Annotated in this window: 199 protein-coding genes, 1 tRNA gene, 11 pseudogenes and 1 riboswitch (2 of these 212 running past the window's edge); of the genes and pseudogenes, 93 read left to right on the top strand and 118 right to left on the bottom strand. The window is 69.9% G+C overall.

Annotated elements, in window-relative coordinates:
- From hpaE to M2165_RS10995, 9 genes and pseudogenes are all read left to right on the top strand, one after another.
- Positions 1-857, top strand: the 3' portion of a protein-coding gene (gene hpaE / locus M2165_RS11035; protein WP_280814679.1) for a 5-carboxymethyl-2-hydroxymuconate semialdehyde dehydrogenase. It extends 607 nt beyond the left edge of the window; the window shows 857 of its 1,464 coding nt (coding positions 608-1,464); the start codon falls outside the window, past its left edge; it ends in the stop codon at positions 855-857.
- A 387-nt stretch (positions 858-1,244) separates the two neighbouring features.
- Complete coding sequence (gene hpaD, locus M2165_RS11030) at positions 1,245-2,120, top strand: 3,4-dihydroxyphenylacetate 2,3-dioxygenase (RefSeq protein WP_280814678.1); 876 nt, start codon at positions 1,245-1,247, stop codon at positions 2,118-2,120.
- Between the two features lie 22 nt (positions 2,121-2,142).
- Positions 2,143-2,553 (top strand): 5-carboxymethyl-2-hydroxymuconate Delta-isomerase, encoded by a 411-nt coding sequence (locus tag M2165_RS11025; protein WP_280814677.1) that lies wholly within the window; start codon positions 2,143-2,145, stop codon positions 2,551-2,553.
- A 12-nt stretch (positions 2,554-2,565) separates the two neighbouring features.
- The gene (gene hpaH, locus M2165_RS11020; protein WP_280814676.1) at positions 2,566-3,369 is read left to right on the top strand and encodes a 2-oxo-hept-4-ene-1,7-dioate hydratase; all 804 of its coding nucleotides are present in this window, start codon (positions 2,566-2,568) and stop codon (positions 3,367-3,369) included.
- Positions 3,370-3,389: 20 nt separating this feature from the next.
- Positions 3,390-4,220, top strand: coding sequence for a 4-hydroxy-2-oxoheptanedioate aldolase (hpaI, locus tag M2165_RS11015; RefSeq protein WP_280814675.1), 831 nt, complete (start codon positions 3,390-3,392; stop codon positions 4,218-4,220).
- A 34-nt stretch (positions 4,221-4,254) separates the two neighbouring features.
- Complete coding sequence (ilvD, locus tag M2165_RS11010; RefSeq protein WP_280814674.1) at positions 4,255-6,000, top strand: dihydroxy-acid dehydratase; 1,746 nt, start codon at positions 4,255-4,257, stop codon at positions 5,998-6,000.
- A gap of 34 nt (positions 6,001-6,034) precedes the next feature.
- Positions 6,035-7,024 carry a Bug family tripartite tricarboxylate transporter substrate binding protein gene (locus M2165_RS11005; protein ID WP_280814673.1) on the top strand — a complete coding sequence of 330 codons (990 nt, stop codon included), beginning with the start codon at positions 6,035-6,037 and terminating at the stop codon, positions 7,022-7,024.
- A gap of 19 nt (positions 7,025-7,043) precedes the next feature.
- Positions 7,044-7,832 carry a class II aldolase/adducin family protein gene (locus tag M2165_RS11000; RefSeq protein ID WP_280814672.1) on the top strand — a complete coding sequence of 263 codons (789 nt, stop codon included), beginning with the start codon at positions 7,044-7,046 and terminating at the stop codon, positions 7,830-7,832.
- 173 nt (positions 7,833-8,005) lie between these two features.
- Positions 8,006-8,985: pseudogene (locus M2165_RS10995) on the top strand (2-dehydropantoate 2-reductase).
- 227 nt (positions 8,986-9,212) lie between these two features.
- Here the strand turns inward: M2165_RS10995 and M2165_RS10990 are convergent.
- The 6 genes and pseudogenes from M2165_RS10990 to alr form a co-directional block, all read right to left on the bottom strand.
- Positions 9,213-10,208, bottom strand: a complete 996-nt coding sequence (locus M2165_RS10990) for a tripartite tricarboxylate transporter substrate binding protein (protein WP_280814671.1) — start codon at positions 10,206-10,208, stop codon at positions 9,213-9,215.
- Between the two features lie 43 nt (positions 10,209-10,251).
- Positions 10,252-11,454: an acyl-CoA dehydrogenase family protein gene (locus M2165_RS10985; protein ID WP_280814670.1), complete on the bottom strand. Its 1,203-nt coding sequence runs from the start codon at positions 11,452-11,454 to the stop codon at positions 10,252-10,254.
- 158 nt (positions 11,455-11,612) lie between these two features.
- The gene (locus tag M2165_RS10980; RefSeq protein WP_280817514.1) at positions 11,613-13,214 is read right to left on the bottom strand and encodes an AMP-binding protein; all 1,602 of its coding nucleotides are present in this window, start codon (positions 13,212-13,214) and stop codon (positions 11,613-11,615) included.
- 120 nt (positions 13,215-13,334) lie between these two features.
- Complete coding sequence (locus M2165_RS10975) at positions 13,335-14,327, bottom strand: LysR family transcriptional regulator (RefSeq protein ID WP_280814669.1); 993 nt, start codon at positions 14,325-14,327, stop codon at positions 13,335-13,337.
- Positions 14,328-14,344: 17 nt separating this feature from the next.
- Positions 14,345-15,078 (bottom strand): annotated as a pseudogene (locus M2165_RS10970) (hypothetical protein).
- Positions 15,075-16,176 (bottom strand): annotated as a pseudogene (alr, locus tag M2165_RS10965) (alanine racemase). The pseudogenes M2165_RS10970 and alr overlap by 4 nt, the downstream one beginning before the upstream one ends.
- A 169-nt stretch (positions 16,177-16,345) precedes the next feature.
- On the opposite strand from alr, the pseudogene lplT reads away from it, so the two are divergent.
- The 3 genes and pseudogenes from lplT to M2165_RS10950 all read left to right on the top strand — a co-directional run bounded on the left by lplT (position 16,346) and on the right by M2165_RS10950 (position 19,184).
- Positions 16,346-17,651: pseudogene (gene lplT, locus M2165_RS10960) on the top strand (lysophospholipid transporter LplT).
- 132 nt (positions 17,652-17,783) lie between these two features.
- Positions 17,784-18,674 (top strand): DMT family transporter, encoded by an 891-nt coding sequence (locus M2165_RS10955; RefSeq protein WP_280814668.1) that lies wholly within the window; start codon positions 17,784-17,786, stop codon positions 18,672-18,674.
- Positions 18,675-18,683: 9 nt separating this feature from the next.
- The gene (locus M2165_RS10950; RefSeq protein ID WP_280814667.1) at positions 18,684-19,184 is read left to right on the top strand and encodes a glutathione peroxidase; all 501 of its coding nucleotides are present in this window, start codon (positions 18,684-18,686) and stop codon (positions 19,182-19,184) included.
- Between the two features lie 4 nt (positions 19,185-19,188).
- Here M2165_RS10950 and M2165_RS10945 read toward each other — a convergent pair whose 3' ends face one another.
- From M2165_RS10945 to M2165_RS10905, 9 genes and pseudogenes are all read right to left on the bottom strand, one after another.
- Positions 19,189-19,623 carry a carboxypeptidase regulatory-like domain-containing protein gene (locus tag M2165_RS10945; RefSeq protein ID WP_280814666.1) on the bottom strand — a complete coding sequence of 145 codons (435 nt, stop codon included), beginning with the start codon at positions 19,621-19,623 and terminating at the stop codon, positions 19,189-19,191.
- An 87-nt stretch (positions 19,624-19,710) separates the two neighbouring features.
- On the bottom strand, positions 19,711-20,943 hold the full coding sequence (gene glcF / locus M2165_RS10940; RefSeq protein WP_280814665.1) for a glycolate oxidase subunit GlcF: 1,233 nt from the start codon (positions 20,941-20,943) through the stop codon (positions 19,711-19,713).
- Positions 20,944-20,966: 23 nt separating this feature from the next.
- Positions 20,967-22,082, bottom strand: a complete 1,116-nt coding sequence (gene glcE / locus M2165_RS10935) for a glycolate oxidase subunit GlcE (protein WP_280814664.1) — start codon at positions 22,080-22,082, stop codon at positions 20,967-20,969.
- A 5-nt stretch (positions 22,083-22,087) separates the two neighbouring features.
- Positions 22,088-23,591 (bottom strand): annotated as a pseudogene (locus M2165_RS10930) (FAD-linked oxidase C-terminal domain-containing protein).
- Between the two features lie 116 nt (positions 23,592-23,707).
- Positions 23,708-24,592: a LysR substrate-binding domain-containing protein gene (locus M2165_RS10925; protein ID WP_280814662.1), complete on the bottom strand. Its 885-nt coding sequence runs from the start codon at positions 24,590-24,592 to the stop codon at positions 23,708-23,710.
- Between the two features lie 7 nt (positions 24,593-24,599).
- Positions 24,600-25,532, bottom strand: coding sequence for an SMP-30/gluconolactonase/LRE family protein (locus M2165_RS10920; RefSeq protein WP_280814661.1), 933 nt, complete (start codon positions 25,530-25,532; stop codon positions 24,600-24,602).
- 260 nt (positions 25,533-25,792) lie between these two features.
- Entirely contained in the window at positions 25,793-27,316 is a 1,524-nt protein-coding gene (gene amt / locus M2165_RS10915; RefSeq protein WP_280814660.1) for an ammonium transporter, read from the bottom strand.
- 22 nt (positions 27,317-27,338) lie between these two features.
- A complete protein-coding gene (glnK, locus tag M2165_RS10910) occupies positions 27,339-27,677 on the bottom strand; it encodes a P-II family nitrogen regulator (RefSeq protein ID WP_007833403.1) in 339 nt (112 codons plus the stop codon).
- 63 nt (positions 27,678-27,740) lie between these two features.
- A complete protein-coding gene (locus M2165_RS10905; RefSeq protein ID WP_280814659.1) occupies positions 27,741-28,565 on the bottom strand; it encodes a TorF family putative porin in 825 nt (274 codons plus the stop codon).
- 206 nt (positions 28,566-28,771) lie between these two features.
- Between M2165_RS10905 and M2165_RS10900 the strand changes: the two are divergent.
- Positions 28,772-30,317 (top strand): annotated as a pseudogene (locus tag M2165_RS10900) (YifB family Mg chelatase-like AAA ATPase).
- Here the strand turns inward: M2165_RS10900 and M2165_RS26110 are convergent.
- From M2165_RS26110 to tssJ, 6 genes and pseudogenes are all read right to left on the bottom strand, one after another.
- Positions 30,214-32,382 carry a serine/threonine-protein kinase gene (locus M2165_RS26110; RefSeq protein WP_348541049.1) on the bottom strand — a complete coding sequence of 723 codons (2,169 nt, stop codon included), beginning with the start codon at positions 32,380-32,382 and terminating at the stop codon, positions 30,214-30,216. The pseudogene M2165_RS10900 and the gene M2165_RS26110 sit on opposite strands and share 104 nt — an antisense overlap.
- 40 nt (positions 32,383-32,422) lie before the next feature.
- Positions 32,423-33,128: pseudogene (tagF, locus tag M2165_RS10885) on the bottom strand (type VI secretion system-associated protein TagF).
- A complete protein-coding gene (gene tssM, locus M2165_RS10880; protein WP_280814658.1) occupies positions 33,125-36,760 on the bottom strand; it encodes a type VI secretion system membrane subunit TssM in 3,636 nt (1,211 codons plus the stop codon). The pseudogene tagF and the gene tssM overlap by 4 nt, the downstream one beginning before the upstream one ends.
- Positions 36,760-38,160 (bottom strand): DotU family type VI secretion system protein, encoded by a 1,401-nt coding sequence (locus M2165_RS10875; protein WP_280814657.1) that lies wholly within the window; start codon positions 38,158-38,160, stop codon positions 36,760-36,762. The genes tssM and M2165_RS10875 overlap by 1 nt, the downstream gene beginning before the upstream one ends.
- A gap of 8 nt (positions 38,161-38,168) precedes the next feature.
- On the bottom strand, positions 38,169-39,464 hold the full coding sequence (gene tssK / locus M2165_RS10870) for a type VI secretion system baseplate subunit TssK (protein ID WP_280817512.1): 1,296 nt from the start codon (positions 39,462-39,464) through the stop codon (positions 38,169-38,171).
- A 244-nt stretch (positions 39,465-39,708) separates the two neighbouring features.
- Positions 39,709-40,224, bottom strand: coding sequence for a type VI secretion system lipoprotein TssJ (gene tssJ / locus M2165_RS10865; RefSeq protein ID WP_280814656.1), 516 nt, complete (start codon positions 40,222-40,224; stop codon positions 39,709-39,711).
- Positions 40,225-40,410: 186 nt separating this feature from the next.
- Between tssJ and M2165_RS10860 the strand changes: the two genes are divergently transcribed.
- The 3 genes from M2165_RS10860 to M2165_RS10850 all read left to right on the top strand — a co-directional run bounded on the left by M2165_RS10860 (position 40,411) and on the right by M2165_RS10850 (position 43,673).
- Complete coding sequence (locus M2165_RS10860) at positions 40,411-40,785, top strand: TssQ family T6SS-associated lipoprotein (protein ID WP_280814655.1); 375 nt, start codon at positions 40,411-40,413, stop codon at positions 40,783-40,785.
- A gap of 79 nt (positions 40,786-40,864) precedes the next feature.
- Positions 40,865-42,865, top strand: coding sequence for a type VI secretion system-associated FHA domain protein TagH (gene tagH / locus M2165_RS10855; RefSeq protein WP_280814654.1), 2,001 nt, complete (start codon positions 40,865-40,867; stop codon positions 42,863-42,865).
- The gene (locus M2165_RS10850; RefSeq protein ID WP_280814653.1) at positions 42,858-43,673 is read left to right on the top strand and encodes a protein phosphatase 2C domain-containing protein; all 816 of its coding nucleotides are present in this window, start codon (positions 42,858-42,860) and stop codon (positions 43,671-43,673) included. Before tagH ends, M2165_RS10850 begins: the two co-directional genes overlap by 8 nt.
- A 22-nt stretch (positions 43,674-43,695) precedes the next feature.
- Here M2165_RS10850 and M2165_RS10845 read toward each other — a convergent pair whose 3' ends face one another.
- From M2165_RS10845 to M2165_RS10700, 30 genes and pseudogenes are all read right to left on the bottom strand, one after another.
- A complete protein-coding gene (locus M2165_RS10845) occupies positions 43,696-44,127 on the bottom strand; it encodes a DUF4150 domain-containing protein (protein ID WP_348541048.1) in 432 nt (143 codons plus the stop codon).
- Positions 44,124-44,837, bottom strand: coding sequence for a DUF3540 domain-containing protein (locus M2165_RS10840; RefSeq protein WP_280814652.1), 714 nt, complete (start codon positions 44,835-44,837; stop codon positions 44,124-44,126). The genes M2165_RS10845 and M2165_RS10840 overlap by 4 nt, the downstream gene beginning before the upstream one ends.
- The gene (locus tag M2165_RS10835; RefSeq protein ID WP_280814651.1) at positions 44,834-45,937 is read right to left on the bottom strand and encodes a pentapeptide repeat-containing protein; all 1,104 of its coding nucleotides are present in this window, start codon (positions 45,935-45,937) and stop codon (positions 44,834-44,836) included. Before M2165_RS10835 ends, M2165_RS10840 begins: the two co-directional genes overlap by 4 nt.
- Before the next feature lie 20 nt (positions 45,938-45,957).
- The gene (locus tag M2165_RS10830) at positions 45,958-48,624 is read right to left on the bottom strand and encodes a DUF2169 domain-containing protein (protein WP_280814650.1); all 2,667 of its coding nucleotides are present in this window, start codon (positions 48,622-48,624) and stop codon (positions 45,958-45,960) included.
- Positions 48,621-49,070 carry a hypothetical protein gene (locus M2165_RS10825; protein WP_280814649.1) on the bottom strand — a complete coding sequence of 150 codons (450 nt, stop codon included), beginning with the start codon at positions 49,068-49,070 and terminating at the stop codon, positions 48,621-48,623. Before M2165_RS10825 ends, M2165_RS10830 begins: the two co-directional genes overlap by 4 nt.
- 25 nt (positions 49,071-49,095) lie before the next feature.
- The gene (tssI, locus tag M2165_RS10820; protein ID WP_280814648.1) at positions 49,096-51,438 is read right to left on the bottom strand and encodes a type VI secretion system tip protein TssI/VgrG; all 2,343 of its coding nucleotides are present in this window, start codon (positions 51,436-51,438) and stop codon (positions 49,096-49,098) included.
- 54 nt (positions 51,439-51,492) lie between these two features.
- A complete protein-coding gene (gene tssI, locus M2165_RS10815; RefSeq protein WP_280814647.1) occupies positions 51,493-53,826 on the bottom strand; it encodes a type VI secretion system tip protein TssI/VgrG in 2,334 nt (777 codons plus the stop codon).
- A 14-nt stretch (positions 53,827-53,840) separates the two neighbouring features.
- On the bottom strand, positions 53,841-56,177 hold the full coding sequence (tssI, locus tag M2165_RS10810; RefSeq protein ID WP_280814646.1) for a type VI secretion system tip protein TssI/VgrG: 2,337 nt from the start codon (positions 56,175-56,177) through the stop codon (positions 53,841-53,843).
- A 41-nt stretch (positions 56,178-56,218) separates the two neighbouring features.
- Complete coding sequence (gene tssH, locus M2165_RS10805) at positions 56,219-58,966, bottom strand: type VI secretion system ATPase TssH (protein WP_280814645.1); 2,748 nt, start codon at positions 58,964-58,966, stop codon at positions 56,219-56,221.
- Positions 58,963-60,135, bottom strand: coding sequence for a type VI secretion system baseplate subunit TssG (gene tssG / locus M2165_RS10800; protein WP_280814644.1), 1,173 nt, complete (start codon positions 60,133-60,135; stop codon positions 58,963-58,965). The genes tssH and tssG overlap by 4 nt, the downstream gene beginning before the upstream one ends.
- On the bottom strand, positions 60,132-62,003 hold the full coding sequence (gene tssF / locus M2165_RS10795) for a type VI secretion system baseplate subunit TssF (RefSeq protein ID WP_280814643.1): 1,872 nt from the start codon (positions 62,001-62,003) through the stop codon (positions 60,132-60,134). The genes tssG and tssF overlap by 4 nt, the downstream gene beginning before the upstream one ends.
- Entirely contained in the window at positions 62,003-62,530 is a 528-nt protein-coding gene (gene tssE / locus M2165_RS10790) for a type VI secretion system baseplate subunit TssE (RefSeq protein WP_280817510.1), read from the bottom strand. The genes tssF and tssE overlap by 1 nt, the downstream gene beginning before the upstream one ends.
- Before the next feature lie 29 nt (positions 62,531-62,559).
- The gene (locus M2165_RS10785) at positions 62,560-63,456 is read right to left on the bottom strand and encodes a type VI secretion system accessory protein TagJ (RefSeq protein ID WP_280814642.1); all 897 of its coding nucleotides are present in this window, start codon (positions 63,454-63,456) and stop codon (positions 62,560-62,562) included.
- 131 nt (positions 63,457-63,587) lie between these two features.
- A complete protein-coding gene (locus M2165_RS10780) occupies positions 63,588-64,070 on the bottom strand; it encodes a type VI secretion system tube protein Hcp (RefSeq protein ID WP_280812876.1) in 483 nt (160 codons plus the stop codon).
- A gap of 50 nt (positions 64,071-64,120) precedes the next feature.
- Positions 64,121-65,629 (bottom strand): type VI secretion system contractile sheath large subunit, encoded by a 1,509-nt coding sequence (tssC, locus tag M2165_RS10775; protein WP_280814641.1) that lies wholly within the window; start codon positions 65,627-65,629, stop codon positions 64,121-64,123.
- 16 nt (positions 65,630-65,645) lie between these two features.
- Positions 65,646-66,215 (bottom strand): type VI secretion system contractile sheath small subunit, encoded by a 570-nt coding sequence (gene tssB / locus M2165_RS10770; RefSeq protein WP_280814640.1) that lies wholly within the window; start codon positions 66,213-66,215, stop codon positions 65,646-65,648.
- 110 nt (positions 66,216-66,325) lie between these two features.
- The gene (gene tssA / locus M2165_RS10765; RefSeq protein WP_280814639.1) at positions 66,326-67,417 is read right to left on the bottom strand and encodes a type VI secretion system protein TssA; all 1,092 of its coding nucleotides are present in this window, start codon (positions 67,415-67,417) and stop codon (positions 66,326-66,328) included.
- Positions 67,418-67,555: 138 nt separating this feature from the next.
- Positions 67,556-68,746, bottom strand: coding sequence for a fumarylacetoacetate hydrolase family protein (locus M2165_RS10760; RefSeq protein ID WP_280814638.1), 1,191 nt, complete (start codon positions 68,744-68,746; stop codon positions 67,556-67,558).
- A gap of 213 nt (positions 68,747-68,959) precedes the next feature.
- The gene (locus M2165_RS10755) at positions 68,960-72,715 is read right to left on the bottom strand and encodes a molybdopterin cofactor-binding domain-containing protein (RefSeq protein ID WP_280814637.1); all 3,756 of its coding nucleotides are present in this window, start codon (positions 72,713-72,715) and stop codon (positions 68,960-68,962) included.
- The gene (locus M2165_RS10750; protein WP_280814636.1) at positions 72,712-73,200 is read right to left on the bottom strand and encodes a 2Fe-2S iron-sulfur cluster-binding protein; all 489 of its coding nucleotides are present in this window, start codon (positions 73,198-73,200) and stop codon (positions 72,712-72,714) included. Before M2165_RS10750 ends, M2165_RS10755 begins: the two co-directional genes overlap by 4 nt.
- Before the next feature lie 167 nt (positions 73,201-73,367).
- Complete coding sequence (locus M2165_RS10745) at positions 73,368-74,528, bottom strand: ABC transporter substrate-binding protein (RefSeq protein WP_280814635.1); 1,161 nt, start codon at positions 74,526-74,528, stop codon at positions 73,368-73,370.
- Between the two features lie 84 nt (positions 74,529-74,612).
- Positions 74,613-75,341 (bottom strand): bifunctional nicotinamidase/pyrazinamidase, encoded by a 729-nt coding sequence (gene pncA / locus M2165_RS10740; protein ID WP_280814634.1) that lies wholly within the window; start codon positions 75,339-75,341, stop codon positions 74,613-74,615.
- 48 nt (positions 75,342-75,389) lie between these two features.
- Entirely contained in the window at positions 75,390-76,124 is a 735-nt protein-coding gene (locus tag M2165_RS10735; protein WP_280814633.1) for an ABC transporter ATP-binding protein, read from the bottom strand.
- A 139-nt stretch (positions 76,125-76,263) separates the two neighbouring features.
- Complete coding sequence (locus tag M2165_RS10730) at positions 76,264-77,028, bottom strand: ABC transporter ATP-binding protein (protein WP_280814632.1); 765 nt, start codon at positions 77,026-77,028, stop codon at positions 76,264-76,266.
- The gene (locus M2165_RS10725) at positions 77,025-78,959 is read right to left on the bottom strand and encodes an ABC transporter permease (RefSeq protein WP_280814631.1); all 1,935 of its coding nucleotides are present in this window, start codon (positions 78,957-78,959) and stop codon (positions 77,025-77,027) included. Before M2165_RS10725 ends, M2165_RS10730 begins: the two co-directional genes overlap by 4 nt.
- A gap of 149 nt (positions 78,960-79,108) precedes the next feature.
- Positions 79,109-80,311, bottom strand: a complete 1,203-nt coding sequence (locus M2165_RS10720; protein WP_280814630.1) for an ABC transporter substrate-binding protein — start codon at positions 80,309-80,311, stop codon at positions 79,109-79,111.
- A gap of 174 nt (positions 80,312-80,485) precedes the next feature.
- Entirely contained in the window at positions 80,486-81,073 is a 588-nt protein-coding gene (locus M2165_RS10715; protein ID WP_280814629.1) for an amino acid synthesis family protein, read from the bottom strand.
- A gap of 165 nt (positions 81,074-81,238) precedes the next feature.
- Positions 81,239-81,880 carry an amino acid synthesis family protein gene (locus M2165_RS10710; protein WP_280814628.1) on the bottom strand — a complete coding sequence of 214 codons (642 nt, stop codon included), beginning with the start codon at positions 81,878-81,880 and terminating at the stop codon, positions 81,239-81,241.
- 20 nt (positions 81,881-81,900) lie between these two features.
- Positions 81,901-82,816: pseudogene (locus tag M2165_RS10705) on the bottom strand (UPF0280 family protein).
- A 3-nt stretch (positions 82,817-82,819) separates the two neighbouring features.
- Positions 82,820-84,436: a 6-hydroxynicotinate reductase gene (locus M2165_RS10700; protein WP_280814627.1), complete on the bottom strand. Its 1,617-nt coding sequence runs from the start codon at positions 84,434-84,436 to the stop codon at positions 82,820-82,822.
- Positions 84,437-84,748: 312 nt separating this feature from the next.
- On the opposite strand from M2165_RS10700, the gene M2165_RS10695 reads away from it, so the two are divergent.
- From M2165_RS10695 to M2165_RS10685, 3 genes are all read left to right on the top strand, one after another.
- Positions 84,749-85,522: a ferredoxin--NADP reductase gene (locus M2165_RS10695; RefSeq protein WP_280814626.1), complete on the top strand. Its 774-nt coding sequence runs from the start codon at positions 84,749-84,751 to the stop codon at positions 85,520-85,522.
- 149 nt (positions 85,523-85,671) lie between these two features.
- The gene (locus M2165_RS10690; protein WP_280814625.1) at positions 85,672-86,442 is read left to right on the top strand and encodes a TetR family transcriptional regulator; all 771 of its coding nucleotides are present in this window, start codon (positions 85,672-85,674) and stop codon (positions 86,440-86,442) included.
- Positions 86,388-87,578, top strand: a complete 1,191-nt coding sequence (locus M2165_RS10685; protein WP_280814624.1) for an amidohydrolase family protein — start codon at positions 86,388-86,390, stop codon at positions 87,576-87,578. Before M2165_RS10690 ends, M2165_RS10685 begins: the two co-directional genes overlap by 55 nt.
- On the opposite strand, the gene M2165_RS10680 is transcribed toward M2165_RS10685, so the two are convergent.
- The 5 genes from M2165_RS10680 to M2165_RS10660 form a co-directional block, all read right to left on the bottom strand.
- Positions 87,575-87,976, bottom strand: coding sequence for a GtrA family protein (locus M2165_RS10680; protein ID WP_280814623.1), 402 nt, complete (start codon positions 87,974-87,976; stop codon positions 87,575-87,577). The genes M2165_RS10685 and M2165_RS10680 overlap by 4 nt on opposite strands.
- Positions 87,973-88,953, bottom strand: coding sequence for a glycosyltransferase family 2 protein (locus M2165_RS10675; RefSeq protein WP_280814622.1), 981 nt, complete (start codon positions 88,951-88,953; stop codon positions 87,973-87,975). Before M2165_RS10675 ends, M2165_RS10680 begins: the two co-directional genes overlap by 4 nt.
- Complete coding sequence (locus M2165_RS10670; RefSeq protein ID WP_280814621.1) at positions 88,950-90,749, bottom strand: hypothetical protein; 1,800 nt, start codon at positions 90,747-90,749, stop codon at positions 88,950-88,952. Before M2165_RS10670 ends, M2165_RS10675 begins: the two co-directional genes overlap by 4 nt.
- Positions 90,750-90,801: 52 nt before the next feature.
- The gene (gene metH / locus M2165_RS10665; protein ID WP_280814620.1) at positions 90,802-93,555 is read right to left on the bottom strand and encodes a methionine synthase; all 2,754 of its coding nucleotides are present in this window, start codon (positions 93,553-93,555) and stop codon (positions 90,802-90,804) included.
- Positions 93,556-93,582: 27 nt separating this feature from the next.
- A riboswitch (S-adenosyl-L-homocysteine riboswitch) is annotated at positions 93,583-93,694 on the bottom strand.
- Positions 93,695-93,704: 10 nt separating this feature from the next.
- Positions 93,705-94,136 carry a PACE efflux transporter gene (locus M2165_RS10660; RefSeq protein ID WP_280814619.1) on the bottom strand — a complete coding sequence of 144 codons (432 nt, stop codon included), beginning with the start codon at positions 94,134-94,136 and terminating at the stop codon, positions 93,705-93,707.
- Positions 94,137-94,241: 105 nt separating this feature from the next.
- On the opposite strand from M2165_RS10660, the gene M2165_RS10655 reads away from it, so the two are divergent.
- The 3 genes from M2165_RS10655 to M2165_RS10645 are packed head-to-tail and all read left to right on the top strand — an operon-like array spanning position 94,242 to position 95,891.
- The gene (locus M2165_RS10655; protein ID WP_280814618.1) at positions 94,242-95,156 is read left to right on the top strand and encodes a LysR family transcriptional regulator; all 915 of its coding nucleotides are present in this window, start codon (positions 94,242-94,244) and stop codon (positions 95,154-95,156) included.
- A 54-nt stretch (positions 95,157-95,210) separates the two neighbouring features.
- A complete protein-coding gene (locus M2165_RS10650) occupies positions 95,211-95,471 on the top strand; it encodes a type II toxin-antitoxin system prevent-host-death family antitoxin (RefSeq protein ID WP_280814617.1) in 261 nt (86 codons plus the stop codon).
- Between the two features lie 3 nt (positions 95,472-95,474).
- Entirely contained in the window at positions 95,475-95,891 is a 417-nt protein-coding gene (locus tag M2165_RS10645; protein ID WP_348541059.1) for a type II toxin-antitoxin system VapC family toxin, read from the top strand.
- Between the two features lie 17 nt (positions 95,892-95,908).
- Here the strand turns inward: M2165_RS10645 and M2165_RS10640 are convergent, their stop codons facing one another.
- The 15 genes and pseudogenes from M2165_RS10640 to M2165_RS10570 all read right to left on the bottom strand — a co-directional run bounded on the left by M2165_RS10640 (position 95,909) and on the right by M2165_RS10570 (position 111,546).
- Positions 95,909-96,706 carry an SH3 domain-containing protein gene (locus tag M2165_RS10640; RefSeq protein ID WP_280814616.1) on the bottom strand — a complete coding sequence of 266 codons (798 nt, stop codon included), beginning with the start codon at positions 96,704-96,706 and terminating at the stop codon, positions 95,909-95,911.
- A gap of 93 nt (positions 96,707-96,799) precedes the next feature.
- Positions 96,800-97,855, bottom strand: coding sequence for a homocysteine S-methyltransferase family protein (locus M2165_RS10635; protein ID WP_280814615.1), 1,056 nt, complete (start codon positions 97,853-97,855; stop codon positions 96,800-96,802).
- 184 nt (positions 97,856-98,039) lie between these two features.
- Positions 98,040-98,852 (bottom strand): N-formylglutamate deformylase, encoded by an 813-nt coding sequence (hutG, locus tag M2165_RS10630; protein WP_280814614.1) that lies wholly within the window; start codon positions 98,850-98,852, stop codon positions 98,040-98,042.
- Positions 98,853-98,863: 11 nt separating this feature from the next.
- Entirely contained in the window at positions 98,864-100,270 is a 1,407-nt protein-coding gene (locus tag M2165_RS10625; RefSeq protein WP_280814613.1) for a formimidoylglutamate deiminase, read from the bottom strand.
- The gene (hutI, locus tag M2165_RS10620; protein ID WP_280814612.1) at positions 100,267-101,514 is read right to left on the bottom strand and encodes an imidazolonepropionase; all 1,248 of its coding nucleotides are present in this window, start codon (positions 101,512-101,514) and stop codon (positions 100,267-100,269) included. The genes M2165_RS10625 and hutI overlap by 4 nt, the downstream gene beginning before the upstream one ends.
- A gap of 32 nt (positions 101,515-101,546) precedes the next feature.
- Positions 101,547-102,113, bottom strand: a complete 567-nt coding sequence (locus M2165_RS10615) for a HutD family protein (protein ID WP_280814611.1) — start codon at positions 102,111-102,113, stop codon at positions 101,547-101,549.
- A gap of 152 nt (positions 102,114-102,265) precedes the next feature.
- On the bottom strand, positions 102,266-102,934 hold the full coding sequence (locus M2165_RS10610) for an amino acid ABC transporter permease (protein WP_280814610.1): 669 nt from the start codon (positions 102,932-102,934) through the stop codon (positions 102,266-102,268).
- A gap of 108 nt (positions 102,935-103,042) precedes the next feature.
- A complete protein-coding gene (locus M2165_RS10605; protein WP_280814609.1) occupies positions 103,043-103,795 on the bottom strand; it encodes a transporter substrate-binding domain-containing protein in 753 nt (250 codons plus the stop codon).
- A gap of 57 nt (positions 103,796-103,852) precedes the next feature.
- Entirely contained in the window at positions 103,853-104,584 is a 732-nt protein-coding gene (locus M2165_RS10600) for an IclR family transcriptional regulator (RefSeq protein ID WP_280814608.1), read from the bottom strand.
- 125 nt (positions 104,585-104,709) lie between these two features.
- Positions 104,710-106,431, bottom strand: a complete 1,722-nt coding sequence (gene hutU / locus M2165_RS10595; RefSeq protein WP_280814607.1) for a urocanate hydratase — start codon at positions 106,429-106,431, stop codon at positions 104,710-104,712.
- A 17-nt stretch (positions 106,432-106,448) separates the two neighbouring features.
- Positions 106,449-107,991: pseudogene (gene hutH, locus M2165_RS10590) on the bottom strand (histidine ammonia-lyase).
- Between the two features lie 57 nt (positions 107,992-108,048).
- Positions 108,049-108,792, bottom strand: a complete 744-nt coding sequence (gene hutC / locus M2165_RS10585; protein ID WP_280814606.1) for a histidine utilization repressor — start codon at positions 108,790-108,792, stop codon at positions 108,049-108,051.
- A gap of 153 nt (positions 108,793-108,945) precedes the next feature.
- On the bottom strand, positions 108,946-109,734 hold the full coding sequence (locus M2165_RS10580; protein WP_280814605.1) for an ABC transporter ATP-binding protein: 789 nt from the start codon (positions 109,732-109,734) through the stop codon (positions 108,946-108,948).
- Positions 109,731-110,597: an ABC transporter permease gene (locus tag M2165_RS10575; RefSeq protein ID WP_280814604.1), complete on the bottom strand. Its 867-nt coding sequence runs from the start codon at positions 110,595-110,597 to the stop codon at positions 109,731-109,733. Before M2165_RS10575 ends, M2165_RS10580 begins: the two co-directional genes overlap by 4 nt.
- Positions 110,578-111,546, bottom strand: coding sequence for an ABC transporter substrate-binding protein (locus tag M2165_RS10570; protein ID WP_280814603.1), 969 nt, complete (start codon positions 111,544-111,546; stop codon positions 110,578-110,580). The genes M2165_RS10575 and M2165_RS10570 overlap by 20 nt, the downstream gene beginning before the upstream one ends.
- Before the next feature lie 290 nt (positions 111,547-111,836).
- On the opposite strand from M2165_RS10570, the gene M2165_RS10565 reads away from it, so the two are divergent.
- Positions 111,837-113,828, top strand: a complete 1,992-nt coding sequence (locus tag M2165_RS10565; protein WP_280814602.1) for a RecQ family ATP-dependent DNA helicase — start codon at positions 111,837-111,839, stop codon at positions 113,826-113,828.
- 2 nt (positions 113,829-113,830) lie between these two features.
- Here M2165_RS10565 and M2165_RS10560 read toward each other — a convergent pair whose 3' ends face one another.
- The 5 genes from M2165_RS10560 to M2165_RS10540 all read right to left on the bottom strand — a co-directional run bounded on the left by M2165_RS10560 (position 113,831) and on the right by M2165_RS10540 (position 123,368).
- Positions 113,831-116,782, bottom strand: a complete 2,952-nt coding sequence (locus tag M2165_RS10560) for an ATP-binding protein (protein ID WP_280814601.1) — start codon at positions 116,780-116,782, stop codon at positions 113,831-113,833.
- A 9-nt stretch (positions 116,783-116,791) separates the two neighbouring features.
- Positions 116,792-117,622, bottom strand: a complete 831-nt coding sequence (locus tag M2165_RS10555) for a hypothetical protein (protein ID WP_280814600.1) — start codon at positions 117,620-117,622, stop codon at positions 116,792-116,794.
- 302 nt (positions 117,623-117,924) lie between these two features.
- Positions 117,925-119,097, bottom strand: coding sequence for a nucleoside hydrolase (locus M2165_RS10550; protein ID WP_280814599.1), 1,173 nt, complete (start codon positions 119,095-119,097; stop codon positions 117,925-117,927).
- A 169-nt stretch (positions 119,098-119,266) separates the two neighbouring features.
- Positions 119,267-120,931, bottom strand: coding sequence for a S41 family peptidase (locus tag M2165_RS10545; protein WP_280814598.1), 1,665 nt, complete (start codon positions 120,929-120,931; stop codon positions 119,267-119,269).
- Positions 120,932-121,043: 112 nt separating this feature from the next.
- Positions 121,044-123,368 carry an AAA family ATPase gene (locus M2165_RS10540; protein WP_280814597.1) on the bottom strand — a complete coding sequence of 775 codons (2,325 nt, stop codon included), beginning with the start codon at positions 123,366-123,368 and terminating at the stop codon, positions 121,044-121,046.
- Between the two features lie 106 nt (positions 123,369-123,474).
- On the opposite strand from M2165_RS10540, the gene M2165_RS10535 reads away from it, so the two are divergent.
- The 3 genes from M2165_RS10535 (at position 123,475) to M2165_RS10525 (ending at position 126,940) form a co-directional block, all read left to right on the top strand.
- On the top strand, positions 123,475-124,683 hold the full coding sequence (locus tag M2165_RS10535; protein ID WP_280814596.1) for a threonine ammonia-lyase: 1,209 nt from the start codon (positions 123,475-123,477) through the stop codon (positions 124,681-124,683).
- A gap of 88 nt (positions 124,684-124,771) precedes the next feature.
- Positions 124,772-124,924 carry a hypothetical protein gene (locus tag M2165_RS10530; protein ID WP_280814595.1) on the top strand — a complete coding sequence of 51 codons (153 nt, stop codon included), beginning with the start codon at positions 124,772-124,774 and terminating at the stop codon, positions 124,922-124,924.
- Between the two features lie 147 nt (positions 124,925-125,071).
- Entirely contained in the window at positions 125,072-126,940 is a 1,869-nt protein-coding gene (locus M2165_RS10525; RefSeq protein WP_280814594.1) for a phosphoenolpyruvate carboxykinase (GTP), read from the top strand.
- Between the two features lie 66 nt (positions 126,941-127,006).
- Here M2165_RS10525 and M2165_RS10520 read toward each other — a convergent pair whose 3' ends face one another.
- Positions 127,007-127,555 (bottom strand): hypothetical protein, encoded by a 549-nt coding sequence (locus M2165_RS10520; RefSeq protein WP_280814593.1) that lies wholly within the window; start codon positions 127,553-127,555, stop codon positions 127,007-127,009.
- A 110-nt stretch (positions 127,556-127,665) separates the two neighbouring features.
- On the opposite strand from M2165_RS10520, the gene M2165_RS10515 reads away from it, so the two are divergent.
- The gene (locus M2165_RS10515; protein WP_280814592.1) at positions 127,666-128,646 is read left to right on the top strand and encodes a LysR family transcriptional regulator; all 981 of its coding nucleotides are present in this window, start codon (positions 127,666-127,668) and stop codon (positions 128,644-128,646) included.
- 16 nt (positions 128,647-128,662) lie between these two features.
- Here the strand turns inward: M2165_RS10515 and M2165_RS10510 are convergent, their stop codons facing one another.
- A complete protein-coding gene (locus M2165_RS10510; protein ID WP_280814591.1) occupies positions 128,663-128,839 on the bottom strand; it encodes a hypothetical protein in 177 nt (58 codons plus the stop codon).
- Between the two features lie 142 nt (positions 128,840-128,981).
- Here M2165_RS10510 and M2165_RS10505 point away from each other — a divergent pair, with 142 nt between their 5' ends.
- Entirely contained in the window at positions 128,982-129,791 is an 810-nt protein-coding gene (locus M2165_RS10505) for a metallophosphoesterase (protein WP_280814590.1), read from the top strand.
- Positions 129,792-129,809: 18 nt separating this feature from the next.
- Entirely contained in the window at positions 129,810-131,039 is a 1,230-nt protein-coding gene (locus M2165_RS10500) for a spore maturation protein (RefSeq protein ID WP_280814589.1), read from the top strand.
- Here the strand turns inward: M2165_RS10500 and M2165_RS10495 are convergent.
- The gene (locus M2165_RS10495; protein ID WP_280814588.1) at positions 131,021-133,030 is read right to left on the bottom strand and encodes an alkyl sulfatase dimerization domain-containing protein; all 2,010 of its coding nucleotides are present in this window, start codon (positions 133,028-133,030) and stop codon (positions 131,021-131,023) included. The genes M2165_RS10500 and M2165_RS10495 overlap by 19 nt on opposite strands.
- Positions 133,031-133,137: 107 nt before the next feature.
- On the opposite strand from M2165_RS10495, the gene M2165_RS10490 reads away from it, so the two are divergent.
- Genes M2165_RS10490 through M2165_RS10470 form a run of 5 tightly spaced genes read left to right on the top strand, consistent with a single transcriptional unit; the run spans position 133,138 to position 136,975 of the window.
- Complete coding sequence (locus M2165_RS10490; RefSeq protein ID WP_280814587.1) at positions 133,138-134,049, top strand: LysR family transcriptional regulator; 912 nt, start codon at positions 133,138-133,140, stop codon at positions 134,047-134,049.
- 41 nt (positions 134,050-134,090) lie between these two features.
- Positions 134,091-134,600: a flavin reductase family protein gene (locus M2165_RS10485; RefSeq protein ID WP_280814586.1), complete on the top strand. Its 510-nt coding sequence runs from the start codon at positions 134,091-134,093 to the stop codon at positions 134,598-134,600.
- Positions 134,600-135,100 carry a BON domain-containing protein gene (locus M2165_RS10480; protein ID WP_280814585.1) on the top strand — a complete coding sequence of 167 codons (501 nt, stop codon included), beginning with the start codon at positions 134,600-134,602 and terminating at the stop codon, positions 135,098-135,100. The genes M2165_RS10485 and M2165_RS10480 overlap by 1 nt, the downstream gene beginning before the upstream one ends.
- Positions 135,101-135,128: 28 nt before the next feature.
- A complete protein-coding gene (locus M2165_RS10475) occupies positions 135,129-136,037 on the top strand; it encodes a DMT family transporter (protein WP_280814584.1) in 909 nt (302 codons plus the stop codon).
- A 5-nt stretch (positions 136,038-136,042) separates the two neighbouring features.
- Positions 136,043-136,975, top strand: a complete 933-nt coding sequence (locus tag M2165_RS10470) for a glutaminase (RefSeq protein ID WP_280817509.1) — start codon at positions 136,043-136,045, stop codon at positions 136,973-136,975.
- 13 nt (positions 136,976-136,988) lie between these two features.
- Here M2165_RS10470 and M2165_RS10465 read toward each other — a convergent pair whose 3' ends face one another.
- Positions 136,989-137,978, bottom strand: a complete 990-nt coding sequence (locus tag M2165_RS10465; protein ID WP_280814583.1) for an NAD(P)H-binding protein — start codon at positions 137,976-137,978, stop codon at positions 136,989-136,991.
- A 95-nt stretch (positions 137,979-138,073) separates the two neighbouring features.
- Between M2165_RS10465 and M2165_RS10460 the strand changes: the two genes are divergently transcribed.
- The 3 genes from M2165_RS10460 (at position 138,074) to M2165_RS10450 (ending at position 140,712) form a co-directional block, all read left to right on the top strand.
- Positions 138,074-139,009 (top strand): LysR family transcriptional regulator, encoded by a 936-nt coding sequence (locus tag M2165_RS10460; protein ID WP_280814582.1) that lies wholly within the window; start codon positions 138,074-138,076, stop codon positions 139,007-139,009.
- Positions 139,006-139,497 (top strand): hypothetical protein, encoded by a 492-nt coding sequence (locus tag M2165_RS10455; protein ID WP_280814581.1) that lies wholly within the window; start codon positions 139,006-139,008, stop codon positions 139,495-139,497. The genes M2165_RS10460 and M2165_RS10455 overlap by 4 nt, the downstream gene beginning before the upstream one ends.
- A 156-nt stretch (positions 139,498-139,653) precedes the next feature.
- The gene (locus tag M2165_RS10450) at positions 139,654-140,712 is read left to right on the top strand and encodes an aliphatic amidase (RefSeq protein ID WP_280814580.1); all 1,059 of its coding nucleotides are present in this window, start codon (positions 139,654-139,656) and stop codon (positions 140,710-140,712) included.
- On the opposite strand, the gene M2165_RS10445 is transcribed toward M2165_RS10450, so the two are convergent.
- Complete coding sequence (locus M2165_RS10445; protein ID WP_280814579.1) at positions 140,690-141,580, bottom strand: LysR family transcriptional regulator; 891 nt, start codon at positions 141,578-141,580, stop codon at positions 140,690-140,692. The two genes, M2165_RS10450 and M2165_RS10445, sit on opposite strands and share 23 nt — an antisense overlap.
- Positions 141,581-141,689: 109 nt before the next feature.
- Between M2165_RS10445 and M2165_RS10440 the strand changes: the two genes are divergently transcribed.
- Both M2165_RS10440 and M2165_RS10435 read left to right on the top strand, forming a co-directional pair.
- Positions 141,690-141,881 (top strand): DUF1127 domain-containing protein, encoded by a 192-nt coding sequence (locus M2165_RS10440; protein WP_280814578.1) that lies wholly within the window; start codon positions 141,690-141,692, stop codon positions 141,879-141,881.
- A gap of 21 nt (positions 141,882-141,902) precedes the next feature.
- Complete coding sequence (locus tag M2165_RS10435) at positions 141,903-143,597, top strand: hypothetical protein (RefSeq protein WP_280814577.1); 1,695 nt, start codon at positions 141,903-141,905, stop codon at positions 143,595-143,597.
- Here M2165_RS10435 and M2165_RS10430 read toward each other — a convergent pair.
- The gene (locus M2165_RS10430) at positions 143,594-144,628 is read right to left on the bottom strand and encodes a LacI family DNA-binding transcriptional regulator (protein WP_280814576.1); all 1,035 of its coding nucleotides are present in this window, start codon (positions 144,626-144,628) and stop codon (positions 143,594-143,596) included. The two genes, M2165_RS10435 and M2165_RS10430, sit on opposite strands and share 4 nt — an antisense overlap.
- A gap of 142 nt (positions 144,629-144,770) precedes the next feature.
- On the opposite strand from M2165_RS10430, the gene M2165_RS10425 reads away from it, so the two are divergent.
- The 5 genes from M2165_RS10425 (at position 144,771) to M2165_RS10405 (ending at position 148,815) form a co-directional block, all read left to right on the top strand.
- A complete protein-coding gene (locus M2165_RS10425; protein WP_280814575.1) occupies positions 144,771-145,637 on the top strand; it encodes a dioxygenase in 867 nt (288 codons plus the stop codon).
- 136 nt (positions 145,638-145,773) lie between these two features.
- The gene (locus M2165_RS10420; RefSeq protein WP_280814574.1) at positions 145,774-146,541 is read left to right on the top strand and encodes an SDR family oxidoreductase; all 768 of its coding nucleotides are present in this window, start codon (positions 145,774-145,776) and stop codon (positions 146,539-146,541) included.
- A complete protein-coding gene (locus M2165_RS10415; RefSeq protein ID WP_280814573.1) occupies positions 146,538-147,440 on the top strand; it encodes a 3-keto-5-aminohexanoate cleavage protein in 903 nt (300 codons plus the stop codon). Before M2165_RS10420 ends, M2165_RS10415 begins: the two co-directional genes overlap by 4 nt.
- Positions 147,437-148,447, top strand: coding sequence for a zinc-binding alcohol dehydrogenase family protein (locus M2165_RS10410; protein ID WP_280814572.1), 1,011 nt, complete (start codon positions 147,437-147,439; stop codon positions 148,445-148,447). The genes M2165_RS10415 and M2165_RS10410 overlap by 4 nt, the downstream gene beginning before the upstream one ends.
- An 11-nt stretch (positions 148,448-148,458) precedes the next feature.
- On the top strand, positions 148,459-148,815 hold the full coding sequence (locus M2165_RS10405; RefSeq protein WP_280814571.1) for a cupin domain-containing protein: 357 nt from the start codon (positions 148,459-148,461) through the stop codon (positions 148,813-148,815).
- 25 nt (positions 148,816-148,840) lie between these two features.
- Here M2165_RS10405 and M2165_RS10400 read toward each other — a convergent pair whose 3' ends face one another.
- Positions 148,841-149,158, bottom strand: a complete 318-nt coding sequence (locus M2165_RS10400) for a hypothetical protein (RefSeq protein ID WP_280814570.1) — start codon at positions 149,156-149,158, stop codon at positions 148,841-148,843.
- Between M2165_RS10400 and M2165_RS10395 the strand changes: the two are divergent.
- From M2165_RS10395 to M2165_RS10385, 3 genes and pseudogenes are all read left to right on the top strand, one after another.
- Positions 149,064-149,456, top strand: a pseudogene (locus M2165_RS10395) (tripartite tricarboxylate transporter substrate-binding protein); the annotation flags it as partial. The gene M2165_RS10400 and the pseudogene M2165_RS10395 overlap by 95 nt on opposite strands.
- Positions 149,457-149,526: 70 nt before the next feature.
- Positions 149,527-149,883 (top strand): tripartite tricarboxylate transporter substrate-binding protein, encoded by a 357-nt coding sequence (locus M2165_RS10390; protein ID WP_280814569.1) that lies wholly within the window; start codon positions 149,527-149,529, stop codon positions 149,881-149,883.
- An 85-nt stretch (positions 149,884-149,968) separates the two neighbouring features.
- The gene (locus M2165_RS10385; RefSeq protein ID WP_280814568.1) at positions 149,969-151,627 is read left to right on the top strand and encodes an amidohydrolase; all 1,659 of its coding nucleotides are present in this window, start codon (positions 149,969-149,971) and stop codon (positions 151,625-151,627) included.
- Here M2165_RS10385 and M2165_RS10380 read toward each other — a convergent pair.
- Positions 151,594-152,202, bottom strand: a complete 609-nt coding sequence (locus tag M2165_RS10380) for a uracil-DNA glycosylase family protein (RefSeq protein ID WP_280814567.1) — start codon at positions 152,200-152,202, stop codon at positions 151,594-151,596. The genes M2165_RS10385 and M2165_RS10380 overlap by 34 nt on opposite strands.
- A gap of 10 nt (positions 152,203-152,212) precedes the next feature.
- Entirely contained in the window at positions 152,213-153,031 is an 819-nt protein-coding gene (locus M2165_RS10375; RefSeq protein WP_280814566.1) for an isocitrate lyase/phosphoenolpyruvate mutase family protein, read from the bottom strand.
- Between the two features lie 97 nt (positions 153,032-153,128).
- Here M2165_RS10375 and M2165_RS10370 point away from each other — a divergent pair, with 97 nt between their 5' ends.
- Positions 153,129-153,587, top strand: a complete 459-nt coding sequence (locus tag M2165_RS10370; RefSeq protein WP_280814565.1) for a CopD family protein — start codon at positions 153,129-153,131, stop codon at positions 153,585-153,587.
- A 16-nt stretch (positions 153,588-153,603) separates the two neighbouring features.
- Here M2165_RS10370 and M2165_RS10365 read toward each other — a convergent pair whose 3' ends face one another.
- Both M2165_RS10365 and M2165_RS10360 read right to left on the bottom strand, forming a co-directional pair.
- Positions 153,604-154,836 (bottom strand): CaiB/BaiF CoA-transferase family protein, encoded by a 1,233-nt coding sequence (locus tag M2165_RS10365; RefSeq protein ID WP_280814564.1) that lies wholly within the window; start codon positions 154,834-154,836, stop codon positions 153,604-153,606.
- 153 nt (positions 154,837-154,989) lie between these two features.
- The gene (locus tag M2165_RS10360; RefSeq protein ID WP_280814563.1) at positions 154,990-156,189 is read right to left on the bottom strand and encodes an acyl-CoA dehydrogenase; all 1,200 of its coding nucleotides are present in this window, start codon (positions 156,187-156,189) and stop codon (positions 154,990-154,992) included.
- 171 nt (positions 156,190-156,360) lie between these two features.
- Between M2165_RS10360 and M2165_RS10355 the strand changes: the two genes are divergently transcribed.
- The 3 genes from M2165_RS10355 to M2165_RS10345 all read left to right on the top strand — a co-directional run bounded on the left by M2165_RS10355 (position 156,361) and on the right by M2165_RS10345 (position 158,533).
- Complete coding sequence (locus M2165_RS10355; protein WP_280814562.1) at positions 156,361-157,263, top strand: LysR substrate-binding domain-containing protein; 903 nt, start codon at positions 156,361-156,363, stop codon at positions 157,261-157,263.
- Positions 157,264-157,338: 75 nt separating this feature from the next.
- Positions 157,339-157,740: a phage holin family protein gene (locus M2165_RS10350; protein ID WP_280814561.1), complete on the top strand. Its 402-nt coding sequence runs from the start codon at positions 157,339-157,341 to the stop codon at positions 157,738-157,740.
- 79 nt (positions 157,741-157,819) lie between these two features.
- Positions 157,820-158,533, top strand: a complete 714-nt coding sequence (locus M2165_RS10345; RefSeq protein ID WP_280814560.1) for a 2OG-Fe(II) oxygenase — start codon at positions 157,820-157,822, stop codon at positions 158,531-158,533.
- A 24-nt stretch (positions 158,534-158,557) separates the two neighbouring features.
- Here the strand turns inward: M2165_RS10345 and M2165_RS10340 are convergent, their stop codons facing one another.
- Positions 158,558-160,552 (bottom strand): acetoacetate--CoA ligase, encoded by a 1,995-nt coding sequence (locus M2165_RS10340; RefSeq protein ID WP_280814559.1) that lies wholly within the window; start codon positions 160,550-160,552, stop codon positions 158,558-158,560.
- Between the two features lie 98 nt (positions 160,553-160,650).
- Here M2165_RS10340 and M2165_RS10335 point away from each other — a divergent pair, with 98 nt between their 5' ends.
- The 7 genes from M2165_RS10335 (at position 160,651) to fahA (ending at position 167,044) form a co-directional block, all read left to right on the top strand.
- A complete protein-coding gene (locus M2165_RS10335) occupies positions 160,651-161,388 on the top strand; it encodes a TetR/AcrR family transcriptional regulator (protein ID WP_280814558.1) in 738 nt (245 codons plus the stop codon).
- Positions 161,385-162,335 carry an ABC transporter substrate-binding protein gene (locus tag M2165_RS10330; protein WP_280814557.1) on the top strand — a complete coding sequence of 317 codons (951 nt, stop codon included), beginning with the start codon at positions 161,385-161,387 and terminating at the stop codon, positions 162,333-162,335. Before M2165_RS10335 ends, M2165_RS10330 begins: the two co-directional genes overlap by 4 nt.
- On the top strand, positions 162,332-163,114 hold the full coding sequence (locus tag M2165_RS10325) for an ABC transporter ATP-binding protein (protein WP_280814556.1): 783 nt from the start codon (positions 162,332-162,334) through the stop codon (positions 163,112-163,114). The genes M2165_RS10330 and M2165_RS10325 overlap by 4 nt, the downstream gene beginning before the upstream one ends.
- Positions 163,107-163,961, top strand: coding sequence for an ABC transporter permease subunit (locus M2165_RS10320; RefSeq protein WP_280814555.1), 855 nt, complete (start codon positions 163,107-163,109; stop codon positions 163,959-163,961). The genes M2165_RS10325 and M2165_RS10320 overlap by 8 nt, the downstream gene beginning before the upstream one ends.
- A complete protein-coding gene (locus M2165_RS10315; protein ID WP_280814554.1) occupies positions 163,958-164,737 on the top strand; it encodes an ABC transporter permease in 780 nt (259 codons plus the stop codon). The genes M2165_RS10320 and M2165_RS10315 overlap by 4 nt, the downstream gene beginning before the upstream one ends.
- A 153-nt stretch (positions 164,738-164,890) precedes the next feature.
- On the top strand, positions 164,891-165,697 hold the full coding sequence (locus M2165_RS10310) for a cyclase family protein (protein WP_280814553.1): 807 nt from the start codon (positions 164,891-164,893) through the stop codon (positions 165,695-165,697).
- A gap of 24 nt (positions 165,698-165,721) precedes the next feature.
- Entirely contained in the window at positions 165,722-167,044 is a 1,323-nt protein-coding gene (gene fahA / locus M2165_RS10305; protein WP_280814552.1) for a fumarylacetoacetase, read from the top strand.
- 72 nt (positions 167,045-167,116) lie between these two features.
- Here fahA and M2165_RS10300 read toward each other — a convergent pair.
- From M2165_RS10300 to M2165_RS10290, 3 genes and pseudogenes are all read right to left on the bottom strand, one after another.
- Positions 167,117-167,192, bottom strand: a tRNA-Gly gene (locus tag M2165_RS10300).
- Positions 167,193-167,247: 55 nt separating this feature from the next.
- Positions 167,248-168,154 (bottom strand): annotated as a pseudogene (locus tag M2165_RS10295) (NAD(P)/FAD-dependent oxidoreductase).
- Positions 168,144-168,605 (bottom strand): Rrf2 family transcriptional regulator, encoded by a 462-nt coding sequence (locus M2165_RS10290; RefSeq protein ID WP_280814551.1) that lies wholly within the window; start codon positions 168,603-168,605, stop codon positions 168,144-168,146. The pseudogene M2165_RS10295 and the gene M2165_RS10290 overlap by 11 nt, the downstream one beginning before the upstream one ends.
- Before the next feature lie 115 nt (positions 168,606-168,720).
- On the opposite strand from M2165_RS10290, the gene M2165_RS10285 reads away from it, so the two are divergent.
- From M2165_RS10285 to M2165_RS10275, 3 genes are all read left to right on the top strand, one after another.
- Positions 168,721-169,881, top strand: a complete 1,161-nt coding sequence (locus tag M2165_RS10285; protein ID WP_280814550.1) for a helix-turn-helix domain-containing protein — start codon at positions 168,721-168,723, stop codon at positions 169,879-169,881.
- Between the two features lie 120 nt (positions 169,882-170,001).
- Entirely contained in the window at positions 170,002-171,030 is a 1,029-nt protein-coding gene (locus M2165_RS10280; protein WP_280814549.1) for a dienelactone hydrolase, read from the top strand.
- Positions 171,031-171,199: 169 nt separating this feature from the next.
- Complete coding sequence (locus M2165_RS10275; RefSeq protein WP_280814548.1) at positions 171,200-171,727, top strand: adhesin; 528 nt, start codon at positions 171,200-171,202, stop codon at positions 171,725-171,727.
- Positions 171,728-171,794: 67 nt separating this feature from the next.
- Here M2165_RS10275 and M2165_RS10270 read toward each other — a convergent pair whose 3' ends face one another.
- From M2165_RS10270 to M2165_RS10250, 5 genes are all read right to left on the bottom strand, one after another.
- Positions 171,795-172,241, bottom strand: a complete 447-nt coding sequence (locus M2165_RS10270) for a MaoC family dehydratase (RefSeq protein ID WP_280814547.1) — start codon at positions 172,239-172,241, stop codon at positions 171,795-171,797.
- Between the two features lie 276 nt (positions 172,242-172,517).
- Positions 172,518-173,804, bottom strand: coding sequence for a benzoyl-CoA 2,3-epoxidase subunit BoxA (boxA, locus tag M2165_RS10265; RefSeq protein ID WP_280814546.1), 1,287 nt, complete (start codon positions 173,802-173,804; stop codon positions 172,518-172,520).
- Between the two features lie 121 nt (positions 173,805-173,925).
- Positions 173,926-175,353: a benzoyl-CoA 2,3-epoxidase subunit BoxB gene (gene boxB, locus M2165_RS10260; RefSeq protein ID WP_280814545.1), complete on the bottom strand. Its 1,428-nt coding sequence runs from the start codon at positions 175,351-175,353 to the stop codon at positions 173,926-173,928.
- 154 nt (positions 175,354-175,507) lie between these two features.
- Positions 175,508-177,184 carry a 2,3-epoxybenzoyl-CoA dihydrolase gene (boxC, locus tag M2165_RS10255; protein ID WP_280814544.1) on the bottom strand — a complete coding sequence of 559 codons (1,677 nt, stop codon included), beginning with the start codon at positions 177,182-177,184 and terminating at the stop codon, positions 175,508-175,510.
- A gap of 143 nt (positions 177,185-177,327) precedes the next feature.
- Positions 177,328-178,269, bottom strand: a complete 942-nt coding sequence (locus tag M2165_RS10250) for a helix-turn-helix transcriptional regulator (RefSeq protein WP_280814543.1) — start codon at positions 178,267-178,269, stop codon at positions 177,328-177,330.
- Between the two features lie 205 nt (positions 178,270-178,474).
- Between M2165_RS10250 and M2165_RS10245 the strand changes: the two genes are divergently transcribed.
- The 9 genes from M2165_RS10245 (at position 178,475) to M2165_RS10205 (ending at position 187,932) form a co-directional block, all read left to right on the top strand.
- Entirely contained in the window at positions 178,475-178,945 is a 471-nt protein-coding gene (locus M2165_RS10245; protein WP_280814542.1) for a DUF4863 family protein, read from the top strand.
- Entirely contained in the window at positions 178,942-180,492 is a 1,551-nt protein-coding gene (locus M2165_RS10240; protein WP_280814541.1) for a 3,4-dehydroadipyl-CoA semialdehyde dehydrogenase, read from the top strand. Before M2165_RS10245 ends, M2165_RS10240 begins: the two co-directional genes overlap by 4 nt.
- Before the next feature lie 37 nt (positions 180,493-180,529).
- Positions 180,530-182,077: a benzoate-CoA ligase family protein gene (locus tag M2165_RS10235; RefSeq protein ID WP_280814540.1), complete on the top strand. Its 1,548-nt coding sequence runs from the start codon at positions 180,530-180,532 to the stop codon at positions 182,075-182,077.
- Positions 182,078-182,195: 118 nt separating this feature from the next.
- Complete coding sequence (locus M2165_RS10230) at positions 182,196-183,008, top strand: alpha/beta hydrolase (RefSeq protein WP_280814539.1); 813 nt, start codon at positions 182,196-182,198, stop codon at positions 183,006-183,008.
- Positions 183,005-184,177: an ABC transporter substrate-binding protein gene (locus M2165_RS10225; protein WP_280814538.1), complete on the top strand. Its 1,173-nt coding sequence runs from the start codon at positions 183,005-183,007 to the stop codon at positions 184,175-184,177. Before M2165_RS10230 ends, M2165_RS10225 begins: the two co-directional genes overlap by 4 nt.
- A 154-nt stretch (positions 184,178-184,331) precedes the next feature.
- On the top strand, positions 184,332-185,204 hold the full coding sequence (locus M2165_RS10220) for a branched-chain amino acid ABC transporter permease (protein WP_280814537.1): 873 nt from the start codon (positions 184,332-184,334) through the stop codon (positions 185,202-185,204).
- Positions 185,201-186,169, top strand: a complete 969-nt coding sequence (locus M2165_RS10215; RefSeq protein WP_280814536.1) for a branched-chain amino acid ABC transporter permease — start codon at positions 185,201-185,203, stop codon at positions 186,167-186,169. Before M2165_RS10220 ends, M2165_RS10215 begins: the two co-directional genes overlap by 4 nt.
- Positions 186,170-186,398: 229 nt before the next feature.
- The gene (locus M2165_RS10210; protein ID WP_280814535.1) at positions 186,399-187,145 is read left to right on the top strand and encodes an ABC transporter ATP-binding protein; all 747 of its coding nucleotides are present in this window, start codon (positions 186,399-186,401) and stop codon (positions 187,143-187,145) included.
- 85 nt (positions 187,146-187,230) lie between these two features.
- Positions 187,231-187,932, top strand: a complete 702-nt coding sequence (locus M2165_RS10205) for an ABC transporter ATP-binding protein (RefSeq protein WP_280814534.1) — start codon at positions 187,231-187,233, stop codon at positions 187,930-187,932.
- Between the two features lie 21 nt (positions 187,933-187,953).
- Here the strand turns inward: M2165_RS10205 and M2165_RS10200 are convergent, their stop codons facing one another.
- A complete protein-coding gene (locus tag M2165_RS10200) occupies positions 187,954-188,865 on the bottom strand; it encodes a LysR family transcriptional regulator (RefSeq protein WP_280814533.1) in 912 nt (303 codons plus the stop codon).
- Between the two features lie 108 nt (positions 188,866-188,973).
- On the opposite strand from M2165_RS10200, the gene M2165_RS10195 reads away from it, so the two are divergent.
- A complete protein-coding gene (locus tag M2165_RS10195) occupies positions 188,974-189,729 on the top strand; it encodes an SDR family NAD(P)-dependent oxidoreductase (RefSeq protein ID WP_280814532.1) in 756 nt (251 codons plus the stop codon).
- Between the two features lie 32 nt (positions 189,730-189,761).
- The gene (locus M2165_RS10190) at positions 189,762-189,983 is read left to right on the top strand and encodes a 4-oxalocrotonate tautomerase family protein (RefSeq protein ID WP_280814531.1); all 222 of its coding nucleotides are present in this window, start codon (positions 189,762-189,764) and stop codon (positions 189,981-189,983) included.
- On the opposite strand, the gene M2165_RS10185 is transcribed toward M2165_RS10190, so the two are convergent.
- On the bottom strand, positions 189,973-190,680 hold the full coding sequence (locus tag M2165_RS10185) for a Crp/Fnr family transcriptional regulator (RefSeq protein WP_280814530.1): 708 nt from the start codon (positions 190,678-190,680) through the stop codon (positions 189,973-189,975). The two genes, M2165_RS10190 and M2165_RS10185, sit on opposite strands and share 11 nt — an antisense overlap.
- A gap of 130 nt (positions 190,681-190,810) precedes the next feature.
- Between M2165_RS10185 and M2165_RS10180 the strand changes: the two genes are divergently transcribed.
- From M2165_RS10180 to M2165_RS10165, 4 genes are read left to right on the top strand one after another with little or no spacing between them, the layout of a single operon-like run.
- Positions 190,811-191,734, top strand: coding sequence for a 3-keto-5-aminohexanoate cleavage protein (locus M2165_RS10180; protein ID WP_280814529.1), 924 nt, complete (start codon positions 190,811-190,813; stop codon positions 191,732-191,734).
- 48 nt (positions 191,735-191,782) lie between these two features.
- The gene (locus M2165_RS10175) at positions 191,783-192,775 is read left to right on the top strand and encodes a Bug family tripartite tricarboxylate transporter substrate binding protein (protein ID WP_280814528.1); all 993 of its coding nucleotides are present in this window, start codon (positions 191,783-191,785) and stop codon (positions 192,773-192,775) included.
- Positions 192,776-192,785: 10 nt separating this feature from the next.
- A complete protein-coding gene (locus tag M2165_RS10170) occupies positions 192,786-193,754 on the top strand; it encodes a 3-hydroxyacyl-CoA dehydrogenase NAD-binding domain-containing protein (RefSeq protein ID WP_280814527.1) in 969 nt (322 codons plus the stop codon).
- Position 193,755: 1 nt separating this feature from the next.
- The gene (locus tag M2165_RS10165; protein WP_280814526.1) at positions 193,756-195,567 is read left to right on the top strand and encodes a feruloyl-CoA synthase; all 1,812 of its coding nucleotides are present in this window, start codon (positions 193,756-193,758) and stop codon (positions 195,565-195,567) included.
- 18 nt (positions 195,568-195,585) lie between these two features.
- On the opposite strand, the gene M2165_RS10160 is transcribed toward M2165_RS10165, so the two are convergent.
- Positions 195,586-196,968 (bottom strand): PLP-dependent aminotransferase family protein, encoded by a 1,383-nt coding sequence (locus M2165_RS10160; RefSeq protein WP_280814525.1) that lies wholly within the window; start codon positions 196,966-196,968, stop codon positions 195,586-195,588.
- A gap of 139 nt (positions 196,969-197,107) precedes the next feature.
- Here M2165_RS10160 and M2165_RS10155 point away from each other — a divergent pair, with 139 nt between their 5' ends.
- The 3 genes from M2165_RS10155 to M2165_RS10145 all read left to right on the top strand — a co-directional run bounded on the left by M2165_RS10155 (position 197,108) and on the right by M2165_RS10145 (position 200,330).
- The gene (locus M2165_RS10155; RefSeq protein WP_280814524.1) at positions 197,108-198,394 is read left to right on the top strand and encodes a hydroxymethylglutaryl-CoA reductase, degradative; all 1,287 of its coding nucleotides are present in this window, start codon (positions 197,108-197,110) and stop codon (positions 198,392-198,394) included.
- A gap of 95 nt (positions 198,395-198,489) precedes the next feature.
- Positions 198,490-198,945 (top strand): hypothetical protein, encoded by a 456-nt coding sequence (locus tag M2165_RS10150; RefSeq protein ID WP_280814523.1) that lies wholly within the window; start codon positions 198,490-198,492, stop codon positions 198,943-198,945.
- Entirely contained in the window at positions 198,942-200,330 is a 1,389-nt protein-coding gene (locus M2165_RS10145) for a tripartite tricarboxylate transporter permease (RefSeq protein WP_280814522.1), read from the top strand. Before M2165_RS10150 ends, M2165_RS10145 begins: the two co-directional genes overlap by 4 nt.
- Positions 200,331-200,376: 46 nt before the next feature.
- Here M2165_RS10145 and M2165_RS10140 read toward each other — a convergent pair whose 3' ends face one another.
- Complete coding sequence (locus M2165_RS10140; protein ID WP_280814521.1) at positions 200,377-201,702, bottom strand: AsmA-like C-terminal region-containing protein; 1,326 nt, start codon at positions 201,700-201,702, stop codon at positions 200,377-200,379.
- Between the two features lie 82 nt (positions 201,703-201,784).
- On the opposite strand from M2165_RS10140, the gene M2165_RS10135 reads away from it, so the two are divergent.
- From M2165_RS10135 to minE, 5 genes are all read left to right on the top strand, one after another.
- Entirely contained in the window at positions 201,785-202,207 is a 423-nt protein-coding gene (locus M2165_RS10135) for a hotdog fold thioesterase (RefSeq protein WP_280814520.1), read from the top strand.
- Between the two features lie 107 nt (positions 202,208-202,314).
- Entirely contained in the window at positions 202,315-203,601 is a 1,287-nt protein-coding gene (locus tag M2165_RS10130) for a solute carrier family 23 protein (RefSeq protein ID WP_280814519.1), read from the top strand.
- Between the two features lie 125 nt (positions 203,602-203,726).
- Positions 203,727-204,488, top strand: coding sequence for a septum site-determining protein MinC (minC, locus tag M2165_RS10125; protein ID WP_280814518.1), 762 nt, complete (start codon positions 203,727-203,729; stop codon positions 204,486-204,488).
- 74 nt (positions 204,489-204,562) lie between these two features.
- Positions 204,563-205,378 (top strand): septum site-determining protein MinD, encoded by an 816-nt coding sequence (minD, locus tag M2165_RS10120; RefSeq protein WP_280814517.1) that lies wholly within the window; start codon positions 204,563-204,565, stop codon positions 205,376-205,378.
- Between the two features lie 3 nt (positions 205,379-205,381).
- Positions 205,382-205,660 (top strand): cell division topological specificity factor MinE, encoded by a 279-nt coding sequence (gene minE, locus M2165_RS10115; protein ID WP_280814516.1) that lies wholly within the window; start codon positions 205,382-205,384, stop codon positions 205,658-205,660.
- A gap of 46 nt (positions 205,661-205,706) precedes the next feature.
- On the opposite strand, the gene M2165_RS10110 is transcribed toward minE, so the two are convergent.
- Positions 205,707-206,630 (bottom strand): alpha/beta fold hydrolase, encoded by a 924-nt coding sequence (locus tag M2165_RS10110; RefSeq protein ID WP_280814515.1) that lies wholly within the window; start codon positions 206,628-206,630, stop codon positions 205,707-205,709.
- Positions 206,631-206,838: 208 nt separating this feature from the next.
- A complete protein-coding gene (locus M2165_RS10105; RefSeq protein ID WP_280814514.1) occupies positions 206,839-207,441 on the bottom strand; it encodes a TetR family transcriptional regulator C-terminal domain-containing protein in 603 nt (200 codons plus the stop codon).
- A 166-nt stretch (positions 207,442-207,607) separates the two neighbouring features.
- Here M2165_RS10105 and M2165_RS10100 point away from each other — a divergent pair, with 166 nt between their 5' ends.
- On the top strand, positions 207,608-208,552 hold the full coding sequence (locus tag M2165_RS10100) for a CysB family HTH-type transcriptional regulator (RefSeq protein WP_280814513.1): 945 nt from the start codon (positions 207,608-207,610) through the stop codon (positions 208,550-208,552).
- 102 nt (positions 208,553-208,654) lie between these two features.
- A complete protein-coding gene (locus M2165_RS10095; RefSeq protein ID WP_280814512.1) occupies positions 208,655-208,921 on the top strand; it encodes a hypothetical protein in 267 nt (88 codons plus the stop codon).
- 72 nt (positions 208,922-208,993) lie between these two features.
- Here M2165_RS10095 and M2165_RS10090 read toward each other — a convergent pair whose 3' ends face one another.
- A complete protein-coding gene (locus M2165_RS10090) occupies positions 208,994-209,440 on the bottom strand; it encodes an RcnB family protein (RefSeq protein ID WP_280814511.1) in 447 nt (148 codons plus the stop codon).
- Between the two features lie 151 nt (positions 209,441-209,591).
- Between M2165_RS10090 and M2165_RS10085 the strand changes: the two genes are divergently transcribed.
- Positions 209,592-210,230, top strand: coding sequence for a GDSL-type esterase/lipase family protein (locus M2165_RS10085; RefSeq protein WP_280814510.1), 639 nt, complete (start codon positions 209,592-209,594; stop codon positions 210,228-210,230).
- A gap of 9 nt (positions 210,231-210,239) precedes the next feature.
- On the opposite strand, the gene M2165_RS10080 is transcribed toward M2165_RS10085, so the two are convergent.
- The 4 genes from M2165_RS10080 to M2165_RS10065 are packed head-to-tail and all read right to left on the bottom strand — an operon-like array spanning position 210,240 to position 212,308.
- A complete protein-coding gene (locus M2165_RS10080) occupies positions 210,240-210,782 on the bottom strand; it encodes a class IV adenylate cyclase (RefSeq protein WP_280814509.1) in 543 nt (180 codons plus the stop codon).
- The gene (locus tag M2165_RS10075) at positions 210,782-211,162 is read right to left on the bottom strand and encodes a hypothetical protein (protein ID WP_280814508.1); all 381 of its coding nucleotides are present in this window, start codon (positions 211,160-211,162) and stop codon (positions 210,782-210,784) included. Before M2165_RS10075 ends, M2165_RS10080 begins: the two co-directional genes overlap by 1 nt.
- Entirely contained in the window at positions 211,159-211,770 is a 612-nt protein-coding gene (locus M2165_RS10070) for a cob(I)yrinic acid a,c-diamide adenosyltransferase (protein WP_280814507.1), read from the bottom strand. The genes M2165_RS10075 and M2165_RS10070 overlap by 4 nt, the downstream gene beginning before the upstream one ends.
- 37 nt (positions 211,771-211,807) lie before the next feature.
- On the bottom strand, positions 211,808-212,308 hold the full coding sequence (locus M2165_RS10065; protein WP_280814506.1) for a DinB family protein: 501 nt from the start codon (positions 212,306-212,308) through the stop codon (positions 211,808-211,810).
- Between the two features lie 87 nt (positions 212,309-212,395).
- Between M2165_RS10065 and M2165_RS10060 the strand changes: the two genes are divergently transcribed.
- Positions 212,396-213,820, top strand: coding sequence for an FAD-linked oxidase C-terminal domain-containing protein (locus M2165_RS10060; RefSeq protein WP_280814505.1), 1,425 nt, complete (start codon positions 212,396-212,398; stop codon positions 213,818-213,820).
- Between the two features lie 157 nt (positions 213,821-213,977).
- Here M2165_RS10060 and M2165_RS10055 read toward each other — a convergent pair whose 3' ends face one another.
- The 9 genes from M2165_RS10055 to M2165_RS10015 form a co-directional block, all read right to left on the bottom strand.
- Positions 213,978-214,880 carry a CsgG/HfaB family protein gene (locus tag M2165_RS10055; protein ID WP_280814504.1) on the bottom strand — a complete coding sequence of 301 codons (903 nt, stop codon included), beginning with the start codon at positions 214,878-214,880 and terminating at the stop codon, positions 213,978-213,980.
- Between the two features lie 109 nt (positions 214,881-214,989).
- A complete protein-coding gene (locus M2165_RS10050; RefSeq protein ID WP_280814503.1) occupies positions 214,990-215,937 on the bottom strand; it encodes a ParB/RepB/Spo0J family partition protein in 948 nt (315 codons plus the stop codon).
- Positions 215,937-216,509 carry an alpha/beta fold hydrolase gene (locus M2165_RS10045; RefSeq protein WP_280814502.1) on the bottom strand — a complete coding sequence of 191 codons (573 nt, stop codon included), beginning with the start codon at positions 216,507-216,509 and terminating at the stop codon, positions 215,937-215,939. Before M2165_RS10045 ends, M2165_RS10050 begins: the two co-directional genes overlap by 1 nt.
- Positions 216,506-217,414, bottom strand: a complete 909-nt coding sequence (locus M2165_RS10040) for a ParA family protein (protein WP_280814501.1) — start codon at positions 217,412-217,414, stop codon at positions 216,506-216,508. The genes M2165_RS10045 and M2165_RS10040 overlap by 4 nt, the downstream gene beginning before the upstream one ends.
- A gap of 6 nt (positions 217,415-217,420) precedes the next feature.
- A complete protein-coding gene (locus tag M2165_RS10035; RefSeq protein WP_280814500.1) occupies positions 217,421-218,035 on the bottom strand; it encodes a LysE family transporter in 615 nt (204 codons plus the stop codon).
- Positions 218,036-218,149: 114 nt separating this feature from the next.
- Complete coding sequence (rsmG, locus tag M2165_RS10030; RefSeq protein WP_280814499.1) at positions 218,150-218,791, bottom strand: 16S rRNA (guanine(527)-N(7))-methyltransferase RsmG; 642 nt, start codon at positions 218,789-218,791, stop codon at positions 218,150-218,152.
- The gene (gene mnmG, locus M2165_RS10025) at positions 218,788-220,743 is read right to left on the bottom strand and encodes a tRNA uridine-5-carboxymethylaminomethyl(34) synthesis enzyme MnmG (protein ID WP_280814498.1); all 1,956 of its coding nucleotides are present in this window, start codon (positions 220,741-220,743) and stop codon (positions 218,788-218,790) included. Before mnmG ends, rsmG begins: the two co-directional genes overlap by 4 nt.
- A 121-nt stretch (positions 220,744-220,864) precedes the next feature.
- Complete coding sequence (locus tag M2165_RS10020; protein ID WP_280814497.1) at positions 220,865-221,041, bottom strand: hypothetical protein; 177 nt, start codon at positions 221,039-221,041, stop codon at positions 220,865-220,867.
- The gene (locus tag M2165_RS10015; RefSeq protein WP_280814496.1) at positions 221,041-221,226 is read right to left on the bottom strand and encodes a DUF1328 family protein; all 186 of its coding nucleotides are present in this window, start codon (positions 221,224-221,226) and stop codon (positions 221,041-221,043) included. The genes M2165_RS10020 and M2165_RS10015 overlap by 1 nt, the downstream gene beginning before the upstream one ends.
- A 197-nt stretch (positions 221,227-221,423) precedes the next feature.
- Here M2165_RS10015 and gstA point away from each other — a divergent pair, with 197 nt between their 5' ends.
- On the top strand, positions 221,424-222,032 hold the full coding sequence (gstA, locus tag M2165_RS10010) for a glutathione transferase GstA (RefSeq protein WP_280814495.1): 609 nt from the start codon (positions 221,424-221,426) through the stop codon (positions 222,030-222,032).
- Positions 222,033-222,240: 208 nt separating this feature from the next.
- The gene (locus tag M2165_RS10005) at positions 222,241-223,344 is read left to right on the top strand and encodes an alkene reductase (RefSeq protein ID WP_280814494.1); all 1,104 of its coding nucleotides are present in this window, start codon (positions 222,241-222,243) and stop codon (positions 223,342-223,344) included.
- Here the strand turns inward: M2165_RS10005 and M2165_RS10000 are convergent.
- Positions 223,326-224,747 carry a sensor histidine kinase gene (locus tag M2165_RS10000; protein ID WP_280814493.1) on the bottom strand — a complete coding sequence of 474 codons (1,422 nt, stop codon included), beginning with the start codon at positions 224,745-224,747 and terminating at the stop codon, positions 223,326-223,328. The genes M2165_RS10005 and M2165_RS10000 overlap by 19 nt on opposite strands.
- Positions 224,744-225,433: a response regulator transcription factor gene (locus M2165_RS09995; RefSeq protein ID WP_280814492.1), complete on the bottom strand. Its 690-nt coding sequence runs from the start codon at positions 225,431-225,433 to the stop codon at positions 224,744-224,746. The genes M2165_RS10000 and M2165_RS09995 overlap by 4 nt, the downstream gene beginning before the upstream one ends.
- A gap of 114 nt (positions 225,434-225,547) precedes the next feature.
- Here M2165_RS09995 and M2165_RS09990 point away from each other — a divergent pair, with 114 nt between their 5' ends.
- Positions 225,548-226,417 carry an alpha/beta fold hydrolase gene (locus M2165_RS09990; RefSeq protein WP_280814491.1) on the top strand — a complete coding sequence of 290 codons (870 nt, stop codon included), beginning with the start codon at positions 225,548-225,550 and terminating at the stop codon, positions 226,415-226,417.
- A gap of 19 nt (positions 226,418-226,436) precedes the next feature.
- The gene (locus tag M2165_RS09985) at positions 226,437-226,727 is read left to right on the top strand and encodes a phosphopantetheine-binding protein (RefSeq protein WP_280814490.1); all 291 of its coding nucleotides are present in this window, start codon (positions 226,437-226,439) and stop codon (positions 226,725-226,727) included.
- Positions 226,724-226,727, top strand: the 5' end (the start) of a protein-coding gene (locus M2165_RS09980) for a beta-ketoacyl-[acyl-carrier-protein] synthase family protein (protein WP_280814489.1). It continues 1,247 nt past the right edge of the window; the window shows 4 of its 1,251 coding nt (coding positions 1-4); it begins with the start codon at positions 226,724-226,726; its stop codon lies off the right edge, out of view. The genes M2165_RS09985 and M2165_RS09980 overlap by 4 nt, the downstream gene beginning before the upstream one ends.

The raw sequence follows: 226,727 nt of genomic DNA, 5'->3' as shown, positions 1-226,727 counted from the left end.
GGAAGGACGCCGGCGAGCCGCTGGTGGCGCACCCCGACGTGCGCGCGATCTCGTTCACCGGCTCCACCGCCACCGGCAACCGCATCGTGAAGAGCGCGGGCCTGAAGAAGTTCAGCATGGAGCTCGGCGGCAAGAGCCCGTTCGTGATCTTCGACGACGCCGACCTCGACCGCGCGCTCGACGCGGCCGTGTTCATGATCTTCAGCAACAACGGCGAGCGCTGCACCGCGGGCTCGCGCATCCTGGTGCAGCAGTCGATCTACGCCGACTTCGCCGCGAAGTTCGCCGAGCGCGCGAAACGGATCACGGTGGGCGACCCGCTGGACGAGAAGACCATCGTCGGGCCGATGATCTCGCAGGCGCATCTCGCCAAGGTGCGCAGCTACATCGAGCTCGGCCCGAAGGAAGGCGCGACGCTGCTGTGCGGCGGGCTCGAAGGACCGAGCAACCTGCCCGAGCGCGTGAAGAAGGGCAACTACGTGATGCCCACGGTGTTCGCCGACGTCGACAACCGCATGAAGATCGCGCAGGACGAGATCTTCGGCCCCGTGGCCTGCCTGATCCCGTTCCGGGACGAGGCGCATGCCATCGAGCTCGCGAACGACATCGCCTACGGCCTGTCGAGCTACGTCTGGACCGAGAACATCGGCCGCGCGCACCGCGTGGCCGCGGCCGTGGAAGCCGGCATGTGCTTCGTCAACAGCCAGAACGTCAGGGACCTGCGCCAGCCCTTCGGCGGCACCAAGGCCTCGGGCACGGGCCGCGAGGGCGGCACCTGGAGCTACGAGGTGTTCTGCGAGCCGAAGAACGTGGCGGTGTCGCTGGGGGCGCATCACATTCCGCATTGGGGGGTCTGAGGTGGGTGCGCGTTTCCTGCATCGCGCGTTGATGCGGCCGGTTCAGGGTGCGGGGCGCGCTCCCGCCGACGGGGTACCCTGCTCCGCGAATGTCCCCCGGCCTGCGGCCTCCTCCTTTATTTCGCTGCGCAGGGCACCCCATCGGCGGGAGCGAGCAGAGCACTTGTTGATCGGCCGCAAACCAGCTGCGTGCCCTGTGCACAGGGCATCGGGTGCTCCCCGCAGCGAAATAAAGGAGGAGCCGAAGGCGGGGGACATTCGCGGAGGGGAGCACCCGGTGGCCTGTGCACGCGCCCCGAACAGCGGCGCCCCAAACACCAGCCCCGCGAACAGCAACGCCCGACCACAAACCGACACGCACCCCGAGAGCTGAAGGAAGAACACACCATGGGCCAACTCGCACTCGCCGCCAAGATCACGCACGTCCCCTCGATGTACCTCTCGGAGTTCCCCGGGCCGAACTTCGGCTGCCGCGACGCCGCGATCCACGGCCACAGGGAGATCGACCGCCGCTGCCGCGCGCTCGGCGTCGACACCATCGTGGTGTTCGACGTGCATTGGCAGGTCAACAGCGAATACCACATCAACTGCGGTCCGCAGTTCGGCGGCACCTACACCAGCAACGAGCTGCCGCACTTCATCAAGAACATGCCCTACGCCTACCCGGGCAACCCGGCGCTCGGCCACCTGATCGCCGACATGGCCAACGAGATGGGCGTGAAGACCCGCGCCCACAGCGACACCACCCTCGAGCTCGAATACGGCACCCTCGTGCCCATGCGCTACATGAACCCCGACCAGCACTACAAGGTGATCAGCATCAGCGGCTGGTGCGACTGGCACGACCTGCAGGAGTCGGGCCGCTTCGGCCTCGCGGTGCGGCGCGCGATCGAGGAACGCTACGACGGCAGGGTCGCCGTGTTCGCCAGCGGCTCCCTCTCGCATCACTTCGCCGACAACGGCCGCGCGCCCGAGTTCATGCACAAGGTCTACGACCCCTTCCTCGAACAGGTGGACCGGCGTGTCGTCGAACTCTGGGAGAAGGGCGACTGGGCCACCTTCGTCGGCATGCTGCCGATGTACGCCGACAAGTGCTGGGGCGAAGGCGACATGCACGACACCGCGATGCTGCTGGGCCTGCTCGGCTGGGACCGCTACACCGCGCCGGTGGAGATCGTCACGCCCTACTTCGGCAGCTCCGGCACCGGCCAGATCAACGCCATCTTCCCGGTCACGCCGCTGCCGGCCGAGGCGCTGGCCTGAAGCACGCGAAGGAGCACGACGCATGCCGCACCTGGTGATCCTCTACACCCCGAACATCGAGGCCGAGACCGACATGACGGCGCTGTGCCGCACGCTGGCCGACACCATGCTCGCGCAGCGCGACGGCGACACCGGCCAGCCGGTGTTCCCCACCGGCGGCACGCGCGTGTTGGCCTACCCCGCGGCGCATCACGCGGTGGCCGACGGCCAGGCCGACTACGCCTTCGTCTACCTCAACCTGCGCATGGCGTCGGGCCGCGCCGAGGCGGTGAAGAAGAAGGCCGGCGACGAGCTGCTCGCCGCCGTGCGCACGCACTTCGCCGACCTCTTCGCGCGCCGCCACATCGGCATCACGCTGCAGATCGACGAGAGCCCCGGCCAGGTGTACGACGGCAAGCACAGCAACCTGCATCCCCTGTTCAACAAAGGCTGAGCGCATTCATCCATGCTTTCCGAGACCACCATCGCCCAGCTGGCCGCCGAACTGCACGAGAGCGAACGCACGCGCGTGCAGGTCGAGCATTTCTCCAAGCGCTTTCCCGAGATGACGATCGAAGACGGCTATGCCGTCTCGCGCGCCTGGGTGGCGCACAAGATCGCCGAGGGCCGCACAGTCAAGGGCCACAAGATCGGCCTGACCTCGCGCGCCATGCAGCTGTCGAGCCAGATCAGCGAGCCCGATTACGGCACGCTGCTCGACGACATGTTCTTCGAACAGGGCGGAGACATCCCGTTCACGCGCTTCATCGCGCCGCGCATCGAGGTCGAATTGGCCTTCGTGCTCGGCAAGCCGCTCAAGGGGCCGGGCGTCACGATCTTCGACGTGCTCGCCGCCACCGACTACGTGGTGCCCGCGATCGAGATCATCGATGCGCGCATCGAGCAGTTCGACCGCCACACCAAGGCGCCGCGCAAGGTGTTCGACACCATCGCCGACAACGCGGCCAACGCCGGCATCGTGCTCGGCGGCCGGCCGGTGAAGCCCGACGCGGTGGACCTGCGCTGGGTCGGCGCGTTGCTCTACAAGAACGGCGTGATCGAGGAGACCGGCGTGGCCGCGGGCGTGCTCAACCATCCGGCCACCGGCGTGGCCTGGCTCGCGAACAAGCTCGCGCCCTGGGACGAGCACCTCGCGGCCGGCGAGGTGGTGCTCGCCGGCTCGTTCACGCGCCCCACCACCGCGCAGCCCGGCGACACCTTCCATGCCGACTACGGGCCGCTCGGCGCGATTTCGTTCAGACTCGCCTGATCCTCATTCGGAGCTCCTTGATGCAGACACCCCTCAACACCTTCAAGCAGGCGCTGGCCGAACAGCGCGCCCAGATCGGCCTCTGGGTCGGCCTGGCCGACGGCTACGCGGCCGAGATCCTCGCCGGCACCGGCTTCGACTGGCTGCTGGTCGACGGCGAGCATGCGCCCAACGACGTGCGCTCGGTGCTCGCGCAGCTGCAGGCCATCTCCAGCGCCTGGTCGGCGCTGCCCGAAGGCGCGACACGCTCCCATCCGGTGGTGCGCGTGCCGGTGGGCGACACCACGCTGCTCAAGCAGGTGCTCGACATCGGCGCGCAGACCATCCTGGTGCCGATGGTCGACACCGCCGAGCAGGCCGCGCGCATGGTGCAGGGCATGCGCTACCCGCCCGAAGGCATCCGCGGCATGGGCAGCGCGCTCGCGCGCGCCTCGCGCTGGCAGGCCTACCCGGACTACCTGCACGAGGCCAATGCCCAGACCTGCCTGCTGGTACAGGCCGAGACGGTCGAGGCGATGAGGAACCTCGACGCCATCGCCGCCACGCCCGGCGTGGACGGCGTGTTCATCGGCCCGGCCGACCTGTCGGCCTCGATGGGCTTCGTCGGCAACCCCGGCCACCCCGAGGTGCAGGCGGCCATCGCCGACGCGATCGCGCGCATCCGCCGGGCCGGCAAGGCCGCCGGCATCCTCTCGACCACCGAGGAGCAGGCGCGCAAGTGGCTCGCCGCGGGCGCCACCTTCGTCGCCGTGGGCGTGGACACCATCGTGCTCGTCGCCGCCGCCAGGCAGCTCGCGGCCAGGTTCAAGCCGGGCGGCGCCGCAGCGCCCGCCGCACCGGGCAGTTACTGACCCCCCATACCCTCCGCCAGCCTCCCGCCCGCCGATGACCACGCCCACCGATCCCAAGAAAGCCCCGCGCTTCCGCTCCGCCACCATCCGCGAGGGCACCATCCGCGCCACCACGCGCAGCTTCCTGCATGCGCTGGGGCAGGACGACGAGGACATCGAACGCCCGCACATCGGCGTGTTCCACACCGGCGGCGAGATGAGCCCGTGCAACCTCAACCTGCGCGAGCAGGCGCAGCATGCCAAGACCGGCATCTACGCGGGCGGCGGCACGCCGCACGAATGCCCGGTGGTGTCGGTGAGCGACGGGCTCACGATGGCGCATTCGGGCATGCGCTTCTCGCTGATCTCGCGCGAGCTGATCGCCGACAGCGTCGAGGCCTCGGTGCGCGGCCACCAGTGGGACGGCATCTTCGCGATCGGCGCCTGCGACAAGAACCTGCCCGGGCTGATGATGGGCATGGTCCGCTGCAACGTGCCGAGCGTGTTCGTGCACGGCGGCTCGGCGCTGCCGGGGCAGATGCCCGGGCCCGACGGGCGCGACCTCAACGTGGTCGACACCTACGAGACCATCGGCCAGGTGCTGGCCGGCACCGCCACGCACGACGAACTCGACGCGATGAGCCGCGCCTGCCTGCCCACGGCCGGCGCCTGCGCGGGCCAGTTCACCGCCAACACCATGGGCATGGTGTCCGAGGCCCTGGGCCTGGCGCCGATCGGCTCGAGCATGGTGCCCGCGGTGTTCAGCGAGCGTGCGCCGCTGATGCGCCGCGCCGCCAGGCAGCTCATGAAGGCCGTGATGGGCGACAGCCCGCTGCCGCGCGAGATCGTCACGCGCAAGGCGCTCGAGAACGCCTGCGCCGTGGTCTCGGCCACGGGCGGCTCGACCAATGCCGCGCTGCACCTGCCGGCGATCGCGCACGAGGCCGGCATCCGCTTCCACCTCGACGACGTGGCCGAGGTCTTCGCGCGCACGCCGCTGATCGCCGACCTGCGCCCGGGCGGCAAGTACCTCGCGCGCGACGTGTACTACATCGGCGGCGCGGGCGTGATCCTGCGCACGCTGATGGAACAGGGCTTCGTGCACGGCGACGCGCTCAGCTTCACCGGCCGCACGCTGGCCGAGGAACTCGCCGACGCCGCCGCACCCGACGGCCGCGTGGTGCGCAAGGCGGGCGATGCGATCACGCGCGACGGCGGCCTGGCCGTGCTCAAGGGCAACCTCTGCCCCGACGGCGCGCTGCTCAAGACCGCCGGCCTGCAGACGCTGGTGCACCGCGGGCCGGCGCGCGTGTTCGAGTCGGAGGAAGAGGCGCAGACCGCGGTGCAGAACCGCCGCTACCAGCCGGGCGACGTGATCGTGATCCGCAACGAGGGCCCCAGGGGCAGCCCGGGCATGCGCGAGATGCTCGGCATCACCGCGCTGCTCTACGGGCAGGGCATGGGCGACAAGGTGGCGCTGCTGACCGACGGCCGCTTCTCGGGCGCCACGCGCGGCCTGTGCATCGGCTATGCCGGGCCGGAGGCGGCCGACGGCGGTCCGATCGCGGCGTTGCGCGACGGCGACATCGTCGCGATCGACGCGCGCGCCGGGGCGCGCAGCATTTCGGTGGAACTGGGCGAGGAAGAGATCGCGGCGCGCCTTGCGCAGCGCCGGATCAACGTAAACGCGGGGGTCCCGCACCGTGGCTTGCTGGAAAAATACGCGCTCACCGTGCGCCCTGCCCACCAGGGGGCCGTGACCCATTCGGGCGCAGTCACCTGGCTGCGCGACGAGTCGTGAAACGCAACCACCACACCCCGGAGAGAGACCCATCATGACCTTCACCCGCCGCCAGCTGCTGCAGACCACCGGCGCCTCGGCGCTGCTCGCGAGCCTCGGCCAGCAGGCCTTCGCGCAGGCCGGCATCGAGACCGCCACCATCGTCACCGGCTTCGCGGCCGGCGGCACCTCCGACACCACCTGCCGCCGCGTGGCGACCAAGCTCAGCCCCGAGTACGCGAAGACGGCCGTGGTCGAGAACCGCACCGGCGCCGGCGGCCAGATCGCGGTCAGCTACGTCAAGGGCCGGCCGGCCGACGGCGCGACGATCCTGCAGACGCCGACCTCGATCCTCACGATCTATCCGCACATCTACAAGAAGCTGCCCTACGACCCGATGGTCGACCTGACGCCGGTCAGCATCGCCTGCATCTTCGACTTCGGCTTCGCGGTCGGCCCCTCGGTGCCCGCGAGCGTCAAGACCGTGCCCGAGTTCCTCGCCTGGGCCAAGGCCAACCCCACGGGCGCCAACTACGGCTCGCCCGCCGCGGGCTCCACGCCGCACTTCATCGGCGCGCTGCTCGGCAAGAAGGGCGGCGTCGAGCTCAAGCATGCGGCCTACCGCGGCACGCAGCCGGCCATGCTCGACCTGCTCGGCGGCAACATCTCGGCCGTCTCGGGCCCGATCGGCGACATCACGCAGCACCTGGCTTCGGGCAAGGTGCGCATCCTCGGCGTCTCGGGCGCCAAGCGCAGCCGCTTCGCGCCCGACGTGCCGACCTTCGGCGAGCAGGGCATCAAGGACATGGCGCACAGCGAATGGTTCGCCTTCTTCCTGCCCGCCAAGGCCTCGCCCGAGGTGGTCGCGAAGCTCAACACCGCGATGAAGAACGCGCTCGCGCAGAAGGACGTGATCGACGGCCTCGGCACCTTCGGCCTCGAAGCCATGTCGTCGACGCCGGGCGAGCTGACCGAGCTGCTCAAGAAGGACACCGCCAAGTGGGCGCCGATCGTCAAGGAAGTCGGCTTCACTGCTGAGGGTTGAACACCATGAAGGAACTGCCATGAACGCACCCGCCACCGCGCCCTCGGCGCTGGTCCATCCCTCGCTCCATCCCGACGAACGCGCCGCGCGCGAAGAGCTCGCGGCCTGCTACCGCGTGTTCGCGATGCTGGGCTGGACCGAGATGATCTACAACCACATCACGGTGCGGCTGCCCGACAGCGTGACGGGCGGCGAGAAGCAGTTCCTCATCAACCCCTTCGGCCTGCACTACAGCGAGGTCACCGCGAGCAACCTCGTGAAGATCGACCTGCAGGGCCGGGTGCTCGACGGTTCGACCCACCCGGTGAACCCGGCGGGCTTCACGGTGCATGCCGCGATCCACGACGGGCTCGAAGGCGCCCACTGCGTGATGCACACGCACACCACGGCCGGCGTGGCCGTGGCCTGCCTGCAGGGCGGCCTGCAGCAGACCAATTTCTATACCGCGCAGCTGCACGACATGGTGGCCTACCATGACTTCGAGGGCATCACCATCCATGCCGACGAAGGCCCGCGCCTGCTGCGCAGCATCGGCAACCGCCAAGCGGTGATCCTGCGCAACCACGGCCTGCTGGCCTGGGGCCGGACGCTGCCGCAAACCTTCGCGATCCTCTGGACGCTGCAGCGCGCCTGCGAGATCCAGATGGCCACCTTCTCGATGGGCGCCGCGATCCCCGTGAGCGAGGAGATCGCGCAACGCTGCACGCGCGACGCGCTGCAGTTCAACCCCAAGCACGGCGCCGGGCAGGACGTGTTCGACGCGCTGGTGCGGCAGGTCGACCGCATCGACCCGAGCTACAAGCGCTGAAGTGAACCTGTGCACCACGTTCAGCGCGCCAGGCTCCTTCCCCCTCTGGGGGAAGGCAGGGATGGGGGCAGGCACGGCGCGCGCAGGTGGAGCGCCGCTGGCCCCCACCCCCACCCTCCCCCAGAGGGGGAGGGAGCAACTCCGCCTCCCGTGCGGCGTCATGGAAAACTGAAATGAAAATCTGCATCTACGGCGCCGGCGCGATCGGCGGATGGATCGGCGTCGGCCTGGCCACGGCCGGTGAACGGCTCAACGTGGTGGCGCGCGGCGCCACGCTCGAGGCGCTGCAGCAGGACGGGCTCTCGCTGATGCGCGGCGACCTGCGCACGCGCGTGCCGGTGCATGCGGTGGCCGACCCGGAGGCGCTCGGCGTGCAGGACCTCGTGGTCGTTGCCGTGAAAGCGCCCGCGCTCGCGGGCGTGGCCGAGCGCATCGGACCGCTGATCGGGCCCGACACCGTGGTGCTGACCGCGATGAACGGCGTGCCCTGGTGGTTCCTCGAAGGCGGCTTCGGCGGCCCGATCACCGGCCACCGGCTCGCGGCGGTCGACCCCGACGGCGCGATCGCACGCGCCATTCCGGCCGCCCACGTGATCGGCGGCGTGGTGCACTGCAGCTGCTCGCTCGATGCGCCCGGCGTGGTGCGCCACCATTTCGGCAACGGCCTGATCGTCGGCGAGAGCCCTCGGGCGAGGCCACGCCGCGCGTGCAGAAGCTGGTGGCGCTGCTGCAGCGCGCCGGCATCGACGCCACGCTCTCGCCGCAGATCCAGCGTGACGTCTGGTTCAAGCTCTGGGGCAACATGACGGTCAATCCGATCAGCGCGCTCACCGGCGCGACCACCGACCTCATCATGGGCGACGACTTCGTGCGCGGCTTCATCTCGGCCGTGATGCTCGAGGCCAAGGAGATCGGACGGCGCATCGGCATCGAGATCGCGCAAAGCCCCGAGGACCGCCACGAGGTCACGAAGAAGCTCGGCGCCTTCAAGACCTCGATGCTGCAGGACGTCGAAGCCGGCCGCGCGGTCGAGCTCGACGCGCTCGTGACCGTGGTGCGCGAACTCGGCGAGCTGACTGCGGTGGCGACGCCGTTCACCGATGCGCTGCTCGGACTTTCGAGGCTGCAGGCTCGGCAGCTGGGGCTTTACTGAATTCGGACAGCCGAACGCAGAGGACGCGAAGATTCCGCGAAGGACGCGAAAGGATTCGAAAGGATTTCGGGGTGTTCTGTCGCCTCGCCTCGTGCAGGCATCCGTTCCGCGCCAAGTGTGCCGTTCGGCACTCCGGTCATCCTGGGCGCCCTTCAACTTCTCTTTTTTCTTCTCCCTTTCGCGTCCTTCGCGAAACCTTCGCGTCCTCTGCGTCCGGCAGTCCGCCTTCACTGCGGCTGCAACTTGGCCTGTTTCATCATCGCCTCGGTCAGCTGCATCTCCTTGGTGAACCCGCGCGTGTACTCGGGCGCGGCCAGCGGCGCGGCCTGCCCGCCGTTCTCGGTCAGGCCGGCCTGCACCGCGGGCATGGCGAGGGCCTTTTCGAAGGCGGTGCGGATGCGCGCGGCGATGGCGTCGGGCGTGCCGGCGGGCACCGAGATGCCGCCCCAGGACGTGAGTTCGACCCCCTTCACGCCGAGCTCGGCGAGCGTGGGCACGCCCGGCAGCTTGGGGTTGCGCTCGGCGCCGGCGACGGCCAGGGCCTTGAGCTTGCCGGCCTGGATCTGCGGGTAGGCGACAGACAGGATCGGCGTGCCGAAGCTAACCTGGTTGCCGAGGATCGCGTTGACGAGTTCCGAGGCGCCCTTGTAGGGGACGTGCGTGGCCTGCACGCCGAGCGCGGCCAGCAGCAGCTCCACGCCCAGGTGCGAGGGCGTGCCGACGCCGCCCGAGGCGTAGTCGAGCGCGCCCGGCCGGGCGCGCGCCTTCGCCGCGAGATCGTCCAGGCTCGCGATGCCGGCCGCGCTGTTCACCACCAGCACGATGTCGGAGGTCGACACGCGCATGATGTGGCGGAAGTCCTTGAGCGCGTCGTAGCCGGGATTGCGGTACATGCGCATGTTCGCGGCCATCGGCGCGGCCGAGTAGATCCAGGTGTAGCCGTCGGGCGCGGCGCGTGCCACCAGCCGCGCGCCGATGTTGCCGCCCGCGCCGGCCTTGTTCTCGATCACCACCGGCTGGCCCAGCAGCGGGCCCACGGCCTCGGCGAGCACGCGCGCGGTGATGTCGGGGCCGGTGCCCGCGAGGTAGGGCACCACCCACTTGATGGGGCGCTCGGGCCATTCGGCCTCGGCGGCCAGCGCGCCCGCGGCGGCCGGCAGCAGCGCGGTGGCGACCGCGGCCGCCAGCAAACGGCGGCGTCGGTGCAGCAGCATCTCGTTCATGTCTCGTCTCCTTTTTATGTCGTCGTTGTCGCCGTCGCCCGCGTCAGCCCGGCTCGCCGAGCAGCTCGCGCGCGATGGTGTTGCGCTGGATCTCGCTGGTGCCCGTGAGCACGCGGTACATGCGCAGCATGCGGAACAGGAACTCCACGCGCCGCCCCTGCACGATGCCTTCGCCGCCATGGATCTGCACCGCGCGGTCGGCGATGCGGAACGCGGCCTCGGAACAGAACAGCTTGGCCATCGAGGCCTCGGCGCGCGCTTCCGAGCCGGCGTCGATCTGGCGCGCGGTCGAGATCATCAGCGCGCGCGCCGCGGCGAGCTCGGTCGCCATGTCGGCCAGCATGTGCTGGATCGCCTGGAACTGGCCGATCGCGCGGCCGAACTGCCGGCGCTGGCCCGCGTAGGCGCAGGCATCGCGCAGCGCCACCGCGGCCAGGCCTACCATCGCGGGGCAATGCAGCAGCCGGTTGACGGTGATGCGCCCGAGCGCGAGCGCGAGGCCGCGGCCCGGCTCGCCGATCAGGTTGGCCGCGGGAATGCGGCAGTTCTCGAGCACGATGTCGCCGGTGTGCGACTGCCCCGCCATGGTCTTGTAGCCGGCCTCGACGCGCACGCCGGCCTGCTTCAGGTCGACGAAGAAGGCCGTGACCTCGCGCTGGGCCGAGTCGCTCGCGGTGGAGGCCATGAGCACCGCGAAGTCGGCGAAGGGCGAGCCCGAGATGAAGCGCTTGCGGCCGTCGAGCACGAAATGCTCGCCGTCGCGCACCGCGCGCGTCTGCACCGCGCCCGCGTCGGAGCCGGCCTCGGCCTCGGTCAGCGCGAAGCAGATCGCCTTCTCGGCGCGCGCCACCGGCAGGATGAAGTTCTGCATGTGGTGCGGCGTGGCCTTGCGCACCAGCGCGCCCACGCGCGGCGGCCCGCTGAGTTCGCCGAACACGTGCGGCGCGAACGGCGAGCCGCTCGCATAGATCGCTTCCTTGATCAGCACATGGTCGAGCACCGAGAGGCCGAGGCCGCCCATGGCCTCGGGCAGCGTCATGCCGTAGAAGCCGAGTTCGTGCGAGCGGCGCCAGACCTGCTGCAGCAGTTCGCGGCTCGCGCCGTGCTCCTGGTCGACGCCGTGCGCGCGCGCGAGCGCGGCCAGTTCGCCGTGCAGGAAGTCCTCGATGCGGCCGATCAGCGCGGCGGCGCGCTCCGAGCCCTCGAAGGGGCGGACGTTGCCGTCCCGGGTGGGGGTCGAAGTCATGATGCGGTCCCTTCCTTCTCAGTTGTCCATCGCGCGGCGAGCGCAGCGAAGCCTCCAGGGCACCCGTGGAACTGGCTCTGCCAGGCCACCGGGTGCGCGCCCCTCCCGCCGAAGGCGAGAGAGGGGGGAGCCGCGAAGCGGCATGGGGGGTGTCTCATTCAATTCACCATGCGGCTTTGGCCGGCCCAGTAGGGCGCCTGGATCTGCTTGCGCGCGACCTTGCCGTTGGGGTTCTTCGGCAGTGCTTCGACGAATTCCACGCGGCGCGGCCGCTTGAAGCCGCCGAGCCGCTGGGCGCAGAAGGCGTCGAGCGCACCGCCGTCGAGCGCATGGCCGGGCTTGAGCACCACGTGCGCGGCCACGGCCTCGCCCCACTTCTCGTCGGGCACGGCGAACACGCAGGCGTCGGCGATCGCCTCGTGCTGGTAGAGCACCGCCTCGACCTCGGAGGGATAGACGTTGAAGCCGCCGCTGATGACCATGTCCTTCTTGCGGTCGACGATGTAAACGAAGCCGTCCGCGTCCATGCGCGCGAGGTCGCCCGTGTGGTAGCGGCCGTTCTTCAGCACCTCGGCCGTGAGCTCGGGCGCGCGCCAGTAGCCGGCGAAGATGTCGGGGCCGCCCACCACGATCTCGCCGATCTCGCCCGCGGCCACGGGCTCGCCCGCATCGTCCACGATCTCGACCTTCGATTCGAGGAAGGGCCGGCCGCAGGAGGCGAGCCGCTCGGGCGCCGCGGCGCGCGCGAACAGGTGGTCCTCCACGCTCAGGCCGCAGACGCCCGAGGTGGTCTCGCCGGCGCCGTAGCCCTGCGAGAGCACCGGGCCGAACACGTCCATCGCGCGCAGGATGCGCGCCGGCGCCATCGGTGCGGCGCCATAGCCCAGGCGCTGCAGGTCGGGCAGCGGGCGGTACTGCCCTTCGAGTTCGCCGAGCAGCATGTTGATCATGGTCGGCACCATGAAGGTGTGGGTCACGCGGTCGGCCTTCATGTCGGCCAGGAAGCGGCCCGGCTCGAAGCCCGAGAACAGCCGGATCGTGGCGCCGCTGCACAGCGCCGGCACGATCTGCATGCCCGAGGCATGGGTGATCGGCCCGACCAGCCCGAGCAGATGGCCTTCGCGCATGCCTTCGGAGCGCATGAGGAACTTGCGCAGTTGCGCGAGCCGGTTGCCGAAGGTCTGCATCGCGGCCTTGAGCACGCCCGAGGAGCCCGAGGTGTAGTGCAGCACCGCGACCTCGTCGGCCTCGACCGCGGCGGCCTCGAAGGCATCGCTCGCGCGCGCCAGCAGGCCGGCATAGGACGTGGGCGCGCTCTCGGGCCCGTCGACGAAGACCAGCTTCGGCACCGGCTCCCCGGCCTTCAGGTGCGGCAGGAAGGCCTCGGCACGCTCGGCCGTGGTGACGATCAGCGCGGCGCCGCTGTTGGCGACGATCTCGCCCACCTCGGCGGGCGAGAGCCGCGCGTTGAACGGCGCCTTCACGAGCGCGGCCTTGTAGCAGGCGAGCTCGATCTCGACGATCTCCATGCAGTTCGGCAGGTAGATGCCGACGCGGTCGCCGCGCGCGAGGCCGCAGCCGAGCAGCGCGTTGGCGAGGCGGTTGGAGCGGCGGTCGAGCGCCTCGTAGCTCAGGCTCTGCGCGCCGGTGCGCAGCGCGGTCTGGCGGGCATGGATGCGCGCGCTGCGCGAGACGAGTTCGCCGACGTTGGCGACCCGTGTGGTGGGGTGTGGCACGTGTTGTCTCCTGGATGCATGCATGCGCCGTGCGGCCATGCGATGCGCCACTGTCCCGCAAAGCAGCGGCGCAGAGGAAATACCGTTTGCTGATGCCCGGCCATCAATCGGATTGATGGCTTGGGCGGTGCGCCGCGCGCGCCGCTATGCCCGCGCTGCGTCCGGCGCGGCGAGCAGCTCGGCCTCCCAGCGGCCTTCGCGGATCAGCCGCGCGGTCTGGTCGACCAGCGCCTCTGCAACCACCTGCGCGGCCGGGTCGATCGCGCGGTCGGCCGGCGTGGCGATGACGTAGCTGCGCTGCAGCGCGGGCTCGACCACGCGCGCCACCACCCAGTCGGCGCCGCCCTGCGGGCTGTCGCCGAGCGCGCAGGCGGGCGTGAAGGTGTAGCCCGCGCCACAGCCGTAGAGCGAGCGGATCACGCGCGCCGAGTCGTGCTCGTGCGCGAGGTTCAGCGGCACGCCAAGCGCGGCGGCGGCCTCCTCCACGCGCTGGCGGATCGCGAAGCGGCGCGACTGCAGCACCAGCGGCAGCCGCGCGGCGTCGGCGAAGGCGACCTCGGGCCGCGCCGTCCCGCGGGCGCCGCGCTTCGCGGGCTTCAGGTGCGCCGCGAGCGCGCCGCCGTGGTCGAGGCCGCAGACGAAGATCGATTCGCGCGCGAGCGGGCGGCAGTCGAGCCCCTCGACCTGCGGCGTGTCGACGAGGATGCCGACGTCGGCGCGGCGGTCGAGCATGGCCTTCTTCACCATCAGGCTCAGGTCGTCGAGCACGAACACGCGGATGCGCGGATGGCTGGCCTTGAGCGCGGCCAGCACCGGCCCGAGCAGCAGCGAGGCGATCAGGAAGGGCACGGCCACGGTCACCGAACCCTCGGGCCCCTGCGGCAGCCGCTGGATGCGCTCGCGCACCGCGTCGGCATCGGACAGCAGGCGGCGCGCGTCTTCGTAGAGCTGCATGCCCGCGGGCGTGGGCGTGACGCCCGCATGCGAGCGGTCGAACAGTTGCGCGCCGAGCTCGGCCTCGAGCTTCTTGATCTGCGCGGTGAGCGCGGGCTGCGCGATGTAGAGCGAACCGGCCGCGCGCGAAAGGCTGCCGGCTTCGAGCACGGCGATGAAGTAGCGCAGCGTCCGCAGGTCCACGGCACTGTCCCCGAGGTTCAGCGCGCGCGCAGCATGCGCACCGCCTCGGGCAGGGTGCGCACCTCGGGCATGAAGTGGTCGATGCTCGCGCCGAGCAGCACCGCGCAGGCGACCGCCCCGAGCAGCGGCTTCCAGGTCAGCCGCACCGCGGCCATGAGCCAGCCTTCGCGCGCCACGCGCACCGCGGCGCGCGCGCCGAGACGTAGCTGAACGCGAGCTCGATCGCCACCGCGAGCAGCGCATCCCAGCTGAAGTACAGCAGCACCAGCGAACCCGCGCCGAGCACCACCGCTAGGCAGACCAGGAACACCGCGACCACGGGCACCACGACCACCGCGCCCTCGTCGGCCGCGCCCGCGGCCTCGAAAGCGCCGCTCGCGGCATCCGACAGCAGGCCGCCCTCCCCGCCGCCGCCGGCCGCGCGGCCGGCGTCGAAGGCCATGTCGGCCACCTCGACCACGTCGCCGGGATCGGGCGCGATCGAGGTGCGGCCCTCGACCAGCCGCTGCGCCCACCAGCGCAGCACCAGCAGGTAGCCCAGGTAGCCCGCGCCGAGCGTGAGCACGTAGCGCACCGCGAGCGAATCGACCGCGAGCAGATGCATCTGCAGCGCCGACACGCCCCACATCAGCAGCAGCGTGAAGCTGCCGATCAGGATGCCGTGCGTGCGCAGGCTGTGCCGGCGGTGAAGCTCGCGCTCGAACTGCGTTTCCCACAGGCGCACCGAGCGCCAGTTGGAGAGAACCTTCATTCGTCCGCGACCGGCGCGAACGGCACCCGCTGCGCCACCGCGCACATCAGCTCGTAGCCGACGGTGCCGGCCGCCTGCGCGACCTCGTCGATCGGGAGCAGCGCGCCGTTGACGGCCGAGCGGCCCCAGAGCGTGACCTCGCTGCCGAACCTCGCATCGGGCACGGGCGTGAGGTCGACGGTGATCATGTCCATGCTCACGCGGCCCACCATGCGCGTGCGCACGCCGTTCACCAGCACCGGCGTGCCGGTGTCGCAGTGGCGCGGATAGCCGTCGCCGTAGCCGACCGCGGCCACGCCGATGGTCAGCGGGCCCTCGGCCGTGAAGCGCGAGCCGTAGCCGATGGTGTCGCCGGCACTGAGCGTCTGCACCGAGAGCAGCCTGGTCGAGAGCGTCATCGTGGGCTGGAGCTGCCAGTGCGCGGCGTCGTGCGCGGGAAAAGTCGGGCGCGCTGCCGTAGAGCAGGATGCCGGGACGCACCCAGTCGCCGCGCGCCTGGGCCGCATGCCGCAGCGTGGCGGCGCTGTTGGCGATCGAACGCTCGCCAGGCAGGTCGCGGGTGGCGCGCTCGAACACTTCGAGCTGGTGCGCAATGCCGCGCTCGCCGTCGGCGTCGCTGAAGTGCGTCATGAGCGAGATCTCGTCCACCTGCGGCAGCGCGTTGAGCCGCGTCCACGCCGCGGCGAAGCGCTCGGGCGCGAAGCCCAGGCGGTTCATGCCCGAATTCATCTTGAGGAACACGCGCTGCGGCTTGAGTGTCTTGTGCGCCGCGAGCATGTCGATCTGCTCGTCGCAGTGCACCGTGTGCCAGAGGTCGAGGCGCGAGCAGAGTTCGAGGTCGCGCGCCTCGAACACGCCTTCGAGCAGCAGCACCGGCCCGCGCCAGCCCAGCGCCCGCACGCGCTCGGCCTCGTCCAGGTCCAGCAGCGCGAAGCCGTCGGCGCCGCGCAGCCCTTCGTAGACCCGCTCGATGCCATGGCCATAGGCATTGCACTTGACCACGGCCCAGACGCGGGCATCGACAGCCGCGCGCCGCGCGCGATCGAGGTTGTGGCGGAGCGCAGCGGTGTGCACGGTGGCGAGAATGGGGCGCGGCATGGGGAATCTCGGGTGATGAAGTCGGGTTTTTAGCACCTTCGCGGGCAGGGCCGTTCTGTGTGTCCATGCGGGTTTGCCTGTCGTACCCCCATGCTATAACCGCCCATTCGCCAAAAACGACGCGATCTTTTTCACTACTGCCAGCCCTCACTGGCCAGCCAGCCCATCGATGAAGCGCGGTTTCTACACGATCATGTCGGCCCAGTTCTTTTCGTCGCTGGCCGACAACGCGATCTTTGTCGTGGCGGTGGAGCTGATGCGCAGCACCGGGGCGGCCGAATGGCAACGCGCCGCGCTGGTGCCGATCTTCGCGGTGTTCTACGTGGTGCTCGCGCCGCTCGTGGGCGCCTTCGCCGACGCCCTGCCCAAGGGCCGGGTGATGTTCATCAGCAACGCGATCAAGGTGATCGGCTGCGTGATGATGCTCTTCGGCTCGCATCCGCTGCTGGCGTATTCGATCGTGGGGCTGGGCGCCGCCGCGTACTCGCCGGCCAAGTACGGCATCCTGACCGAGCTGCTGCCGGCCTCGCAGCTGGTCAAGGCCAACGGCTGGATCGAGGGCCTGACCATCGCCTCGATCCTGCTGGGCATCGTGCTCGGCGGTTCGCTCGTGGGCCATGCGGTGTCGAGCCAACTGCTCGCCATCGACATCCCGCTGATCGATACCGGCGTGGACTCGCCCGCCGAGGCCGCGATCTCGGTGCTGATCTTCGTCTACGCGCTCGCGGCCTGGTTCAACACCCGCATCCCGAGCACCGGCGTCGAAATGCGGCCGCTGCGCGCCGACCCGGCCCACGGCCTCGCGCGCAACATGCTCGCGCTGCTGCCCGACTTCTGGCACTGCAACGCACGCCTGTGGCGCGACAAGCTCGGGCAGATCTCGCTCGCCACCACCACGCTGTTCTGGGGCGCGGGCGCCAACCTCAAGTACATCGTGCTGGCCTGGGCCGCGCTCGCGCTCGACTACAACACCACCCAGGCCACCGCGCTCACGGGCGTGGTGACCATCGGCATGGCCGTGGGCGCCATCGTCGCGTCGATGCGCATGCGGCTCGACATGGCGACGCGCGTGATCCCGATGGGCATCGGCATGGGCCTGCTGGTCATCAGCATGAACCTGATCAGCAGCGTCTGGATCGCGGTGCCGTTCCTGATCCTGCTCGGCGGGCTCGGCGGCTTCCTGGTGGTGCCGATGAACGCGCTGCTGCAGCACCGCGGCCACAACCTGATGGGCGCGGGCCGCTCGATCGCGGTGCAGAACTTCAACGAGCAGGCCTGCATCCTGCTGCTCGGCGGCTTCTACAGCGCCTGCACCGGCCTCGGCCTCTCGGCCTTCGCGGCCCATCGGCGCCTTCGGCGGCGTGGTCGCGGGCTGCATGTGGATCATCCAGCGCTGGCATCACCACAACCTGCGCAAGCATCCCGAGGAAGTCGAGCACCTGCTCGCCATCGCCCGCAGCGATAAACACCACTAGCCATTCCTCGCCCCTGCCTTCGCTCCCATCGCGAACACCGCGGAACCGGCTTCGCCGGGCCGCTGGTGTTGCCCCCGGCAGGGGGTTGGCGAAGCGACACGAAGTGCGCGTAGCCTGGGGGCGAGCAACAATATGCCAGCTCTTGCCCTCATCTTCAACGCCTTCGTCTGGGGCGTCTCCTGGCTTCCGTTCCGCCACATCGAGGCCCACGGCCTCCATCCGGTGTGGACCACCTTCCTGATCTACGCGGTGATTTCGCTCGGCATGGGCCTGCTGCTGCGCAGGGCGTGGCGCGGCTTCGTCGCGTTCCCGATGCTGGTGCTGCTCGGGCTCGCGGCGGGCTTCACCAACCTGGGCTTTAACTGGGCGGTGACGCAGGGCGACGTGGTGCGGGTGGTGCTGCTGTTCTACATGATGCCGCTGTGGAGCGTGCTGCTGGGCTGGATCTTCCTCGGCGAACGACCCACGGCCGGCGCGCTGGCGCGCGTGGCGCTGGCGCTCGGGGGCGTGGTCGTGGTGCTGAAGGCCCCCGGGGTCGACTGGCCGGTGCCTTCGAGTCTGCCCGACTGGCTCGGGCTCGCGGCGGGCTTCGGCTTCGCGGTGACCAACATCGTGCTGCGCCATCTGCGCCATGCGCCCGGCGAATCGCGCGCGCTCGCGATGTTCGGCGGCTGCGCACTGGTCGCGGGCACGGCGGCGTGCACCGGCACAGCGCTCGGCGCCTTCGCGTCGCCGCTCGCGGCAACGCCGGGCTGGATCGGCTGGGCGCTGCTGCTCGGCAGCGGATTCGTGATCGCGAACTTCTGCCTGCAGTACGGCGCGGCGCGGCTCGCGGCCAGCGCCACGGCGGTGATCATGCTGTCGGAGGTGCTGTTCGCGAGCGTGTCGTCGGTAGCGCTCGGCGCGGCCACGATGAGCCCGCGCATCCTCGCGGGCGGCGCGCTGATCGTCTTGGCCGCCGCGTGGTCGGCGTTTGCGCGAACGCCCCCGCCGCGCGATGATCGGCTCCCCTCCGCCACCTGAGGAGCCTCCATGCCCGACAGCATCTACGACTTCGAGGCCCGCCGCATCGACGGCCAGCCCGTGCACCTTTCGGACTATCGCGGCAAGGTGCTGCTGATCGTCAACACCGCGAGCCAGTGCGGCTTCACGCCGCAGTTCGAGGGCCTCGAGGCGCTGCACCGCAAGTACGCCGGCCAGGGGCTGGTGGTGCTGGGCTTTCCGTCCAACCAGTTCGGTTCGCAGGACCCCGGCAGCAACGAGGAGATCGGCGCCTTCTGCACGACCAACTACGGCGTGAGCTTTCCGATGATGGAGAAGATCGAGGTCAAGGGCCCCGGCGCGGCGCCGCTCTACCAGTGGCTCGTGAAGGAGAAGCCGGGCCTGCTGGGCAGCACGGCCATCAAGTGGAACTTCACCAAGTTCCTGATCGGGCGCGACGGCCGCGTGATCGCGCGCTATGCGCCGATCGACAAGCCGGCTTCGCTCGAGGCCGACATCGAGAAGGCCCTGGCCGCACCCGTGGCGGCCTGAGGCTTCAGAACCTGAAGCTCGCGGTCTTCGAGCCGCCGCCGACCGTCACCGGCTGGCTCTTGGACTGGCCTTCCTTGGTGGTGACGTCGATGGTGTAGCGGCCCGCGGGAATGTCGATCAGGCACACCGGGCCGCTGGCGCGCATCGAGAGCGCCGAGGCGCCGTCCGCGCCCTTGATCTCGACCTGCACGTCGGCCAGGTAGGCGCCGTCGTTGCGCGCGAACAGCAGCGCGAGCGGATGGTCCTTCATCGCCGCGCGCATCGCGTTCGACTCGTCGGAACCGATGCCGCCGCAGACGTGGCGCACCGCGCCCTCGCCCTTCCAGGCCGGCATGCCGGATTGCGCATGCGCGGCCAGCGCGCCGGCGGCGCAGGCCAGGACCGGCAGCGCGCGCCGCAGGCGCCGGGTCGCAACGTGGAAGGCGGAATGACGGGACATGGCTGGCTCCTTGCAGAACGGGTGCCGCGATGATGCGGCAGCCGGGCGCGCGGCGCCAGTCGGACCAGCACCCGCGCCCTTGTGCGATCAGTCCGCCGAAAGCGCCGCGTCGAGCAGCTCCACCCAGTGCCGCACCGGCAGCGCGCCGCTGCCGCTTTGCAGGTGCGTGATGCAGCCGATGTTGGCCGAGGCGATCACGCTCGGCTGCAGCTGCGTGAGGTGGCCGAGCTTGCGGTCGCGCAGCGGATAGGCGAGTTCGGGCTGCAGCACCGAGTAGGTGCCGGCCGAGCCGCAGCACAGGTGCGATTCGTTCATCGCCACGCGCACCTCGAAGCCGAGGGCGCGCAGATGCGTCTCGACGCCGCCGCGCAGCTTCTGGCCGTGCTGCAGCGTGCAGGGCGGGTGGTAGGCCACCACGCCCCCGGGCGGGCGCACGCGGTCCCGGAGCGCCGGCACCAGTTCGGGCAGCAGCTCGCTCAGGTCGCGCGTGAGTTCGCTGATGCGCGCGGCCTTGGCGGCATAGGCCGGGTCGTCGCGCAGCAGATGGCCGTATTCGCGCACCGTCACGCCGCAGCCGGAGGCGTTCATCACGATGGCCTCGACCTCCTGGCGCTCGACCAGCGGCCACCAGGCGTCGACGTTGGCGCGCATCTGCGCCTTGCCGCCTTCCTGGTCGTTGAGATGGAACTTGACCGCGCCGCAGCAGCCGGCCTCGGGCGCGAGCACGGTCTGGATGCCGGCCGCATCGAGCACGCGCGCGGTGGCGCTGTTGATGTTGGGCATCATCGCGGGCTGCACGCAGCCCGCGAGCATCAGCACCTTGCGCGCATGGGTGGCGGTGGGCCAGCGCCCGGCCGCCTGCTTCGGTGGCACCTTGGCCTGCAGTGCCGCGGGCAGCAGGCCGCGCACCGACTGGCCGAGCTTCATCGCGGGACCGAAGAGCGGCGACGGCAGGCCCTCCTTCAGCAGCCAGCGCCTGGCCGACTCCAGGGGCGGGCGCGGCACCTTCTCGTCCACGATGCGGCGGCCGATGTCGACCAGGTGGCCGTACTGCACGCCGCTCGGGCAGGTGCTCTCGCAGTTGCGGCAGGTCAGGCAGCGGTCGAGGTGCAGCTGCGTGCTGCGGGTCGGCGGCTGGCCTTCGAGCACCTGCTTCATCAGGTAGATGCGGCCGCGCGGACCGTCGAGCTCGTCGCCGAGCAGTTGGTAGGTCGGGCAGGTCGCGGTGCAGAAGCCGCAGTGCACGCACTTGCGCAGGATGGCCTCGGCCTCGCGGCCGTCGTCGGTGTCGCGGAATTCGGGGGCGAGCTCGGTTTGCATGGAGAAATCGGAATGAAGCGGGCTCAGCCGGCGCCCAGCAGGCGCGTGCGGTCGAAGAGGCCGTGGGGATCGAACTCGCGCACCAGCGCCTGGTGGATGCGCGCGACGGGTGCGCTCAGCGCATCGAAGCGCGCGATGCCGTCCGCATCGGCCGCGGACGGCGGCAGCCTGAAGAGCGTGGCATGGCCGCCCGCCGCCCGCGCCGCGGCGCGCAGCGATGCGGCCTGCGCCGCCGGCGCCTTGTACCAGCGCTGGGCGCCGTGCCACTCGACCAGCGGCGCGCCGCAGTCGTCCAGTGCGAGCACCGGCGCGGTCTGAGGCACCGACACGCGCCAGAGCGCCTCGCGCGCGTCGGCCGCATCGAACCACGGCAGGCGCTGGTCGCGCAGCGACAGCCAGCGGGCCGCGGCCGCGGCGGCGTCCTGCCGCTCGCCGCCGAGGTGCGCGCAGGCCGCCTCGACCGCCGCCGCCGCACCGCGCAGCCGCAGGTACAGCACGCCCTCGCCCGCATGACCGGTCCAGCAGCTCGCATTGAGCGGCAGCGGCCGGCCGCCCCATTCGTTGAGCAGCCGCAGCGCATCGGCCTGGCTGCACGCGAAGGCCAGCGTGGCCTCGGCGGGCGCGACCGGCAGCACCTTGAGGCTGACCTCGGCGATCACGCCGAGCGCGCCGAGCGAGCCCGCGAGCACGCGCGAGACGTCGTAGCCCGCCACGTTCTTCATCACCTGTCCGCCGAAGCCGAGCACTTCGCCGCGGCCGTTGACGAGCGTGGCGCCGAGCACGTAGTCGCGCACCGAACCGACGCTGGCGCGCGCCGGCCCCGCGAGGCCTGCCGCCACCATGCCGCCGACGGTGCCCGCGCCATGCGTGCCGAAGTGCGGCGGCTCGAACGGCAGGCACTGGCCTTTCTCGGCCAGCGCGGCCTCCAGTTCGGCGAGCGGCGTGCCCGCGCGCACGGTGACGACCAGTTCGCTCGGCTCGTAGCTCGTGATGCCCGCGAGCGCCGTGGTGTCGAGCGGCTCGCCGCGCGGCGGCTCGCCGTAGAAGTCCTTGGTGCCGCCGCCGCGGATGCGCAGCGGCGTGGCGTCGGCGGCTGCCGCGCGGATGCGCTCGACGATCTGTTGAACTGCGTTGTCCATCGCCGTCAGAACCTCGGCAGATCGGGATGCGGCAGGCGCCCGCCGCGCACCACCTGCTTGCCGTACTCGGCGCAGCGCTGCAGCGTGGGAATCACCTTGCCGGGGTTCAGCAGCCCGGCGGGATCGAAGGCGCGCTTGACGCCGAACATCTGTTCGTTCTCGGCCGCGGTGAACTGCACGCACATGCTGTTGAGCTTCTCCACGCCCACGCCGTGCTCGCCCGAGACGGTGCCGCCCATGGCCACGCTGGTCTCGAGGATGTCGGCGCCGAAGAGCTCGCAGCGGTGCAGCTCGTCGGGGTCGTTGGCATCGAAGAGCACCAGCGGATGCAGGTTGCCGTCGCCCGCATGGAACACGTTGCAGCAGCGCAGGCCGTACTTCTTCTCCATCGCCTGGATCGCGAGCAGGATGTCGGCCAGGCGCTTGCGCGGGATGGTGGAGTCGAGGCACATGTAGTCGGGGCTGATGCGGCCCGATGCGGGGAAGGCGTTCTTGCGGCCGCTCCAGAAGCGCATGCGCTCCTCCTCGCTCGCGCTCACCGCGATGGCGGTGGCGCCCGATGCGCGCAGCACGGCGGTCATGCGGCCGATCTCCTCTTCCACCTCCTCGGGCGTGCCGTCGGATTCGCACAGCAGGATCGCGGCGGCATCGAGGTCGTAGCCCGCATGCACGAAGTCCTCTACCGCGGCGGTCATGGGCTTGTCCATCATCTCGAGCCCCGCGGGGATGATGCCGGCCGCGATCACCGCGGCCACCGCATCGCCGGCCTTTCGCACGTCGTCGAAGCTCGCCATGATGCAGCGCGCGAGCTGCGGCTTGGGCACCAGCCTGACCGTGACCTCGGTCGTGACCGCGAGCATGCCCTCGCTGCCGATCACGAGCGCGAGCAGGTCCAGACCGGGCGCATCGAGCGCCTCGCCGCCGAATTCGACCGGCTCGCCTTCGGCCGTGAAGCCGCGCACCCTGAGCACGTTGTGCAGCGTGAGGCCGTACTTGAGGCAGTGCACGCCGCCCGAGTTCTCGGCCACGTTGCCGCCGATCGAGCAGGCGATCTGGCTCGACGGATCGGGCGCGTAGTAGAGGTTGAAGGGCGCCGCCGCCTCGCTGATCGCGAGGTTGCGCACGCCGCACTGCACGACGGCCGTGCGGCTCACCGGGTCGACCTTGAGGATGCGATTGAACTTGGCGAGCGAGAGCGTGACGCCCATCGCATGCGGCATCGCGCCGCCCGACAGGCCGGTGCCGGCGCCGCGCGCCACCACGGGCGCGCCGAGCGCATGGCAGGCGCTGAGCACGGCCGCCACCTGCGCCTCGGTCTCGGGCAGTGCCACCACCAGCGGGCGCTGGCGGTAGGCGGTGAGGCCGTCGCATTCGTAGGGCGTGGTGTCCTCCGCGTGCCAGATCAGCGCATGCGCCGGCAGGTGGGGCTGCAGGGGCGCGCACGATCTGCGACTGGCGTTCGGTTCTCTGCAGCGAATCGTGCTGCACGGCGGTGAGCGGCGCATTCATGCGGCGGGCCTCTTGTCTCGTGGAGCCCGCACTCTACGCAATTGCGGCGCGGGCGGGTTGAAGCTTTTTCGCGCCGGACTTGAGGGAACTTGGCGGCGCGGCGGCGCCCGCCCGCTTCAGCGCAGGCTCTGCACCAGCCAGTCGACGAAGGCCGCGCATTCCCAGCGCTCGAGCGTGCCGGGCTGCCAGCAGATGGTGTGGCGGTGCGGCGAGGGCACGGGCTGGTCCGACAGCGCCACCAGCCGGCCCTGCTCCAGCCAGGCGGCGCCCATCTTCAGCCGCACCAGCGCCACGCCGAAACCGCTCGCGGCGGCGTCGTACACCAGGCCGAGGTCGTTGAACTGCGAGCCCACGTGCGGCTCGGGCTGGTCGATGCCGCAGCGCGCGAACCAGGTGCTCCAGGGCTCGAGCGGGCTGCGGATCAGCCGCGCATTCGCGATCTCGGCCGCGGTGGCGAAGCCGTCGAAGGGGCCGAACTCGTTGAGGTAGCTCGGGCTGCAGGCCGGCACCACTTCTTCCTCGAGCAGCAGCCGGTGCTCGCAGTCGGCATAGCTGCCGCTGCCATAGCGCACCTCGAGGTCGGCCGGCTCGGCCGTCACGTCGAGCAGCGGAATCGACACCTGCAGCACGAGCTCGATGTCGGGGTAGATGTTGCGGAACAGTTCGAGCCGCGGCATCAGGAACTGGCGGCTGAAGGTCGGCGTGACCGCGATGCGCAGCCGCGTCGCCCGCTGCCGCGCGGCGCCGCCGCCCGGCGTGGCCTGCAGCGCCGCCAGCCCGGTGCGCACGTTGGCGAGGTAGGCCGCGCCGTCGGCCGTGAGGCTGAAGTCGCCGCGGCCGAAGAGCTTGAAGCCGACGTGCGATTCGAGCTGGCGGATGCGGTGGCTCACCGCGCTCGGCGTCACGCAGAGCTCGTCGGCCGCGCGGCCCGCATGGCGCAGCCGCGCCACGGCCTCGAAGGTCAGCAGGCACTGGATCGGCGGGATGTGCTGCAGCGCCATGCGTCGCTCAGTCTTCGAAGAAGGCGACCGGCAGGCCCGCGGTGTCGACGCGCATCGAGATCACATGGCCCGCGGCCGGCTGCGCGGCGATCTCCGCGGCCGGGCGCCCCTTGCGTGCGGTGGTGACGAACAGCGTCTGCAGGTCGTCGCCGCCGAAGCAGGGCATGGTCGGGCATTGCACCGGCACGGGCACCGCGGCCACGCAGGCACCGGAGGGCGCGAAGCGCAGCAGCTGCGCGCCTTCGAACATCGCGACCCAGTAGTGGCCTTCTGCATCGACGGTGGCGCCGTCGGGGCGGCCTTCGTAGCGCTCGGGCGAATCCGGGGTCCAGCCTTCGGGCTTGGCATCGAACTGGCGGAACACGCGCGGCTGCGAGAGCGTGTTGGATGCAGGCTCCCAGCCCCAGGCGCGCACGCGGTGCGCGGCCGTGTCGGCCCAGTAGACGGTGCGCGCATCGGGCGCGAACGCGAGGCCGTTGCCCGTGGTCGCCTCGCCGGCCATGCGCACGAGCCGCGGCGCCGTATGCGCGTCGGGGCGGGCATCGAGGCAATACAGCGCGGCGTTCGGCCGGTCCTTGGCCTCGTTGAGCGTGCCGGCCCAGAAGCGGCCGAAGGCATCGCATTTGCCGTCGTTGAAGCGCATGGTGCGCGCGTCGTGGTCCACCCGCGCGATGGCCGCCAGTTCGCCGCCCCATTCACGCGCGCGGTAGATGCCGTCGCGCAGCGCGATCACCAGCCCGCCGCTGCGCGCCGGCGCCATGCAGCCGGGCTCGGTCGGCAGCGCCCAGCGCTCGACGCGCGCCGCGGGCGTGCCGACTTCGCCGCGCGTGCGCAGCACCGCGCGGCCGGGAATGTCGAGCCAGTAGAGCGCGCGTTCCGCGGGATGCCAGAACGGCGATTCGCCGAGTTCGCAGAGGCTGTCTTGCAGGGTGGTCCACATGGTCCGGCGATTGTGCACCCGGCCTATGCAGACAAAAAAATGCCCGCTCGCGCCGAAGCGCTCGCGGGCGAACATCCAAAGGAGACCTTGCTGAAATGAGTGGCTGTTTGTCGTTCTTATCCCCGGCCCGCGCACCCCCTGCCTTTCGCGCGAAACACCGCGGAACCGGCTTCGCCGGGCCGCTGGTGTTGCCCCCTCGAAGGGGGTTGGCGAAGCGACACGAAGTGCGCGAAGCCTGGGGGTGGTCTGTTCCTCGGGGGTTACCTGTTATATGCCGTCTCGCCGTGCGACGAGATGTCGAGGCCTTCGCGCTCTTCCTCTTCCGACACGCGCAGACCGATCGTCAGGTCGGCGATCTTGTAGGCGATGAACGAGACCACGCCCGACCACACGATGGTCAGCAGCACGCCCTTGAGCTGCACCCAGACCTGGGCGCCGATGCCGTTGGACACCACGCTGGCCGTGACCCAGTCGCCCACGAGGCCGGGGCCGCCGAGCGCCTGCGTGTTGAACACGCCGGTGAGCAGCGCGCCCACGATGCCGCCGACGCCGTGCACGCCGAACACGTCGAGCGAGTCGTCCGCGCCGAGCATGCGCTTGAGGCCGTTGACGCCCCAGAGGCAGGCGAAGCCGGCGATGAAGCCGATGATGATCGCGCCCATCAGGCCGACGTTGCCGGCGGCCGGGGTGATGGCCACGAGGCCGGCGACGGCACCGGAGGCGGCGCCGAGCATCGAGGCCTTGCCGCGCATCAGCGCTTCACCGATGCACCATGCGAGCACCGCGGCGGCCGTGGCCGTGAAGGTGTTCATGAAGGCGAGCACGGCGCTGGTGCCGGCCTCGAGGGCCGAACCGGCGTTGAAGCCGAACCAGCCCACCCACAGCAGCGAGGCGCCGACCATCGTGAGCGTGAGCGAGTGCGGCGTGAAGGCTTCCTTGCCGTAGCCCACGCGCTTGCCGATCACGAAGGCACCGACCAGGCCCGCGACGGCGGCGTTGATGTGCACCACGGTGCCGCCCGCGAAGTCGAGCGCGCCCCATTGCCAGATCAGGCCGGCCTTGGCGTTGTTGGCATCCACCACGCTGGCGGCGGTGTAGGCGTCCGGGCCGAGCCAGAACCAGACCATGTGGGCGAGCGGCGCATAGCTGAAGGTGAACCAGATCACCATGAACAGCAGCACGGCCGAGAACTTGGCGCGCTCCGCGAAGGCACCCACGATCAGGCAGCAGGTGATGCCGGCGAAGGTGGCCTGGAAGGCGGCGAACAGCAGCTCGGGGATGTAGACGCCCTTGCTGAAGGTGGCGCCGGGCGCGAACGCGCCGGTAGCCGGGTCGAACACGCCCTTCATGAAGAGCCGGTCGAAGCCGCCGATGAAGGCATTGCCCTCGGTGAACGCGAGGCTGTAGCCGTAGATCAGCCACAGCACCACGATCAGCGAGAAGGTGACCATCACCTGCATCAGCACCGACAGCATGTTCTTGCTGCGCACCAGGCCGCCGTAGAACAGCGCCAGGCCGGGAATGGTCATCATGATGACGAGCAGCGTGGACAGCATCATCCAGCTGGTGTCGCCCTTGTTGAACGAAGGCGCCGGTGCCGCGGCGGGCGCGGCTTCCGCGGCAGCGGGTGCGGCGGCCGGGGCCGCGGCGGGTGCCGCTGCAGCGGCGGGCGCCGATGCCGCAGGCGCCTCGGCCGTTGCGGCAGCGGGCGCCTGGGCGAAGCTGGCCGTGCCTGCGGCGAGCAGGCTCAGACCGAGCGCGAGAGAAACAAGCAGTTTTTTCATGGTTGTTTTGTTCCGGGCTGGATCAGAGGGCTTCGCGACCGGTTTCGCCGGTGCGGATGCGAACGACCTGCTCGAGGTTGTAGACGAAGATCTTGCCGTCGCCGATCTTGCCGGTGCGCGCCGCGCCTTCGACGGCTTCGATCACGCGGTCGACGAGGTCGTCGGAGACCGCGGCCTCGATCTTCACCTTCGGCAGGAAGTCGACCACGTACTCGGCGCCGCGGTAGAGCTCGGTGTGGCCCTTCTGGCGGCCGAAGCCCTTGACCTCGGTGACCGTGATCCCCTGCACGCCGATGGCCGACAGTGCCTCGCGCACTTCGTCGAGCTTGAACGGTTTGATGATGGCTGTGACCAGCTTCATGATTTCTCCTTCTGGATGGAATGAATGGCGCGGCAGCTTGGGCCGCGCCTCGTTGTGTTTTCTTTACAGCGTCTTGCTGAGCGTCACGATGAAGCGGGCCTTGTTCGGCGAGTAGTACTGCTCGCCGAAGGTGCCGAAGCCGAAGTCGTAGCCCGGGTTGCTGAGCGCGAGGTAGGAGCTCTTCTTGTTCGCGCCCTGCACCGAGCCCGCGAGCGCCAGGCCGTTGCCGAAGTCGTACGAGACGCCGACGTTGTAGTCGACGTAGCTCTTGTAGCCGAGGCTGCGGATGTCGCTCGACATGTGCGTGTAGCCCACGGCGGCCTTCAGCGTGAGCTTGGGCGCGATCTCCTTGCTGTAGGCGAGATTCAGGTAGCCGGTGTTGCGGCCCTTCAGGCCCGAGCCCGACTTGTAGCCGGCATAGCCGAAGTAGTCCTTCGACACGGTGTGCGAGTACTTGAGCGTGAACGAGCCGATGGCCTCGTCGGCCCAGGTGCCGGCGCCGTACAGCTCGGTGGTGTTGCCGATGGAGTTGCCCGGGTAGATGTAGGTCAGCAGGCCCACGTCGAGGTCGAAGGGGCCGGCCTTGAACTTGTAGCCGCCGTACAGGTCGCTCTCGATGCTGTTGCCCTGCAGCCAGTTGACGCTGGAGTTCCAGTTGCCGAGGTAGAAGCCGCTCTCGCCGAAGGCATAGTCGAAGCCGCCCTGGATCGCGGGCTTGAAGCCCTTGGTCTTGGCGTAGTCGTTCTTCCCGATCATGTCCTGGTCCTGGCCGCGGAACTTGTAGTTGCTGGTCAGCGCGACGTTCCCGGTGAGCTGCGCGCTCGCAAGCATCGGCAGGGCTGCAAGGGCGGCGACGGCCATGGCCGGAGCGAATTTACGGTGCATCATCGAGACTCCTCGGGTTTGTGGGATGTGGGGGGACGAGGGTCTCGTAGCAGGGAGCGTGCCAAAGTGCTCGTTTGCCGCGCGGTGCCCGGCGACCGCCGCACGATCCGATCGAGGTAACAGCTGTTCAAAAATGTGGCGCCCCATGGGCCGCCATGGTGCACGAGCCCGCGCAGAAGGGGCGCACCACATTGGGGAGAGGGAGAGGAATGAGCCTGTCTTTGGTGCAAAGTCGCGCTTTGCTCGGCTTGGAAGCGGCCACTGTCACGGTCGAGGTGCATCTGGCCAACGGCCTGCCCAGTTTCACGCTGGTCGGGCTGGCGGAAACCGAGGTCAAGGAAGCACGCGAACGCGTGCGCTCGGCGATCCAGAACGCCGGCCTTGAATTTCCCAACAACAAGCGCATCACGGTCAATCTGGCGCCGGCCGACCTGCCCAAGGATTCGGGCCGCTTCGATCTGCCGATCGCATTGGGCATCCTCGCGGCCAGCGGCCAGATCCAGGCGGCGAAGCTCGCCGGCCACGAATTCGCCGGCGAACTCTCGCTCTCGGGCGAGCTGCGTCCGGTGCGCGGCGCGCTCGCGATGGCGCTGGCGCTGCACACGCGCGGCGTGGCGACGCGGCTCGTGCTGCCGGCCGCGAGCGCGCAGGAGGCCGCGCTGGTGCCGGGCGGCGAGGTCTACGGCGCGCGGCATCTGCTCGACGTGGTGCGGCAGTTCCTGGCCGACGGCGCGGTGCCGCCCGAATCCGCGCAGGGCCCGGCGGAAGACGGCTGGGCGCGCGTGCAGGCCGCCGCGGCGGCCCCTGCGCCCCACTACGCCGACTTCGCGGACGTGAAGGGCCATGCGGCCGCGCGGCGGGCGCTCGAGATCGCTGCCGCGGGCGGTCACAGCCTGCTGATGGTCGGCGAGCCGGGCTCGGGCAAGTCGATGCTGGCGCAGCGCTTCGCGGGACTGCTGCCGCCGATGAGCGTCGAGGAGGCGCTCGAGAGCGCCGCGGTCGCGAGCCTGGCCGGCAGCTTCTCGCCCGCGCGCTGGATGAACCGGCCGACCTCGGCGCCGCACCACACCTCGAGCGCCGTGGCGCTGGTGGGCGGCGGCTCGCCCCTGCGCCCGGGCGAGATCTCGCAGGCGCACCACGGCGTGCTCTTCCTCGACGAGTTTCCGGAGTTCGCGCGCTCTGCGCTCGAGGCGCTGCGCGAGCCGCTCGAAACCGGCACCATCACCATCGCGCGCGCCGCCCGGCGCGCCGAGTTTCCCGCGCGCTTCCAGCTGATCGCGGCCATGAACCCCTGCCCTTGCGGCTACCTGGGCTCGACGCTCAAGGCCTGCCGCTGCACGCCGGACCAGGTCGCGCGCTACCAGGCCAAGCTCAGCGGCCCGCTGCTGGACCGCATCGACCTGCACATCGAAGTGCCCGCGGTCTCGGCGCAGCAGCTCATCGACGCGCCCCCCCGGCGAATCGACGGCCGGCATCCGCACCCGCGTGGTGGCCGCGCGCGAGTTCGCGTTGCGGCGCCAGGGCAGTCCCAACCAGGCGCTGCAGGCCGGCGCCATCGACAGGCACGCCGCCCTCGACGACGCGGCACGCAAGTTCGTCTACAACGCCGCCGCAAGGCTCGGCTGGTCGGCGCGCAGCACGCATCGCGCGCTCAAGGTGGCCCGCACCGTGGCCGACCTTGCGGGGGCCGAGTCGGTGCAGGTGGTGCACGTGGCGGAGGCGGTGCAGTACCGGCGGGCGCTGCGCAACAGCTGAGCGGCGGGCGCCGCTGCGGCGCTACTTGAATTCGTGGCTCACCACCGGCGCGGACTTGCCGTCCTGCACCGTCACCCGCTGGCGGTACACGTCGAGGTCGCCGTTGCGCACCTCGACGTTGTAGATGCCGGGGCGCAGCGACAGCGACTTGAGCGGCGGGCTCACGCCGCGGTCCACGCCGTCGACGATGACCTGGCCCCCAGGGGCGGATGTTGAACACCACGCGGCCCATGGCGGGCGGGGCGGTCGGCGGCGCGGCACCGCCGGCGATCACGGTGGGCACAGTGTTGGTCGGGGCGCCGGGCACCTGCGGCGGCGGGGGCTGCTGCGGCTGGGCCAGGCGGTCGAGTTCGGCCAGGGCGTTGCGCGCGTCGCGCGCATGGGGGCCGCGCCGGTAGCGGCGCAGGTAGGCCTCGTAGCCTTCGCGGGTGTTCTCGGCCTGGGCGAGGTTCCAGTCCTCGACCTCGCTGGTGGCCTGGGCAGGCTCGGCGGGCGGGGTCGCGGTCGGCGGCGTCGTGGTTGCGCTCGGCGGGGCGACGACCGGCACGTTGTCGAGCGGCGTCAGCGGGCCGGCCGGGGTGCTGGCGGCGGCGGCCGGTGGCGCGGCGGGAGTGCCGCCGGGTGCCGGGTCCGCGGCGGGCGGCATGGCGGCCGGCGGGGGCGCGGTCGCGGTCATCGGCTCCGAGGGCGGCGGCACGGGGACCATCGCGGTGCGGGTCTCCTGCCGGTTCGCACTCAGGTGCAGCCCGATCCAGCTGCCCACCGCGACCAGCGCGATCACGAGCACGCCGACCAGGCCCCAGGGCGGACGCGAGGATTTCTTCGCGGCGGGGCGCGGCTTGTGGGCCGGTGCCGCGGCGGCAGGCGCGCGCACCGGTGCGGCAGGTGCGGCGCGTGGCGCGGCCACGGCTTCCGGCCTGGGCGGCGCGGCGGGCACGGCCGCGGCTTCGCTCGCGCGGGCCGTCTCGCGCGCAGCGGTCGCACCGGCCAGCGCCGCGCTCGCGGCCACCGGTGCCTCGGCGGGCGGCGGCGCCGGCACCGGCGCGGGCTGCACGATCGGCGCGGGCGGCTCGGCCGGTTTCACGGCCGGCGCGACGATGACGGTCGGTGCCGCGAGCCCGCTCACATAGGTCTCGCCGAGCTTCACCAGGCCCAGCTCGGCCGCGAAGGCGGCCACGGTCTGCGTGCGGTCCTTGCTGTGCACCGCGAGCGTGTGGTCGACGGCGGCGCAGAAGGCGGGGCTGAGATCGCCGCGCCCCATCGACGACAACGGCACGTAGGCGTCCTGTACGCTGCGCACCACGGCCGAGGGCGGCGGGTTGCCCGTGACCGCGCGGTACAGCACGGCGCCCAGGGCATAGAGGTCGGTCCAGGCGCCCTGCAGCAGCGTGTTGTCGTCGGCGTACTGCTCGATCGGCGAGTAGCCCGACTTCACCATCACCGCCACCTCGTCGACCAGGTCCGCGATCGACTTGCGCGCGGCGCCGAAGTCGAGCAGCACCGGCAGGTCGTCGTGCTGGATGAAGATGTTGTCGGGCGCGATGTCGCGGTGGAAGCATTGGCTGCGGTGCAGCGTCTCGAGCGCGCCGAGCAGCGGGCCGAGCATGCCGAGCAGCCAGGCCTCGTTGATCTTCGCGGGCTCCTCCTCGGCCACGCGGCGCAGCGTGCGGCCGCGGTAGAGCTGGATCGCCATGTAGGCGGTGGAGTTGGCCTCCCAGAAGCGGTGCACGCGCACGAGCGCGGGATGGCTGAACTGCGCGAGCGTGCGCGCCTCGTTGATGAAGCTGCGCAGGCCGGCCTGGAAGGTGGCGGTGAGCCGGTCGGAGCGCACGTGCACGCTGTCGTCGCCCACGCGGCGCGCGAGCATCGAGGGCATGTATTCCTTGATGGCCACTTCGCGCTGCAGCGAGTGGTCGTAGGCGCGGTAGACGATGCCGAAGCCGCCCTCGCCGATCACCTCGCGCAGCTCGAACTCGTCGAGCCGGTGGCCCACGCCGAGCGGATGCGGCCGCTCCTGCGGATCGCCGCCCGCGCCGCCGTGGCTGCTGCTGGCATTCGTCGTCATGCATCTCCCCCCGCAGCAAGGTGCTGCCGCTTATGGTTGTTCATGCCCATGGCACATGCCCCTGAGAAAACAGTTTCGAGAACAACGGCGTGTTGAGGCCCCCGCCGTGGGCGGCGGTGCGCAGGGGCGAGCCGTCCGCCTGGTTGGTCCACCAGTAGCTGGTGCTGCCGAAGGCGTCGAAGCACAGCGGCAGCTCGGGCCAGCCGAGGCGCTGCTGCGGGCCCGCCGCGCCCTCGCCCGCGGCCGAGCCGAGGATCGACAGGATGTCGTCGGAACCGCCGCTCGCGGTCTGGAAGCCGCCGTGCGCGGCGGCCAGCACCTGGTGGTCGAACTGGTCGGGCGCCACGCTGTGGCGGATCGCCTGCAGCAGGGCGCTGCCGCATTGCCAGTACCAGGTGGCCGAGCCCTCGAGCATCGCCGGGCGGTAGCGCGCGGCAGCCACCTGCACCGTGACGCAGACGGGGTAGTAGCGTCCGACACGGTCGCAGCTCGGCGCGATGCAGCCGAACTGCACCGCGTCCACGCCCTGGGTGGCGGGGATCGCGAAGTTCCAGACCGGCGCGACCACGTAGTGCCGCGTCATCGCATCGGGCCAGCGCTTGAAGCTGCCGAGGCCGTTCTGCATCCAGCGGTCCCCACCAGGCCTGCAGTTCGCGCGACATGCGCCGGTAGAGAAAGTCGCCCGCGGCCGGCAGCTTGCCGTACCAGCCGATCTGCTCGTCGGCGGGGACCCAGGCGCCGTTCATGATTTCCCCGGGCACGAGAAGCCGTTCATCTGCGACAGGCGCAGCGGGTTGTAGACGCTGTTCGCGGTCACCGCGAGCACCACCTTCTTGCCCTGCAGGTCGAAGGTGGCGTTGAAGGATTCGGGCGCGCTGCCGGACGAGATGGTCGCGCGGTCGAACAGCCGGTGCAGCGCCCAGGGCCCCTCGGTCACGATGCCGCCCGCGGGCGTGCCGTTGGCGGTGGTCACCTGCAGCCGCACCTGGTTGCTGTTGCGCGGGCCGGGCCACTTGACGGTGGCGGGCGCCTGCGGGCCGTGGGCGTAGCGCACCGTCTGGCCGTCGACGTCGAGCGTGAACTGCGTCAGCGCGGCGTCCATGTCCTCGGGCCGGATGTCGATGGTGAACGAGGGCGTGCGACCGCCCGCCATGCCCATGAAGAACACGTCGCGGATCGCCTGCGCCTTCTGGAACGAATCGAGGTAGGCCGAGCGCCCCGCCGCGCTGCCGTCGATGCCGCGCTTGAAGGCCCAGGGGTTGACCGAGGTGTCGACCTGCGAGGCGAGGTTCTTCTGGAAGAAGTCGTCCATCATGCCGCCGGGCGCGAACAGCTGCGCGAAGTCGCCGGCCGCCACGTCGCGCTTGGAACCGCGCGAGAACGGATAGCGCCCCGCGATCGCCTGGCTGCAGAACTGGCCGATGGTCGCGGCCGCGCTCTGGCCGATGTTCTGCCGCGTCACGGCCGCGGCCTTCGACGAGGCGGTGGCCGAGAGGTCGTTGAGCATGCCCTGGAACGGCACCGGCAGCCGCCCGGCCTCGGCCTGCACCTTGGTGACCGCATCGCTCGAGGGCGGGATGTTGCCGCTGCGCAGCGCGGTGTCGGTGGCGGTGAGGAAGGTGTAGAGCTCGTTGATGAGCGCGGCGGTGGCGTCGATCGGCGCCTGCCCGCCGTTCTTCGGCGCGGTGACCATGCGGCGCAGCGGCGCGAAGTGGTTGTCCACCAGCGTCTCGGGCCGGTCGGGAATGGTGTTGCGGCGCTGGCTGCCGTCGGGCTGGCCGATGAGCTGCTCGATGCGCTCGCGCGTGCTGGCCACGCGGTTCTGCGCCTGGTCGAGCAGGCTGCGCGTGGCCTCGTCGTGGTTGCGCAGCAGGTCGGTCTCGCGCGCGGCGCCGCGGATCAGCCGCGACATCGGCGACTCCGAGGTCGAGAGCACGCGCGTCATCTGGATGCTCTGCAGCAGCGAGCGGCTGTCCGCCAGCCGGATGTCGGCCAGGTACTCGTCCCAGACGCGGATGTAGTCGGTCAGGTAGAGCCGGCGCACCTCGCGCAGCAGCAGCTCGCGCGAGGTGATGTCGGTCATGCCGGGCGCGCGGATCTGCAGCACCCAGCGGTCTTCCTGTTCGAGCGCGAGCGTGGTCTCGGCCATGCGCTTGTCGAAGATGTCCCAGTAGCCGCGGTAGGTGAAGAGCGTGGGAATGCCGTCGGTCAGCGGCTTGCCGCTGGCGCGCCGGATCACGAGCGCCGACTCGGCGCCGGCCGCCTCGGCGATGCTGAAGGCATTGGGCGGGCTGGTCTGCAGCAGGATGCGCTTGAGCCGCGCGTACGAGCGCTGCGCGAGCGGCACGCCCGCGAGGCGCTCGCGCGTCTCGGTGATCAGCCGCTCGTCCTTGGCGAAGGGCGAGGCGACCACGCGGCCCGCGAACAGCGCCTTCAGATGCGTCTCGAGGTTGGCGCGCTGCTCGCGCGTGAGCGCGGCGCCGATCTTGCGGTCCACGTCGGTGAGCAGCCAGGCCTGCAGGAAGTCGGCGTCGTAGCGCTCGGCGTCGTACAGCATCAGGTAGGCCTTGAGCGCCTCGTAGCTGTATTCGGCGTCGGTCTTCGAGGCATCGCGCAGCGCCTGCTCGACCCGGTGCGCGGCCTGCGGCAGCAGCACGGTCTCGAGCGCGCGCTGGTAGACGCCGTCGGTCGCGGACTGCAGCTTGTCGCCCTGGTAGAGCCCGAAGCGGTAGCCCAGCGGCGGATCGCCGATGTCGAACTGGCTGGACTTCGGCAGGTCGCGCAGCCGGTCGAGCACCGGCAGCGAGCTCGCGATGTCGCTGTTGGCATCGACCACCGTCGGCAGCTCGCCGCGCGCCGCGGCCTTGTTGAAGGCCTTGGCATTGCCGTCGACCTCGGCCACGTAGTTGCTGTTGTTGCGCCAGCTGTTCACGCAGGCGCCGAGCAGCACCACCATCAGCACGCCGATGAGCGCATAGCCGCCGATGTCGATCGCGCGCTTGCGCCGGTACCAGCGCAGGTTGGTGCCGGCCACGCCCGCGTCGCGGAAGATCACCTGCTGCAGCAGCTCCTTGAGGAAGTAGCTCTTGCCCGGGCCCGGCGGCGGCGCGGGCGGCGCGTTGACCTGCAGGTAGCGCTTGATCGCGCCCATCACGCGGTCGAAGGCCGTGCCCTCCTGCGTGCCGCTGGTGAAGTAGACGCCGCGCAGCATCGGCGCGGTCTCGAACTTCGAGGGGTTGAACACGTCGGCCAGGAAGGTGCCGAGGATGTCCTCGAAGCTCGCGAACTGCTGCGGCAGCAGGTAGGCCTGCGCGCGGCGCAGCTGGTCGGGCTCGGCCGCGAGCAGCTCGGGCAGGCGTTCGTCGAGGCGCTGGTGCAGCAGGCGGTATTCCTGGTGGAAGCGCTCGCGCAGGTCGGCCTTGGCGGGATCGGCGGGGTTGTCGTCGATCGGGAAGGTGAAGCCCCAGACCTGCGAGCGCTCGGCGCGCCCGAGCGAGCCGAAGTACTCGTTGAAGCCCGCCAGCAGGTCGGTCTTGGTGACCAGCACGTAGACCGGGAAATTGATGCCCAGGTCGTTGCGCAGCTCCAGCAGCCGCTTGCGCAGCGCCATCGCATGGCGCGCGCGCTGCGCGTCGTCGGCCAGCGGCAGGTCGGCGATGCTGATGGTGAGGATCGCGCCGTTGATCGGCTGGCGCGGCCTGAACTTCTTCAGCAGTTCGAGGAAGCCCTTCCACTCGCTCTCGTCGGTCTCGCGGTTGCTCTCGTGCGTGGTGTAGCGCCCGGCGGTGTCGATCAGCACCGCCTCGTTGGTGAACCACCAGTCGCAGTTGCGCGTGCCGCCGATGCCGCGCACCGCGGCCTTGCCGAGCTGGTCGGCGAGCGGGAAGTCGAGGTCGGAGTTGACGAGCGCCGTGGTCTTGCCCGAGCCCGGCGCGCCGATGAAGATGTACCAGGGCAGCTGGTAGAGGTACTGGCGGTCGAAGACCGAGAAGCGCCCCGCGCCCTTGCCGTCCGCGCCGGCACCGAAGCGCATGTTCTTCAGGATGGCCGTGGCATCGGTGAAGCCGCTCTGCAGCGCCTTGATCTCGGGCGCGTCCTCTGGCTTGGCGGCCTTCTCCTTCTCGGAGGGCGTGCGCAGCTGGTTCAGCAGCTGCGCATTGAGGCGCCGCTCGCGCCACTTGCGGTAGAGCAGGCGGGCGATCCAGATCGCGAACATCAGCGCGATCACCACGATGCGCACGAACTCGCTCTCGAGCGGCCGGTAGCGGCCCACCGCGATGACCGGACCGATGACCCAGATCAGGAACGCGAGCGCGAGCAGCCCGAAGAAGACCCACAGGTCGCGGCTCACGATGAAACGGAAGATCGCGCGCAGCATCAGCGGCCACCTCCCTGCGGTGCGGCCGGCGCGCGGCCCACGGGCGCCACCAGCAGCGTGATCTCGACGCGCCGGTTGCGCGCGCGGTTGGCGGGCGAGTCGTTGGGCACCAGCGGATCGGCCTCGCCGCGGCCTTCGGCGCGCAGGCGCTCGGGCCGGTCGATGCGCGTGGCGATCATCTTCTTGACCGAATCGGCGCGCGCCTGCGAGAGCTGCCAGTTGGACGGGAAGCGCACGCTGCGGATCGGCTGGTCGTCGCTGAAGCCGCTGACCAGCACGTTGCCGTCGACCGAGTTGAGCGCATCGGCCACGCGCGCGAGCACCGGCGCATAACGGTCGAGCACGCGGTCCGAGGCCGACGCGAAGAGGCCGTCGCCGCGCAGCACCACCACGCTGCGGTCGGCCTCGTCGCGCACCGTCAGCAGGCCCTCGCGGATCTCGGGTTCGAGAAAGCGCTGCAGCCGCGGCTGCGGCGCGGGCAGCGCCACCGCGCGCTGCGCCTGCGGCAGCCGCACCGCGTTGACCGCGGCGAAGGCGCCGTCGGAGCGGCCCGCGAGGCTGAAGGTGAGCGCCGCGAACACCAGCACCAGCAGCACCGCCGCCACCGCGCCCACGGCCCACAGCGGCAGCAGGTTGCGCGTGCGGCGCACCGGCGTGCTCGCGTCCTGCCAGTGCGGAGACAGCGGCACGGCGATCTCGCCGCGCGTCTGGCGGATGATCTGCAGCAGCCGCTGCTTGAGGGTCTCGAGCTGCGTGCGGCCGTTGTCGATCACGCGGAAGCGGCCCTCGAAGCCCATCGCGAGGCAGAAGTAGATGAGTTCGATCAGGTGCAGGTGCTGCTGCGGGTTCTGCACCAGGCGCGACAGCAGCTGGAAGAACTTCTCGCCGCCCCAGGTCTCGTTGTGGAACATCACGAGCAGGCTCTGCGAGGACCAGATGCTGCCGCCCCACGGCGTGAGCGCCGCGGCCTCGTCGACCGCGGTGCAGAGGCAGTAGCGCGCGCCGATGATCACCTCGGGCGCGATGCCGCTCTGCTGCGCACGGGTCTCGAAGCGGCGCACCTCGTCGACCAGGTGCTCGCGCAGCTGGGCCGGCGAATCATGGTGGCCGGTGGCGCGGATCTGCGGGATCAGGTCGAGCAGCGGATTGGCCGCCGCCACGAGCGGGTTGTTGCCCGCGAGCGCGGTGTCGCCCGCATGCGGGCGGCGCGCGTCGTGCCAGGCGGTGAAGGCCTGCGGCTGCTGCGGATGATTCAGGCTGCCGCGCGCGGGCGGCATGCCCGGCGGATCGCCGGGGCCGCCGCCGTGGGCGATGGGGCCGTTGCCGTTGTGGGCGCCGCCGCCCGGGTTCGGTGGCACGAAGCCTCCCGGACCGACGGCCATGTCGTTGACACCGTTCATAAGGTCCTTCACGGACGGATTGCCCAGAACTCCATGGCCAGGCCCGGGAAGTCGCCGGCCAGGTGCATTGCAACGCCGCCCGACTTCTCGAGCTGGCGCCACATGTCGCCGCTCTTGTCGAGTTCGAAGTAGTGGTAGCCCGCGTTGTAGGGAATCTGGCGCGGCGCCACGGGCAGCGGCCTCACCGTCACGCCCGGCAGCTGCAATTGCACCAGGTCGCGGATGCGCTCGACCGAGCCGATCTTGACCTGCGTCGGGAAGCGCTGCTGGATCGCATCGGCCGGCAGGTCGGCATGCACCGCGAGCACGAAGCCGGCGTTGCGCACCAGCACGGGGTCGGGCATACGGCCCACGCGCACGCCGTGGCTGCGCTCCTCGAGCTCGATCGCGATCGCACTCTGTTCGAGCACCGCGGAAAGCGAGCGCCGCAGCTCCTCGATCAGCGGCCGGATGCTTTCGTTGAGGTTGTCGTGGTCGTACACCGGCCACACCACCGGCCGCCGCGTGGGCGAGGTGTGCGTGGCGAGATGGCAGGCGAGCTTGAGCCAGTCGACGAACAGCTGCTCGGGATGCACCTGCACCGCCTGCTGCGCATGCCACGTCAGCGCGAGGTAGCGGTTGACCAGTTCGAGCAGCAGGAAGTCGGAGACCTCGCTCACGCCGCCGCGGCCCGGCTGCGAGAGCCGCGAGGCCAGCGCCTCGGAGCGCTGCGTGAGCAGGCCGTGCAGCTCGGCGATCATGCTGCGCAGCATCGGATGCGCCGAGGCGTCGAGCACCGGCGGGATGTAGTTGGCATCGACCACGAGCTTGTGGTCGGTGCGGCGCTCGATCACGCGCACCGCGCCGATGGCCTGCCATTCGGCCGTGAGCGACGAGGCGCGCGCGAGGCGCAGGCGCGGCTTCGCGAGCTGCAGCACCGCGGGGCCGAGCGCCACCGCGTTGCCGTCGGCCACCTCGCGCTCGATCACGCCGAAGCGCGCGGCCGAGCCTTCGTCTTCCGAGAAGATCACCTCCTCGCTGCCGGTGCGGCGCAGCGGCAGCGCGAGCACGATCAGCTCGTCGGTCAGGTCGGTGGGCACTTCGTAGGGCGCGGGCGCATCCTCCGCGCCGAACGAGAACGGCGTGCCGTCGGGCAGCACGCCCGCGCCGCCGAGCAGCGAGACGCGGCCGAGCGCATAGGCGTCGCGGTCGATGTCCAGGTGCAGCCATCCCCAGTACGCGCCCTGCAGGCCCGCGGTGCGCCGCGTGACGTACTGCTCGACATAGCGCTCCAGTTGCTGGAAGTGCTGCGGCCGCAGGTACATGCCCTCGGACCACACGACGCGATTTGCCAATGCCTGCGGATGAGCGCCCTGCCTGCCGGTGCTCGGGTTGCGAACTGTCACCAAAGAACCTCCTGGGGAGTGCCCACGCTGAAGCGGGATTGCCTAGTTAACGGCATCCCGATTGATACGGTTTTGTTCTCAGATGCTACACGGCGCTTCTTACGTTTTGCACCGCATTTCGCGTGCGAGTTGCTCGCACTTTCGGGTTAATTTCAGAGGGAAACTAACGACTTGGTAGTAATTCGATGCCTGTTTTGCGCACGGCGATACGCACCGCCTGCTCGCTTGGCGAAAACTGCCAGATCTTGTAGAGATTGGTTTGCTTCGGCTCCTTGAGCGGCAGCACGATGCGCCAGCGTGCCGACTCCAGCCGGCGGTAGCCCGCGATGACGCCGATGGCGCGCGAGTCGAGGCCCGCCTCGCGCTTGAAGACGCGTTCCTCGCCGCTGCGCATGATGGCCTGGTCGGCATTCACGAGCTCCGTCATGAGCGTCTCGCGGTCGCGGTCCTGCAGGGCGAAGTAGTCTGCGGCCTCGAAGTTACCGGAAGATTTCAACTCGAAGACCTTCACGAGGATCGGCGCCGGTTGACCGCGTCCGTCGGGGTTCACGCCCTCGTCGATGCGGATCGTGACGGCATAGGGCGTGGGCAGCGACTTCGCGGTCGATGCGCATCCCGCGAGGCCGCCGAGCAACGGTGCCGTGGCCAGTGCGCCTTGAAGAAGCGTTCGTCGATGCATGGAGATCTCCCTCGGAAGTTCGCGGCCTTACATATATTATCGAATCGCTCGGCGCCTCCCTCATGACGCGCCGCATTGCGTTCCATCGCGTGCCTGTCGCATGGCAGCCGCACACTATCTCAAGCATTGCCTTTCGCGAGGTAGGAGAGAAGATTGAAGTCATGTCTGCCAGCCCTGGCATTCACCTTGTCCCTGGTCGCCGGTTGCACCACCACGCCGCCGCCCGAGCCCGCGCCGCAACCCGAGCGGCTGAGCCAGCAGGTCGCGCGCACCACGCTCGAACGCGCGCAGCAGGCCTATGACGAAGGCGACTACGCCAAGGCGATCACCACGCTCAAGAGCGGCGGCGTCTCGGTGTTCGAAGCCGCCGAGCCCGGCACGCGCCTCGATGCGATGAAGCTCGAGGCCTTCAGCTACTGCGTGGCGAACCAGGTGGCCGAATGCCGCACGCAGTTCCGCAAGCTGCTCGATGCCTTTCCCAACTTCGACCTCACCGTCGCCGAGCGCAAGCACCCGGTCTGGGGCCCCGCGTTCGAAGCCGCCAAGCGGATGAAGCGCTGAACGATGCCGCGCGATGCGATGCGATGCGACGAGCCGATCGCGCGCGGCCGTTCGACCTGAACATGAACATGGAGACGCCATGCGTTGGACCGTGATCGAACACGCCGGCAGGCCGGTGGCCGCGGGACCGTCGGCATTGCTGGCGATGCCCGGCGGCACCATCGGGCGCAGCCCCGACAACCACCTGGTGCTGCCCGACGAGCAGCGCCAGATCTCGCGCCTGCAGGCGACCGTGCGCTTCGACGAGCACGGCACGGCGGTGCTGCGCAACATGAGCGCGGTGCTGCCGATCGTGGTGAACGGCCGCACGCTGCAGCACGAGCAGGAATCGCCGATCGCCGACGGCGACCGCGTGACCATCGGCAGCTATGTGCTCGAAGCGATGAGCGGCCAGCGGGCGGCGGTTCCGCCCGCGGTGGCCGCGCCGATGGCCGAGCCTGCGGCGGCGCTGCCGCCGCCGATCGCCGCAGCCATGCCGCTGCGCGACATGCCGGCCGAGCGCACCATCGCGCCGACCGCGATCGATTCGCTGCTGCCCGCGGCGCCGGTCTCCGACGTGTTCTCGGACCTGTTCGGCGAAGGCGCGCTGCCGCTCGGCGATGCGCAGGCCGCGACCGTCGCCCGGCCACCGGCGCCGGCGCCCGTGGTGGCGCCGCCGGTTGCCGCTCCGCCGCCGTTCGCGGCGCAGCCCGCGTTCACGCCGCCGCCTGCGCCGTCCGCACCTGCGCCGACGGCGAGCGCCCGCCCGGCCGCGGCGAACGCGCAGATGCCCTCCGCGGCCGACTGGGACGCCATCCTCGCGAACGCGCCGCGCCGCGCGCCGAGCGCGGCCCCCGAGCCCATGCCCGATCCGCTCGCCCACGAGCCTTTCGAACTGCCCTCGCAGGCGCGCAGGAACCCGGTCGATCCGCTCGCGGAGCTGAATCCGCATGCGGCCAGCGACATGTCCGACGTGGCGCTCAAGCGCGGCATGGACCCGCTGTCTTTCTTTGCCGCCGATGCGCATGCGCCTTCGCCGCTCTCCGATCCGCGGCCGACCGCGCTGACGCACGAGGATCCGCTCAGCGACGTGCATCCCGCGATCGATCTGCTCGCGCGGCCGCCCGCAGCGCCGAGCTACGGCAGCCAGCCGAACCACGCGCGCGAAGTGTCGGCGCAGTTCAGGCCGCCGAATCCGGTGGCCTTCCAGCCGCCGGCGGTGCAGCCCGCCGTGAAGCCCGCGCAGGCGGAGGCGCCTGCACCGCTGGCGCCTGTCGCTGCGCCCGTGCCTGCACCTTCGCCGGTGGCGCCTGCCGTGGTGCATGCCACGGTCGAGCCGCCGGCACCGGCGCCCGTGCCCGCGCCGCCGCCGGTCGCCGCGGCCGCGGTCGAGGCCGCAGCCCCCGTGGTGCCCGCGCCTGAAGCCCGGCCGATCACACCCGAACCGCACGCCGCCCCAGCCAGGCCGGTCTCGCCGCCGGCATCCTCCTCCGCCGCATCGGAAGACCTCTTCCGCGCTTTCCTCGAAGGCGCCGGCGTGCCCGAGGTCGCGGGCCAGCAGCCGCTCGATGCCGAGGCCATGCGCCGGCTCGGCCGGCTGATGCGCGCCTTCACCGACGGCACCATCGAGCTGCTGTCCTCGCGCGCGATGCTCAAGCGCGAAGTGCGCGCCGAGATCACGATGATCGTCGACGAGGAGAACAACCCGTTCAAGATCCTGCCCAACGGCCGCGCGGTGCTGATGCAGATGTTCGGCGCGCGCATGCCCGGCTTTCTTTCGCCCGAGGCCGCGGTGCACGACGCGCTCGGCGACCTGCAGTCGCACCAGCTCGGCATGGTGGCCGGCATGCGCGCCGCGCTGCTCACGGTGCTCAAGCGTTTTGATCCCGCGGTGCTCAACCACGACACGCCGCACGACGGCGGCCTTGGCGAGAAGCTGCTGCCCGGCGGGCGCGAGGCGCGCCTATGGCGGCAGATGCAGAAGCTGCACGCCGAGACCACCGCGGCCGTGGAGGACGACTTCCAGGCCGTCTTCGGCCGGGCCTTCCAGCAGGCCTACGACAAGGAAATGGAACGCCTGAAGGAGGCCCGCCGTGCTTGAAGCCACACGCAGCGTCGCCATTCCGATCTCGACCTCGCAGTTCTCCTGCGTGGGCGAGCGCAGCGGCAACCAGGATGCCATCGGCTACCACCTCGACGACCACAGCGCCTGCTTCGTGGTGAGCGACGGCGTCGGCGGCAACGCGGGCGGCGAGCTGGCCGCGCGCATCGCGGTCGACACCGCGCTCAACACCTTCGTCGACAACCCCTCGGTCGCGAAGGAGGACATCCAGCAGGCCGTGAAGGCGGCGAACGACGCGATCCTCGCGAAGCAGCGCGAGCTCGCCGACCAGAGCCGCATGAGCGCGACCATCGTCTCGCTGTTCGTCGACCGCGCGAGCGGCCAGGCCTGCTGGGCCCATGTGGGCGACAGCCGCCTCTACTGGTTCCGCCGCGGCGCGCTGATGCAGCGCACCGAGGACCACAGCCTCTCCGAACGCTCGGGCGAAGCCGCGACCGGCAGCGGCGCCAACGGCGGCGAGCGCCTCGTGAAGACCAACCTGCTCTACCGCGCGCTCGGCGCAAGGGCCACCGCCGAGACCACCGTCTCCACGCCGCAGCGCCTGGCCGACGGCGATGCCTTCCTGCTGTGCACCGACGGACTCTGGCAGCTCATTTCGCAGCAGGTGATGGAGCGCTCGCTGCAGCTCGCCGCGAGCGCCGAGGAATGGCTCGCACTGCTGCGTCGCGCGGCCGAGGCCAAGTCCGAGGACTCGCGCGACAACTACTCGGCGCTGGCGGTGTGGGTGGGGTTTCCGCAGCAGGTGACGCTGGCGGGGACGGCACGGCCGGGGGCGGCGGGCGGCTGAAGCGCCCGCAGCGCGCCCCCGCTCAGGCGCAGAGATTCACGCTAGTGAGTTGGGGCGGCGTCGCGAGGATGCCGTTGACGTTGCCTCGGTTCTGCTTGGTGAAGCTCGTCACGCGCGTGGCCGGCGAACCCTTGATCAGGAAGGTGTTCGAGGCAGTGATCTTTTTCGACTGCCCCATGACGCTGGGCACGCGAACGCCGAGTCCGATCCCTGCCGTGTCGCCGAAGGTGAGCGGGATCTTGGTCTTCTTGTTGTGGGCCATCATGCAAGACCAGAAGATGTTGGGCACGTTGGGGATCGCCATCAGGCCCAGCCCGATGTCGATGTGGGGGATCGGAACGGCCGGCGTCTTGCAGACATCGGGAAATCCGAGATCGAGGCTGGGCCCCTGGGCGGCAAAGAACATTTCACGCTCCTTCGGAAAGTTGGCAAAAGGGTTCGGACGGGTCGTCATCCCATGTGGATCTGCCTGGCGTCGGCCTTGATCAGATCCTTGGCCGTGACCACGGTGTTTCTTCCATGCACGCGCGCCATCTCGCTGGCCTGGTAGTCGATCTGGCCGGCGTGCAGCTGGTCCACGCCTTCGGTCATGCGGAAGGCCGACTTGCTCAGGTGCACGAGGCGATCGACGATCGCTTCATAGACGCGGCCGACGATGCGCATGTTCAGCACGGTCGCACGTGCTTCCACACCCTGGTAGCTCATCCGGCCGACTTGGCATTCGGCCGCCTGCGCATCGAGCCGCAATTGCGCGGTGTCCATGCGCAGCGCGCGCGGACCGCTCAGGTGCAGGTCCGTGGCGCCCTGCAGCTTGACCGCGCCGCGCAGCGAAGCCAGCGTGAGATCGCCGGCCACCTCGATGTGGGCGGCGCCCGCATCCGCTTGTTCGGCGACGGCGGTCAGGTACAGGCGCTGCTCGTCGGGCCCGCTGACGAGCACGGTGTCGCCGACCTCCGGCCGCAGCAGGCAACTGGCGGCGCGCAGGCACCGCAGCATGCGCCCGTCGCTGTCCACGCTATGGATGCCGCCGGGCAGGATGGCCGTCACGGTACCGAGTGCGTTGACCACGCCACCACCCGCGGGCCGGGGCGCAGCAGCGGCGGCGGAGCGCATTTCGCGGCTCGCGGGTGCCGGGTCGGAAGCTGTGTGTCGGAACGTCGTCATCTCTGGGAATCCTTCTCTGCGGCCTGTTCGCTCGCGCCCGGCTCGCCGCGAGGCCTGGGTGGATCGCGGTGGCTGGGCCTGCGCGCGGAATAGGCCTCGGCCTCGTACAGCGCGTCCTCCTTGAGCAGCAGACCGCCGCGGTCGGAGAACTTCGTGCCTTCCAGCGCCGCGCGGTGCACCTTGGTGCGCATCAGCGTGGCACCGCGGAAGTCGGCATCGCGTAGATCGGCATAGGAAAAGTCGGCGTAGGCGAGCCGCGCATCCGGGAATCTCGCGCCGCCGCATTGTGCGCGGTGGAAGACGCATTGTTCCAGATGCGCGCCAGACAGATCGGCACCGATCAGCCGGGCATCGGCCCAGACGCTCTGGAAAAAGTGGCCGCCATTGAAGGCGACGCCGTCGAGATGGGCCCCCACGAACACGCTGTGCGCCGCCGTGGCACGCCGGAACGAGGCGCCCTCGATTCGCGCGCCTTTGAAGTTGCACTGGCGCAGCGTCGCTTCGTCGAAATCGCAACCTGCCAGCTTGGCATCGGGAAACTGGCAGAGATTGAAGGACTGCCCGCGGAAAACCTGTTCCGACAGGTCGCACTCGGAAAAGATCGCGCGCTCGAAGCTGCAGCGCGCGAAAACGGCGGTGCGCAGGTCGGCTTGGTAGAAGGTGGCGCCGTCGAGCAGCGAGCCGGAAAAATCGGTCAGGTCGAGCCGCGCACCATAGAAGACCAGCATCTCGGACTTGATCTCGCGCAGCGAGGTTCCGGTCAGGTCACAGTTCGAAATGCCGATCACATCGCCTTCGACGCCGTCGAGGCGCGCGTCCGCGAGTCGCGTGTCGTAGAAGCTCGTGCCATGCATGGTGGCGCCAGCCATCGTGGCCGCAGATGCGTCCACGCGATGGAAGTTGCAGCGATCCAGCACGGCGCGTTCGAGCGTTGCGCGGCTCAGTCCGCAGCCTGCGAAGGCACTGCCCTTGAGATTCGCGCCCGACAGGTCCGCTCCTGTGAAGTCGCTCTCGATGAACATGCCGCCCGACAGGTCGAGGCCGCGAAAATCCATGCCGGCCAGCTTCAGGTCGACGATTTCCTGGCCGCGCTTGATCATGGCCTGCACCTCCTTCGGTGTCATCTCGCGCCCTCTTGCGCCTTGCGCCGCGGCACCGTGACCACGTTGGCGGTATAGGCCTCGTCGAAACGTGTGGTGTCGTCGATCAGGCACTGGGACAGGTCGGCCTGGAACAGGTTGGCACGGTGGAAGTCCGTGGCCACGAGGATGGCCTTGCTGAAGTCCGCCTCGATCAGGCTCGCATCGACCAGCGACGCAGCGGTGAGATCGGTGCGCACGAAATCGGAACCGTCGGCGTTCGCGCCGTCGAGCCGGGTGCCGCGCAGGGACGCATCGGTGAAGTCGGTGTTGTCGAGCCTCGCATCGCGAAAGTCGGCCTCGTCGAGGCGTATCGACTGCAGGTTGCATTCGATCAGCACTGCGCCTTGGAAATCGGCCTTGTGCAAGTCGGTCGATCCCACGAAACAGGTCGCGACAAGACGCGCATCGGAGAAGTCCATGGCATCGGTGCAGTCGGTATCGGTCCAGTCGCAGGTGTCGAACGTGGCCCCGCGGAAGCGCAGCCTGCCGGCCTTGCATTCGATCCAGTCCACCTTGTGGAAGGTGGCGCCTTCGAAATCGAGGCGGTCGAGACGGGTGCCTTCGGTGAAGCTCAAGTTCCGCAGTTGCGCACGCTCGAAGTCACAGTTCTCCCACACCACGCCCGCCGCCTCGTGGAGTTCGAAGAACGCGCCGGCGAACTTGCAGCCGCGCGCGGCCATGCCTTCGAGTTGGGTGGCCTCGAAGCGCGCGCCGGTGAAATCCGAGTTCTCGCATAGTGCCAGGGACAGATTCGCTTCCTTGAGATTGACGCCCTGCATCGAAGTGCCCACCAGGCGTGCACGCGCGAGTAGCGCATCCGAGAGATCGCCCGCATCGAGCGTGCTGCCGCTGAGATCGGCGCACTCCAGCATTGCGCGGTGCCAGCATGCGCCGCGCAGGTCCATTCCCGAGAGATCCGCGCCCGTGAGATCCATGTCGGACAGGTCGCGCGCGCCGGCCATCCGGCGCTCGACCTCCCTGCGCGCCTCGGCCGACCGCTCGCCGGACATCCGGTCCGCAGCTTCCTGGCGCTGCGCGGTGCGGCGGTAGTTCTCGAGCAACTGGCGCGCGGCGTCGTCGTGAACCTGGCGCAGCTGCGCGACCTGTTCGGGCGTTGGCGAGAAGCCACTGCCGTCGGATTTGGCGATGATGTCTTCGATGCGGGACCACCTGTCCACGTTCGGAGGACCCTTCTGGGATGACGATTCGACCTCCTGCATCAGCGTCGACGTGTCGAAGCCCGCCTGGCGCGAATGCACGGCATTCGCCTTCGCGGCCTCGTCCATCTCGCGCCGCGCGGCCTCGATCTTCTGGCGGTGCTCCTCGATGAGCGCCTTGCGCTGCGCCATGTAGGCCGGCAGCTCGCGCAGGCCGGGCGGCTTCTCCATGAGATCGACGACGGGCGGCTCCTCGTGCGCGGCCGGGCCGAGGCCCGAGGACTTGAACGACACCTTCACGCGCTCGCGCTCATATTCGGCGCGCGCCTGCATGTTGCGGCGCATCGGCGATTCCTCGAGCTCCGCGTCGAGTTCGGGCCAGGGGCCGATGATCGGTTCGGGCAGCAAAAGGTCATCGCGCATGCCGTAGAACGCGCGATCTTCCGATTCGCAGCGCAGCACCAGCACATCGCGCCAGGCGTCGAGTCCCTGAGGCGGCGTGGACGCCTCCTCCATGGCGACCATCGCGTGGGTGACGTCCGCGGCGTCGTCCTGTTCGACTTCCACGAAGCCGTGATAGATCAGACCCAGTCGCTCCAGATGCGGGAAGAACCAGGCGGTGGTCAGGCGCATTGGCACGTCGTGCAGCGTGCCCTCATCGAGCTTCACGCTGTTGATCGGACCGCGCACGACGACGGCACGTGCGCGCCAGTCGGGCACCCGGCCGTGCAGCACGGTGCGGTCGGGATGCAGGTTCCAGAGCTCGAACGCCGCGCCAGCGAGTTCGCCGTCGTCGCGCCCGAACCATTGGTCCGGCGGCGCGACATTGAAGAAGGCCCAGTCCATGTCGCTCGCGAAGCCGGGGTAGAGCTGGTTCTGCCAATGCTCGTCGTACTGGCGGCCCAGCCGGTCCGCGCGTGACGGGCGCGTGGCCTCGACGGGCCCGAACCCCGCCGGCTGCACAGCCTGATCCGGGCGCTGCACGCGGGCCCGCGGATCCTCGATGTTCGCAAGGCGCTGCACCTGGACGCCGCTCACCTGCTCGAGCGCATGCCCGATGCCGGCAGGATTCTCGGCAAACCCTGGCCCCCCGAACGCACGGCTCCAGTCGATGCGCATCGACTCGTAGGGTTGCGGGGCACTCGGCCGGCCATCGATCCAGAACCGGTCGCCGAACACCAGGAGATCCTTCTGCCGCTTGCCGACGCGGACACGGACCGCGCACTGCGTCTTGTCCTGCTCCCGGCGTGTGTAAGCCGCGCCCGTGACGAGGAATTCCGGATGCAGCTTTGGCATGCCGACGTCGAACGCGCCGTCGATGCCGACCTCCGCGCCGAAGATCTTCCAGCATTCCTGCTCCGGCACGAGCCGGGCGTCGCCGTCGAGGCGATCGGTCATCGCGATGGCGGTCACGGCCAGCCAGTGACGCCCGTCGTTGGCGAAGGGGCGGGTCAGCATGCCAAGACGCAACGGTTTGATGATTTTCATGCGTCGATCGTGGAGGGGATCTCGAGCTGCACGCGGTCGCGGTCCACCGCGACGCGCAGGGTCGGGTTCTTGGCGTAGACGATCGGCAGCGGACGGCCGCCCGAAAAATTGGCCAGCAGTTCCTGGTCGATGAAGGTCCGCACCGTCACGCGGTGGTTCTCGCCCTCCGAATCCGTGAACGCGACCAGCAGTTCCGCGGCTGCCATGTTCGGCGAGCCTCCGCGCCAGGTCACCAGGCGGAAGCCGGGCCGGGCCAGCGCCAGGATCTCGGCCACCGCGCGCGCGCCATCATGGCGCAATGCTTCCCAGTCCTCCTCTTCCCGGACATGCGTCGTCTTGGTCGCGCTGCCGGCGCGAAATACGCGCGAACTGCCGACCGTGGACACCACCAAGACCGCGACGCCGGCAACGGCGACCGCGATTTCCAACCATCTCATGATCTGCATCCGCTGTAGTTCCCTGGTGGTGCCTTCACTTCTCGATGTCGAGCGCGCTCTTGATGTAGTGCACCGCTCCCACGACCATCAACACTTGATCGAGCCAGAAGTGGTAATGGCCGAACTCCTGCCTGTCCACTGCCTGCACCCAGCTGGCGCCCGAGATGTTCACGAACGAACCCCTCTGCAGCAGCGTGTTGCGTACCGCCAGCTGGATCTTGGCCACGTAGGAGTCGGCCGAGGCTCCGACGAACAGGGCCTGGTGGCCGATGCCTTCCTTGACCGCGTGAAGCCACCACTTGGCATCGAGCGAGTTCACGGTCTTGACCGGCGTGTTCTCGATCTCGACGCCGGTCACATTGATCTTGAGCGTGCCTGGCACATTGATCGTATGGTCGCTGCCGGACAGATGAAGAACGGTCGGCGAGAAGATCACCTTCGGCCCGGTCACGGTGGTGAGCTTGCTTCCCTGGACCAAGGTCATGTCGACCGCGTTCACCACTTCCACCCGGGCCGCGCCGGTGATGCGGATGTCCGCACCGCTGACCAGGCGCAGCACGCTTCCGTTGATCGTGACCACCACTTCGCCATTGATCGTCTCGGTGACACCCCCGGCGACCGTGCGCGTCTCCCCGCCCGTGATCGTCTCGGTCGCCCCACCCGTGATCGTGCGCTCCTCGCCGCCCGTCACCGTCTCGGTCGCCCCGCCCGTCACCGTGCGCTCCTCGCCCCCGTCGATCTTCTCCACCGCACCCTGGCTGATGTGCCGCTCCTCGCCCGACTCGTACGTCGCCGACTCGTGCCCCTTGATCAGCGTGGTGCGCGTCTTCTCGGTCGTGTGCGTCTCGTCGCCCTCCACCTCCACGTCGAGGTTGCGCTCCGCATGCAGCAGGATCTGCTCCGCGCCAGCCTTGTCCTCGAACACGATGGCGTTCGCATTCGCGGGCGAGCCGCCCTTGGTCGAGCGCGACACGATGCCGCTCTTGGTGGCCTCGCCCGGCAGGTCGAACGGCGGCATCTGGTCGGCGTTGTAGACACGGCCGACGATGATGGGGCGGTCGACACGGCCGGCAATGAAATCGACCACCACCTCCTGCCCGATGCGCGGCACATGCACCGTGCCGTAGCCATCGCCCGCCCAGGCCTGCGAGACACGCACCCATGCCGAGCTGTTCTCGTTGCGCTGACCTTCGCGGTCCCAGTGGAACTGAAGCTTCACGCGCCCGTATTCATCGGTCCAGATCTCCTCGCCCGCAGGGCCCACCACCGTCGCGGTCTGCGGCCCGCTCGTGCGGGGCATCGGCGCGTGCCGTGGTGCGCGAAAAGGGTTGTCCGCAGGCTGCGCGACGAAATCGAAGCTGTACATGCCCGGCGCGCCTCCGGTGGCGTAGCCGCCCTCGCGCAGCGCGTAGGCCACCGAGACGATCAGGTGCTCGCGGTTGTCGTCCGCGCGCGGTGCATTGCGCATGGTGAATTTGGCGCCAGGCGCCATGCCACGCACAGTGCCATGGCCGGTGCTGCGCGAGGCCAGCGATTGCGCCTCTTCCAGCCGCACGCGCGCATAGTGCTCCGCCTGGCCGGCGTCGACGTACTCGCCGAGCCACTCGTACATGTCGTAGCCGGCATGGTCGTGCGCGCGCGGCAGGCTGCGCGTTCCGCCGAGGTCGCCTTTCGGGTTGGTGAAGTTGAACTCGTCCACCGCATAGCTGCCAGCACGGACCTCCTCGGTAACCCGCCAGTCATCGATGATTTCCAGGTCCTCGCCGATGCCGCGCTCGGCAGCGAAGTAGTCGATGGTTTCGTAGCCCGGCATCGGCTCGTGCGCGTCCACGTCGTCGGCCAACACCAGGGTGTGGCGTCCCTTCTCGTGCCTGAACCAGTAGTAGATGCCCTCCAGTTCCATCAACCGGTTCACGAAGTCAAGATCGCTCTCGTTGTACTGGGCACAGTACTCCCACTGACGGTAGCTGCCGCTGAGCCTCTTCTCGAACGCGAAGCCGTAGGCGCCGAACACTTCCTCGAGGATGTCCACCACGGACTTGTTCTGGAAGATTTTGCTGCCGCTCGAAAACGAGAGATACCAGAGCCAGGGCCGCAGCACCGCGTGGTAGATCGTGTAGCGCGAGGTCCCGCCTTCCCGGCCGATTTTCGCAAAGCGCGCCACCTGGCCGTCGAGGAAGCGCGGGCGGCCGTCGGCGGTCTTGATCTCCAGCGACAACGACTTTCCGAGCAGGGACTTCGGATCGATCGCCGCGTCCGTGCTGAGCAGTTCGAGTTCGAACTCGTACGGCCGTGAAAGGCTCTCGATGCCTTGCATCAGGCGCAGCAGCAGTTGATCTTCGCCCAATGGAGAATGGGTCTTCACGATGCGGTCCATGGCTCGGAAACTCCTATGGGTGGACGGCTTGGCACCAGCCGCAGTGCAGCAGGATCATTTCTTTTTCGTCTTGAAGACACACTTCAGGTGCAGCTTGCAAATGCCGATGCTCACCCCCTCCTTCGTTGAATTGCGCGCCGAGGTCTCGAACTTGACCGGCGCATCAAGCATGAAGTTCGTCGCTCTGTTGGTGAACCAACCGTTGATCTGCGTGTTGAGCCCGCAGGCCTGAAACTTGGCGCCGTAGAAATCGGTCGCGAGAACGAGCGCCCGCACGTGCTGGTTGGTCCAGCGCAGGACATTGCACTTGAGCCAGGTCTCGTCGGCGACGTTGAGAACCGTATGTGGGGACGTCGTCACGGTCAACTTCGCGTTGAGCGTGTAGGTGCTCGTGGTGTCGATGCGGTCGGTGGTGTGGTAAGTCATCACCGGCGCAACGACGATCTTCGGACCTGTGACCACGGTGCAGTCGCTTCCGTTCACCAGCTTGAGGTCCATCGCATTGACCATCTCGATGCGCCCACTGCTGGTGATGCGCAGGTCCGAACCGCTCAGCAGACGGATGTTGCTTCCGTTGACCGTCAGCATCACGCCGCCACTGACCGTTTCCGTGATGCCCCCGTTCACCGTGCGCGTCTCCCCGCCCGTGATCGTCTCGGTCGCCCCGCCCGTGATCGTGCGCTCCTCGCCGCCCGTCACCGTCTCGGTCGCCCCACCCGTCACCGTGCGCTCCTCGCCCCCGTCGATCGTCTCCACCGCACCGCCCGTGATGTGCCGCTCCTCGCCCGACTCGTAGGTCGCCGACTCATGCCCCTTGATCAGCGTGGTGCGCGTCTTCTCGGTCGTGTGCGTCTCGTCGCCCTCCACCTCCACGTCGAGGTTGCGCTCCGCATGCAGCAGGATCTGCTCCGCGCCCATCTTGTCCTCGAACACGAAGGCGTTCGCATTGGCGGACGAGCCGCCTTTCGACGAGCGCGTGACGATGCCGCTCTTGGTCGCCTCCCCGGGCAGCGCGAACGGCGGCATCTGGTCGGCGTTGTACACCCGCCCCACGATCACCGGCCGGTCCACCCGGCCGCCGATGAAGTCCACCACCACCTCCTGGCCGATGCGCGGCGTGAACACGCCCCCGAAGCGCTCGCCCGCCCAGATGTGCGAGACGCGCACGAAGCGCGAGCTGTTCTCGTTCTTCTGCCCGTAGCGGTCCCAGTGGAACTGCACCTTCACGCGGCCGTACTCGTCGGTCCAGATCTCCTCGCCCTCGGGGCCCACCACGGTCGCGGTCTGCGGGCCGCTGGTGCGCGGCACGGGCGTCTGCCGCGGCGCCCGGAACGGCAGCGATGTCGGCTGCACCACGAAGTCGAAGTTGTATTCGCCGCTGGCCGCCCCGCTCGCATAGCCGCCCTCGCGCAGCGAATACGACACGGCCACGGCGAGGTACTCCTGGTTGTCGTCCGCGCGCGGCGAGTTGCGCATCTTGAACTTGAAACCCGGCGCCATGCCGCGCACGGTGGCCTGGCCGTGGCTGCGCTGCGCGAGCGACTGCACCTCCTCCAGCCGCACGCGCGCATAGTGTTCGCCATCGCCGGCCGCCGGGTAGTCGCCCAGCCATTCGTAGATGTCGTAGTCGGCGTGGTCGTGCCCCCTGGGCTGGCTGCGCACGTTGATGAGGTCGCCCTTGGGCGTGGTGAAGTTGAAGTCGTCCACGGTGTAGCTGCCGGGCCGCACCTCCTCGCTCGGCTGCCAGTCGCGGATGACCTCCAGGTCCTCGCTGATGTCGCGGTCGGCCGCGAAGTAGTCGATGGTCTCGTAGCCGGGCATCGGCTCGTGCGCGCCGATGTCGTCGGCCAGCACGAGGGTGTGCTGGTTCTTCTCGTGCCTGAACCAGTAGTAGATGCCTTCGAGCTCCATCAGGCGGCTGACGAAGGCGAAGTCGCTCTCGTTGTACTGCACGCAGTACTCCCACTGCCGGTAGCTCGCACCGAGCTTCTTCTCGAACGCGAAGCCGTAGTCGCCGAACACCTCCTCGACGATCTCGACCACGCTCTTGTTCTGGAAGATCTTGTTGTCGCTCGAGCGCGTGAGATACCACAGCCACGGCCGCACGGTGGCGCGGTAGACAGTGTGGCGCGCGGTGCCGCCCTCGCGGCCCACCATCGAGAAGCGCACCACCTGGCCGTTCAGGAAGCGCGGCGACCCCGCGACCGCGGTCTGGATCTCCAGCGTCAGCGGCTTGCCCAGCACCGACTTCAGGTCGAGCGCCGCGCTCGGGCTCAGCAGGTCCACCTCGAACTCGAACAGCTGCGACAGCCCCTCGCTGCCGCGCATCGAGCGGAACTTCAGCTGCTCTTCACCCAGCGGGGTGTGGGCCGTAACGATCCTGGTCATCACTGCCATCCTTTTCAGTTCCCCTTGACGAAGATCGTGCCCTTGTTCGCGCGCAGGCCGTGGGTTCTGACCTCCTTCGCGAACTGTCGGAACTTCAGCCAGCCGACCGTGTACTTGTTCATCGACTGGATCTCGGTCTTGGCGGCGAGGTTGATGAAGATGCCGTTGACCGACCAGAACATCCTGCTCACCATCAGCTTCACGCCGTAGATGTCGAACGCGATGCTGTGTGTCCCGCCCTGCCACACTTCGATGTCGTAGCGCATCCAGCGCCAGTGGCTGTGCTCCTGGATGTGAAGCGTCTGCGTCGGCTTGTTATGGATCACCACCTTGGCGTTGATGATGTAGTTGACGGTGTTGATCGTGTAGGTGTCGGCGTAGTGGATGATGAATGGCGCGAAGACGATCTTGGGGCCGGTCACGGTGGTGGTGTTCGACCCAACCACCACCTTGGCGTCGATCGCGTTGATGATCTCGACACGCCCCGCGCCAATGATCCGGATGTCGGTCCCGCTGAGAATGCGCACCACGGTGCCGTTGACCGTCAGCATCACGCCGCCGTCGACCGTCTCGGTCAGGCCGCCCGTCACGGTTTTCGTCTCCCCGCCCGTGATCGTCTCGGTCGCCCCACCCGTGATCGTGCGCTCCTCGCCGCCCGTCACCGTCTCGGTCGCCCCGCCCGTCACCGTGCGCTCCTCGCCCCCGTCGATCGTCTCCACCGCACCGCCCGTGATGTGCCGCTCCTCGCCCGACTCGTAGGTCGCCGACTCATGCCCCTTGATCAGCGTGGTGCGCGTCTTCTCGGTCGTGTGCGTCTCGTCGCCCTCCACCTCCACGTCGAGGTTGCGCTCCGCATGCAGCAGGATCTGCTCCGCGCCCATCTTGTCCTCGAACACGAAGGCGTTCGCATTGGCGGACGAGCCGCCTTTCGACGAGCGCGTGACGATGCCGCTCTTGGTCGCCTCCCCGGGCAGCGCGAACGGCGGCATCTGGTCGGCGTTGTACACCCGCCCCACGATCACCGGCCGGTCCACCCGGCCGCCGATGAAGTCCACCACCACCTCCTGGCCGATGCGCGGCGTGAACACGCCCCCGAAGCGCTCGCCCGCCCAGATGTGCGAGACGCGCACGAAGCGCGAGCTGTTCTCGTTCTTCTGCCCGTAGCGGTCCCAGTGGAACTGCACCTTCACGCGGCCGTACTCGTCGGTCCAGATCTCCTCGCCCTCGGGGCCCACCACGGTCGCGGTCTGCGGGCCGCTGGTGCGCGGCACGGGCGTCTGCCGCGGCGCCCGGAACGGCAGCGATGTCGGCTGCACCACGAAGTCGAAGTTGTATTCGCCGCTGGCCGCCCCGCTCGCATAGCCGCCCTCGCGCAGCGAATACGACACGGCCACGGCGAGGTACTCCTGGTTGTCGTCCGCGCGCGGCGAGTTGCGCATCTTGAACTTGAAGCCCGGCGCCATGCCGCGCACGGTGGCCTGGCCGTGGCTGCGCTGCGCGAGCGACTGCACCTCCTCCAGCCGCACGCGCGCATAGTGTTCGCCATCGCCGGCCGCGGGGTAGTCGCCCAGCCATTCGTAGATGTCGTAGTCGGCGTGGTCGTGCCCCCTGGGCTGGCTGCGCACGTTGACGAGGTCGCCCTTGGGCGTGGTGAAGTTGAAGTCGTCCACGGTGTAGCTGCCGGGCCGCACCTCCTCGCTCGGCTGCCAGTCGCGGATGACCTCCAGGTCCTCGCTGATGTCGCGGTCGGCCGCGAAGTAGTCGATGGTCTCGTAGCCGGGCATCGGCTCGTGCGCGCCGATGTCGTCGGCCAGCACGAGGGTGTGCTGGTTCTTCTCGTGCCTGAACCAGTAGTAGATGCCTTCGAGCTCCATCAGGCGGCTGACGAAGGCGAAGTCGCTCTCGTTGTACTGCACGCAGTACTCCCACTGCCGGTAGCTCGCACCGAGCTTCTTCTCGAACGCGAAGCCGTAGTCGCCGAACACCTCCTCGACGATCTCGACCACGCTCTTGTTCTGGAAGATCTTGTTGTCGCTCGAGCGCGTGAGATACCACAGCCACGGCCGCACGGTGGCGCGGTAGACAGTGTGGCGCGCGGTGCCGCCCTCGCGGCCCACCATCGAGAAGCGCACCACCTGCCCGTTCAGGAAGCGCGGCGACCCCGCCACCGCGGTCTGGATCTCCAGCGTCAGCGGCTTGCCCAGCACCGACTTCAGATCGAGCGCCGCGCTCGGGCTCAGCAGGTCCACCTCGAACTCGAACAGCTGCGACAGCCCCTCGCTGCCGCGCATCGAGCGGAACTTCAGCTGCTCTTCACCCAGCGGGGTGTGGGCCGTAACGACTCGCGCCATGGAAGTTGTCTCCTTGATGCTGATGCATTTCTTTTGCTTTCTCAGGCTTCCGAAAACTCATACCGGAAGTCGTCCTCCGCCGCCGACAGCCGCACCCCCGTCAACTTGCGCGCGCTGACCGTGGCGCCGATCACCTCCTCGCTGAGCCGCGGCAGGATGGTGTGGGTGAGGATCGCGTCGATCATGCGGCCGCCCGATTCGATGGCCGTGCAGCGGCGCGCGACGAGTTCGACGGCGCTGTCGTCGTAGGCGAGCGCGATGCCGTGGTTGGCATCGAGGCGCGCGGCGATGCGGTCGAGCTGGAGGCGGATGATGCGGTGCAGGGCGTCGGCGTGCAGCGGGTAGTAGGGCACGACGACGAGGCGGCCGAGCAGCGCGGGCGCGAACACCTTGAGCAGCGGCTCGCGCAGCGCCTGCGCGAGCGGCTCGGGGTCGGGGCGCAGGGTCGGGTCCTCGCACAGCTGCATGACCAGGTCGGTGCCGACGTTCGAGGTCATGATGATCACGGTGTTGCGGAAGTCGATGTGGCGGCCCTCGCCGTCCTCCATCCAGCCCTTGTCGAAGACCTGGAAGAAGATCTCGTGCACGTCGGGGTGCGCCTTCTCGATCTCGTCGAGCAGCACCACGCTGTAGGGCCGGCGGCGCACCGCCTCGGTCAGCACGCCGCCTTCGCCGTAGCCCACGTAGCCGGGCGGCGCGCCCTTGAGGGTGGAGACGGTGTGCGACTCCTGGAACTCGCTCATGTTGATGGTGACGAGGTTCTGCTCGCCGCCGTAGAGCGCCTCCGACAGCGCGAGCGCGGTCTCGGTCTTGCCCACGCCCGAGGGGCCGCAGAGCAGGAACACGCCCACCGGCTTGTTCGGGTTGTCGAGCCGCGCGCGCGCGGTGCGGATGCGCCGCGAGATGGTCTCGAGCGCATCGGGCTGTGCGACCACGCGGGCCGACAGCGTCTCGGCCAGGCGCAGCACCGACTGCGCGTCGTCGCGCACCATGCGGCCGATCGGAATGCCGGTCCAGTCGGCCACCACGGTGGCGATGGCCTGCGCGTCGACGGCCGCGAGGATCAGCGGCGTCTCGCCCTGCAGCTGCGCGAGCTTGTCCTGCGCTTCGTTCAGTTCGGCGCGGATCGCTTCGGGTGCGCGCTCGGGCTCGGCCGGCGGCGCGGGTTCCGCGTCCACATCCACCGCGGGCGCGGCGCCCTCTTCTTGTTCTTCCTCGTCCTGCCGCGCTTCGGCCTGCACCGGCACCGCCTGGGGCGCGAGCTGCCTGCGCAACGCGACGATGCGCTCGACCAGCGCGGCCTCTTCCACGCGGCGCTGCGCCAGCAGATCGAGCTCGCCCTGCGCCGCGGCGATCTCGGCCGCAATGTCGTCCACCCGCTTCGCCTCGCCGACGCCGATGGCGGCCTCGCGCCCGGCGATGCCCGATTCGATGCGCAGCACCTCGATGCGGCGCTGCAGGTCCTCGATCGCGGCCGGCAGCGCATGCTGGCTCAGCGCGACGCGGGCGCAGGCGGTGTCGAGCAGGCTCACGGCCTTGTCGGGCAATTGACGCGCGGGAATGTAGCGGTGCGACAGGCTCACGGCGGCCTCGAGCGCGGCATCGAGGATCAGCACGCCGTGGTGCTTCTCGAGTTCGGCCGAGATGCCGCGCAGCATCACCACGGCCTTCGGCTCGGTGGGCTCGTGCACCTGGATGGTCTGGAAGCGCCGCGTGAGCGCCGGGTCCTTCTCGATGTACTTCTTGTACTCCGACCAGGTGGTGGCGCCGATGGTGCGCAGCCGGCCGCGCGCGAGTGCGGGCTTGAGCAGGTTGGCGGCGTCGCCGGTGCCGGCCTGGCCGCCCGCGCCGACGAGCGTGTGCACCTCGTCGACGAACAGCACGATCGGCTTCGGGCTCTTCTCGACCTCGTCGATCACCTGGCGCAGCCGCTGCTCGAACTCGCCCTTCACGCCCGCGCCGGCCTGCAGCAGCGTGGGGTCGAGCACCCACAGCGACACGTCCTTGAGCGAGGGCGGCACGTCGCCGGCCGCGAGCCGCGAGGCGAGGCCCTCGACCACGGCCGTCTTGCCCACGCCGGCCTCGCCGGTGAGCAGCGGGTTGTTCTGCCGCCGGCGCATCAGGATGTCGATGATCTGGCGGATCTCGTCGTCGCGGCCGTAGACCGGATCGAGCTCGCCGGCGCGCGCCTTGGCCGTGAGGTCGCTGGCGTACTTGGCGAGCGCGCTGCCGCCGGCCGCGGCGCCCTCGCCCTGCTGCGCGGCCGGCGCAGCGCCGCCGAGGCCCGTGGCCGCGGGCGCATCGAAGTCGTCCTCGGGCGAGCCTTCGGTCCAGGCGGGCAGTTGCGCGACGAGCACGTCGGGCACGATCTTGTCGAACTCGCGCGATATGCCCGAGAGCACCTGGCGCAGCCCGGGCGTCTTGACGATGCCCGCGAGCAGGTAGGCACCGCGGATCGAGGTGGCCTCGAAGCGCAGGCTCGCGTACACCCAGGCGCGCTCGACCGCATGGTCCACGTGCTCGGAGATGTCGCTGATCGAGGTGGCGCCGTGCGGCAGCCGGTCGAGCGCGCGCACCAGGTCCTGCTCGACCGCGTCGAGGTTGAGTCCGGCGCGCTTGACGATGCGCAGCAGGTCGCTGTCCTGCAGCTGCAGGATCTGGTGCAGCCAGTGCACGAGTTCGACGTAGGCGTTGCCGCGCAGCTTGGCGAAGGCGGTCGCGGTCTCCAATGCCTTGTAGAGCATCGGATTGAGCTTGGAAAAGAGCGAGACGCGGCGGATGTCTGTCATAGGGCCATGGAAGAGGCAGCCTCGGCCGAAGTGGCCGCCGCTGCGGAACGGGGAGACAGCGCCTCGGGCTGGAACAGCATGTCGCCGGCGTCGGTGTCGGACAGGCGCGTGCCGAGCCAGCTGCCCCAGCCGAGGCGCTGGTCGCTGCCGAGCTGCATGCCGCGCGCTTCCTGCTTCTGCAGCACGAGGCGCAGCTCCCATGCGAACTCGATGCCGATGTACTGGCGCACCCAGTCCACCAGCTGCGCGAGGCGCTTGCTGCCCGGCAGGAAGGCCCGGAACGCGTCCTGGGAGAGCGGCCCGAGTTCGAGCCGGAACTTGGCTTGCGCATCGCGCACCGCCAGGCCGATGGTCGCGCCGCCGCCGAGCTGGTGGTTGCGCCCGGTGAGGCCGATGCGGCTCACCTGCCGCTCGTCGATCATCACCCAGTCGCTCACGAATTCGTCCACGCGCACGGGCACGTCGAAGTAGAGGCGCAGGATCTGGATCAGGCCCTCCGGGTTGCGCGTCTGGCGCACTAGGTGGCCCGCCATGTGGGTGCGCGCATGGTCGGCGATGCGGTCGCGCTGCTTGAGCCCCGGCTGCCCCATGTTCATGAGGCTCGCCACGTAGTCGACGAAGCGGTGCCCGTCGGGCCGGTCGAGGCTGTTGACCGACTGCGCATCGGCCCAGGCGCGGTAGAACAGCAGGATCAGCCGGTGATGGAACAGGTCGGCGAAGGCGCTGAGCGTGTGGTCGCCGTGGTGTCGCTTGCGCTCGCGCGCGTACTCGGTCAGATGCAGCGGCAGCGGGCCGTTGGGACCGAACAGGCCGAAGCCGTAGATCGAGATGCGCGGCGGCCCGTCGCCGTCGAGGTCGACGCCCGAGACATTCGAAGGCGCGAAGGCCATCGAGGGCTCCTGCCCCAGGCGCAACGGTTCGTCGAGCGGGCGCGGCGCGCGCCCGAGCAGCGGATGGCCGCCCTGCGCATCGAGCCGGCGCAGCAGCATGAAGAGGTCGTGCTCGAAGGGCTGCTCGACGAGCCGCGCCCAGAGCACCGGATCGGCCTCGGTCGCGCCGCGCGGCGCAGCAGCAGCACCGTCACCCTCCGCGGCGGGAGGGGCCTCGCCGATCGTATCGGGCGCCGTGAGCGGCGGCAGCGGCTCGTCGGTGAGGTCGGCGGTGTTCATACCGTGGGCCGGCGTCCGATGCGCGGCGCCCAGCGCGCGATCTCGCCGCGCTGCAGGCTCGCGAGCGAGAACTCGGTGAACGCGTTGAGCGACACATGCCGGCTGAAGAACTGCTCCAGCACGGCGCCGAAAAGATAGGGGCTCGCGCCCGAGAACGCGACCTCGTCGATCTTCAACGCGATCTCCACGCCGCGGCCGAAGACGATCGGCCCCGGCTCGGGCAGGCGGCGGAACACCGGCGCCAGCGCCATCGAGCGCACGCCCTGGATCTGGCGGCGCACCGCGGGATCGGCGAGGTTGCCGTAGAGATCGAGCATCTCGCGCAGCGCGGCCGCGCCCTGCGCGGCATCGACGTCGGTCAGGCTCAGGTAGTTGAGCCCGAGGTGGCTGATGAGGCGCCAGGTCAGCGCGCCCTCGGCCAGCGCCGGGTACGGGCGCGAGGGCCCGCGCAGGATGCGCACCGCGCGCACCGGCGCCGACACGCGCAGCGTGAAGTCCGACTCGAGCCCCGTCGGCAGCAGCAACGGCAGGTCGCGGTTGGTGCACAGCGCATCGATCGTGATGTGCCGCAGGCTGTGCGGAAAGGGCGCGTCATGCTGGTCCACGAGCGAGACGTAGACCTCGCTGCCGGTGTAGCTGGTGCGCGTGCCCTGGGCGCGCGCGCGGTCCGACACCAGGCGCGGTTCGCGCCGCAGCGAGAAGTAGGCGCCGAAGTCGCCGTCGTCGGCCGCGAAGGAGCCGAGGAAGGGCCGGAACTCGCGCTCTTCCGAGCCGCTGGCCATGTGGCCCGTGACGCGTTCGACGGTGAAGATCTCGAAGTCGCGCGGCCGCGTGCGGTCGATCACCGCATGGTGCTCGTGCTGACCGGGGCCGACCGGGATGCGGTCGCTGCGGCGCGGCACGAGGTTGATGATGGGCGTGCAGAACAGCGAGAAATGACGCGCGTCGACCAGCCGCTCCAGCTCGGCGTCGGCGCGGTCGAGCAGGATCACGATCTCCATCGTGGTGCCGCTCATCGCCGCGGCCGCGGCGCGCAGGTTCTTCACGCTGAAGAACAGGTAGCGGTCGGGGAAGGCGAAGTACTCGTGCAGCAGCCGGTAGCCCTGGAACGAACGCGCGTCGTAGGGCAGCAGCGACTGGTCGGGGTCGAAGCCCTCGTGGCGGATGGCCTCGTCGCCGAGCGGCACGATGCGCGCGGTGCTGCCCGGGCCGCTGCGGCAGACGGCGCCCACGCTGTGGTGCACCGCGAGTTCGAGCACGCGCAGCGCATGCAGCTCGGCGCCCGAGAGAAAGAATTCGAGCCGCTCGAGCGGCATCTCGGCGAAGCGCGCGCCGCCGACCGCCTCGAGCTTGATGGTGAGCGCGCTCTTCGCCTGCCGGGCCACCATCGGCATCGCATGCAGGATCTCCGCGGGCACCGGGCCGATGCCCGCCTCGGCGATCTTGATCGGCCACAGCGTCACGGCATGGCCGGTGCGGAACTCGCAGGCCGTCTGCTCGCCCTTGATCATGCGGCCGCGCAGGATGGTGTGGCGCGGCAGTTCGTAGCCGGCCTTGAGCGAGCCTTCGTTGAGGTTGCCGTCGATCTGCACCACGCCCATCGCGGGCAGCGGCGCGAGGAAGTTGGGGTAGACCACCTCGAGCAGCCGCTGCGAGAACCGCGGGAACTCGGCATCCATCTTGAGCTGGATGCGCGCGGTGAGAAAACTGAAGCCTTCGAGCAGGCGCTCGACGTAGGGGTCGCTGACCTCGATGCCGCGCATGCCGAGCCGGCCCGCGATCTTGGGGTAGCGCTGCGCGAACTCGGCCCCGAGCTCGTGCATGTAGGTGAGCTCGCGGTTGTAGTAGTCGAGCAGCCGCGCGTCCATCAGAGGCCTCCCGTGGGCCGCAGCACCATGTGGCCGCTCTCGAGGTCGAGCTCCGAGCGCAGGATGAACTCGATCGGATAGGGCACCGACCACAGGGTGCCGCGGATCTCGAGCGCGAGCAGGTTGTGGTGTTCGAGCTCGTTCGCATCGGTGACGCAGCGCACGTCGATGCTGTCCTTCATGATGCGCGGCTCGAAGTCGATGATCGCGGCACGGATCGCGGCCTCGACGTCGGCGAAGTCGACCTCCGACATGCGTCCGCCGGCCCAGCCGCGCACGCCGTAGTTGACGACCGAGCGCCGCGCGCGCGGCATGGCGTTGATGAGGTGGTCGGCGCCGAAGTTGGTGGTGTTGAGCAGCCACTGCAGGTCGCGCAGCACCGAATCGCGCAGCAGCTTGCCGCTCATGAGGAAGGCGCCCGCGCGCTCCTGCCGGCTCTGCGGCGCCTTGTCGGTCAGGCGATCGAGCAGCACCGGCTGCAGGCGGTCGCGTGCAACGCTCTCTGGCTGGTCGCCGTCGCCATCCAGGGCGGAGCGGCTGGCGGGCAGGACGGCGCTCACTGGATCACGCGCTCCCCGTCGGTATCGCGGCCGGCCGCATCCGCTGCCGCGGCGAACTCGATCTGGCGGATGTCGAGCAGCGAATGGTCGCCCGCTTCGCTGATCAGCGTGCGCTGCCCGGCGCCGGCGTACTGCTCCTCGCCCGCGAGCGGCAGCCAGTCGGTGCGGCGGCCGAGCGCGGTCTCGTCGTCGAGTGCATCGAGCGCGCCCGGATAACGCACGGGCACCAGGCCGTTGAGGCCGCGGCCGTCGTGCAGCTCGATCATGGCCGGCGCCCAGAGCAGATCGACCAGGTGCTGCGGGCGCGAGAACTTGATGCGCCGCACCGCCGGCATCGGCAGCCACGCATAGCCCGAAGGCGTGAGCAGTTCCAGCACGGCGCCGATGCGCACGTCGCCGTCGCACAGCCAGGCGAATTCGCTGGTCTGCACGGGTTCGCCGTCGATGGCCTGCACGGCGCGCGCATCGCTGCGGTCCACGCACTGCAGGCTGCCCTGCAGCGCGGGCGCGGCCTCGCGCGCGGCTTCGCGCAGGCGCGCGGCCTCGGCGGCCTGTTCGGGCGGCAGCGCGGCGGCGGCGATGAGGCCGTCGACCCATTCATCGCGGCCGGCGATCACGGTCGGCGCGCGGCCGCCGTTCCAGAATTCGGTGCGGTGGCGCTCCGCAGTGAGCGCCATCGCGCAGGTGGCGCTGGCGGGCGCGAACGAAGGATCGATCTTCGCGGCCAGCTTGAGCTGGTCTTCAGCCCGCTGCCATTCGCCCCGAAGCGCCAGGAAATGGCACAGGGCCAGGCGCAGGCTCGCGTTCTGGGGACTGGCGCGGATCTGGCGCTGTACCCATTCGGTGTGCTCGGCCACGGAGCGCTCGCCCAGCACTGCAAACCCTTCGCCCATGAAACTTCCTCATTGGCTCGCGCGCGGCCGCGAGGGCCGCCCGAGTGAAAAACGTAGAGAGACGCGAAGACCGGGCCGCCGCACGCCGCGGTGCGGCGCGCGCGGGCCCGGCCGGGCACCACGGGGAAAGATCAGCCCTCGCGGTTTTCCTTGATGTTCCAGGCCAGCACCGTCTCGGCGCCCTTGCCGCCCTTGTCGGTCTGCTCCCAGTACTGCTGCTTGACCTTCGCGGCCTGGAACGCGTACTGCACCAGCACCGCCTCGCTGCCCTGCTCGGCCGAGTACTGCACCGACGTCACCAGCACCTCTTCCAGCGTCACGCGCGTGTACTCGATCTGCGAGCCGCCCGCCTTGCACACCGACACTTCCACCTTGCTCAGATGCTTGCCGCTCGCGCAGTTCTTCAGCACCGAAGGCGCCGCCTTGTCGATGCGTGCGATCACCTGCAGATCGTTGAAGCTGGCCTTGCCCACGCCGCCCCCGCCGCCGCTCACCATGTTGCCTGGCTGCGTCGCTCCCCATGCAAACGACCGGATGTCCGTCCACTCCTTGTGGTTCGAGTCCTTGGATTCGCCGTTCGCGCCCTCTACGCGCATGAACATGTCAACTGCCATGATTGAAAACCCCCAAAGTTATATATGCCCGATTGCGGGACACCGTTGAACTAGCTGCTGTCCTTCTTGTTGGATGGCAGCTTCGAAACCAGCCGCAACGACACCGTCAGCCCTTCGAGCTGATAGTGCGGCCGGAGAAAAAACTTGGCGGCGTAGTAGCCGGGGTTGTCCTCGATCGACTCGACCTGGACTTCGGCCGCCGCCAGCGGCTTCATCGCCTTCGTGTCCTGCGACGACGTGCCGGGGCTGCCGTCGACGTAGTTCATGATCCAGTCGTTGAGCCAGCGCTCCATGTCCTCGCGCTCGCGGAACGAACCGATCTTGTCGCGCACGATGCACTTGAGGTAGTGCGCGAAGCGGCAGCAGGCGAACAGGTACGGCAGCCGCGCGGCCAGGTTGGCGTTGGCGGTGGCGTCGGCGTCGTAGTACTCGGCCGGCTGCTGCAGCGACTGCGCGCCGATGAAGGCCGCGAAGTCGGAGTTCTTGCGGTGCACCAGCGGCATGAAGCCGTTCTTCGCGAGCTCGGCCTCGCGCCGGTCGCTGATCGCGATCTCGGTCGGGCACTTCATGTCCACGCCGCCGTCGTCGGTCGGGAAGGTGTGGGTCGGCAGGTTCTCGACCGCGCCGCCCGATTCCACGCCGCGGATCGAGGTGCACCAGCCGAACTGCTTGAACGAGCGGTTGATGTTCACGCCCATCGCATAGGCCGAGTTGGCCCAGGTGTAGCGGTTGTGCTGGGCCGAATCGGTCTCTTCCTCGAACTCGAACTCGTCCACCGGGTTGGTGCGCGCGCCGTAGGGCAGGCGCGCCAGGAAGCGCGGCATCGCCAGACCGATGTAGCGCGCGTCTTCCGACTCGCGCAGCGAGCGCCAGGCGGTGTGCTCGGTGTTCTGGAAGATCTTGGTCAGGTCGCGCGGGTTCGACAGTTCCTGCCACGAGTCCATCTGCATCACGGTCGGCGAGGCACCGGCAATGAAGGGGCAGTGCGCGGCCGCGGCGATCTTCGCCATCTCGCCGAGCATCTCGACGTCGGGCGGGCTGTGGTCGAAGTGGAAGTCGCCGATCAGCGCGCCGAAGGGCTCGCCGCCGAACTGGCCGTACTCGGCCTCGTAGATCTTCTTGAACAGCGGGCTCTGGTCCCAGCCAATGCCCTTGTGGCGCTTGAGCGAGCGCGCCACTTCGCGCTTCGATGCGCACATCACGCGGATCTTGAGCTGCTCGTCGGTCTCGGTGTTGTTGACGAGGTAGTGCAGCCCGCGCCATGCGCCTTCGAGCTGCTGGAAGTCCTCGTGGTGCAGGATCTGGTTGATCTGCTCGGAGAGCTTGCGGTCGATCTCGGTGATGATCGCCTGCACCGTGCGGTAGGCGTCGTTCGAGATCGTGACCGTGCTCTCGAGCGCCTGCACGGCGAGCGTCTTGACGGCGCTCTGCACGGCCTCGCGGGCCTGGTCGGTCTTGGGCTTGAACTCGCGCTGCAGCAGGTCGGAGAACTCGTTGGGCTCGAGCGCCTCGATGGTGGCGGTCTGCGCGCGCGCTGTCTGTTTGGGTGCGGTGCTCATGATGGAGATCCCGTGCTTATTCGGAAGAGGTACCCGGGCTGCCCGACTTCTCGTTGGCCGCCTCGACCGCCTTGGCCACGGCGGGGTTCGGCGCGGAGGCGAGCGACTTGAGCAGCTCGGGGTTCTGCAGCGCCTGCGCGATCAGCTGCTCGGCGCCGTTCTTGCCGTCCATGTACGACAGCAGGTTCGACAGCTCCGTGCGGGCTTCGAGCAGGTGCTTGAGCGCGCCCACCTGGCGCGCGATGCGCGCGGGCGAGAAGTCGTCCATGCTGTCGAAGGTGATGTCGACGTTCATCTGGCCTTCGCCGGTCAGCGTGTTGGGCACCTGGAACGCGACGCGCGGCTTGATCGCCTTCATGCGCTCGTCGAAGTTGTCGATGTCCACCGCCATGAAGTCGCGCTCGGCCAGGTCCGGCATCGGGTCGACCTGCTTGCCCGCGAGGTCGGCGATCACGCCCATCACGAAAGGAAGCTGGATCTTGCGTTCGCTGCCGTAGATCTCGACGTCGTACTCGATCTGCACACGCGGCGCGCGGTTGCGCGCGATGAACTTCTGTCCACTGTTTCTGACACGGTTGTCTGCCATAAAGCTTCCTCTTGAATCTCAATGCGTGTTGGTCGGACCCTGACTGACTGTTGCTGCTGCTGCCGCGCCGCGTGGGGCACGCACGCCTTCGCTCCCCCGGCGCTGCGCCTTCAATCCGCGGCCGAGCCGGCGCTCAGCGAGCGCCCCGCCAGGCTCTCTATCTTTTGCACGCCCTCGGGCACGAGCTCTTCGATGATCTGGAAGAAGTTGAGGTCCAGCAGCCTTTGCGCTCTGCGGATCAGCATCGGGGCCGGGTGGCTGGGCTCCGTGCGTTCCATGAACTGGCACGCTTTTTCCAACAGAACTTGCACATCATCACGGCTCGATATTTCAATATCTTTAACACTTGTCACACGTAGGCCGGAAGCGCCACTTGCCGGGCCGCCGGCCTGGGCGGGCCCGGATGCGGAAGCGCCCTCTGCGCTTCCCTCGCCGGCCGTGGCCGCTTCGGATGCCTCCGCCGATGCCGGCTGCGCCTGCTCGGGCAACAGCTGGACCACCGTGCGCAGCGAACGTTCGAGCCGCGAGAAATCGGGCGCCCAGCTCTGGCCCAGCGCGCGCTCGGCGATCTCGCGGATGCGCTGCAGCAGTTCGAGCGCCGCATGCAGCGCCACCACCGGCGGCGCGCCCTTCTCCTGCGCGCGCCGCGCCACTTCGCGCAAGCGGCCGATGCCGCCCGGGTAGTCGATCTGATCGGCCTTGCTCGAATCGAGCAGCGCCTCGACCTGCCGCAGGCTCATCGACGCACCGCCGTCCTCGAGCAGCCGCGCATCGCGCACGCTGCGCCCGAGACCCTCGGCCTCGGCCAGTGCGGCCAGCGCGTTCATGCGCGGCAGCGGGTCTTCGAATCCGTCGTCGACGACGCGCGGATGCACGTCGTCCCAGAATTTCTGCAGCACGCCCTCGACCACGCGCAGGCCATCCACGTAGCCGGGCAGTCCCTGGGTCTCGGTCCATGCCAGCGTCAGCAGGACCAGCACGCGCACGTCCAGCGTGCGCTGGCACAGCGCTTTCGCGAGGCGTTCGACGCGGGCCCAGTCGGGCGGCTCCGCGGGAATGATCGTGGCGCCGAACTGCTGCTCCCGCTTGCCCGTCGCGGCCTGTTGAAGTGCGAGGAATTCGGGGTCGTACTCGAGGTCTTCACCACACGGAAGCGGGCCTTCGACTGGCGACTGCAGTAGTTCGATCTCGCGCGGCGGCAACCTCTGTCTCCCGTGTTACTTCATTAACAGGCGGGTATCTTGAGGGGAACGTGAACAACGGTCAACAGCAACAGTTTGCTACGTGCTGCCAATGAATCACAAAGGAGTACAACTCCTTCGAATTCGTAGAAGTAACGTTTACAGCAGTTTTCGTGCGGCGAGGCTGCGCATGAGTGCGCTTAAGCCGAAAGTCCACCGCGGCGCCTGATCGGCGTGCACGACGCGGTTCAGCAGGGTACCCAGTTCGGGTGCCGAAATGCGCACTTCGTCACCGACCACATGGGTGAAGCCCTGCCCCGGTCCATGGCGGTCCTGCGTGGGCGCGAACATGGTGCCGAGGAACAGCATGAAGCCGTCCGGATAGTCGTGGTGCGCGCCGATGGCCTGCCCGACGAGGTCGAGCGGATCGCGGCTGATCTTGGCGAGCGAACTCGAACCCTCGAGCACGAAGCCCTCGGGACCCCGGACCTCGAGCGCCACGGTGATGCGGCGCACGTCTTCGATGCCGAAGTGCGCATCGAACAGCCGGATGAAGGGACCGATCGCGCAAGAGGCGTTGTTGTCCTTGGCCTTGCCGAGCAGCAGCGCGCTGCGGCCTTCGAAGTCGCGCAGGTTCACGTCGTTGCCGAGCGCCGCGCCCAGCGTCTCGCCGCGGCTGTTGACCGCGAGCACCACCTCGGGCTCGGGGTTGTTCCAGACCGAGGCGGCGTGGATGCCGATGTCCGCGCCGGTGCCCACGGACGAGAGCACGGGCGCCTTGGTGAAGATCTCGGCATCGGGGCCGATGCCCACTTCGAGGTACTGCGACCACGCGCCTTGCGCGATCAGCACTTCCTTCGCCCTGGCCGCCGCGTCCGAGCCCGGCACGATGCCCGCGAGGTTGTCGCCGAGCACGCCGCCGAGCGCCGCGCGCGTGGCTTCGGCCTTGGACGCATCGCCGCGCGCCTGTTCCTCGATCACGCGTTCGAGCAGGCTCTCGACGAAGGTCACGCCGCTGGCCTTGATGGCCTGCAGGTCGCAGGGCGCGAGCAGCCAGGGCCGGGCCTCGTCGCGCGCGACGGTGCCGTCGCTGTTGGCGAGGGCTTCGGCCAGCGTGGCGATGCGCGGCGCCTTGCCGCCTTGCACCGCGCGCTGCACTGCATCGGCGGGCGAACCCTTCATCTCGAGCAGGTCGCTCATCGTGGGCGCCACTTGCGAGAGATCGTGCAAGCCGCCCTCATGGACCGCGACCAGGACCGGGCCGACGCCGGGTTGCCAGACGCGGCCGACGAGGGTGGCGCGCGCGGCGTCTTGCGGAAGGGTCGAGGAAGCGTCGAGGCTGAGGGGCATGGGTTGTCTCTGTGTGTGGGTAGGGGATGGACGGGATCGTAGCGCTGTGCTGGGGGAGGCCGCTGGATGCGGGCTTCCGGACGCAGAGGACGCGAAGGTTTCGCGAAGGACGCGAAAGGAACAGCCAGGAAGATGTCCTGGTTCTTTCTTTTCTGCGACTTCTGCGTTCCTTCTGTCTTCCTTCTGCGTTCGGCTGTCCGGATTCGACAGCCCTCAATGCCCCTTCGCCCTCCGCACCCGCGCCACCTGCGCCTGCAGGTCGGGCCAGGCGGGCTCCTGCGGCGCGAAGCGCGCGCGCATGTAGCCCGCGAGTTCGGCGATCTGGCGGTCGTCGAGCGCTTCGCGGAAGGCGGGCATGAAGCCGATGTCGCGCGTGGCGGGCTCGCGCACGCCGTCGAGGATGGTGCGCAGCAGGTTGTCGGGCTTCGCGCTCGTGAGGTTGCTGTTGAGCGCGAGCGGGGTGTTCACGCCGAGCAGCGTGGGGCCGTCGCCGTCGTGGTGGCAGGCGGCGCAGGCGCTGTCGAACATGCGTTGCGCGGGGCCGAGCAGCCGTCCCTGCTGGCGCGCGGCGGCTGCGACGACGCGTTGCGCCTCGGCCTGCGCCTGGGCTTCGGGCACCGGCGCGGCGCCGTTGAACGCGGCGAGGTAGGTCGCCATCGCGCGGATGTCTTCATCGGGCACCGCGCCGAGCTCGCGCACCACCTCGGCCATTGGCCCGCCCGCGATGCCGTGGCGCGGCGAATGGCCGTGGCGCAGGTAGCGGTAGAGCGATTCGGCGTCCCAGGGCATGGCGGACTTCGATGCGAGCGACGTGAGCGGCGGCGCTTCCCAGCCGTCGACCATCGCGCCCGAGAGGTACGCGCTGCCGCCCTGCTCCGCGCCGAGCGCGTTGCGCGGCGTGTGGCAGGCGCCGCAGTGGCCGAGGCCGTTGACGAGGTAGGCGCCGCGGTTCCATTCGGCGCTCTGCGTGGCCACGGGCTGCGCGGGCGCGGGGTCGTGGAAGAGCGCGTTCCACCCCGCCATCAGCGGCCGCAGGCTGAACGGGAACTTGAGTTCGGCCTTGGGCGTCTCCGCGCGCACCGCGGGCATCGCCATGAAGTAGGCATAGAGCGCCTGCAGGTCGTCGTCGCTGGTCTTCGCGAACGCGGTGTACGGAAACGCCGGGTACAGATGGTGGCCGTCGCGCGAGACGCCCTCGCGCATCGCGCGCTGGAAGGCGCTGAAGGACCAGCGGCCGAGGCCGGTCTCGGGGTCAGGCGTGAGGTTGGTGGTGTAGAGCGTGCCGAAGGGCGTCTCCATCGCGCGGCCGCCCGCATTGGGTGCGCCGCCCGGCGCGGTGTGGCAGACGGCGCAGTCGCCCAGCGCGGCCAGCACGCGGCCGCGTTCGATGGTGGCCTCGCTGTAGACCGGGGCGGTCAGCGTGACGGGGGCGATCGCGGCACGCCAGCCGAGCAGGCCGGCGATGACGCCGATGCCGCCGACGACGAGCGCAGCACCGGTCGCCCAGACCCCTTTGCGCTTCGGCCAGACGGTATTGCTCCTTCCCCCGCTGGGGGAAGGTTGGGATGGGGGCGTAACGGCGTCACCACCCGCTCGCCGCTCGCCCCCACCCCCGCCCTCCCCCGGCGGGGGAGCGAGAAACTCCTGATCGAGCGCAGCCAGCACCGTCTCCGGCGTGAACGGCGGCGCACGAAAGCGCACCCCCGTCGCATCGAAGATCGCATTCGCGATCGCCGCCGTCCCCGGCACCGAGGACGATTCGCCCGCGCCCAGCGAGGGCTCGCCGGGCCGCGGCATGTGCATCACCTCGATCACCGGCACTTCGCGGAAGTTGATGATCGGATAGCTGCCCCATTCGCGGCTCGCGACCACGCCCGAAGGCAGCACGCCGGGCAGCTGCGCGCCGCCCGCCCCGGCGCCGGCCTGCGGCGCGAACTGCACCTGCTCCTTGAGCGCGCGGCTGGTGGTCTGGATCACGTTGCCGTGCACCTGGTGCTCGACGCCCGCGGGGTTGACGAGCAGCCCGGCGTCGTGCCCCACGACGACGCGGCGCACGTGCACCTCGCCCGTCTTTCGATTCACCTCCACGTCGGCCACCCATGCCGCCCATGCCGCACCGAAGCCCGGCCACTTGCTGTGCACGTAGCGCGCATAGGCGAAGCCCTGGCCGAAGAGGATGTCGCCACCAGCGCCGAGCCCGCCGTCGGCGTTCTCCTGCGGGCCGGTGCGCATGCGCCAGCCGGCCTTCTGCGCCGTGGCCTGCACCAGTTCGACCGCGCGCGGATCGTTCAGGTGGCGCAGCCGGAACTGCACCGGATCGACACCCGCGGCGGTCGCGAGCTCGTCGATGTACGACTCGTGCGCGAACGAACTCGGCAGCGCCGACACGCCGCGCAGCCAGGAGGCGCGCACGATCGGCGCCATGTCGTTGACCTTCACGCGCAGGTTGTCGAAGGCATAGGGCGGCCGCGCGGTGCGGTCGCCCATCTCGAAGGCCTGGGGCAGCGGCTCGATGGTGCGCGTGAGCAGCAGCGCCAGCGTGGGCGCGCCGTTCGAGGGGTACGAGGTCTGGAAGTCGTAGGCGGCCACGCGGCCGTCGGCCATGAGGCCGCCGTCGATCTCCATGAGCTGCGCCGCGCCCTTGGGCTCCCACGCATGCTCCTGCTCGCGCGTGAGCTGCACGCGCACCGGCGCGCCGACCGCGCGCGCGAGCAGCGCCGCATCGGCCGCGACGTCGTCGGCGCCGTTGCGGCCGTAGCAGCCCGCGGCCTCCATGCGGACCACGTCGACCTGCAGGTCCTGCAGGCCCATGAGCTTCGCGAGGTCGGCGCGCAGCACGTGCGGGTTCTGCGTGCCGGCCCAGCAGCGCAGCCGGACCGCGCCGCCGTCGGCGGGCTGCCACTCGGCAAGCGCGCACGAGGGCCCGATCGACGCATGCATCTGGTAGGGCCAGACGTAGGTGCGCGGCATGGGCCGGTCGGCGCCGGCCAGGGCGCGGTCGACGTCGCCCTCGTCCACCAGCAGCCGCTGGGTCGACGGGTTGTCGCGCAGCGCCTGCGCCACGTCGCCCAGGTCGGGCATGCCGGGCCAGGGCTTCCATGCGACCCGCAGTTCGCGCAGCGCCTGCTCGGCATGTTCCTCGCGCTCGGCCACGATGCCGACGAAATCGCGGATCACCACCACCGCGCGGATGCCGGGGATGTGCGCGATCGACGATTCGTCGACCGATTCGAGCGTGTTGCCGATGAAGTCGCCGTGGTCCGCGCCCGCGTACGGCGGTCGCACCACGCGCCCGTGCAGCATGCCGGGCACGCGCATGTCGTGCACGAAGACCTGCTCGCCCGCGAGCTTGGCCGGGATGTCGACGCGCGCCTGCCGCGTGCCGACGATGCGGTAGTCGGCCGGGTTCTTGGTGGGCGCCTGCGGATCGAGCCGGAGCACCGTGCGCTGTCCGCGCACCAGGTCGGCGTAGCTCACGCGGCGCCCGGGCGCCTCGGCCACGCGCACCAGGCCGTTGCGCATCTGCAGCATCTCGGCGGGCACGCCCAAGTGCTCGGCCGCGCGTGCGAGCAGCCAGGCGCGCGCCTGCGCGGCCGCGAGGCGCAGCGGCTGCGCATGGATCTGGATCGAGGCGCTCGCGATGGTCGCGCCCTGGTTGGGCGCACGTGCGGTGTCGCCGAGCATCATGCGCACGCAAGGCATGCCGAGCTCGAGCTCCTCGGCCACGATCTGCGCCAGCGCGGTCTGGATGCCAGTGCCCAGGTCGACGTGGCCGTTGAGCGCCGAGGCGCTGCCGTCGTCCCACACCGCGAGCAGGATCTCGTCGCCCTCGGCCGGGTTGCCCGCGATGAAGGCCGGCTGGCCCTTGGCCGGCGGCGGCGCGGGCGGGGTCTCGCGCACCACCAGCAGCACGCCGTCGGCCGAGAGGAATTCCGCGCGCGTGCGCGGCAGGTCGGCGCGCCGGTTCATGCCTGCTGCTGCATGCGCAGTGCCGCGCGCCGCACCGCGTCGAGGATCTCGACGTGCGTGCCGCAGCGGCACAGGTTGCCCGAGAGTTCGCCGCGGATGCGCGCCTCGCTCGCATTCGGATCGCGCGTGAGCAGCGCCGCGGCCTGCATCACCATGCCGTTGAGGCAGTAGCCGCACTGCGCGGCCTGGGCTTCCTCGAAGGCGGCCTGCACCGGGTGCCAGTCATCCTTCGTACCCAGCCCTTCGAGCGTGGTGATGCTCCGGTCGGCGACCCCATGCGCCGGAATCACGCAGGCGCGCGCCGCGACACCGTCGACGTGCACCGTGCACGCACCGCACTGCCCGAGCCCGCAGCCGTACTTCGGCCCGTTGAGCCCCAGGTCGTTGCGCAGCAGATGCAGCAGCGTGGCCGCACGCGGCACGCCCTCAAGCGCATGCGCGCGTCCGTTGACCTCCAGATTCAGCAGCGGCAATTCAGTCTTCACGCGCGAAGCAAGCCTCGAACAGGCGAATCGGGTCGGCCGGGCCCGGCGAGCGCAGCGAAGCCCCCAAGGCACCCGTGGAACCGGCTCTGCCGGGCCACCGGGTGCGCCCCCTCCCGCCGCAGGCGAGAGAGGGGGGAGCCGCGAAGCGGCATGGGGGGTGCTTCATGTCACCGCCGGAGTTGGCCATCACGGGTGTACATCTCCAGGTCGACGAAGGTCGAGCCGTTGTGGTTCTTCGCGCTGTACTCGATCGGGAAGTCGCCGAAGCGCGTGCTGCCGATGCTCTCCAGCCCCGCGATGAAGCTGTCGCGCGTGAGCGCCTTGCCCGCGCGGCGCAGGCCCTCGGCCATCACGCGCGCGGCGATGTAGCCCTCGAGCGCGGTGTAGCTGTCGATCTTCTCGCCGAACTCGGCGCGGTCGCGCTGGTAGTCGGCCACGATCGGGATGCGCAGCGCCTGCGGCGGCGGCACGATGCTGGCGGTGACCAGCCCCGCGAGCTTGCCTTCGAGCCGCTTGGCCGAACCGGCCGCGTCGGTGATGCCGACCGAGAGCGTGTAGAGCGGCGCGCCCACGCCGGTCGCGCGGTAGTCGCGCATGAAGACCTCGACCTGGCGGCCCGCCATGATCATCACGACCGCGCCGGGCTTGACCTCGGCCAGGCCCGCGGCCAGGGGCTTCGCATCCTCGGCCGCGATCGCGAGCGGAAAGGTCTTCTCGACCTTGACCTTGTAGTCGGCCGCGAGCTCCTCGCAGGTCGCGAGGTTCGACTTGCCGAAGGCGCTGTCCTGGTAGACCACCGCGATCGAATGGATGCCGATGGTCGAGAGGTGGCTGATGATCTTGCGCAGTTCCAGGTCGTAGCCCGCGCGCACGTGGAACAGGTAGCGGTTGGTCTTGGCGCGGAACGAACTGGTGCCCACGAGCGGCGCGAACATCGGCACGCCGGCCTTCTCGGCGAGCGGCATCGCGGCCGCGAGGTTGCCGGTGGCGACGTAGCCCGTGAGCGCGAACACCTTGTCCTCGTCGATCAGCTTGGCCGTGTTGGCGGCCGTCTTCGCGGGTTCGTAGGCATCGTCGTACGAGACCAGCTCGATGCGCCGGCCATGGATGCCGCCCGACTTGTTGACGCGGTCGAAGTGGAGCTTGATGCCTGCGCGGTAGTCGACGCCGAAGTCCTTGGCCGGCCCGCTGAACACGGCCGACTGGCCGATGCGGATCGTAGTGTCGGTGACGCCGTTGTCCGCGTGCACCGCAAGCGAAAGCACCGGCCCCAGGGCCAGCGCGGCGCCGCCCGCCATCAGGGCGCGTCTCGAGATCGAAGTCGTCATGCGGGGTCAAGCTCCTCGTTGTGGTTATCGGAATCGCTGCGGATGCTGGTGCTGCTGCCGCGGCCGGCGCGGCCAGGGAATCGTTCAGGCGTCGATGTCGCCGGACTGGATGCGCCTGACGCCCTTGGCCGTCATCTGCTTCCAGGCCGCCGCGAGCGAACCGTTGAGGTCGATCGCGCGCGTGGCGTCCTCGATCACGTAGACCTCGAAGCCGGCCTTGCGCGCGTCGAGCGCGGTCCAGGCCACGCAGAAGTCGGTCGCGAGGCCGGCGACGTAGACGGTCCTGATGCCGCGCTGCTTGAGGTAGCCGCCGAGGCCCGTGGGCGTCTTGCGGTCGGCCTCCTCGAAGGCCGAGTAGCTGTCGACGCCCTTGTTGAAGCCCTTGCGGATGACCAGCTGCGCGGTGGGCAGCTGCAGGTCCTTGTGCAGCGCCGCGTCGTCGGTGCCCTGCACGCAGTGGTCGGGCCAGAGCACCTGGTTGCCATAGCTCAGCTTGATGCTGCTGAACGGCTTCTGGCCCGCATGCGCGCTCGCGAACGAGGCATGGCCGGGCGTGTGCCAGTCCTGCGTGACCACGATGTTGGCGAAGGCGCCCGCGATCCGGTTGATCACCGGCACCACCTCGGCACCGCCCTTCACGGGCAGCGTGCCGCCGTCGACGAAGCAGTTCTGCACGTCGATGACGAGCAGCGCCGACTTGCCGTCGGGCTTCACCCTGCCCGCCGCGAAGGCGTTGAGACTCAGGCTGCCGAGGCCGCCGGCCAGGCCGAGGGCGGTGGCAGCGGATCTTGCGACGAAGCTTCTGCGGTGCATGGCGGACTCCTCGAAAAGAGAAAGACGAACGACGGGGACGGAACGGAACTAGACGCTCAGGTAGGCGCGGCGCACCTCCTCGTTGGCCGCGAGCTCGGCCATCGTGGCCTGGTAGCGGATCTGGCCCTTCTCGAGCACGTAGGCGCGGTCGGAGACCAGTTCGGCGAAGTGCATGTTCTGCTCCGACAGCAGGATGCTCACGCCCTGCGCCTTGAGCTCGAGGATCATGTTCGCCATCTGCTCGACGATCACGGGCGCCACGCCCTCAGAGGGCTCGTCGAGCAGCACCAGGTAGGGGTTGCCCATGAGCGTGCGCGCCACCGTGAGCATCTGCTGCTCACCGCCGCTCATGCGGCCGCCCGGGCGGTGCGGCATCTCGCCGAGGTTCGGGAACAGCTTGAACAGCCGCTCGGGCGTCCACAGCGGCGCCTCGCTGCCGTCGGTCCAGCGCCGCGGCGCCTGCTTGCCCACTTCGAGGTTCTCCATCACCGTGAGGTCGGTGAACACGCGCCGGTCCTCGGGCACGAAGCCCAGGCCCAGGCGCGCCGCATGGTGCGGCTCGCTCTTCGAGATGTCGTGGCCGAGGAAGCGCACCGCGCCGCGGCGCTTGCCGAGCATGCCGATCAACGCCTTGAGCGTGGTCGACTTGCCCGCGCCGTTGCGCCCCATGAGCGCCACCACTTCGCCGCGCCGCACCTCGAGGTCGACGTCGTAGAGAATCTGCGCGGCGCCGTACCAGGCGCACAGGGCCTTGGCTTCTAGAAGAGGTTCCGAGGTGTTCATCGAGGCTTGAGGGAATGCGGGATCGGGCAGCCGAACGCAGAGAGCGCAAAGATTTCGCGAAGGTCGCAGAAGGAACTTCCAGAAGATTTTTTTGCGACTTCTGCGAAACCTTCGCGTCTTCTGCGTTCTGTCTCGGTATTCATGCCGCTGCCTTTTCGAAGGTCTTGCCGGTGCCGAAGTAGACCTCCTGCACCTTGGGGTGGTCGCGGATCTCGAGCGGCTTGCCCTGCGCGATCAGGCGGCCGCGCGCGAGCACGATCATGCGGTCGGCATACGCGAACACCACGTCCATGCTGTGCTCGGTGAAGAGCACCGCCATGCCGCGGTCGATCACCAGCTGCTTGGTCAGCGCCATCAGCGAATTGCGCTCCTTGGGCGCCATGCCGGCCGTGGGCTCGTCCATCAGCAGCAGCTTCGGACTGTTGGCCATCGCGATCGCGAGCTCGACGCGCTTCACGTCGCCGTAGGCCAGCACGCTGCAGGGCCGGTCGGCCTGCGACTTCATGCCGACCTGGTCGAGCAGGGCGAGCGCCTCCTCGCGCTTGTGGTCGGCGGCGCGGCGCCACATCGAGAACAGCTTGTGGTCGTGCGAGAGCAGTGCCATCTGCACGTTCTCGACCACCGTGAGCGAGGCGAAGGTCTCGGCGATCTGGAAGGTGCGGCCCACGCCCATTCGCCAGATCTCGCGCGGCCGGCGGCCCACGAGTTCCTGGCCGTCGAGCGTGATCGAGCCCTGGTCGGCCTTGAGCTGGCCATTGACCATGTTGAAGGTGGTGGACTTGCCCGCGCCGTTGGGCCCGATCAGCGCAAGCAGCTCGCCGGGCGGCAGCTCGAAGCTGATGCCGTCGACGGCCTTCACGCCGCCGAAGGACTTGCCGAGGTTGTGCACTTTCAGAAGGCTCATGCCTTCACCTCCTCGAGCTTGTTGGCGCCGTTGCCGTGCGCATCGTGCTTCGCGCCGCGGAAGCGCTCCGCGAGCTGCTTGATCGAGCCCGCGATGCCCTGCGGGAACAGCAGCACCAGGATCAGGATGATGGCGCCGAGCATCGCGCGCCAATAGTCGGTGTTGCGCGCCACGGTGTCGTGCAGCCAGGTGAAGGTCACGGCGCCGACCACCGGACCCGCGAGGGTCTGGATGCCGCCGAGCAGCACCATCACCAGCCCGTCGACCGAGCGGCCGACCGAGAGCGTCTCGGGCGAGATGCTGCCCTTGGAGAACGCGAACAGCGCGCCCGCGAGCCCCGCCACCGCGCCCGCGATGACGAAGGCCGCCCACTGCATGCGCTTGACGTCGATGCCGATCGCGTCGGCGCGCAGCACCGAGTCGCGGCCTGCGCGCAGCGCATAGCCGAAGGGCGAGTACAGCACGCGCCGCAGCCACCAGATGCCGAGGCCCACCAGCAGCAGCGTGAGCCAGTAGTAGTTGCGCTTGTCCGAGAGCCAGGCCGAGGGCCACACGCCCGTGAGGCCGTTGCTGCCGCCCGTGAAGCTGTCCCACTGGTAGGTGATGGCCCAGGTGATCTGCGCGAAGGCGAGCGTGAGCATGGCCAGGTACACGCCCGAGAGCCGCACCGCGAACCAGCCGTAGACGAAGGCGCCGAGCGCGGCCACCAGCGGCGCGACGATGAGCGTGAGCTCCATCGGCAGGCCGAGCGAGCGCGCGAGCAGCGCGGCGCCGTAGGCCCCGAGGCCGAAGTAGGCCGCATGGCCGAAGGAATGCATGCCCGCCGGTCCCATGATGAAGTGCAGACTGGTCGCGAACAGCGCCGCGATCATCAGGTCGATGGTGAGCACCATGGTGTAAGGCGAATCGGCCGCGAGCAGCGGCAGGCCGGCCAGCAGCAGCGCGAGCACCGCGGCGCCCGCCATGTAGGCGTTGCCTGGGCGGCGCAGCGGCTCCTCCTGCATGCCGACGTAGCGGCTCGGCGCCTGCGCCCGGCCGAACAGGCCCCAGGGGCGCCACACGAGCACCGCGGCCATCACGAGGAAGTCGACCATCAGCGTGAGCTTGGAGAAGGACACGTCGATGCCGAAGATCTGCACCACGCCGAGCCAGATGCACACGGCCTTGATCTCCGCGATCAGCAGCGCCGCCACGTAGGCGCCCGGGAGCGAACCCATGCCGCCGACCACCACCACCACGAAGGCCGCGCCGATGGTGTTGAGGTCCATCTCGAGCGTGGCGGGTTCGCGCGGCAGCTGCAGCGCGCCGCCGAGGCCCGCGAGCAGTGCGCCGAGCGCGAACACCGCGGTGAAGAGCCAGGCCTGGTTGACGCCGAGCGCGCTGACCATCTCGCGGTCCTGCGTGGCGGCGCGCACCAGCGTGCCGAAGCGCGTGCGCGTGAGCAGCAGCCACACGAGGCCGAGCACCACCGGGCCGACGACGATCAGGAACAGGTCGTACGAAGGGAACTGGCGCCCGAGGATCTCGACCGAGCCCTTGAGGCCCGGCGCGCGAGGGCCCAGCAGTTCATCGGGGCCCCAGAGCCACAGCACCGCGTCCTTGATGACGAGCACCAGCGCGAAGGTCGCGAGCAGCTGGAACAGCTCGGGCGCCTTGTAGATGCGGCGCAGCAGCACCACCTCGATCAGCGCGCCGAGCACGCCGACCGCGAGCGCGGCGATCAGCAGCGAAGGCCAGAAGCCCAGGCTGGAACCGAGCTTCTCGACCAGCGTGTACGCCACGTAGATGCCGACCATGAAGAACGAGCCATGGGCGAAGTTGACGATGCGCGTCACGCCGAAGATCAACGAGAGGCCGGCCGCCACGAGGAACAGCGACGACGCGCCGGCCAACCCGTTGAGCAACTGAACGACAAAACCTGAAAAGCTCATCAAAAAAGTCCTTTGCTCGCCCCCAGGCTTGCCCACTTCGTGTGGCCGCCCACCCCCTACCGGGGGCAATACCTGCGGCCCGGCAAAGCCGGTTCCGCGGTATTCCTGGAATGGTTCGCTTGCGGTAGAGGGCTATGGTCGGTCGACGGTCAGTCTGCGGGGCGCATCTTCTTGACTTCGTCGTCCGACGGCTGGAACTTCGCGCCGTCGAGGTACACGTAGTCGACCATCACGCCCTTGCCGCCGTCGTTCTTCGTCTTGCCGACGTAGGCGCCCATGGTGGACTGGTTGTCCTGCGCGCGGTAGCTGATCTTGCCGAAGGGCGTGTCGACCTGCAGGCCCTTGAAGGCCGCGACCAGCTTCTCGGTGTCGGTGCCGCCGGCCTTCTTGATGCCCGCCGCGATCGAATGGATGGCGCTGTAGCCGACCACTGAGCCGAGCCGCGGATAGTCCTTGAACTTGGCCTGGTAGGCGTCGAGGAAGGCCTTGTGCTCCGCCGTCTTGACGCCGTTCCACGGATAGCCGGTCACGATCCAGCCGTTGGGCGCCTCGTCCTTGAGCGGGTCGAGGTACTCGGGCTCGCCGGTCAGCACGCTCACCACCTCGCGGTCCTTGAACAGGCCGCGCGTGTTGCCTTCGCGCACGAACTTCGAGAGGTCGGCGCCGAACAGCACGTTGAAGATCGCGTCGGGCTTGGCATCGGCCAGCGCCTGCACCACGCTGCCCGAATCGACCTTGCCGAGCGGCGGCGCCTGCTCGGCGACGAACTCCACGTCGGGCTGCGCAGCCTTGAGCAGCTGCTTGAAGGTGGCCACCGACGACTGGCCGTATTCGTAGTTGGGGTACACGACGGCCCAGCGCTTCTTCTTGAGCTTGGCGGCCTCGGGCACCAGCATCGCGACCTGCATGTAGGTCGACGGGCGCAGGCGGTAGGTGTACTTGTTGCCGTTGCTCCAGACGATCTTGTCGGTCAGCGGCTCGGCAGCCAGATAGAAGAACTTCTTCTGCTTCGCGAAGTCGGTCAGCGCGAGGCCGGTGTTCGAGAGGAAGGCGCCCGCGAGCACGTCGACCTTCTCGCGCGAGATCAGCTCCTCGGCCACGCGCACCGCATCGCCGGGGTTGGCGTTGTCGTCGCGGCTGATGAGTTCGATCTTCTTGCCGTTGACGCCGCCCTTGGCGTTGATCTCGTCGACCGCGAGTTCCATGCCCTTCTTGTAGGGCTCGAGGAAGGCGGGCTGCGCCTTGTAGCTGTTGATCTCGCCGATCTTGATCACGCCCTGGGCGTGGGCAGGGACGAGGACGCAGATCGCAGCGAGGGCGGTGGCGTTGAGGACATGACGCAACGGGATCATCGGAAGCTCCTTGAAAAATCGAGCGCAAACAAATCGGGATCGGACAGCCGAACGCAGAAGCCGCAGAGGTTCCGCAGAAGTCGCAGAGAAGTCCCGAAGAAGATCTGGGTATTCACTTTGGCGACTTCTGCGTGATCTTTGCGACCTCTGCGTTCGGCTGTCCGCATTCGGTATTCAGCGAAGGCCGTCTTCGCCCTTGATTTCGGAAACCTGCAGGCCGCCGATGCGGGGCAGCGGCCGGCCGCTGTCGGTGACGGCCACGGCCACCACGATCTCGTTCGCGCGCGGCGCATCGGACACGCGGGCCTCGACGGCGTCGAAGTGGCTGCGCACGAAGGCGGCGTCCTTGTGGCCGAGCGGCACGTCGATGGCGGTGCCGAGCGTGCCGCGCTTCTTGGCCGAGGGCACCAGCGCCGCGCCCTTCTCGACCGCCACGCGCAGCGGCGCGCCGAGCTTGGGATGCAGGATCGCGGCGGCATGCTCCAGTTCACCGCCCTCGCCCACGATCGCGGCCTTGCCGTAGCTCTGCGCCTGGCCGGGCTCGATGCCGAGCGCCTTCACGGCCTTCTGGCCGAGCAGCGCGCCGAGCTCCTCGCCGATCGCGATCAGCTGGTCGAGGTTCTCGCTGTAGCGGCCCGCGTAGGGGTTCTCGATCACGGCGATCGCGACGGCGCGGCGCGTGGGGGGCGTGATGTCCTGGCCCATCTCCTTACGGGTCTCGTCGACCTGGATGACGAGCTTGCGGATGTTGGCGGTGGTCATTGGCTCACCCCCAGGCTGCGCGCACTGCGTGTCGCTTCGCCACCCCCCTCTCCGGGGGCAACACCAGCGGCCCGGCAAAGCCGGTTCCGCGGTGTTCCTGGCTTGGAGCGGCTGAGCTTGAATGGTGAGGTTGGGGTCGTGATCATGGTCATGGTCCTTTTCTGGTCAGCGCAGGCCGTCCCACTTGCTGATGTCTTTCGCCAGCAACCCGCCCACGCGCGCATGCACGCGGTAGCCGGTGCTCATCGCGAGGATGAAGACGATCTCGTCGGCCGCGGGCGCGCCGGGCACGCGCACCTCGATCGCGTCGAACTGGCCGCGCACGTAGCTGGCGTTGATGTTGGTGAGCGGCACGTCGAGCGCGGCGCCGGGCGGGCCCACCTTCTTGGTCGAGGGCACGATCGAGAGCGCGTTGCCGGGCTGGCCGGTCTTCTCCTCGCCCTTGCCCGCGGTGTAGGCCGCGCGGTCGCCCTTCCAGCCGAGCAGCTCGCGCATCGCGTAGCCGCCGGGCACGTGCCACAGCGCACCGTGCTCCAGCTCGCCCGCGGCGCCGACGATGGCGCCCTTGCCGTAGGTGGCGATCTGCTCCAGCGGCACGTCCATCGCGGCGTGCAGGCGGTGCGCCATGTCCACGCCCACCGGATCGAGCAGCGCCATCATCGGGAGGATGTCGGGCTCGTAGCGGCCGGCGAAGGGATTGGTCAGCACCGCGCCGATGGCACCGCGCACCAACGGGGTGTCGGCGCGCGGGCCGAACTCGTGGTGGATGTGCTCGATCTGGGTGAAGACGCGGCGTATATCGATCATGGAAAGAACCTTGCTTTTCGTTAAGCAAATACTGAACCAACTGCATCGGCCGGCGCCGCCGGCAGCGACTTCGAGCATAAGGGCTCCACAAGTCGGAGCTGCCCCTGGCAAACGAGCAGGGCGGCCCAGACCAGGCCGCCCTCCCTGCAGCCGACGTGTACATGCCGCACCGGCGTCGAGCGCGCTGCGCACCTGCGCGGGCGCGAGCGGCGGCACGTCGACGGTGACGAGGAAATCGCCGAGGTCGCTGTCGTCCTTGCATTCGTTGGCGGGCTTGCGCGCGATCCGCGGATCGTCGACGTCGACCGCGTTGGCGATCACGGTCGCTGCCGCATCGGCCTGCGCCGCGGTGGCGGCGAGCACGGTCACGCTGTCGGCGATGCCGAGCGAGAAGCTGCGCCCGCGCCAGCCGCTCGTGGCCACGCCGCGCACCGGCTGCTCGGCGCGGATCTCGAACTGGCCGTCGGTGCCGAGCAGGCCGCCGCCATCGACGTGCTGGCGCCAGTCGAAGCGCGCGAGGTCGGCATACACGCCGACGCGCGCCGACTGGCCCGGCGCCAGATGCAGCGCGATGTCGCCGCCGTTGTTGATCCAGGCCCGCTCGATGCCGGGCCGGTCGTAGAAGGCGATCAGCTCCTGCGCGACCGAGCCGGCCACGGCCGCCATCGGCGTCAGAAACATCGGCGAGAACGCCGCGCAGGCGTTCCACATGCGCCGTGCGACCACGCCGCGCGGCGGGCTGTTGTCGCTCGCGGGCAGGCGCAGCAGCGGCAGCTCGCGCACCAGCTCGTCGAGCACGTGCACGAAGCGCGCCCAGGCGGCGTCGTGCGCCGCGGCCACCGCGTAGGGGTCGCCGTGCGCCTCGGCCACGATGTCGATCGGGCCGTGATTCAGGTGCCAGCGGTTCTTGTCGAGCGCTGTGCGTTGGGCGGTCATGGCTCAGCCCAGCATCGGCGTGTGCCCGAGCGGCCACGGATTGGCCGCGTCCATCGCGAGCCACTGGCGCGCGAGCGGCGCGCCGTCTTCCTGCCACGCGCCGCGCGCGAGCGCCTGCTCGAGCGTGAAGATGCTCGCGGTGTGGCCGCCGAGCGCCTCGTAGTCGGCGCGCCGCATGCTGAACTCGATCGGCGCCACGATGGCCGGCGTGGGCACCGTGCCGAAGCTGTTGTCGGGCATGCGCATGACGTCGGCCATCACCGTGATGCCGCCGCCGGGCCACACGTAGGCCGGTGCACCGCCGCAGGTCACGTTGACGAGCGCGCGCTTGATGGCCCGCGTGAGCAGCACCGGGTTCTCTGTCACGCCGGCGCGCAGGGACCCGCCCGCACCACCGAGGAACAGCACGGTGCACAGCGATGGTTCGCAGTTCTCGCCGATGCGATCGACGATGCGGCGCACCTCGGGCGGCATCGGCTGCTCGACGGGCTTGAGCGCCGCGTCGAGCACGTACCACTGCGCATGCTCGCCGGTGGTCGAGGTCATCAGGAGGCGCAGGCCCGGACGCGCCACGCCCTCCTCCCAGCCCTCGATGATCGAGAGCGGATCGGCGATGTCGGTGCCGCCCCAGCCGTTGCCCGGATTGGCCACCTGGAAGTAGCGCCCCGGCGTCGACTTGCGCCCGAGCATCTGGATGCCCGAGGGCGCCATGTCGAGGCAGCGGCCGGCCTGGTGCTCGGTGAGCACGCCGGTGATGTGGTCGTCGACCACCACCACCTCGTCGGCCAGGCCCGCGAACTGGCGCGCGAAGATGCCAACCGCCGCGGAGCCGCAGCCCACGCGCATGCGCTGCTCCTCGACACCGTTGACGATGGGCGCGCGGCCGGCCTGGATCACGAGCGTGGAGCCGCCGTCGATGGTGCACTCCACGGCCTTCTTGTTGCCGAGCAGCTGCATCAGCTCGGCCGTCATGCGGCCTTCCTTCTTGCTGCCGCCCGTGAGGTGGTGCACGCCGCCGAGCGAGAGCATCTGCGAGCCGTACTCGGCCGTGGTGACGTGGCCCACCACCTCGCCGCGGTAGCGCACGTTGGCCTGTTCGGGGCCGAGGTAGCGGTCGGTGTCGATCTTCACCTTGAAGCTGCAGTAGCTGAAGATGCCTTCGGTGACGACGGTGACCATGTCCACGCCCTGCGCCTTCGAGGCGACGATGAAGGGCGCGGGCTTGTAGTCGGGGTAGGTGGTGGACGAGCCCACGCCGGTGACGAAGACCTCGTCGGCATGCAGCAGGTCGCCGTTCCAGTCGGGGGCGGCGCCCTCGGTTTTCTCGGCGGCGGGGCGGTCGAAGGGCACCAGCGCGGGCGCTTCGCTCGCGAGCTCGCGGCGCAGCAGCACCACCGGGTCGACGCGCACCAGCACGCCCTCGCGGTTGGCGTAGCGGTCGCAGGCGCCGGTGCGGCCTTCGGAGATCTGGCACAGCACCGGGCAGGCGTTGCACTCGACCTTGGCGGCGCTCATGCGCTCGTTGCGCGGCGGCGCCTTGCCGAAGGCGCCGGCACCGGCTTCGGCGACCACCGGCATGTCCATGCCGGGCATGCCGTCTGTCTTGGTGTGTTCTGTCATCGCGGTCTCGTGGGCGTTGGGCTGCAGGTTGGATCAGCCGTCGGGGTTTGCAACAACCGTGCCGTCGATGCGCTTGTGCGGCGGCTTTCGTTTGTGTAGCATTCCCTAAACTTTCATGTTGCGTTCACTACATTCGCGGTCAATGTAGCAAACGGGCCCGATGCTTGCAATGGTGTTTTCTCGCGGTGTTCATCGGGGTTTTTCCGACCAACGACAATGGAGGGTTCGCAGCCGGCCGGTGCCTGCCGCCCCATCAGGGTGCATTCCGGCTCAGCCACCTCTCACCGTCCACAACCAACTCTTGAGTTCCGTATGAGTGCATTCAGCGAAGAACGCGTCCTCAGCGTCCACCACTGGACCGACCGCCTGTTCACCTTCACCACCACGCGCGATCCGGCGCTGCGCTTTTCGAACGGCCACTTCACGATGATCGGGCTGAAGGTCAACAACAAGCCGCTGCTGCGCGCCTACAGCATCGTGAGCCCCAACTACGAGGAGCACCTCGAGTTCCTCAGCATCAAGGTGGAAGAAGGCCCGCTGACCTCGAAGCTGCAGCACATCCAGGTGGGCGACACCATCATCGTGGGCCGCAAGCCCACGGGCACGCTGCTGATCGACTACACGCTGCCGGGCAAGCGCCTCTACCTGTTCGGCACGGGCACCGGCCTCGCACCGTTCATGAGCATCATCCGCGACCCGGACACCTACGAGAAGTTCGAGCAGGTCATCCTGGTGCACGGCGTGCGCCAGGTCGACGAGCTGGCCTACCACGACCTCGTGACCGACCACCTGCCCAAGCACGAGTTCCTCGGCGAGATGGTCGCGAAGCAGCTGCTCTACTACCCCACGGTCACGCGCGAGGAGTTCCGCAACCAGGGCCGCATCACCGACCTGATCAAGACCAACAAGCTCACCGACGACCTTGGCCTGCCGCCGCTGAACCCGACCGAGGACCGCGTGATGCTCTGCGGCAGCCCCGGCCTGCTGGTGGACCTGAAGCACATCCTCGAGGAACGCGGTTTCAAGGAAGGCAACACCTCCACGCCCGGCGACTTCGTCGTCGAGCGCGCCTTCGCAGAGAAGTAATTCGGACAGCCGAACGCAGAAGGCGCGAAGGTTTCGCAGAGGTCGCCGAAGAAAACCGAAAACTTCATGGGTGTTCCTTTGCGACTTTCGCGAAACCTTTGCGTCCTCTGCGTTCGGCATTCGCTTTCGATCCTGCTCGCCTGCCCTCCATGAGCGAACGCAAGACACCCGCCGCCAAGCCCCAGCGCCGCACCGGCGTGCGCGAGGCCGCGGCCCAGGCCACGCGCGACAGCATCCTGAAGGCGGCGACCAAGGTCTTCGCGAAGTACGGCTACGACGGCGGCAGCGTCGAGAAGATCTCCAAGGCCGCGAAGTCGTACGACCGGATGATCTACTACTACTTCGGCAGCAAGGAAGGCCTGTTCATCGCGGTGCTCGAGGGCATCTACCAGCGCATGGACGATGCCGAGGCCGCGATCGCGCTCGATGCCTCGCGACCCGTGGAGGCGCTGACCGAGGTGATCCGCTTCGTGCTCGGCTACTACCGCCGCAACCCCGAGTTCGTCACGCTGCTCAACACCGAGAACCTGCACAAGGGCCGGCACATCGCCAAGTCGCTGCGGGCGCGCGAGTATTCGTCGCGCGCGGTGGCGATCATCGCCGAGATCCTCGCGAGCGGCGCGGCGCAGGGCCTGTTCCGCAAGGACCTGGTGGCGCGCGACATCTACCTGCTGATCGCCTCCACCGGCTACTTCTACACCTCGAACCGGCACACGCTGACCGCCTTCCTCGGCGAGCCGCTGGAATCGCCCGAGGCGATCGCGCACTGGGAAGACTTCGTGATCGAGACGCTGCTGCGCACGGTGCGCGCGGACGAGGCGCAGGACGCAGGCAACACCCCACCCCACGACGAGGACACAAGCAAATGGCAGAAATCGCAACCGGCGCCAAGTCGGGCAAGGTCGTCATCCAGAACATAGGGCTGCTGCTCTCGGGCGACATCGACCGCCCCATCCTCGACGCCGACACCATCGTGGTGAACGACGGCCTGATCGTCGCGGTCGGCAAGCAGAAGGACTGCGACCTCGAGGGCGCGAAGACCGTCATCGATGCGAAGAAGACCTGCGTCGCGCCGGGCCTGATCGACAGCCACGTGCACCCGGTGTTCGGCGACTGGACGCCGCGCCAGGGCCAGATCGGCTGGATCGACTCGACGATGAACGGCGGCGTCACCACCATGATCTCGGCCGGCGAGGTGCACCTGCCGGGCCGGCCCAAGGACATCGTGGGCCTGAAGGCGCTGGCCATCACCGCGCAGCGCGCCTTCGACAACTTCCGCCCCGGCGGCGTGAAGGTGCTCGCCGGTGCGCCGGTGATCGAGAAGGGCATGGTCGAGAGCGACTTCAAGGAGCTCGCCGAAGCCGGCGTGGGCCTGCTCGGCGAAGTGGGCCTGGGCTCGGTCAAGGCCGGCTACGAAGCCAAGGAGATGGTCGCCTGGGCGCGCAAGTACGGCATCCAGAGCACCATCCACACCGGCGGCCCCTCGATCCCGGGCTCGGGCCTGATCGACAAGGACGTGGTGCTCGAGGCCGACGCCGACGTGATCGGCCACATCAACGGCGGCCACACCTCGCTGCCCGAGGCGCATGTGTGCGAGCTCTGCGAGAAGAGCTCGCGCGCGATCGAGATCGTGCACAACGGCAACGAGAAGGTCGCGATCGCGGCGGCCAGGGCCGCGCTCGAACTCAAGTGCCCGCACCGCGTGATCCTCGGCACCGACGGGCCCGCGGGCTCGGGCGTGCAGCCGCTCGGCATCCTGCGCATGATCGCGATGCTCTCGTCCATCGCCAACATCCCGGCCGAGCTGGTGTTCTGCTTCGCCACCGGCAACACCGCGAAAATCCGCAAGCTCAACTGCGGGCTGATCGAGGTCGGGCGCGACGCCGACTTCGTCTTCATGGACCGGGCCCAGCATTCGCCGGCGCCGGGCCTGCTCGAAAGCGTGCAGCTCGGCGACATCCCGGGCGTGGGCATGGTGATGATCGACGGCATCGTGCGCTGCGGCCGCAGCCGCAACACGCCGCCCGCCACCGAGATCCCGGTGGTGCTGGCCTAGGGCTCGCGCCGCGCCTTGAACACGAGGTGCCGCGCGGCCAGGAAGTTGACCACCAGGCCCGCGCAGCTGCCGGCCGCGACGCCGAGCGCGGGCACCCAGCGGCCCTCGAAGGCATGCAGCACCCCGACGTAGGCGCCGTAGTTCACGACCGCGCCGCCGAGCATGGTGACGAGATAGCCGAGGTATTCGCGCACGATCGAGGTGCCCGAACGCCGCGTCGTGAAGGTGTAGCGCCGGTTCAGCGCCCAGGTGGCCGTGGCGGCGACAAGGAAGGACAGCACGCGCGCGCCGTACCAGCCGAGCCAGGGCGCCGCGAGGTAGAGCACCGCCACGTCGACCACGAAACCCGCGGCGCCGACCGCGGCGAAGCGCAGGAACTCGCGGCCCGCCTTGGTCATGCCTTGCGGCGGAACTGCCCGACGCCCGGCACCGCGAGGTAGCGCAGCCGCTTGGTCTCGCGGCGCGCGAGCCGGATCGCGTGCATCACCACGCCGCAGACCATCGAGAGCATGGCCGCGAGCATCGCGCCGGTCGCGAGCACCGCGGTGGGCAGGCGCGGCACCAGGCCGGTCTGCATGTAGGTGATCAGGAGCGGAATGGCCAGCGCGATCGCCGCCACCGCCAGCAGCGTGGCGAAGATCGAGAAGAACTGCAGCGGCCGCTCGCTCACGAAGAGCTTGCAGATGGTCCTGAGGATGCGCCAGCCGTCGCGGTAGGTCGAGAGCTTGCTGTGCGAGCCCTCGGGCCGCGTGCTGTAGGCGGTCTCGATCTCGGCATAGGGCATGCGCAGCTCGAGCGCATGCACCGTGAGTTCGGTCTCGATCTCGAAGCCCTGCGAGAGCGCGGGGAACGACTTCACGTAGCGGCGCGAGAACACGCGGTAGCCCGAGAGCATGTCGGTCAGCCCGCCGCCGAAGAGCTGCGCCACCGCGCCGGTGAGCATGCGGTTGCCGAAGCGGTGGCCGGCGCGGTAGGTGAGCGCGTTCTGGCCGTCGTCGACGCGGCTGCCGACCACCATGTCGAGGTTGCCTGCGACCAGCGCATCCACCAGCCGGCGCGCACTCGCCACGTCGTAGGTCGCGTCGCCGTCGACCGTCACGTAGATGTCGGCCTCCACGTCGGCGAACATGCGGCGCACCACGTTGCCCTTGCCCGGCGCGGCCACGTGCGTGACCCAGGCGCCCGCGGCGCGCGCGATGGCGGCGGTGTCGTCGGTGGAGTTGTTGTCGAAGACGTGGATCTCGGCCTCGGGCAGCGCGGCGCGGAACTGCGCGACCACCTGCGCGATGGCGAGCGCCTCGTTGTAGCAGGGGATCACCGCGGCGATGCGCAGGGGCGCGCCGGCGGCGTCGATGGAAGTCTGGGGCTCGGTCATGGTGCGGGCGAAAGGATACGGTAGGCCCGCCCGCCGTCTTGTTCGTACAGCAGGGCGAAGTGCGTGTCGAAGCCGGGGCGGGTGGCGAGCGTGGGCACCAGCGAGGTGGGCATCACGATGGCGGTGAAGCCGAGGCCGGCGAGCTTGCGCGCCATCTCGGGCGGCGGCAGGAGCAGGAAGTCGCGGTAGCGCCAGGGACCGAGCGTGTCGCCCCAGATCGGGTTGGGGCCGTAGTAGATCGCCTCGTTGAGCGCGATCTGGTAGACGCGGCCGTCGGCATGGCGGCGCAGCCAGTCCATGGCCCCGTAGCCCGGCACGTTCTGCCGCAGGAAGGCCTCGCGCGTCTCGGGCGTGGGCGAGATCATCGCCACCTTCTCGGCCGTCTGACGCATCGACACCGCGGCGAGGGCGGCCAGCAGCAGCACGGCGACCCAGTCGGCCGCGAGCCCGAAGCGCGGGGGCGCGGCGGTTGCTTCGCCGGCATCGGGCGCCGCGCGCCGCGCGCCGAAGAGGCGGCGCAGGCCGGCCGCGATCCCGCCGAACAGCACCTGCCAGCCCAGCGCCGCCATCAGCGCGATCAGCGGGTACGAGGCCGTGAGGTAGCGCGGATAGCGCGAGGTGACCAGCCACACGGCGATCGAATAGAAGCAGAACCAGCCCGCGGCGCGCAGCGCGGCCGAGCGCTTCCAGAGCGCGCCGAAGGGCGCGAGGAACACGGCCCAGATCAGCAGGTTGGGCCGCGCCGCATGGTCGCGCACGTCGGCCACCTGCTGCACGTAGTCGGCGGGGATCCAGTCGGTGAAGCCGAACACGCGCGCACCGATCGGGTTGAACGGATCGCCGGTCATGATCGCGTTGCGCGCGTACCAGTAGACGCAGGGCACGAGAAAGCAGGCGAGCGCGAGCGCCCAGGCCTTCGGCCGCCGCTCGTGCCACACCACGAACAGCGCCACCAGCGGCAGGAAGGTCAGCGCCTGGTACTTCGAGCCCGCGGCCACGCCGAGGCCGAAGGCCGCGACGCCGAGCCAGCGCATGCCGCCCGCGATTGGTTCGGACTCGCGCCACCACCAGAGCGACACGCAGGCCATGAGCACGAACAGCGCCACGCCCATGTCGATCAGCGCGTTCGAGTAGTCGCCGATGCCGAGCCAGATCGCCGCGCCGATGCAGGCGGTGAGCCGGTTCGCATGCTGCATGCCGAGGCGGAACACCATCAGCACCGAGAGCGCGCCGGCCAGCCCGTTGATCAGGTGCGGCAGCACGTCGTCGCCGAGCTGCAATGCGCCCGCATAGAGCAGGTTGTAGTTGTACGGGAACCAGGGGTAGCGCAGCCAGCCGTGGATGCCGAGCCGGCCCTCGTCCGCCACGAGGCGCGCATACGGCAGGTGGTACATCAGTTCGTCGAAGGCCGCGGGCGGTGCCAGCGGCGCGACGATCGAAGGCAGCGCCACCAGCGCGAGCGCGATGGCGCCGATCTTCTCGAGCCGGGTCCACGGAACCGCGACGGGCACCGGCAGCGCACGCACCTCGCGCCGCCAGGCGCGCAGCTGCAGCACCGCGGCGAGCACGCCCGCCGCGACCAGCGCGGCCGTGGCCTCGCGCCGGAACAGGCCGAAGATCGCGAGCAGCTGGAAGGCGCAGATGAAGAGACCGACGCCGAGGGTGGCCGCCATGGCCGCCTCGAGCCAGGCGTTGCGCCGCGGCGGCGGTGCGAGCCGCGCGAAGAGCGCACGCCCGAAGCCCCAGCACGCGACCACGAACACCACCCATGCCGCGTAGTGCGCGGCGGCAAACATCAGCTTCTGAATAACAACTCCCGGGGCCGGTCGGCCGCGCCGGCCGGCAGGTTCAAAGATTCGGCGCGAGCAGGCGCTCGAGTTCGGATTCGCTCTGCTGGCGCCGCGCGGCCTGGTCCTGCAACTGGTCGTGCCCGATCTTGCCGACGTTGAAGTAGGTCGAATCGGGATGGCTCAGGTAGAAGCCGCTCACGCTGGCGGCGGGCATCATAGCGAGGCTTTCGGTCAGCGTCATGCCAATGTCCGCGCAGTTCAGAAGGTCGAACATCGCTCGCTTAACGCTGTGGTCGGGGCAGGCGGGGTAGCCGGGCGCAGGCCGGATGCCGCGGTACTTCTCGGCGATCATCTCGTCGTTGCTCAATGCCTCGTCGGGCGCGTAGCCCCAGAGGTCGGTGCGCACGCGGTGGTGCAGCGCCTCGGCGAAGGCCTCTGCGAGCCGGTCGGCCAGCGCCTTGAGCATGATGGCGGAGTAGTCGTCGAGGTCGTCGGCGAAGTACTTCTCCTTCTTCTCGACGCCCAGGCCCGCGGTCACCGCGAACACGCCCACGTAGTCCTTCAGGCCGCTGTCCTTCGGCGCGACGAAGTCGGCGAGGCAGCGGCTGGGGCGCATCACGCCATCGATCGCCTGCTTCTCGGTCTGCTGGCGCATGCCCCACCAGGTCAGCGCCACTTCGCTGCGCGTCTCGTCGGTGTAGAGCTCGATGTCGTCGTCGTTCACCGTGTTGGCGGGCCAGAAGCCGATCACGCCGCTCGCGCTGAGCCAGCGGCCCTCGATCAGGCGCTTGAGCATGCGCTGGCCGTCGGCATACACGCGCACGGCCTCGGTGCCCACCACCTCGTCCTTGAGGATCGCGGGGAACGGGCCGGCCAGGTCCCAGGTCTGGAAGAACGGGCCCCAGTCGATGTACTTCGCGAGCTCGGTGAGGTCGAAGTTGCGGAACACGCGCCGGCCGATGAACTTGGGGCAAGGCGGCAGGTAGTTCGACCAGTCGATCGGCGTCTTGTTGGCGCGCGCCTTCGCGAGCGGCCACAGCGGCACCTGCTTCTTGTTGGCGTGCTGCGCGCGCACCTTCTCGTAGTCGGCGTTGATCTCGTCGATGTACGCGGCCGCCTGGTCCGAGAGCAGGCTCTGCGCCACGCTCACGCTGCGCGAGGCGTCGGGCACGTAGACCACCGGGCCCTCGTAGTGCGGCGCGATCTTCACGGCCGTGTGCACACGGCTGGTGGTGGCGCCGCCGATGAGCAGCGGAATCTTCCGGATGCGGAAGTGGTCGTCCTTCTGCATCTCGCCGGCCACGTACTGCATCTCCTCCAGGCTCGGCGTGATCAGGCCCGAGAGGCCGACGATGTCGGCGCCCTCGACCTTGGCCTTCGCGAGGATCTCGTGGCACGGGACCATCACGCCCATGTTCACGACCTCGAAGTTGTTGCACTGGAGCACGACGGTGACGATGTTCTTGCCGATGTCGTGCACGTCGCCCTTCACGGTGGCGATGATGATCTTGCCCTTGGTGCGCACGTCGCGGCCCGCGGCCTCGTCCTGGCGCTTCTCTTCCTCGATGTAGGGAATGAGGTGGGCCACGGCCGACTTCATCACGCGCGCCGACTTCACCACCTGCGGCAGGAACATCTTGCCCTGGCCGAACAGGTCGCCGACGATGTTCATGCCGTCCATCAGCGGGCCTTCGATCACGTGCAGCGGCCGGCCGCCCTTGGCGAGGATCTCGCGGTAGGCCTCCTCGGTGTCTTCCACGATGAAGTCGGTGATGCCGTGCACCATCGCATGCGAGAGCCGCTGGTTGACGTGCACGGGGTTCTCCGGCGTGCCGCGCCATTCGAGCTTCTTGCTGTCGTCCTTGGCGCCGCTCTTGGCGGTCTCGGCCACTTCGACGAGGCGCTCGCCGGCATCGGGCCGGCGGTTCAGCACCACGTCCTCCACGCGCTCGCGCAGCGTGGGCTCGAGGTCGTCGTACACGCCGACCATGCCGGCGTTGACGATGCCCATGTCCATGCCGGCCTGGATCGCGTGGTAGAGGAACACGGTGTGGATCGCCTCGCGCACCGGGTCGTTGCCGCGGAAGCTGAAGCTCACGTTGCTCACGCCGCCCGAGACCTTGGCGCCCGGCAGGTTCTGCTTGATCCAGCGCACCGCCTCGATGAAGTCGACCGCGTAGTTGTCGTGCTCCTCGATGCCGGTGGCGATCGCGAAGATGTTGGGGTCGAAGATGATGTCCTCGGGCGGGAAGCCCACCTCGTCGACCAGCACGCGGTAGGCGCGTTCGCAGATCTCGACCTTGCGCGCGAAGGTGTCGGCCTGGCCCTTCTCGTCGAAGGCCATGACCACCGCGGCGGCGCCGTAGCGCTTCACGAGCCGGGCCTCGTGCTTGAACTTGTCGACGCCCTCCTTCATCGAGATCGAGTTGACGATGCCCTTGCCCTGCAGGCAGCGCAGGCCGGCCTCGATCACCTCCCACTTGGAGCTGTCGACCATCACCGGCACGCGCGCGATGTCGGGCTCGCTCGCGATCAGGTTCAGGAAGCGCACCATCGCGGCCTTGCTGTCGAGCATGGCCTCGTCCATGTTGACGTCGATCACCTGCGCGCCGTTCTCGACCTGCTGGCGCGCCACCGCGAGCGCCTCCTCGAACTGGCCGTTCAGGATCATGCGCGCGAAGGCCTTGGAGCCGGTGACGTTGGTGCGCTCGCCGATGTTGACGAACAGCGACCCGGCGTCGATGGCGACCGGCTCGAGGCCGGCCAGCTTCATCGCGGGAACGGAAGGGGTCGTGGAAACGTCGTCGCTCATCGGGGGCTCACCTGTGCAGGAGGAATCTTCAGGTGAGCGTCGTTGCGGCTTCGTCCTGCCCTGGCGGACGGGGCGCCTTCCAAGCCTGACGGCGGGCCCCGGGTGAACACGGGCCGCCGCTGCAACGCTCCTTGGAAGGGAGCGCGATTTTACGCGGCAACCGGCGCGGCCGAGGCCGGCAGGCCGAACACCCTGTCGAAGGCCCAGTTGAAGACGAAGGTGTAGACCAGGAAGAACACCACCAGCCCCAGGTCCATCACCAGCGCCTGCCAGAGCGTCACGCCCAGGCCCCAGGCAAACAGCGGCACCAGCACCGCGATCAGGCCGCCCTCGAAGCCGACCGCATGCGCGATGCGGCGGCGGATGCTGCGCCCGCGCACCGCCTGGCGCGCTTCCCAGCGCTCGAACAGCATGTTGAACAGCAGGTTCCAGATCACCGCGATCACCGAGGCCGCGACCGCGAGCACGCCCGAATGGCCGAGGCCCGCGCCCGTCATCAGCGACAGGCCGGCGCTGGCAGCCACGATGGCAATGGCTTCGTAGAGGGCGATGTAGACGACGCGGCGCTGTAGACCCTGCATGGCTTTCTTCTTTCCTTGGAACGACGGAGGCAATGGCTGGACTTTATGTGCGTCTTGCTGATATAAAAAGTTAACTTGTTTCAGTTTTGTTGATAGATCGGCACCATGGCCTTCTCGAGCGACAACGTCGAAGTCTTCCTGGCCGTGATCGACCACGGCTCTTTCTCGGCCGCCGCGAGGGCGCTGCGCAAGGTGCCGTCGGCCGTGAGCATGGCCATCGCCAACCTCGAGGCCGAGCTGGCCCTGCCGCTGTTCGACCGCAGCGGGCGCGAGCCGCAGCCGACCGCCGCCGCACGCTCGCTCGAACCGCAGGCGCGGCTGCTCGCGGCGCAGTTGAAGCAGCTGCAGGTGCAGGCGCTCGCGCTCACGCAGGGGCTGGAGGACCGGCTCACGCTCGCGATCGCGCCCGAGCTGCTGGCCGCGCCCTGGAGCGGGCCGCTCGCCGCCCTGGCGCAGGAATACCCGCTGCTGCAGGTCGAGGTGCTGGCCGCGCCGCAGGCCGATGCGCTCGCGCTGCTGCACAGCGGGCGCGCGCAGCTCGCGCTGGTGTTCGAGCGCCCGAGCCTCGACGGGCGCGAGGGCTTCCAGGAAGTGGGCAGCGACACCATGGTGGCCGTGATGGCGCCCGACCATCCCGCGCTGCGCGCCGCCGCGGGTCAGCGCCTGCGCGAGGAACACCTCACGAACACGCGGCAGATCGTGGTGGCCGGGCGCGACCTCGCGAGCAGCGACCCGCGCTTCGTGTTCGCGCGCCATGTCTGGCGCACCGACAACGCGCTGGCCGCGCTGAGCCTGATCACCGCCGGCCTCGGCTGGGGCTGGCTGCCGCGCAACTTCGCCAAGCCGCACGTTGCCGCCGGCGCGCTGGTGGAGATCCCGTTCGAGAACCTCAGCAACGGGCTGGACCTGTGGGTCGACGTGGTGTGGTCGCGCGAGCGGCCGCTGGGGCTGGGGGCGCAGCGCTTCGTGGCGCTGATCGCGCGCGAGCCGCGTCCGGAGAAGGCGTCGCTTGACGATTGACCTCGACGCCTCAATGTCATAACATACAAGCAAACTGGCCCAAGGGAGTCCGCCATGCCTGTCACCAGCATTTCGAGCCGCGATTTCACCCGCGACGTGGCGGCGGCCAAGCGTGCGGCCGCCAAGGGGCCGGTCTACATCACGAACCGCGGCGTGCCGGAATACGTGCTTCAGCGGATCGAGGACTACGACCGCGATCGCGGACAGGGCGAGATGTCGCTGCTCGCGTTGATGGACAGCCTTCCGGACACCGGCAATCTCGACTTCGAGCCGCCGCGCGCCGACATTGCACTGAAGACGCCGGACTTCGGCTGATGTATCTGCTCGACACCAACGTCGTGTCGGAACTCCGGCACGGCAAAGCCGAACCCGTCGGCCGCGGTCCGGGAATGGGCCGCATCGGTTCCGCAGAGCAGCTTCTTTCTGTCGGCGATCACCGTGCTCGAACTCGAGACGGGCATCCTGCGGCTGGAACGCAGAGAGCCGCCGCAGGGCGGTGCGCTGCGCCGGTGGTTCGACGGCCTTCGCGATGCCTTCGACGGGCGCATCCTCCCGTTCGACGACAGAGCCGCGATGCTCTGCGCACCGATGCACGTGCCCGATCCCAAGGATTACCGCGACGCGATGATCGCTGCGACGGCCATTGCACACCGCTTCACGCTCGTCACGCGCAACGTGCGCGATTTCGAGCAGACCGCCGTCAAGCTGTTCGATCCCTGGACCGGTGGCCGCTGACCCCGGTCCCCGGCCGATCAGCGGTGCGGCCCGTGCCCGCCGCCCTTGCCGCCGCCCTCGCCACCGCCGCGGCCCCCGCCCTCGCCTCTCCCGTGCGGACGCCCGCCACCGCCACCCTCGTGCCGACCGCCGCCGGGGTGCATCTGCGGCGGACGAGGCGGCGGTCCCGGGCGCTGCACCGGCTGCGGACGCGGCGGCCTGAAGCCGGGATCGGACGGCGGGCGGAAGCCCGGCCCGGGCTGCGGGCGCGGACCGTGCGCGGGCTGCGGCCGGTAGCCGGGCCCCGGCGCGGGCTTGAAGCCGGGACCGGGCCACGGCCGGGGCTGCCATGCCGGGCGGATCGGCGGCGGCGGGCGCCAGCCGGCCACGGGCGGCGGCGGCGGGCGGCCGCCCCACCAGCGGCGCTCGCCGTACCAGGGGCGGTCGCGGTAGTAGTCGGCCCAGTAGCTGCCGATCACGAAGGTCACGATCGGAATGCCGATGGCCGCGCCATAGGTCGCGACCGGCACGCGCTGCGCCTGCCAGGCGTAGTCGAGGCTGCGCGACCAGACCCAGCCGCGCCCGCCGTCGGGCAGCACCACGTCGCACCAGCCGTAACCGCTGGTGCAGCCGAGCACGTCGAGCGGCTGGCCCGGCGAGAGGCGCGCCACCAGGGGATAGTCGCCCGAAGGCCCGGCCCGCAGGTTGACGGGACCGCGCGTGTAGGCCTGCTGCGCCGCGGCCGCGAGCGGCAGCGCGAAGGCGAACGCCAACGCAGCGATGCGGATGCCCCGCGGGAATGAGAAGAAGGATCGCTTGTCGTCGTTGTCGTTCATGGCGGGGCTCTCGTGGGTGTGCGCGCCCAGCCTAGGCGGCCGCCCCGCCCGCGTCAATCAGCCGCGGGCGCAAACCGCCCCGCGGCCCGCGGTTCAGGCCGCTTCCTTGTAGAAGCCGGCGTGGTGGGTGCCGCTCAGCAGGCGCACCGGCATCGGCGCCACGGCCTGGCCGATCGCCGCGATGTGGTCGGGCGTGGTGCCGCAGCAGCCGCCGACGATGTTGACCAGCCCTTCGTCGGCGAACTCGTGCAGCAGCCGCGAGGTGACGTCGGGCGTCTCGTCGAAGCCGGTCTCGCTCATCGGATTGGGCAGGCCGGCGTTCGGATAGCAGCTGATGTAGGTGTCGCCCGCGGCCTTGGCCAGTTCCTGGATGTACGGCCGCATCAGCGCCGCGCCGAGCGCGCAGTTGAGGCCCACGGCCAGCGGCTGCGCGTGGCGCACGCTGTGCCAGAAGGCGGTCACGGTCTGGCCGCTGAGGATGCGGCCCGAGGCATCGGTCACGGTGCCGCTGATGATCAGCGGCAGGCGCTCGCCGCTCGCCTCGAAGTACTCGTCGATCGCGAACAGCGCGGCCTTGGCGTTGAGCGTGTCGAAGATGGTCTCGACCAGCAGCACGTCGGCGCCGCCCTCGACGAGCGCCTGGGTCTGTTCGTAGTAGGCCGCGCGCAGTTCCTCGAAGCTGACGTTGCGCGCGCCCGGGTCGTTGACGTCGGGGCTGATGCTCGCGGTCTTGGGCGTGGGGCCGAGCGCGCCTGCCACGAAGCGCGGCTTGTCGGGCGTGCTGAACTTGTCGCAGGCGGCGCGTGCGAGCTTGGCGGATTCGAAGTTCATCTCGCGCGCGAGATCCGCCATGCCGTAGTCCTCCTGCGCGATGGTGGTGGCGCCGAAGGTGTTGGTCTCGATCAGGTCGGCACCGGCCGCGAGGTAGCCCTCGTGGATGTCGGAGATCACGTCGGGCCGGGTGAGCGAGAGCAGCTCGTTGTTGCCCTTCACGTCGCGGCCGAAGTCCTTGAAGCGCTCGCCGCGGTACTGTTCCTCGGTGAGCTTGAAGCGCTGGATCATCGTGCCCATCGCGCCGTCGAGGATGGCGATGCGCTTTGCAAGGATGCCGGGCAGGGCCTGGCCGCGGGTGTAGACGGGGGGCTTCATAGGCCGTTATTGTCGCTCGCGGTTGACCACCCTCGCTGCAATGCGGGATCGGACTTCCGTACGCGAAGGGCGCAAAGGTTCCGCGAAGGACGCGAAAGGAAACCTGAAAAATTAATTTGATTTCTTTCGCGCCTTTCGCGAAACCTTCGCGTCCTCTGCGTCCGGCTGTCCGCCTTCCCTGCGGCTACTGCTCGACGAACGCCAGCACCGCCTCGATCATGCGCCGCACGTGCGGCTGCACGCCCGCCGCGACTTCGGGCAGGTAGTCGAAGGGCAGCTGCTCCTGCATGTAGCTCGACTGGGTCATCTCGAGCTGCACCGCATGCACGCCCGCGGCCGGGTTGCCGTATTCGCGCGTGATGTAGCCGCCCGTGAAGCGGCCGTTGAGCACGCCGGTATAGCCGGTGGCCGACTCGGCGATGTCGAGCAGCGTCTGAGCGAGCACCGGATCGCAGCTCGTGCCCTTGCCGGTGCCGAGGTTCAGGTCGGGCAGCTTGCCCTCGAAGAAGCGCGGCAGCACCGAGCGGATCGAATGCGCATCCCACAGCGCGATGGTGCCGTGCGCGGCCTTCAGGCGCGCGAGCTCGGTCTGCAGCTGGCGGTGGTACGGCACCCAGATGGCCTCGCGGCGCTCGGCGATCTCGGCCTCGTCGGGCAGGTCGTCGGCCGAGCCGTAGACCGGCGTGTCGTCGAAGGTGTCGACCGGGCACAGGCCCGTGACGCTCTGGCCCGGGTAGAGGCTCGCGCCGTCGGGCGGACGGTTGAGGTCGATGACGTAGCGCGAGTGCGTGGCCACGAGCACCGAGGCGCCGAGCTCGTCGGCGAAGTCATAGAGCCGTTCGAGGTGCCAGTCGGTGTCGGGCACCTGGCGCGCCTCGTCGGTGAGGCGCGCGGCCAGCGCGGGCGGCACGTGGGTGCCGACGTGCGGCATCGAGATCAGCAGCGGGCGCGTGCCCTGGCGAAAGCGGAAAGGGGGTTCGTGGGTGGTGAAGGGCATGGTGGGTTCGATCAATGGTCCGTGAGCAGTTCGGCGCGCGCGGCGGTGAAGGCGGCGGCGGCCTCGTCGTGCAGCGCATGGCGGCCCGCCGTGACGCGCGGCACGCCGGCGACCCACACCGCGTCGATCGCCGAAGTGCGATGGCTCGCGAACACATGCGAGGAGAGCGCATCGGCCGCGGAGAGGCCCTGCAGCGCGACGTGCGCGCCGTCGAGCAGCACGAAATCGGCCTGCTGCCCGACCGCGAGCCCGCCGACGGCGCGGCCCGCGGCCTGGGCCCCGCCCCGCACCGCGCCGAGCGTCAGCGCGGTCGCGACGTGCGGATGCGCGGCCTCGGCGCCGACGTTGCGCTGCCGGCGCGCGAGGCGCTGGCTGTATTCGAGCATCAGCAGTTCCTCGGCGGCGTTCACGCTGGCATGGCTGTCGGAGCCGACGCCCCAGGCGCCGCCATGGTGGCGCCAGGCCGCGAAGTCGAAGATTCCGTCGCCGAGGTTGGCCTCGGTGGTCGGGCACAGCCCCGCGACTGCGCCGCTCTTCGCGCCGCGCTCGTATTCGGCCGCGTCCATGTGGGTGGCATGCACCAGGCACCAGCGCGCATCGACCTTCGCATGGTCGAGCAGCCAGGCGACCGGCCGCTGCCCGCTCCAGGCGATGCAGTCGTCGACCTCCTTGGTCTGCTCGGCGATGTGGATGTGGACCGGCGCCGTGGGGTCGATCGCATCGAGCCCCGCGAGCGCCTCGGCCAGCGCCGCGGGCGGCACGGCGCGCAGCGAGTGGGGCGCGAGGCCCAGGCGGGAACCCTGCGCCTCGCACGCCGGCGCGAGCGCCTCGAGCAGCCGCAGCATCGAGTCGGTGCTGCGGATGAAGCGGCGCTGCCCCTCGCTGGGCGGCAGGCCGCCGAAGCCGCTGGTCTGGTAGAGCACCGGCAGCAGCGTGAGGCCGATGCCCGTCTTGCGCGCAGCGCGCAGCAGCGCGAGGCTCAGCGTCGCGTCGTCGGCATAGGGGCGGCCGTCGGTGTCGTGGTGCACGTACTGGAACTCGCAGACGCTGGTGTAGCCGGCCTCGAGCATCTCGGCGTAGAGCCAGGTGGCGATCGCTTCCATGTGCGCGGGGCCGAGGCGCGCGGCGAAGCGGTACATCAGCGTGCGCCAGCTCCAGAAGCTGTCGGTGGCCTCGGCGCGGTACTCGGTCAGGCCTGCGAAGGCGCGCTGGAAGGCATGCGAATGCAGGTTGGGCATGCCAGGGATCACCGGGCCGCGCGCCACCGGCACGCCGGCCACCGGCGCGGCGCCGGCCTGCACCTGCACCAGCCGGCCGGCGTCGTCCCACGCCAGCCGCACGTTCTTCGCCCAGCCGTCGGGCAGCAGGGCATCGGGCGCGAAAAGCATCTTCGTCGTCGTTGTTGTCGTTGTCGTCATGCGGGAGCGCCTCCGGTCGCGATGCGGCCCTGACGCACCACGGTGCGCACCGGCCGCTGGCCGAACCAGTAGGCGAGCTCAGCCGCCTCGCGCACGTTCCAGAGCACGAAGTTGGCGGGCATGCCGGCCGCGATGGCGCCGTGCGTGTCCTGCAGGCCGAGCGCGCGCGCCGCATGCACGGTGACGCCGGCCAGCGCCTCGGGCACGGTCAGGCGGAACAGGGTGCAGGCCATGTTCATCATCAGCAGCAGGCTCAGCGCGGGCGAGGTGCCGGGGTTGTGGTCGGTCGAGACGGCCATCGGCACGCCGGCGGCGCGCAGGCCGTCGATGGGCGGCAGGTGCGTGTCGCGCAGCGTGTAGTAGGCGCCAGGCAGCAGCACGGCCACGGTGCCGGACTGCCGCATGGCGGCGATGCCCTCGGCCGAGAGATGCTCGATGTGGTCGCACGAGAGCGCGCCATGACGTGCCGCGAGCGCGGCGCCGCCCATGTCGGAGAGCTGCTCGGCATGCAGCTTGACCGGCAGCCCGAGCGCCCGCGCGGCCTCGAAGACCTGCGCGGTCTCGGCGAGCGAGAACGCGATGCGCTCGCAGAACACGTCGACCGCGTCCACCAGGCCTTCGGCCGCGAGTGCGGGCAGCATCTCGCGGCAGACGAGGTCGATGTAGTCGCCGCTGCGGCCCGCGTACTCGGGCGGCAGCGCATGCGCGCCGAGGAAGGTGGTGCGCACGGTCACGCCGTAGGCCTCGCCGAGCCGGCGCGCCACGCGCAGCTGCTTGCGCTCGTGCGCGAGCGCGAGGCCGTAGCCCGACTTGATCTCGATCGCGCAGACGCCGTCGGCGAGCAGTTGTTCGAGGCGCGGCGCGGCCTGCGCGAACAGCGCGTCCTCGTCGGCCTCGCGCGTGGCGCGGACCGAGGAGACGATGCCGCCGCCGGCCCTGGCGATCTCTTCGTAGCTGGCGCCCGCGAGCCGCATCGCGAATTCGTTCGCACGCTGGCCGCCGTAGACCAGGTGGGTGTGGCAGTCGACGAGGCCGGGCGTCACGAGCGCGCCGCCGCCGTCGTGCAGCGGCAGCTTCGCGAATTCGGCCGGCAGCGCGGTGCGCGCGCCGGCCCAGCGCACGGTGCCGCCGGTGACGGCGATCGCGGCATCGTCTTCTGCCCCGGTGCCCGGCGCAGCGCCGGGTGCGAGGCGCAGGCCGGTCCAGAGGCCGTCGGCCGAGGGATGGCGAGGGGCGGATGTCATCTGTGGGTGCTCTCTTTTTTCGTTGCCGCAGCTTACGCCGGCAGGATGCGCACCGCAGCCAGCCGCGCGCCTTCCTGCGCGGGGCGGGCCTGCCAGGGCTCTGGCGCGGCCCCGGTCCAGCACAGGCCCTCGCCTTCGGCGCAGCGCGCGTCGCCGAAGCGCCAGTCGCCGCGCAGCGCCAGCAGCAGGCCGTGCGGCGCGGGCGCGATGCAAGCGGCCGCCTCGAGCACCTGCAGCTCGGCGCGCCACTGGCCGCGCCGCGTCATGATGTTGAAGTCGGCCGAGGCGCCGCCGAGCAGCGTGCAGTCGATGGCCTCGTCGCCGCTGAAGGCGAAGGGACGGTGCGGCGCATCGAGCCGGTGGTCGATGCGGCCGTCGTGCGTGAACAGGCGCACGCCGTCGCCTTCGAGCAGCATGATCTGCCGGTCGATGCCCGCGAAGACCGAGAACGGACCGGGCTGCGCGATGGTCGCGATGCTCGCGCGCCAGCCGAAAGCGTCGAGCCCCGCGCCCTCGGGCCAGCTGGCGATCTCCTGCGTGGTGCCGCCGCCGTTCTTCCACGGCGTGGCGGGCAGCGAGGCGCGGGAGAAGCGACGCACGACCGTCGTTGCCGAATCCTGCCCCTTCCCCTCCTGGGGGAAGGTCGGGATGGGGGCAAGCGGCGCGGGTTCAGCGCAATGCCTCATCGGGCGCCGCGCGCCCCCACCCCCGCCCTCCCCCGGGAGGGGAGGGAGACAGACAGCGGACCCCGTCATCGCACCAGTCCGCCCTGCCCCAGCTTGCGCTCGAAGTGGCGCAGCACCAGCGTCATCGTGCCCGTGAGCACGAAGTACACGAGCGCGATCGCGAGGTAGACCTCGAGCGAGCGGTACGACACGCTGATGATCTTCTGCCCTTCGTGCATCACGTCGTGGATGGTGAGCAGCGACACCAGCGCCGAGTTCTTGATCAGCGCGATGAACTCGTTGCCCAGCGGCGGGATCATGCGCACCACGGCCTGCGGCAGCACGATCTCGCGCATGGCCACGGCCGGCGTCATGCCGAGCGACTGCGCGGCCAGCGTCTGGCCCTTGTCGATCGACTGGATCGCGCCGCGCACGATCTCCGACACGTAGGCGCCGGAGTAGACGCCGAGCCCGAGCACGCCGCAGAGAAAGGCCGGCAGCAGGATGCCGAAGTGCGGCAGGCCGAAGAACAGGATGAAGAGCTGCACCAGGAGCGGCGTGCCGCGGATCGCCGCCACGTAGGCGGTGCAGATGCCGTAGAGCCAGCGCCGCTTCGGATTGAGCCGGCCGATGCCGACCAAGAGGCCGACCACGCAGCCGAGCGCGAGCGCGCAGGCGGTGATCTCCACCGTGACGAGCGCGCCGCGCAGCAGCGCGGGCCAGCCTTCCCGGACCGGCGAGAAGTCGAGATCCATTTCAGTGCCTTTCGCGGCCGAGCGCCGGGCCGCCCCAAGCCGGCCGCGCCGCCCCCGCGGGGGGTGGAGTTACACGCGCGCAGCGCGTGAAAAGCCGGGGAGCCGACATTACTTGGTGGCCGTGCTGAACCACTTGGCGACGATTTGCGCGTACGTGCCGTCGGCCTTGAGCTTGTCGAGCGCGCCGTTCACGGCCTTGGTGAGTTCGGGCGTGTCCTTGCGGATGGCCATGCCGTATTCCTCGGTGGTGATCTGCTCGGGCAGCACCTTGAGGCCGCCGCGCGTGCGCACGTACTGGTAGGCGGCGGGCTTGCCGGTCACGGCGGCGTCGGCGCGGCCGATGTCGACGAGGTTGAACATCTCCTGGTTCTTCTCGACCTCCATCAGCTGCACCTGCGGGAACTTCTCCTTGGTGTAGGCCACCGACTTGGTGCCCACCTGCACGCTGACCTTCTTGCCGTTGATGTCGGCCGGCGTCTTGATCGCGGTGTTGCCCTCCTTCACCATCACCACCAGGCCGCCCGCGTAGTAGGGGTTGGTGAAGTCGACGACCTTCCTGCGCTCGTCGGTGATGTAGATGCCCGACACGGCCATGTCGAAGCGCTTCGACACCAGGCCCGGCACCAGGCCCTTGAAGTCGATGTCGATCCACTCGATCTTGCGGCCCAGCACCTTGCCGACGGCCTCGACCAGTTCCACGTCGAAGCCGGTGCGCTTGCCGTTCTCGATGAACTCCATCGGCGGGAAGGTGGCGTCGGTGGCCACGCGCAGCGGCTCGCCCTGGGCCTGCGCGGCGCCGGCGAAACCGAGGATGGCGGAGCCGGCGAGCGCGGCGGCGACGAAGGTGCGACGGGTGTTCATGGTCGGGGAGCTTTCGTGGTTTGGAAAAGGAAGAGAAAGAAAGAAAAGGAACAGGCGCTATGGCAGGGCGCGCGAGATGCGCGCCGCGGTGACGACCGTCATGTGCAGCAATGCAGCTTCCATGCCTTCGACGCGCGTGAGCGGCGCCATCAGCGTGATCGCGCCGCGCAGGCGCCGGCCCGGTGCGAGCACCGGCGCGCTCGCGCCCCAGACGCCGGCATCGACCTCGCCGTGCGTCACGGCATGGCCGGCCTCGCGGATCGCATCGAGCTCGGCGGCACGCGCCGCGCGCTGCTCGGGGCTTTCGCCGAGCGCGTCGAGCAGCGCATCGCGCTGGTCGAGCGGCATGTGGGCCAGCAGGCACTTGGCGCTCGCGCCGTCCTTGGCGGGCACGCTGCGGCCGCGGTCGAAGGAGCAGCGCAGCGACTGCTCGCTGTCGATCATCTCGAGGCACACGACGCGGTCGTTGACCGCCGTGACCAGCGCCACGCTCTCGTGGCTCTGCTGCGCGAGCGCGCGCATGTCGGCGCGCGCGGCCATCACGAGGTCGGAGTTGCCGTCGAAGCCGCTCGCGAGCTGCACGCTCACCGGGCCCGGCGAGTAGCGGCCGTCGGACTCCATCACGAAGCCCCAGCGCCGCAGCAGCGCGATCTGCCGGTAGAGCGTGCTCTGCGACAGGCCCGTGGCCTGCACCAGCTCGGCCGCCGTCATCGCGGACTTGCTTTGCGCCAGCACCGACAGCACGCGCAGGGCGCGGTCGTTGTGGGCGGAGGCTTCGGTCGGCGTCATCGGGCGGCGGTCACGGGAAATGGCGTGCAGTATCTGGCCCGTCGTTCCCACATCCAAGCGCCGATTCCCACCGAGTGGGAATCGGCGCGCTTTTTCTTCCTACCTTCGGCTTACCTTTGTCCGGCTCAGCGCACCATCGGCAGCTTCAGCCCCTGCTTCTTCGCGGTCGCGATCGCGGCCTCGTAGCCCGCGTCGGCATGGCGCATCACGCCCGTGGCGGGGTCGTTGAACAGCACGCGCTCGATGCGCTTCGCCGCGGCCTCGGTGCCGTCGCACACGATCACCACGCCCGAATGCTGCGAGTAGCCCATGCCCACGCCGCCGCCGTGGTGCAGGCTGACCCAGGTGGCGCCGCCGGCGGTGTTGAGCAGCGCGTTGAGCAGCGGCCAGTCGGAGACCGCGTCGGTGCCGTCCTTCATCGCCTCGGTCTCGCGGTTGGGGCTCGCGACCGAGCCGGTGTCGAGGTGGTCGCGGCCGATCACGATCGGCGCCTTGAGCTCGCCCTTCCTCACCATCTCGTTGAACGCCAGGCCCGCGAGATGGCGCTCGCCGAGGCCGAGCCAGCAGATGCGCGCGGGCAGGCCCTGGAAGGCGATGCGCTCGCGCGCCATGTCGAGCCAGCGGTGGGTGTGGTGGTTGTCGGGGAACAGTTCCTTGATCTTGGCATCGGTCTTGTAGATGTCCTCGGGATCGCCCGAAAGCGCGACCCAGCGGAACGGCCCTTTGCCCTCGCAGAACAGCGGCCGGATGTAGGCCGGCACGAAGCCCGGGAAGTCGAAGGCGTTCTTCACGCCTTCGTCGAACGCGACCTGGCGGATGTTGTTGCCGTAGTCGACCGTGGGAATGCCCATGGCCTGGAAGTCGAGCATGGCCTGCACGTGCACCGCGCAGGACTGCGCGGCGGCCTTGCGCAGCGCGGCGTGCTGCGAGGGGTCCTTCATCGCGGCCTGCCACTGCGCCACGCTCCAGCCCACGGGCAGGTAGCCGTTGACGAGGTCGTGCGCGGAGGTCTGGTCGGTCACGAGGTCGGGCTTCAGGCCGCCGGCCTTCGCGCGCTTCACGAGCTCGGGCAGCACCTCGGCCGCGTTGCCGAGCAGCGCGATCGAGACCGCCTCCTTGGCATCGCAGTGCTGCTTGACGAGTTCGAGCGCATGGTCGATGTCGCGCGCCTGCTTGTCGACGTAGCGCGTGCGCAGGCGGAAGTCGATGCTGGCCTGCTGGCATTCGATGTTGAGCGAGACCGCGCCCGCGAGCGTGGCCGCGAGCGGCTGCGCGCCGCCCATGCCGCCGAGGCCCGCCGTGAGGATCCACTTGCCCGCGAGGCTGTTGCCGTAGTGCTGGCGGCCGGCCTCGACGAAGGTCTCGAAGGTGCCCTGCACGATGCCCTGGCTGCCGATGTAGATCCAGCTGCCCGCGGTCATCTGGCCGTACATGAAGAGGCCCTGGCGGTCGAGCTCGTTGAAGTGCTCCCAGTTGGCCCACTTGGGCACGAGGTTGGAGTTGGCGAGCAGCACGCGCGGCGCGTTCTCGTGCGTCCTGAACACGCCCACGGGCTTGCCCGACTGGATCAGCAGCGTCTCGTCGTCGTTCAGTTCCTTGAGCGAGGCGAGGATCTGGTCGAAGCATTCCCAGTTGCGCGCGGCGCGGCCGATGCCGCCGTAGACCACGAGGTCCTGCGGGCGCTCGGCGACCTCGGCGTCGAGGTTGTTCTGCAGCATGCGAAACGGGGCCTCTGTGAGCCAGCTCTTGCAGTGGAGCTCGCTGCCGCGCGGCGCGCGGATCACGCGGGTGGGGTCGTGGCGCGGGTCGGCCTTGTCTTGCAGCGGGAGTTTGTCGGGTGCGTTCATGGCATGGATCTCCTTGATCAAGAGTGACTGGGCAGGATGTTCAGCAGCACGGGCGGCATGTCGGCACGGCGCGCCCACTGGCGCATGGCTTCGATGTCCGGTGCGAGGTAGCGGTCGGTGTCGAGGAAGGCGACCCGCTGGCGGATGCGCGCGAATTCGGCCTCGACCAGCGGCGAGCTTTTCAGGCCTCTCTTCAGTTCGATGCCCTGGGCGGCGGCCATCGCCTCGATGCCGACGACCACTGCGGTGTTCTCGACCATGTCGCCGAGGCGGCGCGCCGCGAAGGTGGCCATCGAGACATGGTCCTCCTGGTTGGCCGAGGTCGGCAGGCTGTCCACGCTCGCGGGATGGGCGAGCGACTTGTTCTCCGACGCGAGCGCCGCGGCCGTGACCTGCGCGATCATGAAGCCCGAGTTGAGCCCGCCGTCGCGCACCAGGAAGGGCGGCAGGCCCGAGAGCCCGGTGTCGAGCAGCAGCGCGATGCGGCGCTCGGCGATGGCGCCGATCTCGCTCACGGCGAGCGCGATGATGTCGGCCGCGAAGGCCACGGGCTCGGCGTGGAAGTTGCCGCCGGAGATGACTTCGACCGGTGTCGGTGAAGACCAGGGGGTTGTCCGAGGCCGCATTGGCCTCGATGACGAGCACGCGCGCCGCATGCGCGAGGTTGTCGAGGCAGGCGCCCATCACCTGCGGAATGCAGCGCACCGAGTACGGGTCCTGCACGCGCCCGCAGTCGGCGTGCGAGGGCACGATCTCGCTGCCTTCGAGCAGCGTGCGCACCGCGGCGGCCACGGCGATCTGCCCCGGCTGGCCGCGCGCGGCATGGATGCGCGCATCGAAGGGCTTGATCGAGCCCTGGATCGCCTCGAGCGAGAGCGCGCCCGACATCAGCGCCGCCGCGAACACGTTCTCGGCGCCGAACAGCCCGGCGAGCGCGAGCGCGGTCGAGACCTGCGTGCCGTTGAGCAGCGCAAGACCCTCCTTGGGGCCGAGCACGAAGGGTTCGAGGCCGATGCTCCGCATCGCCTCGGCGCCGCCGACCACGCGGCCGTCGGCGAGCGTCGCCTCGCCCTCGCCGATCAGCACGCAGGCCATGTGCGCGAGCGGCGCCAGGTCGCCCGAGGCGCCGACCGAGCCCTTGCACGGAATGCGCGGCATGACGCCGGCGTTGAACAGCGCGAGCAGCGCATCGGCGAGCGCCGGCCGCACGCCCGAATGGCCGCGCGCGAGGCTCACGGCCTTGGTCGCGAGCACCAGGCGCACCACCGGCGCGGCGAGCGGCTCGCCCGTGCCCACGCTGTGCGAGAGCACGAGGTTGCGCTGCAGGTCGGCCAAGTGGTCGTGGCCGATGCGCGTGCTCGCGAGCTTGCCGAAGCCGGTGTTGATGCCGTAGACCACCTGGTCGTTGTCGACGATGCCTTGCACCGCCGCCTGCGACTGCGCCATCGGTGCGCGCACCGAAGGATCGAGCGCCAACTGCACGCCGCCCGCCTGGATGCGGCGCAGCATCGCGAGGTCTACATGGCCGGGTGTGAGGGTCAGGGTTTCAGGGTTCGTCATGGTCAACCTGTCTATACAAGTAGGGGCGTGAGAAGAAAGCGATGCGCGCGGGGACGCTCAGCCGAAGGAAGGATTGCCGTCGGCCCGGAAGCGGCTGCCGAGGCTGTAGCGCGAGGCGGGATGCAGGCAGCGCACCCAGGTGACCGGCGTGTTGCGCGTCCAGGTGCGGCGCGTCAGCAGCAGGCAGGGGTCAGTGGGCTCCATCGCGAGCCGGCCGGCCTGCTCGGCGGTGGGCAGCACCGCATCGACCACATGCTCGATCTGGTCGAAGGGCACGTGGCGCACCAGGTATTCGCTCGGCGGCACGGCCGCGAAATCCTGCTCGAGGAAGTCGGGCACCACCTGCGGATTGACGTAGCGCTCCTCGAGCTGCACCGGCGTGTCGTTCTCGAGGTGCAGGCAGACGCTGTGGAACACCGAGGTGCCCGCGCGCATGTCGAGCCAGGCGGCCACGTCGGGCGAGGCGGCAAGGCGCTCGACCGCGAGCATCTCGCAGCGGTAGTCGTGGCCGCGCTGGCGGATCTCGCTCGCGATGTTGGCGATCTGCAGCAGCGTGGACTGCGGCTTGGCCTCGGCCACGAAGCTGCCGACGCCGGCCATGCGCACGATGCGCCCCTGCTCCACCAGCTCGCGCAGCGCGCGGTTCACCGTCATGCGCGAGATGCCGAACTGCGCGACCAGCTCGCTCTCCGAAGGCAGGCGATGGCCCGCGGGCCAGGTGCCGTCCTGGATCTTGCGCGAGATGTGGTCCTTGACCTGCGCGTAGAGCGCAAGCGAGGGCTCGGTGCGGGGTGCGGTCATGGGACGCTGCCGAAAGCGGACTGCCGAATGCAGAGGGCGCGAAGATTTCGCAGAGGTCGCGAAAAAGAAGAAACCAGGAATTCTTGGTTTTCTCGTTCTGCGACTTCTGCGATTCTTTTGTCTTTCTTCTGCGTTCGGCTGTCCGTGTTCATCTCAGTGCTCCGCAGCAGCCATCGACTCGGCGCGGATCTCTTCGGTGAGCCGCGCCTTGATGGCCATGAACTCGGGCGAGGTCTTGATGGTGTACTTGCGCGGATGCGGGAAGTCGACGGCGATCTCGGTCTTGATGCGGCCGGGCCGGGCGCTGAATACTGCCACCCGGTTGGCCATGAAGATCGCCTCGTCGATGTCGTGCGTGACGAACAGCACGGTCTTCTGCGCCGATTCCCAGATGCCGAGCAAGAGCTCCTGCATCAGCACGCGGGTCTGGTTGTCGAGCGCGCCGAAGGGTTCGTCGAGCAGCAGCATCTTGGGGTCGTTGGCGAGCGCGCGCGCGATCGCGGTGCGCTGCTGCATGCCGCCCGAGAGCTGCTTGGGGTAGTGGTGCTCGAAGCCGCGCAGCCCGACCTTGGCGATGAAGAACTCGCTGCGCTCCTTCTGGTCGGCCTCGCTCATGCCGCGCTCGCGCAGGCCGAAGCGGATGTTCTGCGCCACCGTGAGCCACGGGAACAGCGTGTAGCTCTGGAACACCACGCCGCGGTCGGCGCCCGGGCCCTCGATGCGCTCGCCGTCGAGCAGCACCTGGCCAGTGCTCGGGAAGTCGAGCCCCGCGACGATGCGCAGCAGCGTCGACTTGCCGCAGCCCGAAGGGCCGAGGATGGTGACGAAGTCGTTCTCGCGCACCTCGAAGTCGATCGGCTGCAGCGCCTGCGTGCGCTGGCCCTTGGCACCCGTGAAGACGCGCGAGACGCCCTGGATCGAAAGCTGGCTGCGGGCCGTCATAACGTACTCCAGGCAAAGAGGCGGCGGTTGAGCGCCTTGAAGGCGAAGTCGGACACGAGGCCGATGACGCCGATCACGATGATCCCGAAGATGATCTGGCCGGTGTTCAAGAGCGCCTGGCTGTCGGTGATCATGTGGCCGATGCCCGAGGAGGAGCCGATCAGCTCCGCCACGATCACGTAGGTCCAGGCCCAGCCGAGCACGAGGCGCAACGTCTCGGCGATGCCCGGCGCCGCGCCCGGGATGAGCACGCGCGCCACGATGCCGCGGCTGTTGGCGCCGAGCGTGTAGGCCGCCTCGACGAGGTCGCGCCGCGCGCTGCCCACGGTGACGGCCACCATCAGCACGATCTGGAAGAAGGAGCCGATGAAGATCACGAGCAGCTTCTGCATCTCGCCCAGGCCGGCCCAGAGGATCAGCAGCGGAATGAAGGCCGAGGCCGGCAGGTAGCGGCAGAACGAGACGAAGGGCTCGAAGAAGGCCTCGACCGACTTCCAGGTGCCCATCGCGATGCCGAGCGGCACGGCGAACACCGCCGCGAGCAGGAAGCCGCCGAACACGCGCCACACGGTCATGCCCACGTCGCCGATGAAGCCGAACTCGGCGAAGAGCATCCAGCCCTCCTTGAGCATGGTCACCGGGCTCGCGAGGAAGGTCGGCGGCACGAAGCCGCCGAGCGTGGCGACCGACCATGCGAGCACGAACACCACGAAGAAGCCGAGGCCGAGCAGCACGCGCGCGCGGCCGCTCACGGGTTCGAGCGGCGCGAGCGCGCGGCGCCGCCGCGGTGCGGCGGGCGGGGCGCTGGGGCGCGCCGCAACCGGCTGCGCCTGCGCGACGGCGTTACTTGACGAAGCTTGCATCGAAGGTGGCGGCGTAGTCGTCGGGCGCCTTGCGGATCACGCCGGCCTCGAGCAGGATCGGCGCGGCTTCCTTCATGAAGCCGAGCAGCTCGCCCGAGAAGAACTTCTGGTTCGCGGCCTTGTCCTGCCAGCGCAGGTAGGCCGACGACTTGGCGAACTGCTCGCCGGTCTGCTTGACGGCCGCACCCATGATCTCGTTGGCCTTGGCCGGATCGGCCTTGATCATGTCGAGCGCATCGAAGTACGACTTGGTCAGCGCGGCCGCGGCCTTGGCGTTGGCCTTGAGCCAGGTCGGCGCGCAGCCCACGGTGTCCATCACCATCGGATAGTCGAGCGTGGTCGCGAGGATCTTGCCCGCGGCCGGATTGGCGCGCACGGTCGAGAGGTAGGGCTCGTAGGTCATGGCCGCATCGTTCTGGCCGGCCACGAAGGCCTGCGCCGCGGGCTGGGGCTCGAGCGAGACGAGCTTCACGTCCTTCAGCGCCATGCCGTTCTTGTTGAGCATCCACGCCAGGCCGAAGTACGGTGCGGTGCCGGGGGCGCTCACGCCGATGGTCTTGCCCTTGAGGTCGGCGAAGCCCTTGACGTCGTTGCGCACCGCGAGGCCGTCGGCGCCGTAGGACTTGTCCATCTGGAAGATCTGCACGATCGGCACGCCGTTGGCGTTCCAGGCCACGTGCGTCTCGACCGTGGTGGCGGCGCACTGGATCGCGCCCGCGGCCAGCGCGAGGTGGCGGTCCTTCTGCGGGATCATCTTGAGTTCGACGTCGAGGCCGTTCTTCTTGAAGATGCCGGCCTTGTCGGCGAGCGTGAGCGGCGCAAAGCCGGTCCAGCCCGACATGCCGAGCGCGATCTTGGTCTCCTGCGCCGCGGCCGTTCCGGCGAGGCTCGCGACACATGCGCCTGCTGCCAGCAGCGAAGCGACTTTCACAACTACCGTCTTGACCATGGGTACTCCTGGTTCCGTTTCTTGAGGATGGCTCGGCACTCGCCCCGGGCAGCCCGGGCTGTCGCGCGCCTCGCATTGTTGCCGGACGCCCCAACTTGTATATACAGGATAACCCGAAAGGCCTCGATTCGGTGCATTTGTCCGGAAACATGCACCAGATTGCTGTCTATACAGGCTAAGCGCGGCGGTCCGCCTGTCGATTGCAAACCTCGTGCCACAGTCTTCAACGAGCCGCTGGGGGACAATCGAGCGCCCGTCCTTCCCACCCTCCGCGCCCCCTTCGATTGCCCGTGTCCTCCCTCGCCCCCCCGCCCCTCGACGACCCCCACAGCAACGCGCCCGCCGCCATCCTCCACGAGGTCTTCGGCTATGCGCAGTTCCGCGGCCCGCAGCAGGCCATCGTCGATCACGTGGTGGGCGGCGGCGACGCGCTGGTGCTGATGCCCACGGGCGGCGGCAAGTCGCTGTGCTACCAGATCCCGGCGATCGCGCGGCAGCGCGCGGGCCACGGGGTGACGGTGGTGGTGTCGCCGCTGATCGCGCTGATGCACGACCAGGTCGGCGCGCTGCACGAGGCGGGGGTGGACGCGGCCTTCCTGAATTCCACGCTCGACTGGCAGCAGACGCAGGAGGTCGAGCGCCGCATGGCGCGCGCGGAGATCACGCTGCTCTACGCCGCGCCCGAGCGCGTGACCACGCCGCGCTTCCTCGAACTGATGGACGCGCTCGCGGCGCGCGGCAAGCTCTCGCTGTTCGCGATCGACGAGGCGCATTGCGTGAGCCAGTGGGGCCACGACTTCCGCCCCGAGTACCGCGCGCTCACGGTGCTGCACGAGCGCTATGCCCGCGTGCCGCGCATCGCGCTCACGGCCACGGCCGATGCGCTCACGCGCGCGGACATCGTCGAGCGGCTGCAGTTGCAGGAGGCGCGCCAGTTCGTCTCCAGCTTCGACCGGCCGAACATCCGCTACACCATCGTCGAGAAGAAGGAAGCGACCACGCAGCTGCTGCGCTTCATCGAGCGCGAGCACGAGGGCGATGCGGGCGTGGTGTACTGCCAGTCGCGCAAGCGGGTGGAAGACGTGGCGGTGGCGCTGCAGGGCGCGGGCATCAACGCCCTGCCCTACCACGCGGGACTCGATGCGGCGGTGCGCCAGAAGCACCAGGACCGCTTCCTGCGCGAGGAGGGCATCGTGATGGTCGCGACCATCGCCTTCGGCATGGGGATCGACAAGCCCGACGTGCGCTTCGTGGCCCACCTCGACATGCCGAAGAACATCGAGGGCTACTACCAGGAGACCGGCCGCGCGGGCCGCGACGGCGCGCCCGCCGACGCCTGGATGGCCTACGGCCTGCAGGACGTGGTGAACCAGCGCCGCATGATCGACGAGAGCCCCGCGGGCGAGGAGTTCAAGCAGGTGATGCGCGGCAAGCTCGACGCGCTGCTCTCGCTGGCCGAGGCGAGCGACTGCCGGCGCGTGCGGCTCCTGGGCTACTTCGGCGAAACCTACAAGCGCGCCCCGGCCGACGCCGGGCCGCCCCAAGGCGGCCGCGGCCCCCTCGGGGGGCAGGGAGGGCACGAAGTGCCGACCGTGGGGGCCACATGCGGCAACTGCGACAACTGCATCAGCCCGCCGCAGGTCTGGGACGGCACCGACGCGGCGCGCAAGCTGCTCTCCACCGTCTACCGCGTGCAGCAGCAAAGCGGCATCAGCTTCGGCGCCGGCCACGTGATGGACATCCTGCGCGGCAAGGCGACCGACAAGGTGAAGCAGTACGGCCACGAACGCATCAGCACCTTCGGGCTCGGCGCCGAGTTCAGCGAGGTGCAATTGCGCGGCGTGCTGCGGCAATTGATCGCGATCGGCGCGGTGGCGGTCGATGCCGAGGCCTACAACACGCTCAAGCTCACGGAGGGCTCGCGCGCGGTGCTGCGCGGGGAGACGCCGGTGTCGCTGCGCGAGTCGATCTCGTCGCCGGCGCCGCGCAGCGGCGGCAAGGCGCGGCGCGAAAAGGCCGCGCGCGGTGCGCCCTCGCCCGCCGCCGCGGCGCTCGACGCAGAGGGCCAGGCGCGCTTCGAGGCGCTCAAGGCCTGGCGCGCCGAGGTGGCGCGCGAGCACAACCTGCCGGCCTACGTGATCTTCCACGACGCCACGCTGGCCGCCATCGCCGAGCGCGCGCCGGCGACGCTCGAGGACCTGCAGGGCATCAGCGGCATCGGCACCAAGAAGCTCGAGGCCTACGGCAGCGAAGTGCTGCGGGTCTGCGGCCAGCCTGCGTGAGCTCAGGCCACGGCCGCGAGATCGGGCACGTGGCGCAGGATGTCTTCGGTCAGCTCTGACAGCACCTGCTCGCAGGCGGCCGCCAGCGGCTCGATGCCTTCGGCATCGCGTGCCACCAGGGCCTTCTCGAGCCGGACGGCGTCGACCTGCAGTTCATGCGCGCCGATGAAGCCGGCAGAGCCCTTGAGGTTGTGCGCCGCGCGCTCGGCGAGCGGCCAGTCGCCGGCCTGCAGTGCCGCGCGCAGCCCGGCGATGATGTTCGCCTCGGTCTGCGCGAACTTGCGCAGCACGCTGCAGAAATGCCTGGCGTCGTCCATCGCGCAGCGCAGGCCAATGTCGACCCGCAGATGGCGCACGCGTGCCAGGGCCGCCTGCAGCGCCTGCACCGAGGCGGCCTCTGGATCGTCCTCGAACACCGCTTGTGCCGCGCCGTGCGGCGGCCTGCCGGCCAGCGCGGTGCCCAGCACCCGCCACAGCGCGGAGGGGTCCACGGGCTTGGCGAGAAAGTCGTTCATCCCCACCGACAGGCAGAGGTCGCGGTTCTCGGTCAGCGCGCTCGCGGTCATGGCGACGATGGGGAGATCGTCGAACGCCCGGTTCGCACGCAGGATGCGCGTGGCGGTGACGCCGTCCATCACCGGCATCTGCAGGTCCATCAGCACCACGTCGTAGGGCGCACCGCCCAGCAGGCTGGTTTCGAGCAGCGACACCGCGGCCAGACCGTTCTCCGCGATGTCGACCGACAGCCCCGCGCGGCGGATCATGTCGCTCGCGACCTGCTGGTTGAACTCGTTGTCTTCCACCAGCAGCACGCGCGCGCCGCGGTGGCTCCGCAGCGAACCGATGTCCGACGCTGCGACCGCATGGCCGCGCCCGGCAGGTGAGGGCCCGCGGCGCAGCGCGCGGTGCAGAACCTTGCTGAGCGAAATGGGCGTGACGGGCTGCGAGACGAAGTTGACGGAGCCGAAACCCGACCAGTCGGCGGTCGCGGCCTCGCCCGCACCCAGGGTGAGCAGGATCAAGGGCGGCGCCTCGCCTTCCAGGCAATGGTTGCGCAGCCGCATGGCGAGCGAATGCGCGCCCGGCGCCACGCTCGCGTCGACCACGATCAGGTCGTAGGGCTCGCGCGGCCGGGCCGCCATGTTCCGCAGCGCGGCCGCGGCCGACGGCACCCACTCGGCCTGCAGGCCCTGGCGCCGCAGCAGCCGCTGCGTGGCCGACGCAGAAGCCTCGCGCTGCTGGATCAGCAGCACGCGCCGGCCGCAGTGACCGGCGTCGGCGGAGCCTTCCGGCGCGGCGGCGCCGTCGATCCGGAGCTTCAGCGTGAACCAGAAGGTCGCGCCCTTGCCGGGCTCGCTCTGCACGCCGATCTCGCCGTCCATGAGCTCGACCAGCCGCTTGGAAATGGGCAGGCCGAGGCCCGATCCGCCGTACTTGCTGGTCACGCCGGCGTCGCCCTGGTAGAAGCGTTCGAACAGCCGGCCGATCTGTTCCGGCGCGATGCCGATGCCGGTGTCGGTCACGGCGAAGTACAGCACCAGCGCGTCGTGCGCGCGCTCGCGCACCCGCACGTCCACGCGCACCAGGCCGCGCTCGGTGAACTTGGCCGAATTGCTCACCAGGTTGAGCAGCACCTGCCCGATGCGCAACGCGTCGCCGTAGAGGTGGTTGGGCACGTTCGCCGCCACCTCGTAGACGAACTCGATGTCCTTCTGCTTCATCTTCTCGGACATCAGGCTCGCCACGTTCTCGAGCACCGATTCGAGTTCGAACTCGCTGCAGTCGAGGCTCAGCTTGTCGGAATCGAGGCGGGAGAAATCGAGGATGTCGTTGACCAGCCCCAGCAGGTGCTGGCACGACCTGCCGATCTTGTCGAGGTAGCTGCGCTGCTGCCTGTCGAGCCGGGTCTGCTTGAGCAGCGACGCGAACCCGACGATCGCGTTCATCGGCGTGCGGATCTCGTGGTTCATGTTGGCGAGGAAGTCGCTCTTCGCGCGATTGGCCGCGTCGGCGGCTTCCTTCGCGGTGAGCAGTTCGGCCGCGTTGCGTTCGTTGTCGCGGTACTCGCGCAGGCGGCGCTGCATCAGCGCGAGCCGGGCCATGATGCTGGCTTCGTCGCCCTCGGCGACGTGGATCTGCTGCTGCAGCTCGCCCTCCGCCACGGCCCGGATCGACTCGTGCACGTCATCGATGCTGCCGCCCATCACGCGCTGCAGCTTGCTGACGAAGAGGTTGAACGAATAGGTGATGCAGGCGAATTCCGCCGTGCGGAAGTGCCGCAGCCGCAGCGACAGGTCGGAATCGCCCGAGGCCACCTCCTGCATCGCATGCTGGAGCCGCGCGAGCGGCCGCAGCACCACCCAGTTGAGCACGAAGAAGAGCACCCCGACGATGGCTAGGTTCAGCAGCGACGACACGAGGAAGAGCATCAGCGCCTCCTTCTTCAGTTGCGCGGTGGCGGACGAATGGGTGATCCGCAGCCGCACCGTGCCGATCCGCTTGACGCTCGGATACTCGGAATGCCGCAGCTCGATCTCGCGCACTTCGTCGACCGTCTGGTCGGCGGCGTGGGGCGCGACCTCGCTGTAGACCAGCTTGTCGACGTCGCGCAGTTCGATGCCCAGCAGCAGCGGCGACTGCAGTTCGGCATCGAGCGTCTTGTGGATCTGGCGCGTGTTGTATTCCCACAGGGCATTGGGAATGCTGGCCTCGATGCGCTGCACCGCCTCGTTGATCTGGCGGTTGAGCGCACGCATGATGTCCTGGCGGCTGCTGTGGTAGTTCCAGACCTGGAAGCAGGCCAGGAAGATCAGGGTCAGGGCGGCCACCAGCACGGTGAAGCGCACCTGGATCGAATTGAAGAACGGACGGCCGGCACCGAAGGTCGGCGCCGCCGCGCCTTCGAAAGCTTCGTGGGCCGTGCGTCCGACGGGCGGGCGTGTGATGGTCTGCATGAAGCGGGCTCAGCGAAACACCGCCTGGTCCCACATGCCTCGCCGTCCGACCATGTAGTCGGGCTTGTCGTAGAAGGGGTTGGCCAGCCGGATGACCGTCCGCCCCTGCACCGGGACGCCCTCCAGCGATTTGCGCTTGAGCAGCTGGTAGCTGCGCTCGAAGCTGCCGTCGGTCACCATCGCTTCCAGCCCCTCGAGCACGCGCCGGCGGATCTGGTGGCCGGCCGCCGTGTTGGCGACGATGAAGTAGAACGACATCGGGAAGACCAGCCCCAGCGCCTCGTCCATCACGAGGCCTGGCAGCCGCGCCGAATGGTCGCGGTACTCGGCGAGGATCTCGTTCGCGCCGCGCGAGAACAGGTCCACGTTCCGGTTCGCGATCATGTCGAACATGCCCAGGTAGCTGGTGCTGCGCACGACGCGCAAGCCCGCGGCCTCGAGAATGTCGGCATCGATCCAGTAGGCGCCCTGCACGATGCTGAACGCCTTCAGGTCCTCGAGCGTCTTCACCTGCCGCAGCCGCGCCTGCATGTCGCGGTGGATCAGCAGCAGGCGGTGGCCGATCAGTCCCTTGTCGAGCGGAAAGGGCACCAGCTTGAGCTGGTCCGCGTAGCTCGGCGGAATGTAGGCGCGCACGTAGATGTCGATGCGGCCGCGGGCCAGTTCCTCCATGGCCCGCTTGTGGTTCATCAGGTCGGGGGTCTGGATGACCCGGGTCGGCCCGTAGCGCGCCTCGGTGCGCTGGAGCGCCTCGCCCAGAAGGTTCCAGTAGTAGTCGATGAACAGGTCCGAACCCGACTCGGAGCGCGGATGGATCAGTTGTGCGGGCTGTGCCTGCACGGCCACCGCAAAGAACGCGCAAAGGGCTGCGCAAGCCCATCTCGCGAAGGGTTTCGGATGCATTTGTTGTTTCTCCCTGCCATGCGGAACGCCTGCTGCCGATGCCCTGATCCGGAACGGATGCAGGCTGTCGTGTGGGTGACACTCCGCGCACCATTACAACAAAAGGGCAGTTCGGCATCAAGCGACGGGGTCCGGCGTTAACAAGGACGCGCGAACCGCCGTCGCCGCGCGGAGGGGCTCCAGCAGCGGGAGAAAGGCAAACGGGCGCCGCAGCGCCGCGAGCCCTTGCGGGCCTTTGCTCAGGGCTTCAGCGTGACCGGCACCGGCCGGGTGAGCAGGTCCACGTACAGATCGAAGAAGCGCGCGTTGTCGAACTTCTTCACCACCTTCATCTTCTGCAGCGGCAGGCCCGCGGGCGGCGTCGCGTAGCCGATCGAGCGGCCGTTCTGCGGATCGCCGGGGCGGGCGATCACGTCGACGAACTCTTCCGAGACCTCGGTCGCATAGCGCGGGTCGAGCAGGTAGGCGATGGTCAGCGTATTCCAGATGTTCGAGGTGTGCGACGGATCGCTTTCGAAGTCCGCCGCGAACCATTCCTGGCGGAACGCCTCGGTCACCGCGGTCGGCCGCGCCGGATGCGCGATCCGGTCGTAGATCTTCCGGTCCATGAGCACGGTGTCGGTCACGTCGAGCGGCACCACCACCTGCGGGATCGGCAGCCGCACCACGAACTGCGCCGCGTCGGGGTCGAACCACCAGTTGAACTCGGCCGCCTTGGTGGTGTTGCCGGGCACGTGGACCGCGCCGCCCATGTAGATGATCTGCTTGATCAGCGGCACGATCTCGGGGCTGCGCTGCACGGCCTTGGCGATGTTGGTGAGCGGGCCGATGGCGAAGATGGTGATCTCGTTCGGGTTCGCCTTGACGGTGTCGATGATGAAGTCGACCGCGCTGCGCGGCTGCACCTGCGTGTGCGTGGCGAAGCCGTCGGGAATGGGCACGAGGTCGGCGTCGGTCCTCGGCTCGGGGCTGCTCCAGGCGCCCAGGTAGCCGTCCCCGCCGGCGCCTGCGGCGAGCTCGGCCTGGACGTCCGCATGGTCGTGGTTGAGCGCGTAGTTCTCGCCCGCATAGACGCCGATGCGGTCGCCCACGCCGAGCCGCTCGACCGACTTCAGCGCCTCCGCCACGCCCTGGCGCAGCCACTTGTTGCCCGACACCACGGTGATGCCCATGACCTGCACCTTGCCTTCGGCCTGCAGCTGCGCGGCCATCACGCCGAGCTGGCCGTCGTCGCTCATGGTGTTGTAGTCGCTGTCGATGATGATCTTCTGCGCCGCCGGCGCATCGGCGCCGAAGCCGGGCGCGAGCCCGAAGCCGCCGGTGCCGCTGCTGCCACCCCCGCCGCAGGCCGACAGCACCGTGGCGAACAGTGCCGAGGCGATCCACCGGCGCCGTTGAATCTGAACCTGCATCCCGCGCTCCTTTGCAACGGCCGACGCCGTGATCGAAGAAAAAATGAAACCTCGAAGCCAAACGTTTGCGCAAACGTTTGCGTCTGACTGCGGCCACTCTATCGGCCACGCCGTCGCGCGGCAAGACGGCCAAAAGGTTTCAGGGTTTACGCGGGGACCGCGGGCGGGCTCAGCCCGCCGAGGACGGCGCGCCGGGCGCGTCGATCAGGCGGATCTCCTGCAGCGGCGAACGGTTGCGCAGGTAGGGCTCGGCTTCGGGCGCCTCGGGCTTCGTGAGCCCCGGCAGCAGCTTGGTGGAGCCGGTCGGGCAAGCGCCGCCGTTGCGCATGCTCAGCGCGGCCGCGAGCCGCGCTTCCGATTCGTCGCCGAGCGCATGGCCGAAGTCGTCGGCCACGCTGCAGTCGGGCGTGAAGCCGTCGCCGTAGTCGCCGAAGTTCTTGTGGTTCACGCCCTGGAACTGGATCGCGAAGTAGGTGGTGCCGCAGTTGTCCTGCGGATAGAAGCCGTAGGGCTTGCCGCAGGTCCGGCCGCCGACCAGATTGACGCTCACGTCCGCGCCGCGCAGCCCGTTGATGACCGACTCGCTCGCGGAGCAGGTGTCGGGGCCCACCAGCACCGTGACGCGCGAGAGGCCGAGCCTGGGCAGTGCCGCGCCGCTGCGGCTGGTGTCGTAGAAAGGAATCAGCGTTTGCGCCGGCGTGAACCGGAACGGGTTCTTGTCGTTGAAGGCGAGGCGCTCGAACGCCTTGCCGGTGGTCGCGGCCGGTCCGGAGACCATGTAGGCCAGCCGGCTTGCAATGTTGAGCTGGCCGCCGCCGTTGTAGCGCATGTCGAGCACGAGGTCCTGCACGCCAGCGCTCTTGAACTGGTTGATCGCACTGATGAGCTGCGTCTCGGAGGTCGTGATGTGGGCGTTGAAGAGCAGGTACCCCACGCGCACCCCGCCGCTGTCGATGATGCGCACGTTCTGCACCGGCGTGCGCGTGACCTGCGCCGAGGTGAGTTCGATCGGGCTGCCGCGCAGGCCGTTCACCTCGAAGGTGAAGGTGTGCTTCTCGCCGCTGGCCTGCGGCGAGAGCGCGCGGTTGATGACGTTGACGTTGGCCGTGCCGGTGGCGTTCACCGCGTCGACGCCGTCGACCTCGACCAGCTTCGCGCCGCGCTGCAGGCCGGCCGCCGCCGCCGGGCCCAGCGGCTCGACGAAGGCGATGCGGATGTTGCGCGGCGCCGAACTGCGCACGAAGGCGATCTCCATGCCGTAGCTCGGCGACACGCCGGCCTCCGACAGCTGGCGGTAGCGCTCGGTGTCGTAGACGTAGTGGTAGCGGTCCTTCGCGCGCCCCGAGGGCGTGAGCGCCGGCGTCTTGAGCACGCTGAAATAGGCGACCGGCGTGGCGTAGTCGGCGGCCTTGAGCGTGGTCGGCACCTCGGTGTACCAGAGGTAGGTCTCGTCGATCCAGCCGCGCACCCAGCGCTTCTCGTCGGTCAGCGTGCCGGGCCGGTCCGGATAGGCCGTGCCCGTGGCGGGGTTGATGCCGGCGCGCGGCGCGGCGCACAGGCCCGCCACGCTGGACGAAGGCACGATCGCGTCCGGGTCGGACGTGCCGCCGTCGCCGGGGCCGTTGCCACCATCGCCAGTGCCGGTACCGCCGCCACCCCCGGCGACGGGCGGCGCGACGATGGGAAAGCCCCCGCCGCCTCCACCACCGCCCCCACCGCCGCCGCATCCGCCGAGCGCGACGACGACCGCGGCCAGAAGGAACGCGGCCACCGTCGCCGCGGTGGAACGCGGCGTGCCCCGGGCGCGTGCGGCCCGCATGTTGTGCTCGTTCATCGAACCCCTCCTCGCCACGCCGCACCGGCGGTCGTGATCATCTTGGCTCCCCGTGGGCCGCGTCGCCGCGGTCTGTCGCATGTGTCGTGCTGGTCTCGTCCTGCCGCCGCTGCTACTGCACGAAGCCGATGCCGCGCGATTCGCGCACTTCGGGCTTGATCCGGTGCTCGGCCTCGAGCTGGTCGAGAAACTCCGCGGCAGAGAACGCGACCGCGAGGATGTCGGTCTGCCGCTTCACGGCCGCGAAGTCGCCGGGACACAGCTGGCGCAATTGCGCGAGGCGGGCCTTCATCGGCGCGGTGAGCAGCGCCGCGTCGCCCGCGAGCGCCTCCGTCACGAACATGCGCTCGCGCTGCTCGGCCGTGAGCGGCATGAACTTGATCTTGAAGGTGAAGCGCCGCAGCGCCGCCTGGTCGAGCCGGTCGAGCAGGTTGGTGGTGCAGACGAACACGCCGTTGAAGCGCTCCATGCCCTGCAGCATCTCGTTGACCTCGGTCACTTCGTAGGTGCGCTGCGCGCCGCGCCGGTCCTGCAGGAAGCTGTCGGCCTCGTCGAGCAGCAGCACGGCCTTCTCGGCCTCGGCCTCGCGGAACATGGCGGCCATGTTCTGCTCGGTCTCGCCGACGTACTTGCTCATGAGATCGCTGGCCTGCTTGATGATGAGCGGCCGGCCGATGGCCCTGGCGATGTGCTCGGCGAGCGCGGTCTTGCCGGTGCCCGGCGCGCCGTAGAAGCACAGCGTGCCGTGGCCGCGCGCCTTGAGCGCCGCGACGATGCGCGGCACTTCGAAGCGGGTCTCGACGTTGAGCATGTCGAGGTCGTAGGTGGTGACGCTGCGCCGCTCGCCGTGGCCGGCATCGGGCGTGCCGAGCGCGAGGTCGGCGTTGCGCAGCTGGCGCTCGATCAGCGCCTCCATCGAAGTGCCCTCGGTGCACGCCAGCCCCGCGAAGCGCACCGCGGTGCGGATCTGCGCCGGCGTGAGCCCCTTGCGCTCGGCGAGCTTCGCGGTGAACGCCTCGGACACGACGATGCCTTCGAGCGTCTTCTTGACGAGCTGCTCGCGCGCGCCCGGCGGCGGCGACTTGAGTTCGAGGTGATAGGCGAAGCGGCGCCGGAACGCCGGGTCGATCTGCTCGATGCGGTTGGTGACCCACAGCGTGGGCACCGGATTGGCTTCGAGGATCTGGTTGACCCAGGCCTTGCCGCTCACGCTGCCGCTCGTGGGCGCGGGAATCTGCTCGGCGCGCGCCATGAACTGCGCCGCCTCGGTGCTGATGGGCGGGAACACGTCCTCGACCTCGTCGAACAGCAGCGCCGCCTGCGCACTGCCCTTGAGGAAGACCTGCGCGATCTGCAGCGAGCGGTAACGGTCGCGGCCCGAGAGCGAGTTGCCGTCGCGGTCGGCGTACTCGACCTCGAACAGCTCGAGCCCCGCGGCCTGCGCCACCACCTTGGCGAGCTCGGTCTTGCCGGTGCCGGGCGGGCCGTAGAGCAGCACGTTGACGCCGGGCTCCTTGCGCGCGACCGCGGCGCGCAGCAGCGTGACGAGCATGCGCGTGTCCTCCTCGACGAAGGAGAAGTCGTGCGGCGTGAGCGTGCTCTTGGCCGAGGGCCGCGTGAACACGGCCATGAGTTCGTTGTGGTCGCGGTACTCGCGCATCAGCACCGGCGGCAGCTTCTCGCTGACCTTCATGAGGTCGGCGAGGTCGGTGATGTTGTGCTCGGAGATCAGGTTCTCCACCAGGCCGATGCGTTCGAGCCGCGAGCCCGCGCGCAGCGCCTCGCCCACCTCGCTCGCGTTCACGCCGGCGATGTCGGCGATGGCGGCGTAGGCCTCGGGCGCGTTGTTGACCTTGAACTCCACCAGCAGCGAACGCAGGTCGCGCTGGTAGCGCGCGAGCGTGCCGTACAGCAGCAGCGCGCGCTCGGCCTTGTTGAGCTGCAGGAGGCCCGCGAGCGCATCGATGTTCTTCTCGACCAGCGTCGACTGCTTGCGCAGCGCATGCGTGAGCCAGTCGCGCGTGACGGCGAGCACCGAGAGCAGGTCCTTGGGATGGTCCTTGGCGTATTCGTCGAGGTAGAAGAACAGCGTGCCTTCCTCGTAGGGCCCGCGCCACACGCCGTGCCGCTCGAGCAGCGTGCGGCCGTCGAAGCTCTCGACGCCCTTCCAGGCCTCGTTGCCCGCGCAGCGCCGGCCGAGAAATTCACGCAGCCGCTGCAGCACCGCGGCCGGCCACACCAGATGGCGGCCGGTGAGCGAGAGCAGGCCGTTGATGTCGCGGCGCACGTTGAAGCGCGGCCCCTGCTTGGCGGCCAGCGTGAGCACGAAGTGCGAGCACATGAGCTCCAGCACCGGCGCCCCCTTGAGCCCGGGCGACGGCAATGCCTGCCCGCGTACCGCAGCAGCCACCACATCGACACCCGCACGCTTGACCATCAGCCAACTCCAGACGAGGAAATTCGTGGAGAGACCATAGCGCAGACTTTTGGTTGGGGGAAGATGCCGGAACGGTAAAAACCCTCGTGGTGCGATTACAGCCACAATGGCCGCCATGGTCGGAATCGAAGAAATCCGGCGTGCGGCGGCACGCCTGCAGGGCCAGGTGCTCGACACGCCCTGCGTCGAATCGCGCACGCTCTCGGAGATCGTGGGCGCGCAGGTGTTCCTGAAGTTCGAGAACCTGCAGTTCACGTCGTCCTTCAAGGAGCGCGGCGCCTGCAACAAGCTCGTCGACCTGTCCGAAGGCGGCTGCCGCGGCGTGATCGCGATGTCGGCCGGCAACCATGCCCAGGGCGTGGCCTACCACGCCGAGCGGCTCGGCCTGCGCGCGCTCATCGTGATGCCGCGCTTCACGCCGGGCGTGAAGATCGAGCGCACGCGCGGCTTCGGGGCCGAGGTGGTGCTGCACGGCGACACGCTCGACGCGGCGCGCGCGCATGCGCTCGAACTGGCCGCGCGCGAAGGGCTGAGCTTCGTCCATCCCTACGACGACGAAGCCATCATCGCGGGCCAGGGCACGGTGGCGCTGGAGATGCTCGATGCCGTGCCCGACCTCGATGCGCTGGTGGTCTCGGTCGGCGGCGGCGGGCTGATCGCCGGCATGGCGATCGCGGCGCGCGAGCGCAAGCCCGGCATCGAGATCGTCGGCGTGCAGACCACGCGCTTTCCCGGCATGGTGAACGCCGTCAAGGGCACGCAGCACCTGCAGGGCAAGAGCACCATCGCCGAAGGCATCGCGGTGGGCACGCCGGGCGTTCTCACGCGCGAGATCATCGCGCGCCACGTCGACGACCTGCTGCTGGTGGACGAAGGCGACATCGAGCAGGGCGTGCTGATGCTGCTCGAGATCGAGAAGACCCTGGTCGAAGGCGCCGGCGCGGCCGGCCTGGCGGCGCTGATCCGGCATCCCGAGCGCTTCCGCGGCAAGCGCGTGGGGCTGGTGCTCTCGGGCGGCAACATCGATCCGCTGCTGCTCGCGGCGATCATCGAACGCGGCATGGTGCGGGCCGGCCGGCTGGCGCGCGTGCGCGTGAGCGCGCGCGATGTGCCGGGCTCGCTGGCCCAGATCACGGCCACCGTGGCGGAAGCGGGCGCTAACGTCGACGAGGTGCACCACCAGCGCGCGTTCACCATGCTGGCGGCGCAGAACGTCGACATCGAACTCGTGCTGCAGACCCGCGGGCGGGCCCATCTGGCGAGCGTGCTGGGCGCGCTCCACGAGGCCGGGTTCGAAGCCGAGGAGCAGCATTGAATGGGGGCTGGCAACCCCCTAGACCGGTCCGGGCGGCCCCATCGGTAAAATGCGCCCCAGTTTGTGTATTCGTGATTTGAGGTATTCCATGTCCAACACCACTCCCGTCGAGCCCGGCCACGCCGCGGCCGTTGAAGCAGACGCCGTCGAATCGGTCGTGCATCTGATGCCGCTCGTGCTGCCCCTGGCCGGCGGGGTGCTGATGCTGCTCCTGGCATCCATCGCCGTCTACCTGGCCTGACAGCCAGTCGCGTTCCCGTCCGCGGGCCGGCCGGCCCGCGCTGACGCAGTCTCCCTCAGGCGAAACGTTTTCTCAAACGGACCTCCGCGGCCCCGCCGGCGCGGCGTCCCGTTCGGAAAGACGATTTTTCAACTTAGGAGATTTCCGATGAACGCACCCACGATGCAGGGCCTCGCCATTCAGGCACCCTCATACGTCAAGAACGCGAAGCTGATTGCCTGGGTGGCCGAAATGGCCGCGCTCTGCAAACCCGAGGCCGTCTACTGGTGCGACGGCAGCAAGGAAGAGTATGACCGCCTCTGCCAGAAGCTGGTGGATGCGGGCACCTTCAAGAAGCTCAATCCGGCCAAGCGCCCCGACTCCTTCCTCGCGTTGTCCGACCCGAGCGACGTCGCACGCGTCGAGGACCGCACCTTCATCTGCTCCGAGCAGAAGGAGAACGCCGGCCCCACCAACAACTGGGTGGCCCCGGCCGAGATGCGCGCCACGCTGCAGCCGCTGTTCGACGGCTGCATGAAGGGCCGCACGATGTACGTGGTGCCCTTCAGCATGGGCCCGCTGGGCTCGCCGATCGCCCACATCGGCATCGAGCTGTCGGACAGCCCCTACGTCGCCGTCAACATGCGCATCATGACCCGCATGGGCAAGGCCGTGTACGACGTGCTCGGCGCCGACGGCGAGTTCGTGCCCTGCGTCCACACCGTGGGTGCGCCGCTCGAGCCGGGCCAGAAGGACGTGGCCTGGCCCTGCAACAAGACCAAGTACATCGTGCACTACCCCGAGACGCGCGAGATCTGGAGCTACGGCTCGGGCTACGGCGGCAACGCGCTGCTCGGCAAGAAGTGCTTCGCGCTGCGCATCGCCTCCACCATGGGCCGCGACGAAGGCTGGCTCGCCGAGCACATGCTGATCCTGGGCGTGACCTCGCCCGAGGGCAAGAAGTACCACGTGGCCGCCGCCTTCCCCTCGGCCTGCGGCAAGACCAACTTCTCGATGCTGGTGCCGCCCGCGGGCTTCGAGGGCTGGAAGGTCACGACCATCGGCGACGACATCGCCTGGATCAAGCCCGGCAAGGATGGCCGCATGTACGCGATCAACCCCGAGGCCGGCTACTTCGGCGTGGCCCCCGGCACCAACCTCAAGACCAACCCGAACTGCCTCAAGAGCCTCGACCGCGACGTGATCTTCACCAACGTGGCGCTGACCGACGACGGCGACGTCTGGTGGGAAGGCCTGGAGGACGACGTGCCCGGCAAGAAGCTGCCCGAGCACCTGATCGACTGGCAGGGCAAGGACTGGACGCCCGCGATCGCCAAGGAGACCGGCGCCAAGGCCGCGCATCCGAACTCGCGCTTCACCGTGGCCGCCACCAACAACCCCGCGCTCGACCCGGCCTGGGACGATCCGGCCGGCGTGCCGATCGACGCCTTCATCTTCGGCGGCCGCCGCTCGACCACCGTGCCGCTCGTGACCGAAGGCCGCAACTGGACCGAAGGCGTCTACATGGCCGCCACCATGGGCTCGGAAACCACCGCGGCCATCGTCGGCCAGGTCGGCGTGGTGCGCCGCGATCCGTTCGCGATGCTGGCCTTCATGGGCTACAACATGAGCGACTACTTCCAGCACTGGCTCGACCTCGGCAGGAAGCTCGAAGCCTCGGGCGCGAAGCAGCCGCGCATCTTCACCACCAACTGGTTCCGCAAGGGCCCGGACGGCAAGTTCGTCTGGCCCGGCTACGGCGAGAACATGCGCGTGCTCAAGTGGATGATCGACCGCATCGAAGGCAAGGCCGAGGGCGTCGACCACGTGTTCGGCGTGAGCCCGCGCTACGAGGAACTCAACTGGACCGGCCTGGACTTCAGCGCCGAGCAGTTCAAGAGCGTCACGAGCATCGACAAGGCCGCCTGGGAAGCCGAACTCAAGCTCCATGCCGAGCTGTTCGAGCAGCTCAAGCACCACCTGCCGAAGGAGCTGCCCGAGACCCGCGCCGCCATCGAGCAGCGCCTGGCCGCCTGAGGCGCCGCAGCGCCCATGAAAAAAGCCGCCCCTCGGGGCGGCTTTTTCGTGCGGCCTGGCGGCCGATCAGTAGTAGCGCGAGCTGTTCATGCGGCGCATGGCTTCGTAGATCGTCGGCATGCGGGCTTCGTTCGAGCGCTCGGCCATGCGGGCCAGGGCGTCGACCTTGGCGGCGGCAGCGGCCGGGATCTTGCCCTGCGACTCTTCGCGCCAGGTGGCGGCCTGCAGCTCCTGCATGATGCGCGGGTCGCTCTTGGCGGTGGCGAGGAAGCGGGCATCGGCACGGGCCGCGGCGCGGCGCTGGGCGGCGGCGTTCCAGACGCCGGCCACGCGGGCGAAGACGCTGCGCAGCGAGCTGGCGTAGAGCGCGACGCCGGCGAACACCGCGGCAGAGAGCACCGCCCAGGCCGCGAGCAGCGCGCCTTCGTCCCAATGGGTGACGAGGTTGTCGGCCACCACCGCGGCCGCGGCCAGCACGGCCAGGATCAGCAGGACGATCAGGGGGCGCGCACCGTTGCCGCCCGCACGGGCTGCCTGGATGCGCGCAAGAAGAATCTCGGCGCGCTCGACGCCGGGATGGACAGTGGGTTGGTCGACGTGGACGAAGCTGGTCATGATGAATCCCTCCGTGGGATGAGTGGCGAATGCCGCCGATGGGGAGATATTAGGGTTTGCCCTAGTGTTTTGCCACTTTATCTTTCTGATGTTTATCATTCACAACGCTGATGGACGTCAACTTCCGCACCCTCGACCTCAACCTCCTGCGCGTCTTCGACGAGGTGATGGCGGAGCGCAACCTCACGCGGGCCGCGCGCAACCTGTCGATCACCCAGCCGGCCGTGAGCAACGCGCTGCGCCGGCTGCGCGAAGTGCTGGGCGACGAACTCGTGAGCCGCTCGGGCGCGGGCGTCGAGCCCACGCCGCGCGCGCTGGCGCTCTGGCCCACGGTGCGCGACGCGCTGCGGCAGCTGCAGCACACGCTCGCGCCCGGCGAGTTCGATGCGGCTTCGGCCGACACCACCTTCCTGCTCGCCATGGCCGACGCCACGGCGGCGGAGTTGATCCCCGGCCTGGTGAAGATCGTCGAGAAGGAAGCGCCCGCCATTTCGCTGCGCGTGCTGCCGCTGACCACGCGCGATCCGCGGCGCATGCTGGAGCAGGAAGAGGTCGACATGGCCGTGGGCTACTTCCCGGCCGTGATCGCGAGCCTCGCGGCGCGCGGCCAGTCCGGCGTGGGGGTGGCCTTCGAGACCCAGCGCCTCTACCGCGGCGAATACGTCTGCGTGATGCGGCGCGGCCATCCGCTCGCGCAGAAGCCGCTCACGCTCGACGACTACTGCGCCGCGCGGCACCTGCTGGTGAGCTTTTCGGGGCGTCCCTACGGCTTCATCGACCAGACGCTGGGCGCGCTGGGGCGCGAACGCCACATCGTGGTGACGGTGAACCAGTTCTTCACCGCCGGCCGGGTGGTCGCCAACTCCGACCTTCTGACGGTGCTGCCGCGCCACTTCGTGACCGTGACGGGCATCGAGGACCAGCTGGTGCTGCGCGAGCTGCCCTTCGAGCAGCCGATGGTGCACGTCGATGCGATCTGGCACCGTCGCGCGCAGCACGGGCATGCGCACGAATGGCTGCGCACCGCGCTGTTGCGCTCGGCGGCGGCCGCGTTTTCGGACCCGGCGCTCGGGCGCAAGGCCGCCGGCTGACTGCCGGCGAGGGGCCTCAGCGGACGACGCTGAGCCAGGTGCTGGCGGCGATGCGCAGTTCCTGCGCCTGGCGGGCGTCGAGGCCGGCGCGGCTGTCGGCGCTTTCCATCAGCACGGCGGCATGGCTGGCCGGCAGGCTGTCGGCCGGGGTCGAACGGAAGAAACGGGCCACTTGGGCAAGAAGGCTGAACATGACGGTTGCGCTGCTTTTGGCGGCGCGGAGTGGTTGATGGCTCAAGAATAAGGGTTATCCCTAGTATTTAAACCACCCCTGTCATGCGCTTTGTGCATGGGCTGATTCCTATAGACTGGTTTGCCGCACCGACCCGACGACGATGAAGCTGCAACTGCTCTCCGACCTGCACCTGGAGTCCCACCCACATTTCCATGCGGCGCCGGTGCCCGGCGCCGACATGCTGGTGCTCGCGGGCGACATCGGCTCCTACCAGCAGGGCTCGCGGCTGGCCGACGACGACTTCGGCCTCGGCCGCTTCTCGCCGCGCCGCGGCTGGCCCGTGCCAGTGGTCTACGTGCCCGGCAACCACGAGTACGACAACACCGACTTCGACCAGACCCACGCGCGGCTGCGCGAACTCTGCGCCGAACTCGACATCCGCTGGCTGGAGCGCGAGACCGCGGTGATCGACGGCATCCGCTTCGTCGGCACCACGCTCTGGGCCGACTTCGACGCGCTGGTGGACCCCGGCACCGACGGGCTCGCCGAAGCGCTCAAGAAACGCGGCAAGGCGATGCGCGCGGCCGACTTCTACCTCGAGAAGGCCGCCACGGTGCGCCACGGCCGGCCCTTCATGGCGGCCGAGCTGCGCGCGCAGGCGCTCGAATGCCAGGCCTGGCTCGAACAGGCGCTGGCCGAGCCCTTCGCGGGCACCACCGTCGCGATCACGCATTTCGCGCCCAGCCTCGCGAGCGCCGATCCGCGCTACGGCCTCACGCCGGGCACGGCCGGCTTCTGCAATGCGCTCGACCCGCTGCTCGCCCATGCGCAGCTGTGGCTGCACGGCCATCTGCACTGCCCCTTCGACTACGTGAGGAACGGCTGCCGCGTGGTCGCCAATCCGCTCGGCTACAAGGGCAAGGGCGAGCAGGAAGGCTTCCACCCGCAGCTGCTGATCGAAGTGAACTGACGCAGAAAGAAAAAACGCGTGCTCAACGGCCTGTGGCTGGGTTTCTTCGTCGCCGCGATGCTGGCGGCGCTGGTGCGCTGGCTCGCGGGGGGCGATGCGGCCGTGTTCGCGGCGATCGTCGAGAGCCTCTTCGCGATGGCGCGGCTCGCGGTCGAGGTGATGGTGCTGCTGTTCGGCACGCTCACGCTGTGGCTCGGCTTCCTGCGCATCGCCGAGGCGGCCGGGCTGGTCGGCTGGCTCGCACGCATGCTCGGCCCGCTGTTCCGGCGGCTCATGCCCGGCGTGCCGGCGGGCCATCCGGCGCTGGGCCTCATCACGATGAACTTCGCGGCCAATGCGCTCGGGCTCGACAACGCGGCCACGCCGATCGGCCTGAAGGCGATGCGTGAGCTGCAGCGGCTCAACCCCGATCCGCTCACGGCCACGAACGCGCAGATCCTGTTCCTGGTGCTCAACGCCTCGTCGCTCACGCTGCTGCCCGTAACCATCTTCATGTACCGCGCGCAGCAGGGCGCGGCCGATCCGGCGATGGTGTTCCTGCCGATCCTGCTCGCCACCAGCGCCTCGACGCTCGCGGGCCTGCTCGCGGTGGCCGCGGTGCAGCGCCTGCGGCTGTGGGATCCCGTCGTGCTGGCCTACCTCGTGCCGGGCGCGCTGCTGCTCGGCGGCTTCATGGCGCTGCTGGGCAGCCTGTCGGCGGCGGCCATCGCATCGCTCTCGTCGCTCCTGGGCAATCTCGTGCTCTTCGGCGTGATCGTCGCGTTCCTGCTGGTGGGGGCGCTGCGGCGCATCAAGGTCTACGAATGCTTCATCGAGGGCGCGAAGGACGGCTTCGAGATCGCGAAGAACCTGCTGCCGTACCTGGTCGCGATGCTGTGCGCGGTCGGCGTGCTGCGGGCCTCGGGCGCGCTCGACGTCGCGCTCGGCGGCCTGCGCTGGCTGGTGGACATGGGCGGCTGGGATTCGCGCTTCGTCGATGCGATGCCCACCGCGCTGGTCAAGCCCTTCTCGGGCAGCGCGGCGCGCGCGATGCTGATCGAGACCATGAAGAGCCAGGGCGTCGACAGCTTTCCCGCGCTCGTGGCCGCGACCATCCAGGGCAGCACCGAGACCACCTTCTACGTGCTCGCGGTGTACTTCGGCGCGGTCGGCATCCAGCGCGCACGGCATGCGGTGGCCTGCGCGCTCGCGGCCGAGCTGGCCGGCGTGGTGGCGGCCGTCGCGGTCTGCTACTGGTTCTTCGGCTGAGCGGCGCGCGGCTCGACGATCGGGAACATCGGCTCGAAGGTGTCGAGCATCGCGAGCAGTTCGCCGAGCTTCGCGCGGTCGCCCTCGACGCGCACCTGGCCCGAGCGCACCGCCTCGGGAAAGCTGGTCTGCTTGAGCGTGATCGCATCGAGCGTCGCGCGGCTCAGCGTCACATTGGCATCCGCCGCCTCCGCCTGCCGGCCCGCCACGTGCGTGAGTGCCGAGTTCTCGAGCGTCAGCACGAACTTCTGGCCCGAATCGGTGAAGTGCCAGTTGATCACCATCGTCTTGCCTTCGGCCTTGGCCGCATCGAGCCGCACGCCGAGGAAGTCGAAGAACAGCTCGTTGCTCACCGCCTTCAGCGTGTCGGCATTGAGGCTGCTGCCGCCCGGCACCTTGGGCACGCCGCGCCGCAGCTCCATCGCGCCCACCAGGTAGGCGCTGCGCCAGGTGCCGGCCTCCGCCTGGTAGCCGAGCTGCTCCAGCGCATCGGCGCCGAGCTCGCGCGCCGCGCGGTTCGCGGGGTCGGCATGCACCACCTGGTTCATCGCGCTCGCGACCCAGCGGTATTCGCCTTTCGCGAAGTCCTCGCGCGCGCGGGCGACCACCGCGTCGGCCCCGCCCATGTACTGCATCGTCTTCTTCGCGGCCTCCACCGGCGGCAGCGGATCGAGGTTGGCCGGGTTCGCGTCGTACCAGCCGAGGTACTTCTGGTAGACGCCCTTCGCGTTGTGGCGCAGCGTGCCGTAGTAGCCGCGCGCGGACCATTCCCTGGCCAGGCTCGCGGGCATGCGCAGCGTCTCGGCGATCTCGGCCGCGGTGTAGCCCTGGTTGAGCAGGCGCAGCGACTGGTCGTTGATGAACTTGTACATGTCGCGCTGCTTCTTCAGCAGGCCGACGATGCGCTCGCTGCCGAAGGTGGGCCAGTGGTGCTGCGCGATCAGCACCTCGGCCTCGCCGCCGAAGGCCACGCGCGCCTCGTCGATGTACTTCGACCACAGGTTGCCGTCGCGCACCTCGGCGCCGCGGATCGTGTAGAGGTTGTGCATGTTGTGCGTCACGTCCTCGGCCATGTTGAGCACGCGCTGCTGCGGCAGGTACATGAGCATTTCCGAGGGCGCCTCAGAGCCCGGCACGAGCTTGAAGACGAACTGCACGCCGTCGATCGTGCGCGTCTCGGTGGGCTTCTCGATGCTGGAGGTGGGCGCGATCAGCGTGATGGTGCCGCGCGCGAGCGCCTTGCCGAGCCCCGTGTCGACCTGCCCGCGCGCGCCCGGCGCGAGCAGCGTGCCGAACTGGTACTGCGAGCGCCGGCTCATCGCGTTGCCCGCGAGGATGTTCTCGGCCACCGCGGTTTCCATGAAGCCGGCGGGCGCGATCACCTGCACCCTGCCCGCGGCCACGTCGGCCTCGTCCACCACGCCCTTCACGCCGCCGAAGTGGTCGACGTGCCCGTGCGTGTAGATCACCGTGCCGACCGGCTTGCGCGGGCGGTGCTGGTGGTAGAGCGCCAGCGCCGCGCGCGCGGTCTCGGCGGTGAGCAGCGGATCGATCACGATCAGGCTCGCATCGCCTTCGACGATGGTCATGTTCGCGAGGTCGAAGCCGCGCACCTGATAGACGCGGTCGCTCACCTTGAACAGGCCGTGGATCGCATTGAGCTGCGCCTGCCGCCACAGGCTCGGGTTGACCGTGTCGGCCGGCTGCGCCGCCTGCAGGAAGTCGTACGGCTTCATGCTCCAGGCCGGGCGCGCGCCCGCGCCCGGCACCAGCGCGTCGGGCACCGTGCCGATGAAGCCGCGCATCGCATCCTCGAAGTCCTGGCGGTCGGCGAACGGCAGCGCCTTCGCCATCTCGGCATGGGCCTGCAGCGTGGCCGGTTCCGGCGGCTTGGGGGCCGTCTGCGCGCGGGCGGGCGCGGCCGCGAGGCTGCAGGCCAGCGCGGCGCAGAGGACGGAAGAGCAAAGAGCGAAGCGCGAAGGCGTGGTCATGGTGTCTGCGAGGTCGCGGAGAGAGCAGGAGCGAGCGGCGATTCTCCGAAGCGGGCAAATCCAATGCAAATGCAAAATGTGCGAAGACTTTTTAAGCCGAACGCAAAATGCAGCTGCGCCAGCTCCACCATCTCGTCCTGCTGTCCGAGCACGGCAGCTTCGGCCGCGCCGCAGAGGCGGCGCATCTTTCGCAGCCGGCCTTCTCGCGCAGCATCGATGCGCTCGAAGGCAGCCTGCAGGCGCGCCTGGTCGACCGGACCTACGGCAGCGCGCGCTTCACGCAGGCCGGCGAGTTGGTGCTCGCGCGCGCGCGCGAGCTGCTCGCGGACGCCGGCCAGATCCAGCGCGACGTGCTGCAGCTCGAAGGCCTCGCGATCGGCAGCCTGGCCGTCGGCCTCGGGCCGTTCGCGGCCAGCACGCTCGGGCGCGTGGCCCTGTCGCAGATGGCGCAGCGCCATCCCCAGCTGCGCATGCGCATGGAGGTCGCCGACACCGCCACGCTCTGCGAGCGCCTGCACCGGCGCCAGCTCGACCTGTTCATCGCCGACACCCGCGACCTGAAGAAGCAGCCCGGCCTGAAGCTCGCGCGCCTGCCCGACCTGCCGGTGTCGTTCTTCGTGCAGCCGAAGCATCCGCTGCGGCGGCAGAAGCAGGTGACGCTGGACGAGGCCATGGCCTATCCGCTCGCCGGCCCGAACCTGCCGACCGAAGTGGCGGCGTATTTCGACCGCCAGGCACAGCGCGCCGACCGCGGCGTCTTCAACGTCACCTGCGACGATCCAGGCACGCTGCGCCACCTTGCGCTGACGGCCAACGCGGTGATCCTCGCGCCCCATGCACCGGCGCTGGACACCGACACCCCGCGCCTCGCCGCGCTGCCGATCGCGGGCTTCGCGCGCATGCAGACGCATTACAGCCTGGTCACGCTCGCGGGCCGCACGCCGTCGGCCGCGGCCGCGGCCTATGGCCGGCTCGTGACGGCATTGATGGGCCCGGCCAAGCAGGCCGCGCCACGCTGAGCCAAAATGGTCCTCCGCCCAGCCAACGCCCTGCCCGTTTCGTGACCACTGCCCGCCGCGCCCAGCCGCCCGCCTTCTCGCCCGCTGAATTCCGCGCGGCACTCGGCATGTTCGCCACCGGGGTGACCATCGTCACCGCGCGATCGAGCGACGGCACGCTCGTGGGCCTGACCGCCAACTCGTTCAATTCGGTCTCGCTGGCGCCGCCGCTGGTGCTGTGGAGCCTCGCGCGCGCCGCCGGCTCGATGCCGGCGCTGCGGGCCGGTTCGCACTACGCCGTCAACATCCTCGCGGCCAACCAGAAGGCGCTGGCCGAGCGCTTCGCCACCAAGAACATCGACCGGTGGGTCGACGTGGCCTTCACCGAGGGCCTCGGCGGCGCGCCCGTGCTCGCGGGCGCGGCCGCCAGCTTCGAATGCTTCAACCGCAGCCGCTACGACGAAGGCGACCATGTGATCTTCGTCGGCGAGGTGGAGCGCTGCACGCACGACGCGAACGCCTCGCCGCTGCTGTTCCACGGCGGGCGCTTCTACACCGAGCATCCGCTGTAATGAGGGTTCGCGCCGCACTGCTGCTGTCGGTGCTGCCGCTCGCCGCGCAGCAGGGCGCGGCGCAGGAAGCGGCGCCGAAGCAGAACTGGTTCGACGACCCTTTCTTCCAGGTCGCATCGGGCATGCCGGCCTGCCCGGCGCCCGAAGGCCCGCTCTACACCGCCGAGGAACGGCGCGCGCAGACCCATTCGCGGCTCGAACGCGGCACCAGCTGCTGGCTCGCGGGCCGCTGCGCCGACAGCAACGCCTACCGCTACGACAAGCCGCTCGCGCCCAAGGTGCGCGCCGCGCTCGAAGCGGTGCCGGGCCTGCGCCGCGGCAGCGTCTGGGTGATCCTGCAGCGGCGCTGGGTCTACCTGCAGGGCTGCGTGCCCTCGGCCGCGCTCGCGAAGCGCCTCGAGCGCGCGGCGCACGCGGTGCCCGAGGTCGAGACCGTCGTGCCCGACCTGATGGTGGGCACGCGCGGCCGGCCGCCCTACCCCGTCGCCGCCGCCCGCTGAGCGCGAAGCCAACAGCCGAAACAAACGAATGATCCAGCGCAAGACCCACCTCGACTCCCTGGCCATCGGCCTGCTCATCGCCTGCTGCGCGTTCTGGGGGCTGCAGCAGATCCTCATCAAGACCACCGTGACCGAGGTGCCGCCGCTCTGGCAGGCCTCGATCCGCATGGCGGGCGCGGTGGCGCTGCTGTGGCTCTGGTGCGCATGGCGCCGCGTGCCGCTGTTCGAGCGCGACGGCACGCTGCCGGGCGGCCTCGTCGCCGGGCTGCTGTTCGCGGGCGAGTTCGCGTGCATCTACCTCGGGCTGCAGAACACCTCGGCCTCGCGGCTCACGGTGTTTCTCTACACCGCGCCGTTCTGGGTCTCGCTGCTGCTGCCGCGCTGGGTGCCGGCCGAGCGGCTGCGCGGCTTGCAGTGGCTGGGCCTGTCGATCGCGTTCGCCGGCGTGGTGCTGGCCTTCAGCGAGGGCTTCGGCCACATGAGCTCGACGCAGCTCGTCGGCGATGCGATGGCGCTCGGGGCCGGCATGCTCTGGGGCCTGACCACGATCACCCTGCGCACCACGCGGCTCGCCACCGCGAGCGCCGAGAAGACGCTGTTCTACCAGGTGGCGGTCACGGCCGCGGTGTGCCCGCTGCTGTCGCTCGCGCTCGGCGAGACCTGGAGCTTCTCGTATTCCGCCTGGGCCTGGACCTCGATCGGCCTGCAGACCGTCGTCGGCGCCTTCGCGAGCTACCTCGCATGGATGTGGCTGCTGCGGCACTACCCGGCCACGCAGATGTCGTCCTTCACCTTCCTCACGCCGCTGTTCGCGCTGGTGTTCGGCGTGCTGCTGCTGAAGGAGCCGCTCACGGTGCAGCTGATCGTGGCGCTCGCGGGCGTGGCGGTGGGCATCGTGCTCGTGAACCGGCGTTCCGCGGCACGGCCCACGGCATGAAGCGCATGGCCCAGTTCCAGCCGGTGCTCGACGAGATCGTCGCCACCCTGAGCCCGCAGCTCGGCCAGGGCGGCACGGTCGCGAGCTACATCCCGGCGCTCGCCTGCGTCGATCCGCGCCAGCTCGGCATCGCGCTGCGCACCTGCGAAGGCGAGGAGGCCGGCGCCGGCGACTTCGAGACGCCGTTCTCGATCCAGAGCATCTCGAAGCTCTTCACGCTCACGCTCGCGATGCAGCGCGTGGGCGACGCGCTGTGGGAGCGCATCGGGCGCGAGCCCTCGGGCAATCCGTTCAACTCGCTGGTCCAGCTCGAGAACGAGCAGGGCAAGCCGCGCAACCCATTCATCAATGCCGGCGCGATCGCGGTCGCCGACCGGCTCGTGAGCCAGGCGCTCGCGGCCGGCGGCAGCGCCAAGGCCGACATCCTCGCGCTGATGGGCGGCCTGTGCGGCGAGCCGATCGCGTTCGACGAGGAAGTCGCGCGCTCCGAGGCGGCCACGGGCTTCCGCAACGTGGCGCTCGCCAACTTCATGAAGAGCTTCGGCAAGATCGACAACGACGTGGGCGCGGTGCTCGACACCTACTTCCACCAGTGCGCACTGCGCATGAGCTGCCGCCAGCTCGCGCGCGCCGCCGCCTTCCTGTGCCGCGACGGCGCGCATCCGATCGACGGCCATGCCGAAGTCACGGGCGAGCGGCAGACCCGGCGCATCAACGCGCTGATGCTCACCTGCGGCACCTACGACGCGGCCGGCGACGTGGCCTTCTCGATCGGCCTGCCTTGCAAGAGCGGCGTGGGCGGCGGCATCGTGGCGGTGGTGCCCGACCGGCTCACGCTCTGCGTCTGGTCGCCCGCGCTCGATGCCACGGGCAATTCGCTGCTCGGCATGAAGGCGCTCGAACTCTTCGTCGCGCGCACCGGGCTTTCGGTGTTCTGAGCCCCGGGTCGCTTCAGGCGGTCGCGGCCCGCGGCATCGCACCGAAGCAGCCCATGCCCTCGAGCGTGGCCTCCACTGCTTCGTCCAGCGGCGTGTGCGGCTCGCGGCCGAGGAAGGCCAGCAGCCGCGCGTTGTCCATGCGCAGCGGCGTCTCCCACAGGTAGCGCATCTCGCGCAACTCGCGGAAGGTCGGGACGAAGGGCGCGGCCAGTGCGAGCAGCCGCCACGGAAAGGCCACCACGCGCGGCGTGATCCCGGTGCGCCTGGCCACCACGCGCTGGATGGCGCCGCACATGGCCGTGCCGTCGGCGTCCCAGTGGCCCGCCATGTGGAAGCATGCGAAGGCTTCGAGCCGGTCGCGCCGCGCCAGCAGTTCGACCATGGTGCGCGCCACGTCGGGCAGGTACGACCACAGATGGCCGACGCCGGCGCGGCCCGGATCGCTCACGGTGCCGACCGGCCGCCCGGGCTTCACGAGCCCCTGCGAGAACCAGTTGTTGCCGGTGCTCGGCCCGAAGAAATCGCCCGCGCGCACCACGAGCACGCGCGCCCCGCGGCGGCTCGCGGCCTCGAGCCGGCTTTCCATCTCCTTGCGGATCGCGCCCTTGCGCGTGGCCGGATGCTGCGGCGATGCCTCGTCGAGCAGCGGAAACGCGTCGGGGCCGAAGTTGTAGACCGAGCCCGGCAGCACGATGGTCGCGCCCCCGGCCTCGGCGGCGGCGATGGTGTTGTCGAGCATCGGCAGCACCAGCGCCGGCCAGCGCTTGTAGCCGGGCGGGTTGAGCGCATGCACGATGACGGCGCAGCCGCGGGCCGCCTCGGCCACCGCCTGCCGGTCCATCGCGTCGCCGCGCAGCCAGGCGATGCCGTCCCCCGTGGCGGGAACCGCGCCGCGCGTCATGGCGCGCACCCGCCAGCCCGCGTCGCGCAGCTGCCGCGCCACCTCGCTGCCGATGCCGCCGGTGGCGCCCAGAACCAGAACCGTGTTGTCTTCGCTTGCCATGCCATGCTCCAGATGCGTTGTCGATGGGCGGATTCTGGGTCGCCGCCGGCACGAATGGAATTGCCGAACATCGGTCAGCAGCTATACATTTCTGCATGGCAACGAACATCGGCTGGGAGCTCTACCGCTCCTTCCTCGGCGTGCTGCGCGAAGGCTCGCTCTCGGGCGCGGCGCGCAGGCTCGGCATCACGCAACCGACGGTGGGGCGCCATGTCGCGGCGCTCGAGGAAGCGCTCGGCGTGGCGCTCTTCACGCGCTCGCAGACCGGCCTGCTGCCGACCGAGGTGGCGCTCGCGCTGCAGGGCCATGCCGAGGCGATGGAAAGCACCGCCGCCGCGCTGGAGCGCGCCGCCACCAGCCAGGGCGAAGGCGTGCGCGGCGTGGTGCGCGTTTCCGCCAGCGAGGTGGTCGGCGTGGAGGTGCTGCCGCCGATCCTCGCCGGCTTGCGCGAGCGGCACCCGGCGCTCAAGGTGGAACTGGTCTCGACCAACCGCATGCAGGACCTGCTGCGAAGGGAGGCCGACATCGCCGTGCGCATGGTGCGTCCGAAGCAGGAGCAGCTCGTGGCGCGCCGCATCGGCGCCATCGAGCTCGGCTTCCACGCCCACCGGGACTACCTCGCGCGCCACGGCACGCCGCGCCGGCTCGAGGAACTGGCGGGCCATTCGATCATCGGCTACGACCAGCTGCCGGCCTTCGCGCGCGGTGCGGTGCGCTCGCTCAAGGGCTTCGAGCGCGAGGCCTTCTCGCTGCGCACCGACAGCGACCTCGCGCAGCTCGCGCTGATCCGGGCCGGCGCCGGCATCGGCGTCTGCCAGGTCGGCCTGGCGCCGCCCGGCGGGGTGCTGCGGCGCGTGCTGCCGCGCGCCTTCTCGCTCAAGCTCGAGACCTGGGTCACGATGCACGAGGACCTGCGCGCGAGCCCGCGCTGCCGCGCCGCCTTCGACGCGCTGGTCGAGGGCCTGCAGCGGTACGCCGCCGCGCGGCCGCAGGCGACAATCGACCGCGCACGAACCTCTGCTTCCGAATGACCGAACCGACCGACACCGACACCCTCCCCCTGCACGAAGACCGCCTCTGGCGCGACGGCCTCTGGACCGCGCGCGTGATCAAGAACGAGGAAGACGACGGCTGGGCCGTCGAGATGACGCGCCAGGGCGACCCCGAACCCGCGCTCGTCGGCCCGTGGACCATGGGCCGCGACAAGAAGAACCCCAAGCCGCTCGATGCCGCCGCCTTCTCCACGCTCGTGAAGACCGCCAGCGAGGTGATCCGCCGCCACGAGCAGCAGCTGCACGCCACGCTCAACAAGCACGTGACGGTGACGGCGCGCGACGACCGCCGCGTGCGCGTGTCGCTCGCGATCGTGCCCGACGAGGACAACCCCTCGGCCACGCTGAGCGCGCACGACGATGCCGACGACACCGAGCTCGCGCGCGTGCCGGTCTCGCCGGCCTTCCGGCTCACCGCGGCCAGCGCCGCCGCCTGGATCGAGTCGGACTACGCGCGGCCGCGCTGAGGGGCGCGGCGCGCAATCAGCGAAATGACGTATGGGCAGGCCGGCGCGGGCTGAGAACAATCGGCTCCGACGACAGGCATGCGCGGCTTCCGAGGCAGGCCCGGATCGGTGAACACCGGTTCGGGCCTTTCTTCTTCAACCCTCAGGAGCAGCGCGATGAGACATGGTGATATTTCGAGCAGCAACGATTGCGTCGGCGTGGCGGTCGTCAACTACAGGATGCCCCGCCTGCACACCCGGGCCGAGGTGCTGGACAACGCACGCCGCATCGGGGAGATGCTGGTCGGCATGAAGCGCGGCCTGCCGGGCATGGACCTCGTGATCTTTCCCGAGTATTCGACGCACGGGATCATGTACGACGAGAAGGAGATGTACGAGACCGCGGCCACCGTGCCCGGCGAGGAGACCGCCATCTTCGCCGACGCCTGCCGCCGCGCCAACGTGTGGGGCGTGTTCTCGCTCACCGGCGAGCGCCACGAATCGCATCCCGACAAGGCGCCCTACAACACGCTGATCCTGATGAACAACCAGGGCGAGATCGTCCAGAAGTACCGCAAGATCATGCCCTGGGTGCCGATCGAGGGCTGGTACCCGGGCGACCGCACCTACGTGAGCGACGGGCCCAAGGGCATGAAGATCAGCCTGATCGTCTGCGACGACGGCAACTACCCCGAGATCTGGCGCGACTGCACGATGCGCGGCGCCGAGCTGGTGGTGCGCTGCCAGGGCTACATGTACCCGTCGAAGGAGCAGCAGATCCTGGTGTCGAAGGCCATGGCCTTCATGAACAACACCTACGTCGCGGTGGCGAACGCCGCGGGTTTCGACGGCGTGTACTCGTACTTCGGCCATTCGGCGCTGATCGGTTTCGACGGGCGCACGCTCGGCGAATGCGGCGAGGAGGAGATGGGCATCAACTACGCCGAGCTCTCGCTCTCGCTGATCCGCGACGCGCGGCGCAACGGCCAGTCGCAGAACCACCTGTTCAAGCTGCTGCACCGCGGCTACACCGGCACCCTCCACTCGGGCGACGGCGACAAGGGCAAGGCCGAGTGCCCGTACGAGTTCTACCGGCGCTGGATCGACGACCCCGAAGGCACGCGCGAGATGGTGGAATCGCTCACGCGCCGCACCGTCGGCACGCCGGAGTGCCCGATCGAGGGCATTCCGTCGGCGCCCGCACCGGACCGCCTCACGCCTGGCGGAACGCGTTGAGCACCTGCAGCACGCTGCGCGTGGCGCCGTCGAGCATCGCGTGCTGGCGGTGCGCGATGCCCACGCGCCGCGTGAGCTTCGGCGTCACGGGCAGGATCTGCACGCGCGCGTCGTGCATCGAGTCGGTGCTCTTCTGCAGCGGCAGCAGCGCCGCGCCGTAGCCCGCGGCCACGAGGCTGCGGATCGCGGCGTCGTAGTTGAGCTCGATGCGCGCGCGCGGCGCGAAGCCGGCCGCCGCGAACCATTCCATCGTGAGCCGGTACATGTGCGTAACCGCCTCGTTGAAGATCAGCGGCTGTGCCGCGAGCCAGGCCGGCGTGACGCGCTTCGGCGCCTTCCAGCGCCGCGGCACGAAGGCCATCATCGGCTGCTCGCACCAGGGCGTGACCACGATGCCGGCCGCCGGCGGCTGCGGCACCGCGACCAGGCCGATGTCGAGCGTGCCCGCGGCGAGCCGCTCCATGGCCTCGGACGAACCGCGGATGCTGACTTCCACGTCGATGCCCGCATGCTCGGCACCGAGCGTCTCCAGCACCTGCGGCAGCAGGTCGACCAGCACGCCGGTGGAGGTGCCGAGCCGCACGCGGCCCACGCGGCCTTCGTTCTGGCGCTTGACGGCCTCGATCGCATCGTCGGTGTCGCGCAGCAGCTTGCGGCCGCGCTCCACCAGCGCCGCGCCGGCCGCGGTGGGCGTGATGCGGCGGTTGCCGCGCAGCACCAGCGGTGCGCCCAGGCGCGATTCGAGCTCGCTGATGTGCAGGCTCACCGTGGGCTGCGCCAGGTGCAGCGCTTTGGCCGCGGCCGAGAAGGTGCCGAGGTCGGCGATGGCGATGAGGGTGCGCAGCTGATCGAGGTTGAGGTGTCGCATGGGCTTCGGGCTTGGTATCAGAACACCTGATTGGCGCGCTCAGAATTCTCAACTTCCACAATAGCATGCGGCGCCAGAAGATGGGCGCTCCCGAACCAAGGAGCCCATCGTGAATGCGCCGAAGCCATCGTCCTTCCATCAACGCCTGATCCATGCCCTGCGCGGCTGGCGCCGTCGCGTGAGGGACGGCCGCAGCGCGCGCGCCGCCGCCCGCCACCTGGGCGGGATGAGCGACCACGAGCTGCGCGACCTGGGCATCGGCCGCAGCGAATTGCCGGCGCTGCTGGACCGCCATCGCTGAATTTGAGGTTCAATCCGGGGCGTGCCCCAGCCTGCCTCTTCTCCTGCTCTCCCGCCGCTGTCGATCGAACTCACTTCGCCGCAGACGGTCGACGGCCGCCGCGCGGCCTTCCAGTCGCTCTGGCTAGTGGTGCGCATGAAGCATGCGCACGATGCCGAAGGCGGCCTGGTGCGGCTGGCCGACCTGCGTGGCGAGGTCTCCGACGCGAGCACGCTGCGCATGGTGGTGAGCCGCGCCTTCCGCGACTTCAAGGCCTGGGGCCTCGAGGTCGGCTGGGGCGAGGACCGGCAGCGCGAGCCGCGCTTCCTCAACGCCGAGCGGCGCAGCCAGGGCCCGTTCTGGCTGCCCGCGGCCGAAGCCGCGCGCGTGCAGCTGCGGGTGGAAGGGCGCCCGGCCACGGCCGCCGAGGTGGCCTCCTTCCTCGGGCTGCGCGCGCGCCGCGCGCCGGCCGTGCCGGTGCCCGGTTCGGCGCCGCCCGATGCGGTGCACCTGCAGGATGCCGCCTTCTGGAAGCAGCTGGTCGCCGCGCAGCAGGCCGCGCGGCAGGGCCGGCTGATCTCGCCCGTGGCGGGCGGCGGTGCGGGCGACGCGGCCCCCAGCGCGCTCGAATCGATCCGCGCCGCCGGCGGCCTGGCGGCGAGCGATTTCCAGCGCGCGCTGGTCACGCTGAACGAGGCGATGCTGTGGCGCCGGCTCGGCGACAACGAGCAGGCGCGGCGCCGCCTGCAGGCGCTCAAGAAGCAGCGCCTCGCGCACCACGTCGCGGGCAACGACTACCTGGGCGCGATGGAATGCGTCGTCTCGGCCTGGTGCGCCTACACCGCGCGCGACCTGCCGCTCGCGCAGTCGCTGCTCGAGGGCATGGCGCGCGACGCGGCGCGCAGCCCGGTGCTGCGCCACCATCCCGACGTGCGCTTCGAATGGTGCAACCTGTGGGCGCTCGCCTGCCGCTCGCGCGCGCTGAGCCTGGCGGCCGACGACAGGCCGCAGGCCGCCGCGCTCGCCGAGGAGTCGCTGCAGCGCTTCGGCGAGGCGCTCGCGGCCGCGTTCGAATCGCATTCCTTCGACGCGGCCCAGCACGTCGCGGCCAACATGGGCATGGCCGCCTGGCTGTTCGACCGCGTGGGGCTGTCCGACCTGCCTGCGCTCGCGCATGACGGCCATGCCGACACCACGCGCCGCGCGGTGCAGTGGATCGCCTTCAGCGAATGGCTCTGCGGGCATGCCGACGGCCAGGGCCGTTCGGCCTGGAACGCGATCTACCTGATGCGCATCGCGCGCGGCCACTGCCGCAGCGCGGGGCAGCCGCCCACGCTGGCCCAGTTCCGCGCGCAGGCGCCGCTCGACCGGGCCGCGGTCTCGCAACTGGCCGGCCCGCTCGCCGATGCCTTCGACGCCGCCCACTGGCCCGCGCGCTGGGTCGAGGTGGCGCAGGCCCGGCTCGCCGACCACCAGGCCGGACGCCGGCGCTACCCCGGGCTGCAGCACTGCAGCCTGTTGTTCGAGCACGCCTGGTACGCGGCGCATGCGGGCGACCTGAAGGCGGCCGAAGGCTCGCTCGCGCTGCTGCGCGACACGCTGCCGCAACTGGTGCCGAGCGACCGCGCCTATTTCACCGAGTCGTGGAACGACACGCTGCCGGCCGAGCTGGTGCTGGAGGCCCGGCCGCCGCGCCGGCCCGCGGCGCGCAAGGCGGCCGGGCGGCGCAGCGCCTAGCGCCCGACAGGCGCCGCCGTCGACTTGCGCACCACGAGCTCGGGCCGCAGCACCACCGTCGAGGCCGACAGCGCCTGCCCTTCGATCTCCTCGAACAGCATCTCGGCCGCGCGCCAGCCGAGCTCGCGGTGCGGCAGGCGGATGGTGGTGAGCGGCGGATCGACCATGTCCACCAGCGGCATGTCGTTGTGGCCGGTGACCGACACGTCCTGCGGCACGCGCAGTCCCGCCGCGCGCAGCGCGTCGTAGGCGCCGAGCGCCACCAGGTCGTTGCAGCACACCACGGCCTGCGGCGGCGCGCCGGCTTCGAGCATCTGCTGCATCGCGGCGGCGCCGGCCTCGCGGCTGTAGCTTGCGCACTCCACCACGCGGAAGGGCTTCATGCGGTGGTCGCGCAGCGCCTGCTCCACGCCGAGCCGCCGACCCACGCCGGTCGGGATGGTCTGCGGGCCCGCCAGGTGGGCGATGCGCTTGTGGCCCAGTCCCACGAGGTGATCGACCGCGAGCTTCATCGCGAGCCGGTCGTCGCTGACCACGGCCGGCAGCCGGCCGGTCTCGTCGGCGCGGTTGACCAGCACGGCCGTCATGCCGGCGCGGGCCACGAAGTCGACCAGCGGGTCGTCGCGCGTCGCGGTGGCCATGACCACGCCGTCGACGCGCTGCGCCAGCATGCGCTCCAGCACCGGCCGTGCGAGCGCATGGTCGACCACGTTGGCGACGAAGACGAAGTAGCCGCGCGCCGCCGCGCTGGCCTCGATGCCCTGCAGGATCGGCGGGAACACCGCGTTCGTGATGTCGGGCACCAGCACGCCGATGGTGTGGGTGCGGCCGGTGCGCAGCGCCGAGGCCGCGCGGTTCGGCCGGTAGCCCAGGCGCTGCGCCGCCTCCTCCACCACGCGCAGCACCTCGTCGCTGATCAGCGAACGCTTCCCGGGGCTGAGCGCGCGCGACACCGTCGACACGTGCACGCCGGCGGCGCGCGCCACGTCGCGGATGGTCACGGGGGACGAGGAAGGCGGGTGGGTGCTCATGTTTCTTGCAAACGATTGTCGAAGGGCGTGCGACAGGAAGCTGCTTTTCTTTACTCAGGCGCGCCGCGAAACCGCCATTTTACTTTTCCGGGTTTTGGTCTAAGATCATGCAAACGATTGCAGAAACCTCCGGATGACGCCGATGAACATCGCCACCTCTCCCGATTCGGTGCTGCGCTTCGCGCTCGAAGCGATGAAGCACACGCCCGATGCGCGGCTGCGCACCGTGATGGAAGCGCTCACGCGCCACCTGCATGCCTTCGTCCGCGAGGTGGCGCTGAGCGAGGAGGAGTTCGAGCAGGCGCTCGAATTCATCGTGGCGCTGGGCCAGGCCACGGGCGACAGCAAGAACGAGGTGGTGCTCGCGGCCGACATCCTCGGCCTGTCGACCGTGGTCGCGCTGCAGAACAACCAGGACCCGCACGGCGAATCGCCTGCCGCGCTGCTCGGCCCCTTCTGGCGCGCGAATTCGCCGGCCTGCGCGGCGGGCGAGAGCATCGCGCGCTCGGGCACGCCGGGCGTTCCGCTCGAGGTGACGGGCACGGTGCGCGATGCGCAGGGCCGGCCGGTCGCGGGCGCGACGGTCGACGTGTGGCAGGCCTCGCCGGTCGGCCTCTACGAGAACCAGGACCCGGCGCAGGAAGACATGAACCTGCGCGGCCGCTTCAGCACCGATGCCGAGGGCCGCTTCCATTTCCGCAGCGTGCGCCCGGCGGGCTATCCGGTGCCGACCGACGGCCCCTGCGGCGTGCTGCTGCGCGCGCAGCGGCGCCATCCCAACCGGCCCGCGCACCTGCACTTCATGGTCAGCAAGCCGGGCCACAAAGTGCTGATCACGCAGGTGTTCGCCGACGACGACGAGAACCTGGAGAGCGATCCCACCTTCGGCGTGACGCGGCGGCTGATCGGCCGCTTCGCGCTCGCGCCGGACGGCGGCAGCGCCACCTTGCAGTACGACTTCCAGCTGGAGCCGGGCGAAATGAAGTTTCCCCGCCCACCGATCCCTTGACCACCCCCAGGCTTCGCGCACTTCGTGTCGCTGCGCCAACCCCCTCGCCGGGGGCAACACCAGCGGCCCGGCAAAGCCGGCTCCGCGGTGTTCCGCGAAAAGGCATCGCCCCGATCAACCAACTGTTCTCATGCCCATGACTTTCGATCCCGTTTCCCGACTCGACGGCAAGGTCGCCGTCATCACCGGCGGCCTCGGCGCCATCGGCCATGCCACCGCGATGCGGCTGGCCGCGCTCGGCGCCAGCTGCGTGCTGCTGCACCGCAAGGCCGACGCGGAGGCGGCCGCGCGCGCCGCCGCCCTGCCTTCGGCCGACGGCCAGCGCCATGCGGCGATCCGCGCCGACATCGTCGATTCGGCCAGCCTCGCCGCCGCCGCCGCGGAAGTGAAGGCCACGCTGGGCCGCTGCGACATCCTGGTCAACAGCGCCGGCCACACGCAGCCGGTGCCGGCCGCCGACCTCGACGCGCTGACCGACGAGCTCATCGACGACATCGTGCGCGCCAACTTCCGCGGCGTGTTCGCCACCATCCGCACCTTCGCGCCGATGCTCAGGGCGAGCGGCGACGGGCTGGTGGTCAACATCTCGTCGATCGCGGGCTTCACCGGCGTGGGCAGCAACCTCGCCTACGTCGCGGCCAAGGCCGGGCTCGACGTGGTGGGCGATGCGCTCGCCAAGGCGCTGGCGCCCGCGGTGCGCGTGGTCTCGGTCTCGCCGGGCGCGGTCGAATCGGGCTTCGTGCCCGGCCGCGGCGCCGAGTTCGCGCAGAAGATGGCCAGCACCACGCCGCTCGGCCGCATCGGCCGGCCCGAGGACGTGGCCGCCGCGGTCGAGGCGCTCGCGACCACGATGCGCTTCGTCACCGGCACCCGCATCGTGGTGGACGGGGGGCGCCACCTGTGAACAAGACGCTGATCACCTGCGCCGTCACCGGCAACCTCGTGAAGCCCGAGCAGACGCCGCACCTGCCGATCACGCCCCGGCAGATCGCCGACGAGTGCCTGGCCGCGGCCGAGGCCGGCGCGGGCCAGGTGCACATCCACGTGCGCAACCCGGAGACCGGCCGGCCCTCGATGGAGGTCGAGCTCTACCGCGAGGTGGTCGACCGCATCCGGCGCGAAAACCGCGAGCTGATCGTCAACCTCACGACCGGCCCGGGCGGCCGCTTCATCCCGAGCGAGGACGATCCGAAGGTCGCGGCACCCGGCACCACGCTGCTGCCGCCCGAGGCGCGCGTGCAGCACATCGCGCTGATCCGGCCCGACGTGTGCTCGCTCGACCTCAACACCATGAACTCGGGCCCAGACGTGGTCATCAACACGCCGCGCAACGTGCGCCGCATGGCGCGCGTGATGCGCGAGGCGGGCGTGAAGCCCGAGCTGGAGATCTTCGACTCCGGCGACATGCACCTCGCGCTCGACCTGATCGCCGACGGCACGCTCGACGGACCCGCGATGTGGACCTTCGTGCTCGGCGTGAAGTACGGCTTCGCGCCCACGCCCGAGACCCTGCTCTACGCGCGCAACATGCTGCCGCGCGGCGCCTTCTGGAGCGCCTTCGGCATCGGCCGCATGGAGTTTCCGATGGTCGCGCAGGCGTGGCTGCTCGGCGGCCATGTGCGGGTGGGCATGGAGGACAACATCTACCTCGAGAAGGGCGTGCTCGCCGAGAGCAACGCGCAGCTCGTGGCGAAGGCGCGCGACATCGTGCAGAGCCTGGGCGGCGAGATCGCCAACCCGCGCGAGGCGCGCGCGATGCTCGGCCTGGCCGATGCGCGCGTGGCGCAGGAGGCCGTGCGATGAGCGCCGCGGCCGCCATGCACGTCGCGCACGCGGCGCGCGCGCTGCGCGTGAACCAGAAAGCCGCGAACCTCGACGCGCTGCGCCTCGAGGCCGTGCCGCAGCCCGAGCCCGCCGCGCCGCCTGGCCATGCGGTGGTGCGCATCGCCGCCGCCGCGGTGAACCCGAGCGACGTGAAGGCCGCGCTCGGCCTGATGCCGCAGGCGGTGTGGCCGCGCACGCCGGGGCGCGACTTCGCGGGTACCGTGGTGAGCGGGCCCAGCGAATGGATCGGGCGCGAGGTCTACGGCTCGGGCGGCGACCTCGGCATCACGCGCGACGGCTCGCATGCGCGCCATCTCGTGCTGCCCGCGCAGGCGCTGCGCGCCAAGCCGCAGGGCATCTCGATGGACGAGGCGGGCGCGGTGGGCGTGCCCTTCGTCACCGCCTACGAAGGCTTCCGCCGCAGCGGCATGCCGCAGGCCGGGCAGACGGTGCTGGTGCTCGGCGCCAACGGCAAGGTGGGTCAGGCGGCGGTGCAGCTCGCGGCGCAGGCCGGCGCGCGCGTGATCGCGGTGCAGCGGCGCGCCGGGCCGTTCGAGGGCTTCGCGAGCGCGCCGGTGGAAGTGATCGATGCGCGCGAGCATGCCGACGTGGGCACGCGGGTGCGCGAGCTCACCGACGGGCGCGGCGCGCACATCGTCTACAACACCGTCGGCAGCGCCTACTTCGAGGCCGGCCACAAGGCCATGGCCAAGGGCGCGACGCAGATCTTCATCGCCACGCACGAGCGCGCGGTGCCCTTCGACATCTTCGCGTTCTACCGCGGCATGCACACCTTCGTGGGCATCGACTCGCTCGCGATGGACTGCGTGGCGAGCACGGCGCAGCTCGACGCGATGCGCGAGGGCTTCGAGCGCGGCACGCTCCAGCCCTTTCCGGTCGCGCGCAGCTTCGCGCTCGACGACGCCCTCGACGCCTACCGGCTGGTGCTCTCGGGCAGCACCGACCGCGTCGTCCTGCGGCCCTGAGGAGCAGATCCATGCACGTCACCCGCTTCGACGCGGCGCCGCACTACGAGGCACCGAACCACTTCGACATGCGCTGCCTGCGCCTGCAGGGCAAGGAGGCCGGTCCGTCCACCCAGATGTGGATGGGCATGAGCCAGATCCTGCCCGGCGGCCGCACCGGCCTGGACGGCTCGCCCATGGAGAAGCTCTACCTCGTGCTCGAAGGCGAGCTGCACATGGTCGGCGAGATCGACGGCGTGCGCCAGGAGGAAGTGCTCGGGCCCTACGACAGCTGCCGCTTCGCGCCCGGCGAGAAGCGCCAGCTCGAGAACCGCGGCAACCGCCCGGTGCTGGTGGCGCTGGTGATGCCGAACGCGCCGCCGCCGTAGCGGCCCGCCGCCCTCGCCGCTTCCGTCATTCATCGCCCACCGAAATACAAATCCAACGGAGACAAGACGCCATGAAGAAGACACCCACCTGGAGCCGCCGGCAGACGCTGGCGGCGGCCGCCGCATCGCTGCTGGGCTGCTGCGCGCTCGGCACGGTCCATGCGCAGGGCCCCTGGCCCGGCACGCAGCCGATCAGGCTCGTCGTGCCCTTCACCGCGGGCAGCGGCACCGACATCGTCGCGCGCCTGGTGGCCGAGAAGCTCGGCCCGGCGCTCGGCACCAGCGTGGTGGTCGACAACAAGCCCGGCGCGGGCGGCACGCTGGGCGCGGCGCTCGCGGCCAAGGCGCCGGCCGACGGCTACACGCTGCTGGTGCATTCGGCCGGGCACTTGGTGAATCCGTGGATCTACAAGGGGCTCTCGTACGACACGGTGAAGGACTTCACCGGCATCACGCCGATGGCGAGCCTGCCCAACGTGCTGGTCAGCGCGCCCTCGCACTTCGCCGACGTGAAGGACCTGGTCGCAAAGGCCAGGGCCAGGCCCGGCGCGCTCAACTACGGCTCCGCCGGCAACGGCTCGGCCACGCACATGAATGCCGAGGTGTTCCGCCTCGCGGCCGGCGTCGAGGCGCAGCACGTGCCGTTCCGCGGCACGCCCGAGGCGATGACCGAGGTCATGGCGGGGCGCGTGGACTGGTTTCTTCGCACCGATGGTCTCGGCGCTGCCGCTGATCCAGTCGGGCAAGCTGCAGGCGCTGGCGGTGGGCACGGCCAAGCGCTCGCCGGTGTTGCCGAACGCCCCCACCACGGTGGAGGCCGGCGTGCCGGGCTCGGAGTACCTGTTCTGGGTCGGCCTGTTCGCCCCCGCGAAGACACCGCAGCCGGTGGTCGAGCGCCTGCAGGCCGAGGTCGCGAAGATCATGGTCTCGCCCGAGGTCAAGGAAAGGCTCGAGAAGCTTGGCGCCGAACCGTTCACGATGCCGTCGGCCCAGTTCAACCGGTTCATCGTCGACGAGACCGCGAAGGCGCAGCAGGTCGTCAAGGCCGCGAGCATCAAGGTGGATTGAGATGAACCCACCCCGTCCCTCGCGCACTTCGTGTCGCTCGACGCTCCCTCGAGCGGCGCACCCGGCAGCGGGGTGCATCGGTTTCATGCGCCGCGCCCTTCTCGCAGCCCTCGCCGCGTTCGCCGCCGCCGCGCTGCCGTGCGGCGCCGCGCAGGCCCAGCCGGCCGACCTCGTCGTCACCCACGCGAAGATCGCCACGCTCGACGCGGCCGGGACCATGGCCGAGGCGCTCGCGGTGCGCGACGGCCGCATCGTCGCGGTCGGCAGCGCCGCGCAGGTGCGCGCGCTCGCGGGGCCCGCCACGCGCAGCGTGGATGCCGGCGGGCGCACCGTGATCCCGGGGCTGATCGATTCGCACATGCATGCGGTGCGCGCCGCGCTGAGCTACTCGACCGAGGTCAACTGGATCGGCGCGGCCACGATCGCGGAGGCGATGGCGCGGCTGCGCGCGGCCGCGGCGCGCGCGCGGCCCGGCGGCTGGCTGATCGTGGCCGGCGGCTGGACCGAGCAGCAGTTCGCCGAACGGCGCCGCCCCACGGTGGCCGAACTGCAGCAGGCCGCGCCGGACCATCCGGTGTACGTGCAGCTCTTCTACGAGGCCGTGGCGATGACGCCGAGGGCGCTCGAGGCAATGGGCGTGGCGCCCGACACGCTGCCCGCGGGCATGAAGGCCGCGCCCGACGGCGCCCCGGGCTGGATGACCGGCGACATCGTCGGCATCTCGGCGCTGTTCGACAAGCTGCCCAAGCCGACCTACGACGACAACCTGGCCGGCACGCGCGCCTTCTTCACCGAACTCAACCGCCTCGGCATCACCGGGCTCGTCGATCCGGGCGGCTTCAGCATCGCGCCTTCGCAATACGCGGCGCTGTTCGAGCTGTGGCGGCGCAAGGCGCTGACCCTGCGTGTGGCCTACAGCGTGTTCGCGCAGAAGCCCGGCGCCGAACTGCAGGAGTTCCGCGAGCTCACGCAGATGCTGCCGATGGGCTTCGGCGACGACATGCTCAGGTTCAACGGCCTCGGCGAGCGCGTGACGCTCGCGATGTACAACAACAACTTTCCCGACGCGGCCGCGAAGGAGAAGTTCTACGAGCTGATCCGCTGGGCCGCGGCGCGCGGGCTGGCGGTCACGATCCACTGGCAGGAGAACGGCTCGGTCGACCACCTGCTCGCGCTGTACGAGAAGCTCGATGCCGAGGTGCCGATCCGGCAGCTGCGCTGGTCGATCGCGCACCTCGACGATGCCTCGCCCCAGACGCTGGCGCGCATGAAGGCGCTGGGCATGGGCTGGACGATGCAGGACGCGATGTACTTCCAGGGCGACCGCGCGCTCGCCACGCGCGGCGAGGCGGCGCGCCGCATGCCGCCGATCGGCACGGCGCTGCGCATGGGCCTGAACGTGGGCGCGGGGACCGACGCGCACCGGGTCGCGTCGTACAACCCCTTCGTCGCGCTGCAGTGGATGCTCGACGGCCGCACCGTGAGCGGCACGCCGATGCGCGGCCCCGACGAGCTGCCCACGCGCGAGCAGGCGCTCAGGCTCTACACCGCGGGCAGCGCCTGGTTCAGCTTCGACGAGGCGAAGCGCGGCACGCTCGAAGTCGGCAAGCTCGCGGACTTCGCGGTGCTCGACCAGGATTTCTTCTCGGTGCCGGTGGAGCGCATCGCGAAGACCGCCTCGCTGATGACGGTGGTCGGCGGGCGCGTGGTCTATGCAGCGCCACCCTTCGGCGCGGCGCCCTGACCGGCCGCGAGCGCCTGGCGCACCCGCGCGCGCAGCACGGGCAGCACCTCGCGCTCGAACCATGGATGGTGCTTGAACCAGCCGGTGTTGCGCGGCGAGGGATGCGGCAGCGGCATGAAGCGCGGCGCGTACTCGGCGAAGGCGGCCACCGTCTCGGTGACGCCGCCCTTGCGCGCATCGCCGAGGAAGTGGCGCTGCGCGTACTGGCCCACGAGCAGCGTGAGCTCGATGTGCTTCATCTGCGCGAGCAGGCGCTCATGCCAGAGCGCGGCGCATTCGCGGCGCGGCGGCAGGTCGCCGCTGGTGCCGCGCCCGGGGTAGCAGTAGCCCATCGGCATGATCGCGATGCGCGAGGCGTCGTAGAACAGGTCGCGCTCGACGCCGAGCCAGCGGCGCAGCTGCTCGCCGCTGCGGTCGTCCCAGGGCCGGCCGGTGGCGTGCACCGTCATGCTCGGCGCCTGGCCCACGATCAGCAGCCGCGCGCCCGCGCTCGCCTGCACCACCGGGCGCGGGCCGAGCGGCAGGTGCGCGGCGCAGGCATTGCAGGCGCGCACCTCCGCGAGCAGCGCGTCCATGCGGCGGTCGTCAGCCCCTGAAGAACTTGTTGAGTTCGGCACCCGAGGCCGCGCCTTCGAAGTCGAAGCGTCCTTCTTCGGCCATCGTGCGCGCCGCGCGCTCGAAGCCGCCCCAGGCCGCACGAGCGAGCGCGCCGCCCACGCTGATGCGGCGCACGCCGAGCGCGGCCGCGTCCTTCAGCGTGAGGTCGCTGGTCCAGCCGAGCAGCAGGTTCACCGGCCTGGGCGCGACCGCCGCGACCACCGCTTCGATCTGCTCGCGGGTGCGGATGGCTGGCGCATAGAGGCAGTCGGCGCCGGCCTCGGCATAGGCCTTGAGGCGTGCGATCGCATCGCCGAGGTCGGGCCGGCCGACGATGAAGTTCTCGGCGCGGCCCACGAGCAGCGTGTCGCCGCCGGCGGCATCGATGGCGCGGCGCGCGGCGCGCATGCGCGCCACCGCGACCTCGACCGGGAACAGCGGGTCGGCGGCATCGCCGGTCGAGTCCTCGATCGAGAGGCCCGCCACGCCGGTCTCGATTGCGAGGCGCACGCTCTCCGCCACCTCGTCGGCATCGCGCCCGAAGCCGTTCTCGAAGTCGGCGTTGACCGGCAGGTCGGTGGCCTGGACGATCTCGCGCAGGTGCGCGAGCACCGCGTCGCGCGTCTCGCCGCCGTCGGGCCGCGCCTGCGACCAGGCATGGCCCGAACTCGTGGTGGCCAGCGCCTTGAAGCCCAGGCCCTGCAGGTAGCGCGCGCTGCCCGCGTCCCAGGGGTTGGGGAGAACGAAACAGCCTTGCTGGTGGAGCGCGCGGAATTCGGCGCGTTTCTCGGCGACGGAACGGGTCATGGATGCCTCATCGTTGCTGCATGTGCGGGACCCGGGGTTTTAACGCAAGCGCGCCGAGATTGCGCGCACATGGCTTTCGGTGTTCTGATCGGCACCCATGTCCTACGTCGTCCTGCTTCTCGTCCACCTGCTCGCAGCCGCCTTCTGGGTCGGCGGCATGGCCACCATGCATTTCGCGGTGCGCCCCGCCGTGATCGCCACGCTCGAGCCGCCGCTGCGCCTGCGCACCATGGCCGCGGCGCTCCGGCGCTTCTTCGTCGGCGTGGATGCGGCCGTCACGCTGCTGTTCGCGAGCGGCTTCGCAATGGTGATGCGCGCGGGCGGGTTCCGCGGGCTGCACTGGCGCATCGAGGCGATGATGGGCATCGCGCTCGTGATGGCCGGCGTCTACGTCTACATCCGCGCCGCGGTGTTCCCCGCGCTGCGCCGCGCGATCGAGCAGAGCGCATGGCCCGCGGCGGGCGCGCGGCTCCACACGGTGCGCATGCTCGTGAGCCTGAACCTGCTGCTCGGCATGGCGGTGTTCGCGGTGGCGATCGTGGGGCGCGCGGGCTGAGGCGGCCGCGGGCGCCTCAGACCACGCCCGCCGCGCGCAAGGCCTCGAAGCGCGCGCCGTCGATGCCGAACTCGGCCAGCACCTCGCGCGTGTGCTGCCCGAGCGCGGGCGGTGCATGGCGCAGCACCGGCGGCGTGGCCGAGAGGCGCAGCGGGCTCGCGACGCCGGTGATGCTGGCGATGCCGTCGCCCGCATCGCGCGGCAGCGTGACGGCGAGGCCGCGCGCCTTGACCTGCGCGTCGTCGAAGGCCTGGGCGATGTCGTTGATCGGGCCGCAGGGCACGGCCTTGTCCTCGAGCAGCGCGACCCACTCGGCCGTGGTGCGGGTGCGCGTGAGTTCCTCCATCAGCGGGATCAGCACGCCGCGGTGCTTCACGCGCAGGGTGTTGGTGGCGAAGCGCGCGTCGGCGGCCCACTCGGGGCGGCCCGCCGCCTCGCAGAAGCGCGCGAACTGGCCGTTGTTGCCGATCGCGAGCAGCATCGCGCCGTCCTGCGTCGGGAAGTCCTGGTACGGCGCGAGGCTCGGGTGCGTGTTGCCCTGGCGCTGCGGCGCGCGGCCGGTGTTGAGGAAGGCGCTCGCCTGGTTGGCGAGGATCGCCATCCCGACGTCGAGCAGCGCCATGTCGATGTGCTGGCCCTCGCCGGTGCGGTCGCGCACCTGCAGCGCGGCCAGGATCGCGGTGCTGGCGTAGACGCCGGTGAACAGGTCGGTGAGCGCCACGCCCACGCGCAGCGGGCCGCCGCCGGGCTCGCCGTCGGGACGGCCGGTGATGCTCATCATGCCGGTCATGGCCTGGATCATCAGGTCGTAGCCCGCGCGCTCGGCATAGGGGCCGTCGTGGCCGAAGCCGGTGACGCTGCAGTAGATGAGGCGCGGGTTGGCCGCGCGCAGGCTCTCGTGGTCGAGGCCGTACTGTTTGAGGCCACCGGTCTTGAAGTTCTCGACCACGATGTCGGCCTGGGCCGCCATGCGCTGCAGCAGCGCCTGCCCCTCGGGCGTGGCCATGTCGACCGTGACCGAGCGCTTGTTGCGGTTGCAGGCGGTGAAGTAGCTGGCCTGGTCGGTGTCGTTGCCGTGGGCGTCCTTGATGAAGGGCGGGCCCCAGGTGCGCGTGTCGTCGCCGACGCCGGGACGTTCGATCTTGATGACGTCGGCACCCAGGTCCGCCAGGATCTGCGTGCACCACGGGCCCGCGAGCACGCGGGAAAGATCGAGAACCTTGATGCCGTCGAGGGCTGCTGGGGTCATGTTGGAGGCTGGAGGAATACGGGGGCAGAACGCAGAGGGCGCGAAGGTTTCGCAGAAGTCGCAAAAGGAATGCAGAAGAAAATTTCTCGGGTCTCTTCTGCGACTTCTGCGTAGCTTTTGTATTTCTTCTGCGTTCGGCGGTCCGATTTCAGGTCAGTTCGCGAAGGCCGCGATGCCCGTGATCGCGCGGCCCAGGATCAGCGCGTGGATGTCGTGCGTGCCTTCGTAGGTGTTGACCACCTCGAGGTTCACGAGGTGGCGCGCCACGCCGAACTCGTCGCTGATGCCGTTGCCGCCCATCATGTCGCGTGCCATGCGGGCGATGTCGAGCGCCTTGCCGCAGTTGTTGCGCTTCATGATCGAGGTGATCTCGACCGCGGCCGTGCCCTCGTCCTTCATGCGGCCGAGGCGCAGGCTGCCCTGCAGGCCGAGCGTGATCTCGGTCTGCATGTCGGCGAGCTTCTTCTGGATCAGCTGGTTGGCGGCCAGCGGGCGGCCGAACTGCTTGCGGTCCAGCGTGTACTGGCGCGCGCGGTGCCAGCAGTCTTCGGCCGCGCCGAGCGCACCCCAGGAGATGCCGTAGCGCGCGCTGTTGAGGCAGGTGAACGGACCCTTGAGGCCCTGCACTTCGGGGAAGGCGTTCTCCTCGGGGCAGAACACGCCGTCCATCACGATCTCGCCCGTGATGCTGGCGCGCAGGCCGACCTTGCCGTGGATCGCCGGGGCGCTCAGGCCCTTCATGCCCTTCTCGAGCACGAAGCCGCGGATCGGGCCGACGGCGCCGCCCTCGCTGACCTCCTTGGCCCAGACCACGAACACGTCGGCGATCGGCGAGTTGCTGATCCACATCTTGGAACCGGTGAGCGAGTAGCCGCCCGGCACCTTCTTGGCACGCGTGGCCATGCTGCCGGGGTCGGAGCCGTGGTCGGGCTCGGTGAGGCCGAAGCAGCCGATCCATTCGCCGGTGGCGAGCTTGGGCAGGAACTTCTGCTTCTGCCCTTCGCTGCCGAATTCGAAGATCGGCACCATCACGAGCGAGCTCTGCACGCTGGCCATCGAGCGGTAGCCCGAATCGACGCGCTCGACTTCGCGCGCGATCAGGCCGTAGGCCACGTAGTTGAGGCCGGGGCCGCCGTACTGCTCGGGGATCGTCGGGCCGAGCAGGCCGAGCGCGCCCATTTCGCGAAAGATGGCGGGGTCGGTCTCGCCGGTGCGGAAGCCTTCGAGCACGCGCGGCGCGAGGCGCTCCTGGCAGTAGGCATTGGCCGCGTCGCGGATCATGCGCTCGTCGTCGGTCAGTTGCTGGTCGAGCAGGAACGGGTCGTCCCAGTGGAATTGCGCTTTGGCGGCCATGTGGCTGTCTCCGGAGAAAAAGGGGGAATGGGCCCGATCCTAGCCGCGGGCCTGCCCGTGCGCAAACGATGAATCCTCACCCAGATATGCGCTGGCCGCACATCTGGCCCGGCTTCGCAGCGCGGTTTCCATTGGTGGCAATGCCGATCCAGTCATACACTCGCGGCATACATGCGCCGCAAGATCCCGCCCCTGCAGACCCTCGTGTGCTTCGACGCCGCAGCGCGCCACGAGAGCTACACGCGCGCCGCGCAGGAACTCGCGCTCACGCAGAGCGCGGTCTCGCGCCAGATCGGCACGCTGGAGGCCTTCCTCGGCGTGGCGCTGTTCCGCCGCACGCGTCACGGCGTGGCGCTCACGGCGAGCGGCGCGGCCTATGCGCGGCAGACCGCCAAGCGGCTCGAGGCGATGGAGCGCGACACGCTCGACGCGATGGCGCACCAGGGCGAAGGCGGCTCGCTCTCGCTCGCGGCCGTGCCCACCTTCGCCACGCGCTGGCTGATGCCGCGGCTCAAGGGCTTCGCGGCGCTGCAGCCCGACGTGCTGGTGCACATCGAGACGCGCACGCGCCCTTTTCTCTTCGCCGATGCCGAGTTCGACGCGGCGCTGTACGCCGGCACGCCCGCGCAGGTCGAGAACTGGGCCGGCACGCGCGCGCTCATGCTGATGCACGAGGACGTGGTGCCGGTGTGCAGCCCTTCGCTGCTGCCGCGCGGCCGCCCGGTGGCGCCAGCGGCCATCGCGAAGATGCCGCTGCTGCAGCAGAGCACGCGGCCCGACGGCTGGCGCCAGTGGTTCGATGCGCAGCAGGTCGATGCGCCCAATGCGCGCGGCGGGCCGCGCTACGAGCTGTTCTCCATCCTCGCGGCGGCGGCCTCGCACGGGTTCGGCGTGGCGCTGATGCCGACCATGCTGGTGGCCGACGAACTGGCGCGCGGCGAGCTGGTGGTGGCCTGCGCGCGGCCGCTCGCGGGCGAGCGCGCCTACTACCTCGTCACGCCGGAGCGCGCGGACCAGCGTCCGCTGCTGAAGCGCTTCAGCGACTGGCTGCTGGCGGAAACGCAGCGCGGCTGATGCCGGGGCGCGGCGCGCCGATATGATGGCCCGCAGCGCCGGGCGCAACGTCCCGCGCCCTCTTCCTTCACCACCATGCTGAACAACATCGCTCCCTTTCTCGTGCACTGGGCGATCACGGCGCTGTCGCTGTGGGTCGCGAGCCTGATCTTCCGCGGCCTGAAGTTCGAGACCACGTCGGCGCTGGTGGTCTCGGCGCTGCTGCTGGGTCTGGCCAACGCCGTCGTCAAGCCACTCCTGATCGTGCTCACGCTGCCGCTGACGCTGCTGACCTTCGGGCTCTTCCTGCTCGTGATCAATGCGCTGATGATCATGCTGGTGGCCGCGCTGGTGCGCGGCTTCAAGCTCTCGGGCTTCTGGACCGCGTTCTTCGCGAGCATCTTCATCGCGCTGCTGAGCCTGGCGATCGGCGCGCTCGTGACCGGCAGCGACCCGGCGACGAACATCCAGATGCCGACCAACGGCGTCTGGCTCTAGCCGCCGCACCGCGCCCGCCCGCCGGACCGATGTCCGGAAACGGCGAGCGCCCGCGCCGCCGCGGCGCGAGACTGGCGCCATGCAGACTTCCATCGCCCGCAGCGTGGCCGCCCTCGACTGGCCGCGCATCGAGAACGACCTTGCCGCCCGCGGCTCGGCCAACACCGGCGTGCTCTTCACGCCCGACGAATGCCGCGCGCTCGCCGCGATGTACGACGAGCCCGCCCGCTTCCGCAGCCGCGTCGTGATGCAGCGCCACGGCTTCGGCCAGGGCGAGTACCAGTACTTCGCGAACCCGCTGCCGCCGCTGCTCGCCGGCTGGCGCGCCGCGCTCTATGCGCGCCTCGCACCGCTGGCGAACGCCTGGGCGGCCGCGATGGGGCAGCCGGCCGACCATCCGCCGGACCATGCCACCTACCTCGCGCGCTGCCACGCAGCGGGCCAGCTGCGCCCCACCCCGCTGCTGCTGCGCTACGGCGAAGGCGACTACAACTGCCTGCACCAGGACCTGTACGGCGAGCTGCACTTCCCGCTGCAGCTCACGGTGCTGCTGAGCCGGCCGGGCGAGGACTTCGCCGGCGGCGAGTTCGTGCTGACCGAGCAGCGCCCGCGCATGCAGTCGCGCGCCGAGGTGGTGGCGCTCGCGCAGGGCGAGGCGGTGGTGTTCGCGGTCAACCAGCGGCCGGTGGCGGGCACGCGCGGCAGCTACCGCGTCACGATGCGCCACGGCGTGAGCCGCGTGCGCTCGGGGCAGCGGCACACCCTCGGCATCATCTTCCACGACGCGCGCTAGCAGCGCGCACGCGGCGCCGCGGCCTCAGGCGGACGCGCGCTGCGCCGCGAAGGCCACGAACCAGTCGAGCGAAGCCGGGTTGGCCATGGCCTCGCGGTTCACCACCTTCTCGACCGGCTGGCCGAGCAGCAGCTTCTTGATCGGCAGCTCCTGCTTCTTGCCCGAAAGCGTGCGCGGTATCTCGGCGACCTGGAACACGTCGTTGGGCAAGAAGCGCGGCGAGAGCGAGGTCTTGATCGCGCCGTCGATCTTCGCGCGCATCGCGGCGTCGAGCGTCACGCCGGGGCGCAGCACGACGAAGAGCGGCATGTAGCTCTCGCGGCCGAGGTATTCGAGGTCGACCACCATCGCATCGAGCACTTCGGGCAGCGCCTCGACGGCGCTGTAGATCTCGCTCGTGCCCATGCGCAGGCCCTGGCGGTTGATGGTGGCGTCGCTGCGGCCGTAGATGACGCAGCCGCCATCCGCGCCGATCCGGATCCAGTCGCCGTGGCGCCACACGCCGGGATAGGTATCGAAGTAGCTCGACAGGTAGCGTGCGTTGCCTTCGTCGCCCCAGAAGCAGAGCGGCATCGAGGGAATGGGCTGCGTGCAGACCAGCTCGCCGACCTCGCCGATGACGGACTCGCCCGCCTCGTTCCAGGCTTCGACCGCGTGGCCGAGTTCGCGGCACTGCATCTGGCCGGGCACTTCGGGCAGCTCGCGGTTGCCGCCGATGAAGGCGCCGCAGAAGTCGGTGCCGCCCGAGATGTTGCACCACCAGACCTCCGGCGCGCCCGCATCGAGGATCTGCTGCGAGCCCCAGCGCTGCACCTCCTCCGAGAGCGGCGAGCCGGTGCTGCCGAGCGCGCGCACGCGCGAGAGATCGCCGCAGTCGGCAGCCACCACGCCGGCCTTCATGCAGTTGGTGAAGTAGGCCGCGCCCGCGCCGAAGAAGGTGATGCGGTGCTTCGCGGCGAAGCGCCAGAGCACGGCCCAGTCGGGCTTCTCCTTGCTGCCCGCGGGATGGCCGTCGTAGATGACGATGGTCGCGCCGAAGGCCAGGCCCGCCATCTGGCAGTTCCACATGACCCAGCCGGTGGAGCTGTACCAGTGGAAGCGCTCGCCGAAGTTGTTGGCGCCGTAGCTCGCGCCGACGTCGTTGTGCAGCCCGCAGGCGTACATCGTGAGGATGATGCCGCCCTGCCCGTGCACGATGGGCTTGGGCAGGCCGGTGGTGCCGCTCGAATAGACGATCCAGATCGGATGGTCGAAGGGCAGCCATTCGGGTTCGAAGGCCGCGACCGCGGCGTCGTCGCGCGCGATGGCCCCGAGCCAGTCGGCCTCGGCATCGAGCCTGCGCGCCGCATGCGGCGTGCGCAGCAGCAGCAGCTTCTGCACGCTCGGCAGCGCATCGCGCAGCCCCTGCACCACCGCGCTGCGGTCGATCGGCTTGCCGCCGTAGTGCACGCCGTCCGCGGCGATCAGCAGCTTCGGCTCGATCTGGCGGAAGCGGTCGACCACCGCGGCCGTGCCCATGTCGGGCGCGCACACGCTCCACACCGCGCCGATGCTGGAACAGGCGAGGAAGGCCACCATGGTCTCGGGCACGTTGGGCATGTAGGCGGCCACGCGGTCGCCGCGCTGCACGCCGAGCGCCCGCAGCTCGAGCGCCACCGAAGCGACCTGGCGGCGCAGCTCGGGCCACGACATCTCGCGCACCCGGCCGAGCTCGTCGTCGCTCACGATCGCCGGCATGCCCGCCGCATGCGCGGCCTCGGCATGGCGCAGCACCTCGCGCACGTAGTTGACCTGCGCGCCCGGGAACCACTTCGCGCCCGGCATGCGCGCCTCGGCCAGCACCGCGGTGTGCGGCGTGGGCGAGCGCATGCCCATGTAGTCCCAGATGCTCTGCCAGAACGCATCGAGCTCGGTGACGGACCAGCGCCAGAGCGCGTCGTAGCTGTCGAACGACAGGCCGCGGTTGTCGCGCAGCCAGTCCTGGTAGAGGCGGATCTGGGGAATGTTGGGGGCGGGCATGACGCGAGCGTAATGCCGCCCCCGCTCGCACTCAATCGGGATCGGCTCAGGGTTTGTACGTGTGTTCAATGGTTTTGTACAAGCGTTCAATGCGGCGCATGAATGCCAGTGTTCCCGCGAGCCGGCGCAGCAGCCGCCGCACGGCACCCGCCGCCGCCAGCACCACCGAAGCGGTCCGGCCCGACCGGCGGCAGGCGATCCTGCTGGCGGCCGAGAAGCTCTTCGCGCAGCACGGCTACCACGCGGTCACGATCCGCCAGATCGCCGAGGAGGCCGGCGTGCCGCTCGCGCTCGTGGGCTACTACTTCGGGCCCAAGCACGAGCTCTTCCATGCGATCTTCGAACACTGGAGCCACAGCATCGAGGAGCGGCTCGCGGGCCTTGCGGCGGTCGACAACGATCCGGACGATGCGCGCACCCTGCCGCGCATCATCGAGGCCTTCACCGCGCCGGTGCTGGCGCTGCGCGCGAGCGCCGAGGGCGAGTACTACGCGCTCCTGGTGGCGCGCGAGCTCTACCACGCGACGGAAGAGGCCGACCGCGTGCTGCGCGGCTACTTCGATCCGCTCGCCGAGGCCTACATCGACGCGCTGCACATCGCGCTGCCGCATGCCACGCGCGGCCAGGCCGCCTGGGGCTACCAGTTCGCGCTCGGCGCGCTGCTGCACCACCTGAACGACAGCCGCATCGAAAGGCTCTCGCGCGGCGAGAACCGGCGCAGCGACCCGGCCGTGGCGCCGATGCTCGTGAACTTCATCGTGGGCGGGCTGCGCGCGGCGCTGCCGAAGCCCCGGACCCCGCAGAAGAAAACCACCTCCAGGAGACAGAAGACATGATGAAACGACGCACCCTGCTGTCGGCGCTGGCCGCCGCATCGGCTGCTGCCGCCGCACTGCCCGCGCGCGCGCAGGCGCCGCATCCGAAGATCGTGTTCGGCTACACGGCCGTCTCGGACTTTGCCTCGGTCTTCGTGGCGGCCGAGGAGGGCTATTTCAAGAAGCGCAGCCTGGAGGTGGAGCTCAAGTTCATTCCGCTCAACTCGACCATTCCCGCGGCGCTGCAGTCCGATTCGCTGCAGATCGGCGGGCCCACGCCCTCGGTGTTCCTGCAGGCGGTGGACGGCGGGCTCGACCTGGTGCTGGTGGCCGGCGGCGGGCTCACCTCGAAGACCATCACCGGCTTCGGCCTGGTGGCGCGCGCGGGCTCGGGCATCAAGAACGCGCAGGACTGCGTGGGCAAGAAGATCGGCGTGCCGGGCCTGGGCGCCTTCCTGCACGTGACCTTCCGCGCCTGGCTCAAGGACAGCGGCGTGGACTACCGCAAGGTCAACTTCGTCGAGGCCGCGTTCCCGCAGCATGCCGATCTGCTGCGCGGCGGCTCGGTCGATGCGGTGGTGTCGGCCGACCCGTTCATGAGCCGCATCACCGAGAGCGGCGCGGGCTACGTGGCCTCGTACTACTCGACCTTCCTGCCCGAGAACAACCAGACCATCGTGCACGCGGCCAAGCGCGAGTGGGTGCAGAAGAACCCGGCCGCGGCGCGCGCGTTCCGCGAGTCGCTGGTCGAGGCCGCGGCCTTCATGCAGCAGCCGAAGAACGACGCGAAGGTGCGCGCCGCGATCGGCAAGTACATCAAGCTGCCGCCCGAGGTGCTCGCGAAGATCCAGATCTCGCCGCCCGGCCCCGCGGTGAGCGAGAAGCAGCTCGGCTACTGGGTGGGACTGATGACGGAGCAGGACATGCTCAAGACGCGCGTCGACGTCGCGAAGCTGATCGCGCCGTGAGCGTCGCCGCCGATTTCCTGCGCTTCGACGAGGTCGCGATCCGGCTCGGCGGGCGCGAGATCCTCTCGCCGACGTCCTTCGACGTGGCGCGCGGCGAGTTCGTCTGCATCGTGGGCCCGAGCGGCTGCGGCAAGACCACGCTGCTGCGCGCGGCGAGCGGGCTGGTGGCGCCGGGCGCCGGCGAGGTGCGGCGCAACGGCATGCCGATGAAGGCGCCGTCGCGCGAGGTGGCTTTCGTGTTCCAGGACTACGGCCGCGCGCTGCTGCCCTGGCGCACGGTCGAAGGCAACGTGAGCCTCGCGCTCGAAGCGGCCGGCGTGCTCGCGGCCGCGCGCGCGCCGCGCATCGCCGAGGTGCTCGCCAAGGTCGGGCTCGCGAAGCATGCGCAGAAGTTTCCGGTGCAGCTGTCGGGCGGCATGCAGCAGCGCGCGCAGATCGCCCGCTGCCTGGCGCAGAAGCCCGAGCTGATGATGATGGACGAGCCCTTCGGCGCGCTGGATGCGCTCACGCGCCAGAGCCTGCAGGACGAGCTCGCGCGGCTGGTGCGCGACGACGGGCTCACGGTGCTGTTCGTCACGCACGACCTGGAGGAAGCGATCTACCTCGGCGACCGCGTGATTGCGCTGCAGGCGAATCCGGGGCCCGGGCGACCGAGCCTGGCGCGCATGATCGAGGTGAAGATCCCGCGTCCGCGCGACCAGCTCACGACCAAGGAGCATCCGGAGTATCTGCGGCTGCGGCGAGAACTCTTTGCCTTCATCGAGCAGAGCCATGATTAGGCGCTCCCCCAGGCTTCGCGCACTGCGTGTCGCTCCGCCAACCCCCTCGCCGGGGGCAACACCGGCGGCCCGGCCAAGCCGATTCCGCGGTGTTTCGCGCGTGGTCCGTCCGCTGGTCCTGCCGCTTGTCCTGATTGCGCTCTTCGAGTGCTACGCGCGCCGTGCCGCGGCGCTCGGCAGCGATGCGCTGGCGCCGCCGAGCGCGGCGGCGAAGGCTTTCGCGGGCGCGGCGCTCGACGGGTCGCTGTGGCAGGCCACGGGATTCACGCTCGGCACGGCGGCGCTGGGGCTGCTGATCGGCGCGGTGCTCGGCATGGCGCTGGGCATCGCGCTCGGGCTCTCGCGGCGCGCGGCGCAGCTCGGCGCGCTGTCGATCGAGGTGCTGCGCCCGGTGCCCTCGGTGGCGCTGATTCCACTCGCGATGCTGGCCTTCGGCTTCGGCGTGCGCATGGAGGTCGCGATCGTCGCCTTCGCCACCTTCTGGCCGCTGCTGGTGCTGGTGCAGTCGGCGGTGCAGCAGGTGGAGCCGCGGCTGCTCGAACTGAGCCGCGTGCTGCAGCTCTCGGCGCGCGACCGCGCCTTCAAGATCGTGCTGCCGGCGATCGTGCCGCGGCTCTTCGTGGCGCTGCGGCTCGGCGTGGCGGTGGCGCTGGTGGTGGCCGTGACGGTGGAGATCGCGGCCAATCCGCACGGCATGGGCTACGCGATGATGATCGCGCAGCAGAGCTTCGACCCGGCGCTGATGCTCGCCTGGCTGGGCTGGATCGGCGTGGTGGGCTTTGCGGTCAACGCGGGCATGTTGGGGCTGCAGCGCGCGGTCGCGCGGCGCATGGGGGTGCTGCCATGACGCGCCGCACCGCGGGGGACTGGCTCGGTTCGCTCGCCGTCTTCGGCGCGCTGGTCGCGCTGTGGTGGGCCGCGAGCCATGCGGGCTGGGTGAGCCGGGTGTTCCTGCCCACGCCCGAGGCCACGCTCGCGAGCCTGCGCGAAGGGCTCGGCCTGGCCGGCGGCTCGGACCAGGGCGAACTGCTCGGCTTCACGCAGGCCACCGTCGGGCGCATGGTGCAGGGCTGGCTGCTCGCCTCGCTCTTCGGCGTGCTGCTGGGCGCGGCGATCGGCGTGTCGCCCGCGGTGCGCGCCTGGGTGCAGCCGACGCTCGAATTCGTGCGGCCGCTGCCCGCGTCGGCACTGCTGCCGCTCGCGATCTCGGTGTTCGGCCTCAACCCGGGCATGGTGCTGTTCGTGGTGGCCTTCGGCGCGATGTGGCCGGTGCTGCTGGCAACCGTGCACGGCTTCGCGGCCGTGGAGCCGCGGCTCGCGGAAGTCGCGCGCTGCCTGCAGATGTCGCGCGCCGCCTTCGTCTGGAAGATGGGCCTGCCCAATGCCCTGCCCGACATCCTCGCCGGCATGCGGCTCGCGCTGACCATCGCGCTCATCGTCGCGGTGGTCGGCGAGATGATCGCCTCGCAGAGCGGCCTGGGCCAGGCCATCCTGCTCGCGGCGCGGGCCTTTCGGGCGAGCGACCTCTTCGCGGGGATCGTGCTGCTGGGGCTGATCGGCTTCCTGAGCAATGCCTTGCTGGCTTTTGCGGAACACAGGCTGCTGCGATGGCAACGGCCCTGAAAGCGGACTTCCGAACGCAGAAGTCGCAAAGGTTTCGCAGAGGACGCAGAAGAAAAACCAAATTTTTGAGTTGAATTTTTTGCGCCTTCTGCGAAACCTTCGCGCCCTCTGCGTTCTGCCCCCGTATTCACTCGACCTGACAAGGAGCCCCTCATGCCACGCAAATTCGTCGACCTTTCGATCTTTCTGGAGAACGACGTGCTCTCCGATCCGCCCGCCTTCGCGCCGAAGATCCAGTACTTCACGCATGAACAGACCTACGAGCAGATCGAGCCCTTTTTTCCGGGCCTGAAGAAGGAAGACCTGCCCGACGGCGAAGGCTGGGCGGTGGAGCTGGTGCAGCTGTCCACGCACAACGGCACGCACCTCGATGCGCCCTACCACTTCCATTCGACGATGGACAAGGCGCTGGGCGAGAAGAAGCCGGCGATCGCGATCCACGACGTGCCGCTCGAATGGTGCTTCCAGCCCGGGGTGAAGCTCGACTTCCGGCACTTCGCCGACGGCTACGTGGTGACCGCGGCCGACGTCGAGGCCGAGCTGAAGCGCATCGGCCACACGCTGAGCCCGCTGGAGATCGTGGTGGTGAACACGCGCGCGGGCGCGCGCTACGGGCATGCCGACTACGTCTCGGCCGGCGCGGGCATGGGCTACGAAGCGACGATGTACCTGCTGGAGCGCGGCGTGCGCCTCACGGGCACCGACGCCTGGAGCTGGGACGCGCCCTTCGTCCACACCGCGAAGAAGTACGGCGAGACGCAGGACGCCTCGCTGATCTGGGAAGGCCACAAGGCCGGCCGCGACATCGGCTACTGCCACATCGAGAAGCTGCACAACCTGGAGGCGCTGCCGCCCACGGGCTTCTTCATCAGCTGCTTTCCGCACAAGATCCGCGGCGCATCGGCCGGCTGGACGCGCGCGGTGGCGATCTTCGACGATGCGCTGATGGCCTCGCGCTGAACAAAACGACGAGGGCCAGGACCGATGATCGCCTTGAACCACACGCACGATGCCAGCGCGCGCAGCTGGCTCGCCAGCGCCAATGCCGCGGGCGGGGACTTTCCGATCCAGAACCTGCCGCATGCGGTGTTCCGCCGCGCGGGCCACAGCGAGCCGTTCCGCGGCGGCATCGCGATCGGCGACCAGGTGCTCGACCTCGCGGCGCTCGCGGCGCGCCCGCTGCTCGAGGGGCTGGCGCTCGATGCGGCACGCGCGGCCGCGCTGCCCGCGCTGAACGATTTCTTCGCGCTCGGCGGCCGTGCCTGGCAGGCGCTGCGCCATGCCGTCTTCGCGCTGCTGCGCGACGATGCGCCGGCCGCCACCGTCGAGGCGCTGCGCCAATGCCTGGTGCCGCAGGCCGAGGTGGAATACACGGTGCCCGCGCGCATCGGCGACTACACCGACTTCTACACCTCGATCGACCACGCGCTCAACATCAGCCGGCTCATGAACCCGGACGGCGACGTGACGCCGAACTTCCGCTGGATACCCACGGCCTACCACGGCCGCGTCTCGACCATCGGCGTGAGCGGCCAGCGCTTCCACCGCCCGATGGGCCAGACCCTGGCGCCGGGCGCGAAGGCGCCGACCTTCCATGCCTGCGCGCGGCTCGACTACGAACTCGAGCTCGGCATCTGGATCGGCGCGGGCAACGCGGCCGGCGCGCCGATCCCGCTCGCGCAGGCCGAGGACCACATCTTCGGCATCTGCCTGCTCAACGACTGGTCGGCGCGCGACATCCAGTTCTGGGAGATGGCGCCGCTCGGGCCCTTTCTCGCGAAGAACTTCGCGACCACGATCTCGCCCTGGATCGTGACGATGGAAGCGCTCGCGCCCTACCGCCTGCCGTGGACGCGCCCGGCCGCCGAGCCCCAGCCGCTGGCCTATCTGGAAGACCCGGGCAACCGCGAGGGCGGCGCGATCGACATCCGGCTCGAAGTCTGGCTCGAAAGCGAGCAGGCGCGCCGCGGCGGCCACGGCGCCTCGCGGCTCTCGCGCACGAGCTTCCGGCACCAGTACTGGAGCGTGGCGCAGATGGTGGCGCACCACACCGTGGGCGGATGCCAACTCAACCCGGGCGACCTGTTCGGCAGCGGCACCATCTCGGGCCCGGGGCCCGGCGAGGCCGGCGCGATCATCGAGCTGACGCGCGCGGCGCAAAGCCCGGTGACGCTGTCGCACGGCGAGCGGCGCGGCTTCCTCGAAGACGGCGACGCGGTGTTGCTGCGCGGCTGGTGCGAAAAGCCCGGGCATGCGCGCATCGGTTTCGGCGAAAGCCGCGGCACGGTGCTGCCCGCCATCGGCTGAACGGCGAACGAACGAAGCATCGGCGCCGCAAAAGCAAAAGGCCACCGCAGGGGTGGCCTTTTGCATGAAATGTGGAGCGGGAAAAGAGTCTCGAACTCTCGACCTCAACCTTGGCAAGGTTGCGCTCTACCAACTGAGCTATTCCCGCATTTCGAGCCCCAGATTATAGCCCGATTTTCGGGCCGTTTTTTCCGGCCCCGATCTCAGCCGCCGAACACCGACGCCCGGTGCAGCGACACGCCCGCCATCACGCCGTCGGCCGAGGCCAGCGTGGCATTGTGGAAGGCCATGGCCGCGTCGCCGGCCGCGAACACGCCGGGCACGGTGGTCATCTTCATCGCGTCGGTGCGGATCACCGGGCCGAAGCCGCCCGCGTCGATGGCGCAGCCGAGCTGCTCGGCCAGCGGGCTCGCGAGCCGGGTGCGCGGCACGAGGAACATCGCGTCGAGCGGCACGCGCCGGCCGTCCTCGAAGCGCACGCTCGACAGTTCCGTGGGCGAAGGGCCTTCGAGCGCCGCGATGCGGCCGGGCTCGATCGCCACGCCGCGCGCTTCGAGCCGTGCGCGGGTCTCGTCGTCCGGGCCGCTGCCGCCGTTCAGGAAGAGCGTGGCCGGCCCCCATTCGGTGAACAGGATCGCGTGGTCCGGCGCATGCGGCGGCTCGATCAGCACGCCGAGCTTGCGGCCGCTGACCTCGTAGCCGTGGCAGTACGGGCAGTGCAGCACGCTCCGGCCCCAGCGCTCGCGCACGCCCGCGATGTCCGGAAAGCCGTCCTCGACGCCGAAGGCCAGCACGATGCGCGCGGCCGACAGCAGCTGCCCGTCGTCCAGCCGCGCGACGAAGCCGCCGTCGCCCTCGGCCCGGGCCTCCGCCACGCGGCCCGCGATGAAGTGCGCGGTGGGATACGCGAGCACCTTCGCGCGCGCATTGGCGATCATGTCGAGCGGCGGCGTGCCGTCCTGGCCGAAGAAAGCCATGCGAGGCGGCGGCAAAACGGTTGCGCGGCGCGCCCGCGTCGACGATGCAGACCTTGCGCCGCGCACGCGCGAGCTGCAGGGCAGCGGAGAGGCCGGCAAAGCTGCCGCCCACGATCAGAGCGTCATATCGCATGTTCGATGTCCTTGATGGTGAAGCCGCCGCCCGTCATGCGGCGATGGAAGTCCCTGGCCAGATCGGCCAGCGTGATGCCGTGGAAACGTTCGAGCAGCAGCGCCTCGGCGTCCCGGCAGGCGCCGTCGAGCGCCGCGTTCACCGCCTGTTCGACGATGCAGCCGGGGCTTTCGGTGCGGTTGCCGAAGGCCAGCAGCGCGGGCGAGCCGACCGCCTGGTGGATGTCGCCGAGCGTCACCGCGTCGAGCGGGCACGACAGCACCCAGCCGCCGCCATGCCCCTTGGCCGAGCTGACGAAGCCCGCCTGGCGCAGGCCCGCCATGACGCGGCGCACCACCACGGGGTGGGTGTGCATCGCTGCCGCGAGCGACTCGGAAGTCGCGGGGCCGCCCTGTTCCGCCATGTGCAGCAGCACATGGAGGACGCCGGAAAGTCTGCTGTCTCTTTTCATGCAACATTATTAGTTGCGTGAAAATCGGATTGCCGGACGGGTCCGTCTTGACCCTGCGCCCGACGCGGTCGTCGGCGCCTTTGCCTGTTATCGTCGCGCGCTCGCCGTCGACCGCATGTCCGCCGCCCTGCTCCCGTCCGTTTTCGATGCCGCCCTGCGCGGCGTGGTGATCGCGCTGCTGCTGCTGCTCGCGGCGGTGCTGGGCCGCGACCGGCCCGGCCTGCCCGCCGCGCGCGCCGGCATCGCGCTGGCGCTCGGGCAGTGCGTGCAGCTCGTCGCTTCCGCGCCGCTCTTCGAGGCCGAGGTGCCGAGGCTCTGGCAGGCGCCGCTCGTCGCGGTGTCGGTCGGCAACGCGGTGCTGTTCTGGGTGTTCGCGCAGGCGCTGTTCGACGACGAGTTCCGTCCGCGCCCCGTGCACCGGGCGATCTGGGCCGCGGTGGCGGCGCTGGCGCTGGTCCATTGCGCGATGCCGGACGGCGCGGGCGGGCCGCTCGCCGCGGTCGTGCTCGGGCTACAGCGCGCGGTGCCGCTGGTGTTCGCGGTGCTGGCGGCGCTGGCCGCGGCCTCGCACTGGCGCGACGACCTGGTCGAGAAGCGGCGCCGGCTGCGCGTCTACATCGTCGCGACCGGCATCGGCTACAGCCTCGCGATGCTGGCCGTGCGGCTCGCTTCGCCGTCCGGCCGGCTGTCGGGCCTTTCGGCCACGGCCGACGTGGCGATGCTGCTGCTGATCGTCGCGCCGGTTGCCTGGCAGATGGTGCGGCTCGCGCCATCGGAACTGTTCCCGCTGAACACGGTCCCGACGCCGGTGCCCGCAGACGCAGACGCAGACGCAGACGCAGACGCAGACGCAGACGCAGACGCGCCGGCCCCGGTGCCCGCGCCCGATGCCGCAGCGCCGGCCGAGGCCGCGCCCGATCCCGCCGAGGACAGCCTCGCCGACGCCCTGCAGCAGCTGATGGCCGTCGACCGGGTCTACCGCCTCGAAGACCTCGGCATCGCGAGCCTCGCGGCGCGGCTCGGCGTGCCCGAATACCGCCTGCGCCGGCTGATCAACGGGCGGCTCGGGCACCGCAATTTCAGCGCCTTCGTCAACGGCTTCCGCCTCGCGGAGGCGCGCAGCGCGCTGGCCGATCCGGCCCGGCGCGAGCTGCCGGTGCTGACGATCGCGCTCAGCGCCGGCTTCCAGTCGATCGGCCCCTTCAACCGGGCCTTCAAGGCCGCGACCGGGCTCACGCCGACCGAATTCCGCCGGCAGAACCTCGCCGATTCCTGAAATCGGCTGGCCGAACGCCGTTTTCGAAGATTTCGGCAAGACGCGGCGCGCGGCCCGCGGCATCGTGCGGCCTGCCACGGGCAACCGCCCGCGGCGTGCACATGCAAGGAGTTCGATGCGATGCGAGTCTGTCTTTTCTTCGGGTGGCTGGCGCTGCTGATCGCCGGCCCGGCCGGCGCCGCCATGGGCCTGACCCAGCTGCCGGGCGTGGCCGGCGACGGACCGGTGACCCTCTTCTATCCGTCCGACGCTGCCGCCGAGCCGGTCCGGCGCGGGCCCTTCACGCTGCAGGCCGCGCCGCAGGCGGCACCGGTGCGCGGCAACGGCCGCCTGGTCGTGGTCTCGCACGGATCGGGCGGCGCGCCCTGGGTGCATGCGGATCTGGCGCGCGAGCTGGTGGCGGCGGGCTTCGTCGTCGCGATGCCCGAGCACCGCGCCGACAACCAGCGCGACGGCAGCAACCCCGGGCCCGACAGCTGGACCCTGCGGCCGGCCGAGGTGTCGCGCGCGATCGACGCGGTGGCGGGCGATGCGCGCTTCGCGCCGCTGCTCGCGCTCGACCGGGTCGGCATGTACGGCATGTCGGCCGGCGGCCACACGGCGCTGAGCCTCGCCGGCGGCCGCTGGTCGCCGGCCGGCTTCATGCGCCACTGCGAAGCCCACCTGGTGGAAGACTTCCAATCCTGCGTGGGGTTGATCACGCGGCTGACCGGCAGCTGGCTCGACCCCATCCGGCAATGGGCAGCCCTGTTCGTGATCCGCCGCCGCTTCGGCGACGACACGCCGCGCGCGCACCACGATCCGCGCATCGCCGCCGTGGTGGCGGGCGTGCCCTCGGCGGCCGACTTCGACATGGCGTCGCTGGCCACGCCGCGCGTGCCGCTGGCGCTCATCACCGCGCCGGCGGACCGCTGGCTGATTCCGCGCTTCCACAGCGACCGGGTGCTGGCCGCGTGCCTCCCGCGCTGCGAACTGCTGGCCGAGATGCCCGCCGCGGGACATGGCGCACTGCTGTCGCCGCCACCGCCGGGGCTGACGGGCCTGGTCGGCGAACTGCTCGACGACCCGCCCGGCTTCGACCGCCACACGGTGTTACCAGACGTGAACAGGAAGACAACGGCGTTCTTCCGCATGCATCTGCGGCCTTGATGCGGCGGCGGGCTTAACGTTCGACGCCCCGTTTCCGCCGACGGCCGGTTCCCACACGGATGAGCGCCGACGGCGCACATGGCGACAAATGCGGCTGTGGCGAAGGTGGCAACCGAATCGATCGAGCAAGCGGTCGGTTCTTCCACAACTACGAAAGGAATCGTCACCCATGAAGCAGCAACACAACAAGACCATCGTTCTCGGCGCCCTGCTCGCCGGCCTTCTTGCCGCGGGCGGCTTCGCCCAGGCGCAAGGGGTCGGCGTCGGCGTCGGCGTCAACGCCGACGTGAATGCCGCGGGCAGCGCCGGCACCCGCCAGGGCAGCACCGCGGCGGGCACCCATGCGCGCGGCGGCACGACCGCGGGCGCCGCGGCCACCGATGCGACCGGCAATGCGGTCGGCGGCGTGGGCAATGCCGTCGGCGGCGTGCTCGGCGGCGCCACCAACACCGTGAACGGCGCGACCGGCGCCGTGGGCGGCGTGGCGAACACGGCCACCGGCGCGGTCGGTGGTGCGACCCAGGCGGTCGGCGGCGCCACCAATGCCGCGGGCGGCGTGACCAACACCGTGGGCGGCACGCTCAACGGTGCGACCGGCGCCGTCGGTTCCGCGGGCGGGGCGGTGAAGGCACCCGCGGTCGGCGCGAAGGCCGGCGGCAAGGCCCAGGGCTCGGGCGGGGTCGAGATCAAGAAGTAAGCCGGGGCCGGCTTTCGCCGAAGCCCGCAATGCCTGGCGCATTGCGGGCTTTTTCCGTTTTTTGTGCTCAGTTCGCGGCTGCTTCGAGCCTGAAGAGGCTCGTCACTTCCGCGTCGAGCACCATCTGGTCGCGCTGGTTGAAGAGCCGCCAGCGCCACAGCAGGATGCCGAGCGTGGGCCGCTTCCCGGAGCGCCGGACCTCGATCACGTCGGCCACCAGCCGCAAGGCATCGCCCGGCCGCACCGGACTGGGCCAGCGCACGCGTTCGATGCCGGGCGAGGCGAAGGACTCCGAGCCTTCGAGCGCGGCCGCGACGACCAGCCGCATCGCGATCGCACAGGTGTGCCAGCCGCTCGCGATCAGCCCGCCGAAGGCACTGCCGGCCGCGGCCTCGGCGTCGGTGTGGAACCACTGGGGGTCGTAGTCCTTTGCAAAGCGGACGAGCTCCTCCTCGCTCAGCACGTAGGGCCCGGCCTCGATGACCTGCCCGGGATGGAACTCGGCGAACCTCATCCGCCGCAGTCTAGGGCCTGTTCACGCTATGCAAGGGGATCGCGTTGCCCCGCCAAGGGGCTGGATGCAAGGCGCCCGTGCGCAGCAAGGCTCGCGCCTTGCAAGCGCGGGCAACGCCGCAGACGGCCCCTTGGCGGGGCAACCCGGAGGGAAGCTCATCACAGCCCGCCCCTCGGCGTTGCGCTCCTTGTGCGGGCGGACGCCCGCACGGCGTCGCGCGCCTTGATGGGCGGGCTGTGATGACCTTCGCGACCCCTTGCATAGCGTGAACAGGCCCTAGTAAGTTTCGAGGTGCAGCCGGCCTTCGCGCTTCAAGGCGGCGCCGACGGTGTCCCAGTCGAGCCCCGCATCCTTCGCGATGTCGCGCAGCGCGAGCACCACGCCCTCTTCCATGCTCTTGAGGCCGCAGACGTAGAAGTGGCTCGCGCCGTCCTTGAGCAGCGCCGCGAGATCGGCCGCGCGTTCGCGCATCAGGTCCTGCACGTAGCGCTTGGGCTGGCCCGGGGTGCGCGAGAACGCGAGGTTGATGTCGATGAAGTCCTTCGGCAGCGACTGCAGCGGGCCGAAGTACGGCAGCTCCTGCTGCGTGCGCGCACCGAAGAACAGCATCAGCTTGCCGCCCTCGAACTTGCCGCTCTTGCGCAGGCGCCGGCGCCATTCGGTCATGGCACGCATGGGCGCGCTGCCGGTGCCGGTGCAGATCATCACGATGTGCGACTTCGGATGGTTCGGCATCAGGAACGAGGCGCCGAAGGGGCCGACCACCTGCACGGTGTCGCCGACCTGGAGGTCGCAGACGTAGTTGGAGGCGATGCCGCGCACGGGATGGCCCTGGTGGTCCTCGGTCACGCGCTTCACCGTGAGCGAGACGTTGTTGTAGCCGGGGCGCTCGCCGTTGCGCGGGCTGGCCACCGAATACTGGCGCGCATGGTGGCGCTTGCCGAGCGCGTCGGTGCCCGGCGGGATGATGCCGATCGACTGGCCCTCGAGCACCGGGAACGGCACCACGCCGAAGTCGAGCACGATGTGGTGCGTCTCGCTGTCGAAGCCGGCCTCGGTGCAGTTGAAGTTGCCGACCACGGTGGCGGTGGTCGGGCTCTTCGGCGGAAAGAGGTTGGTGTACGCGTGCGCCGCCGACCACGGCGGCACGGTGGCGCCGTACTGCGCGGAATGGAACACCGGCTCGAGCGATTCGACCGCGGCCTGGGCCGACGGCGCGGGCGCGGGCGCGGCCTCGGCCGTCTCGGGTGCATCGGCGGCCACGCCGGCGGCGGCGAGCTCCTCGGGCGAGAGCTCGGCCGGCAGCGACTCCCAGCCGAACTGCGCCTCGATCGAATAGGCGCGCGCGACCGGCACCGTGCGCCAGTTGTCGATCGAGCCCGTGGGGCACGGCGAGATGCAGGCCATGCAGCCGTTGCAGACGTCGGCGCGCACGACATAGTTGTTGTCGTCGTGCGTGATCGCGTTGACGGGGCAGGTCGCCTCGCAGGTGTTGCAGCGGATGCAGATCTCGGGGTCGATCAGGTGCTGCTTGATGACCCCGGCTTCAACGGCCATGTCCATGTTGTTCTCCTAGAGCCCTCCCCCTCTGGGGAGGGTTGGGTGGGGATGCGGCGCTTGTCGTGGTCGCGCTGCATGCCCCCATCCCCGCCTTCCCCCAGCGGGGGAAGGAGCAATACCTACCTCATCCGAAACGCACGTACTCGAAATCAACGGGCTGACGGTTGATGCCCATCACCGGCGGCGCGATCCAGTTGGCGAACTTGCCCGGCTCGACCACGCGGCCCATCAACGATGCCACGAAAGCGAAGTCCTCTGCGCTCGGCAGCCACTCGTCGCGCTTGGCGGCCCATTCGGCCTCGTTGACCACGCGGCCCTCGGGCGACATCTTGATGCCCGCGAGCGCGCCGATCTGGCGGTTGAAGGCCTTGTGCGGCACGACGAGGCGCGTGGGGATGCCGGCCTTCTCGAGCACCTTGTTCCAGCGGCCGACGCCGGCCACCGAGTCCTTGATGAAGTCGTCGCGCAGCACTTCGTTGAGCGCGTTGAGCATCGGCACGTCCTTCTCGACGAGCTGGCCGTCCTTCACTTCGAGCACCTTGTAGGTCTGGCCCTTGAGCACGTGGTCGTCGGTGCGCTTGCCTTCCTCGTAGCGGCCCTTGAGGCCCGAGCTGTAGAAGATGGCGGCGTTGCTCGACTGGTCGGCGCCGAACAGGTCGATGGTCACGCTGTAGTGGAAGTTCAGGTAGCGCTGGATCGTGCCGAGGTCGATCGCGCCGGCGGCGCGCACCTTCTGCGGATCGTCGGTCTTGAGCTCGTTCATCACCTGCGCGGTGCGCGTGAGCACGCGCGAGACGCCGCTCTCGCCCACGAACATGTGGTGCGCTTCCTCCGTGAGCATGAACTTGGTGGTGCGCGCGAGCGGATCGAAGGCGCTCTCGGCCAGCGCCGACAGCTGGAACTTGCCGTCGCGGTCGGTGAAGTAGGTGAACATGAAGAACGCGAGCCAGTCGGGCGTGCGCTCGTTAAAGGCACCGAGGATGCGCGGGTTGTCCTGGTCGCCCGAGGTGCGCTGCAGCAGCGCCTCGGCCTCTTCGCGGCCGTCGCGGCCGAAGTGCTTGTGCAGCAGGTAGACCATGGCCCACAGGTGGCGGCCTTCTTCCACGTTGATCTGGAACAGGTTGCGCAGGTCGTACATCGACGGCGCGGTCAGGCCCAGGTGGCGCTGCTGCTCGACCGAGGCGGGCTCGGTGTCGCCCTGCGTCACGATGATGCGGCGCAGGTTGGCGCGGTGCTCGCCGGGCACGTCCTGCCAGGCCTTCTCGCCCAGGTGGTCGCCGAAGTGGATCTTGCGCTCGGCGTCGCCGGGGTTCAGGAAGATGCCCCAGCGGTAGTCGCGCATCTTCACGTGCCCGAACTGCGCCCAGCCCTGCGGATCGACGCTCACCGCGGTGCGCAGGTAGACCTCGTGGTTGGTCGAGCCCTCGGGGCCGACGTCGTCCCACCAGTTGATGAAGTTCGGCTGCCAGCCCTCGAGCGCGCGCTGCAGCGTGCGGTCTTCGCCGAGGTTGACGTTGTTGGGGATCTTCTCGCTGTAGTTGATCGTGCTCATGATGGGCCTTTCGGTTGCGGGGCGGAGTCAATGCGGGAACCGGACGCGAAGGACGCGAAGGTTGCGCGAAGGACGCAAAAGGAATTCAAAAAAATTTTGGTTTTCTTTCGCGCCCTTCGCGCAACCTTCGCGTCCTCTGCGTCCGGCTGTTCGTTCAAACGCGGTTCAGATCGAACCCGGCCTTCTCGCCGGTGCCGTAGACCTTCAATGCGCCCTTCTCGCCGACGGCGTTGGGCCGGTTGAAGATCCAGTTCTGCCAGGCGGTCAGCCGGCCGAAGATGCGGGTCAGCATGTTCTCGCGGCTCGCGAAGCGCAGGTTGGCTTCGAGGCCGGTGAGCGCGTCGGGCGACATCGCGGCGCGCTCCTCGATGGCGATGCGGATCTCGTCGTCCCAGTCGATGTCGTCGGGCGCGGCGGTCACGAGGCCGAGGCGCAGCGCCTCGTCGGCATCGAGCGGCTTGCCCGCGGCCTCGCGGGCGGCGTCGAGCGGCGCGGCCTCTTCGTAGAAGCGGCGCTGAAGGCGGCTCTGGTCGTTGACCATCGGGAAGAAGCCGAAGTTGAATTCGTTCAGCGTGAGCTTCGGCGCGCGCGCGGCGTCGTCGGGCAGCGCGAGCATGTAAGTGCGGTCGGCCGCGAAGGCGAGTTCGGCGAGCGTGCCGGCAAAGCACGAGCCCGCTTCGACCAGCGCGAACAGGCTGCGCGAGGACACGTCGAGGCGCGCCAGCGTGCGGCGCAGCGCGCCGATGGTTTCGCGCACCAGCCAGTGGTCCTTGTTCGCGAGCATCACGGCGTCCGAGGCGAGCACCGCCTCGGCATCGCCTTCGGTCTTGAGCAGCCAGGTGCCGATGTCGAGCTCGTTGGTGCGCAGGTGCAGGATCGCGTCGTCGAGTTCGCGGCACATCGCAAGCGGCCACCAGGCGGCGCCCGCGGCTTCGATCGCGGCCACGTCCGCAGGCTGCGCGCCGCTCGGCGCCTTCACGGTGAGGGTGGCGGTGCGCTTGCTGCGGTCGATCTGCACGTTGACGTGCGCATAGGCAATGCCGTCCGCGCTTTCCGCACGCTCGATGCGCGTGAGCGCCACGCCCTTGCCGCCCGCGGGGCGGTCGCTGCCGGCGGCGAGCTGCGCAGCGCGTTCCTGCACGGCGGCGGCGAACTGCGCGGGCTTGGCGATCGCGTCGACCAGGCGCCAGTCGACCGCGCGCTGGCCGCGCACGCCTTCGACGCTGGTGCAGAAGATGTCGGCGAGGTCATGGCGCACATGGCGCTTGTCGGTCACGCGCGTGAGGCCGCCGGTGCCGGGCAGCACGCCGAGCAGCGGCACCTCGGGCAGCGACACGGCCGAGGAGCGGTCGTCCACGAGCAGGATCTCGTCGCAGGCGAGCGCGAGTTCGTAGCCGCCGCCCGCGCAGGCGCCGTTGACGGCCGCGATGAACTTCAGGCCCGAGTGCTTCGACGAATCCTCGATGCCATTGCGCGTCTCGTTGGTGAACTTGCAGAAGTTCACCTTCCAGGCATGGCTCGACACGCCGAGCATGAAGATGTTGGCGCCCGAACAGAAGATGCGGTCCTTGCCGCTGGTGACGATCACGCTGCGCACCTCGGGATGCTCGAAGCGCACGCGGTTCAGCGCGTCGTTGAGTTCGATGTCCACGCCCAGGTCGTAGCTGTTGAGCTTGAGCTTGTAGCCGGGTCGGATGCCGCCGTCTTCCGCGATGTCGAGCACGAGGCGCGCGACCGGGCCCTCGACGCTGAGCTTCCAGTGCCTGTATTGCGAGGGTTCGATGCGGTAGTCGACGCGCGGCGGCGCCTGGAGGGTCGTGGTCTCGGTCATGCGGAGGTCTCCTGTGGGGGGCAGATACGCACCGGAAGAATAATGCATTGTCCGGCGTCAATGACATGCATCATGCTGCATACGAACAGGCAAGTCAATGCCTGTTGTGCTTTTTTTCGGATCGAAGACGCGCGGCGCCGGGTTCAGCCCAGGCCCATGGCCTGGCGCGCGGCGGCGCGCAGCGCCTGGAAACTCTGGGCCAGGCTCTTGCCGCTGGTGTCCACCGACAGGTCGGCCTTCGAATAGAAGGCGGCGCGGCCGTTGAGGATGCGCCGCAGGTCTTCCATCGCCTCCCTGCTGGCCGCCATCGGGCGGGTGTCGCCCTGCGCGGCCACGCGGCCCATGTGCTCCTCGGGCGAGGCCTGCAGCCAGATGGTGGTGCAGTGCGCGAGCAGCTCGTTGAAGGTGGCCGGGTCGGACACGATGCCGCCGGGCGTGGCGATGACCACCTCGCCATAGATCTGCACCGCTTCCTCGAGCGCGCGCCGCTCGTAGCGCCGGTAGGCATTGGTGCCGTAGAGGTCGTGGATCTCGCGCACGCTGCAGCCCGCGAGCTTCTCGATCTCGCGGCTCAGCTCGACGAAGGGCAGTTCCAGGTCGTCGGCCAGCATCTGCCCGAGCGTGGACTTGCCTGCGCCGCGCAGGCCCACGAGCGCGATGCGCCGCTGCCGCGCCGGGTCGACCGAGGCGGTGCCGAGCAGCTCGCCGAGGGCGATGCGCGCGCGGCGCAGGTCGGCCTCGGAGCGGTTCTCGAGCAGCTCGCGGATCAGCAGCCACTCGGGCGAGCTGGTGGTCACGTCGCCCACCAGTTCCGCGAGCGAGCAATGCAGCGCGCCGGCCACCTGCTGCAGCACCAGGATCGAGGCGTTGCCGATGCCGTACTCGAGGTTGGCCAGATGCCGCTCCGACACGTCGGCCGCCACCGCCACCGCCTTGCGCGTGAGGCCGCGCTGCGCGCGCAGGTTGCGCACGCGCTCGCCCAGCGCCGCCAGCAGCGGATGCTTCGCCTCCCCCGTCGCCGCGGCGCTGCCGGCCTGGTTGCCCCCGGGCACGGTGGCCAGCACCGCGTCTACATGCTCGTTCATGCCATTCCTTGTGAGTGGCCGGCATTTTGCGCGCTCAGGGTAAACACCATGGATGCACTATATTGCTTGACACTCATTGTCTTGATGCTTATCGTTCGGCCGCACGCAAGATACTGCACGCGCGGTGTTCGCGCAAGGTAGTTCCTAAGTTCACTGCTGCTGCAGCGCGACGCCCCGTCAGCCAGCCTCCAGAAGGAAGCCCGCCATGTCCAGCAAGGAAGCATTTCACCAGTTGATCGCCGGCCTGACCGCCGAGATCGCCGGCCGCCCGCTCGATGCGGAACTCGACCAGTGGCTCAACGCCACCCACGGCGCCGGCAGCGCCACCTTCGAACGGTTGCGCCAGGCCTGCCTCGGCGGCGTGGCCGAAGGCTGGCTCTGCGAGCGCGAAGGCGGCGGCATCAAGTACGGCCGCGTGTTCAAGGCCGAGGACGCGCTGCACCGCTTCTCGGTCGACGTGGTCGACATGCAGGACATCGCGGGGCCGCATCACACCCATCCGAACGGCGAGATCGACCTGATCATGCCGCTCGAAGGCGGCGACGCCACCTTCGACGGCCGGCCCGCGGGCTGGTGCGTCTACGGGCCCGGCACCGCACACCGCCCGACCGTGGCCCAGGGCCGCGCGCTCGTCCTCTACCTGCTGCCCGAAGGGCAGATCCAGTTCACCGCATGACCGAACTTCTCTCCAACCACGTCGCCGGCCGCTGGCTGAGCGGCACGGGCGCCGGCACGCCGCTTTTCGACCCGGTGCTGGGCACCGAACTCGTGCGCGTCGACGCCACCGGCCTCGACCTGCCCGCCGCCTTCGCCTTCGCGCGCGAACAGGGCGGCGGCGCGCTGCGCGCCCTCACGTACCGCGAGCGCGCGGGCCTGCTCGGCGCGATCGTCAAGGTGCTGCAGGCGAACCGCGACGCCTACTACGAGATCGCCACCGCGAATTCGGGCACGGTGAAGAACGACTCGGCCGTGGACATCGACGGCGCGATCTTCACGCTCGGCCAGTACGCCAAATGGGGCGACGCGCTCGGGGATGCACGCGCACTGCGCGACGGCGATGCGGTGAAGCTCGGCCGCGAGCCGGTGTTCCAGTCGCAGCACCTGCAGCTGCCAACGCCGGGCGTGGCCCTCTTCATCAACGCCTTCAACTTCCCGGCCTGGGGCCTGTGGGAGAAGGCGGCGCCCGCGCTGCTCTCGGGCGTGCCGGTGATCGTGAAGCCCGCCACGGCCACGGCCTGGCTCACGCAGCGCATGGTGCGCGACGTGGTCGAGGCGGGCGTGCTGCCCGCGGGCGCGCTCTCGGTGGTCTGCGGCAGCTCGGCCGGCCTGATGGACGCGCTGCAGCCCTTCGACGTGGTGTCGTTCACCGGCTCGGCCGAAACCGCGGCATTGATCCGCGCGCACGAGGCGGTGGCCGCGCGCTCGGTGCGCGCGAACATCGAGGCCGACAGCCTCAACAGCGCCCTGCTGCTGCCCGGCGAGGCGCCCGGCAGCGAGGCCTTCGAACTGCTCGTGCGCGAGGCGGTGCGCGAGATGACGGTCAAGTCGGGCCAGAAGTGCACCGCGATCCGCCGCATCCTCGTGCCGGCCGAACTGTACGACGCCGCGGCCGAGGCGATCGGCGCGAAGCTCGCGCGCACCACGGTGGGCAATCCGCGCAACGAGCGCGTGCGCATGGGTTCGCTCGTGAGCCGCACGCAGCTCGACGCGGTGCGCGAAGGCATCGAGGCGCTGGCCGCGCAGGCCGGCGTGCTGCACGACGGGCGCAAGGCCGCGCTGGTCGATGCCGATCCCGCGGTGGCGGCGTGCATCGGCCCGGTGCTGCTCGGCGCACGCGATGCCGATGCGGCCGCGCGCGTGCACGAGGTCGAAGTGTTCGGGCCCGTCGCCACGCTGCTGCCCTACCGCGACCTCGCGCACGGCATCGCGCTCGCGCACCGCGGCCAGGGTTCGCTGGTGACTTCGCTCTACGGCAGCGACGAGGCCGCGCTGGCGCAGGCGGCGCTGGCGGTCGCGCCGAGCCACGGCCGCGTGCACGTGGTCACGCCCGAGGTGGCGCAGGCCCACACGGGCCACGGCAACGTGATGCCGATGTCGCTGCACGGCGGCCCGGGCCGCGCGGGCGGCGGCGCCGAGCTCGGCGGCCTGCGCGCGCTCGATTTCTATCACCGCCGCAGCGCCGTGCAGGCGAGCCCCGACGTGCTCGCCGCGCTCGGGCTCTAGAAGAAAAGAACAAGAACTCGGCCCCAAGGAGACGACCATGACCCTGCCCCCACGATTCAACTTTGCCGACCACCTGTTCACCCTCAACCGCGGCCGCGCGGCGCGCACCGCCTACATCGACGACCGCGGCACGCTGAGCTACGGCCAGCTCGAGGCGCGCGCCCGCCGCCTCGCGGCCGCGCTCCAGGCCGCGGGCGTGCGCCGCGAGGAGCGCGTGCTGCTGCTGATGCTCGACGGCAGCGACTGGCCCGTGAGCTTCCTCGGCTGCCTCTACGCCGGCGTGGTGCCGGTCGCGGTGAACACGCTGCTCACGCCCGACGACTACGCCTACATGCTCGACCACAGCCGCGCGCAGGCCGCGCTGGTCTCGGGCGCGCTGCTGCCGGCGCTGCAGGATGCGATGAAGCGCGGTCCGCACGAGGTGCACACGCTCTTCGTCTCGCAGCCGACCGGCGCGCTGCCCGAAGGCGCGAAGGACTTCGAGGCCGCGCTCGCCGAGGCGGCGCCGATGCCCGCGCCGGCGCCAACCGCCTCGGACGACCCCGGCTTCTGGCTCTATTCGTCGGGCTCCACGGGCAAGCCCAAGGGCACGGTGCACACGCATGCCAACCTCTGGTGGACCGCCGAGCTCTACGGCAAGCCGGTGCTCGGGCTCACGGAGGACGACATCTGCTTCTCGGCCGCGAAGATGTACTTCGCCTACGGCCTTGGCAACGCGCTGACCTTCCCGCTCTCGGTCGGCGCCACGGTGGTGCTGATGGCGGAGCGGCCCACGCCCGACGCCACCTTCCGCCGCTGGGTCGAGCACAAGCCCACCGTCTTCTTCGGCGCGCCCACCGGATTCGCCGGCATGCTGGCCTCGCCGAAGCTGCCGCCGCGCGAGGCGGTCGCGCTGCGCATGTGCTCGTCGGCCGGCGAGGCACTGCCGGGCGAGATCGCGCAGCGCTTCAAGGCGCATTTCGGCTGCGACATCATCGACGGCATCGGCTCCACCGAGATGCTGCACATCTTCATCTCCAACCGCCCCGGCGACGTGCGCTACGGCACCACCGGCCGCCCGGTCGAGGGCTACGAGGTCGAGCTGCGCGGCGAGGACGGCCGGCCGGTCGCCGACGGCGAGGTCGGCGACCTCTACATCCGCGGCCCGAGCGCCGCGCTGATGTACTGGGCCAACCGCGAGAAGTCGCGCGAGACCTTCCAGGGCGGCTGGACCAAGAGCGGCGACAAGTACACGCGCGATGCCGACGGCTACTACACCTATGCCGGCCGCAGCGACGACATGCTCAAGGTCAGCGGCATCTACGTCTCGCCCTTCGAGGTCGAGGCCACGCTGATGCAGCACCCGGCCGTGCTCGAGGCCGCGGTGATCGGCAAGGAGGACACCGACGGCCTGACGAAGACCAAGGCCTTCGTGGTGCTGAAGGAAGGCGGCAGCGCCACGGAGGACGAGCTCAAGTCCTTCGTGAAGGAAAGGCTCGCGCCGTACAAGTACCCGCGCTTCCTGGAATTCGTGCAGGAGCTGCCGAAGACGGCGACCGGGAAGATCCAGCGCTTCCGGCTGCGCGAGAAGGAGAAGCAGGCGTGAGGCGGCCGGTGTCTTTCTCCCTCCCCCGCTGGGGGAGGGTGGGGGCATGCGGCGCATCCATCGACCGCTCTGCCCGCCCCCATCCCAGCCTTCCCCCAGCGGGGGAAGGAGCAACACGATGAGCCCCCAGGTCGCGACCATCGACTGGCGCGGCCGCCCCGTGCGCATCGAGTGCGAATGGATCGCCCCCGAGCGCGGCACCGAGGCCCCGCTCGTCGTCTTCCTCCACGAAGGCCTGGGCTCGGTCGCGATGTGGAAGGACTTTCCCGCGCGGCTGTGCGAGGCCGCGCAGGTGCGCGGGCTGGTGTTCTCGCGCCCCGGCTACGGCCGCTCGACGCCGCGCGCCGAGGACGAGACCTGGGACGTGGACTTCATGCACCGGCAGGCACACGAGGTGCTGCCCGCGCTCTTCGATGCACTCGGTCTGGGCAAGGAGAAACCCTGGCTCTTCGGTCACAGCGACGGCGGCTCGATCAGCCTGCTGTACGCGGCGCGCTTTCCCGAACGCGTGGCGGGGCTCGTGGTGCTCGCGCCGCACATCTTCGTCGAGGAGGTGACGGTGGCCAACATCGAGCAGGCGCGCACCGCCTACCTCTCGACGGACCTGCCGCAGAAGCTCGGCCGCTACCACGACAGCGCCGATTCGGCCTTCTGGGGCTGGAACCGGATCTGGCTGCATCCGCCGTTTCGCGACTGGAACATCGAGGCCGGGCTCGATGCGATCCGCTGCCCCGTGCTCGCGGTGCAGGGACTCGACGACGAATACGGCACGCTCGCGCAGATCCGCGGCATCGCGGCGCGCGTCGGCGGGGCATGCGAATTGCTTGAACTCCCGGAATGCGGGCATTCCCCGCATCGCGATCAGCCGGATCGTGTCATCGTCGCGGCCACCCATTTCATCACCAGCAACAATCGGAGACAGTCCCAATGACCATTCGCACCGCCCGCCTCGCGTTCAGCGCGATCGCCCTCGCCGCCCTCGCGTCGGTTGCCGGCGCCCAGGGCACGGCCAAGCTCAAGGTCGGCCTGATGCTGCCCTACAGCGGCACCTACACCGCACTCGGCGTCGCGATCGAGAACGGCTTCAAGCTCTACGTCGACGAACAGGGCGGCAAGCTGGCCGGCCGCGAGATCGAGTACTTCAAGGTCGACGACGAATCCGATCCGGCCAAGGCCACCGACAACGTCAACAAGCTCATCAAGCGCGACAACGTCGACGTGATCGTCGGCACCGTGCACTCGGGCGTCGCCATGGCCATGGCCAAGGCCGCGAAGGAGAGCGGCACGGTGCTGATCGTGCCGAACGCCGGCGCCGACGCGGTGACCGGCCCGATGTGCGCGCCCAACATCTTCCGCAGCTCGTTCAGCAACTGGCAGCCGGCCTACGCCATGGGCGAGGTCGCGGCCAAGCAGCAGGGCAAGAAGAAGGCGATGACCATCACCTGGAAGTACGCGGCCGGCGACGAGTCGGTCAACGGCTTCAAGGAAGGCTTCGAGAAGAACGGCGGCAAGGTCGAGAAGCAGCTCACGCTGCCGTTCCCGAATGTGGAGTTCCAGGCGCTCCTGACCGAGATCGCGGCGGCCAAGCCCGATGCGGTCTACGCCTTCTTCGCAGGCGGCGGCGCGGTGAAGTTCGTCAAGGACTATCAGGCCGCGGGCCTCAACAAGACGATCCCGCTCTACGGCCCCGGCTTCCTGACCGACGGCACGCTCGACGCGCAGGGCGAAGCGGCCCAGGGCATGCTGACCACGCTGCACTACGCCGACGGCCTGAACACCCCGCGCGACAACGCCTTCCGCGTGGCCTATGCCAAGTCGTTCAAGCTGCAGCCCGACGTGTACGCGGTGCAGGGCTACGACGCGGCGCAGATGCTGGGCGTGGGCCTGGCCGCGACCAAGGGCGACATCTCGAAGAAGGCCGATTTCGCGGCCGCGATCGAGAAGGCGAAGATCGACAGCCCGCGCGGTACCTTCACGATGAGCAAGGCGCACAACCCGGTGCAGGACATCTACCTGCGCAAGGTCGAAGGCAAGGAGAACAAGCTGGTGAGCACCGCGATCAAGGGCCTGACCGATCCCGCCCGCGGCTGCAGGATGTAAGGACCACCCCGTCTCTCGCTCACTTCGTGTAGCTCGACTCCCCCCTCGAGGGGGCGACACCTGCGGCCCGGCCAAGCCGGTTCCGCGGTGTCTCGCGAACATCGCGGGCGCCTTGCGCCACGCTCTTTTCACCGCCTCTTGGGATTGATCCAACGTGGATTTCGGAACCTTCTTGGTCCAGTGCCTGAACTCGGTTCAGTACGGACTGCTTCTCTTCCTCGTCGCCTCGGGGCTGACGCTGATCTTCGGGATCATGGGCGTCATCAACCTCGCGCACGGCAGCTTCTACATGATCGGCGCGTACATGGCGTTCTCGCTCGCGCCGCTGTTCGGCGACCAGTTCCTGCTGATGCTGGCGGCGGGCGTGGTGCTGGCCGCGATCTTCGGCTACCTGCTCGAGTGGGCCTTCTTCAGCTACCTGTACCAGCGTGACCACCTGCAGCAGGTGCTGATGACCTACGGGCTGATCCTGGTGTTCGAGGAACTGCGCTCGATCCTCGTGGGCAACGACGTGCACGGCGTGAAGGTGCCGGCCTGGCTGGACGGCAGCTTCGCACTCGGCAGCGTGATGAGCTACCCGTGGTACCGGCTCTTCGCGTCGGCCGCGTGCATCGTGCTCGCGGTGGGGCTCTACTGGGTGGTCAACCGCACGCGCCTCGGCATGATGATCCGCGCCGGTGCGAGCAACCGCGACATGGTGCGCGGCCTCGGCATCGACGTGAAGCGGCTCTACCGCATCGTGTTCGCGGCCGGCGTGGCGCTCGCGGCGCTCGCCGGCATGATCGCGGCGCCGATGTCCTCGGTCTATCCCAACATGGGCGCGAGCGTGCTCATCATCTGCTTCGTGCTGGTGGTGATCGGCGGCATCGGCTCGATCACGGGCGCCCTGGTGGCCTCGCTGCTCGTGGGCTTCGTCGACACCTTCGGCAAGGTGTTCTTCGCGGACCTCGCTGGCATCGGCATCTACCTGCTGATGGCGATCGTGCTGATCTGGAAGCCCGAGGGGCTGATGGGGAGGCGGCCATGAGCCAAGGCAACAGCAGCAAGCTCGGCTGGCTCCTGCCGGTCGCCTGCGCGGTGGTGCTCGGCGTGGCCGGGCCGATGCTGGGCAACTACGCCTCGGACTTCATCGTCAAGGTGATGATCCTCTCGATCTTCGCGCTGAGCCTGGAACTGCTCGTGGGCACGACCGGCCTCGTGAGCCTGGGCCATGCGGCCTTCTACGGCATCGGTGCCTACGTCACGGTGCTGGCCTCGGGCAACGAGGGCGGCAACCTCGCGCTGCTGCTGCCGGCCGCGATGGGCGCGGCGGCGCTGTATGCGCTCTTCGTCGGCGCCTTGAGCCTGCGCACGCGCGGCGTGTACTTCATCATGGTGACGCTCGCCTTCGCGCAGATGGCCTTCTTCGTGTTCCACGACACCAAGGTCGGCGGCGGCAGCGACGGCATCTACCTCTACGTGCGGCCCGCGCTCGGCAAGCTGCTCGATCTGGAGAACCGCACGGTGCTGTTCTACGTGGTGCTCGCGGCCCTGGTGTTCACCTACGGCCTGCTCGCGCTCGTGCGGCGCTCGCGCTTCGGCGCGGCGCTCGCGGGCATCCGCGTGAACGAGCAGCGCATGCGCGCGGCGGGCTTCCCGGTCTACGGCTACAAACTCGCGGCCTTCGTGCTCGCGGGCGCGCTCGCGGGACTCGCGGGCTTCCTGCTCGCCTCGCGCGACGGCGTGGTCAACCCCGAACTGCTCGCCTGGCACAACTCGGGCGAGGTGCTGCTGATGGTGATTCTTGGCGGGCTGGGCCATCTGCGCGGGGCCGTGATCGGCGCGGTGGCGTTCACGCTGCTCAAGGAGATCTTCTCGACGCATGCGGTGATGGGCCCGCTCGCGGACCATTGGCAGCTCACGCTGGGCATCGCGATCATCGTGTTCGTGGCGCTTTTGCCCAAGGGCCTGATCGGCCTCGTGCAGCGCCTGTCGCCGAAGGGGGCCGCATGAAAATCGCACTCCCCCAGGCTTCGCGCACTTCGTGTCGCTTCGCCCACCCCCTCGCCGGGGGCCACACCGGCGGCCCGGCAAAGCCGGTTCCGCGGTGTTCCCCGCGCTACACCCTCCCCCGCTGGGGGAGGGCAGGGGTGGGGGCACACGGCCTTTGCAAAGGCACCGCCTCCACCAGCGCCGCGAGCCCCCATCCCAACCTTCCCCCAGCGGGGGAAGGAGCAAGACCATGAGCGCATTGCTTTCCGTCGACAAGCTCACGCGCCGCTTCGGTGGCCTCACGGCCGTCAATGCCGTCACCCTCGACCTGCACGTGGGCGAAGTGCATGCGGTGATCGGCACCAACGGCGCCGGCAAGTCCACGCTGATCAACATGCTCTCGGGCGAGATCGAGGCGTCCGAAGGCCGCATCGCGCTCGACGGCGAGGACATCACGAAGCGCGCGCAATGGCGCCGCGCACGCGCCGGCGTGGGCCGCAGCTACCAGCGCACCACCATCTTCCCCGAGTTCAGCGTGCACGAGAACTGCCGCCTCGCGGCGCAGGCCGCGACCGCGCGGCCCTGGACCCTATGGGAGTCCTCGCAGCGCTGCGCCGCGAGCAATGCCGCGGCTGATGCGGCGCTCGAGGCCGCGGGCCTGTCCGACGTGGCCGCGCGCACTGCGGGCACGCTGAGCCACGGCGCGCAGCGCCAGCTCGAAGTCGCCATGTGCCTGGCGACGAAGCCGCGCGTGCTGCTGCTCGACGAGCCGCTCGCCGGCATGGGCGCCGAAGAGACCGACCGCATGCTCACGCTGCTCGCGCGGCTCAAGGCCACGCACGCGATCCTGCTCGTCGAGCACGACATGGATGCGGTTTTCCGCATCGCCGACCGAATCACGGTGATGGTGAACGGCACCGTCATCGCCACCGGCGACCCGGCCTCGATCCGCGAGAACCCCGAAGTGCGCACCGCCTACCTGGGAGAGGATCACTGATGCCCCCACGCTCATCACTTCGTGTATTCGCTGCCCCCCGAGGGGGCGCTGGCCTCCCTTGGGGCGGCCCGGCGGGAGGCCACTGATGCTCGTCGTCCGCGATCTCAACACCTACTACGGCAACAGCCACATCCTGCGCGGCGTGCACGCCGGCATTCCGAGCGCCACCTCGGTTGGCCTGCTCGGGCGCAACGGCATGGGCAAGACCACGCTGATCCGCACCGTCATGGGCTACGTGCGCCCCGCCTCGGGCGAGGTGCAGGTGGACGGCCGCACCGTCACCGGCCTGCCGCCCGAGAAGATGGCGCGCCTGGGCATCGGCTACGTGCCCGAGGGCCGCGGCATCTTCCCGAACCTCTCGGTGCGCGAGAACCTCGTGATGAGCGAACGCGCCGGCATCGACGGCCGCCGCGCCTGGACCTTCGACCGCGTGATGGCCACCTTCCCGCGCCTGGCCGAGCGGCTCTCGCACGGCGGCCAGCAGCTCTCGGGCGGCGAGCAGCAGATGCTCTCGATCGGCCGCGCGCTCATGACCAACCCGCGCCTGCTGATCCTCGACGAGGCCACTGAGGGCCTCGCGCCGCTGATCGTGGCCGAGATCTGGCGCGTGATCGGCGAGATCCGCGCCACCGGCATCGCCACGCTGATCGTCGACCGCGACTACCGCAAGGTGCTCGCGCACACCGACCTCGCGGTGGTGATGGAGAAGGGTCAGATCGTGCGGCACGGCGCCTCGGCGGATCTGCTGGCGGAGCCGCGGGTGCTGGAGGAGCTGCTGGGGGTGTGAGGCGGCGCTCTTCGCGTCGCTTCATCCTCCACGTCGCGCCATCAGGAAATCAACGAACACCCGCATCCGCAGCGGCACATGCCGCCCGCTCGGGTACAGCAGCGTGTAAGGGCGCGAGCGGCCCGCGAAGGGCTTGAGCACCTCCACGAGCGAGCCGTCGGCGAGCTCCTTCTCCACGACGAAGCGGTAGGTCTGGAACAGCCCGGCGCCGCTCTTGGCGAGCGTCACGCCGCCGAGCACGTCGTCGGAGCAGCTGTAGGCGCTGTCGGCCAGGATCTCGCGGTCCTCCCCGTTCTCGCGGAAGAGCCACGCGATGCGCCGGCCGCTGCTCGGCAGTTCGAACTGGATGCATTCGTGCGCTGCAAGGTCGGCCAGCGTGCGCGGCGTGCCGGCTTTCCTGAGGTATCTGCGCGTGGCGACCACCACGAGGTCGGCGTCTTCGAGGTGTCGCGCGATCAGCGTGGAGTCGGGCTGGGCGCGCACGCGCACCGCCATGTCGTAGCCCTCCTCGACGAAGTCGATGTTGCGGTTGCTCAGGTGCACATGCAGCCGGATGTCGGGAAAGCGCTCGCGAAAGGCCGGCAGCAGCGGCAGGATGCGATGGTGGCCATAGGTGGTGGGCACGCTGATGCGCAGCATGCCCGAGGGTTGCGCCTGCTGGCCCATGGCCTCGCGCTCGGCCTCGGCGAGCTGCGCCAGCGCCTGGCGGCACTGCGCGAAGTAGCCGCGGCCGGCGTCGGTGAGCCGCACGCTGCGCGTGGTGCGCACGAACAGCCGCAGCCCCAGCCTTTTTTCGAGCCGCGAGATCGAGCGGCTCACGGCCGCCGGCGTCACGCCCGCGGCGAGCGCGGCCGAGGTGAAGCCGCCGGTCTCGGCCGCGAGGCAGAACAGCTCGATGCTACCGAGGAGGATGTCGCCGAACTGCCGCTGCATGGTCGTTTGATTACCCGGTGTATCAATTGAAGTGCGAGTCTAGTGATTTATCGCCAGACGGGTCATCAATACAGTTCTCCCATCGCATCAACCTTTTGGAGAACCGACATGCAAGACAGCAGCAGCAACAGCAGCCAGACATCGACCGTCGTGATCACCGGCGCTTCGAGCGGCATCGGACTGGGCCTCGCGCGGGCCTACCTCGACCGCGGCTTCAACGTGGTCGCGAATGCGCGCACCGACGAGCGGCTCGCGGCCGCCGCGAAGGAGCTCGGCAACCCGGCGCGCTTTCTCGGCGTGGCCGGCGACATCGGCCAGCGCGCCACCGCCGCGACGCTGATCGAGCGCGCGGTGGCGCGCTTCGGCCAGGTCGACGTGCTCGTCAACAACGCGGGCATCTTCAACGCCAAGCCCTTCGTCGAGTACACGGAGGAAGAACTCGACCAGCTGGTCGCGACCAACCTCAAGGGCTTCGTCTACGCGTCCCAGGCCGCGGCGAAGCACATGGTCGCGCGCCGCCGCGGCCATATCGTGAACATCACCGCGAGCATCGCGCTGCAGCCCAACCAGCAGGTGCCTGCGGTGCTGCCGGTGCTGATCAAGGGCGGCATCAACGCCGCGACGCGCGCGCTCGCGCTCGAACTGGCGCCGCACAACGTGAAGGTGAATGCGGTGGCGCCCGGCATCGTCGACACGCCGCTCTACACGCCCGAGATGCACGGCTTTCTCAACGGCCTCGCGCCGGCCGGCCGCATCGCGCGGGTGCAGGAGATCGCCGATGCGGTGCTCTACCTCACGGGCGCCGACTTCACCACCGGCGTGGTGCTGCCGGTGGACGGCGGCATGAGCACGGGCAAGTGGTGAGCAGGCCGCAAGCAACGGACAAGGAGCACGCCATGCCATTCATCAACCTGAAGATCACCCGCGACGGCGTCACGCGCGAGCAGAAGGCGCAGGTCATCGCGGAGTTCACCGAGACCCTGGAGCGCGTGCTGAAGAAGCCGCCGGAGTGGACCCACATCGTGATCGAGGAGATCGACACCGACGACTGGGGCCTCGCGGGCCTGACCACCACCGAGTACCGCCGGCGGCTCGCGGAGGGCCAGCCTATTCGATGAAGCGCCTGAGCCCTTCGAGGTCGATCACGGTGATCCCGCCGTACTCGATGCGAAGGAAGCCGGCGTCCTTGAGCCGGTTCAGCGCCGCATTGCAGCGCTGGCGCGAGACGCCCGAGAGATTGGCGATCTCCTCCTGCGAGGTCTGCAGGTGCGGCTCGCTGCCGGGATGCAGCCAGGGATGGAACAGCCCGGCGAGCGCGCGGGCGACCTGGCTGTCGGCGTCGAGCAGCCGGTGCGCCGCGTAGTTGCCCATGAACCAGTGCAGCCGCTCGTTGATCTGCTGCAGCAGGAAGTGGTCGAAGCCGCGCTGCGTGCGGTGCAGCCACTCGAAGGTGTCGACCGGCAGCTGCGCCACGCGGCTCGGCCTGAGCGCGATGATGTCGGCCGAACGCGGCAGACCGCGCAGCAGCGTGCCCTCGCCGAACCAGCTGCCGACCGACAGGCCGCCGAAGGTCACCGAGCGGCCGTCGCTCGAGGTGATCGACCACTTGAGCAGCCCCTCGAGGGTGCCGTACCAGTGCGCCGGCGTCTCGCCGCGGCGGCACAGCGCACAGCCGGCCGCCACCTCGACCTCGCGCATCTCGTCGCGCACGCGCTCGCGCGCGGCCTCGTCGAGCAGCGGATACCAGGCCGAACGCTGCAGCAGCTGCGGAACGGTCAGCGATGCCGCCTGGCAGGCCGGCTTGGTCGTGGGCATGGAATGAAGGCTCCTGAAGACGCGGGTGCGTAAACCCTGACGCCAAATGTCGTCGCGATGACTGAGTGCCAAGGCGCCGCCAAAAATAATACCCGCGCCCCCACGAACCGGACACCAGGAGACACCGAGCATGTCGTCGAAGCGCAAAGTGATCGTGACCATCGCCCCGACGGGCGGCATGGCGCACAAGTCGCAGAACCCCCACCTGCCGACCCAGCCCGACGAGATCGCGGCCGACGTGCTGCGCTGCTGGAACGCGGGCGCCAGCGTCGCGGCCATCCATGCGCGCCGGCCCGACGGCGGCGCCACCTGCGACGCCGGCGTGTACCGCGACATCAACCGCCGCATCCGCGCGGCCGGCTGCGACATCGTCATCAACAACTCGACCGGCGGCGGCGTGCACGGCGACATGGTCAAGCCGCTGGCGGGCGATCGCTGGGAGATCGCCTGGGAAGAACGCATCAAGGGCATGGACGCGGGCGCCGAGATGTGCACGCTCGACGCGACCACGCTCAACCTGAGCTTCGAGGGCAAGCAGATCCTCATGGACACGCCGATCACGCGCGGCCGCGAGCTCGCCGCCGGCATGAAGGCGCGCGGCATCAAGCCCGAGTGGGAGGTGTTCAGCCCCACGCACATCCTGCAGGACACGAGCACGCTGATCGCCGAGGGCCATGACGAGGCGCCCTACTTCATCAACCTGGTGATGAACGTGCACCGCAACTTCCAGAACGCGATGCCGTATTCGCCGCGCTTCCTGCAGATGATGGTCGACACCCTGCCCCCGGGCAGCATCTTCTGCGTCAGCGGCATCGGCCCCTCGCAGCTCGAGGCCAACGTGGCGGCGCTGCTGCTCGGCGGGCATGCGCGCGTGGGGCTCGAGGACAACCTCTACCTCCGCCACGGCGAACTCGCGACCAACGTGCAGCTCACCGAGCGCATCGTGCGGATCATCCGCGAGCTCGACATGGAGGTGGCCACGCCGGCCGAGGCGCGGCAGCGGATGGGGCTGCCGCGGCGCGACGGGCCGCGGCCCGAGTTCGCGCCGGACTGAACCCGAGCGCCGGCGACCCGCAGACAGGAAAACAACCGGAGACAAGCCATGACCACCCGCCGCCATTTCATCCACACGCTGGGCGCCGCCACCGCGCTCGGCGCCCTGTCGCCGCTCGCCGCGCTCGCGCAGGCGCTGGAGCAGGTGAAGATCTACTACGGCTTTCCCGCCGGCAGCGCGGGCGACAGCGTCGCGCGCCGCGTGGGCGAGAAGCTCGCGGGCTCGGCCTACACGCGCAACCCGGGCGTGGTCGAGAACAAGCCCGGTGCGGGCGGGCGCATCGCGCTCGAGGTGCTCAAAAGCGCGGCGGCCGACGGCAGCGTGCTCGCGCTGTCGCCCTTCTCGTGCACCTCGATCTATCCGCACATCTACGGCAGGCTCAGCTACGACTCGGCGAAGGACTTCGTGCCGGTGTCGATCGCGGCCGTGATGCACCACGGCCTCGCGGTCGGGCCGCTGGTGCCGCCCGAGGTGCGCACCGTGAAGGACTTCCTCGCCTGGGCCAAGGCGCATCCGAACCAGGCGAGCTACGGCTCGCCCGCGGCCGGTTCCACGCCGCACTTCATTGGCGCGCTGCTGGGGCTGCACCACGGCGTCGAGCTCAAGCACGTGCCCTACCGCGGCTCGATCCCCGGCGTGACCGACGTGGTGGGCGGGCAGATCGCGGCCATGGTCACGCCCAGCGGCGACTTCATTCCCAACCACAAGGCCGGCAAGCTGCGGCTGATCGCGACCTCGGGCAAGGCGCGCTCGCCGTTCTCGCCCGAGGTGGCGACCTTCGCCGAGCAGGGCTTCGCGGAACTGACGACCGACGAATGGTTCGGCTTCTACGCACCCGCGAAGACGCCGGCGGCCATCGTGGCCACGGCGAATGCGGCGATCAACGCGGCCATCCGGGAGAAGTCGGTGATCGACAGCCTCGGCGTGGTCGGCCTGATCGCGCAGGGCTCCACCCCGGAGGACATGGCGCGCTCGCAGCGTGCCGAGGCCGAGCGCTGGGGACCGCTGGTGAAGAAGATCGGCTTCACCGCCGACTCCTGAGGCCGAAGCCATGAACGCAACGACGACGACAATCCCGACAGCGACGCCCACCCGCATCGCGGTGGTCGCCACCGGCGTGATCGGCGCGAGCTGGGCCGCGCAGTTCCTCGCGCGCGGCCTCGACGTGGACGCCACCGATCCCTCGCCCGGCGCGGAGGAACGGCTGCGCGCCGCGGTGGCGGCGCACTGGCCCACGCTCGCGCGCTTCGGGCTGGCGCCGGGCGCCTCGGCCGGGCGGCTGCGCTTCCATGCGCGGCTGGAAGACGCGGTGGCGCAGGCCGGCTTCGTGCAGGAGAGCGGCCCCGAGCGGCTGGACTTCAAGGTCGAGCTGTTCCGCCGCATGGACGAGGCCGCGCCGGCCGATGCGATCCTGGCGTCGAGTTCCTCGGGCCTCGCGATCAGCGCGGTGCAGGCCGGCTGCGCACGCCATCCCGAGCGCGTGGTGCTGGGCCATCCCTTCAATCCGCCGCACCTGATCCCGCTCGTGGAGGTGGCAGGCGGCGAGCGCACCTCGCCCGAGGCGGTGCAGCGCGCGATGGCCTTCTATGCCGCGATCGGCAAGCGGCCGATCCATGTGAAGCGCGAGATCAAGGGCCACATCGCGAACCGGCTGCAGGCCGCGCTCTGGCGCGAGGCCTTCCACCTCGTGAACGAGGGCGTGGCGAGCGTGGCCGACATCGATGCCGCGATCGCGCACGGGCCGGGCCTGCGCTGGGCCGTGATGGGGCCGTTCATGAACCTGCACCTCTCGGGCGGCGAAGGCGGCATCGCGCATCTGCTCGCGCACCTGGGCGGGCCGATCGAGGACTGGTGGAAGGACCTGGGCGCGCCCGCGATGACGCCCGAACTGAAGCAGAAGGTGACCGAGGGCGTGGCGCAGGCACTGGGCGCCCGCCGCAGCGCGGAACTCGAAGCCGCGCGCGACACCCTGCTGCTGGACCTGATCCGCGCCAAGACAGCCAACGCCACACTCGACTGACATGACCGACTTCCTTCTCGACCCCGCCCAGATCGCGCCGCCGCGCACGGTGCGCATCGACTTCGACGACGGTTCCTTCGCGCTGCGCTCGCCGGTGGCCCTCCGGCCCTATGCGCGCTGCATCGGCGAATGGCTCGAGCGCTGGGCCCGCGAGACGCCCGATGCGCTCGCGCTGGCCGAGCGCGACGAAACCGGCGAGGGCTGGCGCCGGCTCGACTACCGCGCGCTGCGCCATGCGGTGGGCGCGGTGGCGCAGGGCCTGCTCGATCTCGGGCTGCCCGCGGACCGGCCGATCGTGATCCTGTCGGACAACGCGATCGAACATGCGGTGCTGATGCTCGCGGCGATGCACGTCGGCCGCACGGCCTGCTCGCTGTCGAGCGCGTACTCGCGCATGGCCCGGGACCCGTCGCGCCTGCACGGCATGCTGCAGGCGCTCGGGCCCGCGCTGATCTATGCCTCCGACGCGAAGGTCTACGGCGCGGCGCTCGCGGGCTGCGGCGTCGAGGCGGTCGCGGTGTTCGGCCGCCATGCCGAGGCGCACCCGGGCGCGCTGCCCTTCTCGCGGCTGCTCGCGGCCACCGAGACGCCGGCCGTGATGCAGGCCTTCGAGGCCATCCTGCCCGACACCCATGCCAAGTACCTGCTGACCTCGGGCTCCACCGGCAAGCCGAAGGTGGTCATCAACACGCACCGCATGCTCTGCGCCAACCAGCAGATGATGGCGCAGACCTGGCGCTTCCTCGCGCACGAGAAGCCGGTGCTGGTCGACTGGCTGCCCTGGAGCCACACCTTCGGCGCCAACCACAACCTGCACATGGTGCTCGCGCACGGCGGCGCGCTCTACATCGACGAGGGCCGGCCCGCCCCGGGCCTGATCGAGAAGACGGTGCGCAACCTGCGCGAGGTGAAGCCCACGCTGCTGTTCAACGTGCCGCGCGGCTTCGACATGCTGCTGCCCTTCCTCGAAGCCGACGAGGCGCTCGCGGCCGAGGTGTTCTCGCGGCTGCGGCTCGCCTTCTATGCGGCCGCGGCGCTCGCGCCCTCGACCTGGCAGCGGCTCGAGGCGGTGGCGAAGCGCGTGCGGCCCGCGCGGCCGCTGTGGCTCACCACCTCGTGGGGCGCGACCGAGACTGCGCCGGCCATCACCTCCGCGCACTGGCAGCTCGACGGCGCCGGCTGCATCGGCGCGCCGCTGCCGGGGCTGGAGCTCAAGTTCGTGCCCAGCGGGCCGAAGCTGGAGATGCGGGTCAAGGGCGTGTCGGTGTTCCCGGGCTACCGCAACGCGCCGCGCGAGACGGCCGAGGCCTTGGACGAGGAGGGCTACTACCGCATCGGCGATGCCGGCTTCCTCGTCGACCCGGCCGAGCCCGCGCGCGGCGTGGTCTTCGACGGGCGCGTGGCCGAGGACTTCAAGCTCTCGAGCGGCACCTGGGTGTCGGTCGGCACCTTGCGCGTGAAACTGGTGTCGCTGCTCGCGCCGCACGTGCAGGACGTGGTGCTCACGGGCCACGACCGCGACGAGATCGGCATGCTGGTGTTCGCGAGCCCGCAGGCGGCGGCGCTCGAACCCGGGGCGCTGCACGCGCGCATCGCGGCCGTGCTGCGCGCGCTGCGCGACGAGGGCGCGGGCTCGTCGCAATGTCCCGCGCGCGCGCTGGTGCTCGCCGAGCCGCCGAGCCTCGACGCGGGCGAGATCACCGACAAGGGCTACGTCAACCAGCGCGCGGTGCTCGCGCGGCGCGCGGCCGAGGTGGCGCGGCTGCATGCGGCCGGCGACGACGATCCGCAGGTGCTGCGGCTGCGCGCCTGAGTCCGGCCGCAGGCGCCCTCAGCCGCGGCGCCGCAGCGCGCCGCGCAGCGCCTTCGCGAAGCGCGGGTCGGCCATCGCGCCGACGTTGAAGCGCGACCAGCGCGACACCTGCGAGGAGTCGGCGCTGAAGATGCGTCCCGGCGCCATCACCACCTTGCGCGGCAGCAGCTCCTTCGCGAAGGCCAGCGAGTCGGCCACGCCCGGCAGCGCGGCCCAGACGTAGAGCGACTGCGGGGTGCGCGCGAAGACCTCGGCCTCCACCGAATCGAAGAAGCGCAGCGCCTCGCGCGTGGCCTCGCCGAGCCGCGCCTGGAGCCGGTTCAGGTGGCGCTGGTAGTGCCCCTCGCTGAGGATCACGTCGACCGTGCGCTCGCTGTATTCGGAGCTGCTCACGTGGATCAGCGCCTTGAGGTCGGCCAGGTCGCTCGCGAGGTCGGCGCCGCAGGCGATGAAGCCCACGCGCAGCGCGGCCGAGAACGACTTGGAAAAGCTGCCGATGTAGATCGTGCGCTCGAGCTGGTCGAGCGCCGAGAGCCGCGGCAGCGCGGTGGGCTTGAAGTCCGCGAGCGGATCGTTCTCGACGATCAGCAGGTCGTGCTTCTGCGCGAGCTGCAGCACGCGGAAGGCCTTGGCGGGCGAGATGTCGGAGCCCGTCGGGTTGTGCGCGAGCGACTGCGTGAAGAACAGGCGCGGCCGCTCGGCCACCAGCAGCTGTTCGAGCACCGCGAGGTCGGGCCCGTCGGCCAGCCGCGGCACCGCGAGCATCTGCGCGCCCGCGAGCTTGAGCTTGCCGAACAGCGGGTAGTAGCCCGGATCGTCCACCAGCACCTTGCCGCCGGGCGGCACGAAATAGCGGATGACGATGTCCATCGCCTCGTTGGCGCCGTGCGTGAGCACGATCTGCCGCGGCTCGGCGCCGATGCCGAAGTCCGCGAGCTTGCGCACCAGGTGGTCGCGCAGCGGCCCGTAGCCGAAGCGGCTGCCATAGCGGAACAGCGCGCCGAGCCCCGTGCGCACCACCTTCGGGTGGTACTTGTCGAGCCGCACGTCGGCCAGCCATTCGACCGGCGGAAAGCCGTCGCCGACCGCGACCGCGTCGGGCTGGGTCTTGAGCTGCTCGCGCATGAGCCAGACGATGTCCATCGCGCGGCCGAGGCTGCCGGCGTCTTCCTCGGCCGGCTTCGAGCCGGGCTGCGCGAGCACGAAGTAGCCCGAGCCGCGCCGCGGCTCGACCAGCCCGCGCGCCACCAGCAGCTCGAACCCGGCCACCACGGTGTTCTTGGCATAGCCGTGCAGCTGCGCGAGTTCGCGCAGCGAGGGCAGCTTGTCGCCCGCCTTGTAGGCGCCGCTCGCGATCTGGCGCGCGATGGCATCGGCGAGGGAATCGGCGATGGTGGTCATGGGCCCGGACTGTGACACAGCGGGCCCGCCCGGCGCCGCACTGTCCGCACTGTCCCGCCCAACTGTGCCTTCCGCCGGCGGTACGGTCGCCCTAGATTGCGGGCTCCCGAATTCCGAAGAGAGAAAGAGACCCCGAACGATGGCCGCCGATTCCCGCATTCCCAATTTCCGCTCGCTGACGCCGGCAGAGCGGCTCGCGCACGTGGCGCGCGCCGCGGCGCTCAGCGCCGAGGAGGTGGCGCTGCTCGCCACGCCGGGGGCGCTGCCCGTGGCGCGTGCCGACGGCATGATCGAGAACGTGATCGGCACCTTCGAGCTGCCGTTCGGCGTGGGCGGCAATTTCCGCGTCAACGGCCGCGACTACCTGGTGCCGATGGTGGTCGAGGAGCCCTCGGTGGTGGCCGCGGCCTCGTTCATGGCCAAGCTCGCGCGCGAGGGCGGCGGCTTCGAGGCCTCGAGCACCGGGCCGGTCATGCGCGCGCAGGTGCAGGTGCTCGGCGTGTCCGACCCCTACGGCGCGCGGCAGGCGCTGCTGCGCCAGCGCGAGCGCATCCTGGAGATCGCCAACAGCCGCGACAAGGTGCTGATCGGCCTGGGCGGCGGCTGCCGCGACATCGAGGTGCACGTGTTCCCCGACACGCCGCGCGGCGCGATGGTGGTGATGCACCTGATCGTCGACGTGCGCGACGCGATGGGCGCCAACACCGTGAACACCATGGCGGAGTCGGTGTCGCCGCTGGTCGAGCAGCTCACCGGCGGCACGGTGCGCCTGCGCATCCTGTCGAACCTGGCGGACCTGCGGCTGGCGCGCGCGCGGGTGCGGCTCGCGCCCGAGGTGCTGAAGACGGCCGAGCGCAGCGGCGAGGAGATCGTCGAGGGCGTGCTCGACGCCTATGCCTTCGCGGCGGTGGACCCGTACCGCGCCGCCACGCACAACAAGGGCATCATGAACGGCATCGATCCGGTGATCGTCGCCACCGGCAACGACTGGCGCGCGGTGGAGGCCGGCGCCCATGCCTGGGCCTGCCGCAGCGGGCGCTACACCTCGCTCACCACCTGGGAGAAGGACACGCAGGGCGCGCTGGTCGGCACCATCGAGATGCCGATGCCCGTGGGGCTGGTCGGCGGCGCCACCAAGACCCATCCGCTGGCGCAGCTGGCGCTGAAGATCCTGGACGTGAAGAGCGCGCAGGAGCTCGGCGAGGTGGCCGTGGCCGTGGGCCTGGCGCAGAACCTCGGCGCGCTGCGCGCGCTCGCCACCGAGGGCATCCAGCGCGGCCACATGGCGCTGCATGCCCGCAACATCGCGCTCGTCGCGGGCGCCACCGGCGCCGAGGTGGACGCGGTCGCGAAGCAGATGGCCGCCGAGCACGACGTGCGCACCGACCGCGCCGTGGCGCTGCTCGAGGCGCTGCGCGGCAAATAGCAGATCGGCGGGAATCCCCGCCCGACGGACCGCGGCCGAGACCGCGGCGGCCGCGCGAGCGGCCGTCACACCAACCAAGGATGGAGACGAACGGAATGAACGCAGCAGACAATGCAACGCCCGCCCGCGGGCGGCTGGTGGAGATATGGGGCGACACGGCCGACCTGGGCCACCTCGCCTGGTCGATCGCGATCGGCGTCGGCGTGAGCCTCGCGGGCTACCTGGTCGCGAGCCGCGTGCTCGCGGGCGCCGTGTCCACGCCCGAGCTGGCGCGCGCCTACGCGATGCTCGCGGGGCTCGGCGGCTGCGTGCTCTCGGGGCTGGTCTGCGCCAGGCTCTTCGCGCCGAAGCGCGAGGTGGTCGAGGGCGGCGAGGTCGATCCGCGCTGGCGCGAGGAAGTGCTGGCCGAGCTGGCCGGCGAACACGGCGACCTGGGCTCGGTCGACGACCTGCCGCCGGCGGTGGCGCGCGAGATGAAGGAACTCGAGCTCCATGCGCTGTTCGCCGCGTACCGGCCGCGCGCCCGCGGCCCCGAAGGAGCCGCACCGTGATCGACGCCGCACTCCTGAACCAGATCTTGGTCGCCACGGGCATGGGCCTGGTCGGCGCCGTGGTGTTCGCGGCCATCGGCCTCGTCTCGGGCACCGACGAGACCACCACGCTCGCACCGCTGACGCTGCTGGTGGTGCTGCTCGGCGTGCCGCCCGAAGGCGTGTTCACCTTCTTCCTCGCGGCCGCCGTGGCCAAGCACATGACGCATGCGGTGCCGACCGCGCTGCTCGGCATCCCGGGCGACACCATGGCCACGCCGCTGCTGCAGGACGCGAACATGCTGCGCAACCTGGGCGTGCCGCACATCGCGCTGCGCAAGATGGTCTCGGGCGCGATCATCGCGGCCTTCATCGCGGTGCCGCTGGCGGTGCTCTTCGCGGTGCTGCTCGCGCCCTACGGCGCGGCCATCACCAAGGCGGCGCCCTGGATCTTCGTGGTGGCCGCGGTGGCGATCGCCTGGTTCTCGAGCGGCCGCTGGGCCTCGGTGGCCACGCTGGTGCCCTTCGTGATGGTGATCGTGGCGCTGCAGGCGCTCACGGGCAAGTACGGCGTGAAGCTCAGCATCAGCTATTTCCTCGGCATCGCGATCGGCCCGCTGGTGGCCGACCTGTTCTCGGTGCTCTCGCCCGCGGCGCGCCAGCGCATGAAGCGCGAGAAGGTGCGCACCTTCTCGCTCGCGCCCGACGTGAAGGGCTGGTCGGGCTACTTTCCGAACCCGTTCCGGGTGCTCGACCGCACGCAGGTGAAGTGGACCTTCGCGACGGCCGCGATCTCGAGCGCCACCTTCGTCTTCAGCCCCGTCGCCATGACGGTGGTGCTCGGCGAACTGGTGGGCTCGCGCATCAAGCATGCCTACCACCGGCTCACCACCACGCTGGCCGCGCGCAACGGGGTGACCGAGGCCACCTACATCGCCGAGGCGCTGATCCCGCTGATCGCCATCGGCCTGCCGCTGAGCCCGGTGGCGGCGGGGCCGGCGGCGCCGCTGTTCAACGCGCCGCCGGTCTTCACCATCGACACGGCCAGCGGCCGCACGCACAACCTGCACAACCTGCTGACGCACTGGGAGTTCCTCGGCTACGGCATCCTCGCGGTGGTGCTCGCGGCGCTGGTGGCCTATCCGTTCACGATGAACTTCGCGCGCCGCGCGGCGCTCTTCGTCTCGCGCAAGGTCAGCCACGAGGCGATCATCGCGACCTTCGTCGGGCTGATCGTGGTGATCAGCGTGTGGGAGGGCGGGCTGCTCGGGCTGCTGGTGATCCTCACGATGGGCCTGCTCGGCGGCCTGCTGTCGCGCGCCATCGGCTTCAACACCGGCGTGCAGTTCATGGGCTACTACACGGCGGTGCTCACGGTGCCGGCGGTGGTCAAGGCCTTCGGCTGAGGCCGGCGCCGCTGTGGCGAACCAGCGACCGCCTTGACGCGCCGCCTCAGCGGCGCGGCGCCGGCGACGGCTTCTTCGTCGCCGCCGGCGGCGGCTCGGTGCCGAAGAGCTTCTCCATCTGCTGCCCCACGCGCGCGCCGATGGCGGTGCCCACGCCCGGCAGCACCGCGGTGCCCACGGCCGCACCCGCGAGCGCGCCGCCGGTCAGCGAGACCTCGGGATCGCTCGCGCTGCCGCCGATCTTGAGCGGCACGCCGACCACGCCGTCGACGATGTCGACCGCGATCTCGCCGTCGAGCTTGCGGTTGAAGAAGCGCAGGTGGCCGCTCGCGGTCAGCACGCCGGAGCGCGCCTTGAGGCCGGTGTAGCGCAGCACGGTGCCGTCCTCGCCGCCCTGCGTGTCGAGCGTGCCGGTGAGTTCGTCGAGCGGCGTGCTGCCGCCGCGGCTGGTGCCCGCGGTGCTCACGGCCTTGGCGAGGTCCAGCCCGACCAGGGTGGCGGGCCGCACCGAGAAGGTGGTGCGCGTGTGCAGGCTGCGCAGCAGCGCGCCGAGCTCGCCCGCCTCGGCCACCAGCGTGCTGTGGCCCGAGACCTTGCCGGCCACGGCCGCGCGGCGGCCGAAGGCGCCGAGCAGCCCGGCGATGTCGACCTGCCGCGGCTCCAGCTCGGCCGACACGCGCAGCGCATCGTTCGGCCGCACCTCGAAGACGGACACGCCGTTCCAGCTGCCGCCGCCCACGTCGATGCGGGTCTGCCAGCGATCCTGGCCGGGCTCGCGCTCGAGCCGCAGCCGCGCGGGCGGCGAGGCGCCGGCGCGCTCGACGCGCGCCTCGCGCGGGCGCCAGGCGTCGTCGAACACGATCTCGCCGTCGTAGGCGAGCGCGATGCCGCGGCGGTCGATCCAGACCACGTCGCGCCAGCGCAGCCGCTCGAGCGGAACCGGCGCGAGCGTCCACGGCGCGGCCAGCGCGAAGGCGCCGCGGCCCTCGCTCGGCCGCGGGCCCTTGCCGCGGAAGGCGTAGAGCGACTCGCGCGGCAGCACCAGGCTTTCGACCTCGATCTCGTCGACCGCGACCACGCGGCGCAGGAGCTCGCGCAGCTTGAGCTGCACCGTGACGCGGCGCAGCGTGACCGGGTGCGGCTGCACGGTGGCCACGTCGGAGAGCACCAGCACGGGGCTGGGCCAGAGCGACCAGTGGGCGCCGCCGACCCGCAGGCCGACGCCGAAGCGCCGCTCGAAGACCTCGGCGATGCGCGCCGCCGCTTCCTCGTCGCTGGGCAGGCGCGAAGCCGCCAGCCACACCAGCACGCCCGCGCCGAGCAGCAGGGCCGCGGCAAGGCCGAGGAGCCAGGAACGGACGGCGCGCTTCATCGCGCCAAGGTAGCACGCACAGGCGACAGGGCTTGTCAGCCGCCATCGCTATAGTTTCCAACCCCTGTTGGAGAGAACACCGATGCGCATCTGGAAGAAAGACGTCTCCGTCGAGGCCCTGACCCGCACCCACGTCGGCACTGCCGTCGAGCGGCTCGGCATCGAATTCCTCGAGGTCGGCGACGACTTCATCCGCGCCCGCGTGCCGGTGGACGAACGCACGCGCCAGCCCTACGGCATCCTGCACGGCGGCGTGTCGGTGGTGCTGGCCGAGACGCTGGGCTCCTGCGGCGCGCACTACAGCGCGGCCGAGGGCGACCGCGCGGTCGGGCTCGACATCAACGCCAACCACATCCGCGCCGCCACCAGCGGCTGGGTCACGGGCACGGCGCGGCCGGTGCACCGCGGGCGCACCACCCAGGTGTGGCAGATCGACCTGACCAATGAGGCGGGCGAGCTGACCTGCGTCTCGCGCATCACCATGGCGGTGCTGCAGGCGCGCTGAGCCGCCGGCCGCGGCGCGGCTTCCTTCTTGCCTCTTCTTCTCGGCGGCCGTGTGCGGCACGGGCTTCATCGACCACAATCACGCCCCATCACAAGAGGAGAAAAGAAATGTTCCATTGGACTGAAAAGCCGGTCTCCACCCTGGCCGACGGCGCGGTCATCGCGCCCGACGAGCGCCTGCCCTGGCTGCAGACCGGCGCCATGGGCGTGCAGCACGTGATCGCGATGTTCGGCGCCACGGTGCTGGCGCCGATCCTGATGGGCTTCAACCCCAACATCGCGATCCTGATGAGCGGCATCGGCACGCTGATCTTCTTCCTGGTGACGGGCGGCCGGGTGCCGAGCTACCTGGGCTCGAGCTTCGCCTTCATCGGCGTGGTGATCGCGGCCAGCGGCTACGCGGGCAAGGGCCCGAACGCCAACATCGCGGTGGCGCTCGGCGGCATCGTGGCCTGCGGGGTGGTCTACATCCTGATCGGCGCGATCGTGCAGGCCATCGGCACCGGCTGGATCGAGCGCTTCATGCCGCCCGTGGTCACGGGCGCGGTGGTGGCGGTGATCGGGCTCAACCTCGCCAACGTGCCGGTCAAGAACATGGCGGCCGGCAACTTCGACGCCTGGATGCAGGCCCTGACCTTCCTCTGCGTGGGCCTGGTGGCGGTGTTCACGCGCGGCATGCTGCAGCGGCTCCTGATCCTGGTCGGGCTGATCCTCGCGACCGTCGTGTATGCGGTGCTCACCAACGGCCTGGGGCTGGGCAAGCCCGTGGACCTCAGCGGCATCGCCAGTGCGGCCTGGTTCGGTCTGCCGACCTTCACCACGCCGGTGTTCACGGCCAACGCGATGCTGCTGATCGCGCCGGTGGCGATCATCCTGGTGGCCGAGAACCTCGGGCACCTGAAGGCGGTCACCGCGATGACGGGCCGCAACCTCGATCCCTACATGGGCCGCGCCTTCATCGGCGACGGCATCGCCACGGTGGTGAGCGGCGCCGCGGGCGGCACCGGCGTGACCACCTATGCCGAGAACATCGGCGTGATGGCGGCCACGCGCATCTACTCGACCGCCGTGTTCGTGGTGGCGGCGGTCATCGCGCTGGTGCTGGGCTTCAGCCCCAAGTTCGGCGCGCTGATCCAGGCCATTCCGCTGCCGGTGATGGGCGGCGTGAGCATCGTGGTGTTCGGCCTGATTGCGATCGCGGGCGCCAAGATCTGGGTCGACAACCGGGTCGACTTCTCGCAGAACAAGAACCTGATCGTGGCCGCGATCACGCTGATCATCGGCACCGGCGACTTCACCTTGAAGTTCGGCGACTTCGCGCTCGGCGGCATCGGCACCGCGACCTTCGGCGCGATCATCCTCTACGCGCTGCTGGGCCGGACGCGCAACGCCTGAAGCCCGCGAAAGTGAAACGCGGTGCAAGAAATGTTCTCCAGAGTGGGTGAAGACGGGCCCCGCCTTCGGCCGGAAGCCCGCGCCCGTTAGACTCCAACGCTTTTCGCACCGACGTTTTCCCACCCATGGCCGATGTCTCCGCCGCGCGCACCAAGGCGGTTTTCGAATTCAAGAGCGCCACGCTGCCGCTCATCGCAGTGATCCTCAAGACGTCCGACCTGGGCGTGCTGGCCGAGGCGCTCGACGCCCAGCTGGCCGACTCGCCCGACTTCTTCGACCAGGAGCCGGTGGTCATCGACCTCTCGCTGCTGCAGGGCGACGAAGGCGGCGAGCCCGGCGTGATCGACTTCGCGGCGCTGCGCAGCCTGCTGGCGCGCCACCAGACGCAGCCGATCGCGGTGCGCGGCGGCAACGACGCGCAGAACGCCGCGGCACGCGCCGCCGGCCTGTCGCTGACCGCCATGCCGGTGGCGCCCGCGCCGCGCGCGCCCGCAGCGCCGGCCCCCGCGCCTGCCAGCGAAGCGCCGCAGATCGTGCGCGAGGTGCCGGTGCCGGTGGGCGGCACGCTCCTGATCGACAAGCCGCTGCGCTCGGGCCAGCAGGTCTACGCACGCGGCGGCGACGTGGTGGTCACGGCGGTGGTGAGCTTCGGCGCCGAGGTGATCGCCGACGGCAACGTGCACGTCTATGCGCCGCTGCGCGGCAAGGCGATCGCGGGTGCGCGCGGCAACACCGAGGCGCGCATCTTCTCGACCTGCATGGAAGCGCAGCTGGTGGCGATCGCGGGCATCTACCGCACCAACGAAGTGCCGCTGCCCGAGGCCGTGCTCGGCAAGTCGGCGCAGGTGCGGCTCGATGGCAAGAAACTGGCGATCGACCCGATCTGACATGGCCCCCCTGGGGCGGCCCGGCGGCGGCCGCATCGCACTGAATAGCAACTGAACATAGAGAAGGAATGGCAATGGCCAAAATTGTGGTGGTGACCTCTGGCAAGGGCGGCGTCGGCAAGACCACGACGAGCGCCAGCTTCGCGTCGGGCCTGGCGCTCGCGGGCAAGAAGACGGCGGTGATCGACTTCGACGTGGGCCTGCGCAACCTCGACCTGATCATGGGCTGCGAGCGGCGCGTGGTGTACGACCTGATCAACGTGATCCAGGGCGAGGCCAACCTGAGCCAGGCGCTGATCAAGGACAAGCAGTGCGACAACCTGTTCGTGCTCGCGGCCTCGCAGACGCGCGACAAGGAAGCGCTCACGCAGGAGGGCGTCGAGAAGGTGCTGACCGACCTCGCCGCGATGGACTTCGAGTACATCGTCTGCGACTCGCCCGCGGGCATCGAGACCGGCGCGATGATGGCGATGCACTTCGCCGACGAGGCGCTGATCGTGACCAACCCCGAGGTATCCTCGGTGCGCGATTCCGACCGCATCCTGGGCATGCTCAGCAGCAAGACCAAGCGCGCGAAGGAAGGCGGCGACCCGATCAAGGAGCACCTGCTGATCACCCGCTACAACCCCAACCGCGTGGCCGGCGGACAGATGCTCTCGCTGGAGGACATCCAGGACATCCTGCGCATCAAGCTGATCGGCGTGATCCCCGAGTCGGAGACCGTGCTGCAGGCCTCGAACCAGGGCATCCCGGCGATCCACGACAAGGACACCGACGTGGCCAAGGCCTACAGCGACGTGGTGGCGCGCTTCCTCGGCGAAGACCGCCCGATGCGCTTCGTCGATGCGGAAAAGCCGGGCTTCTTCAAGCGAATCTTCGGAGGCAAGTAGGCCATGTCCTTTTTCTCGTTCCTGCTCGGCGAAAAGAAGAAGACGGCCAGCGTCGCCAAGGAGCGGCTGCAGATCATCCTCGCGCACGAGCGGTCCAGCCTCAGCGGCAAGCGCCGTCCCGACTACCTGCCCGACCTGCAGCGCGAGCTGATGGCGGTGATCTCGAAGTACGTGTCGATCAATGCCGAGGACATCAAGGTCCACCTGGAGAAGCAGGACGACCTCGAGGTGCTCGACATCAAGATCGAGCTGCCCGACCCCTCGCCCACGCCCGCACGCTGAGGCGCGAAGCGGGACGCGCCGCCGCGGCGTCGTCCCGGACGCGCGCTCAGGCCTGCGCCAGGAAGCGCGCGACCTGCCGCACCACGCCCTCCTCCTTGAGGATGCGGCGGTGCCCGAGCCCCTCGGTGGCGACCAGCTGCGCGCCCGCGATCGCGTCGCGGTAGGCCTCGGCGTCGGCGAAGCGGTTCACGCGGTCGTCGCGGTCGTGCACGATCAGCGTCGGCTGCACGATGCGCGGGCCGACCGCCGCGGGTTCGAGCTGCTGCATCAGCACCCCCTCGCGCGCCTCGAAGCGGCGCTGCATCGCGAGCCGCGTCGCTTCGCTCAGGCCGAAGGTGTGGGCGAAGTAGCGCGTGTATTCGCGCGGCGATGCGGGCGGCGCCAGCAGCACCAGCCGCTCGACCGCGAGCCCCTGCGCCGCCGCGAGCCCGAGCGCATTGGCGCCCAGCGAATGCGCCACCGCGGCGCGCAGCGCATGGCCGTCGGCCGCGAGCCGGGCCGCCACGTAGCCGATGGCGCGCGCGAACTGCGGCGAGTTGCTCGTCGTGCCCGCGCTGCGGCCGTGCGCGGGCAACTCGAGCAGCACCGGGCGCAGGCCGGCGTCGGCCACCGCCTCGGCGAGCCCCAGCATCTGCCCCGCGTGCCCGCCCCAGCCGTGCACCAGCAGCACGAGCGGCGCCGACTCGGCCGACGAATCCTGCGCGGCCAGGTGGTAGAGGCCGAGGCTCGCGTCCTCGAAGGCCCAGGCTTCGCGCCGCCAGCCGGCGCCCGGGCCCTGGCCGCGGTAGAGCCACTTGGGCGGCAGCGGCGTGCCGAACAGCCGGTAGGCGGCCCGCACGCCCAGCGCGGGCCAGAGGCGCTGCGAGGTGGTCAGGCCGAGCCGCAGCGCGCGCATCGTGCGGCTCGGGCGGTAGTAGTTCGACTGGGCGGCGTGGGTGGCGGCCGCGGAAGAGGTGGTGGTGCTCGTCATGCCGGGGGCTTCCGCGTTCAGTACCAGACCCAGTCCTCGTTGCTGCGCGGCAGGGTGCGCAGCGCATCGCGGACGGCTTCGGTGCCGATGGCGCCGACGTAGACGGCAAGGCAGAGGGCAATGATCAGCATGGTGCTTCTCCTAGTTATCGCACGGTCGTGCGAAATATGGGCAAAGAAAGACGGGCGAATTGCCTGCGGGCCGTGGCTCAGGCGCGGTAGCTGGAAAGAAGCCGCTGCCAGGTCTGCCTGGCGCGGTCGCCGGCCTGGGCGTCGCGCAGGAAGCGCGCGTCGTGCAGCAGGCCGATGATGATGGCGTTGAGCTCGCTCACCACCTGGGCGGGATCGGTATCGGCGCGCAGCTCGCCGGCGTCGACCGCCTGCAGCACCGTGCGGCGCAGCGCGGCACGCCAGCGCGTGATCTCGTCGAACAGCAGGTCGCGCAGTTCGCCCTCGCGGTCGTCGAACTCGAAGGCGCCGGCGGTGTAGATGCAGCCGGTCTCGGCCTCGACGTCGCGCGTGCGTGCGATCCAGCGCTCGACGATGTCGTTGAGCCGCGCCAGGCCCTTGGGCTTCTGCATGGCCGGCACGAACACGTCGGCCAGGAAGCGGCGGCCGTATTCCTCGATCACGGCCTTCTGCAGCGCCTCGCGCGAGCCCACGCGCGAGAACACGCCGCTCTTGGACAGCGCGAGCCGGTTGGCCACCGCCTGCAGCGTGATGGCCTCCAGGCCTTCGGCGAGCGCGAGGTCCATCGCCGCGCCGATGATGGCGGTGCGGGTCAGTTCGCTCTTCTGGGTCTTCGCGTCCATGGCGGGCACTTTAGCACATGCGTGCGAAATTGCAACCCGCGTTTTACGGGCGTGGCGCCTGCGAAGGCTCACAGATGATTTGCGCATGTGGAACCAACCAACGCATCGTTCCCCCTGCCCGGGCTTCTGCCGAGAATCGCCGCTCTCCGACGATTCTTCGCGCCAGATGAACTTCCAACAGCTGCGCTCGGTGCGCGAGGCCGTGCGCTGCGGCTTCAACCTGACCGAGGTCGCCCACCACCTGCACACCTCCCAGCCGGGCGTGAGCCGGCAGATCCGCGAGCTGGAGGAAGAGCTCGGCATCGAACTCTTCGTGCGCGCGGGCAAGCGGCTGACCGGCCTCACGGAGCCCGGCAGCCACGTGCTGCCGATCATCGAGCGCATGCTGCTGGAGAGCAGCAACCTGCGCCAGGCGGGGCAGGAGTTCGTGGCGCAGCAGAGCGGGCTGCTTTCGGTGGCGGCCACGCATTCGCAGGCCCGCTATGCACTGCCGGTGGCGGTGCAGGAGTTCCGCCAGCAGTTTCCGAACGTGAAGCTGCACCTGCACCAGGGCTCGCCCAAGCAGATCGCGCAGATGCTGATCGACGGCGAAGCCGACGTGGGCATCGCGACCGAGGCGCTCGGCGACTATCCGCAGCTGGTGGCCCTGCCCTGCTACCGCTGGACGCATTCGGTGATCGTGCCGCGCGGCCATGCGCTGCTCGAGGCTCCGCTGACGCTGGAGGGCCTCGCGCGCCATCCGCTGATCACCTACGACAGCGGCTTCACCGGCCGCTCGCGCATCGACCAGGCCTTTGCGCAGCGCGGCCTCGCGCCGAACATCGTGCTCGCCGCGATGGATGCGGACGTAATCAAGACCTACGTGCAGCTGGGCATGGGCGTGGGCATCGTCGCGGGCGTGGCCTACGAAGCCGAGCGCGACACGCAGCTCGGTGCCATCGACGCGGGGCGGCTGTTCGGCATCAACCTGACGAAGCTCGCGGTGCGCCGCGGCAACTACCTGCGCCGCTACGTCCATGCCTTCATCGCGTCGTTCGCGCCGACGCTCACGCGCGCCGTGGTCGAGAAAGCACTCCTGGGTGGGGCCGAAACCTCCCACTACGAGATCTAGCGCTTTTCGACGACGGGGCAGCACGCTAAAAAAGAAGCATGCAGCTTCACACAGGGAGCGTACATTCGGGCTAATTCCTCGGCTTTCCGGAACGGATCAGCAATGGCATCTCTCCCGCAGCAGCAGCAGCAACAGCAGGCCAAGGCCGCCCAGAGGGCCGCCGACGCCGCCGAACAGCGAGAACGCCTCCGGCGGGCGCTGCCCGCCACCGTGGAACTGCTGCAGAGCCGCCAGGCCGACCGCATCGACGACCGCGACATCGATGCCTACGTGAGCCTGAACTGGCTCGAATGGCACGGCGGCGGCCTGCGGCTCACGATCACGGGGCGCAACGTCTGCGCGCAGTCGCTGCCCGCCGTCGCGGCCTGATCGAGAAAAAAAGGCCGCCACAGGCATGCGCCTGCGGCGGCCTCGACGCCCGGGGTGCGAGTTGGGCGGCGTTTACTGGTTGCCCACGATGATCTGGGCGATCAGGCCGGTGGCGATGGCCGCGAGCACGTAGTCGCCGCCCACGCCCACCCACTGGTAGCCACGCGGCGGAGGCTGCAGGTGGTAGGCACGCCAGTCGTTCACCACGTAGTTGCGGCCACGGTATTCGTGCGGCACGCGCCCGCCGCGGCGCCATTCAGCATGCGGCTGCGGATAGCCGCGGCGATCGAAGTGGCGGCCGGGACGATCGTCGTCGCGGTCCCAGCCGCGGCCGCGGCGATGCTCGTAGCGATGATGATCGCGGTCGCGGTCACGCTGTTCATAGCGGCCGTGGCCATGGCCGTCGCCGCGGTCGTGGCCGCCATGGCCCCGGTCCTGCGCGAAGGCGCTTCCTGCGGCCATGCACATCGCGAGTGCTGCGGCGGCCACGGCGGCGATGCGCTTTGAATTGACGATCATCTGGAACTCCTTCGTGCGTTGATGACGGGTCCATTCTGGGCGCCGCTTGTGTCTGGCCTGGATGCGTCAGGTCGCGGTCAGGTGAAATCCCGTAAGCGCAGGTATCCGCACGGCGCTTCGTCCTTCACGGACGCGTTTAAGCTCGCGCACCATGCAGCGACGCCACCTCCTCCACCTGCTGGCCGCCGTGCCCGCCACCGCCCTGCTCGCCGCCTGCGGCCGGCGCAAGGCTTCCAGCGTCACGCTCAAGGCCGATGCGCGCGTGCTCGCGATCGGCGACAGCCTCACCTTCGGCTACGGCGCGCCGTCCGAAGCCGCGTGGCCGGTGAAGCTGGCCGAGCTCACCGGCTGGCAGATCGAGAACGCCGGCGTCAACGGCGACACCTCGGCGGGCGCGCTCGAGCGCCTGCCCGCGCTGTTGTCGGCCGCGAGCTACGACGCGATCCTGATCGGCATCGGCGGCAACGACATGCTGCGCGGCGTGCCGCCCGCGGCCACGCGCGACAACCTCGCGGCGCTCGTGCAACAGGCGCGTGCGCACACGCCGCACGTCGCGCTGCTCGCCACGCCCGCGCCCGACGCGATGCGCGCGGCCGTGGGCTCGCTGAGCGATGCACCGTTCTACGAAGAGGTCGCGCGATCGCAGCAGGCGCTGCTCGTGGCCGACGTGTATTCGCGCGTGCTGTCGGATGCCGCGCTGCGCTCCGACCGCATCCATGCCAATGCCGAGGGCTATGCGCGCATCGCGCAGCAGCTCGCCGAGCGTCTCCAGGCTGCCGGCTGGCGCTGAGGCCGCGGTTCAGCGCGCCTGTTGTTGTTGCTGCTGCTGCTGCATGAGCAGATCGACGTAGGCCCCCTGCAGCAGCTGTTCCTGCGCCACGCCGAGCTGCGCCATGAGCGCATGGGCTTCGGCAATGCCGGCCTCGGCCGGTTCGCCGTCCTCGAGCACCACCTCGAGTTCGAGGAATTCGCCCAGTCCCTCGACACGGTCGAGATGCACCCGCGTGCGGCCCACGATGAAGAGGCGCCGCTGCTTGCGCACGCGCCCGGCCTGGCCCCAGGCCAGCGTGAGCGATTCGCGCAGCGCGTCGGGCGTGGTGGTGGGCGAGATCAGGTAGAACGATTCCTTCGGTCCGCGGGTGTTCGCGCGCCGGTAGAAGATGAGCTCGGCGCGTTCGGGCGCGAAGCTGCGCAGCTTGAGGCGGTCGGCGCCGTCGCGGCAGTGGAAGAAGGTGTCGTCCTGTGCGATCTCGACCGGGCCCTGGTCGGCGAGCCGCGCAGCGATCGCCGCCACGCGCTCGATGCTGTCGATGCGCGCCTTGATCTCGACGTTCCGCGCCATCAGGGCGCGGCGCCCTGCGGGCCGACCGGCGGCGGCGCGGCGCGTCCGCTGGAGCCCGGCGCGAGCTTGCGGCCGAAGGCCTCGCCCACGCGGCGCACGGGCCGGCTGGCCTTCTCGGAGACGTTGTTGACGCCGCGCCGCGTGGCGTTCTCGGCGCGGTCGATGCCGCGGCCCGCGGCGTTGGTGCCGCGCTGCACGCCGTCGATCACCTTGCTGTCGCGCGGCGGCGGCTTGAGCGTGTGCGCGGGCTGCGTGCGCGGCGGGCTGTCGGCGCTCTGCGCCTGCGCGGGGGCGGCCGCGAGCCAGAGCAGCGCGGCGCCGGCGGCGAGCGCGCAGGCGCGGCCGCGGATCTTCGTCGTCGTGGTTTGCTTCGTCGTCATCGTGGACCTCCTTGATCGTCCTCCTGCGCCACGCCGGTCGCCGCGGCCGCAGCGGCGCGCGCCATGCGCTCGCTCTTCCAGTAGACGTCGTCGCCGCCGTTCATGCGGTTGAGCACGCGCGCGAGCACGAAGAGCAGATCGCTGAGCCGGTTGAGGTACTGGCGCGGCGCGTCGTTGAGCTCCTCGACGGCACCGAGCGCCACCACGGCACGCTCGGCGCGGCGCGCGATGGTGCGGCACACATGCGCGAGCGAAGCCGCGCGCGTGCCCGCGGGCAGGATGAATTCGGCCAGCCGCGGCAAGGCGGCGTTGTGCGCCGCGAGCGCGGCGTCGATCTGCAGCAGCGCCTCGGGCTTGAGCAGCGTGAAGCCCGGCATCGAGAGCTCGCCGCCGAGGTTGAAGAGCTGGTGCTGCACGTCGACGAGCAGCTCGCGCACGGCCTCGGGCATGGGCTCGCAGAGCAGCACGCCGATCTGCGAATTGAGCTCGTCCACGTCGCCCATGGCATGCACGCGCAGGTGGTCCTTGGGCACGCGGCTGTTGTCGCCGAGGCCGGTGGTGCCGTCGTCGCCTGTGCGGGTGGCGATCTGCGAAAGGCGGTTGCCCATCTGCGCTCCTGTCGTGGGTTCCAGTGGTTCAGTGGGGCTACGCGGCCGCTGCGGCCGCGTCGATCTTGCCGGCCAGCCACTGCAGGCCGGCCAGGTGCTGCTGGTCATGGCTGCAGAGGTAGTGCACCAGGCTGCGCATCGTGAGCGCTCCGTAACCCTCGAACACGGCCGTGCGCGCAAGCTGCGCGTCGCTGAGGCCGGAGAGGATCTCCATCGTCTGCGCGCGCGCCGCGCGGAAGTCGGCCAGCACTGCCGCCGCATCGGCGGCGCCGTAGTTGCGCGCGATCGCGAGCGGTTCGCTGTCGATCGAGGCCAGCCGGGGCCGGTGCTCTTCGAGCGTGCGGCGAAAGCGCAGGTGGTAGCCCTCGATCTCGATGTCGCGCACATGGCAGAGCTGCTCGATGGCCGTGAAGGCTTCGCTCGGCACGCCGTCCCACGAGGCGGGCGCCCAGTGCCGGAAGGCGTGGGGAATCGCGGCGTAGTGGGCTTCGAGCTGCGAAGGGAAGGCAGCGAGCGCTGCGAGGGTCGTAGGGTTCATGGCAAGTGTCCGAAGCGGATTATGGTGCGCGCTCCGTAAAATGGCCGCTGCTTCCCCAAGGCCCCATTTCTATCCAGGAGACACGCGATGAATGCCCCGACCACCACCTCGCACCTGCTGCCGGAGCTTCATCTGCGCGACGTTCCCGACGCCCTGATCGATGCACTCAAGACCCGCTTCGGCGCCAACTGCTCCACCGCGATGGCGGTGCGCACGCAGCACGGGCGCGACGAGTCCTCCTTCGATGCGCCGCCGCCCTCGGCCGTGATCTTCGCCGAGAGCACGCAGGACGTGGCCGATGCGGTGAAGCTCGCGAGCGAACACAGCGTGCCCGTGATCCCCTTCGGCGTCGGCTCCTCGCTCGAAGGTCACCTGCTCGCGGTGCAGGGCGGCATCAGCATCGACGTCTCGCGCATGAACCGCGTGCTCTCGGTCAATGCCGACGACCTCACGGTCACGGTGCAGCCCGGCGTCACGCGCAAGCAGCTCAACGAGGAGATCAAGAGCACGGGCCTGTTCTTCCCCATCGACCCCGGCGCCGACGCCTCCATCGGCGGCATGACGGCCACGCGCGCGAGCGGCACGAACGCGGTGCGCTACGGCACGATGCGCGAGAACGTGCTCGCGCTCGAAGTCGTCACGGCCAGCGGCGAAGTCATCCGCACCGGCACGCGCGCCAAGAAATCGTCCGCGGGCTACGACCTCACGCGTCTCATGGTCGGCAGCGAAGGCACGCTCGGCGTGGTGACCGAGGTCACGCTGCGCATCTATCCGCTGCCCGAAGCGGTCTCGGCCGCGATCTGCTCGTTCCCGAGCATCGAGGCCGCGGTGCGCACCACCATCGAGACCATCCAGCTCGGCGTGCCGATCGCGCGCGTGGAGCTGATCGACGTGAACACGGTGCGCATGGTCAACGCCTACGCCAAGCTGAACCTGCGCGAGGAACCGATGCTGCTGATGGAGTTCCACGGCTCGCCCGCGGGCGTGAAGGAACAGGCCGAGACGGTGCAGGAGCTCGCGAGCGGCCACGGCGGCAATGCCTTCGAATGGGCCAGCACGCCCGAGGAACGCACGCGCCTCTGGACCGCGCGGCACAACAGCTATTTCGCGGCCGTGCAGTCGCGCCCGGGCTGCCGCGTGATCTCGACCGACACCTGCGTGCCGATCTCGCGCCTCGCCGACTGCCTGCTCGATTCCGTGGCCGAGGCCGATGCGAGCGGCATCCCCTACTTCCTCGTCGGCCACGTGGGCGACGGCAACTTCCACTTCGGCTATCTGCTCGACCCGAACATCCCCGAGGAGCGCGTGAAGGCCGAGGCGCTGAACCAGTCGCTCGTGAGCCGCGCACTGGCGCTCGAGGGCACCTGCACCGGCGAGCACGGCGTGGGGCTGCACAAGATGGACTTCCTCGTGACCGAGGCGGGCGCGGGTGCGATCGACATGATGCGCACGATCAAGCGCGCGCTCGATCCGAAGAACATCATGAACCCCGGAAAAATTTTCCAGCTCTGATCGCGGCCCGCAGAAGCGGGCTGACCGGACGCGAAGGACGCGAAGATTTCGCGAAGGACGCAAAAGGAAAGAAGGAAGGATCCGAAGATTCCTTCTGTCTCTTTCGCGCCCTTCGCGTGACCTTCGCGTCCTCTGCGTCCGGAAGTCCGAATTCGGCTTACCTGCGGCGGCGCGCCGGCGCCGGCTGCTCGGGCGGCACGTAGGTCTGCGAAGGCGCCGCGCCGCCGTCCACGCCGAGGCGGCCGCCGCCGCCCAGGCCCTGGCCGCGCACCGTCTGCGCCTTGTAGCTGCGCAGCGAACGGACCATCTGGTTGAAGGCGTCCATGAACGCCGCGGCGATGACTTTGCCCTGCGCGGTGTTGGTGTAGCCGCCCAGGCCGCCGGCGCCGCTGCGGCCGGCCAGGCCGCCGAAGCCGCCGAAGTCGGTCTTCGAGGCGCTGCCCTCGGAAGCGGCCACCTGCACGCCCGAGCGGTTGTCGATCAGCGTCAGCAGCGCCGAGGCTTCCTTGGTCTGCAGGCTGCCGCCCACCGCCGCGAGCGCGCGGCCGCGGCCACCGCCCACCAGGCCGCCGAGCGCGCCGCCCAGGCCGCCGGCATCGCTGTTGCTGAAGACGATCTCGGGCGAGAGCCCGTAGTCCGAGGCCACCATCTGGCCGCGGCCGAAGTTGCTGCCGCCGCGCATCTCGCCCGACTGCATCAGCGCGCGCTCGCGCGTCATCGCGTTCATGCCGGCCGCGCCGCGCTCGACCACCACGAAGCAGTTCGATTGCTGCACCAGCAGGCGCAGCAGGTTGGCGGTGGGCGGCAGGCGGTACTCGCCCGTCAGGATGGTGTACCAGCCGGCATTGACGTTCTCGATCAGCGAGACGGTGCCGAGCGGCGATTCGCAGCGCTCGAGCTGCCCGCTCTCGCCGGCGGTGGCCGAACCGGCCGCGCTGCCGGTGGCCATGGTCTTGGCGGACTGGCTGCCCATCTGCATGTCGGTGGTGACGCAGCCGCCCAGCAGCAGCGCGGCCGCTGCCGCGGCCGAGGCCGAGGCCGAAAACCGGATGAATTTCATGGTGGACTCCCTCTCTCTCCAGCAACTAGGTTAAAAATCCTAGCGGCGAGGATACGCGTAAAAGATTGCAAGAATCAATTGCGCGAACGAAGGAGTCCGGGCCCGCGAACTAGGCCGTTCGTCGGATCCGTTCGATCAGCCCGTTCAGGGCCTCGATGGAGCCGAAGTGGATCGCGAGCTCCCCGCTCTCCTCGATCCTGCCGCCGCGCTTGCTGCGCTTCTTGATCCGCACCTCGACCTCGGCGGTGAGCAGGTCGGCGAGCTCTTCCTCCACCCGCTGCAGGTCGCGCGACTTCTCGGCGTCGTTGCTGCGGCGCGAAGGCGTGAGCGTGAACTCGGCCGCCAGCTTCTTCACCAGCGCCTCGGCTTCGCGCACCGACATCTTCTTGGCGGCGATCTGGTTGGCCGCGGTGATCTGGGTGCCGCGGTCCAGCGAGAGCAGCGCGCGCGCATGGCCCATGTCGATGTCGCCGGCCATCAGCATCTGCTGCGCCGGTTCGGCCAGGTTCAGCAGGCGCAGCAGGTTGCTCGCCGCGCTGCGGGACCGGCCCACGGCCTGGGCCGCGGCTTCGTGAGTGAGCCCAAACTCTGAGACCAGGCGCTGCAGGCCCTGGGCTTCTTCGAGCGGATTGAGGTCTTCGCGCTGGATGTTCTCGATCAGCGACATCGCCGCCGCGGCTTCGTTGGGCACGTCGCGCACCAGCACGGGCACGCGGTCGAGGCCCGCGAGCTTCGCGGCGCGGAAGCGGCGCTCGCCCGCGATGATTTCGTATTCGGCGTTCTTGGCGGCGGCGGAATCGGCATCGAGGCGGCGCACCAGGATCGGCTGCATGATGCCCTGGGCCTTGATGCTCTCGGCCAGTTCGTAGAGCGCGCCCTCGTCCATGCGGGTGCGCGGCTGGTAGACGCCGGCCACCATCTGGTCGAGCATCAGCGTGTTCGGCGCCTGCGCGGCCGCGCCCTCGCCCGCGCCGGTGGGATCGGCCGAGGGTGCCGCGGTCGGGCCCAGCAGCGCTTCGAGGCCGCGCCCCAGCCCCTTGGGTTTCTTGGTCGCCATCAGTGCGTGTCTTTCGAGAGGTCGTTCAACAGTTGCCGGCCCTCGGGCCAGTCGCCCAGGCCGGATTCGGCATTCAGGTGGCCGCCGCGGCCGGCGTCGACGAAGCGCGCGCCCCAGTCGGCCGCCATCTGGCGCGAGCGCGCGGCGTCACAGTAGGGATCGTCGTTGGCGGCGATCAGCAGCGCCGGGAACGGCAGCGGCTGCCGCACGATCGGCGCCCAGCCGGGAATCAGCTGGTGCAGGTCCTCGCGTTCGAGGTCGCCCGGCGCCACCAGCAGCGCGCCGCGCACCTTGTGGGTGTTGCGCGAATGCGCGGCCCAGGCGGCCACGAGGATGCAGCCCAGGCTGTGGGCGGCGAAGACCACGGGGCCGGGCGCCGCGAGCACTTCTTCCTCCAGCCGCGCGGACCAGTCGCCCCGCAGCGGCCGCATCCAGTCATGCTGCTCGACGCGCAGGTCGCCGTGCAGCGTTTCCCAGACGGTCTGCCAATGGCCGGGGCCGCTGTTCTGCCAGCCCGGCAGCAGCAGGACGCGCGGCGCCGCGGCCGGCGTATCGACGGTGCGGGTGTTCACGCGCTCTTCTCGCTCGCCGCATCGGGCGCGGCGGCGGGCGCCAGCACGTCCTCGGGCAGGGCCAGATGCGGCGCGGCCATCGGTGCGATCGGCGGCGCCGCGGCGGTCGAGGCGAAGGCGCTCGCGGGCGGCATCTTCTGGACCAGCTCGCTGGCGAAGGCCACGAAGGCCTGGCTGCCGCGCGCCGACGGGTCGAACACCACGCCCGGCAGGCCGTAGCTCGGCGCCTCGGCGAGCCGCACGTTGCGCGGGATCACGGTGTCGAACACCTTGTCGCCGAAATGCGCCTTGAGCTGCTCGCTCACCTGCTGCTGCAGCGTGATGCGCGGATCGAACATCACGCGCAGCAGGCCGATGATCTGCAGGTTCTTGTTCAGGTTGGCATGCACCTGCTTGATGGTGTTGACCAGGTCCGTCAACCCTTCGAGCGCGAAGTACTCGCACTGCATGGGCACGATCACGCCATGGGCGGCGCAGAGGCCGTTGAGCGTGAGCAGGCTCAGGCTCGGCGGGCAATCGATGAGCACGAAGTCGTACTCGGCGCCCACGGCCGCGAGCGCGGTGCGCAGCCGCTTCTCCCGGCGGTCGAGCGCGACCATCTCGACCTCGGCGCCGGCCAGTTCGCGGTTGGCGCCCAGCACGTCATAGCCGCAACCGCCCTCCTCGAGCCGCTCGGCCTTGACGCGCGCCTCGGCCACGGAGGCCGATTCGAGCAGCACGTCGTACACCGTGAGTTCGAGCTGCCGCTTGTCGATGCCCGAGCCCATGGTCGCATTGCCCTGGGGATCGAGGTCGATCATCAGCACCCGCTGGCCGACCTTGGCGAGCCCCGCCGCGAGGTTGACCGTGGTGGTGGTCTTGCCGACGCCGCCCTTCTGGTTGGCAATGCAGAAAATCTTGGCCATGGGAGATCAGCGGGAGATGGCGAGCTTGACGCCGAAGGCGATGAGGAAGACGCCCGCGAGCTTTTCGAGCGTGGCCGAAATGCGCGGATTGGCACGGATGCGCTCGGCGAGAAAGTGCGTGAGCAGCGTCGAGGTCAGGCCGTAGAGGAAGGTCAGCACCGCGATGGTGAGCGCCATGGCGCCGAAAGTGACCAGCCCCTGGTGGCGCGCCGGGTCCACGAACAGCGGAAAGAAGGCCATGTAGAACACGATCGCCTTGGGATTGAGCAGGGTGATCGCGAAGGCCTGCCGCAGGAAATGGCTCGGGCGGATGTGGAGGATCGGTGCCGAACCGGGCTTGGCGAGCAGCATCCGGGCGCCCAGCCAGGCCAGGTAGGCAGCACCGAGCCACTGCACGGCGGTAAAGGCGGCCGGGTAGGCAGCCAGCACGGCCGAGACGCCTGCGACCGCCGCCCACATCAGGCACTGGTCGCCGAGGATCACGCCCGTCGTGGCGGCCAGTCCGCCCTTGATCCCGCCCTTGCTGGTCGAGGTGATCAGCGCCAGGTTGCCCGGTCCGGGAATCAGGAGAAAGAGGACGATGGCGGCGACGAAAGCGCCGTAGTCAGCGATGCCGAACATGGGATTTGCCTCGGAGAAAGAGAGCCAGGGGGAGGCGTCGAGTCTAAGGCAGAGCCGCACCGCGAGGATGCCGAAGCGCCCGCTTTCACATGCGCCGCGGCTTCTTTTTGGCTTTCAGGCGGCCGGCTTGCGCGCCCAGACGATGCAGCGCTCGGCATCGAGGCCCGGCACGGCCAGTTGTTCCACGTGAAACACCGACACGCCGGCCGGCAGCGCGGCGAGTTCCTCGGATGGCACCTTGCCCTTCATCGCGAGCCAGACGCCACCGGGCGCGAGCAGGTGCATCGATCCGTTGAAGAAATCCGGCAAGGAGGCGAAAGCCCGGCAGCTGATGACCTCGTAGCTGCCCGAGAGCGATTCCACGCGTGCATGCAGGCCGCGCAGGTTCGGCAGTTCGAGTTCGGCAGCGACCTGCTGCACGAATGCCGCCTTCTTGGCCACCGCATCAAGGCAGGTCACGTCCAGATCGGGCCGCAGGATCGCGATCACGACACCGGGCAGTCCGCCGCCCGAGCCCACGTCCAGCAGCCTGCCCTTCCCTGCCCACTCGCGCTGCAGCGGCGCGACGGCTGCGAGGCTGTCGAGCAGATGGTGCGTGAGCACGCTGGCGGGATCGCGCAGGGCCGTGAGGTTGTAGACCTTGTTCCACTTGAGCATCAGGCTGCCGTAGGCCAGCAGTTGTTCAGCCTGCGCATCGCTGAGCGCCGTGCCCAGCGCGGCCGCGCCCTGGCGCAGCGTGTCGAGCGGCGCGCTCATGGGGCGGGCGATTCCGCGGCCGCTTCCGATGCGGCATCGCGGCCGAAGGCCTTGTGACCGCCCTTCCGCAGGTGAATCATCAGCAGCGAGATCGCCGCGGGTGTGACGCCCGAGATGCGCGAGGCCTGGCCCAGGGTCTCGGGCCGGTGCTTGTCGAGCTTCTGCCGCACTTCGAAACTCAGCGCCTTGACCTGTCCGTAATCGAAGTTGGCGGGCAGCTTGAGGTTCTCGAAGTGCGCGGCGCGCTCCACTTCATCGTGCTGGCGCTCGATGTAGCCCGAGTACTTGGCGGAGATCTCGATCTGCTCGATCTCGGTGTCGCTCAGCGCCTGCGCGGCGCCGTACTTGCCGCCGTCGAGCGACATCAGCGTTTCGTAGCTCACGTCCGGCCGGCGCAGCAGGTCCGCGAGGTTGTATTCGCGCTCGATCGCCTTGCCGAGCACGCGCTCCGATTCCGAAGCCGGCAGGTTGCGCGGATTCACCCAGACCGATTTGAGCCGTTCTGTTTCACGTGAAACAGCATCGCGCTTGCGGCTGAAGGCATCCCATCGTGCGTCGTCCACCAAGCCCAGCTTGCGGCCGGCTTCGGTCAGGCGCATGTCGGCGTTGTCTTCGCGCAGCTGCAGCCGGAACTCGGCACGGCTCGTGAACATGCGGTAGGGCTCGGTCACGCCTTTGGTGATCAGGTCGTCGACCAGCACGCCCAGGTAGGCCTCGTCGCGGCGCGGCAGCCAGGGCGCCTCGCCGCGGCATTGCAGCGCCGCGTTGATGCCCGCGAACAGGCCCTGCGCCGCGGCTTCTTCGTAGCCGGTGGTGCCGTTGATCTGCCCGGCGAAGTACAGGCCCTGGATCGACCGCGTCTCGAAGCTGCTCTTGAGCTCGCGCGGATCGAAGTAGTCGTACTCGATCGCATAGCCCGGCCGCAGGATGTGGGCGTTCTCCAGCCCGGGCATCGAGCGCACGAGCTGGTACTGGATGTCGAACGGCAGGCTGGTCGAAATGCCGTTCGGGTAGTACTCGTTGGTCGTGAGCCCTTCGGGCTCGAGGAAGATCTGGTGGCTTTCCTTGTCGGCGAAGCGATTGATCTTGTCTTCTACGCTCGGGCAGTAGCGCGGGCCCACGCCGTCGATCTTGCCGGTGAACATCGGGCTGCGGTCGAAGCCCGAGCGGATGATCTCGTGCGTGCGTGCATTGGTGTGCGTGATCCAGCAGGGCATCTGCTGCGGATGCATGTCGGTGCGGCCCATGAAGCTGAACACCGGCATCGGCCCTGCCCCGCCCGGCATGCCGTCGCCGGGCTGCTCGGTGCACTTCGAGAAGTCGATGCTGCGACCGTCGAGCCGCGGCGGCGTGCCGGTCTTGAGGCGGCCCTGCGGCAGCTTCAGTTCCTTGAGGCGCGCCGACAGGCTCACCGCCGGCGGATCGCCCGCGCGGCCCGCCTGGTAGTTGTCGAGGCCCACATGGATGCGGCCATCGAGGAAGGTGCCGGCGGTCAGCACCACGGCCCGCGCGCGGAAGGCGATGCCGACCTGCGTCACCGCGCCCACCACCCGGTCGCCCTCGATCATCAGGTCGTCGACCGCCTGCTGGAACAGGCTCAGGTTCGGCTGGTTCTCGAGCCGCCGGCGGATCGCCGCCTTGTACAGCACGCGGTCGGCCTGGGCGCGGGTCGCACGCACGGCCGGGCCCTTGCTCGAATTGAGGATGCGGAACTGGATGCCGGCCTCGTCGGTCGCGATGGCCATCGCGCCGCCGAGCGCATCGACCTCCTTCACCAGGTGGCCCTTGCCGATGCCGCCGATCGACGGGTTGCAGCTCATCTGCCCCAGCGTCTCTATGTTGTGGGACAGCAGCAGCGTGCGGGCGCCCATGCGGGCGGACGCGAGCGCGGCCTCGGTGCCGGCGTGGCCGCCGCCAACGACGATCACATCGAATTCTTCGGGGTACAGCATGAAAGGGGGCGCACCACTGACGCGTGCGCTGCGCAAAGGGGGCACCGATTTTAATCGCCGGGGCCGGCCTGCGCCCGCTGTACGGGCAATCCAAAGGCCGCAGCAGCGCGGCCTTTTGCTATCAATTCAGTAGCATACGCCCGGCGGAGAGATCCCGCGCCTGCCCGCGCGTGCGGGGCTCGGGCACCTGCCAGTGGGCCTGGGTCACGAGCAGCACCCGCACCACGCGGTGGGCGGGGCTCTGCAGCATCTGGCCGAGCGAGCGGATGCGCGGCCAGCGGGGAACGGGCCGCGACATCAGTCGATGGCCTTTTTCACCGCACCCACGCCCAGCACGGCCAGCACCACGAACAGCAGCGCCAGGGCCAGGAACAGGCCGAACAGCAGCTTGGCAATGCCGGCCGCGCCGGCTGCGATGCCGCCGAAGCCGAGCAAGGCGGCCACCAAAGAAATCACTGCAAAGATGATCGCGTATTTCAACATTTGATTACTCCTTGAGCAGGCTCCGTCGCCTGCTGTGCGGAGAAGCTTAGAAATCCGCCCGCGGCCCCCTGATAGTCGGCATGCGCGAGCCGCCGTAGGACAAAAAGGACAAAAACGTGACGCGCGCAAAACCGCTAGCATCGCGCTCGGTCCATCGATTCAATTCACATTTACACATTCCGTTGGAGATCCATCGCATGAAGCTGTACTACTCGCCCGGTGCCTGTTCGCTCTCGCCCCACATCGCGCTGCACGAGGCAGGGATCGCGTTCGAGCCGGTGCTCGCAAGCACCAAGAGCCACAAGCTGCAGGACGGCACCGACTACTACGGGATCAATCCGCTGGGCTACGTGCCGCTGCTCGAGCTCGACGACGGCACCCGTCTGCGCGAAGGCCCGGCCATCGTGCAGTACATCGCGGACCTCGCACCGACCAAGAACCTCGCACCGGCGGCCGGCACGCTGCAGCGCTACCGCCTGCAGGAATGGCTGACCTTCATCGGCACCGAGATGCACAAGGGCTTCAGCCCGCTGTTCAACGCAGCCATGCCCGAGGAAGCCAAGACCATCTTCAGGGACAAGCTCAAGTCGCGCTACCAGTGGCTCGACGGGCAGCTCGCCGACCGGCAGTACCTGATGGGCGAACATTTCAGCGTGGCCGACGGCTACCTGTTCACCGTCACCAACTGGACCAAGCCCACCGGCGTCGACATCTCGGCCTTCCCGAACGTGCAGGCATGGCATGCACGCGTGGCGGCACGCCCCGCCGTTCAGGAAGCGATGAAGGCAGAAGGCCTGCTGAAGTAAGAAGAAGCCTGCCGAAGGCGGCAAACGCCTCGGCATCCCTGCGGGATTCCGGCGGGATCCCGCACACCCCCCAAGCCGCATGCAGCGGCTTTTTTTTCGCGCCGCGCGGCATCGCACCTAGCAGTAATCGGACAACCGTGCGAAAGCACGGATTCGCGCCCGGGGTATAGCCTCGCGCCTGTTTTCCACTCTCTCTTGGTCCAACCCCATGCCCTCCCTCTTCGATCCCGTCCAGGCCGGCGACCTGCAGCTCGCCAACCGCATCGTGATGGCGCCGCTCACGCGCAACCGCTCGCCCAACGCGATCCCGACCGAGATGGCCGCGACCTACTACGCGCAGCGCGCCTCGGCCGGCCTGCTCATCACCGAAGCCACCGCGATCAGCCACCAGGGCCAGGGCTATGCCGACGTGCCCGGCCTCTACGGCACCGAGCAACTCGACGGATGGAAGCGCGTGACCGACGCGGTGCATGCCAAGGGCGGCAAGATCGTGGTGCAGCTCTGGCACGTGGGCCGCGTCTCCCACCCCGAACTGCAGCCCGGGGGCGGCAAGCCCGTCGCACCCTCGGCCATCACCGCCAAGACCAAGACCGTGCTGATCAAGAACGGCGTGCCGACCTTCGTCGAGACCTCCGAACCGCGCGCGCTCGACGCCGAAGAGATCCCGGGCATTGTCCACGCCTATGCCGCGGCCGCGCGCAACGCGGTCGAGACCGCGGGCTTCGACGGCGTGGAACTGCACGGCGCCAACGGCTACCTGCTCGACCAGTTCCTGAAGGACGGCAGCAACAAGCGCACCGACGACTACGGCGGCCGCATCGAGAACCGCGCCCGCCTGCTGCTCGAGGCCACGCGCGCCGTGGTCGACGCGGTCGGCGGCGGCCGCACCGGCATCCGCCTCTCGCCCGTCACGCCCGCCAACGACGTGCACGATTCGGATCCGCAGGCGCTCTTCACCTACGTGGTGAAGCAGCTCGCACCGCTGGGCCTCGCGTACATCCACGTGATCGAAGGCGCCACCGGCGGCCCGCGCGAGATCGCCGACCGCCCCTTCGACTACGAAGCGCTCAAGGCCGCCTACCGCCAGGCCGGCGGCCAGGCCGCATGGATGGTGAACAACGGCTACGACAAGCCGCTCGCCGAGGAAGCCGTGAAGGAAGGCGACGATCTCGTGGCTTTCGGCAAGCCCTTCATCGCCAACCCCGACCTGGTGCGCCGCCTGCGCGAGAACGCGCCGCTCAACGAGGTCGACAAGGCCACGATGTACGGCGGCGGCGCCAAGGGCTACACCGACTATCCGACGCTGGCCTGAAGCGACGGCTGCCGCATCGGCGCGAAGGCCACGCTCGCGCGCAGGCCCGCGGGCTCGGCCGCCTCCAGCCGCAGCTCGGCACCCAGCAGCTCCGCATAGCGCGCGACGATCGAGAGCCCGAGGCCCGAGCCCTGCCCCAGCTTCTGGCCGTCGGGACCCTGCGCCCAGCGCCGCATCAGGTCGTGCCGGGCCTCGATCGGAATGCCCGGGCCGTCGTCGATCACGCTCAGCGTGCGGCCCGCGAGCTCGACCGTGATGGTGCGGCCGCCATAGCGCAGCGCGTTGTCGATCAGGTTGTCGAGGATGCCCTCCACCAGCGCCTCGTTCGCGAGCACCGTCACGCCGTCGTCGAGCCCGCGCGCGCCGAGGTCCACGCCCAGCGTGTCGGCACGCGCCAGGTGCCGCAGCACGGCCTGCTCGGCCAGCACGTCGAGCCGCACCGCATCGCGCGCGAGGCTCGTGCGCGCCTCGTCGGCGAGCGCCAGCGCCAGCAGCTGGTCGATCAGATGGCTCGCACGCGCCTGCCGCTCGGCCACGCGTGCGAGCTGCTCGCGCCACACGGCCGCGTCGGGCTGCGCGAGACCGTACTCGGCCAGCGCGCGAATGCCGGCGAGCGGCGTGCGCAGCTCGTGCGCCACGTTGCCGACGAATTCGCGCTGCGCGCGCACGCTGTGGTTGAGCCGGTCGAACAGCGCGTTGACCGCATCGCCGAGCCGCTGGATCTCGCGCGAGGTGCGGACCACCGCCACCGGCGAGAGATCGTGCACGTCGCGCCGATCGAGCGCCTGCTGCAGATCGCCGAGCGGGCGCAGGTCGCGCCGGATGCCGTGCCAGAGCCATGCCGCGAGCAGCGTCAGCAGCAGCACCTGCGGCGCAAGCGCATAGCCCAGCAGCCGCCGCACCAGCGCCGTGCGGCTCAGCGTTGTCTGCGCGACCACGATGCGGTAGGGCGTCGCCAGTGCGGGATCGACGCCGGGCTCCAGCACCACCGCGCGCAGCGCCTTGCCGTCGTAGGTGGTGTCGGAAAAACGGTAGCGAGCGCCCTTCTCCGGCAGTGCCGCGCTCAGGCCGCCGTGGCCCGAGATCAGCGTGCCGTCGAGGCGCTGCACCGCGAAGTAGACCTTGTCGACCTGGTCGAACAGCACCGTGGCCATCTCGCGCGGCGACAGCAGCAGCTCCACGCCGCGTTCGCCGGCCTGCACGTTGGCCGAGATCGCATAGGCGTCGTCGAGCATGCTGCGGTCGAAGGCCTGTTCCGAAAAGTAGTTGGCGATCACCAGCGCGATCACCGCGCCCACCATCCAGGTCAGCGCGAGCGGCACCAGCACGTTGCGCAGCACGCGCCGCGTGAGCGACGGCACGGCGTCGCGGCGCGGCGCACTGCGGAAGGGAGCGGCGCTCACGCCTCGGCTTCGAGCAGGTAGCCGATGCCGCGCAGCGTGCGAATGCCCGCGCCCGATCCCACGAGCTTCTTGCGCAGCCGCGAGATGAAGGCCTCGAGCGCGTTGTCGCCGAGCGATTCGTCGAAGCTCGAGAGCTTGTCCGACAGCGCCCGCTTGCTCACCGTGCGCCCGGGCGGGCTCATCAGCTCCCAGAGCACCTCGAACTCGCGCGCCGGCAGGTCCAGCGGCCCGCTCGCGGTCGAGAAGCGCCGCGCCTTGCGGTCGAGCTTGAGCTGGCCGAGCAGCACGATGTCCTCGGTGCCCTTGGCGCGCCGCACCAGCGCGCGCAGCCGCGCCTCCACCTCCGCGAGGTCGAAGGGTTTGCCGAGGTAGTCGTCGGCGCCGGCGTCGAGGCCCGCGATGCGCTCCTCCGTTCGGCCGCGCGCGGTCAGCACCAGCACCGGCGTGCGGTCGCCGCGCGCACGCGCCTGGCGCAGCGCATGGAGCCCGCTCGCGAGCCCGCTGGTGGGGCTGGCCGTGGCCGGCAGGTTGAGGTCGAGCAGCACCGCATCGAAGGGCTGCACGCGCCAGAGGTGGTCGGCGTCCTCGACGTTGGTCGACACGTCGACCCGGTGGCCCGCATCCGCGAGGCTGCGCAGCATCACGTCGCGCAGCACGGCGTCGTCTTCGACAAGGAGGATTCGCATGGTGTGTGTGTGGTTGGAGGTGACTATTCTTGCGCGAAGGAGGGTCAGCAGCCGGTCAGCACACCCCGGCGATAAACGCGCCATGAGCATACGACAGCAGCCCCCGGCCCCCCGATGAGCGCCCGCGAAGCTTCCGGCCTGCTGAGCGTGGTGCACCCCGCGGTGCGCCACACGGCCATCGTGCTGCTGCATGGTTTATGCAGCACGCCTGACGAGCTGCTGACCGTGCAGTCGGCGCTCGCCGCGCGCGGCCATCCGGTGCGGCCGCTGCGCCTTCGCGGCTACTCCTTCGATGCCGCCGCGCCGCTCGCGCAGCCCACGCGCTACGAGCAGTGGCTCGCCGCGATCGCGGCCGAGGTGCAGCTGCTTCGGCGGCAGCACGAACGCGTCGTGCTCGTGGGGCTCTCGGCCGGTGCCTCGCTCGCGCTCGGCGCGGCGATCCGCTGCGGCGCCGACCAGGTCGATGCGCTGGTGCTGATGTCGACCACGCTGCGCTTCGACGGCTGGGCCGTGCCGCGCACGCGCATGCTGCTGCCGCTCGCGCTGCACACGCCGCTCGGCCGGCTCTGGCAGTACCGCGAGCGCGCGCCCTACGGCGTGAAGAACGAGCGCGTGCGCGCCTGGATCGAACGCGAGCTGCGCCACCGCAAGGTGTCGAGCGCCGGCAGCGCGGTCATCGGCACCGGCCACCTGCGCGAGCACGAGCGGCTGATCCGCCACGTGCGGCGCAACCTGCACCGCGTGCAGTGCGGCAGCGTGCTCGCGCTGCATGCGCGCGACGACGAGGTGGCCAGCCTCGCGAACCTCGGCCTGCTCGCACGCGGCCTGCGCGGCTGCCGCGACTTCCGCAGCGTGGTGCTGGCCGACAGCTACCACATGATCACCATCGACAACGACCAGCGCCAGGTGGCGCGCGAGACGGTCGCCTTCGCCGATGCCGTGGCCCACGGCCTGCCGCCGGCCATGCATCTCCCTCCCGCCTGAAACACGGACCAGTAAAGCCATGCCCTCCACCCTCTCGCCCCCCATCTTCAACAGCATCGCGGCCATCCTCGTGAACCAGTTCCACGTGGTTCCCGACGTCGTCACGCCGGGCACCGCCCTGTCCGAGCTCGGCCTCGATTCGCTCGCGTTGATGGAATTCGTCTTCGCGGTGGAAGACGCCTTCCACCTGCGCCTGCCCGAGGACCGGCTCGATCCGCGCGAGGCCGGCATCACGCTGCAGCGCCTGTGCGAGGCGATCGACACGCAGATCCGCTGCGAGGTCGAGGCGCCCCTGGCCGCGGCCGCGTGA

The sequence above is a fragment of the Variovorax sp. TBS-050B genome (assembly GCF_029893635.1).
Lineage (GTDB): Bacteria > Pseudomonadota > Gammaproteobacteria > Burkholderiales > Burkholderiaceae_C > Variovorax.
This window is presented reverse-complemented; position numbering and strand designations above follow the sequence as displayed.

Coding starts and splice junctions, on each gene's coding strand:
- M2165_RS10525 (WP_280814594.1), top strand. CDS start 125,072: ATGAACGCACCCACGATGCAGGGCCTCGCCATTCAGGCACCCTCATAC.
- M2165_RS10490 (WP_280814587.1), top strand. CDS start 133,138: ATGCAGCTGCGCCAGCTCCACCATCTCGTCCTGCTGTCCGAGCACGGC.
- M2165_RS10495 (WP_280814588.1), bottom strand. CDS start 133,030: ATGACCACGCCTTCGCGCTTCGCTCTTTGCTCTTCCGTCCTCTGCGCC.
- M2165_RS10070 (WP_280814507.1), bottom strand. CDS start 211,770: ATGGGCAACCGCCTTTCGCAGATCGCCACCCGCACAGGCGACGACGGC.
- M2165_RS10040 (WP_280814501.1), bottom strand. CDS start 217,414: ATGGCCAAGATTTTCTGCATTGCCAACCAGAAGGGCGGCGTCGGCAAG.
- minD (WP_280814517.1), top strand. CDS start 204,563: ATGGCCAAAATTGTGGTGGTGACCTCTGGCAAGGGCGGCGTCGGCAAG.
- M2165_RS10005 (WP_280814494.1), top strand. CDS start 222,241: ATGCCCTCCCTCTTCGATCCCGTCCAGGCCGGCGACCTGCAGCTCGCC.
- M2165_RS10670 (WP_280814621.1), bottom strand. CDS start 90,749: ATGTTTGCCGCCGCGCACTACGCGGCATGGGTGGTGTTCGTGGTCGCG.
- M2165_RS10990 (WP_280814671.1), bottom strand. CDS start 10,208: ATGAACGAGATGCTGCTGCACCGACGCCGCCGTTTGCTGGCGGCCGCG.
- M2165_RS10090 (WP_280814511.1), bottom strand. CDS start 209,440: ATGATCGTCAATTCAAAGCGCATCGCCGCCGTGGCCGCCGCAGCACTC.
- M2165_RS10370 (WP_280814565.1), top strand. CDS start 153,129: ATGTCCTACGTCGTCCTGCTTCTCGTCCACCTGCTCGCAGCCGCCTTC.
- ilvD (WP_280814674.1), top strand. CDS start 4,255: ATGACCACGCCCACCGATCCCAAGAAAGCCCCGCGCTTCCGCTCCGCC.
- M2165_RS10600 (WP_280814608.1), bottom strand. CDS start 104,584: ATGACGCCGACCGAAGCCTCCGCCCACAACGACCGCGCCCTGCGCGTG.
- fahA (WP_280814552.1), top strand. CDS start 165,722: ATGATCGCCTTGAACCACACGCACGATGCCAGCGCGCGCAGCTGGCTC.
- tssJ (WP_280814656.1), bottom strand. CDS start 40,224: ATGCATCGACGAACGCTTCTTCAAGGCGCACTGGCCACGGCACCGTTG.
- M2165_RS10475 (WP_280814584.1), top strand. CDS start 135,129: ATGATCCAGCGCAAGACCCACCTCGACTCCCTGGCCATCGGCCTGCTC.
- M2165_RS10205 (WP_280814534.1), top strand. CDS start 187,231: ATGCTCGTCGTCCGCGATCTCAACACCTACTACGGCAACAGCCACATC.
- M2165_RS10635 (WP_280814615.1), bottom strand. CDS start 97,855: ATGAAGCCCCCCGTCTACACCCGCGGCCAGGCCCTGCCCGGCATCCTT.
- tssC (WP_280814641.1), bottom strand. CDS start 65,629: ATGAGCACCGCACCCAAACAGACAGCGCGCGCGCAGACCGCCACCATC.
- M2165_RS10195 (WP_280814532.1), top strand. CDS start 188,974: ATGCAAGACAGCAGCAGCAACAGCAGCCAGACATCGACCGTCGTGATC.
- M2165_RS10155 (WP_280814524.1), top strand. CDS start 197,108: ATGGCCGCCGATTCCCGCATTCCCAATTTCCGCTCGCTGACGCCGGCA.
- M2165_RS10875 (WP_280814657.1), bottom strand. CDS start 38,160: ATGAACGGTGTCAACGACATGGCCGTCGGTCCGGGAGGCTTCGTGCCA.
- M2165_RS10105 (WP_280814514.1), bottom strand. CDS start 207,441: ATGGACGCGAAGACCCAGAAGAGCGAACTGACCCGCACCGCCATCATC.
- amt (WP_280814660.1), bottom strand. CDS start 27,316: ATGAAAAAACTGCTTGTTTCTCTCGCGCTCGGTCTGAGCCTGCTCGCC.
- M2165_RS10165 (WP_280814526.1), top strand. CDS start 193,756: ATGACCGACTTCCTTCTCGACCCCGCCCAGATCGCGCCGCCGCGCACG.
- hutU (WP_280814607.1), bottom strand. CDS start 106,431: ATGAACGCACCCGACAAACTCCCGCTGCAAGACAAGGCCGACCCGCGC.
- M2165_RS10655 (WP_280814618.1), top strand. CDS start 94,242: ATGGCCTTCTCGAGCGACAACGTCGAAGTCTTCCTGGCCGTGATCGAC.
- M2165_RS09995 (WP_280814492.1), bottom strand. CDS start 225,433: ATGCGAATCCTCCTTGTCGAAGACGACGCCGTGCTGCGCGACGTGATG.
- M2165_RS10200 (WP_280814533.1), bottom strand. CDS start 188,865: ATGCAGCGGCAGTTCGGCGACATCCTCCTCGGTAGCATCGAGCTGTTC.
- M2165_RS10365 (WP_280814564.1), bottom strand. CDS start 154,836: ATGACCCCAGCAGCCCTCGACGGCATCAAGGTTCTCGATCTTTCCCGC.
- M2165_RS10470 (WP_280817509.1), top strand. CDS start 136,043: ATGGCCCAGTTCCAGCCGGTGCTCGACGAGATCGTCGCCACCCTGAGC.
- M2165_RS10240 (WP_280814541.1), top strand. CDS start 178,942: ATGACCGAACTTCTCTCCAACCACGTCGCCGGCCGCTGGCTGAGCGGC.
- hpaI (WP_280814675.1), top strand. CDS start 3,390: ATGCAGACACCCCTCAACACCTTCAAGCAGGCGCTGGCCGAACAGCGC.
- M2165_RS10575 (WP_280814604.1), bottom strand. CDS start 110,597: ATGCAAGCTTCGTCAAGTAACGCCGTCGCGCAGGCGCAGCCGGTTGCG.
- rsmG (WP_280814499.1), bottom strand. CDS start 218,791: ATGAGCGCGCCGCTCGACACGCTGCGCCAGGGCGCGGCCGCGCTGGGC.
- M2165_RS10925 (WP_280814662.1), bottom strand. CDS start 24,592: ATGGCGCTGCAGCACATCCCGCCGATCCAGTGCCTGCTGACCTTCGAG.
- M2165_RS10545 (WP_280814598.1), bottom strand. CDS start 120,931: ATGAACGAGCACAACATGCGGGCCGCACGCGCCCGGGGCACGCCGCGT.
- M2165_RS10275 (WP_280814548.1), top strand. CDS start 171,200: ATGAAGCAGCAACACAACAAGACCATCGTTCTCGGCGCCCTGCTCGCC.
- M2165_RS10830 (WP_280814650.1), bottom strand. CDS start 48,624: ATGAAAATCATCAAACCGTTGCGTCTTGGCATGCTGACCCGCCCCTTC.
- M2165_RS10050 (WP_280814503.1), bottom strand. CDS start 215,937: ATGGCGACCAAGAAACCCAAGGGGCTGGGGCGCGGCCTCGAAGCGCTG.
- tssM (WP_280814658.1), bottom strand. CDS start 36,760: ATGCTGCGCGCGATCTTCCGTTTCATCGTGAGCCGCGACCTGTGGGTC.
- M2165_RS10385 (WP_280814568.1), top strand. CDS start 149,969: ATGCGCCGCGCCCTTCTCGCAGCCCTCGCCGCGTTCGCCGCCGCCGCG.
- M2165_RS10410 (WP_280814572.1), top strand. CDS start 147,437: ATGAGCGCCGCGGCCGCCATGCACGTCGCGCACGCGGCGCGCGCGCTG.
- M2165_RS10920 (WP_280814661.1), bottom strand. CDS start 25,532: ATGTGGACCACCCTGCAAGACAGCCTCTGCGAACTCGGCGAATCGCCG.
- M2165_RS10725 (WP_280814631.1), bottom strand. CDS start 78,959: ATGAGCTTTTCAGGTTTTGTCGTTCAGTTGCTCAACGGGTTGGCCGGC.
- boxB (WP_280814545.1), bottom strand. CDS start 175,353: ATGAGCACGATCAACTACAGCGAGAAGATCCCCAACAACGTCAACCTC.
- M2165_RS11025 (WP_280814677.1), top strand. CDS start 2,143: ATGCCGCACCTGGTGATCCTCTACACCCCGAACATCGAGGCCGAGACC.
- M2165_RS10610 (WP_280814610.1), bottom strand. CDS start 102,934: ATGGATCTCGACTTCTCGCCGGTCCGGGAAGGCTGGCCCGCGCTGCTG.
- M2165_RS10345 (WP_280814560.1), top strand. CDS start 157,820: ATGCAGACTTCCATCGCCCGCAGCGTGGCCGCCCTCGACTGGCCGCGC.
- M2165_RS10720 (WP_280814630.1), bottom strand. CDS start 80,311: ATGATCCCGTTGCGTCATGTCCTCAACGCCACCGCCCTCGCTGCGATC.
- M2165_RS10955 (WP_280814668.1), top strand. CDS start 17,784: ATGCCAGCTCTTGCCCTCATCTTCAACGCCTTCGTCTGGGGCGTCTCC.
- M2165_RS10355 (WP_280814562.1), top strand. CDS start 156,361: ATGCGCCGCAAGATCCCGCCCCTGCAGACCCTCGTGTGCTTCGACGCC.
- M2165_RS10550 (WP_280814599.1), bottom strand. CDS start 119,097: ATGCAGGTTCAGATTCAACGGCGCCGGTGGATCGCCTCGGCACTGTTC.
- M2165_RS10080 (WP_280814509.1), bottom strand. CDS start 210,782: ATGGCGCGGAACGTCGAGATCAAGGCGCGCATCGACAGCATCGAGCGC.
- glnK (WP_007833403.1), bottom strand. CDS start 27,677: ATGAAGCTGGTCACAGCCATCATCAAACCGTTCAAGCTCGACGAAGTG.
- M2165_RS10730 (WP_280814632.1), bottom strand. CDS start 77,028: ATGAGCCTTCTGAAAGTGCACAACCTCGGCAAGTCCTTCGGCGGCGTG.
- M2165_RS10130 (WP_280814519.1), top strand. CDS start 202,315: ATGTTCCATTGGACTGAAAAGCCGGTCTCCACCCTGGCCGACGGCGCG.
- minC (WP_280814518.1), top strand. CDS start 203,727: ATGGCCGATGTCTCCGCCGCGCGCACCAAGGCGGTTTTCGAATTCAAG.
- glcE (WP_280814664.1), bottom strand. CDS start 22,082: ATGGACAACGCAGTTCAACAGATCGTCGAGCGCATCCGCGCGGCAGCC.
- M2165_RS10710 (WP_280814628.1), bottom strand. CDS start 81,880: ATGATCGATATACGCCGCGTCTTCACCCAGATCGAGCACATCCACCAC.
- M2165_RS10840 (WP_280814652.1), bottom strand. CDS start 44,837: ATGACGACGTTCCGACACACAGCTTCCGACCCGGCACCCGCGAGCCGC.
- M2165_RS10460 (WP_280814582.1), top strand. CDS start 138,074: ATGGCAACGAACATCGGCTGGGAGCTCTACCGCTCCTTCCTCGGCGTG.
- M2165_RS10180 (WP_280814529.1), top strand. CDS start 190,811: ATGTCGTCGAAGCGCAAAGTGATCGTGACCATCGCCCCGACGGGCGGC.
- M2165_RS10660 (WP_280814619.1), bottom strand. CDS start 94,136: ATGCAGGGTCTACAGCGCCGCGTCGTCTACATCGCCCTCTACGAAGCC.
- M2165_RS10465 (WP_280814583.1), bottom strand. CDS start 137,978: ATGGCAAGCGAAGACAACACGGTTCTGGTTCTGGGCGCCACCGGCGGC.
- M2165_RS10290 (WP_280814551.1), bottom strand. CDS start 168,605: ATGAAAAGAGACAGCAGACTTTCCGGCGTCCTCCATGTGCTGCTGCAC.
- M2165_RS10515 (WP_280814592.1), top strand. CDS start 127,666: ATGGACGTCAACTTCCGCACCCTCGACCTCAACCTCCTGCGCGTCTTC.
- M2165_RS10745 (WP_280814635.1), bottom strand. CDS start 74,528: ATGACGACTTCGATCTCGAGACGCGCCCTGATGGCGGGCGGCGCCGCG.
- M2165_RS10455 (WP_280814581.1), top strand. CDS start 139,006: ATGACCGAACCGACCGACACCGACACCCTCCCCCTGCACGAAGACCGC.
- M2165_RS10945 (WP_280814666.1), bottom strand. CDS start 19,623: ATGTCCCGTCATTCCGCCTTCCACGTTGCGACCCGGCGCCTGCGGCGC.
- M2165_RS10350 (WP_280814561.1), top strand. CDS start 157,339: ATGCTGAACAACATCGCTCCCTTTCTCGTGCACTGGGCGATCACGGCG.
- M2165_RS10340 (WP_280814559.1), bottom strand. CDS start 160,552: ATGCCCGCCCCCAACATTCCCCAGATCCGCCTCTACCAGGACTGGCTG.
- M2165_RS10450 (WP_280814580.1), top strand. CDS start 139,654: ATGAGACATGGTGATATTTCGAGCAGCAACGATTGCGTCGGCGTGGCG.
- minE (WP_280814516.1), top strand. CDS start 205,382: ATGTCCTTTTTCTCGTTCCTGCTCGGCGAAAAGAAGAAGACGGCCAGC.
- M2165_RS10285 (WP_280814550.1), top strand. CDS start 168,721: ATGTCCGCCGCCCTGCTCCCGTCCGTTTTCGATGCCGCCCTGCGCGGC.
- M2165_RS10520 (WP_280814593.1), bottom strand. CDS start 127,555: ATGACCAGCTTCGTCCACGTCGACCAACCCACTGTCCATCCCGGCGTC.
- M2165_RS10140 (WP_280814521.1), bottom strand. CDS start 201,702: ATGAAGCGCGCCGTCCGTTCCTGGCTCCTCGGCCTTGCCGCGGCCCTG.
- M2165_RS10110 (WP_280814515.1), bottom strand. CDS start 206,630: ATGACGAGCACCACCACCTCTTCCGCGGCCGCCACCCACGCCGCCCAG.
- M2165_RS10530 (WP_280814595.1), top strand. CDS start 124,772: ATGTCCAACACCACTCCCGTCGAGCCCGGCCACGCCGCGGCCGTTGAA.
- gstA (WP_280814495.1), top strand. CDS start 221,424: ATGAAGCTGTACTACTCGCCCGGTGCCTGTTCGCTCTCGCCCCACATC.
- M2165_RS10420 (WP_280814574.1), top strand. CDS start 145,774: ATGACTTTCGATCCCGTTTCCCGACTCGACGGCAAGGTCGCCGTCATC.
- M2165_RS10175 (WP_280814528.1), top strand. CDS start 191,783: ATGACCACCCGCCGCCATTTCATCCACACGCTGGGCGCCGCCACCGCG.
- tssF (WP_280814643.1), bottom strand. CDS start 62,003: ATGGACGCGCGGCTGCTCGACTACTACAACCGCGAGCTCACCTACATG.
- M2165_RS10060 (WP_280814505.1), top strand. CDS start 212,396: ATGAATGCCCCGACCACCACCTCGCACCTGCTGCCGGAGCTTCATCTG.
- M2165_RS10760 (WP_280814638.1), bottom strand. CDS start 68,746: ATGCCCCTCAGCCTCGACGCTTCCTCGACCCTTCCGCAAGACGCCGCG.
- tssB (WP_280814640.1), bottom strand. CDS start 66,215: ATGGCAGACAACCGTGTCAGAAACAGTGGACAGAAGTTCATCGCGCGC.
- M2165_RS10320 (WP_280814555.1), top strand. CDS start 163,107: ATGATTAGGCGCTCCCCCAGGCTTCGCGCACTGCGTGTCGCTCCGCCA.
- M2165_RS10210 (WP_280814535.1), top strand. CDS start 186,399: ATGAGCGCATTGCTTTCCGTCGACAAGCTCACGCGCCGCTTCGGTGGC.
- hutC (WP_280814606.1), bottom strand. CDS start 108,792: ATGACCGCACCCCGCACCGAGCCCTCGCTTGCGCTCTACGCGCAGGTC.
- M2165_RS11000 (WP_280814672.1), top strand. CDS start 7,044: ATGAACGCACCCGCCACCGCGCCCTCGGCGCTGGTCCATCCCTCGCTC.
- M2165_RS10310 (WP_280814553.1), top strand. CDS start 164,891: ATGCCACGCAAATTCGTCGACCTTTCGATCTTTCTGGAGAACGACGTG.
- boxA (WP_280814546.1), bottom strand. CDS start 173,804: ATGGACATGGCCGTTGAAGCCGGGGTCATCAAGCAGCACCTGATCGAC.
- M2165_RS10905 (WP_280814659.1), bottom strand. CDS start 28,565: ATGATGCACCGTAAATTCGCTCCGGCCATGGCCGTCGCCGCCCTTGCA.
- metH (WP_280814620.1), bottom strand. CDS start 93,555: ATGAGCGACGACGTTTCCACGACCCCTTCCGTTCCCGCGATGAAGCTG.
- M2165_RS10570 (WP_280814603.1), bottom strand. CDS start 111,546: ATGGTCAAGACGGTAGTTGTGAAAGTCGCTTCGCTGCTGGCAGCAGGC.
- M2165_RS10390 (WP_280814569.1), top strand. CDS start 149,527: ATGGTCTCGGCGCTGCCGCTGATCCAGTCGGGCAAGCTGCAGGCGCTG.
- boxC (WP_280814544.1), bottom strand. CDS start 177,184: ATGACCGAGACCACGACCCTCCAGGCGCCGCCGCGCGTCGACTACCGC.
- M2165_RS10540 (WP_280814597.1), bottom strand. CDS start 123,368: ATGGTCAAGCGTGCGGGTGTCGATGTGGTGGCTGCTGCGGTACGCGGG.
- M2165_RS10625 (WP_280814613.1), bottom strand. CDS start 100,270: ATGACGACAACGACAACAACGACGACGAAGATGCTTTTCGCGCCCGAT.
- M2165_RS10445 (WP_280814579.1), bottom strand. CDS start 141,580: ATGCGACACCTCAACCTCGATCAGCTGCGCACCCTCATCGCCATCGCC.
- M2165_RS10980 (WP_280817514.1), bottom strand. CDS start 13,214: ATGCATGCATCCAGGAGACAACACGTGCCACACCCCACCACACGGGTC.
- M2165_RS26110 (WP_348541049.1), bottom strand. CDS start 32,382: ATGACGACGAATGCCAGCAGCAGCCACGGCGGCGCGGGCGGCGATCCG.
- M2165_RS10845 (WP_348541048.1), bottom strand. CDS start 44,127: ATGACGACCCGTCCGAACCCTTTTGCCAACTTTCCGAAGGAGCGTGAA.
- M2165_RS10015 (WP_280814496.1), bottom strand. CDS start 221,226: ATGTTGAAATACGCGATCATCTTTGCAGTGATTTCTTTGGTGGCCGCC.
- M2165_RS10360 (WP_280814563.1), bottom strand. CDS start 156,189: ATGGCCGCCAAAGCGCAATTCCACTGGGACGACCCGTTCCTGCTCGAC.
- M2165_RS10020 (WP_280814497.1), bottom strand. CDS start 221,041: ATGTCGCGGCCCGTTCCCCGCTGGCCGCGCATCCGCTCGCTCGGCCAG.
- M2165_RS10095 (WP_280814512.1), top strand. CDS start 208,655: ATGGCATCTCTCCCGCAGCAGCAGCAGCAACAGCAGGCCAAGGCCGCC.
- M2165_RS10100 (WP_280814513.1), top strand. CDS start 207,608: ATGAACTTCCAACAGCTGCGCTCGGTGCGCGAGGCCGTGCGCTGCGGC.
- M2165_RS10735 (WP_280814633.1), bottom strand. CDS start 76,124: ATGAACACCTCGGAACCTCTTCTAGAAGCCAAGGCCCTGTGCGCCTGG.
- M2165_RS10700 (WP_280814627.1), bottom strand. CDS start 84,436: ATGACAGAACACACCAAGACAGACGGCATGCCCGGCATGGACATGCCG.
- M2165_RS10640 (WP_280814616.1), bottom strand. CDS start 96,706: ATGAACGACAACGACGACAAGCGATCCTTCTTCTCATTCCCGCGGGGC.
- tssI (WP_280814648.1), bottom strand. CDS start 51,438: ATGGACCGCATCGTGAAGACCCATTCTCCATTGGGCGAAGATCAACTG.
- M2165_RS10785 (WP_280814642.1), bottom strand. CDS start 63,456: ATGGGCGAAGGGTTTGCAGTGCTGGGCGAGCGCTCCGTGGCCGAGCAC.
- tssI (WP_280814647.1), bottom strand. CDS start 53,826: ATGACCAGGATCGTTACGGCCCACACCCCGCTGGGTGAAGAGCAGCTG.
- M2165_RS10560 (WP_280814601.1), bottom strand. CDS start 116,782: ATGCAGACCATCACACGCCCGCCCGTCGGACGCACGGCCCACGAAGCT.
- M2165_RS10825 (WP_280814649.1), bottom strand. CDS start 49,070: ATGCAGATCATGAGATGGTTGGAAATCGCGGTCGCCGTTGCCGGCGTC.
- M2165_RS10215 (WP_280814536.1), top strand. CDS start 185,201: ATGAGCCAAGGCAACAGCAGCAAGCTCGGCTGGCTCCTGCCGGTCGCC.
- M2165_RS10780 (WP_280812876.1), bottom strand. CDS start 64,070: ATGGCAGTTGACATGTTCATGCGCGTAGAGGGCGCGAACGGCGAATCC.
- M2165_RS10150 (WP_280814523.1), top strand. CDS start 198,490: ATGAACGCAGCAGACAATGCAACGCCCGCCCGCGGGCGGCTGGTGGAG.
- hpaH (WP_280814676.1), top strand. CDS start 2,566: ATGCTTTCCGAGACCACCATCGCCCAGCTGGCCGCCGAACTGCACGAG.
- M2165_RS10380 (WP_280814567.1), bottom strand. CDS start 152,202: ATGGACGCGCTGCTCGCGGAGGTGCGCGCCTGCAATGCCTGCGCCGCG.
- M2165_RS10085 (WP_280814510.1), top strand. CDS start 209,592: ATGCAGCGACGCCACCTCCTCCACCTGCTGGCCGCCGTGCCCGCCACC.
- hutG (WP_280814614.1), bottom strand. CDS start 98,852: ATGCCCTTCACCACCCACGAACCCCCTTTCCGCTTTCGCCAGGGCACG.
- M2165_RS10185 (WP_280814530.1), bottom strand. CDS start 190,680: ATGCCCACGACCAAGCCGGCCTGCCAGGCGGCATCGCTGACCGTTCCG.
- M2165_RS10190 (WP_280814531.1), top strand. CDS start 189,762: ATGCCATTCATCAACCTGAAGATCACCCGCGACGGCGTCACGCGCGAG.
- M2165_RS10375 (WP_280814566.1), bottom strand. CDS start 153,031: ATGACCCGTTCCGTCGCCGAGAAACGCGCCGAATTCCGCGCGCTCCAC.
- M2165_RS10250 (WP_280814543.1), bottom strand. CDS start 178,269: ATGAACGAGCATGTAGACGCGGTGCTGGCCACCGTGCCCGGGGGCAAC.
- M2165_RS10695 (WP_280814626.1), top strand. CDS start 84,749: ATGAGTGCATTCAGCGAAGAACGCGTCCTCAGCGTCCACCACTGGACC.
- M2165_RS10270 (WP_280814547.1), bottom strand. CDS start 172,241: ATGAGGTTCGCCGAGTTCCATCCCGGGCAGGTCATCGAGGCCGGGCCC.
- mnmG (WP_280814498.1), bottom strand. CDS start 220,743: ATGCTGTACCCCGAAGAATTCGATGTGATCGTCGTTGGCGGCGGCCAC.
- tagH (WP_280814654.1), top strand. CDS start 40,865: ATGCGTTGGACCGTGATCGAACACGCCGGCAGGCCGGTGGCCGCGGGA.
- M2165_RS10480 (WP_280814585.1), top strand. CDS start 134,600: ATGAGGGTTCGCGCCGCACTGCTGCTGTCGGTGCTGCCGCTCGCCGCG.
- M2165_RS10405 (WP_280814571.1), top strand. CDS start 148,459: ATGCACGTCACCCGCTTCGACGCGGCGCCGCACTACGAGGCACCGAAC.
- M2165_RS10280 (WP_280814549.1), top strand. CDS start 170,002: ATGCGAGTCTGTCTTTTCTTCGGGTGGCTGGCGCTGCTGATCGCCGGC.
- M2165_RS10225 (WP_280814538.1), top strand. CDS start 183,005: ATGACCATTCGCACCGCCCGCCTCGCGTTCAGCGCGATCGCCCTCGCC.
- tssG (WP_280814644.1), bottom strand. CDS start 60,135: ATGAACACCGCCGACCTCACCGACGAGCCGCTGCCGCCGCTCACGGCG.
- M2165_RS10535 (WP_280814596.1), top strand. CDS start 123,475: ATGGCCGCCATGGTCGGAATCGAAGAAATCCGGCGTGCGGCGGCACGC.
- tssK (WP_280817512.1), bottom strand. CDS start 39,464: ATGTACCTGCGGCCGCAGCACTTCCAGCAACTGGAGCGCTATGTCGAG.
- M2165_RS10425 (WP_280814575.1), top strand. CDS start 144,771: ATGAACATCGCCACCTCTCCCGATTCGGTGCTGCGCTTCGCGCTCGAA.
- M2165_RS10835 (WP_280814651.1), bottom strand. CDS start 45,937: ATGATCAAGCGCGGCCAGGAAATCGTCGACCTGAAGCTGGCCGGCATG.
- M2165_RS10075 (WP_280814508.1), bottom strand. CDS start 211,162: ATGACGACGAAGCAAACCACGACGACGAAGATCCGCGGCCGCGCCTGC.
- M2165_RS10650 (WP_280814617.1), top strand. CDS start 95,211: ATGCCTGTCACCAGCATTTCGAGCCGCGATTTCACCCGCGACGTGGCG.
- M2165_RS10510 (WP_280814591.1), bottom strand. CDS start 128,839: ATGTTCAGCCTTCTTGCCCAAGTGGCCCGTTTCTTCCGTTCGACCCCG.
- M2165_RS10685 (WP_280814624.1), top strand. CDS start 86,388: ATGGCAGAAATCGCAACCGGCGCCAAGTCGGGCAAGGTCGTCATCCAG.
- M2165_RS10315 (WP_280814554.1), top strand. CDS start 163,958: ATGACGCGCCGCACCGCGGGGGACTGGCTCGGTTCGCTCGCCGTCTTC.
- M2165_RS10065 (WP_280814506.1), bottom strand. CDS start 212,308: ATGAACCCTACGACCCTCGCAGCGCTCGCTGCCTTCCCTTCGCAGCTC.
- M2165_RS10505 (WP_280814590.1), top strand. CDS start 128,982: ATGAAGCTGCAACTGCTCTCCGACCTGCACCTGGAGTCCCACCCACAT.
- M2165_RS11005 (WP_280814673.1), top strand. CDS start 6,035: ATGACCTTCACCCGCCGCCAGCTGCTGCAGACCACCGGCGCCTCGGCG.
- M2165_RS10170 (WP_280814527.1), top strand. CDS start 192,786: ATGAACGCAACGACGACGACAATCCCGACAGCGACGCCCACCCGCATC.
- tssH (WP_280814645.1), bottom strand. CDS start 58,966: ATGACAGACATCCGCCGCGTCTCGCTCTTTTCCAAGCTCAATCCGATG.
- M2165_RS10160 (WP_280814525.1), bottom strand. CDS start 196,968: ATGACCACCATCGCCGATTCCCTCGCCGATGCCATCGCGCGCCAGATC.
- glcF (WP_280814665.1), bottom strand. CDS start 20,943: ATGCAAACCGAGCTCGCCCCCGAATTCCGCGACACCGACGACGGCCGC.
- M2165_RS10230 (WP_280814539.1), top strand. CDS start 182,196: ATGAGCCCCCAGGTCGCGACCATCGACTGGCGCGGCCGCCCCGTGCGC.
- M2165_RS10690 (WP_280814625.1), top strand. CDS start 85,672: ATGAGCGAACGCAAGACACCCGCCGCCAAGCCCCAGCGCCGCACCGGC.
- M2165_RS10035 (WP_280814500.1), bottom strand. CDS start 218,035: ATGTTCGGCATCGCTGACTACGGCGCTTTCGTCGCCGCCATCGTCCTC.
- M2165_RS09990 (WP_280814491.1), top strand. CDS start 225,548: ATGAGCGCCCGCGAAGCTTCCGGCCTGCTGAGCGTGGTGCACCCCGCG.
- pncA (WP_280814634.1), bottom strand. CDS start 75,341: ATGCACCGCAGAAGCTTCGTCGCAAGATCCGCTGCCACCGCCCTCGGC.
- M2165_RS10675 (WP_280814622.1), bottom strand. CDS start 88,953: ATGACCGAGCCCCAGACTTCCATCGACGCCGCCGGCGCGCCCCTGCGC.
- tssI (WP_280814646.1), bottom strand. CDS start 56,177: ATGGCGCGAGTCGTTACGGCCCACACCCCGCTGGGTGAAGAGCAGCTG.
- hpaD (WP_280814678.1), top strand. CDS start 1,245: ATGGGCCAACTCGCACTCGCCGCCAAGATCACGCACGTCCCCTCGATG.
- M2165_RS10055 (WP_280814504.1), bottom strand. CDS start 214,880: ATGAAATTCATCCGGTTTTCGGCCTCGGCCTCGGCCGCGGCAGCGGCC.
- M2165_RS10715 (WP_280814629.1), bottom strand. CDS start 81,073: ATGACCACCGCCAACATCCGCAAGCTCGTCATCCAGGTCGACGAGACC.
- M2165_RS10235 (WP_280814540.1), top strand. CDS start 180,530: ATGACCCTGCCCCCACGATTCAACTTTGCCGACCACCTGTTCACCCTC.
- M2165_RS10135 (WP_280814520.1), top strand. CDS start 201,785: ATGCGCATCTGGAAGAAAGACGTCTCCGTCGAGGCCCTGACCCGCACC.
- M2165_RS10335 (WP_280814558.1), top strand. CDS start 160,651: ATGAATGCCAGTGTTCCCGCGAGCCGGCGCAGCAGCCGCCGCACGGCA.
- M2165_RS10680 (WP_280814623.1), bottom strand. CDS start 87,976: ATGACCAAGGCGGGCCGCGAGTTCCTGCGCTTCGCCGCGGTCGGCGCC.
- M2165_RS09985 (WP_280814490.1), top strand. CDS start 226,437: ATGCCCTCCACCCTCTCGCCCCCCATCTTCAACAGCATCGCGGCCATC.
- M2165_RS10605 (WP_280814609.1), bottom strand. CDS start 103,795: ATGAACACCCGTCGCACCTTCGTCGCCGCCGCGCTCGCCGGCTCCGCC.
- M2165_RS10245 (WP_280814542.1), top strand. CDS start 178,475: ATGTCCAGCAAGGAAGCATTTCACCAGTTGATCGCCGGCCTGACCGCC.
- M2165_RS10985 (WP_280814670.1), bottom strand. CDS start 11,454: ATGACTTCGACCCCCACCCGGGACGGCAACGTCCGCCCCTTCGAGGGC.
- M2165_RS10330 (WP_280814557.1), top strand. CDS start 161,385: ATGATGAAACGACGCACCCTGCTGTCGGCGCTGGCCGCCGCATCGGCT.
- M2165_RS10755 (WP_280814637.1), bottom strand. CDS start 72,715: ATGAACCGGCGCGCCGACCTGCCGCGCACGCGCGCGGAATTCCTCTCG.
- M2165_RS10430 (WP_280814576.1), bottom strand. CDS start 144,628: ATGAGCACCCACCCGCCTTCCTCGTCCCCCGTGACCATCCGCGACGTG.
- hutI (WP_280814612.1), bottom strand. CDS start 101,514: ATGACATCCGCCCCTCGCCATCCCTCGGCCGACGGCCTCTGGACCGGC.
- M2165_RS10950 (WP_280814667.1), top strand. CDS start 18,684: ATGCCCGACAGCATCTACGACTTCGAGGCCCGCCGCATCGACGGCCAG.
- M2165_RS10580 (WP_280814605.1), bottom strand. CDS start 109,734: ATGACGGCCCGCAGCCAGCTTTCGATCCAGGGCGTCTCGCGCGTCTTC.